This is a genomic window from Mesorhizobium sp. B2-4-1 (assembly GCF_006442185.1).
Classification (GTDB): Bacteria; Pseudomonadota; Alphaproteobacteria; order Rhizobiales; family Rhizobiaceae; genus Mesorhizobium.
On record NZ_VFVN01000005.1, the window covers coordinates 227,912 to 453,466 of the forward strand.

A 225,555-nucleotide genomic window follows, 5' to 3' on the forward strand; every position below is an offset into this window, starting at 1 on the left:
GGCACCCAAGTCTAGACGAACATCTGGATATCGGTTGAGCCAAGACAGAAGACCTGTTGTAGCGGCCGTCTCCTCGAAGGACGTTTCCAGGTCATCGGAAAGAGCGAGCGGCAAGGCGAGGTACGCAAGCGCGAACTCTGGCGATCTTTTCGAAACCGCATGGAACTTTTGGCAGAACCCAACGAGGCCGAACGTACCGAAAGCAGGATTGCTTTCCGCGAAAAGATCATAAGCCAATCTCATTTCTTAAACCCCAGAAGGGCAACATAGTCAGGATGCCAGCCGACTCGGCCGTCAATCGACAACACGTGATATGTCCCTCTGACGTAACTTGGCGAAGTAACTGTCGGTGTGAGGTATTCGATTTTGTTCGGTGCTTCAAAGAAGCTCCAGCTCAGCAGCTCGCGTCCCCTGGTCTTTTTCTCGTCGTCGGATTTGCCGTCGCACTTTTCGCACATGTCAGCGTGCATGTATGACCACTCCTCGGTCAGCCGATCGTCATACTTGGAAATCTTCTCTTGCCAGGTCGGGTTATCGGTGGACCATCGCGACCGAGATGCACGAGCACGCCATTCATGGGTGATAGCCCGTTGAAGCCAGGATGCAGTTGATTCCACCAGCTTGATCTGGCTCTCGACCATCGGATGTGATCGGTAGGCTTCTGGGGGAAGCTCCGTTGCGTAATAGTCCACGAGGTTGTCGTGTTCGATATCGGCAACGATCTCCATATGTCGCTTCACCAGCTCGAAGCGGTGGATGGCCTTATCCCGCTTCCCACAGTGCGCATGGATGATCTGGCGATTCCACCACTCCACCATGCGTGACGCTACATCGGACTGATCTTTCGCGAGCACGGATGTCAGTCTTTTCGCGAGTTCGTCCTCAATGTGTTTGATGTTCTGTTGGCCGGGCATCAATTTGACTCTGGAGAGGATCTCGGCCTGAATCTCGTCGGAGAGCTGTAGAAATGCCTCGCAGCCCGGAGCGCGTTTGGCATGAGGAAGCGGCATCACCCCTTTCGCCACTGCGTCTGCCCTTTCCTGCACGACACGCTTCGCTTCCTCTCGGAGGGCGATCAGAAGCTCGGCACGGCTTTCTGCGTCGTCGAGAAGGACCGTAAGCGAAGAGCTTGGGGAGATATCTGCGACGGTGACGAGGTGAAGCGATGTCGTGGAAAGGTCGAGATCTGGAAGGACATCTATCCACGCCTTCAATGTCTTCCAAAGGTTCACGCTGGCCAAGCTGATCGCGTCCGGTTTTTTCGACAGCGAATGTTTGAGCTGCTCGAGGATCGTCTGTCCGTTAGTTTCGAGTACAACATCGTCGAGCGTCTCGAGATAGATCACGGCTTCGAGACTTGTCTCACTCCACAGTCTCAAAAGCGCATATTGGGCCTGGTAAAGAAAACCTAAGGCTGAGGCATCGGCACTGTGAGCGTTCATTTTGATCATTTTCGATATCGAGAAGGCAAACTGAGCCAGCTGTCACTCTAAAAACACCAATCGGGGTCCAACATCTATAGGAAGATTCATCCATTGGGGAGGCTCTGGATGGAGTGTCGGATAGCGGCCAGTTAAAGAGCGGTTCGTCTCGTTTCAGTATTGGCCGCTTTGTTCATTCGATGACGGGTGACCTGCCAGTCCGCTAACGGCCCAATAAAAGACGCTCATTGTGTAGCGCTGAGCGTCGCCGGTTGGCCGAAGGCTGCCGGACTGCAATGCGCCTCATTCCACGACGTTCAGGCAACCGCCAGCCGATCCCGTAAGCGGACCATTGTTCAGCTAGCTCGGCACCGATAACCGCTGGCATGGAATGACCCGGCCCACACCTGCTCCCTGCCCGAGCGATCGACCTGTGATGCGCGCGGCGGCATTCCGCGCCCACGCATGGATCTTGCCTTTCCGCCAGAGGAACGGCTGTCGGCGGCCGAACTGCTTCAATCGTCATCATCTTCGCCGGCCTCCGACTCTCGGACGGAAGTGGCGAAGATGCTCGGAACCGATCTTGCGGGCGCGACTAGCACGGGCCACCAGAACGGCGCACCCCGCCAGCCGTCCTCCTCGCTGCCTTCCTGTTGCAACAAGGCCAGTATGGGTAGTGACCCTGGCAGCGAGCGGAACGCAGTGCGCTCTTGGTAGGACAGCGGAGAGTCTGAAAATCTGCCTCCCGTACGCTTGCGGCTCATTGTGCGGCCCGTGACGGCATAAAGCCAGCATCCACCGCGAGACGCGGGCGGTGACGCGATCTTGGAATAATACTCAATCGCAGCTCTTGCTGCTTCCCAATCGAAATTGTAGCCGCCCTCGAACGTCACTGAGGGTTCTATCGCGCTTAGGAGTGCGACAGCTTCCTCGCATGTGATGTTCACAGGATCACCCGACTCCAAAGCCGCTGTAGGGATCAGTTTCGACAGATTTGCACCGATACGGCTAAGCTCTGTGCGTGACCGTGTTTGAAAGCCGAAGGGCACTAGCGCCGCGTTGGGCCTCAACGATACTATATTGGAAACAAGTATCTTGCTCGGCGCGCACGGTACGACACGGTTGCTTTCATCCTTCATCACAAACGCCACCCCTCGGTCATGTGCGCCCGTTAGGAACGCATGGCGCAACGCTGAGTCAAACTCATGAATGCGCTTTAAGGTGCCGTAGTTAGACGGGGTCGTGTAGAAACGGCTTACAGCCAAATCGGCCCTCGGCCTCGCGCCGTACATCCTCGCGTGCTGCAACACCGTATCCTGCTGCATCTTCTTCGGGGAACGTCCGTAGAAGAAGGCGAGCAAATTTGGAACCGTTATGCCGCGATCAAGAATCTGGCCGCCAATAAAAACATTGAACGGCGTTCGCAGACGAAGCTCCGCGTTTTCGTCAAGCAGTGCCTGAACGTCGTTATCCGAGTTAACGCGTTCGGTGACAACGCCGCCCTTCACAAAGGCTTCGCGAACTTCCCGCAACAGCTGAGCACGGTCCGGCATGTTCCATCCGCCCGCCGTTACCGATCGCGCCAGGTCGTCGATCGACCTTTCGACAAGTTGGTCGAAAATTACGTCGTTCGCCCGTGCTGCGGCGGCCATGCCGTCGATAATTTCCTTTGCCACGGTATGCTGCCAAGCGTGCGATGCTCGTGCTGTTTCTACATGGACGATCATCGAATAGCGCTTAGGCGGGGCGCCTTCCATTTTCTGTTGCAGGCGTCGGAGCGCAGCGGCAGTCACGAAAGTCACCAGAGCATGGCGCAATGCCTCGGTGCGCGGCGATGAGAGCGCTTCGTCGGTGCGGACGCGCCGGCGATCTTCCTTCTTGAGCGCAGTCAACTCGTCTTCCGACACAGGATGCCAAAGATAGTACTCGGGCGCCTCCTCGTCGTGTTCGCCGAAATACTCATCGCCGCCGACGTAACCCCCGTGGATCGGCACAATCTGTGTAAAGACCGGCCGCTTCGGCTCGAACGTGAAGTTCTCACCTTCAGGCCGCTCATACTCGTCGGGCTGTAAGTAAAGCGAGTACGGCGTTGCCGTCACCTGTAACACCGCTGGATTACTCAGCTCGCGCCGCAATTCGTCAATTCGGTCGGCAATGCGACCTTGTTCAATGTCGTCGGAGCCCTTCTTCTTGGTAAAGCGGATTGACGCAAAATCGGCCTCGTCATCGACGATCAGAACGCGTTTGGCCCGCAGCCGTGGATGCGTCTCGGCAAACAGCTTAACTAGCCGCCGCATATTGTTCGCTTCCTTCTTCGCGACGAAGATCAACTTGTGGCCGTCGATTTCCCAATCGGTCAGGTTGGGTACGTTCATGATGTCGAACACCGCGAGTTCCTCGGCATCGCGGAATACGCTGTACTCTCTGGAAATACGGTTGACAGTTTGCTGGGCGAGCGTCTTCGTACCCTTAGTCAGGACGACTGCAACATCGAAACCGTTGTCAAATGCGGACGCGATTATCCCGAGGAACGCGCGCGTCTTGCCCGATTGGATTTTGCCAAGCAACATTCCGGGACGCCGCGCGTCGGTCTCGGATGACAGCAGCGCCTCGACGGTAGCTTCGACGCAGGCCTCCAGCTCTGCTCCTTCCGCCGAACCGCCTTCCGCTCGATATGCTTTAAGCCGGTCGTAGAATCCCCCCAGTATCATACCTAACCCCTTGGTTTTGCGACACTATAGACCTTCATCACCTCGTCACCGTAGTGATTGATAACCTTCACTGCAATCTTGCCCGTTGAAGGCGCCGGGAAGGGCCGTGAGACGGTGCTGTTCAGCACGCGCCAGGCGTCCTCATCGAGCTCGGCCTTGAGCGCGGCCTTGAGTTTTTCGTATGGATCTTTCCCGCCAAGAAAATAGGCCTGCCTGACAAAGAAGCTGGTCTCGTCGTAATCGTCGTCGACGAACCAACAGGCCACGTCATCCTCGACCTTGCCCGACGATTTCTGCTCACCGGTGTTGGGGTTGAAGATGTCGACCCCTTTGATCTCGACTTCGTATTCCCCATCCGACCGGACGCGGAAATTCACGTCGGGTTCGCCGAAAACGACGAACAGATTGCCTTGGTCGGCAGTCTTAAGTCGGTCGCCCATCCGCAGATCCTGGTTCATGTTGACCTTGAGCATGGTCAGCCGGCCGAGCGTCATTGTCTCGGGCGACGCGTGCGCCTCGAACGCGAAGCCGCAGACGATCAGCGTGTCGAACGTATCCACCGCCTCGCGCGCGGCCGCGACGATCATGGCGCGGGTGACCGTGTCATATTCGGGACCGATAAAGATTGCGGCGCGACGCTCAGGCGCGCCGTCACTTTCTCCTTCGGTGTAGCGGCCCTCGGCGTTGACATAGTGGCCCGCAAAGGGGCGGATCGTGGCGAAACGCAGCCGTTCGCCCTTCTTGGTGTTGCCGACGCCGGCAACCTTGAGGTTGTCGAGCACGACACGCATAAAATCGTCGCTGGTCTCGCCCGAACCCACGCGTATAGCGAGGCGGGTGGGTGTTGGACCGTCCTCCTCTAGCGACGCGAGCAACATGGGATCGTCTTCGTCGGCGGGAAGAACTCGGTGGGGGGAGAGGCTATCAACGGTGAATGGCCCCGCAACGCGCACAGTGCCTTTCAACTCCACGGGTTTGTCTACAAGATATTCTGTCTCGGCGTTGGCAACGATCGAGGCGTCGATTTCCTTCTGGCGGCCGATGCGGGCTTCCCACCAATCTACGTGCCGAGAGAGGGCCTTGGTAGGAAGCGGATAGCCAGCATGTTCGGGTAGATTGTCGATCGTGAAACTGCGGCCGAGAAGTTTGTTCAGATCGCCGATCACCTTGCCGATTTTTTTGTCCTGCTTGGCTATGTCGGTTTCATCGACCTCGTCGGCTCCGCGATCCCAATTGCTCCGCATCCGCTCGCGTTCCAGGAGCAACGCTTTCACTTTGGCGTGTGCCTTGGCCGCCTGTTCGTTCCAAGGGTATATTGGTGCGCGGGGAACCTGCCATTCCTCCCACGCGGTATTGGCAGCGTTGTTCAGCTCTGCGAGCAGCTGTTCGAGCTTTTCCTGCCATTGATCCCATATAACGTCTATCGCCTTATTGCTGGCGATCGATTTTAACGTGATGTGAGGCACACGGTGTAGGACAAGCCCGTGAGCGATGTCGTTGGTAAAGGGCCCACCGCTACGCGCTTCGGCCGCTTCAGCTTCAGTCGGCTTGCGTCCCAGCCGGAAGGCCAAATCCTGCACCGCACCAGCCTCGCTGTCCTTAAGGACGTACCAAGGATAACGAGCGCCCATTAGTCGGGTCCGCGCAAGCGTCAGTGCGACACGGCTAGTGTCGATCGTGATCCAGCGTCGGCCCCATTGCTCAGCTACATACGCCGTGGTGCCGGAGCCACAGGTTGGATCGAGCACTAAATCACCGGGATCGGTAGCCATTAAAATGCAGCGTTCAACTATTTTGGTAGAAGTCTGAACAACGTAACTCTTATCGGTCGCGCCAGACATGTCGGACCATATATTCGTAATAACTGCTACCGGAAAATCACTAAGGCGGCGTGCATATCGAATGGTTGATTTTAGTGGGATTAGCCGAGTTGCAGCTTTGAGGCGAGCCATACCGATCTCGTTGGTCTTCCACCGAGAAGTCTGGGTTGGGGTAAACGTCCGTCCAGCAAGAGATACCGGGAACCAGCTCGCCGCTCCTTCGCCCTTTTCCCGGCCAATCGATGCGGATTGAAGAGGATCAGGCGCCACCGGATCGCTGCTTTGCAGCTCGGCAAATTCGTCTGACCCGACTTGACCGTCTTCGCGTAAGGAGAGCGTGAATCGTCCACGCTCGTCTTCACTAAGAGCGCGGTCTAGAAGGATGGATCGGTATTTGAGATTAGAGCGATCTTTGGCGAACCAAATGATGAAATCGGAAACGCCTCCCAAATATTCCGACGCGATGCTACCCGCTTTCTGCACAGTGATTTCGCTGACAATATTTTCAGCGCCAAACACCTCATCCATGACTGCGCGAACCCGGTGAACATTCTCGTCGCCGATCTGAACGAAAATCGAGCCGCTTTCGGTTAGCAGGTCGCGCATCATCATCAAACGGTCACGGAGATAGCTAAGGTAAGAGTGAATGCCGTCTGCCCAAGTATCGCGGAACGCCTTTACTTGTTCAGGTTCGCGGCTTCGATCATTAGCCTTTCCATCCTGAACTTCGCGCGAGCGGGTCGAAATTTGCCAGTTGGAGTTGAACTTGATCCCATATGGCGGGTCAAAATAGATACATTGGACCTTGCCTCGGAGGTCTTCCTTTTGTGCCAGACTCGCCATCACCTGAAGGCTGTCGCCAAGGATTAGGCGATTGGTCCATTTCAGCGTGTGCTGATAAAAGTCGAGCCGGTCCTCTTCATCGATCCCATTAAAGTCAGCAAACAGGTCGGGCGCATCTACGTCGGGGGCGCCCGCTGCGGCTTGGCGGCGTATATCGTCAATGATCGCTTTCGGGTGTATCTTCTCTGCCGTGTAGATCGGCACCGCATCCACGCTCAGCGGTTCTGCATCCTGCCCATCCTTGCCCCGCCACGCCAATTGCACTCTCCCCTGTCCGTCTTCGCTATCGGCCCACACCAGTTGCGGGTCGAGCGCTTTATTCCTGTCGTAAAGCTCCGGTTGCGCTGCGGGGCTGTACGTTCGCGCCAGCGAGACCCGTTCGGGCGCGGCCTCCTCGTCCGTGAGGAAGCTTTGCAGCTCCATCGTGGGGTTGTTGCGTCTCCGCTCGCGCCGGTGCTGTACTGCAGCGACAGCCAGGGGCTTTTTGGGTTCCTGCGCCACCCGTTAAGCAGCCATCGCCGGCGTGGCAGGCAAGGCCGCCTCGAACGCGTTCACGATCGTCTCCAATGCCTGAGCCATATCGAACGGCCTAATAATTTCGATTGGCGGTCCCCAGCGCCCGAAGCGCCCGTCGTTGTTTACCGCCTCAAGCCAATAGGAGCGTAGGGTATCTGCCTTTGCCTCATCCTCGGCCTCACGCCGCCCTTTGATCTCGACGACTAGTTGCAGCGGATCCGGTTGGCCATCATCCCAATGGACAATGAAGTCGGGTCGGTAGCTCCGCTCCGTGCCCATGAAAAGATAGGGCACTTCGAAGCCAAGCCCGTGGTTCTTCACGTATCCTCGCACTCTTGGAATGCGCTCCAATCTTTCAGCAAACGCGGCTTCCCAGTCGCTGTCATAAACAACATAGTTGACTTGGCATTTCATCGGATCGGTCGCGAGCAAAGTTGTCTTAGCCGTGTGAAGATCCACGAGGCGGCTCGATCCCTCTGGTTCGAACGGCTGCATGACGGGCAAGATTTCCTCCTTGCCCGCGCGGTCGAGCGCTTTGGCGCATGCGCGCACGATACGATCGACCGCTTCATCGCGATAGCCGGCAAGGCTCAGCCAACCCGCCCCGCGACCATCGGCCAACTGCAGGCATTCACTCAGCCAGCGTCGAGCGACACTCAGGAATTGTGGGAACAGAAACAAGGGCTCTCCACCCATATTTTCGGCCATCAATGCCCAGCGCTCCAGCGCGCGTTTCGCTAGCATATAAGCCACGGTTTGCGGTCGGATTGCATCAAGCTCGCCCAGGTCGAGTTTGATGCCTGCACCGACCAGCGGGTCGATCTCGGTTTCCTTAGGGATCGGCGTGTCCGCGCCAAGCCGCATTCGGCTATCCTCGACAAACGTGGCGTTAAGCCGACCCTTCGGGAACTGCACGCGATAGCCGAGCACGCGGGGGAACCGGATTTCCGGTGCGGCGCGGCTCTCGTCAGCGAACACTCGTGTTCGTGGCTTGGGCGGCGAAAAGTCTTTTGCCGAATTGGCGGGCATGAAATCAAACGGCACCCCAAGCACTTCGGCATACTCCGGCCGGAACATGCCGTGGTCATCGGGTTCGTAGGATACGCGACGTAGCGCGCGGCCGACGACCTGCTCGCACAGCAGACGTGTTCCGAACGCGCGGCAGCCCAGAATGTGGGTGACGGTGTTCGCATCCCAGCCTTCTGTCAACATTGACACCGAAACGACGCAGCGCACAGGCGCGCCAAGTTTGCCCTTCTGCCCCACTGTATTCATCACTTCGCGCAGCAAGTCGGCATCAGTCATTGCATCAGCATCGCGTCCGGGGGTGCGACGAAGCTCGCGCCGGAATGCTTCAATTTCGTCGGCCGCGACCTCTTTGAAAGCGTCCGAAATCGCGTCGCCGCTGTCCAGCTCGTGGCTATCGATTAGGATCGTGCGTCGGCGGTTGAGCTGTTTGCCATTCTCCACATTGTTGAACAGGGGCAGATTGCCGGCCCGCCAGCGGCGCCTAGTCACGACCTCTTCGTCGGGATTCTCGCACCAGCCGGCGATCCAGTCGTGGATCAGCTTCGATGTGGACGTGTTGTTGGCGACGACTATGAACACGGGCGGCGTCTCAGCGCCTTTCGCGGTCCATTCCTCATATCGCGCCGCGTAATCACGGTAGAGCGCCTTCAACGCCGCTTCGAGCTGTGCCGGCAACTCGTCAGGCGAAAAGGCCTTGGACTTGCGACGGCCCTTTCGCGGCAAACTGTCACGAATGTGTTTGTAGACATGGCGGAAGATTGGCTCGTCCCGCTTTACCACGTCGTCGTGCGTCGGCACCCGTGGCACCTTGACGATTCCGGCCTCGATCGCGTCGATCAACGAGAAGTCGGACGCAACCCAAGGAAAGAGCTTGCCTTCCTCCTGTCCCGAGCCGCGCAGGAAGAACGGTGTCGCCGAAAGATCGTAAACCGTTTTCACGCCGATCACGCGATCGATGGCGCGAATGCCGTTGATCCAGAGGCGAGCTTCTTTGCGCGCCTGTTCGGCTTCCGCTTCCGCCTCGGCCTGGCTCTCTTCCTCCGACCGCGCTACCGGTCCCAACGCGCTAGCTGGTGGCGCTTCGTAGCAATGGTGTGCCTCGTCGTTTATCACGATGATGCCGCGCCGACCCATAAGCGGCGCCATGACGCGCTTGACCATATCCGCCTCGGTTTCCCGAAAGCGGGCGTCGAACTCATCGGGATCTTCGCGAGCGCGAAGTATCTCAAGTGTGCCCTTGCTGATCTCGGTCTTCACCTTGAGCTGGAAGGCGTGGAAGTTCGTGACCACAATCCGAGCCTTTTTCAAATCGTCCATCATGTCGCGCGGAACGATCGACAGCCGTTCGTAGATTGAATTGACTGTCTCGGGCATCAGCACCCGCAAGCGGTCCTTGATGGTGATGCCGGGCGCCACGATAAGGAAGGCGTCGGTAAAGGTCTTCGACTGCGGTCGGCGGGCCTTGTTAATGGCCTGCCACGCGATCAGCATCGCCATGACAGTTGTCTTTCCCGCACCAGTCGCCAGTTTCATCGCCAGCCGGGACAGGCCGGGATTGGCGGCTTCGCTAATGCCGCGAAAATATTCGACGTGCTTGGCATGTACAGGGTTGCGCGGGGCGACCTCGGTCAACCAGATGATCGTTTCGGCCGCCTCGGCCTGGCAGAAAAATAGCGGGCGCTCTCGATCGGTCGCGCGCCAATGCTTAAGAAGCCGCGCCGTCTCGTAGGTTACGCCCCAGTTGGCTTCGGGCGAAATACGCCACTGATCAACTTCCGCTCGGATCGCGTTTATGCGGTCGTTCGCTAGCCGCTCGGTTGTTGTCTCCTCGGCGAAGATAAGCTCTTCTTGCCCGCCGCGTTTGCGTTTGGGCGTGGCGACCGCGACGATATATTCGGAACGTCGCCTTTCCTCGACAATCTCGCCTGTCGGCTTACCAGTATTGTCCAACAGCCAGTGCTTTGCAGGCGCAGCGAAGGGGGTATTAAGGATCGGATTGTCGAGAATGGCCATGCGCTTAGCTTGTGCATCGGGAAGGCCGGACCGGCAATAGCGAGAAGGTCAGTGTGAAGAACTATTTCGGTGGGCCAGACAGTCTTTTCGAAGCGCGGAGTATTCGGCCCACCCCTGCATGCATCGGTTATGCCACGTTCCAGCGGCTGCTTTCGTTGCCGTGCGCGCTGGCGGCAGCGCCAGCGATTCCTCGGTCTCACGAAGCGGCGCACCGCACGGCGGGCGTAAAGCCTCTAAGACTGCTGGCTTCAGTCCAGCTCGAAGGCAAGCCGCATTGAACGGATAAACGGATCGCATCGCGTGCCGATGCATTCGCCAGTGCTTCGGTGATACAGCAAGTCGGGATACTGGTTCGATCGGGGTCGGCTTACCTGCGCGCGAGGCGGCGCGAACTGGCCGTCGGCCTGCCACCAAGGGGCAGCGGCGGCCCGCGCGCGAGGCGCGCTAATTTTTATCGGGGTATGCCGGTTTTTCACAGCGAGACCGAAAGCTTGGGGTAGGGCACCGGCCACCTCCCCTCCGGCGATTTAGCATGCTTCGTTTGATCGAGGAAATTGCTGCGACGCCGGAAATGCGCTTGCCTTCCAAGAAGTGGCAGTGCGGTGTCTGGTTGCAGTGTGCGGTGCAACATTGCGAGCCGGCCGATAAGCCCGGTCGAATAGGGTATGCGCCAATCGACCTTCCGAACCGGCCTGAAAAATAATTCTTGACATACCCTAATTAGCGTTCTTTAATTGACCTACCCTAATTGAACTTTAGGGCGGCATCGACCGGCGCGCTAACGCCAATCGATGCCTAATCACAAACCGGCCATTGGAGGGCCAGGATCATGACTAGCACCAATCTTACCACAGCTAACCGCAAAGACCTCAACGCGCAGACGGCGCGCTTTGAGCATCGGCACTTCGCCACGATCGCCAAGATCATCCGCGACATGCCGGCGCGCGGCGGCGACCAGCTCAACATCGCCCGGCATTTCGCCCGTGAGCTGTGCGGCACCAATCCCCGTTTTCAGGCAAACCGGTTTCTGGCCGCCTGCGGTGTGGAGGATTGAGCCATGAACACTATGCGTCGTGCTCAAAAGTTCTTCAACGCGCACAGGCACCATTGCTTAGCCGCTCTGTCCGTTTCTGTTGTCTTTGTCCACTACATCGCGCCTGGATTGGAAGTACACGTTACCGCTGTTGTTGGCATCATCTGCGCCGAATTCTCATAAGGGCTCTGGCGTGTCGTGCTTGCTTCGCTGGCACGGCATGCTTGAACACTTAATCTCAAACCAAGGAAGGAAACCGGATCATGTTTGTAAGAGCCTATTTGCGCGCAAGCACAGAAGACCAGGATGCCACGCGCGCCGCTGGCGCGCTTGACGCCTTCGCGGTGGAGCGCGGTTTGAAGATCGCGGCCCGCTATGTCGAGAATGAGAGCGGCGCCAAGCTCGCGCGGCCGGAGCTGTTCCGCCTGCTTGCCGATTGTCAGCCCGGGGACATGCTGCTGGTCGAGCAGGTGGACCGTTTGAGCCGGCTCAATGCCGCCGATTGGGAACGGCTGAAAGCCGAAATCAAGGCAAAGCAGGTGCGCGTCGTCGCGCTCGATCTGCCAACGTCCTGGCAGTGGGCCAGCGCCGCGCCCGACGACTTCATGGCGCGCTGCCTGGCGGCCATCAACGACATGATGCTCGACATGCTCGCCGCCATCGCCCGCAAGGACTATGACGACCGCCGCCGCAGGCAGGCCCAGGGTATCGTGAAGGGGAAGGCCAGGGGCGTCTATCGCGGCCGGCAGGAGGACACGAAGCGCAACGAATTGGTCAAGCGGCTGCTGCGGGAGGGCAAGCCGTGGAAAGAGATCGAGGCCGCGACTAAGGCCAGTCGCGGTACGGTCGCCCGGCTCGCTGCCATCGTGAAGGCGGAAGACGCGGGCTAGGGCGCGGCTTGCGCCTCGACAGTGCGGACGAGCGGCGGAATGCCTGCATACGCGCTGGCGGGGCTGCCTGTGGCGATGGCAGGCATTTCGTGGGATTGATGCGCTGAATTTGGGGGCCGCGCCGGCCGGGGGGGAAAGATGAAAATCGCCATTGCCGCAATCGTCATGTTGCAAGTTGCCAATTTGGCAAGCACGCTTTGGACCGATCACCGTAATAGCCTGCGCGCAATGGCTGTGCGCTGCCTGATCTATGCCACCCACAACATGGCTGAGCCGGAGGCTTGCACGCAGGCCTTTCCACGGCCCGAGCGGCCATAGGACGCGCGTTCTGCGCTTTGGCGTTGCGCTGTCTTCCTGCGCGTACGCGTAGTGGTATTGGAAATCCGGGTGACGAAAAGTGAGCGATCCTCACATTTCAACTTCGGCGATCCTGATCCCGGCGGCGCGCTTCTTTGAGGCGTAGCCGTCGTAGCTCTGCATTTTGATTTCGGGCGTCAATGGCGTCGCGCCGTCGTTGCAGGTGTTGCGTGAGAAGGAACACGGATCGGAGGAACAGATATATTCCCACGGCGATGTAGTAGATCAACAACCCTATCGCGCGGAAAATCGCCCCTATCGCCTGCAACATTACCGGTCCCCCGTCCGTGAGATCGACATTAGCCAAACGAAAGGATGTTTCACAAGGCCACGCGCAGTCGTTGCCGCTTCGCGTCTTTAGCCGTCTCGCCTATCCGCTACCGCGCCTATTGCCGTCTTCCCCGTGCCGTCCCGCCCCATACCGCCGACGCGGCGGGGCTAGGACTCAGGCTATGAGGCCAAGCGATTAGGGCTTCGCGCCTCTCTGTTGATTTCCCAGATGGCGGGCAACCGATGTCGCCGCCAAGGCGAACATCAGGTCGTCTATATAGGGTGTTCGCATGTTCGCATTTCGGGATGTTCGCATGGCCTCAAAGCCTTATGGCGCAGGGCTTTGCGCGGCGTCGATGCGAACATGTGCGAACATGTTTTTTGGATGATCGCGCAAACGATGTTCGCACTGGCCTCAAAGCCTTGCGCCGGAAGGGTTTTTCGCCGTGCGAACATAAATCAGGATGATCGCACATGCGAACATGGTTCCGGGATGTTCGCATCCCCTGAAAAGCGACCAGGCAACGATGCTACCGTTGCTCTTATAATCGACTTGGCACGCTTCTTGCTTTTGTGCTATTATAACGGGGCCTCGATGCTGGAAAGGACCGGTGACGGGGAGAAGGTGAACACCTCGGCACGATCCGCCGAGCCACCGATGACCGGGCGGGTCAAAGAGCGCCCTCAGATCGGATCGACCCCCAAATCACTTGTGACCAACGGACCGAAGAGCGACCGCATTTAAACGCGCTCTCGGGCCAGAAGCCAAGAGGAGACCGTCATGGCACCGAACGTCATCGCGGATTTTGATGATCCGCTCTACACCACGAATGAAGCCGCCGCCCACCTCGGCGTCAGCTCGCAACACCTGATCAATGCCCGGAGCGGCAATGGTCGTGGGCCGCGACCGACGAAGATCGCGAGCCATCGCGGCGTGCTCTATCGGGCATCCGATTGCCTGGTTTATGAACTCGATCTGTTCTTGGCCAAGATGTCGAAGAACAGGAATGCGGCAGCATGATTGCCGCGATGAAGCACATACAAAAAATTCGGCGCGCCGGTTTGGAGGCTCAGCGCGCCGAACAAAAGTTTTCAACCCAAGACACCTGAAAAGGAAGTCCTCCAAATGTCTACCGACTATCGTAGCAAATCGCCCGCCAAAACTCAAGAAATACTGCCCGACAAGGGTTTCGTCATTGTGCCTCCATCCAGTTCAACCGGCCGCGCTCGCATTGATGTGGAGAAGTCCGGGCTGGTCGTCATCAGGGCCATCGATGCCGATGCCGACGAGCGCTTGCACGTCCTGGCCGGCGGGAGATACGACGCGAATCAGGAAAGGGCAGTCTCTCCTGACCTCGACGCGGAATGGTGGCCCGACTTTGGCCAGATTTGGAGCGATTACGTTTTTCGCGGCAAGCCGTGGCCGGTCTTCGACACGCTTTACGGCCGGAGCATGTTGGCCGAAGGGATCGAGGTGATCTCGGAAGCTGGCTTCATCGATTGTCCGAACAACGACGATATGCCTTGCTATGACGACCTCAAACCAGTGCCGAAATCGCTGGTGGAGGCCGCCAGGGCCGCCGTGCAGGAGAAGCGCGAAGCCCGCGCTGAGATCGAGAAATACGTGCTGCGCAACAAGGACATCAAGACCGAAGCGGGCAGGCACCGCAACTACGTGATCAAAGGCGTTCTGTCGGAAGGCGACATCGGTGCCATCATTGGCCACCCCGGCGTCGGCAAGTCGCTGATCGGTCCCTACATCGCGCATCGCGTCGCCAACGGCGAGCGCATCTTTGGCCTCCGCACCCGCAAGTGCAAGACGTTGTACGTAGCGGCCGAAGACCCGGCCGGCCTGGCCGATCGTGCCGATGCACTCAAACGCGTATACGGCGACGCGCCCGACTTCATGATGACAAAGGACATCACCGCGCTCGCGGACCCCGAAGGGGATGATTTCAAGCGTCTTCTGGATATCGTCCGTATCGAGCGGCCGGGCCTTGTCGTCATCGACACAAAGGCCGCCGCATTCAGCGGCGTCGGCGAAGACGAGATCGGCACGGCCGTCGCCCTGGACGCCGCCAAGGCGCTGATAAAGAACGGAGCCGGTGCCGTCGTGTTCATCCACCACGACACCAAGGCCGGCGGTGACAGTGGGCGCGGTCACGGCAGTTTGGATGGCGCTTTGGACGTGCGGCTGTATCTGACGAAAGACGAGGCCAGCGGCGTCACAAGCGGCATCCTCGGCAAGAACCGCAACGGCGTTTCCGGGCCTGGTGGCTGGCGGCCGGCGTTCCGCATCGGCGTCGCCGAGCTTGGCATCGATGACGAAGGTGATCCCATCACAGCAGCTTATGCAGACGACGTGACCGAGAAGGTCGCCCGGAAACACGCAGAGGAGGATGCCGACGACGAACGCCTGTTCCTCGATTTGCTCGATATCCACACCGCCGAAAGCAAGAGCGTCTTTCCGAAGAAAGGTCCGGGCTATGCGCCGGCCATGTTCGCGGCGCATGTTGCTGCGTGCGGCACGCCGTCGCCCAAGTTCGAAGCCGCAATGGAGCGTTTGCTGGAAAAGGGTGTTATCGAAATCGGGAAGAAGGGACGGAGCAATCCGATCGTTCGGTCAGAGGTGTTCGCCGCCGCAGCGGCGTGACGCATGCCGCCAGCCGGCGCACCCCCTTATAGGCCCAGAACTGCCGCGCAGCCCGACACATCCATCATGTGTTTGCGCAGCGCGTTTCCGTAATCGGGGTCATCCGCCTGAGGGGCGTCGATCGTGACCAAGGCGTCCAAGCCATTAATCGGCCCCTGATTGGCGAAGGGCGTGAAGCCGACATAGGCACCGTAAATGTTCTTCCCGTTGACAAAACCGCACACCACGCCGTTGTCAAGGACGGGACTGCCAGTGTTCGGGTGCGTCAAACCTCGAAAGATAAGGGAAGTCGGGTCGCGCATAACTTTCGCCACCTCAAGCACAACGCTATCCAATTGCTTTGGCGACAGCGCCTTGTAAGACTCATCTAGAAAATCGGTCGCGTGCGCGGCTCCGATCGTCGTCCCGCCAATCAGGGCGATTAGCCAGGTTAAAGGACGCATTTTGCCCCTCCAAGGCCGCTTCCTGACCCATTATGAGTGCAGCAAGGTAAAGATTTTGAGATGTGCAATCTCTACAACATCACCACTAGCCAAGACGCCATCCGCGAATGGACCCGCGCCATGCGGGACATCCTGGGGAACCTTGAACCGTCGCTCGATGTCTACCCCAATATGCCAGGGCCGGTCGTCCGCAATGCGCCGGACGGCCAGCGCGAGCTTGCCCGGCTGTTGTGGGGCCTGCCGACGCCGGCAGAGCGAGTGAAGGGCAAGGCGGACTACGGCACGACCAACATCCGCAACCCGCAATATGCCCACTGGCAGCAATACGTTGGCGTCGAGCATCGTTGCGTGGTGCCGGTGACAAGCTTCGCCGAACCCAGCCCAAATCCAGACGAGATCGACCCCGAAACCGGTATCAAGCGGAACTATTGGTTCGCCCTAGATGCGGACCGGCCGCTGTTCTTTTTCGCCGGCATGTGGACGCATTGGCAGGGGGTCCGCAAAGTCAAGGACGGTCCCGGCGATTTCGAGCTTTACGGCTTCATGACGACCAAGCCGAACGCCGTCGTTGCGGGCATTCACGAAAAGGCTATGCCAGTGATCCTGACTACTCGGGACGAGGTGGAAACCTGGCTGACTGCGCCGTGGTCCGAAGCCCGGCACATGCAGCGGACGGCGCCGGATGATGCCTTGGTCATTGTCGAGAAGCCAGCCACGCAGATCAAGTTTCCTGGAGGGGCGCCGGCTCAAGGGTCGCTGTTCTAGTCGTCGCGCCAGATGGGGCTTTTCCGAACCTGAATCTTGACCAGGCGGCGCACGGTCATGCGATCGCGCTCGGCAGCTACAGGCACGATGACATCGCATTCGATGTTGTCTTTTCGACCGCACCGCTCGCATTTCATCGTGCGGCTTAGGCGGTTCACGTCGACATCGCCGAAGAGCTTCATGAGGTCGCCGGGATCGTAATAGCGCCGGCCGTATCGGTCATGGCAATAACCGCAGTCAACCCACACCAACTGTCCGTGCTGGACGGCGGAACTAAGGAACCAGATGGTTGTGCGGCGCTTGGGCGGTTGCTCGGGCATAGGCGATGAAATAGGAACCTATTCCTTGCAGAGTCAATTCGGTCTTGACAATTTTGTTCCCATTTTGTTCACTGTCGCATGGACCATTAGGAGACAATGAAATGGACCACATTGTCAGGCTCGACAGCCGCCAGGAGGCCGCGCTTCAAGCGACGGCGGACAAGTTCATCGCTTTGCACAAGGGCGATGCCGTGAAAGCGCTAAAGGAAATGATCGTGCTCAACGGCCACCTGCAACAGCGGCTCGACGCGCTGTTTGGATCACGGCAGCGGCAATGACACGCGTCGCTTTTGCCAGGGAACTGGAGAGCGCATCGGACGCCATCGCCGATGTCAGCCGCGCCGATCTGGCGATCATGCTGCGGCGGGCAGCTATCCGGCTTCGCAATGCCGGCGGCGCCGATCTGGAGCCGCGCACGGACGACGCGTTGGCGTCGATCGCCACGGAAATGGGAATCCCTAAGGGCGATCTGGTGGCGCGGATTATCCGCGAGTGGCTGGAGACAAATGCCTATCTGCCGGTGCCGCATGCCCTCGATGAAGAGAGCGCGACAGAAGGCAACGCCTAGTCCTGGTCGTCAGGTCCGCCGCGTCGGTTCTAAGGCCGCGACATGATCCGCCCACGCATTCAGCGCTGCCCGTCGCTCAGGCAAGTACCTCGCCCTGTTATACACGCCGGCCACGCCAGCCTTGGCCGCGCCGGAGACGTGGTTGACGACGGCCTCGACGACGTGCGGAGCAATACCCAGCTCATTCATCCCCGTGACCATCGTGCGCCGCAGATCATGGCCGGTCCAGTGCGGCAGGGCGGGACGGCCAAGCGCTTTGCAAAGCGCCGCCGTGTAGGCGTCCAGGTGAGCCTTGGCTTTGCTGAAACCAGACACCGCTTCCTCGCCGCCGCTGCCCGAAAAGACGAACGGCAGGCGCCCCGCCTTGCCGCCGCTGCGCTTCGCCGACGCTTCCGCCAGCTCGCGTTCGGCAATGGCCTGCACCTTGCGCCTCTGCATGATCGCGACGACGGCTGGTGCCAGCGGCACCAGATGCGGCAGACCGTTCTTGGTTCGGCTGCCAGGCAGCTCCCAAACCGGTGCCTTGCCGTCCAGATCGCGAAGCTCGCTCCACATCACGCCGGCTACCTCTGTACGTCTCTGCCCTGTGAGCATGAGCACCGTGTAGAAATCTCGCCATAGCTCGGCCAGGTACGGCGCATCGTTGGCGCCGTACTTGACGCGCAACTCGTCGCGGAGCGAAGCCGCCACGATGGCCAGCTCGTCATCGTCCAAGGCACGGTCGCGCTTGGCGTTGTTGTGGCGCATGCGCAGCCGGTCAGTCGGCGCGTGATCTATCAGGTTGCCGCGATCGGGGTCGGCGCACCAGTTGAAGAACACGCGGAGATAGGCGACCGCCTTATTGCTCGCCGCGAACTGCTCTTGCTCATCGAGCTTGTCGAGGACAGCCGTCACGTCCGCGCGGCTGATCGAGCCAAGCTGTCGGTCCTTCCAATCGGCCACAGCCGGACCGTCGAGGAACGTGCTGTAGTCGCGATAAGTGTTGTCCGCCAGATGTGACTTGCGATTGGCCAGGAAGCTCTCCACCGCCTTGCTGAACGTGCTGGCGTCTGCGGCAGCCGCTTCGTGCTTCGCCTCGGCGACGGGATCAGCGCCGCGCTCCGCACTGGTCTTGAAGGCCCTCGCCTTGTCGCGCGCCGCTGCCAATCCGAAGTCATCCGGCGCATAGCGCCCAAGCACCATGCGCCGAAGCTTGCCGCCGACGCGATCGAACACGAAGAACGTCTTCAACCCCTTGGCGGAAACCCGAACGCCGAAGCTCGGCAGCAACGTATCGAAATAGTCGACACGGCCAACTCCCGCCGGCAACGCGACGTTGCGGATGAATGCGTCTGTGAGCTTCCTCTTCGGCACGGTCGTTACCTCCAAACCCGATTTTGGGTAACAATGGGTAACAAATTCGTTGTTCATGCACAAGTATCCATCCCTATCGCCATCGATCTGAAAGCCGATAAACTCGGCCACAATCAATGCCTTAATCGATGCGCGTCGATCTGTATCAATACCTTGGCACATCATTCGTAATGATGGGGTCGCGTGTTCGAGTCACGCAAGCGGCACCACTTCCCCAGCCACTGCTGCCGTTGCCATCATGGCATCTGCCCCTGCCACAAGGGTAATCCACTTTCGGCAGCGAAGTCTTTGTCCTCCGCGTAGATCGGTTCGCCTCTTCTCACCACCCGCCGAAGCAGGGCCGCATCTTCGTTGGCGTGATATCGAAAGGCGTTTCGGGTGTCGTATCCGTGCCCGGCCTGGGACAGGGAAAACCCGCTGACGACGACAGGGGCAAAGCCGGCGAAACGCGCCAGTATGATCGCGAAGGCTCCAGTGGAGATCTTCCGGTGCCAGCCGCGGAACATATGATATTTGCCGCTAAGCTGCCAGACGACGTTGGCAAGCTGCCATTTGGTAAGCGCCTGCAAGGTCTCATAATGATAGTCGAAGGTGCGACAACCGGCTTTCAGCTTGTCCTCGACATCAGGCCAAACCGGGATGATCAGGTGCTTTGCCTGCCGTCCTCTCAACAGATCACGCTTGTAGAAATCCTGTTCGCTGGCGTCGACAAAAATGCCGCGGCGGATCACGGCAATATCGGGAACGGGGAGGCCGACGGTTTCCGCCAAAAGCTGGGAAGCATTGACGGTCACAAGTGCCCAATCGGCATCATGTCCCTGCGGGAGGCGAAAATTCGGCGCCGAGCCCATCACCAAGGCGGGACCCGTGGCCTTGGGCAGGCGAAGAATTGGCTTTGAGAAGGCTGGCAAGAGATCCGAAAGCGGAGTTTTCATCCGGGAATCTGAACCGCCTGTTCCTCAAACGCGCGCAGGATGCTCTCTTCCCGGCTCCACAATTCGTCCCATTGCGTGGTGCCGGACCAACCCGCAAACCAAGGGCCGCCGAGCGTATAATGCGCCAGCGAGACATCGGCGGGATCGAGTTCGGAAGCCGAAGCCCCGACGAGGTAGTTCCACGCCAGGGGCAATTCGCCGATCTCATGGTCCTCAAGCCATTTGAAGGCGTGGAGGTCACGTCCGGGCCACGTATTGAGCATCTCCTTGGTCAGCCGCTTGTTGGCGGGATGATCCAGATTCCATAAAACGACCGACGACCAGTTCTTGCGGCGATAGAACGTCTGCGTTTGTCCGTCCATCTTGACCGCTTCGGATTCGCGTTGCTGGTGCTTGACCGCCATGATCGCGTAGGAAGGATCGAGCAGATCGAGCAGTTTGACCGGATCCTTTAGAAACAGGACGTCGCAATCGCAGAACATGGCCCAGCCGCTTTGCCCCATGAACGGGACGGCAAAGCGCGATATGGCAAACTCGGTCGCCATCGGCGCCTCGGAAATCGGGCACCAGAGCTTACCGTCACGTACTTCCATCGGCCGCGTCATGATTCCTTGGGCTACAAGGTCCTTGAGCACGAGCGGCTGTATCTGCAACGGGGTGCTTGTCCGCCGATAGGCGCTCCATCGCGCCACGTCTAGAACTCGGGATTCGCGCGGATCATAGCCAATGTAGATTGGTATCATGTGGCAGTTCTATAATCTGATGTGAATTTAGACGAATCTAGCATGGCAGCACTGCACGCGGAAGACCAGAAGCACATTCGCAATGCCGTGTGTCCGGGTTGCCACGAGCGTTTCATCTCTGAAGGTGTCGATGGTGTTTTTGCGCGACAAGAGCCAAGCAACCGGCATCGCGCCTCTTGACGACGGAGCTGTCGAGCGGATCGTCGCACTCACATTTGAGACAGTTCACAGGAAGCCACATCGATTGTTGTTATTGGACCTCACATCTCCCGAACTGGCCTGTCCAGAGTGGCAGACCGAGCGAGTCCGCCACGTGCGGATCGCTCGTATAAAGGGGGAAACCGAGCGCCAACAGCGCCAGCAGGGTGGCACGATCGGAACCGACGTGCATCCGGTCGATGTTCAGTTTGTTGTACACATGGCCGTGCGAACCTGGGTCAATACCCGTGATGATCACGGCCGGCGCGCCGTTATGCAAGGCGTAAAGGACCGCCGTGATCCCGGTCGAGAACTTCTCCTCCAGATGCATCTCGAAATTGGGCACACCCATCACTGCTTCGTAGAGCGCCATGCGCTGGTGACGGGTCATCGTGCGCAGGTCGCGACAGCGGTAGTTGAAGGCCGCGATGTTGCAGCGCAATTCCTCCATCGTGCGGTGTGCACGCACAATCCAGAGCAGATCGGTCTCCTGGCCGGTCAAGACGGCGCGCACGGCCAAAGCGTTGGGCTTGGTCGCGTCAAGCTGGTTGACGTAAAGAAACGTTGCGTCAGGAGTACCCATCCCCCAGCGGGCCGTGACGGTCTGCGAGCCATTCACGGTAAAGAGTGTGAAAGCATCGCGCTGAAAACCCACCGGCGGGTGTGAGACCGGCGCGGAGCCTACGATGAGGACCGGCTTTGTAAGCGGCACAGGGTGCCGTGGCGCCTGGGGGTGCAGCAGGCGATATAACAGTTTCCGCTTAACCACGAGAAGCGGGTGATCGAACAAGCGCTTGCGCAGCGGCTTCTGTGCATCGGGATTCGCTGCGCTATGCTCTGCAATCTCCAGAGCGATCCCCTTGGCCTTCGCCAAACCGGCCTCCTCTCAATGCTTTCCCGGGCATGTACTCCCCCCTGCCAGCCGGCGTTGATCAGCGGCTTGATCGTTGGGGCAGGCAGCAACCATAACGTGACGAATCATTTCCTCCGGCGCTCTGATGGGAACCCTTCGCTTTTCCCCAAGCGCTTCAAGCCTCTCTCACTCAATGTCGCAACTCTACTGTATTCGGCACGAGACTGCATGCGGGTTGCTGTTGTTTGTTGCTTCTGATCACGGTTCGATAGAACTCCGTCCGAAACTCATGGTGCCAGATCGGCAGCATCGCCGAAGCGATAGCCGCGCTCAATACTCAGCAGAGGGTCAATCTCCACCAGCCGAACAGGAATTTCAACATCCAATTTCGACAACAAACGGCAAGACACATTGCTGCAACTGCGACCGAATCTACAACTGGGACCGAGACCCGACCTCAAAACGCCGCCTGGCACTGTGGATCGCGATGCTGGCCGAATGCATCCGCCATTGTCGAGACCGAGGTTTGATGTGAAACTCCCGGCGTCAGCATGGGAGGTCAAAATGCCCAACAGTTTCAAGACCGGAGACGTCGTCAAGCTGAAGTCCGGAGGCCCGAAGATGACGATAAGCGACGGTGCCGCCTCCGGCACATATATGTGTCATTGGTTCAACCGCGAGGGCGATGTGTGGACCCCGCAGCATGCCGGCTTCAAGCCGGACCAGTTGGTGGTGGCGGACCAATCGACATAGAGCGGGTTCACCGTTTCGCGGAAACGGCGAAGCGCTCTATCTCTTTGTTTTGCGCAATTCCATAGGGAAAGCGCTACGCGCTTTTCCCGGAAAGCCGTACACACTTTTCTTGGAATTGCTCAAGTTCCTGCCCTTCAGCTGAAGGGTTCGAACATGGCGCAAGCAGCGCCCGATCGGGCGCGTTGTTGCGGCATGCGCCTGCCGGCACAAAAGTCACCGACGGATTTCTACCGCCGCTGCGTTTAACGGGAGAAGCGTCGCCACGGCACAATGCCATGGCAGCGCGCTAACCGGAGACGCCAGCATGATACGCCGTTCGATCCTTGCCGCTGCCTTGAGCCTGCTGACCGCCACGGCGTTCGCCCAGACGGCGACACAGCCTCCGGCCGCGACGTCCCCTTCTGCACCGCCCCCCACTGCCGCGCCAGCCACGTCAAAGACCAGGCCCGACATCACGCTGGCCAAGTTCCAGAAGCGGCGTGAGAAGGCGATCATGGCCGCCGACACGGATGGCGACGGCAAGATCAGCCTGCTGGAATGGGAGGCCCTCCAGGCAAAGCGCGGCACCAAGGGCGACCCGACACAGTCCTTCGCGCGCGCCGACTCGAACCATGACGGCTTCATCGACCGCGCCGAGCTCGATGCGTTCTTCGCCCAGCGCTTCGCCAGGCTGGACAAGAATGGCGACGGCGTTCTGAGCGTCGACGAAATGCCGGGCCACAAAACCGCTCCCAAGCCGGAGCAATGAACGGGGGTAATGGCACGCGATGACCATCAGGGGTGCGCCAGCCGATGAGCGCGGATCCGGACGAGGAGCTGGTTCGCCGTGTCGGCGCCGGCGATCCGGCGGCCGTGCAAACGCTGGTCGCGCGCAAACTGCCGCGTATCCTGGCGCTTGCCGTGCGCATGCTGGGCGACACGGCAGAAGCCGAGGATGTCGCGCAGGAGACCTTCGTCCGAATCTGGCGCCATGCCTCGGGCTGGCGGCGCGGCAATGCACGCTTCGACACCTGGATCCACCGGGTGACGCTGAACCTCTGCTACGACCGGCTGCGCCGCCGCCGCGAATGGGTGACAGACGATCTGCCGGAGGTGATGGACCCGGCGCCGCTTCCGGATGCCCAGCCGCGGGAAGACGCGCAGCGCGTCGAACAGGCCCTGCAAGCCATCGCCCCGCGCCAGCGCGAAGCCATCATCCTGGTCTACTATCAGGACATGTCGAACATCGAGGCGGCCACGACCCTGGAGATCAGCGTCGATGCCCTGGAGAGCCTGCTTTCGCGCGGCCGCAGGGCGCTGCAGGCGATCCTGGCCAGGGACGGTGTCCATGAATGAAAACCGCGCCGCCATGAAGGCGCAGCGTTCGCGCCTTGCCGACACCGCCTGGCGGCCGGCTCCGATGATCGCCGCGCCGTGCGGGCACGCGATGCCAGCGGGCAAGGGGCCAACAGGCAAGGGAAAGACCGATGTCTGACCGATCCAGGGACGCACCGACGATGGATGCCGAACGCTTTGCCGCGCTGGCGGCAGCCTATGGCGGCGACTTGCGGCGATGGCCACAGGCCGAACGCGCGGCGGGCAGCATCCTTGCCGCAAGCGATGCGGGCGCGGCCATTCTGAGGGATGCCGGCAAGCTCGACGCCCTGCTCGACAGCTACCGCGTCGAAGCGCCCGGCAAGGCGCTGCACGTCGGCATAGTGAGGGCTGCCGACGGTCATCTTGCCCAACGCTGGCGCCGGCGCTTGTGGTGGCTGGGGCTCGGACTTGCCGGCATCGGCCTGGCCGGCGCGGTTGCCGGATCGGCTTTGGTGATCGTCGCCACGCCTGAGGTTCAGCCCGATCAGTATGTGCTGGACGCCAATACGACGGCGTTCGGCGATGCCGGTCCCGACGACACGATCGAGGAAAACCTATGAGCACGGGCCGCAAGCTCCTCATCGCGTCCGTGGCGCTGAACGTCTTCCTGGCCGGCGCCCTTGCCGGCGGCGCAGTCTGGCTGAGAAGTGGCAAGGCGGGCCAGGGCTATTCGCTGGAAGCGGTCGGAGGCCGGCTTCCGGACCAGGAACGCAGGATATTCCGCAAGGCGTTGCGTGAGGTCCGGCGCGAATCCCGCCAGGTCATCCTCGACGGCCAGCAGGCCAGGCGCGAGGCCGCCGACCTGCTGCGGCAGCCCACCCTCGACACGGCAGCCCTGACAGCCGCGCTCGAGCGGGCCCGCAACGCCGACGTCACCATGCGCATGCGGCTGGAGCAGCGCATCGTCGAGTTCGCCGCGGCAAGTTCGGCAGAGGATCGCGGCGTTCTGGCTGAGGGGCTGACAAGACGCGCCGGGTTGCCGCCGGCGCCAAAAAAATCGCCATAAGCACCGACGGAATGCGCCGAAGCCGCCGTTTAAGGCAAGAAGGGCACACCTGCCGGACCGCCTGGTGCGAACAGGTTTTCAACTTCGAGACCATTTGGAGTATCGTCATGAACCGTCTGACACAATACGCGGCCGCCGCCGCGCTTGCCTTGACCGGAACGGCCGCGACCGTTGCGGCGGCATCCGCCACGCCGATGCTGGCCCAGCCAAGCGCCCCCGCGCTGATCGAGCATGTGGCATGGGGTTGCGGCCCCGGCTGGCATCCCAACCACTGGGGGCGCTGCGTGCCCAATCGGGGGGTTGTGTATCCGCGTTATTACCGGCCCGGCCCGGTCTTCCACGTCTGGCACCCCCATCCTGTCTGGCACCCACATCGGGTCTGGCACCGCTGGCGTCACTGGTAAGCGTGCGCGGGGGCCAGCCGCTTCACCGGCCTGGCCCCCTCGACCGCAGCAACCGATCCGACCTGAGCGCATCGCGCCGAAAACGGGTTCATGCGCCGCGCTGGGCCTGAACAAGGAGCTGACGTGGCTATCCCGGCCAAAGGCTCCATGCCGCCGGACGCCGCCCTGGTCGGTGGTGCTGCTCGCCGGCGGCGCGATCAAGGGCGGCCGCGTCATAGCCGACTGGCCGGGCCTGAAGCCGGCCCAGCTCTACGAGCAGCGCGACCTGGCACCGACCAGCGATGTCAGGGCGGTGCTGAAAGGCCTGCTCGCCGACCAGTTCGGGCTTTCGGCGGCGGTGCTCGGCGACAAGGTGTTCCCGGAGTCCGCGGCGATGAAGCCGATGCGCGATCTGGTCGTCTGAATTCCGGTTGCAGATGGCGATTAAGGTTAAATTTACTATGGAATTGTTCGAAAGCTGCAAATGACACAAAGCTCCCCCAAAGGAACGCAAAGACATGTTCGTGGGGAAAGCCATATCTCGACCTCAAGGGCCTTTGCGGGCCTTCTGCCATCCGCTGGCGTTGGTGCTGATCAGCCTTGCGGGCGTTTTTGGTGCCGGCCGAGCCGAGCATGAATGGCTGTCGGTGCCGTTCTCGCTGACATTGGTGGGGGCGCTCGCGGGAGCGGTGTTCCTGACATCGGGGCGCCTCGCCTTTTCCGTCTATCTTGCCTGGATGGCCGTTGCCCTGGTGACGCTGATCTCGGCGGTCAAATTCCGGATGAAGGGGTTCTCGCTGCACTTCTACGACACGATCTTCGTGTCCACGGATCCGGGAGTGTATCGCTTCCTGCTCGGCTCCTATCTCCACCTCATCCTGCCTGTCGCCGCGGTGTTGGTGCTTGGCATCGCCGCAGCGATCCTGATCTTTCGCGCCGACCGGAAGCTTGGCTGGCCCGCATCGGCGCGCGCCCTGCTTCTGGCCCTCCTCGTCACACTGGTGCCGCTGACCTTTCCAGCCGAGGCTTCGAAGGACCGGTACTTCTATTATATGCAGGGCCGGCACATGTCGGCCTTCTTCATCTCACTGATGGATCTGCGCAACATGGTCGTCGAGCCGGCGTTCGAGCAGCGGCTGCAGGCCGTCGCGCCACAGCCACCCTTCGCCGACACGGTCGACTGCGGCGACCGGGCAGCGCTTCCCGATATTTTCTTCGTGTTGAGCGAAAGCCAGTCCGATCCAAGCTATTTTCCGCAGATCGCCAGCGGCGCGGGATTCCTGCAGCGATTTGCACCTGCCGCCGGCGAGCCCCGCCCGATGCAGGTCGAGACGTTCGGCGGCGGCACCTGGATCAGCAATTTGTCGCTGATGACCGGGGTTTCGGCCACCGACTTCGGCTGGCGAAGTCCCTATCTGACGATCACGCTACAGGATAAGGTCGCCGGAGCGTTGCCGGAGTTGCTGGCGCGCTGCGGCTATCGAACGGCCGTCATGACGCCGATGGACTTTACCTTCGTCAACGAGGGGCCTTTCTTGAAGTCGATCGGGTTCGAGAACGTCCTCGACATCAGGGATATCGCCGCGCCCTTCTACCATCTGCGCGACAATTTCTATTATCACGCGGCGGAGGCATTCATCGCCAGGCACCGCCGGGAAGACGGCCGGCCACTGTTCCTCGAAATCCAGACCATGTTTCCGCACTCGCCCTATGAGGGGCGGATGGAGCCGGGATTGAAGGTGGAAGGCGAGCCCTTCGCGGACGATTTCCAGGCCGGCGAATATCTGCGCCGCATGGCGATCGCGCGCGGCGACTTTCAGGATTTTCTCAGACAACGGGAAGCGGAGGCCGGCAGGCGCGGCGCCGTGGTGCTCGAATTCGGCGACCACCAGTCCTCGGCAACCAAACCGTTTGTCGATGCGACCGCAGGCAGTGACGCGCTGGCCAAGCTTGACTCGCTCGCCTATCGCACCTTCTACACCCTCACGACCTTCCATCATCCACTGCGTCACCCGATGCCCGATATGGCGTCGCTCGATATTGCCTTTCTCAGCGCAAGCCTGCTCGATGCCGCCGGCCTGCCGATGTCACCCGTCATGTCCGATCTGGTGCGGTTGCGTGACCATTGCGGCGGCAGGTTCCATGGCTGTGCTGACCGGGCCGAGGTGGATGCACATCTGCGCCGCCGCGCCGATTCAGGACTGCTGCATCTTTTCCCGCAAGCTGCGCCGCTTCATTCACAAGTCGAAACACGGTGACGGCGCGACGCGGCCTCAGTGTGTCGGCCCGGCCCCCAGCGTCGCCACCGTCTTGAGAGCGCCGTCGAGCATGTCGCCCTTCTCGTCCTTCAGCGCCGCCTCGCGCAACCGCCTGATCCAGTCAGCGGCGTCGGCGCGCCCCTTGAGCAGGTCGAGCGCCGACAGCACGCGGTCGAACTTCGACTGGGCACGGACATGGGTGTCGCTGTAGCCCTTGATCAGCCGGCGGCAGTTCAGGATCTCGACGGCCAACGCATAGTCCTCACGCGCATGGCCCAGCGCCAGCGCGTACCAGCTCTCCAGATGCGCGGCTTCCACCTTGTGGCGCAGCAGGCGGCGGCGCCAGCGGCGCAGGCCGCCGATGAACCACAGAGCGGTGAAACCGGCAAAACTATCGGTACGGATGCGCCGGCCGCGATTGATGCGACGGTCAAGGAAGGCGGCGAGCTTCGGCCGGTTCTCGATGTAGCTGCCCAGCCCCGCCGGCAGCGTGCCGCAGAACTCCTCGATGCGCGGATGGAAATACTCGGTCACCTGCAGGACCGAGCCATCCCTGACGCCGACCTCCTTGCGCACGCGCCTGTCGCGGGTCGAGCGCGTCTTCAGGTCGGCGACGCGGATCATGTCGTCGTAGCATAGGGCGTTCGCCAAATGCTTGGCGGCGGCGATCGAGAGGGCATAGGCTCGATCAGGCCCGTCCAGCACGACGGCTTTGTCCAGGCGGTCGAGATATTCGCGTCCGTAGGCAATGTCCTGATAGTCCACGACCTTTCGCAGACCGCGCAGCGCCATGTCGCGCACCGCCACGGGCATCACGTCGATGCGGGCGGCCAGGGCCTGCCAGCCTCGCAGGAGGTCTTGCGGGCCACTCACCTGTCCAGCGGCCAGGGCGGAGCCGACGACAGCTGCTTCCGCCGGTTTTGGCGCAGCGGATGATGCCGTGCCGCGCGCGCGATCATAGGCGGCGGCGAAGGCGGCGAGGCTGGCCTTGACGCCGCGGCCACCGGCGCCGATCGCCTCCTGGTAGCTTTCGCGCGTGAACGGCAGAGCGTCGGAGCCGGCCAGCGCGCCAAGCAGACTGGCCGAGATCATCGAGCCGCTGTCGGCGGCGATCTTTTCCATATCGAAAGCGATGAAGCGCTTCGATGCGGCTTCAGCCGTCGCGTGCACCTTCGACGACGACGCCCTGCCGTCGCCGGGCTCGATCTTTTCCGATACGGCGGCGATGCGGTGCGAGGAAGTGATCAGCGTCGTGCGGTCGGGGGTGACGAAGCCGCGGATAATGGCGCGGCCGGCTTCCATCAGCTCGGCGGCAATCAATATGTCGACGTCGCCTTGCGAGGGCGACAGCGCGAAGACCGGCAGGCGGCCGGTGTCACGGGCCATCTCGACATAGTAGATCGTGGCGCCGGTGCGCTGGGCGACGCCGGCCACCGAGGTCGATTGCGCGACGTAACCGTTGCGCTCCGCGACGTCGGTGATCCAGTCGGCAAGCACGCCGCCGCCCTGGCCGCCGACGGCGAGCACCGCAAGCTTGATAACGCGTTCGTCGGCGGCGGCGCCAGCCTTCGGGCGCAGTGTAGCGTTGGGATCAAGCATCGGCGAACATCAGACGGCGGCCCTCGCGGCGACGCTGCAAAAGGCCAATGACCGCGCGCCGGGTGCTCTCGAGGACGCGGTCCCAACGGCTCGGATTGTGCACGACGTCGGCGCGATAAAAGGACGGGCACAGCACCGCCGCGTCCGCCACCTCGCCGCAATTGCCGCAGCCGACGCAGTTCTGGTCGATGCTTGCGACAGGATCGTCGCGCAGCGGATCGTCGAGCGACTTCACCGACAGCGACGGGCAGCCGGACAGCCGCATGCAGGCGTGGTCGCCGGTGCAGATATCCTCGTCGACACCGAACTTCGGCTTGACGACGCGCGTCCCACCCTTGATCGCCTTGTCGACCAGGGGCTTTTCGCGGCGCTGGCGGTTGAGCATACATTCCGACGAGGCGACGATGACTTTCGGGCCTTTCTCGTCCGTGGTCAGCGCCTCGCGCAGCGTGTCCTGCATCTTGCCGACGTCATAGGTGCGGTCGACATGGCGCAGCCACTTGACGCCCATACCTTTCACGGCCTCGGTGATGGGATGCTTCGTCGACTTGGTCTTGTTGCCGGCGCGAGACGACAGGATATCCTGTCCTCCCGTCGCGGCCGAGTAGAAATTGTCGACGATGACGATGACGCCGTCGTTCTTGTTGAACACCGCATTGCCGATCGAGGAGGTCAGGCCGTTGTGCCAGAAGCCGCCATCGCCGACGAAGGAGATCGAGCGGCGCTTGGCGTCGGGTGAATTGAAGGCCGAGGCCGAGGCCGGGCCGAGCCCGTAGCCCATTGTGGTGGCGCCGAGTTCGAAGGGCGGCATGATCGAGAACAGGTGGCAGCCGATGTCGGACGCGATGTGGTGCTTGCCGAGTTCCTGTTCGACCAGTTTTGTCGCGGCAAAGATCGGCCGCTCCGGGCAGCCGATGCAGAAACCGGGCGGTCGACCTGGAACGACATTGATCAGGTCCGCCGTGTCGACGCCGTCGCCGACCTTGTTGGGAGCCCGCACTTCGCCGGGCAGAAGATGCGGCGCCTCGGTGCGCAGGAAGGCGCCGATGCCGTCGAGCATGACCTGGCCGGTATATTCGCCGGCCATCGGCAGGTGCTCCTTGCCGACCAGGCGGGTGCCACGCCCGGCCTTGTGCAGCATGGCGGCAAAGGCCTGTTCGATGTAGTTGGGCTGGCCTTCCTCGACGACCAGCACCGCCTGCTTGCCTTCGCAGAAGGACAGAAACTCGTCGTCGATCAACGGATACACGGCATTGAGCACGTAGAGCGGCACGTCGGTCTCGCCATAGGTGTCGGCAAGGCCGAGCCGCTGCAAAGCGCGGATGACGGAATTGTACATGCCGCCCTGCATGACGATGCCGACGGAGCCGTGATCGGAACCGAAGATCTCGTTGATCTTGCGGCTCTTGATGAAATCCACCGCCGCCGGCCAGCGCTTCGCGACCTTCTCCTTCTCGTGCAGGAAGGAAGCGGGCGGCAGCACGATGCGGCCGGTGTCGCGGCGGGGCGCCTCCAGCGCATCGGCCACCGTCATCGGCGGCCGCTTGTTGTCTTTGGCGGTGAAATGACCGTGGACATGGCAGCAGCGGATGCGCACCTGCAGCATGACAGGCGTGTTGGAGGCCTCGGACAACTCGAAGCCGTCTTCCACGGCCTTGACGATCGAGGGCAGGTTCGGGCGCGGATCGAGCAGCCAGACCTGGCTTTTCATGGCGAAGGCATGGCTGCGCTCCTGCATGATCGAGGAGCCCTCGCCATAGTCCTCGCCGACGATGATCAGCGCGCCGCCGGTGACGCCGCCAGATGCCAGATTAGCGAGCGCGTCGGAGGCGACATTGGTGCCGACCGTCGACTTGAAGGTTGCCGCGCCGCGGATCGGATAATGCACCGAGGCCGCCAGCATGGCGGTGGCGGTGGCTTCCGAGGCGCTCGCCTCGAAATGCACGCCGAGTTCGCCCAGAATGTCCTGTGCGTCGGCCAGCACGTCCATGAGATGGCTGATCGGCGCACCCTGGTAGCCGCCGACATAGCCGACGCCGCATTGCAGCAGCGCCTTGGTGATGGCGAGGATGCCTTCGCCGGCAAATTCCTCGCCCGCGCCGAGCCTCAGCTTTTCGACTTCCTTGGCAAAAGACCGTTCGGCCATTTTTGGCCTCCTTCCGTTGCCGCCCGGCAGCGGCGGCGCGTACGTCTAGATGTCGTGCTTGCGAATGTTCTTCAGCATTTTCTGCAATGTCGCGATCAGCGCGGCGTATTCGGCGTCGTCGACATCGTCGAACATGGCCTCGAAAGCGTCATGCATGGCCGGCCAGGCGCGGGTGAACTCGGTGCGGCCTTCGTCGGTCAGGAACACATGGCGGATGCGACTGTCGCTAACCCCCTGCTCGCGCCGCACAAGCCCCTGCCCCTCAAGCGTGTCGAGCGTGCGGCTCAAGGTGGACTGCTCGATCACCGTGTAGACCGAGAGGTCGTTGACGGTGACGCCGTCGGTGACCGACAGCACCGCGAGCGCCCGCACCTGCGAAATGGTCAGGCCCTGCTTGCGGAAATCGTCGCGCAAGGTGGCGTTGTAGCGGCCCATGATGCGGTTCATCAGATAGGGCGCGAATTGCTGCAGGCCGATCTGACCCAAGGTCGATATGCGCTGGCGCTTTTCCGCGATTTTCTGCTCCATCACAGTCTCCCCGCCAGGAGAAAGCCGGAGCCGCCGCCGAGGCCCGCGCCCGGATGGGTCGAGGCGCCGATATGGTAGAGGTTCTTGATGCCGGTCTGGTGATTGCGGCTGGTCTTGAACGGTCGCCACAGGAAGGACTGGTCGACGGTCGAGGACCCGCCATAGGGGTCGCCGCCGACCAGATTGATGTTCATCGCTTCGAGATCGGCAGGCGAATAGGCGCGGCGCGCGATGACGCTGTCCTTGAAGCCATCGATATGACTGGCAAGGATCGCTTCGGCGCGATCGGCATAGGCCTCGCGCAGCGCGTCGGTCCATTGCCCGTCCGCCGGCGCCTGCAGCTTGCCGGCGGCATCACCCTTGATGTGACGGGGAGCCTCGGGCAGTTGCAGCCACAGGATCGCCTTGCCTTGCGGGCAGCGCGAGGGATCGAGCGCGTGCGGCTGGCCGACGCAGATGGTCGGCACTTCGGGCAGCATGCCGCGCGTCGCCTCGTTGCAGGCCTTCGACACACCGTCCAACCCAGGCGTCAGATGCAGCAGCGCCACCTTGTCCAACCCCTGGCCCCGCCATGAAGGCGGCTTGTCGAGGGCATAGTGGATCTGGAAATTGCCTTTGCCGTAGCGGTATTTTTGCGTCGCCTCGATGTCATTCCTGGGGCTGTCGCTGCCGAGCAGCCGACCGTAAAGCTGCGTCGGCGTGACCGAGCAGATGACGCTCTTCTTCGCATTGACGGTCTCGCCCGAGGCCAATCGCACTCCGGTGGCGCGACCTTCGGTCAGGATGATCGAGGCAACGTCGGCCTCGGTGGAGATGACCCCGCCGCGCTCTTTGACAAGCGCCTCGAACGCCGACAGCAGGTTCTTCGCCCCGCCCTTGACGATCGGCGCGCCCGCAGCCTCCAGCGCGAAGGCGATGACCTTGGCGATCTGGCCGGAGAAAGCATCTTCCGGCCCAAGTCCGGCATGCAGCACCCACGGTGCCCACAGCGCGCGTATGGTTTCGGACCGATAGGTGCTTTCCAGCCATGCGCGCGCCGGCACCAGCGCATCGCCGAGAAAGGCGGCCAGCCCGCGCGGGCTCCGCCGCCAGGCATCACCGGCGAGCAGCTTCATTGTCGGATAAGACCAAAGGCTGCCGCCGAGCAGGCCGAACAGCAGCCCGGCATTGCGCTCGATGCCGCCGACATCCTCGGCGTGCCGGTCGCCGTCGCCTGCGGCGATCGCATTGAAGGCGGCGATGTTGGCGGCGCGGTCGGTGCTGAGCACGGCATGGCTGCCGTCGGGCCGCAGCACCCCCGTCGGGGTGGCCGCGTGACAGAACTCCAGGCCATGCCGGGCCAAGTCCTTGCCCAGCGCCGCGTAAGCCGGCGAGGTAATGAACAGCACGAATGTCGTCGCCATCACATCATGGATGAAACCGGGCGCGGTGATTTCCTCGGTGCGCATGCAGCCGCCAATGCGGTCGTTGCGCTCCAGCACGAGTACCTTTGCGCCCTTGCCGCCCAGCATCGCCGCGCAGACCAGCGCGTTGATGCCGCTGCCGACGATGATGTGGTCGGGGGCGTTCATTGGCGGTTCCCCGTGGGCAGCGGATAGGCTTGGGAGGTCAGTCCTCTACGGCGCTCCCCTCTGTCCTGCCGGACATCTCCCCCTTTTGGGGGGAGATTGGCTGTCATCACCGCTTTCGCCAATCTCCCACGTTGCAGGAATGAGAGGGGCGCCGAAGCTGCCAATCTCCCCCCTTGAGGGGGAGATGTCCGGCAGGACAGAGGGGGGCGCCGTAGGGCGCGAGTGCCGCCAACCTGCCTCCCTATCGCATCGCCCGCGCGCATGATCTTCTCCCGAAGATCCACTTCGCCCTATTTGCCCGGCACCAGCGCCAGGGCGCGGATCGGGCTGCCGGTGCCGTGCTCGATCTTGAGCGGCGCGGCGATCAGGATGGCGCCCTTCGGCGGCAACTGGTCGAGGTTGCACAGGCTGGCCAGACCATAGCGGTTGGCCTTGTGCATCAGCGTGTGGGCCGGGAATGGCGGCTCCATGCCGCCGGCCTTGCCGGCATCGGTGCCGATCGTCTCCGAGCCCCAGCCCTTGATGTCCTTGCTGATCAGGAACTGGATTGCTTCCGCCGTCGGGCCGGGCGTGTGTGGGCCGGTCTCGTTGGCGTTGAGGAATTCGGCTTCCGAGCCGTTGCGCTTGTACCAGTCGGTGCGCATCACCACCCATTCGCCGGCGTTGATGGCGCCATGCTTGGCTTCCCACGCCTTGATGTGATCGACGGTGAGCAGGAAATCATGGTCTGCGGCGGCTTCCTTGGAGCAGTCGATGACATTGACCGGACCAATAAAGTTCTGCGCCGGAATGGTGTCGGTGGCGCCATCCGGATAATCCTTGCCGCTGATCCAGTGCTGCGGCGCGTCGAAATGCGTGCCCGAGTGTTCGCCGAGCTTCAGCCAGTTCCAGGCCCACCAGGGACCATTCTTGTCGTAACGGGAGATGTTATGGATCTCGACCTTCGGCGTGTCGACGGCAAGTTCCGGCGGCAGCTTGATCAGCGGCGTGTCAGGACCGAGCGGCGCCGACAGGTCGACCACCTTGATGGCGCCTGAAAGAAGCTGGCCGGCGACTTCGCCGAGGAGTTGTTGCGTGTCCATGGTCTCTGTTCCCTCTTGTCTGATGTGCTGAAGGCTCGTCTCGGCCCTTGATATCCTACTAGACGAAAACATATGCATCTGCAATTATCTTTAAGCATAAAGGAAATGGGTGCGGGGCGTGAGCGAGTTCGACGCCATCTTTGTCGGGGCGGGCCACAACAGTCTGGCTTGCGCCGCGCATCTGGCACTCAAAGGCTGGAAAACCGGGGTTTTCGAGGGCGGCGCAACGATCGGCGGCGCCGTCCAGACCCGCGAGTTCACGCTGCCGGGTTTTCGGCACGATTTCGGCGCGATGAATCTGAGCCTGTTCGCCGGCTCGGCCTTCCACCGGAAATATGCAAATGAATTGAACGCCCACGGGCTGGAATTCGCGCCGGTCGCCGACTGTTTCGCCAGCGCCTTCCCGGACGGACGCTGGTTCGGCGTCAGCAACGATCTGGAAAAGACGGCCGCGCGCATGGCTGCCTTCTCCGCCGCCGATGCCGCCACGTGGCGCAAGCTGGTCGCCGCCTTCCCGGAGGAAGCAGAGCATCTGTTTCGCCTCTTGGGATCACCGATGAGCGCCCGCGCCCTTGCCGGCACGGCGTGGAACCTTTGGCGCAAGAAGGGCCTTACCGGCGCGCTCGACACCGGGCGCCTGCTGCTTTCCTCGCCTCGCGCGTGGCTGGAGGAGACTTTCGAGTCGCCCCATGTGCGGGCGACGCTCGCCACCTGGGGCATGCATCTCGACTTTGCGCCCGACATCGCCGGCGGCGCCGTGTTCCCCTATCTGGAATCCATGGCCAACCAGAGCTTCGGCATGGTGCTGGGCAAGGGCGGCGCCGACACCATCATCCGTGCCTTGTCGGGCATGGTCGCGGGGGCCGGCGGCAAGATCTTCACCAACGCCGAGGTAGCCGAAATCACGGTTTCGGCCGGCAAGGCGACGGGTGTGCGGCTCGCGTCGGGTGAGACGCACACGGCCACCAGGGCGGTCATTGCCGGCGTTGCACCCAAGGCGTTGGCCGGCACGCTTTTGCCGAACGGTTCCGGCGACGCCGGCTTCGACACGGCGATGCAGAAATTCCGCCACGCGCCGGGCACCATGATGATCCATCTGGCGCTGGACGACCTGCCGGACTGGCGCGCCGGCGCCGAGTTGCGGCAGTTCGCCTATGTGCATCTGTCACCGTCGCTCGACGCCATGTCGCGCACCTATCAGCAGGCGATGGCGGGCGTGCTGCCGGACGAGCCGGTGCTGGTCGTCGGCCAACCAACCGCGGTCGATCCGCCGCGCGCGCCTCAAGGCAAGCATGTGCTGTGGGTGCAGGTGCGCATGCTGCCGGCAGAAATCCTTGGCGACGCCGCCGGCAAGATCACGCCCGCGCATTGGGATCAGGTTAAGGATCGCTATGCCGAGCGCGTGCTCGACATCGTCGAAACCTACGCGCCCGGCCTGCGAGCCAAGATCCTTGGCCAGGCCGTGTTCTCGCCCATCGACCTCGAGCGCGAGAACCCGAACCTCGTCGGCGGCGACCAGGTTTGTGGTAGCCACCACCTGGCACAGAATTTCCTGTTTCGCCCGGCACGCGGCTACGCCGGTTGGAACACGCCTGTGGCCAATCTGCATCTCACCGGTGCCGCCACATGGCCGGGCGCCGGCACGGGTGCCGCCTCGGGCTTCATGCTGGCGCAACAGCTTGGCGGGAGGTAGCAGCCGAAAGGCATTGGGGTGGAGCAAGGCAAGGTACGGTTGGCCAGGGAACCCACTGATCAAACAACGAAGCCGTGCACGGAAAACAGAAAAACCAACAAGGGGAACGACCATGACAATCAACAGACGCGAATTGCTCGGATACGGTGCCGCCGCACTCGGGGCGACGGCCATCGGCCTGCCGAAGATCGCCGGGGCGGCGGCCGGCGAACTGACCATCGCCTACAATGTCAACCTGCCGTCCTGGGATCCGACCACCGGACCTTCGGCGGTCAACCCGACCATCCAGGGCCTCTACCAGTCGGTGTTCGATCAGTTCATCCCGCAGAAGCCGGACCTGTCCTTCGCGCCGGGGCTGCTCACCGAGTGGGGCTGGAATGACGACCGCACCAAGATCATGATGACGGTGCGCGAGGGCGTAACCTGGCATGACGGCTCGCCGTTCACGCCCGAGGACGTGGTCTGGTCGTTGCAGCGGGCCGGCGATGAAAAGACCGGCAACCCGATCCAGTTCGTGTGGAAGAACGTCAACAACTTCAAGATCGAGGGCAACAAGATCACGGGCGATGTCGTGCAGTTCGACCCGGTCTACTTCAAGTGGATGTCGTTCCTCACGGGCTACATCATGCCGAAGGCCTATTACGAGAAGGTGGGCGCCGAAGGTTTCGAAAAGGCTCCGATCGGCACCGGCCCGTACATGGTCGAGAAGTTCGAACGCAACGCCTTCCTGCGGCTGAAGGCCAATCCGAAGTACTGGGGCGGCAAGCCGGCATTCGAGAACGTGACGATCAAATTCGTCACAGACGCGGCGAGCCGTGTCGCCGAAATCGAGTCCGGCTCCTCGCAGGTGACGCTCGAGATTCCCTATGAGGAGTATGACCGCCTGATCGCCAAGGACGGCCTTGCCGGCTCGATCAAGAATGTTTCCGACATCGGCATGATCTTCTTCAACGACGTCGAGGCGATGCTGGACAAGAACGTGCGCCAGGCAGCCGTCATGGCGGTCGACAAGGAGCTTCTGGTCAAGCGGCTGCTGCGCGGCTACGGCCAGCCGCTCGCCACGTTGGAAACGCCGGAATACGCGGCCTACGACGCGTCGATCAAGGTCGAGCACAATCCGGAAAAGGCCAAGCAATTGCTGGCCGCTTCCGGCTATTCGCCGGAAAAGCCGGTCAAGTTCACCATCCAGACGACCAAGGGCTTCAAGCCCAAGGACTACGAGATGATCCAGGCGATCGTCGGCATGTGGCGCAAGGTCGGCATCGAGGCCACCATTGAAGTCTACGAGATCGCCAAGCATTACGAATTGCGCGCCGCCGACAAGCTGGCGCCGGCGGCCTTCTACAACTGGGGCAACGCCATCGGCGACCCGACCACCTCGACCGGCTTTGCCATGTTTGGTCCGAGCCCGCACTCGGTGTGGGACAGCCAGGATCTGATCGACATGATCAACCCGCTGTGGGGTGAGAAGGACGAGGCCAAGCGCATCGCCGGCTGGAAGGCGGTGGACAAATACATCGCCGAGCAAGCCTATGTGCTGCCGCTGATGCAGTATGCGCAGCCGATCGTGCATGCCAAGGGCGTCAACGTCGTGCAGCATGTGTCCGGCGCGCTGTTGCCGGCCCTGATGACCCCGGCCTGATATCGGCCGGGCTTGCCGCGCGCCGTCCATAGCGACGGCGCGCATCTTCTTTCGGCATACGAGCCTCCGGGCTCCAGCAAAGATTTACATGCTCCTGCAACGATTCCTGATCCGTCTTTTGACGATGCTGATCACGCTGTTCGGCGTGGCCGTCGTCGTCTTCGTCGTGATCCGCATCGCTCCCGGCGATCCGATCGCCATGATGCTGCCGCCCGGCGCGACCGATGTCGACATCGCCCGGCTGCGGGCGCTCTACGGCCTCGACAAGACGATTGTCGAGCAGTTCTTCATCTGGCTGTCCGGCGTCGTCAAAGGCGATTTCGGCACCTCGATCTCGCTGCGGCAAGACGTGCTCGGGCTTGTCTTCAACCGGCTGCCGGCAACGCTGGAACTCGCCATCGTCGCGCTTATCATGGCGGTGGCGATCGGGGGGACGATGGCCATCCTCGGCGCCCGCGAACGAGGCACGGCGGTGGAAGCCGGCATCGACATCGCCAGCGGGGCGGCACTTTCCATTCCCGACTTCCTCTGGGGCCTGGTGCTGATCCTGCTGTTCGGGGTGCTGGTGCCGATCTTCGACATTTCCGGCCGGGTCTCGCCGCAACTCGACCTGCCCTTCGTCAGCCAGTTCTATCTGTTCGAAAGCTTGCTTCGGCTCCGCCTCGATCTCACATGGGATCTCCTGAAGCACATGCTTATGCCGGCAGTGGCGTTGGCATTGCCGCTGGCGGCGATCATCTCGCAGCTACTGAAACAATCGCTGAAGGAAGTGCTCGACCTCGACTATGTCGTGCTGGCGCGGGTGAAGGGTTTTTCGGAAACGCAGGTCATCCTGCGCGAGGCGCTGAAGAATGCCGCCCTGCCCACGCTGACGCTGGTCGGCGTGCAGTTCACCTTCCTGATCGGGGGCACGGTCATCGTCGAGCGGCTGTTTTCCTATGAGGGTCTCGGCAACATGGCGATCGACGCGGTCATCAACCGCGACCTGCCGCTGATCCAGGGCATCGTGCTGGTCTTCGCGCTGTTGTTCGTGCTGATCAATCTCGCGGTGGATATGATGTACGCCCTGCTCAATCCGAGGCTGCGCCATGGATGAGAGCCGCATCTCGAGACACGGCTCAAGCGCCAGGCTTTGGCTGGCCGGCGGCTGGCTGCTGCTGGTGCTGCTGGCGGCGATCCTGGCGCCGCTGGTCGCGCCGCGGGACCCGCTCGCGCAGGATCTTATGCTCGAACGTTTGCCGCCGTTCTGGCTCGATGGCGCGGAGCCCGGCTATTGGCTGGGCACCGACAGCCTCGGCCGGGATCTCTTGTCACGCCTGATCTTCGGCGGGCGCATCGCCTTCATCGTTGCGTTCGCCGCCGCCAGCGCCGCCTGCCTTGTCGGCTCGACCCTGGGCTTGATCGCCGGCTATTTCGGCGGCTGGGCCGACCGCATCATCTCGCGCATCGTCGATGTCTGGATGGCATTCCCGCCGGTGCTGTTCGCCATCCTTTTGGTTGCCGTGCTCGGCACGGGTTTGAGCTCTGTCATCCTGGCGATCGCGATCATCGACTGGACGCGTTTCTGCCGGGTCATCCGCGCCGAGGCGATGGGCCAGTCGCGCATGGACTATGTCGAGAACGCCCGCATCGCCGGCTATGGCCGCATCGGCATCATGCTGCGCGAAGTGCTGCCCAATGTGGTGCCATCGATCGTGGCGCTGCTGTCGCTGGAAATGGGCATCGCCGTCATCGTCGAGGCGATCCTGTCCTTCGTCAACCTGTCGATCTCGACCGACGACCCGACCTGGGGCGGCATCATCGCCGAGGGCCGGCTGTCGATCCACCAGGCCTGGTGGGTGCTGGTATTCCCGCTGATCACGCTGATCCTGACCGTGCTGTCGTTCAGCCAGTTCGGCGAGGCGCTGAAGACACGTTTCGATCCGGTGCTGCGATGAGCGCCTGTCTTGATATCAAGGAGTTGAGCGCCGTGCTGCCGAACGGCCAGCGCGTGCTGCGCTCGGTGTCGCTTGCCGTGCAGCCCGGCGAAGTGCGAGCACTGGTCGGTGAAAGCGGCGCCGGCAAGACGATGATCGGCAAGGCGGTACTTGGCGTCTTGCCGTCGAGCGTGCGCATCGTCGAGGGCGATATGCGGCTCGAGGGCGAAGACCTCGGCAAGCTCAACCCGAAGGCACGGCGCACGCTGATCGGCGCGCGCACCGCACTGATCCCGCAGGATCCGCTGACCGCGCTCAACCCGTCGCGCCGCATCGGCCCGCAAACGACCGACCGGCTGGTGCGCATCCTCGGCTGGAGCGGCGAGAGGGCCGAAACCCGCATCCGGCAATTGCTGGACGAGGTGCAGATCCGTGACCCCGACCGGGTACTGAAAAGCTACCCGCACGAGCTTTCCGGCGGCATGCGCCAGCGCGTGCTGATCGCCGCAGCCTTCGCCGCCGAGCCCCGGCTGATCGTCGCCGACGAGCCGACCACGGCGCTCGACGTCACCGTGCAGAAGCAGATCCTGCGGCTCATCGCTGCGTTGCAGCGCGAGCACGGCACGGCGATCCTGTTCGTCACCCACGACCTCGGCGTCGTCGCCAAGATCAGCCAGAAGGTCTCGGTGCTCTATGCCGGCAAGGTCGTGGAAGAGGCCGAAACAGCTGCCCTCTTCGCGGCACCGCAGCACCCCTACACACGGGCACTGATGGCGGCAACGCCGCGCTACACCGATCCCCTCGCCTCGCTAAAGCCGGTCGACGAGGCAGTGCTGGCCGGGCTTGCCACGGAGATTGCGGCCGCGGACCAGGCGTGGAGGCGACCGCATGGCTGAGCCGCTGTTTTCCGTGCGCGGTCTGAAAGTCGCGCTGCCCGACATGACCCGCAAGCCGCTGATCGGCCGCGCGCCGCTGGCGGAAATCCTAAAAGGCCTGGACTTCGACCTGCCCAAGGGATCGGTGACCGGCATCGTCGGCGAGTCCGGATCCGGCAAGTCGACGCTCGGCCGTGCCCTGGTACGACTGCTGGAGCCCAGCGCCGGCAGCATCAGCTTCGACGGCATAGACATCACGCATCTGCCGGAGGCGGAGTTGCGGCCGCTGCGCCGCGATCTGCAGATGATCTTCCAGGATCCTATGTCGTCGCTCAACCCGCGCCGCACCATTGCCAGCATCATTGCCGCGCCGCTGAAGCAGAACGGGCTTGCCGACAATCTCAGGGACCGCGTGGCCGAGGCCTTGCAGCGCGTCGGCCTGCCGCAGAGCTTCGCCGGCCGCTACCGCCACGAACTGTCGGGCGGCCAGCGCCAGCGCGTCGGCATAGCGCGCGCGCTGGCGCTGGCGCCGAAATTCGTGCTGGCCGACGAGATCGTCTCCGGCCTCGACGTCTCGACGCAGGCGCAGATCCTCACCCTTCTGGAGAAACTGGCGGAGGAGATGGGGCTGACGGTCGCCTTCATCAGCCACGATCTGTCGGTCATCCGGCGGCTGTGCCGGCAGGTCATCGTCATGCGCGAAGGCAGGATCGTCGAAGCGAGCGCGACGGACGCTCTCTTCGAAAATCCCCGACAGACCTACACGCGCGACCTGATCGCGGCCATCCCACTGCCCGAAATCGACGACGGCTGGCTGGATATTCCTTCCGCTGCCAAGGCTCCGACATGAATGCATACGCACGCCGAAAAGCGGGCTCGGATGTGCGACCGGCCAATGACAAAGCCCCGCCAAATGGAGGAGAAACTGACATGAAGACAATAATTCGAAATGCAGCACTCGCTGCCGCCATCCTCGGCAGCACCGGTATGGCGGCAGCAAGCTCGATCCCCGGCATGCGCGGGCACGACCACACCGGCATCACGGTTCCCGACATGAAGCAGGCGGTCGATTTCTTCACCGACGTGGTCGGCTGCAAGAAGGCAATGTCGTTCGGCCCGTTCGCCGACGACAAGGGCACCTTCATGCAGGATCTTCTCGGCGTCGATCCGAAGGCTGTCATCGAGCAGGTCACCATGGTTCGCTGCGGCACGGGGTCGAACATAGAGCTGTTCAAATACACCGCGCCGGACCAGAAGGACCTGACACCGAAGAACAGCGACATTGGCGGTTTTCACATCGCCTTCTATGTCGACGACGTCGCGGCGGCGAAAGCCTATCTCGAGGCCAAGGGCGTAAAGACCAGGTTGGGGCCGCTGCCGGTCAAGGAAGGACCCGCCGCCGGCCAGACCATCCTTTACTTCCAGGCGCCTTGGGGCTTGCAGCTGGAAGCGATCAGCTATCCCGACGGCATGGCTTACGAGAAGGGTGCCGAGACGGTGCTGTGGAGCCCGAAGAACCCGGAAAAGTGACCCCACGGGCCGCGCGCGGCGATGCGCGAGCGCGCGGCCCGCTATTTCGCATAATCGTTTCGATATAAAACTTTAAGCTTGAAATATCTTGGCCCCGGCGCGATACTGAAACCAAGCAAGCGAAGAGGAGATCGCACAGATGAAGGTTGCGGTTCTCGGCGGCGGACCAGCCGGCCTTTACTTCGCCATTTCGATGAAGCTGAGGGACGCCGCGCACGATGTGACGGTTTTCGAGCGTAATCGCGCCGACGACACGTTCGGCTGGGGCGTCGTTCTGTCAGCCGAAACGCTCGAGAATCTGGCCAGGAACGATCCGGTCAGCGCCGTCTGGATCAAGAAGCATTTTGCGTATTGGGACGACATCGCCGTGGTCCATGACGGCGTGCGCACTGTATCCTCAGGCCATGGCTTCTGCGGCATCGGCCGCAAGCGGCTCTTGATCCTGTTGCAACGGCGCGCACGCGAGCTCGGTGTCAGGCTGATGTTCGAGACCGACATCGCCGATCCCCGGCCCTATATGGAGACGCATGACCTGGTCGTCGCCGCAGACGGGCTGAATTCCAGGGCGCGCAACAGCTTCGTCGACATCTTCAAGCCCGACATCGACACGCGCAAATGCAAGTTCGTGTGGCTCGGCACCCACCAGAAATTCGACGACGCCTTCACCTTCATCTTCGAAAAGACCGAGCATGGCTGGGTGTGGGCGCACGCCTACCAGTTCGACAGCGACACCGCGACCTTCATCGTCGAGTGCAGCGAACAGACCTGGGCCGCCTTCGGCTTCGGCGCCATGACGCAGCAGGAATCCATCGCCGTCTGCGAGCGCATCTTCGAAAAGCATCTTGGCGGCCACAAGCTGATGACCAATGCCAACCACATCAGGGGTTCGGCCTGGATCAATTTCCCGCGCGTGCTGTGCGAGCGCTGGTCGTCTGAGAATCTGGCGCTGATGGGCGACGCGGCGGCTTCAGCGCATTTCTCGATCGGCTCCGGCACCAAGCTGGCGCTGGAAAGCGCGGTTGCGCTGGCCGAGTATGTCGAAACCGAACCGGACCTCGACGCCGCCTTCCGCAAATATGAGGATGCGCGCCGCACCGAGGTGCTGAAGCTGCAGTCGGCGGCACGCAATTCGCTCGAATGGTTCGAGGAAGTCGAGCGCTATCTCGGCCTCGATCCGGTGCAGTTCAACTATTCGCTGCTGACCCGTTCGCAGCGCATCAGCCACGAAAACCTACGGCTGCGCGACGCGGAGTGGCTTGAAAGCGCGGAGGAATGGTTCCAGCGCCAGGCGGGCGCCGGCGCCAACAGGCTGCGCCGCGCGCCAATGTTCGCGCCCTTCAAGCTGCGCGACATGCGGCTCAGCAACCGCGTGGTCGTCTCGCCGATGGCGCAGTACAAGGCCGTCGACGGCTGCCCGACGGACTGGCATTTCACGCACTATGCCGAGCGTGCCAAGGGCGGCGCCGGGCTCATCTATATCGAGATGACCTGCGTCAGCCCCGAAGGGCGGATCACGCCCGGCTGCCCGGGCTTCTATGCGCCCGAACATGAGGCGGCGTGGAAACGGCTGGTCGATTTCGTCCATACCGAGACCGAGGCGAAGATCTGCGCACAGATCGGCCATTCCGGCGCCAAGGGTTCGACCCAGGTTGGGTGGGAAGGCACGGACGTGCCGCTCGCCTCGGGTAACTGGCCAGTCATGGCGGCATCGGCGGTCGCTTGGTCGCCGCAGAATCAGGTGCCGAAGGCGATGGACCGCGCCGACATGGACAGAGTGCGCGACGAGTTCGTGGCTTCGGCTGAGATGGCCGACCGCTGCGGCTTCGACATGCTCGAGATCCACGCCGCGCACGGCTATCTCCTGTCGTCCTTCATCACGCCGGTCACCAACCGGCGCACGGATGCGTATGGCGGTTCGCTGGAAAACCGCATGCGATATCCCCTTGAAATCTTTCGCGCCGTACGCGCCGCCTGGCCGGCGCAGAAGCCGATCTCAATGCGCATTTCGGCCAATGACTGGGTCGGCATCGAAGGCGTAACACCCGCCGACGCCGTCGAGATCGCGCGGCTGTTGCATGAGGCCGGCGTCGACATTTGCGACGTCTCGGCAGGACAAACTTCGGTGCTGGCAAAGCCGGTCTATGGCCGCATGTTCCAGACGCCGTTTTCCGACCGCATCCGCAACGAGGTCGGCATGGCGACGATGGCGGTCGGCAACATCTATGAGCCGGACCATGTCAATTCGATCCTGATGGCCGGCCGCGCCGACCTGGTGGCGCTGGCACGGCCGCATCTCGCCGATCCCTACTGGACGCTGCATGCGGCGGTGGCGCTCGGCGACCGTGGCGTGAAATGGCCGGATCCTTATCTGCCGGGGCGCGACCAGATCTACCGACTGGCCGAACGCGACGCCGCAGCGGGGCTGAAAGTATGACGGCCGCCGCGATGATCGCCGGCAGCCATGCCCTTGTCACCGGCGGCGGGTCTGGTGTCGGCCGAGCGATCGCTCTGGCGCTGGCTGGTGCCGGCATGGACGTCACGATTTGCGGCCGGCGCGAGGCGGAGCTGGCCAAGGTAGCTGGCGAAAGCAAAGGCATTTTCGCCATCACTGCCGATGTCACCAGTGAGGCGGCGATGGCATCGCTTTACGAGACGGCGGAGGCCGCGCGTGGGCCGTTCGACATCGTCGTCGCCAATGCCGGCATTGCGGGCAGCACGCCGGCGCACAGGACCACGCTGGCCGACTGGCAGCGCACGCTCGATGTCAACCTGACCGGCGCCTTTCTGACGGTGAAGCCAGCGCTCGCCGGCATGGCCGCGCGCAAGGCAGGCCGCATCGTCTTCATCGCGTCTACCGCCGGACTGAAGGGCTACGCGTATGTCGCGCCTTACGTGGCGGCCAAGCATGGCGTCGTCGGTCTGATGAGGGCGCTGGCCGCCGAGACGGCGAAATCCGGCGTGACCGTCAATGCGGTGTGCCCGGGGTTTGTCGAGACGGACATGCTGGACGAGTCCATTGAGCGGATCGTGGAAAAAACCGGCCGCTCGACTGAACAGGCGCGGGCGAGCCTTGCCGCGACCAATCCGCAAGGCCGCTTCATCCGGCCGCAGGAAATTGCCGCTGCCGTGCTGTGGCTCTGCGGCGATGCGGCAGCGTCGATCACCGGACAGGCAATTTCGATCTCAGGAGGCGAAACATGGTAGCCGGCCCCCTGCCCGCGCCGTCGGGACCCGGCAAGGACCGCTTGCGGCTGTGGATCAGGCTGCTGCGCGCCTCGCGCACGATCGAGGCCGAACTGCGCGAGCGCCTGAAGAAGGAGTTCAACACGACGCTGCCGCGCTTCGACGTGATGGCCGCGCTCTATCGCGCGCCCGAAGGCATGCTGATGAGCGATCTGTCGCGTTTCCTGCTGGTGTCCAACGGCAATGTCACGGGCATCGTCGATCGGCTCGTATCCGAGGGGCTGGTCGCCCGCGCCCGGCGCAATGGCGACCGCCGTACCTCGATGGTGCGGCTGACGGATGAAGGCTCCAAATCCTTCGCCGTCATCGCTGCCGCACACGAGGGCTGGGTCGGCGAATTGCTGGGCAAGGTCAGCGAGGACGAGGCACGCCGTCTGACCGGCATGCTGACCTCGTTCCGCAGCAACTGGGAGGGACGCGAATGAGCAAGATGGCCGGCTTCAAGCCGAAGCATTTCCTCTGGCAGGTCGAAGGCCGGATCGCCAAGGTCCGGCTCGACCGGCCGGAGCGCAAGAACCCGCTGACCTTCGACAGCTATGCGGAACTGCGCGATACATTCCGCGACCTCGTCTATGCCGACGATGTCGATGCCGTGGTGTTCCTGTCCAATGGCGGGAATTTCTGCTCCGGCGGCGATGTCCACGATATTATCGGCCCGCTGGTCAAGATGGACATGAAGCAGCTCCTGGCCTTCACCCGCATGACCGGCGACTTCGTCAAGGCGATGCTGAACTGCGGCAAGCCGATCATCGCGGCGGTCGACGGCGTGGCGGTCGGCGCCGGCGCCATCATCGCCATGAGCTCCGACATCCGCATCGCCACGCCGGACGCCAAGACGGCATTCCTGTTCACCCGCGTCGGTCTTGCCGGCTGCGACATGGGAGCCTGCGCTATCCTGCCGCGCATCATCGGCCAGGGCCGCGCCGCCGAACTGCTCTACACCGGCCGCAACATGACGGCTGCCGAAGGCGAGCGCTGGGGGTTCTACAACAGGTTGGTCGATGCCGCATCGCTCGAGGCCGACGCGCTCGACATGGCGGCGCGCATCGTCTCCGGCCCGACCTTCGCCCACGGCATTACCAAGACGCAGTTGAACCAGGAATGGTCGATGGGCCTTGACCAGGCGATCGAGGCGGAAGCTCAGGCGCAAGCGATCTGCATGCAGACGCGCGATTTCGAGCGGGCGTACAAGGCGTTCGTTGCCAAGGAAAAGCCGGTGTTCGAGGGGAATTGAGGATGAGCGGGTTGATGGAGACGTTGGCGGGACAGCGCCCCCCTCTGGCCTGCCGGCCATCTCCCCCTCTAGGGGGGAGATTGGCAGCTTCGGCGGCGGCAGCCATCCTGCGGCGCAGGCGATTCGCGAAAGCCGAGATGAGGATCGATCTCCCCCTTAGAGGGGGAGATGTCCGGCAGGACAGAGGGGGGCGCCGTAGAGCACGGACTCTGGAGAATAGCGGAGGCAGAAATGCCTGACCGCTCCTTCCTCGACTGGCCCTTCTTCGAAGACCGTCATCGCGAACTGGCCGAGCACCTCGAAGCATGGTGCGCGAAGAACCTACCCGTCGATCACCATGACGTCGACGCCGCCTGCCGCGAGCTGGTGCAAAAACTCGGCCGGGACGGCTGGCTGAAACCGACGGCGCTCGACACCGACAATCCGGGACCGCTCGACGTGCGCACCTTGTGCATCACGCGCGAGACGCTGGCGCGGCATGACGGGCTCGCGGATTTCGCCTTCGCCATGCAAGGGCTCGGCACCGGAGCGCTCAGCCTGTTCGGCACGCCGCAGCAGCAGCAATGGCTTTTGAAGACGCGCGCCGGCAAGGTCATTTCCGCCTTTGCGCTGTCGGAGCCGCGCTCGGGATCGGATGTCGCCAATATGGAGATGACAGCGACCCGCGATGGTGACGGCTATGTCCTGTCGGGCGAAAAGACCTGGATCTCCAATGGCGGCATCGCCGATCTCTATGTCGTCTTTGCCCGCACAGGCGAGGCACCCGCCGCCAAGGGGCTATCAGCCTTCATCGTGCCCGGGGACAGCAAGGGCCTCGGCATCGCGGAGCGCCTGGAAGTTATAGCGCCGCATCCGCTGGCACGACTGTCTTTCGATCAGGTCCGCCTGCCCGCCTCGGCGCTGATCGGCAAACCGGGCGACGGCTTTCGCATCGCCATGTCGGTGCTCGACGTGTTCCGCTCGACCGTCGGCGCGGCGGCACTCGGCTTTGCTCGCCGCGCACTCGATGAAAGCATCAAGCGGGTGGCCGAACGCAAGCTGTTCGGCGCGCCGATGGCCGAGCTGCAGATGGTGCAGGGCCATATCGCCGACATGGCGCTCGACGTCGATGCCGCGGCGCTTTTGGTCTACCGCGCCGCCTGGACCAAGGACATGGGCGCGGCGCGGGTGACGCGCGAGGCGGCGATGGCCAAACTGTTCGCCACGGACAAGGCGCAAGAGGTGATCGATAAAGCGGTGCAACTGCATGGCGGCGACGGCGTCCGCAAGGGTCATATCGTCGAAGGCCTGTATCGCGAGATCCGCGCGCTGCGCATCTATGAGGGTGCTTCCGACGTGCAGAAGGTGGTGATCGCGCGACAGGTGATGGGGGCGGCCTGACTCCGGTCACGTCAAGGTTTGGACGGTTTCGAACGCGGATATTGCGGAGAGTTTGAAATGCACGAGATTCTGCAGCCGGATGGCTGGGCCAAGCCGGTCGGTTACTCCAATGGCGTAGCGGCTCGCGGGCGGCTTGTCTTCGTCGGCGGACAGGTCGGCTGGAATGGGCAGTGCCAGTTCGAGACCGACGATTTCGTCGGCCAGGTGCGGCAGACGCTTCAAAATATCGTCGCGGTGCTGGCGGAGGCCGGAGCTGAGCCGCGGCACATCACGTCAATGACGTGGTATTTCACCGATAAGAGCGAATATCTGGCCAATCTCAGGGGTATAGGCGAGGCCTATCGCAAGGTGATCGGCCGGCATTTCCCGGCGATGGCCGCGATGCAGGTGATGGCACTGGTCGAGGACCGAGCCAAGGTGGAGATCCAGGCCACCGCGGTTATTCCGGAATAATCGGCCGTCGCTTCGTCATCCTGGGTGCAGCAAGGAGCGTAGCGATACGGCGCAGACCCCAGGATGAGAAATCAGGAAGGCATCGGCCAGACTATTTTCCGAAGGCCGGCCCGCTCCAGCAGCGGCAGCACGTGATCGCAGAAATAGGGGAGTTCCTGCGTGTAGTTGACGAAGGACAGCGCAATGCCCTGGTAGCCATGCCCGGCAATGGCGACCATATCGGCGGCGATCGTTTCGGGCGTTCCGACCAAGGGATAGGTGCCGGCGCCGCCGGCGAAACGCTGGCGGTAGCGGTCATAGGCATACGGATCGTGCGACCGCGAGAACTCCTTCTTGCCGGCCATATGGGCATCGACCGCCTCACGGTCGGCCAGATCGACGGCATAGCGCGTGTAATAGGCCTGCGCCTCCTCCATCGTCGGCCGGCAGACGACATGCGCCACGGTGTAGACGCCGACCTCGCGGCCAGCCTTGTCGGCCCGCTCGCTGATATCGGCGACATGTTTGCCGGCATCGGCCATCTCGGAAAAGGTGGTGAACAGATAGTCACATCTGGCGGCAGCGAAATCGCGGCCCGGACCGCCGAAAGCCGCGTTCATCGTCACCGGTCGCGGAACTTGCAGGCTGGCCGGCCGGCTCACGGCTTCCTTGAGACGATAATAAGTGCCCTCATAGTCGAGAGGTTCAGCCGACGCATACAGCCTTTCCAGAATTTCGATCCATTCGGCGGCCTGATCATACCCCTTCTCGACCAGCGGCGTGCCGAACATGCCGAATTCCTTCGGGTTCCAGCCGCAGACGATGTTGAGGCCGGCGCGGCCCTGGCTGATATGGTCGACCGTCGCCAGCGCCTTGGCGGCGTAGAGCGGATGCACGAGCGGCACATGCACGGTCATGAACAGCCCGATCTGCTCGGTGGCCACACTGAGCGCCGCCGCCCAGGTGAAGGTCTCGAACGACCATTCGCGCACCCTGTTGCGGCCACCAAAGCCGCGCCAGCGCGCGATCGGCAGCAGGAATTCCAGCCCCGCCCGGTCGGCGATCTGCGCCGCCGTCAGATTGTCGTGCCAGCTTGCCGTCCAGCGTTCAGGCACATCCGATATGGCAAGGCCGCCGTCGGCATTGGTGGAGAAGACGCCGAGCTTCAGTCTGTTTGGGCCGTGCAGGGGGGGCGCTTTGATCATGTCCGGAACTCGCGGCGGGAGATCGACACGCTAGGCCCGCGCGAAAATATTTCAAGCCTGAAATAGCTTCGCCTCGCGGCTGTTTGCGGATATGAATTCCGGCACGACAACAAAGGGATGGAGCGATGAGCGGGTTTCGCCACAAATGCATCGGCAGGGAAAGCCTCGTCGGTTCCTTTGCCGCCATTCCGCATCCCGTTGCGGTCGAGGTGATGGCCCAGTCCGGTCTCGATTTCCTCTGCATCGATTGGGAACATGCCCAGATTTCGCGCGACATGATCGAGGCGATGGTGCGCGCGGCCGACATCCATCGCGTGCCGGCCATTGTGCGCGTGCCCGGCCATGCACCGGAAGCGATCGCCGCGGCATTGGACAGCGGCGCGCAAGGCGTGCTCGTCCCGCGCGTCTCGACCGCCGCCCAGGCGCAGGCGGCGGTGAAGGCCTCGCGTTATCCGCCGACCGGCGAGCGCGGCGTCGGGCCCGGACGGGCCGCCGGCTATGGCTACCGCATCTCCGAATATCTCGCTCAAGCCAATGACAGCATCGTCGTGGCGGTTCAGGTCGAGACATCGGAAGGGCTGGCCAATATCGAGGCGATCACCGCCGTCGAGGGCGTCGACGTGATCTTCGTCGGGCCCGGCGATCTCTCCGTATCGATCGATGCGATCGGCCCCAAAGGCGCCGACAAACTCGCGCAAGCGATCCACAGGATCATCGATGCGACAATCGCGCATGGCAGGACATCCGGGATCTTCTGCGCGAAGCCGCAAGATGTCGCCCGATGGGCAGCACTCGGCGCCAGTTTCTTCATCCTGGCCAGCGACACGATGCTTCTGGGGGCTGGCGCTGCTGCCGGCAAAGCCGGCGCGGATGCCGAACTGGGCAGGAGCGGCCGCTAGCGCTATCGAAAGGTATGCCAGGCGCCGCCGCTGCCAACTTTTTAAGCTTAAAACTTTTGCCTTGAAAACTGCCGCGGTTTGGATAAGCATTCCTCGATCGATGGCGACTGCCGTTCCGGACGGGCTTGCCGGACATCCATCGTGGTGCATCGGGTGGGATCAAAGGGTTTCAGTCCTTGTCGTTCATGCTGCCCCCAGTCATCCTCCAGCACGCGCCATGCGTGCGAGGGCGTGCGCGCGCCAGATCCGCGATCCGCATACCGAGAGCATCGCCAACCTTGCCTTCCCGCCGATGTGCGTCTGCCGCGACCGGACAGCGCCCGACCGTATGGCAGCGAGCATGAATTGACGCCCCGCTGGGAGGTGGGGCGGCAAGAAACCGTGCGGGCATCAGCCCGCCCGATCAACAACCAGAGGGAACACCCCAGAGGGACCAACAATGAGCCTGACCCGTCGCAATCTCATCCTTCTCGCGGCCGCCATCGGCATCGCCGCCGGACCGGCAACCGCCTATGCCGCCGATGTGCTCAATGTCGGCGCCTACCCGACCAACCCGCCCTTCGAGTACAAGAACGAGAGCGGCACTTTCGAGGGCTTTGAAGTCGACATCGTCAACGAAGCGGCAAAGCGCGTCGGCATGACCACCGACATCGCCGATCTCGGCTTCCAGGCGCTGTTCGCCGCCACCACCTCGAAGCGCATCGATGTCGCCATCTCGTCGATCACCATCACGCCGGAGCGGCTGAAGTCGCAGTCGTTCACGCAGCCTTACTATGATTCCGACATGGGCATCGCCACCAAGACCGACAGCCCGATCAAGGCCGAGGCCGACCTCAAGGGCAAGATCGTCGGCGTGCTGTCCGGCTCGACCGGCGAGACCTGGGTCAAGGCGCATCAGGAGGCCGATGGCCTCAGCGATGTTAAGGGCTATGACACACAGCAGAACCTTTTGCTCGACCTCAGCGCCGGGCGCATCGACGCGGCTGTCAGCGACATTCCGGGCATGCAGTACTCCTTCACCAAGATGAAGGATCTCACCGTCAAGGAACGCATCAAGACCGGCGAACAGTACGGGCTGATGATGACCAAGGACCACCCGCTGCTCGGCAAGCTCAACGACGCGCTGACGGCAATGAAGAAGGACGGTACGCTGGCCGCGATCCACAAGAAGTGGTTCGGCAGCGACGCGCCCGCCGATTCCTCGACCGCCAAGGAAATGCCGGTGCCGAAGGCCTGAGCGGCGGCCGCCAAGGAGAACGTGCCGGCTCGAAAGGCCGGCACGTTCCGTTTGATACATAGTCTCCCGGAACCAGCGCGGCGCGGCAAAACCGCTTTCGCTGTTCCGGACCTCTGCTCCGGCGTCAAGGGACGCCAAACGGTTCGGGAAAGCCTCCCATGTCGCTGCTCGATACCTTCTTCAACGCCGACGTCATCGCGTCCAGTCTGCCGGCGCTGCTGCGCGGCTTTCTCAACACGCTGCTGCTCGGCCTGCTCAGCATCGGCATCGGCATCCCCATCGGCCTGGTGATCAGCCTGTTGCGGCTTTATGCGCCGAAGCCGCTCAGATGGCTGGCGGTCGGCTACACCGACATCTTCCGCGCGCTGCCGGTGCTGGTGGTGCTGATCCTGATCTATTATGCCCTGCCCTTCCTCGGCATCCGCCTGTCGTCCTGGGCTTCCGCCGTGACGGCCTTCGCCATCATCATGTCGGCCTATTCGGCGGAAGTGTTCCGCTCCGGCATCGAAAGCATTCCGCGCGGCCAGTTCGAGGCGTCGCAGGCGCTCGGCCTGCCGTTCCTTTTGACCTTGCGCAAGGTGGTGCTGCCGCAGGCGGTGCGCGTGGTCATCCCGCCGATGACCAGCAACTGCGTCTCGATGTTCAAGGACACCTCGCTCGCCTCCACCGTGGCGCTGCCGGAACTCCTGAAGGAAGCGACCAATGCGCAGTCGCTCTACGCCAACCCCTCGCCGCTGATCGGCGCAGCCCTGGTCTATCTCATCTTCCTGTGGCCGATGGTTCGCCTCGTCAGCCTGCTTGAAGACCGTTTCAAGACCGAGAAGACGCGCTGACCGCGCCTACAATTTCCCCTCTACCGAGCACTTCGCAGGAGACGACCATGAACAAGCATCAAGCCGCCAATGCGACCGGCACTTCCGGCGCGTTCCCTGTTGAAAGAATCCGGGCGATGTTCCCGGCCTTGCAGCGGGCAGGCGACTTCATCTTCCTGGACAACGCCGCCGGCGCGCAGATTCCGCAGAGCGTGCTCGATGCGGTGACCAACCATCTGGTTTCGCACAATGTGCAGCGCGGCGGCCGTTATGGGCGCAGCGTCACCGTTGACCAATCGGTCGCCGATGCGCGGACAAGCGTGGCACTGCTGATCAATGCCTACAGTCCATCCGAGATCTGCTTCGGCATGAACGCCACCTCGTTCATCCGCCTGGTCAGCCTCGGCATCGGCCAGATGCTTGGAGAGCGCGACGAGATCGTCGTCACCGACATGGACCACGACGCCAACATCGCGACATGGCTGGCGCTCGAATCCGCCGGCGCCAAGTTCAAGTGGTGGCGCATGCGCGAGGACGGCAATTTGCATGTCGACGATTTGCGCCCGCTGGTTTCAGAACGCACCCGGCTTGTCGCCTGCACGGTGACGGCGCATTCCATCGGCTCGATCGTCGACGTGGCTTCAGTGGCGGGGATTGCCCACGCCGCCGGCGCCGAAGTGTTCCTCGACTGCGTGCATTACGGGCCGCATGGGCTGATCGACGTGCAAGCATGGGATTGCGACTATCTCGTCTGTTCCGGCTACAAGAATTTCTCGCCGCATATGGGTTTCCTGTGGGGCCGCTTCGAAACGCTGAAGCGACTGCCGACCTTCCGTGAGGACTTCATCCCCGACGAGCCGCCCTACAAGGTCGAGGCCGGCACCTTCATTTACGAGAACGTGTCGGGCATGGATGCGGCCGTGCAGTATCTCGAGCTCATCGGCCGCAATCTTGCTCCGTCCAACAACCGCTCGCGGCGCGAAAACATCGTCGCCGGCATGGGCGCCATCCGCGACTACGAGCTGGTGCTGGCGCGCGAGATGCTGGCTGTGCTGAAGAGCTGCGGGGCAACAATCTACGGCGTTTCCGAGGAGGCCCGGATCAACGAACGCGTGCCGACCTTCTGTTTCAACATCGGCAAATTGTCGCCGCAGCGGATCGTCGAGGAAATGGCCGAGATGCAGATCGGCATTCGCGACGGCCACATGTACGCCCCGCGCCTGATGAAGCGCCTCAACCTGTCGATGGACAGCGGCGCCATCCGCGCCTCGCTGGTGCACTACAATACGGTCGAGGAAGTCAGGCGTTTCGGTGAAGCGCTGCGGGCTGTCATCGCGAAGCTGTCGTAGCGCTCGACCCTTTTCGCGAGAGAAACCGGAGGCGTGACTGCCTCCGTTTCGTCATCCACGGGCGGAGCAAGGAGCGGAGCGACGCGGCGCAGACCCGAGGATTCATGCCGTGATATGCGAGCGTTACCACGGTGCACAACCTGCTCCGCAGCGCTTTTCGGCTGAGATAACGGCATGGATCCTAGGATCTCCGCACCGCGTTGCGGCGCTCCGCCCTAGGATGACGAATTGGAGTCACGCCGCTTTCTTCTTCGCCAGCCTCGCCTTGATGCTGGCGACATCGGCGCGCGGCGTGGCGGCGAACAGCGTCCTGGTGTAGCTGTGCTTGGGGTCTGAAAAGACCTCGTCGCGCGAGCCGTATTCGACCGCCTCGCCGAAATACATCACCATCACGTCGTCGGCGATGTAGCGCACCACGGAGAGATCGTGGCTGATGAAGACATAGGTCAGCTGGAATTCGTCCTGCAGGTCGGCGAGCAGGTTGAGCACCTGTGCCTGCACCGAAAGATCGAGCGCCGAGACCGGCTCGTCCAGCACCAGAAGGCTCGGGTTCAGCATCAGCGCACGGGCGATGGCGATGCGCTGGCGCTGGCCGCCCGAGAACATGTGGGGATAGCGGTTGTAGTGCTCGTGACCGAGGCCGACCTTCTTCAGCATCTTCATGGCGAGGTCGCGCCGCTCGGCGGCCGTCTTGTCGGTGTTGATCAGCAGCGGCTCGCCCAGCACGTCGCCGATCTTCTGGCGCGGGTTGAGCGATCCGTAGGGGTTCTGGAAGACGATCTGCACCTTGCGGCGCATCTCCCTGGTCAATCCGCCCCTGGCGATGTCGACCTTGTTGCCGTCGATGAACAGTTCGCCCGATGTCGCCGGATCGATGAGCGTGATGATGCGGGCGAGCGTGGACTTGCCGCAGCCGCTTTCGCCGACGATGGCGAGCGTCTTGCCCTTGTCCACGGTGAACGAGACGCCCTTGACCGCGTGCACCGTGCGCGGCCCGCTGAACAGGCCGCCGCCGATATGGTAGTCGCGAACGATGTTCTTGCCTTCGAGGACGGTGGTGCTCATGCGGAGGCTCCCGCGGCCGAGGGCGCCGGCTCGAACAGCATGTCGGAAACGGTCGGCAGCCGGTCGCCGACCGCGTTCTCCGGCAGCGCCGACAGCAGCGCGCGCGTGTAGTTGCTTTTCGGGCTCTCGAACAGCGACAGCACGTCGGCCTCTTCCATCTTGCGGCCCTTGTACTGAACGATGACGCGGTCGGCTGTCTCGGCCACCACGCCCATATTGTGGGTGATCATGATCAGGCCCATGCCGTATTTGGCCTGCAGCGAAACCAGGAGATCAAGGATCTGCTTCTGGATGGTGACATCGAGCGCGGTGGTCGGCTCGTCCGCGATCAAGAGCTTCGGATTGCAGGCGATGGCGATGGCGATCATGACGCGCTGGCACTGGCCGCCCGACATCTGGTGCGGAAACGAGCTCAGCCGTTCTTCCGGATCGGCAATGCCGACGAGCTTCATCAATTCGATGGCGCGCGCGCGGCGCTGGGCGCGGTCCATGCCCATATGGAAGCGCAGCACCTCCTCGATCTGGAAGCCGACGGTGAAGCACGGGTTGAGGCTGGCGATCGGCTCCTGGAAGATCATGGAGATATCCTTGCCGACGATCTTGCGCCGCTCGGACGGGCTGAGCTTCAGCAGATCGACGCCGTCGAAGGCCATGCGGTCGGCCTTGACGGTCGCGGTGTTGGGCAGCAGCCCCATCACCGCCAGCATCGCCACCGATTTGCCGGAACCGGATTCGCCGACGATCGCCAGCACTTCGCGCGGCTCGATCGACAGGTCGATGCCCTGCACGGCCATGAACGGACCGGCGGCGGTGTCGAAGGAAACGGTGAGGTTCTTGATCTCGAGCAGGGACATGCTCACGACCTCTTCAGCTTGGGGTCGAGCGCGTCGCGCAGGCCGTCGCCGATCAGGTTGATGGCAAAGACGGTGATCAGGATGGCAAGGCCGGGGAAGGTCACCACCCACCAGGCGCGCAGGATGAACTCGCGCGCCTCGGCCAGCATCGTGCCCCATTCCGGCGTCGGCGGCTGCGCGCCCATGCCGAGGAAGCCGAGGGCGGCGGCTTCGAGGATGGCGTTGGAGAAGGACAGCGTCGCCTGCACGATCAGCGGCGCGATGCAGTTGGGCAGGATGGTGACCAGCATCAGCCTGAGATGGCTTGCGCCCGCGACCTTGGCCGAGATGACATATTCGCGGTTCTTCTCCGCCATCACGGCGGCGCGGGTGAGCCGGGCGAAGTGCGGCTGCAGCACGAAGGCAATGGCGATCATGGCGTTGACCAGCCCAGGTCCGAGAACGGCGACCAGCACCAGCGCCAGCAGCAGCGACGGGAAGGCCAGGATGATGTCCATGATGCGCATGATGAGCGTATCCACCCAGCCGCGGCAGTAGCCGGCGAGCAGGCCGAGGATGACGCCGGAGATCAGCGCCGTGGTGACGACGACGAAGCCGATGGCGAGCGAGAAGCGCGAGCCGTAGATCAGGCGCGAGAGAATGTCGCGGCCGACGGCGTCGGTACCGAGCAGGAACTGGGCGCTGCCGCCCGCCTGCCAGGCCGGCGGCGTCAGGAAGAAGTCGCGGAACTGGTCGTCCGGCGAATGCGGGGCGAGCAGCGGCGCGAAGACCGCGATCAGGATCAGCAGCGCGAAGACGAAGAGGCCGATCACCGCGCCCTTGTTGATCGAGAAATAGTGCCAGAACTCGGCGAACATCTGCAGCCGGGCGTCCTGCGGCCTGACGACGGTCGCGGCTTCGATTGTGGCAGGGCCTTCGTTGGTCATGTCAATTCGCCCGGATACGCGGGTTGATGACGGCATAGAGCACGTCGACGATGAGGTTCACCGACATGACGATGAGCGCGATCAAAAGCAACCCGCCTTGCACGGTGAAATAGTCGCGCTTGGAAATAGCGTCGATCATCCATTTGCCGATGCCTGGCCACGAAAAAATGCTCTCGGTCAGGATGGCGCCGGTCAGGAGCGTGCCGACCTGCAGGCCAATGGTGGTGACGACCGGGATCAGCGCATTGCGGAAAGCGTGCAGCCCGATGACGCGGCGAGGCGCCAGGCCCTTGGCGCGCGCGGTGCGCACATAGTCCTCGCCGAGGACCTCGAGCATGGCCGACCGCGTCTGCCTGGCGATGACGGCAAGCGGAATGGTGCCGAGCACGATGGTGGGCAGGACGAGGTGCGACAGGGCCGAGCGGAATGCACCCTTCTGTCCGGAGATCAGGGAATCGATGGTCATGAAGCCGGTTACCGGCTTGAAGAAATAGAGAAGGTCGATGCGGCCGGAAACCGGCGTCCAGTGCAGCATGCCGGAGAACACGATGATCAGCAGCAGCCCCCACCAGAAGATCGGCATGGAATAGCCTGCCAGCGCCGTTCCCATGGTCAATTGGTCGAACCAGGAGCCGCGGCGGATCGCGGCGAAGATGCCGAAGGCGACGCCGATGACGATGGCGAAGATCATGGCGAAGATGGCGAGTTCGACCGTCGCCGGGAACCGCACCAGGAAATCCTTGAGCACCGGCGTCTTGGTGGAAAACGAGGTGCCGAAATCACCGCTGAGGATATTGGCCAGATAGGTCAGGTACTGTCGCCAGATCGGCAGGTCGAAGCCGAACTGGTGCATCAGCGCAGCGTGACGTTCGGGCGACAGGCCGCGTTCGCCCGCGAGCACCAGCACCGGATCACCGGGCAGGATGCGCACGAAGCCGAAGGCGAGGATGGTTATCCCGATGAAGGTCGGGACGATGAGGGCGAGCTTGCCGAGGATATAACGCAGCATGGCGGGCGAGGTGGGACGGCGCTGTGGCGCCGCCCCGTTTCGCGAACCTTATTCGGCGATATCGACGCCGTCGAAGCGATGGATGCCGAGCGGATCCATCGCAAAGCCGGAGACGGTCTTCTGCATCGGCATGAACACCTTGGAGTGTGCGAGCGTCGCCCACGGTGCCTGTTCCTTGAAGATGACCTGCGCCTGTTCATAGAGCTTGGTGCGCTCGGCCTGGTCGGAAACCGTCTTGGCCTTGTTGATGAGCGCATCGAAGTCCTTGTTGCACCATTCCGCGCGGTTGTTCGAACCGACGGAAGCGCAGCTCAGGAGCACACCGAGGAAGTTGTCCGGATCGCCATTGTCACCGGTCCAGCCGACGATGACGGCGCCGTCGTGATCGACCGCCGAAGCGCGCTTGAGGTATTCACCCCAATCGTAGCTGACGATGTTGACGGTGACGCCGACCTTGGCGAAGTCGGCCTGGATCAGCTCGGCGGTGCGGCGCGCGTTCGGCATGTAGGGGCGCGACACAGGCATGGCCCAGACATTCATCTTGAGGTCCTTGACGCCGGCCTCTTCGAGCATCTTCTTGGCCGCATCCGGATCGTACGGATCGTCCTTCACGTCCTTGTTGTAGGACCACATGGTCGGCGGGATCGGGTTGACGGCCACCTGGCCGGCGCCCTGGAAGACCGCGTCGATGATAGCCTTCTTGTTGATGGCCATGTTGAGCGCCTTGCGCACGCGCACGTCGTCGAACGGCTTCTGCTGGGTGTTGTACATCAGCGCACCGACATTGAGGCCTTCCTGCTCGTCGACCTTCAGGTTCGGATCGGCCTGCAGGCCGGCGATGTCGGCCGGCGCCGGGTAGGACATGATATTGCACTCGCCGGCCTTCAGCTTCTGCGCACGGACCGCCGGATCGGTGGTGATGGCGAAGACAAGGTCGTCGATCTTCTGCTTGCCGCCCCAATAGTCGGGGTTGGCCTTGTAGCGGATGGCAGCGTCGGTCTGGTAATCGACGAAGATGAACGGGCCGGTGCCGATCGGCTTCTGGTTGAACAGTTCAGGCGTCTTGTCCGCCTGCAGCTTGTCGGCATATTCCTTGGAAACGATCGAGGCGAAGTCCATGCCCAGCGTCGGGATCAAAGTGATCGCCGGCTCCTTGAGGGTGAACTTCACCGTCAGGTCGTCGACCTTCTCGACCTTGGTGATGTTGTCGCCGAACTGGTCATTGTAATACTGGTAGGCAATGCCCGGTATGTACTGGAACCAGGGGCCGTTCTTGTCGACCTGACGCTGGAACGAGAACACCACGTCGTCGGCGTTGAAGTCGCGCGTCGGGGTGAAATAGTCGGTAGCGGCGAACTTCACGCCCTTGCGAAGCTTGAACGTGTATTCCTTGCCATCGTCGGAAATGGACCAGCTTTCGGCCAGGCCCGGCGAGACCGTTGTCTTGCCATGATCGAATTCGACGAGGCGGTTGAAGACCGTACGCGAAGACGCATCGAACGTCTGTCCCGCGGTGTAGGGCGCCGGGTCAAAGCCTTCCGGCGAAGCTTCGGCGCAGTAGACCAAGGTTTTTGCGTTGGCCACGCCGCCCAGGACGCTTGCAGCCAGCAACGCGGCTGCAAAAGTCAGTTTCTTCCTCATTGAGCACTCCCTGATGTTTTTCCAAGCCCCTCTATCAGGCTCGCGAAGCGCGCATATAAGCACCGTTTCTCCGGCTTTGGAACACCCAGTTTGCCTACCCCATGGTAAGCGGGAAAAAAATCCTCCTCTCCGCAAAAAAATGGAAAAATTCAGTATTTTTTTCTATTCACGACATTATTAACGACCGCATTTTTTTATTGATCACCAATCTTACGAGATCAACGTCGCGCCCGCTTTCATATGACCGGGGATGCCGGACGATGCAGGGCCGCTGCGCCCGTGGCGGGAAAGATTTTCGGCGGCAAATCTTTCGACGGCTTGCCGCTGGGGCAAGGCTTGCACGCCCGCCGATAGAGGCCATACATAGACAAGGCACCGTCGGCAGCGGGGGACGCCTCTCTTAGCAGGAGGCGAGCGCGGCAGGGGCGAACAAAACAGGGAGGGACGGTTGGCAAAAGCATCGAACAGGACGGCTCCGCCGAAGGCGGCCAAGGCGACCCTGAAGCCGGCCGCGGGCGCCGACAAGCAGCCAACGCCCTCCGCCAAGAACGCAAAGAGCACAAAGGCAAAGGCCGCAGGGAAACCTTCCGCCGGCAAGGTGGACGCTGTTGTCAAACCGGCCGCGAAGCCGGCGGCCAAAGCCGTCCCCGCAAAGACGTCGGCGAAGGCCGGAACTGCTAAAACCGGGACGACAAAGACCAGTTCGACCAAGGCCAGGACGACGAAGACTGGCGCGAGCAAGACCGGGGCGACCCGGACTAGCAAGACTGGGGCCGCACAAGCCGCATCCGTGGCCAAGCCGGCACCGGCGGCCTCGAGACCGGCGGCCGCCAAGCGATTGCCGAAAGCGCTCACCGCCCTTGCCGCAGGCTTGCCGGAAAAGCCCTGGCTGGAAAGCTACCCGAAGAACATGCCGGCCGAGATCGGCGCCCTGCCCTACAGCTCCATCGGCGATTTCCTCGTTGCCGCCTGCAAGCAATTTGCCGGCCAGCCGGCCTTCACCTGCATGGGCAAGTCGATCACCTATGCGGAACTCGAACGGCTTTCGGCGGCGTTCGGCGCCTACCTGCAATCGACCGGGTTGCCCAAAGGCGCACGCGTCGCCCTGATGATGCCGAACGTGCTGCAATATCCGGTGGCGATGATGGCGGTGGCGCGCGCCGGCTACACGGTGGTCAATGTCAACCCTCTCTACACGCCGCGCGAGCTGGAACACCAGCTCAAGGATTCCGGGGCACAAGCGATCATCATCCTGGAGAACTTCGCCAGCACCTTGCAAGCGGTGATCGCCAGGACGTCGGTCAAGCACGTCGTCGTCGCGGCCATGGGCGACATGCTCGGCGGGCTCAAGGGAAGCATCGTCAATCTGGTGGTGCGCCGCGTCAAGAAGATGGTGCCGGCCTGGTCATTGCCCGGCCATGTCAAGTTCAACGCGGCACTGAAGGTGGGCAGCGGCATGGGTTTCAAGCCGGCCAAGGTGGCGGCCGACGATATCGCGTTCCTGCAATATACCGGCGGCACCACGGGAATCTCGAAGGGTGCTATCCTGCTGCACAGCAACGTGCTGGCCAATGTCGCGCAGAATTCGCTGTGGCTGCAGGACGCTTACACGGTCAAGCCAAAACCCGCCCATCTCAACCTCATCTGCGCACTGCCGCTCTATCATATCTTCGCGCTGACCGTGAATGCGCTGATGGGCATGCAAATGGGTGGACAGAACATACTGATCCCCAACCCGCGCGACATCCCCGGCTTCGTCAAGGAAATGGGCAAGTATCCGATCCATATCTTTCCAGGCCTCAACACGCTGTTCAACGCGCTGCTCAACAATGAGGATTTCCGCAAGCTCGACTTCAAGCCGCTGCTCCTGACGCTGGGCGGCGGCATGGCGGTGCAGAAGGGCGTCGCCGAGCGCTGGAAGGCGCTGACGGGCTGCCCGGTCAGTGAAGGCTACGGCCTGTCGGAGACGTCGCCCGTGGCAACGGCCAACAAGTTCAGCTCCGGCGAATTCACCGGCACGATCGGCCTGCCGCTGCCGTCTACCGAGATCGCCATCCGCGACGAGGAGGACAACAATTTGCCGCTCGGCGAGGTCGGCGAAATCTGCATCAAGGGGCCGCAGGTGATGGCGGGCTACTGGAACCGGCCTGACGAGACCGCCAAGGTGATGACCAAGGACGGCTTCTTCAAGTCGGGCGACATGGGCTTCATGGACGAGCGCGGCTACACCAAGATCGTCGACCGCAAGAAGGACATGATCCTCGTTTCCGGCTTCAACGTCTATCCGACCGAGCTCGAGGAAGTCGTGGCGCTGCATCCCGGCGTGCTCGAAGTGGCGGCAATCGGCGTGCCGGACGAGCATTCGGGCGAAGTGCCGAAACTGTTCATCGTCAAGAAGGACCAGGCGCTGACCGCCGAGGCCATCACCGCCTATTGCCGTGAGAACCTGACCGGCTACAAGCGGCCCAGATACATCGAATTCAGGACAGAACTGCCGAAGACGCCGGTCGGAAAGATCCTGCGGCGCGCATTGCGCGAATAGGAGCCGGCTTGGACCACGATCTTGCCGGCGACGATGCGCCGGACCGGCGCCAGCGCCTCGACCCGGCCGAGTTCATCAAGGCCAACATGCGCCTTGTCCCTGCGCCTGCGCTTCCAGAAATCCGGTTTTACACGGCGCACCCCAGCAGCGGATTGAGACGGCTCGTCGAGCCCGAAGGCGATGCGGAAGATGCACCGGAGCCACAACCGCCCTACTGGGCCTACGCATGGGCCGGCGGCACCGTGCTCGCGCGCTATGTCCTCGACCATCCGATGACCGTGGGGGGACGCCGCGTGCTCGACCTTGGTGCCGGTTCCGGCATTGTCGGCATCGCTGCCGCGAAGGCCGGGGCCCGCGAAGTGATCGCCGCCGAGATCGACCGAAACGGCGTCGCCGCGCTCGGTCTCAATGCAAAAGACAACGGCGTCACGATCTCGGTGATCTGCAAAGACATTACCACCGGTCCGCCACCAGCGGTCGACCTTGTGCTGGCTGGCGACGTGTTCTACGGACCCGATGTCACCCAACGCATGATCCCCTTCCTCGACCGCTGCCTTGCCGCTGGCGTCGAGGTCCTGATCGGCGACCCGCGCCGCGCCGATCTACCATTGTCGCGGCTCAGGCTGCTCGCCGAATATCAGGTGCCGGATTTCGGCGACGCGAAGGGCGCCGCAAGCAGGCCGAGCGGCGTCTTTTCCTTCGAAGCCGAGACGCCGCTAGCGACGAGATCAGATCGTCTCCTTGACCCGCGCTGAAAGGAAATCCGGCAGGTCGACAACCGAATCCAGGATCACGTCGGCAATTCCGGCCAGAGATTCACGCGTGCCGGTGCCGGAGAGCACGCCGACCGCCAGGCCGCAGCCGCCGGCACGAGCCATTTCGAGATCGTGGCGGTTATCGCCGATCATGGCGACCTGCGTCGGCTTCAGGCCGGTGAGATCGCAGAAGGCCTGGATCGTATCCGGCGCCGGCTTGGGATTGGCCACCGCGTCATAGCCGTAGGCGGCGTCGAACAGCTGCGCGACGCCGAGCGTTACCAGCGTTTTTTCCGCGCCGCTGGTCGAATCGTTGGTGGCGACGCCGAGCCGATAGGACCTTGCGTGCAAGGTGCCGAGCGTTTCGACGATGCCCGGCAGAGCCACCGCCATCGCCGAGCCCTGCACCGAGGTGATCTGGTTGAAGCGGGCGACGGCCAGCATCTGGTCTTCATCGGACAGGCGCGGAAACCACAATTCGACGACGTCGAGATTGGTGCCGGAGGCAAAGATGGAGTCGGGCTTGAAGCGCCTGTTGGCGAAATCGAAGCCCGCGGCCGCAAGCAGCCTGTCGGCCTTCCAGCGGTCGCCTTCGGAGGCGTCCATGGCCATGAAGTCGGCAACCCCGAGCCAGGTCGCATTGAAGTCGACAAGCGTTCCGTCCTTGTCGAACAATATTCCCTTGATGTCTGCCAACTCAGTCACTCCGAACCACGCAATTGGTGGATGTGTTCCACCAGGCCGGCGGTCGAGGCATCCCGCTTTGCGGCACTTTCCTTGCCTTCCACGACTGGCAGAAGGCCGGTGGCCAGTTCCTTGCCGAGCTCGACGCCCCACTGGTCGAAGGAGTTGATGTCGAACAGCGTTCCCTCGACGAAGACGCGGTGTTCGTAGAGAGCGATCAGGCGGCCGAGCGTGCGCGGGTCGAGCTTGCGATAAAGAATGGTCACCGAGGGCCGGTTGCCGGAGAAGACGCGGTGCGGGGCAATGCGATCGACATCGGCCGGCTTCATGCCCTTGGACAGCATCTGCGCGCGCGCTTCCTCCAGCGTGCGGCCCCTCATGAAGGCTTCCGACTGCGCCAGGCAGTTGGCGAGCAGCAGGTCGTGATGGTGCTTCAGCTCCGGCTCGTGGCCGTTCGCCGCGGCGAGGAATTCGACCGGAATGAAATCGGTTCCCTGGTGCAGGAGCTGGAAGAAGGCGTGCTGGCCATTGGTGCCGGGCTCGCCCCAGACCAGCGGCCCGGTCGGCGTCGCCACGGGGCCGCCGTCCAGGGTGACGCTCTTGCCGTTCGATTCCATGTCGAGCTGCTGGAGATAGGCCGGCAGCCTGGACAGGCGCTGGTCATAGGGGATGACCGCGCGGGCCGGGTATTTGCAAACGACGCGATGCCACCAGCCGACAAGGCCAAGCAGCACCGGCAGGTTTTTGGCCAGCGGCGCTGTGCGGAAGTGTTCGTCCATTTCGTGCGCGCCATCGAGGAAGGCGCGGAAATCGCGTGGACCAATGGCGATCATCACGGGAAGGCCGATGGCGCCCCACACAGAATAGCGGCCGCCGACCCAATCCCAGAAGCCGAAGACGCGGTCCGGCTCGATGCCGAACTTCGCCACCAGGTCGAGTGCCGTCGAGACAGCGGCGAAGTGCTTGCCGATCGCTTCCTTGCCGAGCGCCTTTTGGACCCAGTCGCGCGCCGTCTGCGCATTGGTCATCGTTTCGACCGTGGTGAAGGTCTTGGAGGCGACGATAAAAAGCGTGCTCTCGGCGGAAAGACCCTTCAGCGTGTCGTGGATATGGGCGCCGTCGATGTTGGAGACATAGTGCGCGCGCGGACCGTCATGATAGGGCGCCAGCGCCAACGTCGCCATGGCCGGGCCGAGATCGGAGCCGCCGATGCCGATATTGACGATGTCGGTGATCTTCTTGCCGGTGGCGCCTGTCGCCTTGCCGGAACGCACCGCGTCGGCGAAGGCGCCCATCGCGTCCAATACGGCGATGACCTCCGCCTTCACATCCTGCCCGTCGAGCACGATGCCCTTGCCGGTCAGGTTGCGCAGGGCGGTGTGCAGAACAGCGCGGCCCTCTGTAACGTTGATCTTCTTGCCGGCGAACATGGCGGCGCGGCGGCCTTCGAGATCGGCGGCGTCAGCCAGATTCTCCAGCAGGTCCATCGTGCGCGCATCGACGGCGCATTTCGACCAGTCGAGCAACAGGTCGCCGTCGCTGGCGGAGAACGTCTTGAACCGCTGCGGATCGGCGGCGAAGGCCTGGCGCATATCGCCGGCTGCCGCGGCGCGATGGTCGCGCAAGGCGGCAAGCTGTTTTTGGAAGGCTGACTGATCCACCGGCGGGCTCCTGGGACTGTTAAATTATCTTAGCAGACCGGATGTTTCCGGCGCGTGTCGTCGCGCCAAACTATTGAGCCGAATTCCGTCCGGTCAATACGCGGCGATGACGCACTGCGTTACACGGGATGCGAAGGCCGAAAGATCACTGGCATAAATCCCAAAGATCAGAAAAATTGATTGGCGCAACCCCTTGTGCCACCGTTACATTCGACTGGTCCAGCCAAACGAAAAAAGCTGGCCATCGAGGAACATTTCCCATGCCACAGCGCAACGACACGGCCATATGGTCCGGCCTGTTCCGGATTTCGGCCGAATCCGGCCAGACTTTGCAGGCACAGATCCGCCAGGCGATCGTGGCCGCTATTCTCGACCGCCAGATCGCCGCTTCGATGCCGCTTCCGTCATGCCGGATATTGGCCGAAAAACTCGGCGTGGCGCGCGGAACCGTGGTGCTGGCCTTCCAGCAACTGGTCGACCAGGGCTTCCTGGTGGCGCGCGAGCGGCGCGGCCATTTCGTCAATCCCGACGTTTTGGCGACGCCGGCCAAGCCGCACCAGAAGGCGCCCGACCAGGCCAACGAGATCGACTGGAAGGCACGCCGGCAGATCGCGGCCAGCGACATGCCGCCGCCAGCCAAGCACGAGAACTGGATCAAGTCGTCCTACCCCTTCGTCTATGGCCAGTTCGATCCGGCGCTGTTCCCGACCGCCGAGTGGCGCGAGTGCAACCGCATGGCGCTTGCCGTGCTGGAGATCCGCAACTGGGCCTCCGACATGGTCGATCGCGACGATCCGCTGCTGATCGAGCAGATCCAGGCGCGGCTGCTGCCCAGGCGCGGCATCTTCGCCAACCCCGACGAGATCATCGTCACGCTGGGCGCCCAGAACGCGCTCTACATGCTGGCGACGCTTTTGATGACCAAGGGCTCGAAGGTGGCGATGGAGGATCCGGGCTACCCCGACGCACGCTCGATCTTCCGGCTCGCCGGCGCCGACATCCAGCCGGTGCCGGTCGACCAGTCCGGCATCGTAACCTCTTCGATTCCCAACGATTCCGGCTTTGTCTTCGTCACGCCCAGCCATCATTGCCCGACCATGGTGCCGCTGTCGGCGGAACGCCGGCAGGACCTTCTGGCGCGCGCCAACCGCTACAACCAGATCATCATCGAGGACGGCTATGACAGCCAGCTTCTCGACGAGGCGCCGCAGCAGGCCTTGAAGAGCCTCGACCGCTCGGGCCGCGTCATCTATGTCGGCTCGATGTCGAAGACGCTGGCTCCGGGCCTGCGGCTTGGCTACATCGTGGCCTCGGCTGGACTAATCGCCGAACTCAGGGCGCTGCGCCGCTTCATGCTGCGCCATCCGCCGGCCAACAACCAGCGCGCGGTCGCGCTGTTCCTGTCGCTCGGCCACCACGAAGCGCTGGTGCGGCGGCTGTCGAGCGCCTTCGACGAGCGGCGCAAGCGCCTGGTCCATGCGATTTCCGCTTTCCTGCCCGAGTGGCGTTCGACCGACTCGGCCGGCGGCACGTCGCTGTGGCTGGAGGGACCGCGCGGCACCGATTCCCGCGGACTGGCCGAGGCCGCCGCCTCGCGCAGCGTCATCATCGAGCCGGGCGACCGCTTCTTCGACCGCACCGAAAAGCCTTCGCGTTTCATGCGCTTGGGCATCTCCTCGATCGCGCTGCAGCATATCGAGCCCGGTATCCGCGAACTTGCAACCGCCGCGGGCCGCAGGCCGGCCGCCGCCTGATCACCTGGGCCTGACCACCTCCCGGGAGCCGCGCAACAGCGGCTCCTGCTTCTTTAGCACTGGCATATGCAACCGGACCGGCTGGCTCATAGGCTGTGCCAATGCCGGCGGCATAGTCGAGGCCTAAAGGGGACGAAGCAGCCGATGGTGGACCAACCGCCGCCCTGCTTCCGAGAAAAGGTGGAGTGCTTCCATGTCAGTGGCTGTCGAAAAGCAGGAAGCGGCCGACCAGCGTTCGCGCCGCTCCGGCGGACGCGAAGCGCGTCGCGCCATGCGGGCGGCGCCGCTCGCCGACGACATCAGGCCGGTTCGCGCCGGCCTTGAGGGGGGGAGCTATGGCCCCCTGCGCGGCACTGATTGCGAGCGCATCCACGAAGCGGTGCTGACCCTGCTGGAGACGGTCGGCTTCGCCAACGCAATCCCGTCCTGCATCGAGGCGCTGACCAAGGCCGGCGCCAGCCATGGCGACGACGGCCGTATCCGTTTCCCGCGCGCACTGGTGCTCGACACGATCAAGCGGGCGGCGCGGCATTTCACGCTGCACGGCCAGGACCCGAAGCACGACATGGTGATCCAGGGCAAGCGCGTGCATTACGGCACGGCGGGTGCTGCCGTGCATCTTGTCGACGTCGAGAAGCGCGAGTATCGCGAATCCTTGCTGCAGGACATCTATGATGCCGCGCGCATCGTCGACGGGCTCGACAACATCCATTTCTTCCAGCGGCCCATGGTGCCGCGCGACATTCCCGATCCGCTCGAAATGGACTTCAACACGCTCTATGCCTGCGTGATGGGCACGTCCAAGCATGTCGGCACGTCCTTCACGGTGCGGGAGAACGTGCAACCGGCGCTCGAAATGCTCTACGCGATCGCCGGTGGCGAGGAGAATTTCCGGGCCCGGCCGTTCGTGTCGAACTCCAACTGTTTCGTCGTGCCGCCGATGAAATTCGCCGAGGACGCCTGCGGCGTGCTCGAGGCCTGCGTCGAAGGCGGCATCCCGATCCTGCTGCTTTCGGCCGGACAGGCCGGGGCCACCGCTCCGGCGGCGATCGCGGGTGCGGTGGTGCAAGCCGTGGCCGAAGTGCTGGCCGGCCTTGTCTATGTCAACACCATCAAGCCGGGCCATCCGGCGATCTTCGGTACCTGGCCGTTCGTGTCGGATCTGCGCACCGGCGCCATGTCCGGCGGCTCGGCCGAACAGGCGGTGCTGACCGCGGCCTGCGCGCAGATGGCGCAGTTCTACGACCTGCCAGGCGGTTCGGCCGCAGGCATGACGGATTCGAAACTGCCCGACATCCAGTCCGGCTATGAAAAAGGCATTACCAATGTGATGGCCGGCCTTTCCGGCCTCAACCTGGTCTACGAATCGGCCGGCATGCATGCGTCCCTGCTCGGCTTCTGCCTGGAAAGCCTGATCATCGACAACGACATGCTGGGCCATTGCCTGCGCTGCGTGCGCGGCATCGAGGTGACGGACGACGCGCTGTCGATCGACACCATTGCTGATGTCTGCCTGAAAGGCCCGGGCCACTATCTCGGCAACGAGCAGACGCTGAAGCTGATGCAGACCGAATATTTCTACCCCGCCGTCGGCGACCGGTTTTCGCCGAAGGAATGGAACGAGAAGGGCCGACCCGACATATTGCAGCGGGCGATCGTCGAGAAGAAGCGCATCCTCGCCGAACGCTTCCCGCGCCATGTGCCGAAGCCGCTCGACGACAGGCTGCGCGCCCGCTTCGGCGACATGATCAAGCTGCCGCGCAACGGCATGGGCGGCTGAGAACGCCCCCCTTTGAAAATAGGTTAATCCGCGCTCAGCCCATAATGTTCGACGACCTCGGTATTGACCAGCTTGGCGTGTAGCGCCATCAGCACGATCTGGGCGTCGAAACTGTCTCCGGCATCGACCGCGGCCTCTATCCGACGCTCCACGTCCTGCCGCGGCTGCGCGCCATGAGAGCGCTCGAATGCCTCAGGCCCAGCAATACAATAGCTGAACAAACACGCCACTTGCGCATAAGCCTGCGGCGGCGGCTCGTCGGGCCAGTGATCCTTCATCAGGTTGACGATGGTGAGCTTTACGCCCTCCGGCACAAGGGCGGGATGCAAGTCGGCTCCGCGCAATGCGGCATCGAGCTGCCTGAGGTCGCTTGAACGGCCGAACATGCCGAGGAAACCGAGGGAAGAGCGTCGTTTGGCCATCATGGTCCAATCTGTTTCCCAGCAAATTGAGTGGCCTGGCAACGGAATGCAAATGCCGTGCAGGTGGTTTCTGCCCATGTCAGCTGGCTATTCGTGACAGGGACGCATTATCTGCGCCCCGATTCGAACAGTTCCACCAGATTGCCGGATGGGTCCCGCAGCAATATCTGGCTGCCGCCCATGCCCTTGACGATTTCGTTCCTGAAAGCCTGGCCGGCAGTTTTCAGCTTGTAAACCACGCCTTCGAGATCCTCCACCTCGATCTGAATGCGGTTCCAGCCGCCGGGTTCGGGCACGCTGCCGTCGGGCATCGGCTGCGACGCCCCACCAGGGCCGCCAGCGGCATTGAGCAGAAGCTGCAGGTTGCCCCTGGAAAGCATGGCGAAGGACGGCGCCGGGTGCATGGCGACCGTGAAGCCGAGATGGTCGCGGTAGAAGGCGATCGCCCTGTCGACGTCATTGACGATATAGCGAACGTTGACCGTTTCCATGGTCTCCTCCGTGCCGAAGCTACCCACTCGCCGCAAGCAATAAGACACCCGCCAGGGCCGATCCGGCAAGCGTCGGCAGCATGCCGATTTTCAGCTTGAGGATGGCGATCATGGTAGCGCAGGACAGCAGCGCGGCACGCCAGTCGATCGAGGACAGCACCGGCATCTCCATTCCGAGCCCCGTCGCGCGCACGTCGCGGAAGATGACGTGCAAGGCGAACCACAGGGCCAGATTCATGATGACGCCGACGACCGCCGCGGTGATCGCGCCCAATGCCGCCGACAATGCCTTGTTGCCGCGCAGCGCCTCGATGTAGGGCGCGCCGAGGAATATCCAGAAGAAGCACGGCGTGAAGGTAACCCACAGCGTAAGCAGCGCTCCAAGCGATCCGGCAAACAACGGATATGGCGATCCGGAATGGCGCAAGCCTGCAAGGAAGCCGACGAACTGCAGGACCAGGATGAGCGGTCCTGGCGTGGTTTCGGCAAGGCCCAGGCCATCGACCATTTCGCCTGGCGCAAGCCAGCCAAGAGAACCGACGGCCGCTTGCGCGACATAGGCCAGAACGGCATAGGCGCCGCCGAAAGTGACGACCGCCATGAGGCTGAAGAAGCCGCCGATCTGCGTCCAGACGCTGTTTGCCGATGTGAACGCCCAGATCAGCACAACCGGTCCAAGCCAGATCGGCAGCCAGATCGCGATGGTGCGCGGCGCGTGCCATCGCGTCGGCCTGGTGTGGGCCAGTTCGCCGCGCTCGAACATCAGATCGACCGCGCCCGTGGCGTCGGGAGCTTCGTCCTTGCCATGCGCGGCGCCAGAAAACAGGGCCGGCGCGATGCCGTTTCCGACCCATCCCACCAGTCCTGCAAACAGGACGAGGAGCGGAAAGGGGACGTTGAGCACGTAGATGCCGACAAAGGCGCAAAGCGCGATCGCCGCCATAACCCGGTTCTTCAAGGCGCGCCGGCCGATGCGGATCACGGCCTCGACCACGATCGCCAGCACCGCCGCCTTCACCCCGAAAAACAGCGAGTCGACCAGCGGCGCATCGCCATAGAGCGCATAGAGGATGCTCAAGGTCAGCATGACGACCGCCCCGGGCACGACGAAGAGGATGCCGGCGACAAGACCGCCGATCGTCTTGTGCAGCAGCCAGCCGATGTAGATAGCGAGTTGCTGGGCCTCGGGGCCAGGCAGCAGCATGCAGTAGTTCAGCGCATGCAGGAAACGCTGCTCGCCGATCCAGCGCTTTTCCTCGACCAATTCCCTGTGCATGAGCGCGATCTGCCCAGCCGGTCCGCCGAAACTGAGCAACCCGATCTTCGCCCAGAGTTTCGTGGCCTCGCGGAAGCTCGGGACCGCAGGCGCCTCGATGAGGTCAGCACTTTCCTCGGAAAGGAGGGAGCTCATGACGCCTTCGCCCCGGCCGGCCAATTGTGCGTTTCGTCGGTGGCATCGCGGCACCAGCGGAAGAACGCGTCGTAAAGCAGCATGCCGGCATCCAATTGTTGCAGGTCATCGCGAAACATGCGCGACAAGCCAAGCGAGGCGGCGAGAAATCCCGCCGCCTGCGGAACCAGGTCGAGGCTGGCCGTGTCGGCTGCGCGCACGATCACGGCGAGGCGGTCGAGCGCTTCGGATTCGAGCCCGAACTCCTCGAGCATCGTGTCGAAGGTGCAGCGCTCGCCGCGATGGCTCCAGAACGCATTGTCGATGTCGAAAGGCACGGCCTGAAAACGATCGGCGACATCGGGCACTTCCGCGGCGTCGACGAACAGGAAGACCGCTTGAGGATCGACGAAACGGCGGATCAGCCAGGGGCAGGCAATGCGATCGACTTTGGGCCGGGCCCGCGTCACCCAGACGGTGCGGCCCTTGTCGTCACGAGGCGGCATCCTGTCGGCACGGACCAGAAGGCCGTGGGCGTCCCGCCAGGCTTCGAAGCCGCCTTCGAGCGATTCGGCGGCAATCCCTTCATGACGCAACCATGCGGCGACGCCTTGCGAGAGCTTTTTTCCCTGCTGGCAGACGACCGCCACGCGGCCACCGGCGAAGTCGGCTGCCCAAGTCTGGACGGTTTTGAAATCGCGCCGGTACGACGCCGGCAGCAAACGTGGATCGGCGTTGTAGTCGTCCTCGGTACGGATATCGAGGATTGCAGGCGCGCCCGGCAAACCGACCATACGGATCAGTTGCGGCACGGTGACAGCGGTTGTTGACGGCATGGCGTCCACCTCCTGAAAGAGAAGCCTGGACGCGAACGTTGGGCTGACGCCTCACGGGGTCGTCGCGATGAACCCCTTGCAGCGATGGTGGATTTGTTGGGCAGGCTTGTCAAGGACGCAATGTCCCCGGCCTGTGGCAGGCCGCGAAACGGAAAGACGACCGGCGGCCGATCAGGCCGCCGATTGGCGATCGCTATCCGTCAATTATCGCTTGAAACGATCGATGATTGTCCGGGGAATAATCAGTGATTGTCCCGGGGCACGCCCTTCGTATGAGCGACGTCCTGGTATTTCACCGCCGGTTTCAGCACCATGCCGCCCGAGAACTGGTCGACCATACCGCGCTGGATTTCCTGCCATGGTGTCTGGTGCTCGGGATAATGGTAGCCGCCATTGTTCTGCAGCTCGGCGCGGCGGCGGGTGATCTCGTCATCGGTGACGAGAATGTTGGCCGTGCCCTTTTTCAGGTCGATGCGAACGCGGTCGCCTGTCTTGAGCAACGCAAGCCCCCCGCCGATGGCGGCTTCCGGCGAGGCGTTGAGGATGGAGGGCGAGCCTGACGTGCCGGACTGGCGGCCGTCGCCGATGCAGGCCAGCGCGTGGATGCCCTTCTTGATGAGATAGGCCGGCGGCTGCATGTTGACGACCTCGGCGCCGCCGGGATAGCCGACCGGACCGGCGCCGCGCATGAACAGGATGGTGTGCTCGTCGATCCCTTGCGCCGGGTCGTCGATGCGGGCGTGGTAATCCTCCGGACCGTCGAAGACCATGGCATTGCCCTCGAAGGCCTCGGGGTCCTTCGGGTTGGAGAGATAGCGCTCGCGGAATTCGGGCGAGATGCCGCTGGTCTTCATGATTGCCGAATCGAACAGATTGCCCTTGAGATTGATGAAGCCGGCATTGGCCTTCAGCGGCTCGGCGACAGTGCGGATGACCTCGCGGTTCTCGTTGACGGCATCGCGGCAATTGTCGCCCATTGTCTTGCCGTTGGCGGTCAGAGCATCCGGATGCGGCAGCAGCCCGGCTTTCATGAGCTCCGCCACCACGGCCGGCACGCCGCCCGCGTGATGGTAGTCCTCGCCCAGATATTCGCCCGTCGGCTGGAGATTGACGATGAGCGGCACGTCGAGGCCGATCTTCTGCCAGTCGTCATTGTCGAGCGGCACGCCGAGATGGCGGGCGATGGCGTTGAGATGGATCGGCGCGTTGGTGGAGCCGCCGATCGCCGAATTGACGACGATGGCGTTCTCGAACGCCTTGCGCGTCATGATGTCGGAGGGCTTCAAATCCTCGTGCACCATATCGACGATGCGTTTTCCCGTCTCGTAGGCGATCTGGCCGCGCTCGCGATAAGGAGCCGGAATCGCGGCCGAACCCGGCAGCTGCATGCCGAGCGCCTCGGCCAGCGAGTTCATGGTGGTGGCGGTGCCCATGGTGTTGCAGTAGCCGGTGGACGGCGCCGAGGAGGCGACGATGTCCATGAACTCGTCGTAGCCGATCTCGCCGGCCGACAGGCGCTGGCGCGATTCCCAGACGATGGTGCCCGAACCGGTGCGCTTGCCCTTGTGCCAGCCGTTAAGCATCGGACCGACCGACAGCGCTATGGCCGGAATGTTGACGGTCGCCGCCGCCATCAACAGCGCCGGCGTCGTCTTGTCGCAGCCGATGGTGAGCACGACGCCGTCAAGCGGATAGCCATAGAGCACTTCTACCAGGCTGAGATAGGCAAGGTTGCGGTCGAGAGCTGCGGTCGGGCGCTTGCCGGTCTCCTGGATCGGGTGGCACGGGAATTCGAAAGGAATGCCGCCCATCGAGACGATGCCTTCGCGCACGCGTTTGGCGAGCTCGATGTGGTGGCGATTGCAAGGCGACAGGTCGGAACCGGTCTGGGCAATGCCGATCAGCGGCTTGCCCGACATCAGTTCGGCGCGCGTCAGCCCGTAATTCAGGTAGCGCTCCAGATAAAGTGCCGTCATGCCCGGATTGTCGGGGTTGTCGAACCACTCCTGCGAGCGAAACTTTTTCTTTCCTGTGGGGGCGCCAGCCATCATGGTCTCCGTATTTGTATGACAAATCGATATGACAACGCGCGGATGCAGGCAAGGGGCACGCGTGATCTGAATCCGGACTTTGGTGCGATAGACATCAATCGGGCCGCACGCTACCAACAATCCGACATTGGTCGTCCGGGAGGTTCTGATGGCTTTGGTGATCGAGGGCGAGGAGCGCATCGCCGCACCCCTCCAGAAAGTTTGGGAAGCGCTGAACGATCCGGCGGTGCTGAGAGAAAGCATCCCCGGCTGCCAGAGCCTCGAAATGAAGTCGCCGACCGAGATGGCGGCGACGGTGGTGCTGAAGATCGGCCCGATCAAGGCGACCTTCAACGGCGAGGTGACGCTGAGAAATCTCAATCCCCCGCATGCCTACACGATCCAGGGCGAAGGCAAGGGCGGCATCGCCGGCTTCGCCAAGGGCGGCGCCGACGTGACGCTGACCGAGGATGGGGCGGACGCGACGGTGCTCAAATACGCTGCCAAGGCCGAAGTCGGCGGCAAGATCGCCCAGCTCGGCAGTCGGCTGATCGAATCGACCTCGAAGAAATTGGCGGGACAGTTCTTTTCGAGCTTCGGCGAGAAGGTGGGGGCTGCTTAGGCTGGTCTATCCAGCGTTAGCGCCCCTGGACGACATTACTCGAAGACGATGCTCGGCACGGCGTCCGCGGCCGCGCCGCGCTCTTCGTTGACCCTGTCCCAGACCTTCGAAGCGATATCGCGATAGATCTTCGCTTCGGCACTGTCGGGCTTCGATGCCACCACCGGCGCACCTTCATCCGAGCTTTCGCGAATGCCCATCTCCAGCGGCACCTCGCCAAGGAAGGTGACGCCGAGGCGCTCGGCCTCACGGCGTGCGCCGCCATGGCCGAAGATGTCGTAGCGCTTGCCGGTGTCGGGGGCGAGGAAATAGCTCATGTTCTCGACGATGCCGAGCAGCGGCACGTCGACTTTCCTGAACATGTTGAGGCCCTTGCGAGCATCGATCAGGGCCAGATCCTGCGGCGTCGAGACGATGACCGCGCCGGCCAACGGCACCTGCTGGGCCATGGTGAGCTGGGCGTCACCGGTGCCAGGGGGCATATCGACGACGAGCACGTCGAGTGGCCCCCATTCGACTTCGCGCAGCATCTGCGTCAGCGCCGACATCACCATCGGCCCGCGCCAGATCATCGGCGTTTCCTCGTCGACGAGGAAGCCCATCGACATCACCTTGAGACCGTAATTCTGCATCGGTTTCAGGATCTTGCCGTCGACGGTCTGCGGCCGGCCGCGGATGTTGAGCAGCCTTGGCATGGACGGGCCATAGATGTCGGCATCGAGCACGCCCACTTTCAGCCCGTTGGCGGCGAGGCCGAGGGCCAGATTGACGGCTGTGGTCGACTTGCCGACACCGCCCTTGCCGGACGCAACCGCGATGATCGCCTCGATGCCGGGCACGCCGCGCTTGCCCTGGCTGTGCGAGGCAGGCGCATGGGGCGCCGGGCGCGGCGCGGCAACGGGCGGGGCGGGACGTGGCGCCGGGCGCGCCGCGACAGGCGCCTCCATGCCGCCGCCCTTCTTCTCCGCCGTCAAGGCGACGACGGCGCCGGCGACACCAGGAATAGCTTTCACGACACGCTCGGCCGCGGCGCGCAATGGCTCCATCTCCTGCGCCCTGGCGGCCGGAACGGTGATCGAGAAGAACACTTTCGAATCGGCGATGAAAATCTCGGAAACCATGCCGAGGTCGACGATGTTGCCGGTGAAATCGGGGCCATTGACCGTTTTCAGGCGCTCGATGACGGTTTCCTTGGTGACGGACATGGCTGTTGCTTCCCTGGCGTTCGGCTGCTGCTCACATAGTGCAGATCGCCGGCGGCTCCAAGCGCCAGGCCGCGACATCAGCCTGCCAGGCGAACCGCCAGATAGGTCAGTGCAGAAATCGCCGCCGTCGCCGGCAAGGTGACGACCCATGCGATGACGATGTTGCCGGCTATGCCCCAGCGCACCGCCGAGACACGGCGGGCGGCGCCGACGCCGATGATGGCGCCGGTGATGGTGTGCGTGGTCGAAACCGGAACACCGAGCCATGTCGCGGCGAAGAGGGTGATGGCGCCGCCGGTCTCGGCGCAGAATCCCTGCATCGGGTTGAGCCTGGTGATCTTCGAGCCCATCGTGTGGACGATGCGCCAACCGCCGAACAGCGTGCCCAGCGCCAATGCCGACTGGCAAGTCAGGACCACCCAGAGCGGCACGTAGAAATCCGTTCCGAGCATGCCTTGGGAATAGAGCAGCACGGCGATGATGCCCATGGTCTTTTGCGCATCGTTGCCGCCATGACCGAGCGAATAGAGGGAGGCGGAAAAGAACTGCATGACACGGAAGGTACTGTCGACGGCAAACGGCGTCTGGCGCACGAACAGCCAGGAAACCACCAGGATCAGGAGAAGCGCCAGGACAAAGCCCGTCGCCGGCGACAGGACGATGGCGGCGACCGTCTTGCCGAGCCCCGCCCAGACGATGGCACCCGTGCCGGCCTTTGCGACGCCTGCCCCCACCAATCCGCCGATCAACGCATGCGAACTGCTCGATGGGATGCCGGCGATCCAGGTGACGATGTTCCAGACGATGGCGCCGACCAGGGCGGCGAAGATCACCGCCGGGGTGACGATGCTTGCATCGATGATACCCTTGCCCACGGTTTCGGCGACATGGAGGCCAAAGAACATGAAGGCGATGAAATTGAAGAAGGCCGCCCAGAACACCGCGTAATGCGGTCTCAGCACCCGGGTCGAGACAATGGTGGCGATCGAGTTGGCGGCGTCGTGCAGGCCGTTGAGGAAATCGAAGAACAGCGCGACGGCGACAAGGCCGACCAGCAGGGGAAAGGCGATCGCGACTTCCATCGCCTAGACGTTCTCGATGACGATGCCGCTGATCTCGTTGGCGACGTCCTCGAAGCGGTCGACCACCTTCTCCAATTGGCCATAGATCTCCGAGCCGATCAGATAGGCCATCGCATCGCTGCGGCCGTGCCGCCTGAAGAGATCCTTCAGGCCCTGCTCATGCAGATCGTCGGCTCGGCCTTCGGCACGCATGACTTCCTCGGCGAGTTCGTTCAGGCGCGCACTGTTGGCGCCGACCTTGGCCAGCAGCGGGATCGCCTCCGCGACGAGCCTGGCGGCATCGACAATGACGGCGCCCATTTCCTGCATCAGCGGATCGAATTCCCTCTTCTCGAACAGCCGCACCGTCTTGACGGTCTTGTGCATCATGTCGATGGCGTCATCCATCGACTGGATCAGGTCCTTGATATCGCCGCGGTCGAAAGGCGTGATGAATGAGCGCCGCACGGCAAGCAGGACTTCGGCGGTGATATGGTCGGCTTCGTCCTCGAGATCGACGATCTTTTCGCACCAATGCTCGATGTCCTTGCCTAGGAGGAGCTGCTGCAGGGCCTCCGCGCCGCCGACCACCGTGCGGGAATGCCGCTCGAACAGGTCGAAGAAGCGATCTTCGCGCGGCAACAGCTTGCGGAACCAGCCCAGCATGTTCGTCCCTCCCGGCGCACCAGTTCCATCCACATAGCGCCGCATGCGCCCATGGGGAACAGTAAGCCGGCTGAAAGATGTGGATGCAGCCAATTGCAGGCACCGCTCGCAATTGGCTGGCCGCCGGCAAAGCGGGGGTCGTCAAGCGACCGGAGCGACCTATTTCCAAGGAGGCGCCGGGGACGACAAGCAGCGAAGGAGAAACGATCATGCTTGCAAACAGCAACGCGACGGCCAACCTCGCGGTGAAAGAGCTGGCGAAGGCAAAGGCTTTCTACGAGGGGACGCTCGGCCTGAAACAGGTGCATGACGAGGGTGGCGAACTGATCGTGTACAAAAGCGGCGACACCACGATCAATGTCTATCGCTCTCAGTTCGCCGGAACCAACAAGGCGACGGCGGTGACGTGGACGGTCGGCGATGAGATCGACACCGTCGTCAGCGGGCTGAAATCGAAGGGCGTTGCGTTCGAGCACTACGAGATGCCCGGCCTGAGCCTGGAAGGCGACATCCATGTCGGTCACGGCATGAAGGTCGCCTGGTTCAAGGATCCGGACGGCAACATCCTCAATCTCGTCGACCGATAGGTTTCTGCGATCAAGCATCGGCTTGGGGCGATCGACATCGCAGTGGCCGGCAGCCCTCTGGCGCGGTGCGGCGGCGGCGGTTAGCTTCAGATATGATCGACAAGCTGGAATTTTTCATCGCGCTGGCCAAGGAAGAGCATTTCGGGCGGGCTGCCGAAGTGTGCGGCGTCACCCAGCCCACCTTGTCGGCCGGCATCAAGCAACTTGAGGGTCAGCTGGGCGTGATGCTGGTCCTGCGCGGCTCGCGCTTCCAGGGCCTGACCCCGGAGGGCAAGCAGGTGCTGGTGTGGGCGCGCCGCATCGTCGGCGATACCAGAACCATGCGCGAGGAGATGCGGGCGGCGCGGCACGGCTTGTCGGGACGTATCCGCATCGCCGCCATTCCCACCGCGCTCGCCATGGTGGCGCGGCTGACGACGCCATTCCGCGAAAAACACCCCGGCGTCACCTTCTCGGTACTGTCCCGGACCTCGATCGAAGTGCTGTCGCTGCTCGGCAATTTCGATATAGACGCCGGCGTCACCTATCTCGACAACGAACCGCTCGGACGAGTGACCAGCGTACCACTCTACGATGAGCGCTATCAGCTGATCACCGCCATCGGAAACCCCTATTCCGACCGCGACAAGGTGACATGGGCCGAGATCAGCCACCTGCCGCTCTGCCTGCTGACCCCGGACATGCAGAACCGCCGCATCATCGACCAGCACCTGGCCGAGGCCGGTGTCGAGGTCCGGCCGACGCTGGAATCCAATTCGATGATCGTGTTGTTCTCGCATATCCGCACGGGCAAATGGTCCTCGATCATGCCGCTCAACCTCACGGAAACGTTCGGCTTTTCCGAACCTATCAGGGCTATCCCGATCGTCGAGCCGGACGCCAGCCACACGGTCGGGCTGGTGGCCGCGTTGCGCGAACCGCATACGCCGCTGGTTTCGGCGCTGCTGGACGAGGCGATGGCGCTTGCAGACGATTTCCGCGCCCACCGCTAGGTTAGGGAATACAGGTGCTGGAACTCGATAGAAAATTTCTATCGAACGACGGATCAGCTTTATTGATTTCAGGGGTTTCTCCTGATTTTGTAAAGACTTAGCGATAAAGCCACCGACCAGGGAGGGCGCTGCGTGACGATGCAGCCTGCAAGTACCGAGATCGCATCGCGCACGGCCGCGATCATCCAGGAGCTGAAAGATCTCGAAGGTCCGCTGCTGCCGATCCTCCATAACATTCAGGAAGAGTTCGGCCATGTGCCGCAGGCAGCACTCCCGGTCATTGCCGACGGACTGAACCTTTCCAGAGCAGAGGTGCACGGCGTCGTCACCTTCTATCACGATTTCCGCGCCCGCCCGGCAGGCCGGCATGTGCTCAAGCTCTGCCAGGCCGAAGCTTGCCAGTCGATGGGTTCCGACGTGGTCGCCGCCAGGATCAAGCAATTGCTCGGCATTGATTTCCACGAGACTGCGAAAGACGGTTCGGTGACCCTGGAGCCGGTTTATTGCCTCGGGCTGTGCGCCTGCTCGCCCTCGGCGATGCTCGATGGCGAGGTGATCGGGCGGCTCGACAACGAGAAGATCGAAGAAATCGTCGCAAAGGTGCGCTCATGATCCCGCGCATCTACATTCCCGGCGACTCCGGCGCGCTGGCGCTCGGTGCCGAAAGGGTCGCCAAGGCAGTTCGCGCTGAACTCGCCGAGCGCGGCGTTGAGGCCAAGATCGTCCGCAACGGGTCGCGCGGCGCCTATTTCCTAGAGCCTATGGTCGAGGTCGCCACAGCAAACGGCCGCGTCGCCTACGGGCCGGTGAAGCCGTCCGACGTCAAGAGCCTGTTCGACAATGGCTTTCTCACAGGCGGCCACCACAAGCGCTGGCTGGGCGCGCCGGACAAGATCCCGTTCCTGGCCAAGCAGACCCGTCTGACCTTCGCGCGCTGCGGCATCAACGACCCGCTGTCACTCGACGCCTATAAGTCGCTTGGCGGACTGAAGGGCCTGCAGAACGCGGTGGCCATGGCCCCGGCCGACATCGTCAAGCAGGTCACTGACTCGGGGCTGCGCGGCCGCGGCGGCGCCGGCTTCCCGACCGGCATCAAATGGAAGACGGTGCTCAATACGACATCCGAGCGCAAATACATCGTCTGCAACGCCGACGAGGGCGACAGCGCCACCTTCGCCGACCGCATGATCATGGAGGGCGATCCCTTCGTGCTGATCGAAGGCATGGCGATCGCCGGCATCGCCACCGGCGCGACCAAGGGCTTCGTCTACATCCGCTCGGAATATCCGCATGCGGTGGCGGTCATGAACAAGGCCGTCGAGGTCGCCCGCAAGGCCGGGGTGCTCGGCGTCAACGTGCTCGGTTCGCCCAACGCCTTCGACATGGAGATCCGCGTCGGCGCCGGCGCCTATGTCTGCGGCGAGGAGACCTCGCTTCTGAACAGTCTGGAAGGCAAACGCGGCGTGGTGCGCGCCAAGCCGCCGCTGCCGGCAATCCAGGGCCTTTTTGGCAAGCCGACGGTGATCAACAACGTCATCTCGCTGGCTTCGGTGCCTGTCATCATGGACAAGGGCGCCGCCTACTACAAGAATTTCGGCATGGGCCGCTCGCGCGGCACGATCCCGATCCAGATCGCCGGCAACGTCAAGCGCGGTGGCCTGTTCGAGGCGGCTTTCGGCATGACGCTCGGCGAAATCATCGACGATATCGGCGGCGGCACGGCCACCGGCCGGCCAGTGAAGGCGGTGCAGGTCGGCGGTCCACTCGGCGCCTATTTTCCGCGCGCGCTGTTCGACACACCGTTCGACTATGAGGAATTCGCCAAGCGCGATGGACTGATCGGCCATGCCGGCATCACCGTATTCGACGACACCGCCGACATGCTGAAGCAGGCGCGCTTCGCCATGGAGTTCTGCGCCATCGAAAGCTGCGGCAAGTGCACGCCCTGCCGCATCGGCTCGACGCGCGGGGTGGAGACCATCGACAGGCTCGCCGCCGGCATCGAGCCGGAGAAGAACCTCGCCCTGGTTACCGATCTCTGCAACACGATGAAGTTCGGATCGCTCTGCGCGCTGGGCGGCTTCACGCCCTACCCGGTGATGAGCTCGATCACGCATTTCCCCGAGGATTTCAAGCCCGCGCCGGCGCGCGTGGCTGCTGAATAGGAGCTGGCAGATGAACATCAAAGCCGACTTCCCGACGCTTATCGAAGAGATCGATTACGGAACTCCGCAATCGAAGGCTGAGAAGCGGATCACGCTGACCGTCGACGGCCGCAGCATCAGCGTGCCGGAAGGCACGTCGATCATGCGCGCCGCGATGGAAAGCGGGGTCGAGATCCCGAAGCTATGCGCCACGGACATGCTGGACTCGTTCGGTTCCTGCCGCGTTTGCCTGGTCGAGATCGAAGGGCGCGGCGGCACGCCGGCGTCCTGCACGACGCCTGTCGGCGAAGGCATGGTGGTGCGCACGCGGTCGGAACGGCTCGACGCCATTCGCCGCGGCGTCATGGAGCTCTATGTCTCCGACCATCCGGTGGGCTGGAACGAGACGGCCGGAACCGGCGCCAGTGAGTTCGACGCGGTGGCGAAGTCGGTTGGCCTGACCGAGAACCGCTACGGCGTCGAAGGCCGCAATCACGTCAAGGAGGATGGCGTCGCGCCCGGCCACGGCTCGCTGGCCGTCGACTACGTCGCGCGTGACGAATCCAATCCGTATTTCACCTATGATCCGGCGCAATGCATCGTCTGTTCGCGTTGCGTGCGGGCCTGCGAAGAGGTGCAGGGCACCTTCGCGCTGACGATCGAGGGCCGCGGCTTCGAATCGCGCATGGTCGCCGGCATGCACGAGGATTTCATCGCTTCCGAATGCGTGTCCTGCGGCGCCTGCGTGCAGGCCTGCCCGACCGATGCGCTGCGCGAGAAGACAGTGCTCGCCAAGGGCCTGCCGGAACGCTCGGCCGTCACCACCTGCGCCTATTGCGGCGTCGGCTGCTCGTTCAAGGCCGAAGTGAAGGACGACGAGGTCATCCGCATGATGCCCTACAAGGAGGGCAAGGCCAATCACGGCCATTCCTGCGTGAAGGGCCGCTTCGCCTATGGCTATGCCACTCACAAGGACCGCATCCTGTCGCCGATGATCCGCGAGAAGGTCAGCGATCCCTGGCGCGAAGTGAGTTGGGAGGAGGCGATCGCCCACACGGCCAAGGAGTTCCGCCGCATCCAGTACCAGTACGGACGTACGGCGATCGGCGGCATCACCTCGTCGCGTTGCACCAATGAGGAGACCTATCTGGTCCAGAAGCTGGTGCGCCAGGGCTTCCGCAACAACAATGTCGATACCTGCGCGCGCGTCTGCCATTCGCCGACCGGCTACGGGCTCGGCCAGACCTACGGCACCTCGGCCGGCACGCAGGATTTCGATTCCGTCGAATTCACCGACGTCGCCGTCATCATCGGCGCCAATCCGGCTTCCGCACACCCGGTGTTCGCCTCGCGGCTGAAGAAGCGGCTGCGCCAGGGGGCCAAGCTGATCGTGCTCGACCCGCGCCGCACCGAGATGGTCAAGTCGGCGCATATCGAAGCCGACTACCACCTGCCGCTGAAGCCCGGCACCAATGTCGCCGTGCTGACGGCGCTCGCACATGTCATCGTCACCGAAGGCCTGTTCGACGAGGCCTTCGTCCGCGAGCGCTGCGACTGGACGGAATTCCAGGACTGGGCGTCCTTCGTCGCCCTGCCGGAGAACAGCCCCGAAACCGTCGGCAAGCTGTCCGGCGTCGATCCCGAACTGATCCGCGGTGCGGCACGTCTCTACGCCAAGGGCGGCAACGGGGCGATCTACTACGGCCTCGGCGTCACCGAGCACAGCCAGGGCTCGACCACGGTGATGGCGATTGCCAATCTCGCTATGGCCACCGGCAATATCGGTCGCCCGGGCGTCGGCGTGAACCCGCTGCGCGGCCAGAACAACGTGCAGGGCTCGTGCGACATGGGCTCCTTCCCGCACGAACTGCCAGGCTATCGCCATGTCTCGGGCGACGCGGTGCGCGACATCTATGAAAGCCTGTGGGGCGTGAAGCTGGACGACGAACCCGGCCTGCGTATCCCCAACATGCTGGATGCCGCCGTCGACGGCTCCTTCAAGGGCATCTACATCCAGGGCGAGGACATCCTGCAGTCCGATCCCGACACCAAGCATGTCGCCGCCGGACTGGCCGCGATGGAATGCGTGGTCGTGCACGACCTTTTCCTCAACGAGACGGCGAACTACGCGCATGTGTTCCTGCCGGGCTCGACCTTCCTTGAGAAGGACGGCACCTTCACCAATGCCGAGCGCCGCATCAACATGGTGCGCAAGGTGCTGGAACCGAAGGCGCGTTACGCCGATTGGGAAGCGACGCAGGAGCTTGCCCGTTCCGTCGGGCTGGACTGGAACTATGCGCATCCGTCCGAGATCATGGACGAAATCGCCAAGACGACGCCGAGCTTCTCCGGCGTCTCCTTCGAGTTGCTCGACCGCCTCGGATCGGTGCAGTGGCCCTGCAATGAGAAGGCCCCTCTCGGCACCCCGGTCATGCATGTCGACGGCTTTGTGCGCGGCAAGGGCAAGTTCATCCGCACCGAATATGTGGCGACGGACGAGCGAACCGGGCCGCGCTTCCCGCTGCTTTTGACCACCGGCCGGATCCTGTCGCAGTACAATGTCGGCGCGCAAACGCGGCGCACCGACAATATCATGTGGCACTCCGAGGACCGGCTGGAGATCCATCCGCACGACGCCGAGAACCGTGGCCTGCGCGACGGCGACTGGGTGCGGCTGACCAGCCGCTCCGGCGAGACGACGCTGCGCGCGCAGATCACCGACAGGGTGTCACCGGGCGTGGTCTATACGACCTTCCACCATCCCGACACGCAGGCCAACGTCATCACCACGGACTTTTCGGACTGGGCGACCAACTGTCCGGAATATAAGGTGACGGCGGTGCAGGTCGGTGCCTCCAACGGACCATCGGAATGGCAACGCGACTATGACGAGCAAGCGCGCAACAGCCGCCGCATCGCCCCGCTGGAAGCGGCGGAGTAGACCTTGGACGAGACATTCGACAGTAAGAGCTTCAATCTTGACGGTTGATCGCCCCCCACTCCGTCGAGCTTCGCTCGACACCTCTTCCCCGATCGACGGGGGAGAGGAAAGGCGCGAGGGGTGCGTCTCGTGACCCGCAAACGCCCCGCCATCACCGAAATGTCCCGTTTCGCTCGCCGCGCCAGCGGCACGGCAGCGGCCCGCCGCATGGTGCCGGAAGAAACGCCGGTGGCGTTCTCCTTTGCCGGTACGACGCATGCGGTGATGATGGCGAGTCCGGCCGATTTCGAGGATTTCGCGCTCGGTTTCTCGCTGACCGAAGGCATCATCGCTTCCCCCGAAGAGATCGAGGCAATCGAGGTCGAGGATCTCGGCGCCGGCATCGACATCCAGATCCGACTGAAGGACCAGGCCAACATGCGCTTCGAGGCGCGGCGGCGCAGGCTCGCCGGACCGGTCGGCTGCGGGCTCTGTGGCATCGAATCGATCGAGGAAGCAATGCGCTCGGTCGACGCAGTTGGTGCGTCTAAACTTACGCTTGATGCCGGCGACATCGTCCGCTCCGTCAAGCTTCTCTCGAAAATGCAGCCGCTGCACAGCGAGACGGGCGCGGTGCACGCCGCCGGCTTCTATATCCCGGGCAAGGGCGCCGTCATGGCGCGCGAGGATGTTGGCCGTCACAACGCACTGGACAAGCTGGCCGGTGCATTGGCCAAGGCCGGCATCGACGGCGCGACCGGCGCGGTAGTGGTGACGTCGCGCGTCTCCGTCGAGATGGTGCAGAAGACGGCGACGATCGGCTCGCCCTTCATCATTGCGGTCTCTGCGCCGACCGCGCTCGCCGTCCGCACCGCCGAACAGGCCGGCATGACGCTGGTGGCCTTGGTTCGCGGCGACGATTTCGATATTTTCACCCATCCGGACCGGGTGGTTCGCGGAGTTGCCAAACATGTCGCATGACGAAGACCACATCATGAGCACCAGCGAGAAGCTGGTGCGGATGGCCAACCAGATCGCGGCCTTTTTCCACTCCAGGCCGCGCGAAGAAGGCGTGGCCGGAGTGGCCGAGCATATCAACAAATTCTGGGAGCCGAGGATGCGGCGTCAGTTCTTCGAGATGCTGGACAGCGGCGGCGACGGCTTCGATGAACTCGTCGTGGCTGCCTCGACCAGGATCAAGCAGCCGGTCTCGCCCGCCGAGGCCGATCTGAAGCTCGGGCTCAAGCTTCCCCCAGGCGACGTAGCCGCCTCGCAAAAATAGCCATTGGTTCGCGTCCGCTTATATTTCCTTCCGCTAAAGTTTAAGCTGCCGCAAGCGACGCAGCTCTGCTATGGTCGGCGATCCGAAATCGTCAGGCCGGGCGGAACAACTCGTGAGGCCGATCGAGACCCGATACGCCCGTAGCGGCGACGTGCGGATCGCCTATCAGGTGGTCGGCCAAGGCGCGTTCGATCTCGTCTTCGTGCCGGGCTTCATCTCCAACCTCGACCTGCATTGGGAGGATGAAGGCTATAGCAGGCTGCTGAAACGGCTTTCCGCCTTCTCAAGGCTGATCCTATTCGACAAGCGCGGCACCGGCCTGTCCGACCGCGTCGATGCCAACCATCTCCCCAGCCTCGAAACGCGCATGGACGACGTGCGTGCGGTGATGGACGCGGCCGGCAGCGGCCGCGCGGCCCTGCTCGGCGCCTCGGAAGGCGCTCCGATGGCCATGCTGTTCGCCGCCACCTATCCGGAGCGGACACGCGCCCTGGCGCTCTATGGCGGCTATGCCCATTTCCACCGATGGGTGATGCCGCCGGAACGGCTGGAGGCATTCATCGCGACGACGGAAACCGCCTGGGGCACAGGCGCCACCTTGCCGCATTTTGCGCCCGGCCGCGTCGAAGACAGTCACTTTGCCGCTTGGTGGTCGCGATTCGAGCGGCTGTCGGCAAGTCCAACGGCGGCGGCGGCGCTGGCGCGAATGAATGCCGGCATAGACGTGCGCGGCATACTCTCGGCGATCAGCGCGCCGACGCTGCTGATCCACCGCCGCAACGACGCGCGCGTCGATCCCGATGCCAGCCGCTTTCTCGCCCGGAAAATCCCGAACGCCCGGCTTGTCGAAATCCCCGGGCGCGACCACCCGGTGTGGACCGGTGATGTCGACCGGGTCGCCGACCTGATCGAGGAATTCCTGACCGGCGAGCCGGCCGTGGCCGACAGCGAGCGCGTGCTCGCCGCATTGCTGGTGACGCGTATCTACGATACGGCGCGCCTCGGCGACCGCATGTGGAGCGAGCGCAGCCAGCGATTCCAGGAGACCTGGCGATTGCTGGTGGGGCGCCATGGCGGACGTGTCGCAGGCACGCATGGCGAGCTGATGATCTCGCGCTTCGACGGTCCGGCGCGCGCCATACGCTGCGCGGCGGCATTGCGCGAAGCGGCGCAGGAGATCGGTGTGGCCAGTGCACAGGGCGTGCATGTCGGCGAGATCGAGATGCGCGGACCGCCGGTCGGCTTGACTGCACGCGTGACCATACAACTTGCGGCCCATGCCAGCCGCGGCGAGATCCTGGCGTCGCGGCTGGTTTCCGACCTGGCGACCGGCTCCGGCCTACACTTCATCGATGGCGGACGCATTGCGCTCGACGAGTTGGACGAGCCGTTGGCGTTTGTTCTTGCGACGTCCGAGCAGCATCTGGAACCCGCCTGCCGATCCAAGCCCAGGCCTGCCGAACCGGCCGCGCTGACGGCGCGCGAAAGCGAGGTGGTGAGCCTGATCGCCGACGGCAAAAGCAATGCCGCGATCGCCGCCGAGCTCAACCTCAGCGAGCATACGGTCAAGCGTCACGTCGCCAACATATTGCTCAAGCTCGACCTGCCGTCGCGGGCGGCGGCGGCCGCGTTTTCGGCACGGAACCCTGGCCCGCACGGGCCATAAAGGCCATGGCGCTTTCGGGCGAAGCGGCCGATGGCGTCGGGGATTATCAATTCTTCCCATGCAGGCCAGGCGATATCGCCGTGACGGTACTGCGAAGGGAGGATGAAATGGTGAAATCAAGTCGCAAGACCAGATTGCTCGTCATCGCGGCCGGCGTCGGCGCCTTGCTGGCCCTGGCTCCGGCTGGGCCGAGGATGCCTCGGCGACGGCAGCATACAAGGACATAGAGGCCACGCTCGGCTCCATACCGGACATGTTCAGGACTTTGCCTGACGTGGCGGTCGCCGGTGCCTGGGCCGAGATAAAGTCGATGCAGCTCAACCCCAAGACCGCACTCGACGGCAAGACCAAGGAACTCATGGGGCTTGCCGTCGCCTCGCAGATTCCTTGCCAGTACTGCGTCTACTTCCACACCGAGGCCGCCAAGCTCAACGGCGCGACCGACGAGGAGATCAAGGAAGCGGTGGCGATGGCGGCGATCGTTCGCCACTGGTCGACGATGCTCAACGGCAGCCAGGTCGACCTCACAGCCTTCAAGAAGCAGACCGACGACGTGTTCGCGGCCGTGAAGGCCAAGTCGCAGTGACACTATCGCTGCACGGCGATGACCGCCGGGCAGCACTTTGCTCATCAACCGCCCGATCGGGAAGACGGGCCCATGGAGGACGAAATGCTGACCAAGACACAGACCGTTGACGGCGCGGCAATCAAGAAAGCCATCGAAGGGCGCGACGGACAGATGCTGTCGAGCTTTTACGCCGACGATGCGGTGTTGCGGGTCGTCGACCGCAATAATCCGCCGAGCAAGCCGCGCGAGATCCGCGGCCGAGCGGCGATCAGCACATTCTGGGACGACATCTGCAGCCGGGCAATGACCCACAAGGTCGATACCACCATTGCCGATGGCGACAATCTCGCCTTCACGCAAGCCTGCGCCTACCCGGACGGGACCAAGGTGTTCTGTGCGGCGATGCTGGAACTCAAGGGCGGGCGGATTGCACGGCAGACGGTCGTGCAGGCCTGGGACGAGTAAGCGGCATCAGCCGCATCTTCGGAGGAGGAAAACATGTTCAGCGCCAGATGGCAGATCGACGCCAGGTTCGGACACAAGCAGACCGTGCTCGACCTCTTGCGGAAATGGGAATCCGAGATCGGTTCGCAGGTCGGCGTCGCCGACCTGAAGTTCCAGATCATGACGGGTTCGATCGGCGCGCGGGAGGCGACGGTCGAATCTCACCACCAGGTCGAAAGCCTGGCCCAGTTGGAAGAGTTCTTCGCCAGGATCGGCAAGATCGACGCGCATGCCAAATGGGGCAAGGAGATCGAGCCTTACGTCGTGTCGGGCACCAGCCTCTGGCAGATTTTCCGCATCGTCGAATAATGCATGTCGCCCAAAGGTGCCCATAGAACAACGATCTGAAGCGCGCCGCATCGGTCCCTTTCGACGCGACGCGCTTTCGCTACCATGACGGCTTCCGCCTGCCCGCTATGGCTCTCCCGGGCCATTTCCCCACTGGCCCTTTCGGGCGAAGCAGCGAGGAGCCGGATCGGTGCAATGTGCTCTCCTGCACCATCCTGCGCACCCGACGGATGGACGGCACAAGCAAAGCAACAAGATAAATCGTCGCGTCGAAACCATATGGCGCGGGCGCGATCAGGGAGGAAACCGATGACCGACGAAACCTATGCAAAACTGCGTGAAGGCTTGCGCGGAGAGCTGATCCTGCGCGGCGAAGCCGGCTATGAGGAGGCCCGCAAGGTTTACAACGGCATGATCGACAAGAGTCCGGCGCTGATTGCACGCTGCGTCGATGTCGCCGACGTGATCACCGCTGTAAGGTTCGCGCGCATAAACGACCTCCTCATCGCCGTGCGCAGCGGCGGCCACAACGGCGCGGGATTGGGGATTTGCGACAACGGTCTCGTCATCGACCTGTCGATGATGAAAGGCGTCCATGTCGACCCGAAAACCCGCACCGTGAGGGTCGCGCCCGGCTGCACTTCGGGCGACGTGGACCACGCCACCCATCCTTTCGCGCTCGCCGTTCCGTTCGGCATCGTTTCGACCACGGGCGTCGCCGGCCTTACCCTCGGTGGAGGAACCGGCTATCTCACGCGCAAATACGGCCTCACCATCGATAATCTGATCGAGGCCGATCTGGTGCTGGCCGATGGCAGCATGGCGAAGGCCAGCAAAAGCGAGAATCCCGACCTGTTCTGGGCGCTCCGGGGCGGCGGCGGCAATTTTGGCGTGGTAACCAGCTTCCTGTTCCAGGCTCATCCGGTGAACATGATCTTCGGCGGTCCGGTGTTCTGGGACGCCAGGCACGCGTCGGCGGTCATGCGTACCTATCGCGACTACCTGCCGGAAGCGCCGGAAGACCTCGGCGCTTTCGTCGGCCTCAAATCCGTCCCTTCGAGCGATCCTTTCCCGCGCGAGCATTGGGGCAAGCGCGCCTGTGCCATCATCTCGTGCTACAACGGCACGGAGGAGGACGGGCGCAAGGCGATGGCGCCGCTGCTGGACACCTTGCCGCCGCCAATGTTCAACTGGATGGGCGTAATGCCGTTCCCGGCGATGCAGTCGCTATTCGACCCGCTCCTTCCGAAAGGCCTGCAATGGTACTGGAAGGGCGATTTCGTCAAGTCGCTTCCCGACGAAGCGATCGCGACCCATATCGCACAGGCCGCCCAGGCGCCCAGCGAATTGTCGCTCATGCATCTATACCCGATTGACGGCGCCGTCCGCCGCGTCGGCAAGGACGAGACCGCCTGGAACGCGCGTGACGCAAGCTGGTCGATGGTCATCGCCGCCATCGACCCCGATCCGGGCAAAGCCGCCGACCTGACCGCGTGGGCACGGAATTACTGGGCGAGCGTCCATCCCCATAATGGCGAGGGCGGCTACGTGAACTTCATGATGGACGATGAAGGAGACGCGCGCTTGCAGGCGAGCTATGGCGGAAATTACGAGCGGCTGAGCCAGGTTAAGCGAACCTACGACCCATCCAATGTCTTCCGGGTCAACCTAAACATCAAGCCTGCGACATCGGCGATGCCGGGCCGGACGGCCGCGTAGTGCCGGGGTCTCGCCGCTGATGCCGTTCGGCGGCCGTGCCTGTCAGATGCAGCGCAATCGCGAAGTGGAATGGCGCTGACGACCCTCTCAAGCGGGGTCGCCGGCGCCGGCCACAGCCATATAAGATCTGCCTTTGCCGGAACGAGACAGATTACCCGTGCGCCACCATCACATGGCGCACGGCGGTATAATCCTCCAGCGCGTAGAGCGACATGTCCTTGCCGTAGCCGGACTGCTTCAGCCCGCCATGCGGCATCTCGTTGGTCAGCATGAAGTGGGTGTTGATCCAGGTGCAGCCATATTGCAGGCGAGCGGCGGTCGCCATGGCGCGCGAGACGTCCCTGGTCCACACCGACGATGCCAGGCCATAATCGCTGTCATTGGCCCAGTTCACCGCCTCGTCGACATCCGAGAAGCGGGTCACCGAGACGACCGGGCCGAAGACTTCGCGGCGCACGATCTCGTCCTCCTGCAAGGCGCCGGCGACGACGGTCGGCTGGTAGTAGAAGCCGGTGCCCTCGCCCGGCTTGCCGCCGGTGGTGATCTCGATGTGCTTCAATTCCGAGGCGCGCTCGACGAAGCTCGAGACACGGTCGCGTTGGCGGCGCGAGATCAGCGGGCCGATCTCGTTCTCGGCATCGTCCGGCAGATTGTACTTGATGGTCGACACGGCCGAGGAGAGATCGGCGACGAGCTTGTCGTAGACCTTCTTGCCGGCATAGATGCGGCAGGCGGCGGTGCAGTCCTGGCCGGCATTGTAGTAGCCGAAGGCGCGCAGGCCGTTGACCACGGCGCCGAGGTCGGCATCATCGAAGACGATGACCGGGGCCTTGCCGCCGAGTTCCAGATGCGTGCGCTTGACCGACTTGGCGGCCGCCTGCAGCACCTTCTTGCCGGTGGCGACATCGCCGGTGATCGAGATCATGTTGACCTTGGGATGGTTGATCAGCGTATTGCCGACGCTGTCGCCGCGTCCGAGCACGACATTGACGACCCCTTCGGGCAGGATTTCGGCCAGGATCTTCGCCAGTTTCAGCGCCGTCAGCGGCGTCTGTTCCGACGGTTTGAAGACGACCGTATTGCCGCCGCCGATCGCCGGCGCCAGCTTCCAGGCCATCATCATCAACGGGTAATTCCACGGCGCGATGGAAGCGACGATGCCGATCGGATCGCGCCGGACCATCGAGGTGTGGCCCGGCAGGTATTCGCCGGCTACCTGGCCTGGCATGGAGCGGACGGCGCCGGCGAAGAAACGGTAGCAGTCGACGATCGCCGGGATTTCATCATTGAGCACGGCATTGATCGGCTTGCCGCAGTTCAGCGCCTCGAGCGCCGCGAATTCCCTGGCTTCGGCCTCTATGCGGTCGGCGATCTTAAGGAGATAGCCCGAGCGCTGCGCGGGCGTGGTACGCGACCAAGCCGTGAACGCCTTCCCGGCAGCCGTCACCGCCGCCTCGATCTGCGCCGGGCTCGCCTCGGGGAGATTGAGAATGGTCGCCCCGGTCTTCGGATTGAGGACCGACTCCTCGGTCTCGGTGCCTTTCTCGAACTTCGAGCCGATCAGCATCTGGGTGTCCATTGGGTTCTCCATTGGCAATAGTGAGTAGTGAATAGTGAGTAGTGAGTAGTGAGTAGTGAGTAGGTTTCTGCCGCGTATTCACTATCCAAAACTACTATTCACCATCCTCCCATTCACTATTCACTACTCACTACTCACTACTCACTGCTCACTATTTCATTTCCCGCTGCCGGCGATCTGGTCGCCGTCGCGGGTCAGGTAGTAGGCGGCGAGGATCGGCAGCAGCGTCACCAGCACCACCACCATCGCCACGACATTGGTGACCGGGCGCTGGCGCGGGCGGATCAGTTCTTCAAGCATCCAGATCGGCAGCGTCTGCTGCTGGCCGGCGGTGAAGGTGGTGACGATGACCTCGTCGAACGACAGCGCGAAGGCCAGCATGCCGCCGGCAAGCAGCGCCGTGGCGATGTTGGGCAACACGATATGCCGGAAGGTCTGGAAACCATCCGCGCCGAGATCCATCGAGGCCTCGATCATCGAGCCCGAGGTGCGGCGGAAGCGGGCAACGGCATTGTTGTAGACGACAACCACGCAGAAGGTGGCGTGGCCGAGCACGATCGTCCAGAACGAGAACGGAATGTCGGCCAGCGCGAAAGCCGAACGCAGCGCAATGCCGGTGATGATGCCGGGCAGCGCGATCGGCAGGATGACCAGCAGCGAAATGGTTTCACGGCCGAAGAATTTCGTCCGTGACACCGCGGCGGCGCACAGCGTGCCGAGAACCAGCGCGATGGCCGTCGAGATGGCGGCGACGCGCACCGAGAGCGACAGCGCTTCCCACACGTCCGGCCGGTTCCAGGTGACAGCGAACCACTGCGTGGTGAGCCCCGGCGGCGGCCAGACGAAGCTCTTCTCCTCCGTCGTGAAGGCATAGACGAAGATCAGCAGGATCGGCAGATGCAGGAACAGCAACCCGCAAGCGGCGGCGATTTTGAGGCCAAGCGGAGCCGATTGGGCACGGTCAGAGCGCATCGAAGGCCCCCATGCGCTTGGCGCCCCAGAGATAGAAGCCCATGATGACGATGGGCACGACAGTGAAGGCGGCGGCGAGCGGGATGTTGCCGGCCGTGCCTTGCTGCGAATAAACGGCCTGGCCGATGAACAGGCGCGACGTGCCGATGATCTGCGGGATGATGTAGTCGCCCAATGTCAGCGAAAAGGTGAAGATCGAGCCGGCGACGATCCCCGGCAGCGCCAGCGGGAACAGCACATTGCGGAAGGTCTGGCCTGGCGAGGCACCGAGATCGGAAGAGGCCTCGACCAGATTGCCGGGCACGCGCTCGAGGGCTGCCTGCACCGGCAGGATCATGAAGGGCAGCCAGACATAGACGAAGACGATGAAGGTGCCGGTGAAGGACACCGACAGCGAGTTGCCGCCGACGACCGGCAGCGACAGCCACGCATCGAGCAACCACAACAGGTTCAGCTTGGCGAGCAGCCAGGTGAGAATGCCTTCCTTGGCCAGGATCAGTTTCCAGGCGTAGATCTTGACCAGGTAGCTCGACCACAGCGGCAGCATGACGCCGAGATAGAACAGCGCCTTCCAGCGGCCGCGCGCATAGCGCGCCGCGTAGTAGGCGATGGGGAAAGCGACGACGGCCGAGGCCAGGGTCACCAGGGCCGCCATCGTCACCGTGCGCAGGATGATGTCGAGATTGGCGGCCTGCAACAGGTCGCCATAGGTCTTCAACGTGAACTCACGATTGATGAGGCCGGAGAACTCGTCGATCGAGAAAAAGCTCTGCGCCAAAAGAGCGAACAACGAGCCGATGTAGACGATGCCGAGCCACAGGACCGGCGGCAGCAGCATAAGCAGAAGGAGCAGTTGCGGCCTGCGCCAGAAGAGGTCGGAGAGCGCGCCGCGTATGCCGCCGCTGCCGGGCAGGATGGCAGGGGCTGGGCTGGGGTTGAGCGCGGCAATGGTCATGGGGCCGCCGTGTGCTGAAGAGAATTATATGAGAGGCCGCGTTCTGCGTCGCCCCCCTCTGTCCTGCCGGACATCTCCCCCTCACGGGGGGAGATTGGCAATTTCTCGGCCTCGCCAATTCTGCGACGTTGGAAATTGGCGAAACCCGAAAGGGCAGCCAATCTCCCCCCTTGAGGGGGAGATGTCCGGCAGGACAGAGGGGGGTGCTTCGCGCAAGCCTTCATCACACCGGCTCGTCCATCAAATGCAGGCTCTCGCGGTTGAAGGTGAGCACCACCGCCTCGCCTTCCCTGGGCAAGGCCGTGCCGGCAGGCACGATGGCGTGCAATTTCAGACCGTCGGCATCGAGCGCCAGCCTGGTGGTCGCCCCGAGATAGTTAGTTGAGACGAGGCGCGCGGCGACGCCCTCGCCGCTCGCCGCGCGGCCGACGCGGATGGATTCGGGTCGCAGGCTGCCCCAGCGGCGCTGGCCGCAATAGCGCTGGACGAAATCCGGCGGCAGCACGTTGGAGGAACCGACGAAATCAGCGACGAAGCGGGTGCTCGGCCGCTGGTAGATATCTTCCGGCGTGCCGATCTGCATGATCCTGCCGTCGTTGAAGACGGCGACGCGATCGGCCATCGACAGCGCCTCGCCCTGATCGTGAGTGACGAAGACGAAGGTTATGCCGAGCGCCTTTTGCAGCGACTTCAGCTCTTCCTGCATGTTCTCGCGCAGTTTGAGGTCGAGCGCGCCGAGCGGCTCGTCGAGCAGCAGCACCTTGGGCTGGTTGACCAGTGCGCGGGCCAGCGCGACGCGCTGGCGCTGGCCGCCGGAAAGCTGGCCGGGGCGGCGGGCGCCGTAGCCGGGCAGCCTGACCAGCGACAGCGCCTCTTCCGCTGCCTTGTGCCGCCCGGCCTTGCCGACGCCCTTGACCATCAATCCGTAGGCGACATTGTCGAGCACATCGAGATGCGGGAACAGCGCATAGTCCTGGAAGACAGTGTTGACGTTGCGGCGAAAAGGCGGAACGCCCTCGGCGCGCTCGCCGAAGATCGAGATCGAACCCGCCGTCGGCTGCTCGAAACCGGCAATGAGGCGCAGGCAGGTCGTCTTGCCGGAACCGGACGGCCCGAGCATGGCGAAGAACTCGCCAGGTACGATTTCGAGGTCGACCGTGTCGACGGCGCGCACGCTGCCGAAATGGCGCGAGACTTTTTGAAAGGAAACGGCTGAGGTCATGGAGTGTCCTGATCTGCCGGGCTCATCGATCTCAGGCGGCGCCGCCCCTCATCCGCCTGCCGGCACCTTCTCCCCGTGAAGGACAGGGGAAGGGACGCGCGCCAACGCTGGCGATCCCCTCTCCCCGTTCTTCACGGGGAGAGGGTAAGGGTGAGGGGCGGCGCCGGCTTCGGCAAAGTAAGGCTAGGTCACCGCCCGCCGATGACGCCGATATAGTCCGACACCCAGCGGTAATAGGGCACGCACTGGTCGTTCTGGGTGGCGCATTTGGTCACCGGCGTCTTCCAGAACTTGATCTTGTCGAAATTTTCGTAGCCGTTGGTCTTGCAGCCTTCGTCGGTCAGCAGCTCGTTGCCCTTGCAGGCGGCGGGGACGACCGGTAGCGAGCCGAACCAGGCCGAGACGTCGCCCTGCACCTTGGGCGAGAGCGAGTGTTCGAGCCACATGTAGGCGCAGTTCGGGTGCGCCGCGTCGGTCTCCATCATGGTGGTGTCGGCCCAGCCGGTGACGCCTTCCTCCGGCACGGTCGAGGCAACGGGCTTCTTGGCGGCGACCAGCGTGTTGACCTGGTATGGCCACGAACCGGAGGCAACCACGCCTTCGTTCTGGAAATCGTCAACCTGGATGGCGGCGTCGTGCCAGTAGCGGCCGACCAGCGTGCGCTGGACGCGCAGCAACTCGAGCGCGGCCTTGTACTGGTCCTCGTTCAACTCATAGGGGTCCTTGATGCCGAGCTCCGGCTTGTGAAACATCAGGTAGTTGGCGGCATCGGCAATGTGGATCGGGCCGTCATAGGCCTGGACGCGGCCCTTGTTGGACTTGCCGTCCGGCAGCTTCATCTCCTCGAAGACGATGTTCCAGCTCTTGGGCGCTTCCTTGAAGACATCGGTATTGTACATCAGCACGTTCGGCCCCCACTGGTAGGGAACGCCGTAATGCACCTTGTCGACGGTGAACCAGGGGGCGTCCTTGATGCGGTCGTCGACCGTCTTCCAACTCGGGATGAGATCGGTATTGATCGGCTGCACGCGCTTGCCGGCAACGAGGCGCAGCGATGCATCGCCCGAAGCGGTGACGAGGTCGAAGCCGCCCTCGTTCATCAGCGAGACCATCTCGTCCGACGTGTTGGCGGTCTTGACGTTGACCTTGCAGCCGCTTTCCTTCTCGAAGGCGGTTACCCAGTCATAGCCCTTGTCGGTTTCGCCACGCTCGATATAGCCCGGCCAGGCGACGATATTGACCTCGCCTTCACCTTTGCCGAGTTCCGTGACCTGAGCGATGGCCTGGCCGGAGAAGGTCAGCGCGACCGTCAATGCAGTGCATGACTTCAGGAATGAATTCATCGTCGATCTCCCATTGATAGGGCCCGCGCTTCGGCGGCGGCTTGTTCCCTGAAGCGAAGTTGCTGTGAAAATCCCGGTTTCGCAAATTCATTTATCAGAAGGGGGATATCGGTTTTTCCGATAGATCAGCGGCCGTTCTTGTCGGGGCGCTGGCGAACCATGCGCTGCGACTGCGCCAGGCCGATGAAATCGCGCGCAGCCTGCGGCAGGCCGGAGCCGCGGCGCCAGACCATCCCGACCTGGACGACGGGTAGGGCACCGGAGACGTCGCGCGATTCGATGCGGTCGCCTTCCAGCGACCACGGCCGGTAGACGAGGTCGGGCAGCAGCGCCACGCCCGCGCCGGTGGCGACAAGGCTGCGCACCGCTTCGACCGAACGGGTGCGGAAGGCGACATGCGGCTTGGCGCCGATTGCCGTCAGCAGCTTGCCGGTGTTCTCCTCGATCTCGTCGACGGTCAGCATGATCAGCGGCTCCGAAGCGATGTCGCCGATGCCGATGATGTCGGCGCCGGCGAGCGGATGCCCGAGCGGCAGCCACAGGCGGTAAGCCGAGACTTCGAGGATTTCGGATTGCAGCGCGGTTCGGTCGCGCAGATTGGACGTGACCATGACCGCGATGTCCAGCTTGCCGCCGATCAGCAGATGCTCGAGATAGTCGCCATTGTCCTCGATTGCCGAGACCTCGACGCCGGGATAGGCACGGCGGTAGCGGGCAAGCAGGTCCGACAGCACATAGCCGGCGACCAGCGAGGTGACGCCGAGCTGCAGCCTGCCGCCCGCTGTCGCCTGCTCGCCGAGGAAGGCGCGGCGCGCATCGGACACATCGGCCAGGATCTTGGTGGCGTGACGCAGGAACTGGTGGCCCTTGTGGGTGATGTTGAGGCCGCGCGGATGGCGGTCGAACAATTCGACGCCGAGGTCGCCTTCGAGCTCCTTGATCGCTTCGGTGACCGAGGATTGCGAAATGGAGAGGTTCTGCGCGGCACCCGACACCGTGCCCTGCTCGGCGACGGCGATGAAGAACTGCAACTGGCGGATGGTGAAAGCCATGGCCCGGACTAAACACGGCGGAGACGACGCTGGGAAGTGGAACGGATCGGCAACTTGACGGCCCCAGAATCGTAACTAAATAAGTTACATGAAACGCAACAGCCGGCTGTCTTCCACCTTGCACATTCTGGTCCACATGGCCGAGAAGCCCGAGCGGGCGCTGACCTCGGAGCAGCTTGCCACCTTCATCCATACCAATCCGGTCGTGGTGCGCCGCAACATCGCCGGGTTGCGGGATGCCGGCATCGTCACCTCTTCACGCGGACATGGCGGCGGCTGGCTGCTCGGGCGCCCGCCCGACGAGATCTCGCTGGCCGAAATCAGCGCCGCGCTTGGCGAGACGCTGCTGCCGTTCGGCACCGAGCCGGAGAGCCCCGGCTGCCTTGTCGAGCAGGCCGTGATCGCCGTCCTCGACGATTTTCGGATCGCGGCGGAGAAGCTGCTGGCGGAGAAGCTCAGCCGTATCACGCTGGCCGACCTGACCGCCGACTTCCGCCGCCGTTACGACCTCATCGGAGTCTCCAGCCATGCAGTATGATCTTGCCGTCGTCGGCGGCAGCTTTGCCGGCTTGTCCGCCGCCATCCAGGCGGCCCGGGCCCGGCGCAACGTCCTGGTGATCGACGCCGGCCAGCCCCGAAATCGGTTCGCCGCGCATTCGCACGGCTTCCTCGGCCAGGACGGGCGCACGCCAGGCGCCATCCTGGAGGAGGCAAGACGGCAGTTGCTAGCCTATCCGACGGCTCGCCTTGTCAACGGACGTGCGGACAAGGCGGTCGCCAATAGCAGCAGCGACTTCGAAATCAGCACAGAGGGCGGCGAGACCTTTGGCGCCGCGCGGCTGGTTCTGGCCACCGGCGTGCGCGACATCCTGCCGGAAGTTCCCGGGCTTGCCGAGCAGTGGGGCAAGACCGTGCTGCACTGCCCCTATTGCCACGGCTACGAGGTTTCCGGCGGGCCGCTTGGCGTGCTGGCGACCGGGCCCATGTCCCTGCATCAGGCGCAGTTGATCGCCGACTGGGGCGACGTCACGCTGTTCGGCAATCGCCTGATCGAGCCCGATGCCGAACAGATGTCTGTCCTTGAAGGCAAGAATGTGAGGTTCGAACCCGCTGCGGTCGCCGAACTGCGGGAGGATGGCGCGGGCGGCTTGACGGTGATCCTCGACGGCGGCCGAAAGGCGGGGGTTCGCGCGATATTCACCGCGCCGCGCAATACAATGGCGAGCCCGGTGGCCGAACAGCTCGGTTGCGGCTTCACGGACGGTCCCCTTGGCCCGGTGATATCAATCGATGACAGGCAGCAGACGACGGTTCCCGGCGTCTACGCCGCCGGGGACGCGTCACGCGCGATGCACAACATCGCCTTCGCCGTATCGGGCGGCGCCTTCGCCGGCATATGCGCCCACCAGTCGCTGGTGTTCGGTTAGCTCAGGCTGCCTCGCCCGCGACGCTGAGCCGCGCGCCGGCCTGCGCCAGGCCAGCAGCGATGTCGCGCGGCGGCGGCCGGTCGGTGGCGAGCTCGGAAAAGCCATCGAAGCCGCAGACCTGGACCAGGCCTTGGCGCCCGAACTTGGAATGATCGGTGACGACGAGCGAACGCTGGCCGCGCGACAGCACCATGCGGGCGAACTCGGCCTCGTCGAGATCGTAATCCATGACACCCGTCACCGCATCGACGGCACCCGTCGAGATCACCGCATGGCTGACCGAGAAGCGGCTGACGAAGTCGATGGCCGAGGCGCCGAAGGCGGCGCCGGAATCGCTGCGCAGCTCACCGCCGGCCATGTAGACCTTGTTGCCGTTGACGGTGGCCAGCGTGCGGGCGATGTCGGATGAGTTGGTGACGACCGTCAGCCGCCGATGGCCGAGCAGTTCACGCGCCAGGAACGAGGTGGTCGTTCCCGTGTCGAGCATGATCGATTCGCCGTCGCGGATGGTGGCGGCGACCATGCGGGCGATGAGGCGCTTGGCCTCGGCGTTCTCGCGCATGCGCCGTTCGAACGGCGCTTCGCCGATCGTCGACGGCAGGCCGACGGCGCCATGCATCTTCAGGAGCGAGCCGTCGCTGGTGAGGGGCTTGACGTCGCGGCGAACGGTTTCCAGCGAGACGCCTAGCCGGTCGGCCAGGCTGGCGATGGTGACGGTGCCTTCCTCCTGCAGAAACCGCAGGATTTCGCCGTGCCGCTTGGAATGGCTCATCGGGTCATTTCCAGTCGCGCCATGATGCAGTGACCGCTTCTATGGCAAATCTGCCGCATATTACAAGGAATCTCGAAAGAATACGGGCAGGAAAGCAGAAAAAGCCACAGAATCTCGTTGACAACGTGGCTTACCCGGCGTGACACTGATGCCGTGTCAGGCTCGCACTGCCACGGAAAAGCGATAGCGGAGCCTGATCCGAATTTGTGTGCCCCAAGGTCTGGAAACTGCCTGACGCGAGGGCGACTGGAAGAATTTTCTCATCCGCGGGGGCGGATGCCGGCCTCGAAGAGCCCGGCACGTGGGGCTCGTCGGTGCGGCGCGGGATACCGATCCCGAATGCCGCGCCGGCGAGGTCTTTGCCAGAACGAGCGTCCGGACAAACGGCGGGTCGCCACGGTGGTGCCGCCCCGTCGGCGCCTTGCCGGACGAAGGGCGAATTCATGACGGCCGAGGACCGCATCCGCGCCCTGCCTTGCTGGACAGGCAGCGTCGAGATCGAGCCGCTGCCCGGCGGGCTGAGCAATGCCAATTATCGGGTTAAGGACGCGGCCGGGAGGCATGTCGTGCGTTTCGGCAGGGACTATCCCTTCCACCACGTCTTTCGCGAGCGTGAGGTGATGACCGCACGCGCCGCGCATGCCGCCGGTTTCGCGCCGGCGGTCCGCCATGCCGAACCCGGCATTCTCGTGACGGAGTATCTCGGCGCCAAGACCTGTCTGGCTGAGGACGTGCGCGCCAATCTCGGCCGTGTCGCCGCCCTGATGCGCGGCTTCCACCGTGAGATGCCCAACCACGTCTCCGGTGCCGGCTTCATGTTCTGGGTGTTCCACGTCATCCGCGACTATGCGCGCACGCTGGAGGACGCCGGCAGCCGCAAGGCGAGCGACCTGCCGCGTCTGCTGATGCTGGCCGACGAGCTCGAACGCGCCCAGAAACTGCTGCCGATCGTGTTCGGCCACAATGATCTTTTGCCGGCGAATATTCTCGACGACGGCAGCAGGCTATGGCTGATCGACTTCGAATATGCCGGCTTCAATACCGCGATGTTCGACCTTGCCGGCGTCGCCTCGAACGCCGGCATGAGCGACGAGGAATCCTTCGCCTTCCTGACCGCTTATTTCATGAAGGAGCCGGACGAGGCGATCCGCCGCTCGCATGCGGCCATGCAATGCGCCTCGCTGCTGCGCGAGGCGATGTGGAGCATGGTTTCGGAACTCTACCTCGACGTGCCCGGCATCGACTACGTCGCCTACACGGAAGAGAACCTGACGCGGCTCGATGCCGCGCTGGAAAACTACCGGACAAAATACGGGACCTGAATTCATGACCTTGCCAACCCAGGCAGCGATCGTCGTCATCGGCGGCGGCATTATCGGCTGCTCGACGGCCTACCATCTGGCCCGCGACCACAAGGCAGATGTGGTGCTGCTCGAACAGGGCAAGCTGACCTCGGGCTCGACCTGGCACGCCGCCGGCCTGGTCGGGCAGCTGCGCTCGTCGGCCTCGATCACCCGCGTGCTCAAATATTCGGTCAACCTCTACAAGGGCCTGGAGGCCGAGACCGGCCTTGCCACCGGCTGGAAGATGAGCGGGTGCCTGCGCCTTGCCACCAATGCCGACCGCTGGACCGAGTACGAGAGGCTGGCGACGACAGCGAAGAGCTTTGGCATGGACATGGAGTTGCTGTCGCCGGCAGAGGTCAAGAACATGTGGCCGCTGATGGAAACCGGCGATCTCGTCGGCGCTTCCTGGCTGCCGACCGACGGTCAGGCGAGCCCATCCGACGTCACCCAGTCGCTGGCCAAGGGCGCGCGCATGCATGGCGCAAGGCTTTACGAGGAAGTGCGCGTCACCGGCTTCGAGATCAAAGGCGGCCGCATCATTGCGGTGAAGACCAACATGGGCGACATCGCCTGCGACAAGGTGGTGAACTGCGCAGGACAATGGGCACGGCAGGTTGGCGCCATGGCCGGCATCAACGTGCCGCTGCAGCCGGTGAAGCACCAGTTTATCGTCACCGAGAAGATCGACGGGCTGGCGACCGATGTCCCGACCATCCGCGACCCGGACCGGCGCACCTATTTCAAGGAAGAGGTCGGCGGGCTGGTGATGGGCGGCTATGAGCCAAACCCGCAGGCCTGGACGACAGATCTCCCCGGAGGCGACGTGCCCAATGACTGGGAGTTCCGGCTGTTCGACGACGACTATGATCATTTCGAACAGCATATGAGCCAGGCGATCGCGCGCGTGCCGGCGCTGGAAACCGTCGGCGTCAAGCAGATGATCAACGGGGCCGAGAGTTTCACGCCGGACGGCAATTTCATCCTCGGCGTGGCGCCCGAATGCGCCAACATGTTCGTCGGCGCCGGCTTCAACGCCTTCGGCATCGCTTCGGGCGGCGGCGCCGGCTGGGTGCTGGCGCAATGGGTGGTCGATGGCGAGGCGCCGTTCGATCTGTGGGTCGTCGACATCAGGCGCTTTTCCAGCCTGCACCGCGACCGGCACTGGGTCCGCGAGCGCACGCTGGAAGCCTATGGCAAGCACTACACGATCGGCTTTCCGCATGAAGAGTATCTTTCCGGCAGGCCGCGCATCGTTTCGCCGCTGTACAACAGGCTGAAACAGCATCGCGCCGTGTTCGGTTCGAAGCTCGGCTGGGAGCGGCCGAACTGGTTCGCCCCCGAAGGCGTCGACCCGCGTGACGTCTATTCCATGGGCCGGCAGAATTGGTTTTCAGCCGTCGGCGACGAACATCGCCATGTGCGCGAGAAGGTCGGCATCTTCGACCAGTCGTCCTTCGCCAAATACGAGCTGACCGGGCCCGACGCGCCGAAGGCGCTGGACTGGATCTGCGCCAACGACGTCAACAAGCCGGCCGGCGGGCTGACCTATACGCAGCTTCTCAACACGCGCGGCGGCATAGAGGCCGACCTCACCGTGTCGCGGTTCGGCGAGGACAGGTACTATATCGTCACCGGCACGGGCTTCCGCACCCATGACCTGTCCTGGATCAGCGACCATGTCGAAAAGGAGCTCGACATCACGCTCACCGACGTCACCGAGGATTTCGGCACGCTGTCGCTGATGGGACCGCGCGCCCGCGAAGTGCTGGCCGGCGTGACCGATGCCGACGTTTCCAACAGCGGTTTCCCATTCGGCCATGCCCGCGAGATTGTCGTTGCCAGCCACACCGTGCGGGCGTTGCGCGTCACCTATGTCGGGGAACTCGGCTGGGAGCTGCACGTGCCGATCTCCGCAACCGGCGAGATCTTCGACGCGTTGATGGCGGCAGGCAAGCAACATGATATCCGCCCTGTCGGCTACCGGGCCCTGGAATCGCTGCGGCTGGAAAAGGGCTATCGCGCCTGGGGCTCCGATATCACCCCCAACGACACGCCGCTGGAAGCCGGCCTCGGCTGGGCGGTGAAGTTTCGCAAGAACACGGATTTCGTAGGGCGGCGGGCCTTGGAGAAAATCACTGGCGGGCCATTGAAGAAGCGTTTCGCCGGCTTCACGGTCGACGATCAGGACATCGTGCTCGTCGGGCGCGAGACGATCCTGCGCAATGGCGAGCCGGTCGGCTATCTCAGCAGCGGCGGCTATGGCTACACCGTGGGGAAGAACATCGGCTACGGCTATGTGCGCAATGCCGACGGCGTGAGAGACGATTTTCTCGCCTCGGGCCGCTATGAGCTGGTCGTGGCGATGCAGCGCACGCCGGCAAAGATTTATCTCGAGCCGATGTATGATCCGGCGGGGACCAGGATCAAAGCCTGATCAGTTCACACGCAAGGCGAGGCAGCGGCTGGGCACCGTGTCGGCCTCGCCCGGCATCGAGACGTACGGGCGCGTTTCCTCGATGCGGGTGACCAGCCCCTGCGCCTCCAGCTCCGCGACCCGCGCGTTAAAGCCTAGATCCCAGATCGTGTTCTTGACCGTCAGCACGATCACGCCGCCCGGCCGGCAGATGCGGATCAGTTCGTCCAGCCCTTCGGCACCGACATGGCCCGAGGTAAAGACGCCGGCCGAGATCACCCCGGCATAGGCATTGTCGGCAAAGGGCAGCGGCCCGCCAAGCGCCAGGCAATGCAGGGCCGAATAGACGCCCTTGCGCTCTGCCTGATCCAGCATGCCTTGCGAGATGTCGAGCGCCTCGACCTCGGGATAGCCGGCAATGTCGAGCCATTCGCCGATGAGCCCGGTGCCGGCCCCGGCATCGAGCAGCGGGGCTGAGCCACGCGGCAGATGCCTTGCCAGCAAGGCCAGGCAGATGGTGGGATGACGATAGCCGGCGGCCGACATGTCGCTGTCGTAGGTCTGCGACCAACGGTCATAGAGCGCCGCCACGTCTTCCGGGCGCTTGGCCGCGTAGGCAGCGCCAAGCGCGCCCTTATGCTTGCTGTCGGTCACTTTCGTCCTGTCCGCCATGCCCTAAATTGGTCTCGCACGGATGATAGCCAAAGCACGAATTTTGTGGAACCGTCTCTGCGACAAATAACAGCGGGGGAGCGGGCATGACAATGGACGAGGCACGGACAAAACTTGCCGCCATTCCCATGCTGGCCGGCTATAACGGGACGCTGGAGCGGCTTGGCGGCCTCACCAACCTGGTTTTCAAGGCCGGGGACTTCTGCCTGCGCATTCCAGGCAAAGGCACCGAGGAATATATCAACCGCGCCAATGAGGCGGTGGCGGCGCGCGAGGCGGCTAAGGCAGGCGTCAGCCCCGAGGTGCTGCATGTCGATCCGGGCACCGGCGTGATGGTGACGCGCTTCATCGCCGGCGCCGTAACCATGTCGCCGGAAAAATTCAGGGTTCGGCCGGGCAGCCCGGCGCGTGCGGGAGAGGCCTTCCGCAAGCTGCATTCGTCCGGTGCGGTGTTTCCGTTCCGTTTCGAACTGTTCGCGATGATCGATGACTATCTGAAGGTGCTGTCGACCAAGGAGGTCGCCCTGCCCGCCGGCTATCACGACGTGGTGCGCGAGGCCGGTGGCGTGCGCGCGGCGCTGTCGGCCCACCCGCTGCCCGTCGTCGCCTGTCATTGCGACCCGCTGTGCGAGAATTTTATCGATGCGGGTGACAGGATGTGGATCGTCGACTGGGAATATTCAGGAATGAACGATCCGCTCTGGGATCTTGGCGACCTCTCCGTCGAAGGCAAGTTCGATGCCGCGCAGGACGAGGAGATGATGCGCGCCTATTTCGGCGGCGAGGCGAAACCGGCGGAGCGCGGCCGCATCGTCATCTACAAGGGGATGTGCGACCTGTTGTGGACACTGTGGGGACTGATCCAGCTCGCCAACGACAATCCCGTCGACGATTTTCGGGCCTATGCCGACGGCCGCTTCGCGCGCTGCAAGGCGCTGATGGAGACGCCGGAATTTTCACGGCACCTGGCGGCGATCCGCGAGGGCTAATTCACGCCCTTCGGCACGTTTTCAGGCGGCACCGTCGTGTCGACCACCTTCTGGCGATGGAAGATGAACAAGCCGGCCAGCACGACGATGACCGAGCCGATGAGGATGCGCGGGCCGGGAACGTCGCCGAAGAACGCCAGCCCGAAGACCACCGCCCATAGAAGCAGCGTGTAGTGCAGCGGCGCCAGCGTCGAGGCCGGGGCCAGCTTGAGCGCCCGCGTGATCATCAGATGGGCACCGCAGGAGACGATGCCGAGCAGCAGCATGGCGCCGAAATCGAGCGCCGACGGCGTGTGCCAGGCGCCGATGGTCAGGGCGCCGCCGACCAGCAGCGTGCCGATGGTCTGCCATGTCACCAGATTGGTGTCGCTGGTGCCGCGCAAGCGCCGGTTGAGGATGATGGCGAAAGCGAAGGCAATGCTGCCCGCCAGCGCGAAGCCCGACGACAGCGAGAAAGCCGCCGAGGAGGGCTTGAGCATGATCAGCACGCCGCAGAAGCCGAGCAGGATCGCCATCCAGCGGCGCCAGCCGACCTTCTCGCCAAGCAGGAGATGCGAGAGTGCCGCCACATAGATCGGCCCGGCCATATAGAAGCTCATCACATCCGCAAGCGGCAGATAGACGACGGCGGCATAGAAGAGCCCGGTATCGAGCGTGGTCATGATGACGCGCAGGACCTGCAATTCGGGCCTTTCCATGCGGAACAGCTTGGCGGCGCCCTGGTGGGCGATCATCGGACCGAGCACGAAAAACGCGCCGATCGACCTGATCAGAACCACCTGGCCGACGGAAAAGCTGGCGACCAGCCATTTGCCCATGGCGTCGTTGAGCGCAAACAGGAAGTCGCCGGCCAGCATCAGCAGAATGCCGGCCAGAAGCACGTTCCTGATTGTGGTATTCTGCGCCACGGGTTGCGTCATGCCGATCCCTTGCCTGTCCAAGCCGCGTCGTAGACGGAAGCGGCCGTTTTGACGAGGAGAAATCCGGGAATCGGCAAGGCCAGCGCCGGAAATCGGCTGGGTCTAGGACGATACGTGCCGCCGGTTCACCAATGCCGGCCTGCCGGGGATGGCAAGCCTGGTGTCCTGCCTGGTTCGTTCCGCCACCACTTTGCCCCTGGCGATGACGCAAATGCGTTCTGGGCGCAGGCGAATAGCCTCGACCGGATTGCCGGCGTCGAGAACGACCAGGCTGGCGCGCTTGCCGACGGCGAGGCCCAGATGATCGAGCCCCATGATGGCGGCATTGACGTTGGTGACCATGTCGAAACAGCGCGCCATGTCGGCCGGGCTCGACATCTGGGCGACGTGAAGCCCCATGAAGGCGACGTCGAGCATGTCGGCGGTGCCCAGCGAATACCAGGGATCGAGCACGCAATCCTGGCCCCAGCCGACGCGGATGCCCAGCGCCAGCATCTCCTTGACCCGGGTCATGCCGCGGCGCTTGGGAAACGTGTCGTGGCGCCCCTGCAGCATGATGTTGATCAAAGGATTGGGGATGACGGAGACGCCCGCCTCGGCGATCAGCGGCAGGAGTTTCGAGACGTAGTAATTGTCCATGGAATGCATCGAGGTAAGATGCGAGCCGGCCACCTTGCCCTGAAGGCCGAGACGCTGCGTCTCATAGGCCAGTTGCTCGATGTGACGCGACAGCGGGTCGTCGGTCTCGTCGCAATGCAGGTCGACCATCAGGCCGCGTTTTGCCGCGATCTCGCAAAGCTCGGTCACCGAGCGGGTGCCGTCGGCCATGGTGCGCTCGAAATGCGGAATGCCGCCGACGATATCGACACCCAGATCCAGCGCGCGGATGGTGTTTTCCCGTGCACCGGGCGAGCGGTAGAGCCCATCCTGCGGAAAGGCGACCAATTGCAGATCGATATAGGGCGCCACCGTCTTCTTGACATCGAGCAGCGCCTCGACCGCCAGCAGCCTGTCGTCGCAAACGTCGACATGGGTGCGGATGGCGAGCAATCCCATCGACACCGCCCAGTCGCAATAGGCGAGCGCGCGATCGCGCACCGCTTCATGCGTCAGAAGCGGCTTCAGTTCGCTCCACAGAGCAATGCCTTCAAGCAGCGTGCCCGAGGCGTTTATCCGCGGAATGCCGTAGGAAAGCGTCGCATCCATATGGAAGTGCGGGTCGACGAACGGCGCAGAGACCAGATTGCCCCGCGCGTCAATCGTCGTGCCGGCGTTGCCATCGAGCTTCGGCTCGATCGTCGCGATCGTCTCGCCGACGATGCCGATGTCGGCAACCCTGCCGTCAGGCAGTGTGCCGCCGCGAACGATAAGGTCGAAATCCATCTGTGTCGTCCCCGAAGAATCAGCACCTGTCGGCTGCCGCCGTGATCGCGGTGGGCGAAAAATCTTGCCACGTGGCGCCGCCCCTCATCCGCCTGCCGGCACCTTCTCCCCGTCTAGAGACGGGGAGAAGGGAGATGCTGCGACCTCGCCGCCATTTTTGCAACGTCTACAATTGGCGAAATCTTTGGTTATAGCCCTTTCTCCCCGTCACTTACGGGGAGAAATGTCCGGCAGGACAATGAGGGGCAGCACGAACCTGGCCGATTCGAGCGCTACTCCGGAACGTGCCTCACCGCACCCTTGTCGGCGCTGGTGGCGAAGGCGGCGTAGGCGCGCAACGCGGTCGTCACCTTGCGCTTGCGTTTTTCTTCGGGCTTCCAGGCCAGGGCGCCCTTGGCCGCCATCGCCGCCCGGCGGCTGGCGAGCTCCTCATCGCTCACGGCGAGGCGGATCGAGCGGTTGGGGATGTCGATCTCAATCGTGTCGCCTTCCCGCACCAGCCCGATCGTGCCGCCTTCGGCGGCTTCGGGCGAGACATGGCCGATCGACAGGCCCGACGTGCCGCCGGAGAAGCGCCCGTCGGTGATCAGCGCGCAAGCTTTGCCCAAGCTTTTCGATTTCAAATAGCTGGTCGGATAGAGCATTTCCTGCATGCCGGGGCCGCCGCGCGGTCCTTCATAGCGGATGACGACGACGTCGCCGGCCTTGATCTCATTCGAGAGAATCGCCTTGACCGAGGCATCCTGGCTTTCGAACACCCGCGCCGGGCCGGTGAATTTCAGGATCGACTCGTCGACGCCGGCCGTCTTCACGATACAGCCGTCGAGCGCCAGGTTGCCCTTGAGCACGGCAAGGCCGCCGTCTTTGGAAAAAGGCGTCTTCGCCGAGCGGATAACGCCCGTCTCGCGGTCCAGATCGAGCTCGTCCCAGCGACGATCCTGGCTGAAGGCGACCTGCGTCGGCACGCCGCCGGGCGCGGCGAGGAAGAAATCTCGCACGTTCTGGCTTGAGGTGCGCGAAATATCCCAATGATCGAGCGCCTCGCCGAGGCTTGATGTGTGCACGGTCGGCAGGTCGCGGTTGATCAGTCCGGCTTCGTCGAGCTGGCCGAGGATCGCCATGATGCCGCCGGCGCGGTGGACGTCCTCCATGTGCACGTCGGACTTGGCCGGCGCCACCTTGCACAGCACGGGCACCCGCCGCGACAGCCGGTCGATATCCTCCATGGTGAAGTCGACCTCACCCTCATGCGCCGCGGCCAGGATGTGCAGCACGGTGTTGGTCGAGCCACCCATCGCGATGTCGAGCGTCATGGCGTTCTCGAACGCGCCCTTTGAAGCGATGCTGCGCGGCAGCGCCGTCTCGTCGTCCTGCTCGTAATAGCGTTGGGCGAGATCGACGATCAAGTGTCCGGCCTCGACGAACAGCCGCTTGCGGTCGGCGTGCGTCGCCAGTGTCGAACCGTTGCCCGGCAGCGACAGGCCGAGCGCTTCGGTCAGGCAGTTCATCGAATTGGCGGTGAACATGCCCGAGCAGGAACCGCAGGTCGGGCAGGCGGAGCGCTCGATGACCTTGACGTCCTCGTCGGAGATCTTGTCGTCGGCGGCGGCGACCATGGCGTCGACCAGGTCGAGCGCCTGCGCCTTTCCGGCGAGCACCACCTTGCCCGCTTCCATCGGCCCGCCGGAGACGAAGACGGTCGGGATGTTGAGGCGCAGCGAGGCCATCAGCATGCCGGGCGTGATCTTGTCGCAATTGGAGATACAGACCATGGCGTCGGCGCAGTGGGCGTTGACCATGTACTCGACGGAATCGGCGATCAGCTCGCGCGACGGCAGCGAATAGAGCATGCCGTCATGGCCCATGGCGATGCCGTCATCGACGGCGATGGTGTTGAATTCCTTGGCGACGCCGCCGGCCTTCTCGATCTCGCGCGCGACCAGCTGGCCGAGATCCTTCAGGTGGACGTGGCCCGGCACGAACTGGGTAAAGGAGTTGACCACGGCGATGATCGGCTTGCCGAAATCGCTGTCCTTCATGCCGGTGGCGCGCCAGAGGCCGCGGGCGCCGGCCATGTTGCGGCCATGGGTGGTGGTGCGGGAGCGATAGGCAGGCATGAACTTTCCTTAGCTGGCTGGCTGCGCCCGATGCGGAGCGTCGCGGCCCTGAATATGGATCGCAGGCGTTATAGACCGGCAATTATTGTCTGGCCACATTTTTGCAATGCGCCAGATTCTCCAGAAAAATTCAGAGTTTGCGAAAAAAGATGGCCTCCCGTGTCGGATCGCCTACCGGGCGCCCGTCCTTGGATCAACGGCAAGGGAGTGGGACCATTTTCTCAGACGGCCGTTCCATTGTAGCAGCAAGAAGCAACCGAGGAGCACGACATGCAAAAGATCACCACCTGCCTGTGGTTCGATGGACAGGCCGAAGAGGCGATGAACCACTATGTCTCCATCTTCAAGAATTCGAAGGTGCTGAGCGTCATGCGTTGGCCCAAGGGCCACGCCGATGAAGGCAAAGTGCTGCTGACCACGTTCGAGCTCGACGGCGTGCCGTTCCAAGCGCTCAACGGCGGACCGCAATTCAAGTTCAACGAGGCGATGTCGCAGTCGATCGACTGCAAGACGCAGGAAGAAGTCGACTATTTCTGGGAGAGGCTCACCGAGGGCGGCGAGCCCGGCCCGTGCAGCTGGCTGAAGGACAAGTTCGGCGTCTCCTGGCAGGTCGTGCCGGAACAGCTGCCGCGCCTGCTCCAGGATCCGGACCGGGAAAAGGCCGGCCGGGTGATGAGTGCGATGATGAAGATGGGCAAGATCGACATCGCCAAGATCGAAGAGGCGGCGAAGGGGTGAGAAGTGGTCCGCGTAAGCGGACGGAAAGCCAATTGATTGGCTTTTCCGAGCTTCGAACGCCCTGAGCCTGCGAAGGGCAGGGCTGTCCATTGATTTTTGAGGCCGGCGCTGCCCCTCATCCGTCGCCTTCAGCGACACCTTCTCCCACAACAAGGGGAGAAGGAAAAAGGCAGCGCCGCTACGCCGCCTTGTCGCGGACCTGGTAGTCCTTGATCGTGGCGAAGCGGATCGCCTTCCAGCGCTCGGCTTCGTAGTTCAGCGAGAAGGCGTGCTGGGCGAGGAACACCGGGTCGTTGTCGAGATCGCGGGCAATGTCGCCGCGATGGGCTTCGATGAAGCGCTGCACTTCCGTCTTGTCGTCAGCCGATATCCAGCGGCAGACCGAAAAACGCGACATCTCGAATTCGACCGGCAGCGTGTATTCGAAGTTCAGCCGCTCCTTCAGCACGTCGAGCTGCAGCGCACCGACGACGCCGACGATGGCCGGCGAGCCGTCCTCGGGCGAAAACAGCTGCACGACGCCCTCCTCCGCCATCTGGTGCAGCGCCTCCTTCAGCTTCTTGGCCTTCATCGCATCACCGAGGCGCACACGACGCAGGATTTCCGGGGCGAAGTTCGGCACGCCGCGGAACAGGATTTCCTCACCCTCGGTCAGCGTGTCGCCGATGCGCAGCGTGCCGTGGTTGGGGATGCCGACGACGTCGCCGGCAAAGGCCTCGTCGGCGGTGACGCGGGTGCGGGCGAAGAAGAATTGCGGCGCAGACAGGCTCATCGGCTTGCCGGTGCGCACCAGCTTGGCCTTCATGCCGCGCTCGAGCTTGCCCGAGCAGACGCGCACGAAGGCGATGCGGTCGCGGTGGTTGGGATCCATATTGGCCTGGATCTTGAAAACGAAGGAGGTCATCTTGTCCTCGGTCGCCTCCACCATCCGGGTGTCGGCATCCTGCGCGCGCGGCGGCGGCCCGAAAGCGCCGAGCGCCTCGATCAGGTCGCGCACGCCGTAATTGCGCAGCGCCGAGCCGAAATAGACCGGCGTCAGATGGCCCTCGCGAAAGGCGTCGATGTCGAGCGGACGGCAGGCTTCGCGCGCGAGTTCCAGCTCCTCGATGAAGGCCTCGCGCTCGTTTTCCGGCAACAGGCCGGCGACGCGGTTGGAATCGGGACCGTTGACCGGAGTGCGTTCCTTCTCGTCATCGCCCTTGCGCACGGCGTTCAGCGCCAGGTGGTAAGTGCCCGAAAACGTCCTGCCGCGGCCGATCGGCCAGGTGATGGGCGCGGTATCGAGCGCCAGCTTCTGCTCGATTTCGTCCAGTATCTCGAAGGGATCGCGGCTCTCGCGGTCCATCTTGTTGACGAAGGTGATGATCGGGATGTCGCGCAGCCGACAGACCTCGAACAGCTTCAGCGTGCGCGGCTCGATGCCCTTGGCGGCGTCGATGACCATGACCGCCGAGTCGACCGCCGACAGCGTGCGGTAGGTGTCGTCGGCGAAATCCTCGTGGCCGGGCGTGTCGAGCAGATTGAAGACGTTGTCCTCATACTCGAACGTCATCACCGAGGTGACGACCGAAATGCCGCGTTCGCGCTCGATCTTCATCCAGTCCGACCGGGTCTGGATGCGGTCCTTCTTGGCCTTGACCTCACCGGCAAGCTGGATGGCGCCACCGAACAGCAGCAGCTTTTCGGTGAGCGTCGTCTTGCCGGCGTCCGGGTGGGCGATGATCGCGAAAGTACGGCGGCGCGATACCGCCTGTTCGATGTCTTCAGCCAATTTATGAAATCCTGTCTGTGGCGCGGGCTTCTAGCAGCGCTTTCCCGGCCTGTCGAACAGATTTGCCCGGATCGGTCCGCCGGCTCTTGAGATAGGGAAGACGCGATGGCATCAGAAGACCTGTTCGATGGAGATCCTGCATGAGCAAGAAAGTGATCGTCATCGGCGCCGGCATCATCGGCGCCTCGATCGCCTGGCACCTGGCCAAGGCGGGCGCGCAGGTGACGGTCATTGCCGACAGCGCTGCCGGCGGCGTGGCGACGCCGAACTCGTTTGCCTGGATAAATGCCAGCTGGGGCAATCCGGAACCGTATTTCCGGCTGCGCATCCGCTCCATGGCGGAATGGTCGCGGCTGGCGCAGGACCTGCCCGGCCTTCCGCTCGCCTGGTGCGGCGGGCTGTGCTGGGACTTGCCGGCGGACAAATTGGAGGCCTATGCGGCGGAGCATTCGTCCTGGGGTTATGGCATCAGGCGGGTCGACCGCGCCGGCGCGGTCGGCATCGAGCCCAATCTCGCCGGGCTTCCCGACTTTGCCTTACATGTCGCCGAGGAGGGTGTCGCCGAGCCGGTCGCAGCGGCGAACGCGCTGCTGGCCGACGCCGAACGGCGCGGTGCGCGCTTCGTCTCCAGCACGGTTACGGCGTTGGTCCAAACCGGCGGCAGGACGACGGGTGTGGACACGTCGCATGGGCTGTTTGCAGCCGACGAGGTGGTGATCGCGGCCGGCGTCGGCTCGCCGGAGATTACCGCGACGGCCGGCATAAGGCTACCGATCGAAATGCCGCCCGGCCTGATCGTCCATTCGCGACCTTACAGAAAATTGCTCAACGGTCTGGTGCTGGCCGAGCGGCTGCACATGCGCCAGACGGCGCAAGGCCGCATCATCGCCGGGTCTGATTTTGGCGGTGCCGACCCGGGGATGGATGCGGCGGCGACGGCGCGCGAGCTGTTTGCGGCGGTGCAAGCCATGCTGCGCGGCGGCGATGGCCTGGAACTCGATTTCCATACGGTCGGTTACCGGCCGACGCCGATCGACGGCTTCCCGATCATCGGCCGCGCCGAGGGCATGGACGGCCTCTACATCGCGGTCACGCATTCCGGCATCACGCTGGCGCCGGCGGTCGGCTTGTTCGCGGCGCGCGAAATCCTCGACGGCGAGCGCGATCCGCTGCTGGCGTCCTATGGATTGGGTCGGTTCGCTCAATAGCTTGGTGGACGGCTCTCTACGGCAATTCGCGCCGCGAGGAGGCTACCCGGCCAGCGCCAGCTTCGCCGGGGCCGGCGCAAACGGCTGAATATTCACGCCATCCCTGGTCATGGTGACGAAGCTCGATGGCGGGATCGCCTGCCAGTCGCCGCCTTCACGGTCGAAGGGTTCGGAGACGATGCAGCGGCCGCCGCCCTTGGCGGCGGTATAGAGGGTGGGCGCGTGGTCATCCGTGGCGTAGCGGACCGCGTGGAGCGCCTGCCCGTCGGAAAAGGCGGCCGTCAGCTTCAGCGCCGGCTCGATGCCGGCACGCCGCGAAGCCTCCAGCACGCGGCTGGTGGCACAAGCGACGGCGCCTTGCGGATCGGCGGCCAACCCTTCATCGATCATCAGGAGAAAAAACAGCTCGGAATCGGTGGTGCCCTCGCGCTGGTCGAAGACGGCGTCGGACAGCGAATTTTCCAGCGCGCGGCGGATCTTCTCGAAGCCGCCGATCTGGCCGTTGTGCATGAACGACCAAGGGCCCGAGATGAAGGGATGGCAATTCATGCGGCTGGTGGCGCCGCCGGTCGAGGCGCGCACATGGGCGAGAAACAATCCGGATTTGATCTGTCGGCACAAGCTCTTCAGATTGGGATCGGACCAGGCCGGCAGGATGTCGCGGTAGAGGCCGGGCTCGGGCCGGTCGCCATACCAGGCAAGGCCGAAACCATCGCCATTGGTCGGCGACTTGGCTTCCTCGGCGCAATGGCTCTGGGCGATCAGCGAGTGGCAGGGCGCCGTGAGGATGTTTTCGAGGAAGACCGCTTCACCGAGATAGGCCGCCCACCGGCACATCGCTTCGTCCGTTCCTAAGCGCGGTCCGGAAGGGCCTTGGGCTCCTTGACCGCGTGCGAACCTCTGTTGTGCGTCCGCTCGTAAAGTTCGCGGACGATTTGGCTGGCGGTAGTCTCGAACAGAAATGGCAAGAAAGCGTGAACGAGGGCGGCCCCGGCGGCCGTCAGCAGGCGCGAGGAAAACCAGGCGGCAAAGGCCATGTGACCGAAATAGGTTTCGCCGACCTTGGCCGGATGGGAGGTAAAAATCCTTGCAACCGACATGCAGCTTCCCCTTCAGCGCTTAAAGTTCCTGATATCGGGTATCCTGGCACGGTTCGTCGGTTCATCGGTCTCAAAATGTCCTTGTATTTTGCTTGTTCGTGGGACAAACATCCCACATGGCCATCGAAATCGACGAAATCGACCGGAAATTGCTCGCCGAATTGCAACGCGACGGCACGTTGTCGGTCGATCAGCTGTCCGAACGGGTAGCCTTGTCGCGCAACGCCTGCTGGCGGCGCGTCAAGCGGCTGGAGGAGGATGGCGTCATCACCGGCCGGGTGGCGTTGGTCGATGCCGAGAAGCTCGGGCTCGGCCTCTCCGTGTTCATCCTGGTCCGGACCTCAAATCATGATCCCGAGTGGTTGCAGAAATTCCGGGCGGCGGTGACAGGCTTTTCCGAGATCACCGGAGTCTACCGCATGTCCGGCGACCTCGACTATGTCTTGCGCGCCCGCGTCGCCGACGTGAAGGCCTATGACCGGCTCTACCAGCGGCTGATCGCCAAGGTGGCGCTGTCGGACGTTTCGGCGTCCTTCGTGATGGAGGAGATCAAGGAGACCACAGTGGTGCCGATGGAAGTGCGCTAAGGATTGGCTCCGGCCATAGTGATGCCCGAAAGAAAGCCGTTGATAGGGTCGAGGGCGAATTGACCGAATCGGCAATCGCGCCGATAGGATCGATTTTATGCGCGCAGCCATCCAAAATTCCTCCGTCATCGGTCCGACCGTCGGCTTCGTAAGGTTGCCGCATGGGGAAGGACTCCCCCTCCCTGCCTATGAAAGCCCCGGCGCCGCCGGCATGGACCTGCGCGCGGCGGTGCCCGACGATCGGCCGCTGCTGATCCTGCCGGGAAAACGTGCGCTGGTGCCGACCGGACTGATCCTGGAAATCCCCGAAGGCATGGAAGGCCAGGTGCGGCCGCGCTCCGGCCTTGCCTTCAAACACGGGCTGACCGTCCTCAACACGCCGGGCACGATCGACAGCGACTATCGCGGCGAGGTGAAAGTGCTGCTGGTCAATCTCGGCGACGAGGATTTTGCGGTGACGCGCGGCATGCGCATCGCCCAGATGGTGTTCGCCGCGGTGACGCAGGCGGGCGTCGAAGAGCGCGACCTGGCCGGCGGCACGGCGCGCGGTTCGGGCGGGTTCGGCTCGACCGGCACGGCCTGATGAACATACCGAAACTTGTCATCTTCGACTGCGACGGGATTCTGGTCGATACCGAGAACCTGGCCAACCGGCGTCTCGCCGAATGGCTGAGCGAAGCCGGGTATCCCACCAGCTTTGAATATTGCCGCAAGAACTTCTCCGGCCGCAGCATGGTCTCAGTGCAGAAGCAGATCGAAGAAGAGACCAGCGTCAGGCTCGGCGCAGACTTCGTCGAGCGCTGGAATGCAGGGCTGCCGGACCTGTTCGCCCATGGGGTCGAGGCGATTCCCTATGTCCGGGAGTTCGTCGAGGCTGTCCGCGCGGCCGGCATCGCCTATTGCGTCGCCACCTCGGCCAGGGTGTCGAAAATGCACATCACGCTTGGCCAGACCGGCCTGCTGCCGCTGTTCGAACATGCGATGTTTTCCTCGACCATGGTCGCGCGCGGCAAGCCGTTTCCGGACTTGTTCCTACATGCGGCCAAGACGATGGGCTTTGCGCCTGCCGACTGCATTGTCATCGAGGACAGCGTCGCCGGCACGCAGGCCGGCATCGCCGCCGGCATGCGGGTATTTTCCTATCATGGCGATCCCTACAGCGACCGTGACGGCTTGATGCGAGCCGGCGGCATCCTGTTCGACGACATGCGCACACTGGCCGGACTGGTGCCGATCCACTGATCGGCGCCGTTCTGACGGGGTTGCATGGACGCGCCGGACGAATTGTCAGCAGAGAACGCGAAACGCTTCTGAGCCAACTGCATTCGTTTGCCCGGGCAAGGCGGGCAAGCTAAAATCCGCGCCATCGCACTCAACACGATGGGGGAACTTCCATGGACAAGGGCAAGATCTTTCGCGACCTGCATGCCTCGACCTTCGTCATGCCCAACCCTTGGGACGTCGGCACGACGAAGCTGCTTGGATCCTTCGGTTTCAAGGCGCTGGCGACGACCAGCGCCGGTTTCGCCTTCTCGCGCGGCCTGCCGGACGGCGCGGTGACCTTCGACCAGATGATCCATCATTGCCGCGAGGTGACGGCGGCAACCGAGCTGCCGGTTTCGGCCGACCTGGAACGCGGCAAGGGCGACAGCGCCGAGCAGGCCGCCGAAACCATCTTCGCGGCTGAAGCCGCCGGCCTTGCCGGCTGCTCGATCGAGGACCACACCGGCGACCCGAACAAGCCGATCTATGATTTTTCGCACGCGGTGGAGCGCGTCGCGGCGGCGGCGGAAGCGGCTCGCGCGCTGAAGCGTGATTTCGTCTTCACCGCGCGGGCGGAAAACTTCCTCTGGGGCAAGTCCGACCTCGACGACACCATCAAGCGGCTGCAGGCATTCGAGAAGGCGGGCGCCGACGTGCTCTACGCGCCGGGCATCGGCGACGTCGAGATGGTGCGCACGGTCTGCTCGGCGGTGAGCAAGCCGGTCAACGTCATGGCAAGGCCCGACTTCACCGTTGCCGATCTGACCGCTGCCGGGGCAAAGCGCGTTTCGCTTGGGCCGTGGCTCACCAACTTCGCCTATGGCATGCTGGAAACGGCGGCGCGCGAGATCCAGCAGGACGGCACGTTCGGCTTCGCCCGCGCCGCCATGCCCTTCGGCAAGTTGCAGGCGCTGTTTGGCAAATCGGGATAAGCGGGCCGAACACATGACGCTGACCGTCGTCGACATGCACACCGGCGGCGAGCCGCTGAGGATCGTCACCGGGGGTTATCCCGATATCCCGAAGGGCACGATCCTGGAAAAGCGCGCCCATGTGCGCGACCATTTCGATCATCTCCGGAAAATCCTGATGTTCGAGCCGCGCGGCCATTACGACATGTACGGCGCGCTGCTGGTCGAGCCCGATTTGCCGGGCGCCGACCTTGCCGTGCTGTTCATGCACAATGAGGGCTATTCGACTATGTGCGGCCACGCCATCGTCGCGCTCGGCCGCTATGCCGTCGACGAAGGGCTGGTGACCAAGCGGGAACCGGTGACGATGGTCAACATCGAGGCGCCCTGCGGCATGGTGATTGCCTCGGTCGAGGTGCGCGACGGCAAGGCAGGTGCTGTGTCGTTCGAAAGCGTGCCGGCTTTCTTGTTCGCACGCGACCGCAAGATCGAGCTGCCCGGCTACGGCGCGATCGGCTTCGACATCGCCTATGGCGGCGCCTTCTATGCCCTGGCCGACTGTCACCAGTTCGGATTGGAATTCGGCCGCGATCGGGTGCGCGATTTCGTCGATGCGGCGACGGCGCTGTCCGAAAGGCTGAAGCAGGAATTCCACCTGTCGCACCCCGACCATGCCGACCTCGCCTTTCTCTACGGCACCATTTTGACGGACGGGCGGGATACGTTTTCGGGTGAGCCGACGAAAAACGTCTGCGTCTTCGCCGAGGCGCAGGTCGACCGGTCGCCGACCGGCTCCGGCGTCACCGCCCGGCTGGCGGCGATGCATGCCAAGGGCGAGATCGCAACAGGCCAGACACGCACTTTCGAGAGCATCGCCGGCTCGCGCTTTTCCGGCGCGGTGGCGCGGACGGCGAAAGCCGGACCGCATGAAGCGATCATCGCCCGCGTCGGCGGCCGCGCCTACTATTGCGGCCGGGCGGAATTCATCGTCGAGCCCGACGACGAACTGGGGCGCGGCTTTCTGCTGCGGTAGGGACTGGCGCATCAACGGGACGGCTTGCTCCCCCGATCGGGCCGGGCCGAGATCGCCTTGTGCAGATGCACCATCATGGCTGCGGCGAAGAGCGGCGTCGCCAGGTTGAGCACCGGCACGGCAAGGAAGGCCGCTATCACCAGGCCGGCGAGAAAGACCGTCCCGGCATGGTGCCGGCGCAAGGCCCTGGCCTCTTCTTCCGGACGGAAGCGCATAGCGGCGAATTCGAAGAACTCGCGCCCAAGCAGGTAGCCGTTGACGATGAAAAAGGCGGCGATGTTGATGCCCGGCACCAGCAGGAGCAGCAGGGCAACGATGTTGCCCAAAACGACGACGCCGAAGAACTTTATCGCCAACACCAGCGAGCGCAGCGCCGGCATGGCGCGGCCGGGCGGATCGCCGGGATAGTCGGTACGCTCCACCACTTCGGCGACATCGTCGAGGAACAGCCCGGCGACGACAGCCGTGACCGGCGCGACGAGCAGCGCCATGCCGAAGGCAAGCGCGATGGCCGCGATGATGCCGCCCAGCCAACCGGCCCAGGACGGCAGGCCGGGAAAGAGTGTGTGCAGCCATGGCAGCGCCAGCCACTCGACGAGGCTGGTCAGCCCGAACCACAGGCCGACCAGAGCAAGCACAGTCAGGCCTAACGTCTTGAGGAAGACGGCGCGCAATTCGGGCGAGAACAACTGGCCGGCGGCGGCGCGGGCGGCGCTGGAGATCACGGTGCTTCCTCGCTTCGACGGATTGCCCCTGGGAGGATAGGCAGCAGGTTCGCCGGTCACAAGCTCTATTGCCTGCCGTGGGTCAAGGCGGTCGTTTCAGGTTTCGAACTCTCCGCATCACCCCTCTTGCGAGCGCCGGCGCCGCCCCTCACTGTCCTGCCGGACATCTCTCCCCGTAGAACGGGGAGAGAGGAGCTGGCGGCAACCCCGGTGCCTCCATCGCAACGTAGTGATTGGCGAAATCAGTGATGACAGCGCCCTTCTCCCCATCACTTACGGGGAGTTGGAGGAGCGGTCCGCGAAGCGGACGAAAAGCCAACTGCTTGGCTTTTCGAGTGACGAACGCCGGCAGGCGGATGAGGGGCGGCGCTACCTCGACAATCGGAGCCATTTGGTCTGAGGCGATTGCCCTGTCTGCCTATTGTGCGAGCGCCGGCTTGCGGGTGGGAATGGTCATGGCCGCGACGCCGGCGACGACGAAGGCCATGCCGAGCCAGGCCGTCGAACCCAGGCTTTCGCCAAGGAAAACGGCGCCGATGCCGACGCCGATCGGCACGCGCAGATAGGCCTGCGAGGTCGTGCCGACCGAGCCCAGCGTGTGGATCAGGCGGAAATAGATGACGAAGGCCAGCGCGGTCGAAAACACCGACAGGCCGAGCAAGGCCAGGATCGACGCCGTCGACGGCGCCAAGGTCCAGGGCTGGTCGACGGCGAGGCTGAGCGGCACCAGGATGACGGCGCCGCAGAGCATCGAGCCGGCGGCGGGCAGCATCGGGTCGAGGCCCTTGAAGCCTCGGCCGAAGATCGCCGCCCCCGCATAGCAGACCGTTGCAAGGACGATGGCAAGCTGCGCCCAAAGTTCATGGCCGAGACCGCCCAGCGCCTGTGTGCCCACGATGAGGCAGATGCCGGCAATGCCGGCGCCGACGCCGATCAGTTTGCGCAGCGTCACCGGTTCATGGCGGGTGATGAGCGCGGTCAACAGGAAGGTGAAGATAGGCGACGTCGCGTTGAGGATGGTGGCGAGGCCGGCATCCACCGAGCGCTCGGCGGCGGCGATCAGGGTGAACGGGATGACGCTGTTGAGGCACGCCTGGAAGGCGAAACGACGCCAGCTCGCTGCATCGCCCGGCATGGCGAGCCCGCGCCAGCGGATGATGGCCAGCAGGATCGCGCCCGCGATCAAGGTGCGGGCGGCGATGAACGTCACCGGTGGGATCGTCTCGACGCCGATCTTGATGAACGTATAGGAGGCGCCCCAAAGCACCGCCAGGAGGGCGAGCAGCGCCAGATCGGTGTTCATGTCGTTTCTTGCAGGCATGGGTTTGCCGCCTTCGGGCCGGGATCGAACGGCCCTTTTTAGGCAAAGCCGCGGTGAAATGCTTCGGCCACGACCGAATTGTCGTAGCGCCTAGGCGTCAGGCGATATGAACATGGCCTAGGCAAACCGGTTGCAAATCGCTAGACCCGCGCCCGGCCGGCATGGCAAGAAGCCGGCGCGGATTTTGGCGGAGACATTGATGCCGGACTATGACGTGCTTTGCATCGGCAATGCGATTGTCGACATCATCGCCCAGTGCGAAGAGGAATTCCTGGAGACCAATGGCATCATCAAGGGCGCGATGAACCTCATCGACACGCACCGCGCCGAGCTACTCTACAGCCGCATGGGCCCGGCGATCGAGGCGTCCGGTGGCAGCGCGGGCAACACGGCGGCCGGCGTTGCCTCCTTCGGCGGCCGCGCCGCCTTCTTCGGCAAGGTTTCCAACGATGCTTTGGGCGAAATCTATGCCCACGACATCCACGCCCAGGGCGTCGCCTTCGACACCAAGCCGCTTCAGGGCGAGCCGCCGACGGCGCGCTCGATGATCTTCGTCACCCCCGACGGCGAGCGCTCGATGAACACCTATCTCGGCGCCTGCGTCGAGCTCGGGCCGGAGGACGTCGAGGCCGACAAGGCGTCGGGCGCCAAGGTCACCTATTTCGAGGGTTATCTGTGGGATCCGCCCCGCGCCAAGGAGGCGATCCGGCAGACGGCCAAGCTGGCGCACGCGGCGGGCCGCGAAGTGTCGATGACCTTGTCGGATTCGTTCTGCGTCGACCGCTACCGCGACGAGTTCCTCGACCTGATGCGCTCGGGCACCGTGGACATCGTCTTCGCCAACAGCCACGAGATCAAGTCGCTCTACCAGACCTCGTCCTTCGACGAGGCGCTGGCCCGGATCCGGAAGGACTGCAAAGTCGCCGCCGTGACGCGTTCGGAAAAAGGCTCCGTCATCGCGCGCGGCGACGAGACCGTCGTCATCCAGGCGACCGCCATCAAGGAGCTGGTCGACACGACGGGCGCCGGCGACCTCTATGCCGCGGGTTTCCTGCATGGCTATACGCAGGGCCGCGACCTCAAGACCTGCGGCGATCTCGGCTCACTGGCGGCCGGCCTGGTGATCCAGCAGATCGGGCCGAGGCCAAGGCAGAATCTGCGTCGCGAGGCCGAACTGGCGGGGCTGCTGTAGGGGGGCGGTGAAGCTGCCGATCTCCCCCCTCGTGGGGGAGATGGCCGGCAGGCCAGAGGGGGGCGCTGTCCCGCTGGCATATCCAGGGTTCTACACTGCCGCCAAGCCCGAAATGAACGGCATGAGCGTACTGTCATGTCGGGGCGCCAGTTCGAAGAGTATGGGCACGCGGAAGGGAACCACCGCAACCTAGCGATCCTTCGCGCGCCCCTCTGCCCTGCCGGGCATCTCCCCCACGAGGGGGGAGATCGGCAGCTTCACCGTCGCGCGGCTGTCACACATCGCACCTACACGCAATCTGGGCGCCCTTTGACTGACATTTGGGCGCCCTCAACCAGTTGGGGTGCCAAGATGCAAGAAAGCAAGCTGTCGGGCGGCCGGATTTGTTGCCGCCGCGATTTCCGCTTTCCACATTAGAAATTCAGCAACGGGCGCAGTCGGGGAGGAGCGCTCGCGGCCAGAAGACAGATGCATGAACAGATTTCACATAACCGGTCTTAAACAAGACGACTTCGCGGACATGGTCGCGGAGAAGGTCGAGCGGGCGCTCGCCCACTATGACGAGGCCATCAACAAACCCACCATGGTCTCGGTTGGCAAGATCGCCGGCAGCATAGCGTCAGCCGTCACCTTGCTATCGCCGACGCATCAGCGCGCCATCGATGCCATTCATGCCGACCTTCCGGGGCTGGCGTCGAAATTCGTGCGTGCGCTGGCCGCGGAAGCCGCGCGCCGCAGCGAAGCCGGCTCCGCGGGCGCCACAAATCCGTCGGCGGGTTTCGACGGCCCCGCCTCCCCGCTTCCGCGCACCCAGTCCGACGATCTCGAATCGATGCTGATCGAAGACTGGGCCGGGCGGGTCTCCGGTTCGACCTATCTGGAGGAACACCTGCGCATTGCCCGCTCGACCCTGCACCGCTGGCAAAGGCGGGGCGAGGTGGTCGCCTTGCGCAAGGGCGGCCGCAAGCACGTCTTCCCGCTGGCGCAGTTCGTGGACGGCAGGCCGGTGGCGGGCATTCGAGACGTGCTGTCGTTGATCGGCAATCCGAGGCTGGCATGGCTGTGGCTGACCCGCCCCTCGGCGCCGCTCGACGAGCGCATTCCCATCGACCTGCTGCGGCAAGATCAGGTCAAGGAGGTCGTCGAGGCGGCGCGGGTGTTTTCCGCGGGTTAAGCAGATCCGCCGCAGCTTTCGCATCCGACGCGCGGACCTTCCTCAGGTCCCCGCCGTGTAGGCCGCGATCGCCGCCATGTTGACGATATCGCTGTCCTTGGCGTTCAGCGAGACGATCTGCACCGGCTTGTTCAGCCCGACCAGCAGCGGGCCGATGACCGTCGAGCCGCCGAGCTCCTGCAGCATCTTGGTGGAGATCGAGGCGGAGTGGAAGGCCGGCATGATCAGCACATTGGCCGGGCCGGTCAGCCTCATGAACGGGTATTGCGCCATGGCACGGGCGTTGAGCGCGACGTCGGCGGCCATCTCGCCGTCATACTCGAAATCGACGCGGCGCTTGTCGAGGATGCGCACGGCTTCCTGGATGCGCTCGGAGCGCTCGCCGTGGGGATGGCCGAAGGTGGAATAGGCGAGCATGGCGAGCCTCGGCTCATAGCCCATGCGGCGGGCAAAGCCTGCCGCTTCCTCCGCGATATCGGCGATCTGCTCGGCGTTCGGCATGTCGTGCACGGCGGTGTCGGCGACGATCACGGTGCGGCCACGTGCCAAAACGATCGACACGCCGATGACGCGGTGGCCCGGCTTGGCGTCGATGACGCGCCTGACATCGTCGAGCGCGGTGGAATAGTTGCGGGTGACGCCGGTGACGATGCCGTCGGCATCCCCCAGCGCCACCATGCAGGCGGCGAAATGGTTGCGGTCGTTGTTGATCAGGCGCTGGCAGTCGCGGAACAGGAAACCTTTGCGCTGCATGCGCTCGTAGAGATAATCGGTATAGACCGAATTGCGGCGCGACAGGCGAGCATTGATGATCTCCAGCCCCTGCTTGTCGAGGTCGATGCCGGCGTGCCTGGCGTTCTCCTTGATGACGTCGTCGCGGCCGAGCAGGATGGCGGTGCCGAGCCGCTGGTTCACATAGGAGACGGCGGCGCGCATCACCTGCTCCTCCTCGCCCTCGGCGAAGACGATGCGCTTGGGCTGGCGGCGCACACGGTCGTAAATGCGCTGCAAGGTCGAGGCGATCGGATCACGGCGGGCCGACAGCTCCTGCGCGTAGCGGTCGAGATCGAGGATCGGCTTGCGGGCGACGCCAGAATCCATCGCCGCCCTGGCGACGGCCAGCGGAATGGCCGAGATCAGGCGCGGATCGAACGGCACCGGGATGATGTAGTTGGGGCCGAATTTCGGCCGGTTGCCCTGGTAGGCTGCGGCGACGTCGTCGGGCACGTCCTTGCGTGCCAGGTCGGCAAGCGCACGCGCGGCGGCGATCTTCATGTCGTCATTGATGGTGGTGGCCCGCACATCCAGCGCGCCGCGGAAAATATAGGGGAAGCCGAGCACGTTGTTGACCTGATTGGGATAATCCGAACGCCCGGTCGCCATGATGGCGTCGGTGCGGATCTCCGCCACTTCCTCGGGCGTGATCTCGGGATCGGGGTTGGCCATGGCGAAGATGATCGGGTTCTTGGCCATGGAACGCACCATGGCGGTGGTCAGCGCGCCCTTGGCGGAAAGGCCGAGGAAGACGTCGGCGCCGTCCAGCGCCTCGGCCAGCGACCGCGCGTCGGTCTTGACCGCATGCGCCGACTTCCACTGGTTCATGCCTTCGGTGCGGCCCTGGAAGACCACGCCCTTGGTGTCGCACAGGATGATGTTTTCGGGCGCAAAGCCCATCGCCTTCATCAGCTCGATACAGGCGATGCCGGCCGCACCGGCGCCGTTGCAGACCATCCTGGTGGTCTTCATGTCGCGGCCGGTGATCTCCAGCGCGTTGATCAGGCCGGCGGCCGAGATGATGGCGGTGCCGTGCTGGTCGTCGTGGAAGACCGGGATGTCCATCAGCTCGCGCAACCGCTGCTCGATGATGAAGCATTCCGGCGCCTTGATGTCCTCCAGGTTGATGCCGCCGAAGGAGGGCCCAAGGAAGCGCACGCAGTTGATGAACTCGTCGGCGTCCTCGGTGTCGACCTCGAGGTCGATGGAATCGACGTCGGCGAAGCGCTTGAACAGCACCGCCTTTCCCTCCATGACCGGCTTGGAGGCCAGCGCGCCGAGATTGCCCAAGCCCAGGATCGCGGTGCCGTTGGAGATGACGGCGACCATGTTGCCGCGCGACGTGTAGTCGAAGGCGCGGCTGGGATCCTCCGCGATGGCCAGCACCGGCACGGCAACGCCAGGCGAATAGGCGAGGCTCAAATCGCGCTGCGTGGCCATCGGCTTGGTGGCGACGATCTCGAGCTTGCCGGGCCGCCCCATGGCGTGGAATTCGAGCGCTTCCTGCGCGCTGACGGACGGACCGCTGTTTTCGGTTTTCCTTGCCATGATGCTTTTGATTTCCTCGCCATGCGGCACCTCCTTGAGGCGGGTGCCTTGTGTGATTCCGAATTAAGACTACGCGCCGCCGCGTGTAAACCGCCAAGCGTTACCGAACTGGCGTCGGAAGGACGCATGGCGTTCAATGGTGGTTGATCTCCGTTCTTCCCCTGCTTTTCCAATGGCCGGCATTAAACCCCGCCGCCACATCTGCTAGCGTGAGCGCATGAACATGCACATTCAAAACGAACCGGACGCTCCCGAGGCGATCACGCCGGCAGCCGCTGGCGGCGTCACGCCGATGATGGAGCAGTTCATCGAGATCAAGGCGGCGAACCCGGATTCGCTGCTGTTCTACCGTATGGGCGATTTCTACGAGCTGTTCTTCGAGGATGCGGAGAAGGCGAGCCGGGCGCTCGGCATCGTGCTGACCAAGCGCGGCAAGCATCAGGGACACGACATCCCGATGTGCGGCGTGCCAGTGCATGCGGCGGACGACTATCTGCAGAAACTGATCGCGCAGGGTTTCCGCGTTGCCGTCTGCGAGCAGATCGAGGATCCGGCCGAAGCCAAGAAGCGCGGCTCCAAATCGGTGGTGCGCCGCGATGTGGTGCGGCTGGTGACGCCTGGCACCATCACCGAGGACAAATTGCTGGCGCCGTCGGAATCGAGCTTCCTGATGGCGCTGGGACGGGTGAAGGGCAGCAGCGATGCAAGAGGCGGGGAGCGCGGCGGCGCGACCGGGAACCAGGGGAGCTTTGCCCTGGCCTGGATCGACATTTCGACCGGGGCTTTCCGGGTCACAGACACCACCGCCGACCGGCTGCTGGCCGACATCTTCCGCGTCGATCCGCGCGAACTGATCGTCGCCGAGCCGGTGTTCCACGATCCCGAATTGCGATCGGTATTCGACGTGCTCGGCCGCGTCGCCAACCCGCAGCCGCCGAGCCTGTTCGATTCGGCCTCGGCCGCCGGGCGCATCGCCCGCTTCTTCGAGGTGGCGACGCCGGACAGTTTCGGCGCGTTTTCCCGCGCCGAGCTGTCGGCGATCTCGGGCGCCATCGCCTATGTCGAAAAGACGCAGAAGGCCGAGCGGCCGCCGCTGTCGCGGCCCGAGCGCGAGGAGGCCGGCTCGACTTTGTTCATCGACCCGGCGACGCGCGGCAACCTGGAACTGCTGCGCACGCTGTCGGGTAGCCGTGAAGGCTCATTGTTCAAGGCGATCGACCGCACGGTGACCGGCGGCGGCGCCAGGCTGCTCGCCGATCGGCTGATGGCGCCGCTGACCGATCCGGCGGCAATTGCCGCGCGGCTGGATTCGGTGTCGTTCTTCCGTTCCGAGACGCGGCTTTGCCAGGCGGTGCGAGCGAGCCTGAAGAGCGTCGCCGACATGCCGCGCGCGCTGTCGCGGCTGGCGCTCAACCGCGGCGGCCCGCGCGACCTCGGCGCGCTGCGCGCCGCCTTCGAGGCGGCCGGCGCGATCGCGGAGGTCTTTGCCGCGACCGCCCTGCCCCAGGAATTGGCGGCGGCGCTCGCCGCCATCCGGGCGCTGCCGCACGCGCTTGCCGGGCATCTGACGCAGGCACTTGGCGAGGAACTGCCGCTGCTGAAGCGCGACGGCGGCTTCATCCGAGGCGGCTACAACGCCGAGCTCGACGAGATGCGGGCGCTACGCGACGAGTCGCGAAAAGTGATCGCCGGGCTGGAGCGTTCGCTGATCGAGGAGACCGGCATTCGGTCCCTGAAGATCCGGCACAACAATGTGCTCGGCTACTACATCGAGGTGACCGCCAACCATCACGCGGTGATGACCGGCAGCGATGGCGCCAAGGCGCGCTTCATCCATCGCCAGACCATGGCCAACGCCATGCGCTTCACCACGACGGAGCTGGCGGAGCTGGAAACAAAGATCGCCAATGCCGCCGACCGGGCGCTGAGCATCGAGCTTGCCGCCTTCGACGCGCTGACGGCGGAAGCGGTCGGCGAAGCGGAGAAGATCCGCGCCGCGGCCGATGCGCTCGCCGTGCTGGACGTGTCGGCGGCGCTCGCGCTTTTGTCGGAAAGCGAGGCCTGGTGCCGGCCGCTGGTCGATGCCAGCCTTGCCTTCGAGATTTCGGGTGGGCGCCATCCCGTGGTCGAACAGGCGCTGCGGCGCTCGGGCGAAGGGCCGTTCGTGGCCAATGACTGCGACCTGTCGCCGGAGGGCAGCGCCAAGAACGGCGCGATCTGGCTGCTGACCGGCCCCAATATGGGCGGTAAATCAACATTCCTGCGGCAGAACGCGCTGATCGCCATCCTGGCCCAGACCGGCTCTTTCGTCCCGGCGACATCGGCCCATATCGGCGTCGTCGACCGCCTCTTTTCCCGCGTCGGCGCCTCGGACGATCTGGCGCGCGGCCGATCGACCTTCATGGTCGAGATGGTCGAGACGGCGGCGATCCTTAACCAGGCCGGCGAACGGGCGCTGGTAATCCTCGACGAGATCGGCCGCGGCACCGCCACGTTCGACGGCCTGTCGATCGCCTGGGCCGCGGTGGAATATCTGCACGAGAAGAACCGCTGCCGGGCGATCTTCGCCACGCATTTCCACGAAATGACCTCGCTTGCCGGCAAGCTGGCGCGGCTCCACAACGTCACCATGCGGGTCAAGGAATGGGAGAACGACGTCGTCTTCCTGCACGAGGTCGGCAAGGGCGCGGCCGACCGCTCCTACGGCGTCCAGGTGGCGCGGCTGGCCGGCCTGCCGGAGGCGGTGGTGGACCGTGCCAAGGAAGTGCTGCACCAGCTCGAGGAAGGCGAGGTTTCGGGCAAGACCAACCGGCTGGTCGACGACCTGCCGCTGTTTTCAGTGGCGGTGAAGCGGGAAGCGCAGAAGCCGGTCAAGAGCGACGCGCTGGGCGTCGCACTCAGTGACATCAATCCCGATGAGATGACGCCGAGGGAAGCGCTGGAAGCGCTTTATCGGTTGAAGGGGTTGGCGGGGACGTAAATTGAACCTGCTGGCACGGCGGTATCGCCGAAACCGCCAATCTCCCCCCTCGAGGGGGGAGATTGGCAGCTTCACCGACAACGCTCAGATCATCTCCAGCCCGCGTTTGCGGCTCGGCGGCGGGAAGGCGCGGTCGAGGTCGGCGAGGTCTTCGCGCGTAAGCTCGATGTCGAGTGTCGCGACATTCTGGCGGACATGGTCCTGGCTGCTGGCCTTGGGAATGGCGATGACGCCATCCTGGTGCATCACCCAGGCCAGTGCGATTTGTGCCGCGGTCGCACCGTGGCGGGCTGCGACCGCGTCTGAACTGGCGTTGCGCGCCAAGGCGCCCTGCTCGACCGGCGAATAGGCCATAAGAGGAATTCCGCGTTTCCGGTTCCAGGGCGCCAGATCGAACTCAAGGCCGCGCCGGACCAGATTGTAGAGCACCTGGTTGGTCTGGACGTTGCCGCCGTCGGGCAGGCCGACCAGCTCTTCCATCTCCCCTGTGTCGAAATTGCTGACGCCCCAGTGGCGGATCTTGCCGGCTTTCTTCAGCGCCTCGAAGGCTTCGACCGTTTCCGCCAGTGGCACGCTGCCCGGCCAATGCAGCAGATAAAGATCGATGCGGTCGGTCGCGAGGCGCTTCAGGCTGTTCTCGCAGGCGCGCTGCGCACCGGCGCGCGAGGCGTTGGACGGCAGCACCTTCGAGACCAGGAAGACCTCGGCACGCTGCCCGGCAATGGCTTCGGCCACCACCTCCTCGGCGCCGCCGCTGGCGTACATTTCGGCGGTGTCGATCAGCTTGACGCCGAGATCGAGGCCAAGCTTGAGGGCATTCACCTCCTCCGCGCGGCGGCGCGAATCCTCGCCCATTTTCCAGGTGCCCTGGCCGAGAACGGGGATGGCTTCGCCGCAGGGCAGCGTGGTGGTTCTGATGCTCGATGGCATGGCAGGCTCCCGTTGAGACCGGATCGCATCACAGGCCGGGCGAGAAATCCAGAGGCGTTCTCGCCGAGCCCAGAAAGCTTACTTCACCGGGTGGGCGGCGAGCCAGTCCTGCATCTGCTTGATCTCGGCTTCCTGCGCCGCGATGACCGCCTCGGCCAGCTTGCGGATCTCGGGGTCCTTGCCGTTGGCGAGTTCGACCTTGGCCATGTCGATGGCGCCCTGGTGGTGCGGGATCATGCCGCGGACGAATTCGACGTCGGCATCGCCGGTGTATTTGGAGGCCATCATGTCGGCGTGCATCTTGTCCATAGCCGCCTTGTAGCCTGCGGTCGACGGGCCTTCCGCCCCCGTCGCCATGCCGGCCATGTCGTGCTTCATCTCTTCGCTCTGTGCGGGAACGCTTTCGAGGAAGACGGCAACCAGCATTCCAGCCGTCATCAGCAGCAGCACGATTTTCTTGGCCAAGGTCATTGATGGTCTCCTGTTGATCGGGTTTCGTATTTGGGGGATCGGCTCAAAGTTTCAATGTCCTCAGCCGCAACGCATTGGCGATCACTGAAACCGAGGACAGGCTCATCGCCGCCGCCGCCAGCATCGGCGACAACAGCGTGCCGGTCAGCGGATAGAGCACGCCGGCCGCAACCGGCACGCCAAGCACATTGTAGAGGAAGGCGAAGAACAGGTTCTGCCTGATATTGCGGATGGTCGCCTGCGCCAGTGTGCGGGCACGCACGATGCCGTTGAGGTCGCCCTTGACCAAAGTGATGCCGGCGCTTTCGACGGCGACATCGGCGCCGGTGCCCATGGCGATACCGACATCGGCGGCGGCCAAGGCCGGTGCGTCGTTGACGCCGTCGCCGGCCATGGCGACGGCGGCGCCCTTGCCGCGCAATTCCTCGACCAGCGCGCCCTTCTGTTCCGGCAACAGGCCGGCGCGGACTTCGTCGATGCCGAGACTCCTGGCGATCGCGTTTGCCGTGCGCTCATTGTCGCCGGTCGCCATGATGATCCTCAAGCCGCTGTCGTGCAGGGCCTTGATCGCCTCGGCGGTGGTCGCCTTGACCGGATCGGCGACGGCCACGATGCCGGCCAATTTCCTGTCCACGACGACGAACATCGCCGTCTTGCCATCGCCTTGCAGCGCCTTGGCCGCGGCCGAAACGGTGGACACGTCGACACCGAGATCACGCATCATCGCGGCGTTGCCGAGCGCTACATTCCTGCCCGAAACGGCACCGGAAACACCCTTGCCGGTGACCGCCTCGAAGCCATTGGCTTCGGCGACCCTTACACCGCGGGTCGCGGCGCCTTCGACAATAGCCTCGGCCAGGGGATGCTCCGAGCCCTTCTCCAGGCTCGCGGCGAGGCCCAGCAATTCCTCCTCCGAAAACCGATCGGCCGCCACGACATCCGTCAGTTTCGGCCGGCCTTCGGTCAGTGTCCCCGTCTTGTCGACGATCAGCGTATCGACGGAAGCGAAGCGTTCGAGCGCGGCGGCCTCCTTGATCAGCACGCCGGCATGCGCGCCGCGTCCGGTAGCGGTCATGATCGACATCGGCGTGGCGAGGCCCAGAGCACAGGGACAGGCGATGATCAACACCGAGACCGCCGAGACGATGGCGAAGATCAGGCTGGGCTCTGGGCCGAAGACCGCCCAGGCGGCGAACGCGGCGATGGCGACCAGAACGACAGCCGGGACAAAGTAGAAGGAAACGCGGTCGGCCAAGCCTTGTATCGGGGCGCGCGAACGCTGCGCCTTGGCGACCAGCTCGACGATGCGCGAGAGCGTGGTCTCGGCGCCGATCCGCTCGGCGCGCATGATCAGCGAGCCGTTCTTGTTGAGCGTGCCGCCGGTGAGGGTATCACCTTCGGCTTTCTCGACCGGCAACGGTTCGCCCGTGATCATGGATTCGTCGATGGAAGAGCGGCCTTCGAGCACGGTGCCATCGACCGGCACGGCATCGCCGGGCCGGATGCGCAGGCGCTCGCCGGCCTTGACGCTGTCCAGCGGCACATCGCTCTCCGAACCGTCCTCTCCTATGCGGCGGGCGGTCTTGGGCGCAAGGTCGAGCAGGGCGCGGATGGCCGAGCCGGTCTTTTCGCGGGCGCGCAGTTCCAGCACCTGGCCGAGAAAGACCAGCGCGACGATGACGGCTGCGGCCTCGAAATAGACCGGCACCGCCCCGCCATGGCCGCGGAACTGATGCGGAAAAATGTCCGGGAACAGCGTCGCGACGACGCTGTAGAGATAGGCCGCACCGACGCCGAGCGAAATCAGCGTCCACATGTTCGGGCTGCGGTTGCGGATCGAATCCCAACCACGATGAAAGAACGGAAATGCGGCCCAAAGCACGACCGGGCTCGCGAGCGCCAGCTCGATCCAGACTTTTGTCCGGTCATCGACCAGCTTCTCGAACGACAGACCGATCATCGGCGCCATGGCGACGATGAGAAGGGGCACCGAGAGCACCGCACTGACCCAGAACCGCCTGGTGAAATCGACCAGTTCGGGATTTGGCCCCTCGTCACCGGTCGGAACGCCCATCGGCTCGAGAGCCATGCCGCAGATCGGGCAGGAGCCGGGCTTGTCACGGATGATCTCGGGATGCATCGGGCAAGTGTATTGCGTGCCCTTCGGCATCGCTTCCGGCGCCGGTCTGTCGCCGAGATAGGTTTGCGGCGCCGCCTCGAATTTCGACTTGCAGCCGGCGGAGCAGAAATAGAAGCCCTGGCCGTCATGGCGCAGAAAATGCTTTGCCGTGGCGCGGTCCACGCTCATGCCGCAGACGGGGTCGGTGGCGGTCAGGTATGTTTCCGGCTTGGCCCGGAATTTCGAACGGCAGCTTTCGCTGCAGAAATGATAGAGACGGCCAGCATGCTGCGATGTCGGCTTGCCGGCGGCTGGATCGACGGTCATGCCGCAGACCGGATCGCGTGTGACGGCGCCCGCATCCACGGCCGCACCTTTTGCCGCGCAGCAACCACCATGCGCGTGATGATCGTGATCTGAATGCGTCATTTCGAATGCCTCTATCAAACTGCTTCGAGCCGGAGGTAGTCCTTCCAGTAACTGGAAGGTCAAGGACTGGCTTGAATTTTATTGTCGCGGGTGTCCCGCACCATGGAAACGCGTCAACCCGCCCCCATACCCAGCGCCGCGGAAACGCGCTATAGACGCCGCCCAAAAGGCAAGGCCAACCGGTACCATGGCGAAAATCTCCTTGAAGCTCGATGAACTGATCGACGGCGACGCCTTGCGCCGCGAGATGACCGCGCTGACGGCGGCCACGACCGGGGACGGCTCCGGATCGGCCGCCCGCGCCGGGGTTCTCCAGCTTCTCAAGGGCCGGCTCGCCGCGGGCCGCAAAACAGCCGAGGCCATGCTGAAGCAGGATGGCGGCGGCAATGCCTGCGCCGAGCGGCTGTCGCATCTGATGGATGAGCTGATCCGGGCGCTCTACGATTTTGTCGCGACCCATGTCTACCGGGTAAAGAACCGGTCGGTCGCCGAACGCATGGCCGTCGTCGCGGTCGGCGGCTATGGGCGCGGCACGCTGGCGCCGGGATCCGACATCGACCTCCTGTTCCTGCTGCCCTACAAGCAGACGCCGTGGGGCGAACAGACAGTCGAATACATGCTCTACATGCTGTGGGACCTCGGGCTGAAGGTCGGCCACGCGACCCGCAACATCGAGGAATGCCTCAGGCTGTCGCGCACCGACATCACCATCCGCACCTCGATCCTGGAAGCGCGCTTCCTGTGGGGTGAGCAGAAGCTCTACGACGAACTGATGCTGCGCTTCGACCATGAGGTGGTGCGCACCACCGGACCGGAATATGTGCAGGCCAAGCTCGCCGAACGCGACGAGCGCCATGCCAAGGCCGGCGAAAGCCGCTATCTGGTCGAGCCCAACGTCAAGGACGGCAAGGGCGGCCTGCGCGACCTGCAGACGCTGTTCTGGATCGGCAAATATTTCTACCGGGTGCGCACCGGCGAGGAGCTGGTCGAGAAGGGCGTCTTCACGCAGGCCGAATACCGCGAATTCCAGAAGGCCGAGGATTTCCTGTGGGCCGTGCGCTGCCACATGCACTTCCTCACCGGCAAGGCCGAGGAGCGGCTGCATTTCGACATCCAGCGCGAGATCGCGGAGCGGCTGGGCTACACCACGCATCCCGGCCTGTCGGCGGTCGAGCGCTTCATGAAGCACTATTTCCTCGTCGCCAAGGATGTCGGCGACCTGACCCGCATCTTCTGCGCCGCGCTCGAAGAGGAGCAGGCCAAGCATGTGCCGGGCTTCAACCGCATCTTCCTCACCTTCCAGCGCCGCAAGCGCAAGCTTGCCGGCACGTCGGATTTCATCGTCGACAACCACCGTATCAACATCGCCGACGACCAGGTGTTCGAGCGCGATCCGGTCAATCTGCTCAGGCTGTTCTGGTTCGCCGACAAGCACGGGCTGGAGTTTCACCCCGACGCGCTGAAGCTGCTCACCCGCTCGCTCGGCCTGGTCAACAAATCGCTCCGGCGCGACGAGGAGGCCAACCGGCTGTTCCTCGACATCCTGACCTCGGACCGCAATGCCGAGCTCAACCTGCGCCGCATGAACGAGGCGGGGCTGCTGGGCCGGCTGATCCCTGATTTCGGCAAGATCGTCGCCATGATGCAGTTCTCGATGTACCACCACTACACGGTCGACGAGCATCTGATCCGCTGCATCGGCGTGCTGGCCGAGATCGAGCGCGGCGACGGCGAGAAGGTGCATCCGCTGTCGCATTCGCTGATGCCGGGACTGAGAAAGAGCCGCGAAGCGCTCTACGTCGCCGTGCTGCTGCACGACATCGCCAAGGGCAGGCCGGAGGACCATTCGGAAGCCGGCGCGCGGATCGCCCGGCGCATCTGCCCGCATATGGGACTTTCGACCGCCGACACCGAAACGGTGGCCTGGCTGGTCGAGAACCATCTGGTCATGTCGATGACGGCGCAGACGCGCGATCTCAACGATCGCAAGACGATCGAGGACTTCGCCTCGATCGTGCAGTCCGTCGAGCGGCTGAAGCTGCTTCTCATCCTCACCGTCTGCGACATCAGGGGCGTCGGACCGGGCGTCTGGAACGGTTGGAAGGGCCAGTTGCTGCGCACGCTGTACTACGAGACCGAACTGCTGCTCACCGGCGGCTTCTCGGAAGTGTCGCGCGCCCAGCGCACGGCGGCGGCGCGCGAGTGCCTGGCCGAAGCGCTCGCCGGCTGGCCCGACAAGATCCGCAAACGCTATGTCGGCCTGCACTATGAGAATTACCTGCTGACCGTCGACCTGCCGGACCAGCTTCGCCACGCCGAATTCATCCGCGAGGCGGATGCGTCCGGCAACAAGCTTGCCACCATGGTCAAGACGCACCAGTTCGAGGCGGTGACCGAGATCACCGTTTTGGCGCAGGACCATCCGCGCCTGCTGTCGGTGATCGCCGGCGCCTGTGCGGCGGCCGGCGGCAACATCGTCGACGCGCAGATCTTCACCACCTCGGACGGCCGCGCGCTGGACACGATCCTGATCTCGAGGGAGTTCGACCGCGACGAGGACGAGCGCCGGCGTGCCGAGCGCGTCGGGCGGCTGATCGAGGACGTGCTGTCGGGCAAGAGCTGGCTCCCGGAGATGATCGAGAAGCGCACCAAACCCAAGCGCGGCGCCAAGGTCTTCCGGATCGCGCCGCGCGCCGAAATCCGCAACACGCTGTCGAACCGATTTTCGGTGATCGAGGTCGAAGGGCTGGACCGGCCGGGCCTGTTGTCGGAGATCACCGGAACGCTGTCCGACCTGTCGCTCGACATCGCGTCGGCCCACATCACCACCTTCGGCGAAAAGGTGATCGATACGTTCTATGTCACCGATCTCACCGGCCAGAAGATCGACAGCCCGTCACGCACCACCACCATCCGCAACCGGCTGACGGCGACGCTCGAGGGCACGGCCTCCGAACGCGGCAGCAGGACCAAGGCGGCCGCCGAGTGAGCGCCACCATCACTTTGTCCCAATCGCGCAGGCAGTCTCCAAACGCATGAGCCTCGTCAAGAAATTCGCAACGGTCGCTTCCGGCACGCTGATGAGCCGCGCGCTCGGTTTCGGCCGCGAGATGCTGATGGCGGCAGCACTGGGCACCGGACCGGTGGCCGACGCCTTCAACGCCGCCTTCCAGTTTCCCAACACCTTTCGCCGGCTGTTCGCCGAAGGCGCCTTCAACGCCGCCTTCGTGCCGCTGTTCGCCAAGGAGATCGAGACGCACGGCACCGACGGCGCCAAGCGCTTTTCAGAGGAAGTGTTCGGGGTGCTGTTCACGGCGCTGCTGGCGCTGACCATCGCCATGGAACTGGCGATGCCGCTGATCGTGCGCTACCTGGTGGCGCCGGGTTTCGCCGACACGCCGGGGAAGTTCGAGACGACCGTCACGCTGGCGACGATCATGTTCCCCTATCTCATCTGCATGTCGCTGGCCGCCATGATGGCGGGCATGCTGAATTCGCTGCGCCGCTATTTCGCCGCGGCGATCGCGCCTGCCTTTCTCAACATCATCCTGATCAGCGTGCTTGGCTATGCCTGGTATCATGGGCTGGATGCGCATGCCGTCGGCTTCAGCCTGTCCTGGGGCGTTCTGGCGGCGGGCCTCGTGCAGCTCGCCATCGTCTGGGTGGCGGTTCGCAACGCGGGGATCTCGATCGGTTTCCGCCGGCCGAAGATGACGCCGAACGTGAAGCGGCTCCTGATCCTGGCGCTGCCGGCGGCGATCACCGGCGGCATCACCCAGATCAACCAGCTGATCGGCACCGCCATCGCGTCGGCGCAGGACAGCGCCGTCTCCTCGCTCGCCTATGCCGACCGCGTCTACCAGCTGCCACTTGGCGTGGTCGGCGTCGCCGTTGCGATCGTGCTGTTGCCGGAACTGTCGCGGGCGCTGAAGTCGGGCAATCTGATCGAGGCGGCCAATCTGCAAAACCGCTCGGTCGAATTCACCTTGTTCATGACCTTGCCGGCTGCGGTGGCGCTCTGGGTCATGTCTGAGCCGATCGTGCGGCTGGTCTATGAGCGCGGCGCGTTCGCCGCCAACCATTCGACGCCTGTCGTGGCGGCGATCCTGGCGATCTTCGGGCTTGGCCTGCCGGCCTTCGTGCTGATCAAGGCGTTCACCCCGGGCTATTTCGCCCGCGAGGACACACGCACGCCAATGATCTTCGCCGCCATCTCGGTGGCGGTGAACGTCGCCACCGCGCTGACGCTGTTTCCGAGGATGGGCGCGCCCGGCATCGCCGTGGCCTCGGCGGTGGCCGGCTGGGTCAACGCGCTGATGCTGCTCGGGGTGCTGATCCGGCGCGGCCATTGGGGCCGCGACGTGCCGCTTCTGAAGCGCATTCCGCGTCTGGTGCTCTCGGCGGGGGTGATGGGCGTCGCCCTCTATTTCGCCGAACACTGGCTGAGCGCCAGCCTCGGCTCCGGCTCGCCGCTGGTCGTCAAGGCGACGACGCTGCTGGGGCTGGTGGCCGGCGGGGCGCTGCTCTACTTCGTCACGGCCTTTGCCAGCGGCGGCGCCGATTTCGGCATGATCCGCCGCAATGTGAAGCGCGGCTCAGGCAAAGCGACACCACCAGCCGTAAACGCCGAGCTGGACGAGTAGGCCGGGCAGCCCGACTGCAATAGCAGTCTTGATCGCAGCGTCATGTTCGTCCATAAGCGCGCCGTCGCAAGACTTTCGCCGCACGCGGTTTCCAGCCGCGTGATTGGCTCCGAAAAGTCTGCAACTTTTCGGAATCACGCTTATACGGCCCTCCACAAGCCACGAGGAAACCATGTCCGCCTTCAAGCCACTCGTCTTCTCCGGCGTCCAGCCGACCGGCAATCTGCATCTTGGCAACTATCTCGGCGCCATCAAGAAATTCGTCGCCCTGCAAGAGACGTCCGACTGCATCTACTGCGTCGTCGACCTGCATTCGCTGACGGCCCAGCTGGTTTATGACGACCTCAAGGACCAGACGCGCTCCATCACCGCGGCATTCCTGGCCTCCGGCATCGATCCGAAGAAGCACATCGTGTTCAACCAGTCGCGGGTGATGCAGCACGCCGAGCTCGCCTGGATTTTCAACTGCGTGGCGCGCATCGGCTGGATGAACAAGATGACGCAGTTCAAGGACAAGGCCGGCAAGGACCGCGAGAACGCCTCGCTCGGCCTGCTTGCCTATCCCTCGCTGATGGCAGCCGACATCCTGCTCTACCGCGCCACCCATGTGCCGGTCGGCGAGGACCAGAAGCAGCATCTGGAACTGACGCGCGACATCGCCCAGAAATTCAACAACGACTTTTCGGACCGCATCGCCGGTCTTGGCGTCGGCGTCGAGATGCAGGTCGGAGAGGAAATTGTGAACGGCTACTTTCCGATCACCGAGCCGGTCATCGGCGGGCCGGCGGCGCGCATCATGAGCCTGCGCGACGGCTCCAAGAAGATGTCGAAGTCGGACCCGTCGGATCTGTCGCGCATCAATCTGACCGACGATGCCGACGCCATCTCCAAGAAGATCCGCAAGGCCAAGACCGATCCGGAAGCCTTGCCGAGCGAAGTGGACGGCCTCGCCACCCGGCCGGAAGCGGAAAACCTGGTCGGCATTTATGCCGGCCTTGCCGACATATCGAAAGAGGCGGTGCTGAAGGAGTTCGGCGGCCAGCAGTTTTCGGTGTTCAAGCCGGCACTGGCCGACCTGGCGGTCGAAAAACTGGCTCCCGTCGCCGCCGAAATGCGCCGCATTTCCGATGACCGCGCCTATGTCGACGCGGTACTGCGGGACGGCGGCGAGCGCGCCGGCGTGCTGGCCGAAGCGACGATGAAGACGGTGCGCGACATCATCGGGCTGCTGCAGGACTGATCCGCATCCTTATGCCCCGCACCATACCGGCCAAAGACCGGCGGCTTGCCGCCGGTCAGCCGCAGTGGCAGATTGCGGCCGAAATGACATCGAGTAAATAGACATGGTCTCCAAACGCCTCAGCCGCGAAGCCGGACATCGCCGGAAGTTCCTGGCGATCATCGACGATACGCCCGAATGCGAGCGCGCCGTCGCCTACGCCTCGAAGCGGGCGCTGAGCACCAGCGGCGTGCTGGTGCTGCTCTATGTCATCGAACCGGACGATTTCCAGCACTGGCTGGGCGTCGAGAAGATCATGCGCGAGGAGGCGACCGCCACCGCACGCACCGCGCTCGACAGCTATGCCAACAAGGTGCGCCAGAAGCTCGGCATCGAACCGGAGATGGTGGTGCGCGAGGGCAAGCCCACCGAAGAGATCCACAAGCTGATCGAGGAAGACCAGGATATCGCCATCCTGGTGCTGGCGGCCGGCGCCGGCAAGGAAGGGCCCGGGCCGCTGGTCGGCGCGGTGGCCGGCAAGGGCGCCGCCTTCCCTATCCCGGTGACCGTGGTGCCGCAAAACCTTTCGGACGAGGAGATCGACAGCCTCGCCTGAAGTGTATCGATATTCGGGTGATGCCGGCCTACAAATGGCGGGTTCCTGCGCTTCCGGTGCTCACGTACTTCAAGTACGCTCCGCTCCGGTTCTCGGAAACCACCATTTTCGACTCGGCCTGACCCGAATCTCGACACACTTCATAGTGCTTGGCAGGAGTCGCAAAAACATTCCGCCAGCCAGCCGTTCGGGCGACGCGTTTCGCTTGAATGTCCAGCCGATAGAGCTTATTTAGAATTATTCCAAACTATCTGCCCGAGACGGGCACGGAGACGGCCATGTTCATCCAGACCGAATCGACGCCAAACCCGGCGACGCTGAAATTCCTGCCCGGCAAGGAAGTGCTTTTGGAAGGCACCGCCGATTTCCGTGATGCCGATAGTGCGGCGACGGCCTCGCCGCTGGCCGGCCGGCTGTTCGAAATACCGGGCGTCACCGGCGTCTTCTTCGGCTACGACTTCATCACCGTGACCAAGGACGGGCCCGACTGGCAGCATCTGAAGCCGGCGATCCTGGGCGCCATCATGGAGCATTTCATGTCCGGCGCGCCTGTCATGGCCAATGCCGGCCCCGCCGCGGAGACTAGCCAGACCGGCGAGTTCTACGACAAGGCCGACGAGGAACTCGTCATCACCATCAAGGAGCTGCTCGACACACGGGTGCGCCCGGCAGTGGCCCAGGATGGCGGCGACATCACCTTCCGCGGCTTCGAGAACGGCACCGTGTTCCTGCACATGAAGGGCGCCTGCGCCGGCTGCCCGTCATCGACGGCGACGCTGAAGCACGGCATCCAGAACCTGCTCCGCCACTTCGTTCCCGAGGTCCAGCAGGTCGAACAGGTCGCCTGACCATTCGTCTTCGCCGAGCGCGGCGACGATTCTCAAAAAGCAAGCAACAAAAAACCGGGCCGAATTGCCCGGTTTTTTGTTGGGGACGTCCGTTGTTGCCTAGACGGTCCGCGTACGAACGGTTTTGACCATGAACCTCGCGGTCACGGTCAGAGAACGATGACCTTGGCGCCGACCTCGGCGCGATCGTAAAGGTCGATGATGTCCTGGTTCATCAGCCGGATGCAGCCCGACGACATCGCCTTGCCGATCGAGTTCCATTCCGGGCTGCCATGCAGGCGATAGCCCATGTCACCGCCCTTGTTGAACAGGTACAGAGCGCGCGCGCCGAGCGGGTTCTTCAGGCCCGGCTCCATGCCGCCGGCGAACTTGGCGAGTTCCGGCTGGCGCTTGATCATCTGCGACGGCGGCGTCCAGGTCGGCCATTCGCGCTTGATGGCGACATGGGCGGTGCCATGCCACTCGAAGCCCTCGCGGCCGACGCCGATGCCGTAGCGAATTGCCCGGCCGTCACCCTCGACGAAGTAGAGGAACTTGTTCTGTGTATCGACGATGATGGTGCCCGGCTTTTCCTTGGTGTCGTAGTTCACCTCCTGCCGGTGATACTTCGCGGGCACCTTTTCGATCGGGATGCGCGGCAGCTGGTAGCCGGCGTCGGTCACCGCGCCATAGTCGTTGGAGAATATCTGCCCGCCAATGGTGCTGCAACCGGCGAGTGCGGTCGACAGCGCCAGTGCGGCAATTACTGCAAGCGACTTCATGCGCATGAGGTGATCCGTGCCCCGCCAAACATCCGCGGCACGAGTCGGCCGCTTTCTTGCCATCATTCATGCTGGCATTTGCTTTGCTTGCCAAGTACGCGATGCCTATATGCAAGACCTCACCTGCCGGTAAGCCAGCAACTGCGGCATTTCGGCAACAGCCTTCACCGGATTGTGAAGGAAATTCAATGGCCATGACTCTCGGGCCAGCAGGAATCGAGGAACAACCATGAATGTCGGCGACGCCGCCCAGCGTTCCGGTCTGCCAGCCAAGACCATCCGCTACTATGAGGAAATTGGCCTGATCGCGCCTGCGCGTGCCGGCAACGGCTATCGCGACTATTCGGGCGACGACATCCATCGGCTGACCTTCCTGCGCCGTGCCCGCAACCTGGGCTTTTCCATCGACGATTGCCGCCAGTTGATGGCGCTTTACCAGGACCGCAGCCGCGCCAGCCACGACGTGCGCGAGATCGCCACCGCCCATGTCAGGGCGATCGAGGAGAAGGTGCGCGAGCTGCAGTCGATGCGATCGACCCTGCAGAAGCTCGTCCAGGCCTGCCATGGCGACGACCGGCCGGACTGCCCGATCATCGATGACATTGCGGGAACCGCGCCGCTCGGCGATAAAGCCGTCACGGTCGCATAGATCCGTGCCGGCCAGGCCCGACGCCTCTCGGCTACGGAGGGAGGATGCCGATGGCCTCGATGACTGTCGAACTGCACAATGTCGAAGGCACCGAAGCCGCCATGGGCTGGGCCGGCGGCCACACGATCGTCGTCGACCGGCCCGAGGGCAAGGCCGGCGGCATGGGCCTGGGCTTCAATGGCGGCCAGCTGCTGGCGCTGGCGATTGGCGGCTGCTTCTGCAACGACCTTCGCTATGTCGCCGACGAGATCGGCGTGAAACTCGGCAGGATCGCCGTCTCGGTGAGGCTTGACCTCGACGGCAAGCCCCTGCTGGCGACCGCAGCAAGGATGACGGTTTCCTGCGAGACCTTGGACGGGTCCGATCCCCAAAGGATCATTGACCGTGCAAGCGTGGTTTCCACGGTCAGCAACTCGTTGCGCCAGGGCGTGCCGGTTACGATCGAAACGACGGGGCCTGGTCGCTCATAAACGCCAGGACTTCTCCCGCGCCGTAGGTCGTCCCGCCACGTTCACCCATCACGGAAAGTGAAGGTGGCCATACGGTTCTCCGTGCCTGCTCATGCTATCGAGCACCCATTGATTTGGGTGGCCACCAAATGAGCGGTACGGGTTCAAATCGTGAACAAAATCTGGCATGGTCCCGTCATGCCAATCATCTCACCGATTCCCCTGAACCCGCTCATCGATGGTCGCCAGTCCGAACGCGCCATGCTGGTGCGGCGCGGGGTGCAGCGCCTGCTCCGCGAAATGGGCGCGCATGTGCTGCCTGAACTGTCGCTGGCGACCGGCCGCCGCGCCGACCTCGTCGCGCTGACCCGCCACGGCGACATATGGATCATCGAGATCAAATCCTCGGTCGAGGATTTTCGTGTCGACCGCAAATGGCCCGACTACCGGCTGCACTCGGACCGCTTCTTCTTCGCCACCCATCCCGGCGTGCCGGCGGAGATTTTTCCCGAAGAATGCGGCTTCATCCTCTCCGACGGCTATGGCGCCGAGATTTTGCGCGAGGCGCCCGAGCACCGCATGGTGGCGGCGACGCGCAAGGCGCTGATGCTGCGGATCGCGCGGGCCGGCGCCGCGCGGCTGCTGGCGGCGGAGCTCGCCGGGGTGGCCGTGCCGGCGCTGGAGGGGGAGAGCGAGTAGGCTGCCTCGCAGAACCTGCGCTTGTGGACCTCTACTCCTCGCCTTCATCCGCCCCGCTCGCCGCCGGCGCCATCAGCAGGACGGCCGCGCCGAGCAGCGCTGCGACCAGGGAGCCGGAGAGAATGCCGACCTTGACCGCGTCCTGCAGCGCCGTGTCGCTGGCGAAGGCGAGCAGGCCGATGAACAGGCTCATGGTGAAGCCGATGCCGCACAGCAGCGAGATGCCGATCATGTGCAGCCAGCCGGCATGGGCCGGCAGGTCGGCGAGACCGAAGCGGATGGCAAGCGCGGAGGAGCCGAACACGCCGACCAGCTTGCCGACGACGAGGCCGGCGGCAACGCCGAGCGTCAGCGGCTCGAACAGCGCGCCGACGCTGAGGCCCGCCAGCGAAACGCCGGCATTGGCAAAGCCGAAGATGGGGATGACGACGAAGGGCACTATTGCGTGCAGGCCGTGCTCGAGCCGGTGCAGCGGCGAATGGTCGAGATCGTGTTCGATGCCGGCTGTGCGTTCGAGCGGAATGGTTAGCGCCAGCGCCACGCCGGCAAGCGTGGCATGCACGCCCGACTTCAGCACCAGCACCCACAGGATCGCACCGAGCACGAGGTAAGGCACGAGGCTCATCACCCGCATGCGGTTGAGCACGACAAGCGCGGCGATCACCGCGAAGGCGGCGCCCAAATAGGCAAGCGACAGACCGCTCGTGTAGAAGATCGCGATGATGATCACCGCGCCGAGATCGTCGATGATGGCAAGGGCGGTGAGAAAGATTTTCAGCGAGGCCGGCACGCGGCTGCCAAGCAGCGATAGCACGCCGAGCGCGAAGGCGATGTCGGTAGCGGTCGGGATCGCCCAACCGGACAGCGCGCCCGCATTGTCACGGTTGATGGCGACATAGGCCAGCGCCGGCACCACCATGCCGCCGGCCGCCGCGATGCCGGGCAGCACCCTGCGCGGCCAGGTCGAGAGCTGGCCGTCCAGCATCTCGCGCTTGATCTCCAGGCCGACGAGCAGGAAGAATACCGCCATCAGCCCGTCATTGACCCAATGCGACACGCTGAGCGGGCCGAGATAGGCGTGGAGGACGGCAAAATAGGTTCCGGAGAGCGGTGAGTTGGCGACGATCAAGGCCAATGCCGCCGCTACCATCAGCATGATGCCGCCGGCCGCCTCGCTGTCGAGAAATTCGCGCAAGACGGAAACCGGCCGCTGTTTCAAGTCCCGCATGTCACCCTCCGTTGCCTTTCCAAACGCTGGCGCCGCCCCTCACCTGCCTGCCGGCATCCTCTCCCCGTATAGTGACGGGGAGAGGGACGCTGTCATCGCCGGTTTCGCCAATCGCCAGCGTTGCGGAATGGGCGCCAGCGTTGCGGCCAGCCTCTTTCTCCCCGTCACTATACGGGGAGAAATGCCCGGCAGGGCAATGAGGGGCGGGGCCGAGTTCGACAATTGGATGCTTCCCCGTAAGCAGAAACCGGTCCGAAGGAATGCTCAGCGCATCGCGCTCCTAGCGCGGCGCGCGCTTGGCCAGGATGCGCTGCAGGGTGCGGCGATGCATGTTGAGGCGGCGCGCGGTCTCGGAGACGTTGCGCTCGCACATTTCGTAGACACGCTGGATGTGCTCCCAGCGCACGCGGTCGGCCGACATCGGATTTTCCGGGGGTGCGGCGCGCTCGCCGGCCGTGCGGGTGAGCGCGGCAAAGACGTCGTCGGCGTCGGCCGGCTTCGATAGATAGTCGACGGCGCCGAGCTTCACCGCCGTCACCGCGGTGGCGATGTTGCCATAGCCGGTCAGGATAATCGCGCGGGAATCCTCGCGCTTCTCACGGATGGCGGCCACGACGTCGAGGCCGTTGCCGTCGCCAAGCCGCATATCGACCACCGCGTAGGCGGGCGGATTGGCGCGTGCCTTGCCGACCGCCTCCTCGACGCTCTCGGCCGTTTCGACCACGAACCCCCTGGTTTCCATGGCGCGGGCCAGACGGGTCAGAAACGGTTTGTCGTCATCGACGATCAGAAGCGAGGTGTCCTCGCCCTCAACCATTGCGCCACTGTTTTCATCGCCTGTCATCGTCTTGAAATTCCTGCTGCCTTAATTTTACGCAGATATAGTTTTGCGTCGCGATTGTCCAATTTACGCGGTGTCAAACATCGTCGCGGGCGCCGATTCCGGGTTCAGGAAAACATTTCTGGGCCATGAAATCCGCACCATGGCGCCCTCGCCCAGTCCGCTCGAATTGCGAAAGTCGAGCGTGGCGCCCGATCGCTCGAGCAATGTCTTGGCGATGAACAGGCCCAGCCCCAGCCCGCCGCCGGCCTCCGTGCCCTGGCGTGTCGACATATAGGGCTCGCCGATGCGGTCGATGATCTCGGGCGGAAAGCCGGGACCGTCATCGATGATCGAGAAGGAGACGGTGGCCTCGTCCCAGCTCCAGCGCACGGTGACGCTCTCGCGGGCGAAATCGACGGCGTTCTCCACCAGGTTGCCAAGGCCGTAGATGACGCCGGGATTGCGGCGCCCGACCGGCTCGGGGCCGCTGCGCTCGCCGGGCCTGAGCTTGATCGAAATGCCGAAGTCGCGGTGCGGCGCGGTGACCTCCTCGACCAGCGAGGTCAGCGGCAGGCGGGACAAATGCGCCTCTCCCTCGGACGACAGGCTGGTCAGGCGCTTGAGGATCTCGCGGCACCGCTCGCTCTGGGAGCGCAGCAGCGTCACATCCTCCCCGTATTTCGCGTCCTTACCGAGCGCCTTTTCCATCTCCTTGGCGACAAGCGTGATGGTGGCGAGCGGTGTGCCCAGCTCATGCGCGGCGGCGGCGGCCAGCCCGTCGAGTGCCGACAGATGCTGCTCGCGCTGGAGCACCAGTTCGGTGGCGGCGAGCGCATTGGCCAGGAGGCGGGCTTCCGCGGCCACGCGGAAGGCGTAAATGGCGGTGAAGGCGATCGAAGACAGCACCGCCATCCACATGCCGGCAACATAGATGAAGGGCATCGCCAGCGGCGCGCCTTCATGCCAGGGCAATGGCAAGTGGAAAAAGACCAGCAAGGTCGCCGTCGTCATCACCAGCCCCCCAAGCACCGCGGTCAGGCGCAAGGGCAGCGACGTCGCCGAAATGACCACGGGCACCGTCATCAGCAGCGAGAACGGATTGGTAAGGCCGCCGGTCATGTAGAGCAGGCCGGCAAGCTGGAGGCTATCAAAGATCAGGATGCCGAAGGCGGCGAACGGCGTGAGCCGGTGCGCGGCCGGGAACCGAAAGGCAAGGATCAGGTTCATCCAGGCCGAACAGGCGATCAGGGCAAAGCACAGGCTGACCGGCAGTGGGAATTTCAGGCCGTAGGCGACGAAAAGCACCGTCACGCTCTGGCCGACAATGGCAAGCCAGCGCAGCCGGATCAGCGTGTTGAGGCGCAGTCGCTGGCTCTGCTGGAAGTCGGGAGAACGCAATACGTTGATCATGGCCATGAAATACAGCCGCGAAGCGGCGAGCGCTAGGTGGATGACGAAGCGATGGCGTTTGCGCCAATCGCCAAGCAACTACGTCCCGCGCGGCTTGGCGCGGCTGGTGGCGGCGGCGAGCAGCGGATTTTCCGGCCATACGTGTTTGGGGTAGCGGCCGCGCATGTCGGCGCGCACATCGGCCCAGGAGCCGCGCCAGAAACCGGGCAGGTCGCGCGTCGTCTGGATCGGCCGGTGCGCGGGCGACAGCAGTTCGAGCGTCAGCGGCACGGTGCCGCCTGCGATTGCAGGGTGCCGGTCGAGGCCGAACAGTTCCTGGACACGAACCGCCAAAACGGGCCATTCGCCGTCATAGCGGATCGGCACGCGACTGCCGGACGGCACGTCGAAATGGGTCGGCGCAAGCGCGTCGATCCGGCGCTGCAAATCGTGCGGCACAAGCGCCGTCAGCCCGGCCGGGACGACACCCGGATCGATGGCCGAGAAGGATGCGGCACCCGACAGGAACGGCAGCAGCCAGTCGTCGAGGCGATCGATAAGTGCCGTGTCGGACATATCGGGCCACGGCGCCCCAAGGCCGCGATGCAGCCAGGACAGGCGCTGGCGCAGCGTCTCGGCCTCCTTGCTCCAGCTCAGCAGCGAAAGTCCATGTTCGCGCAAGGCGTCAAGCATGGCGCGGTCGGCCTCATTGCCGGTTGGCGGAGGCAGCATGCGCTCGGCCAGCGTGATAGCGCCGAGGCGTACGGTTTCGCGCACGCGCACGGCGCGGCGCTCGCGATCGAAGCTCGTTTGCCTGCGGGTTTCGATCCTTTCCGCCAGTGCTGAACGAATATCGTCCTCGCTGATCGCCGCCGCCGCCGTGATGCGCGCATTCTGCGCCTTGCCCTGCAGGTCGGCGACAACCAGAAACGCCTCGCCGGCAAGCGGATCGGCAGCATCGAGCATGGCACCGGAGCCGTTGGCCAGCACGAAACGCCCGCGCTCGCCGCGCGCCTTGGCGACGCGGTCGGGCCAGGCATGGATGAGGAGAGGACCAGCGCTGCCACCCTCCCCCTTGTGGGGAGGGTCGGCGCGTAGCGCCGGGGTGGGGGTGCGGCGCCAAAGCCCCCCGCCCCGCTCCGCTTCGCGGATCGACGTTCCGGGGCGAGCCACGGGTCTCGCCCGTCCTTCGGACCCCCATAAGGGGGAGGGTGAAGAGGCCTGCCTCGCCAGGCGTTCGGCGAGTTGCCGCGCGGCGGTGGCGCGCGGCGATCTTTCCTGGCGAAAGCGCATCAGCCGGCGTTCGAGATCGGCGCCGTCACCGCCCAACCCGCGCTCGGTCAGCAGCACCGCGAGCATGGCCGCCTCGCCGGCATGGCCGCCGCGGGCCGCCTCGGCGACCATATGCGCCAGCCGCACCGGCAGAGCGAGCTTGCGCATCGCGGCGCCCGCTTCCGTCAGCCGCCCCGCCTCGTCGATGGCATCAAGCGCGCGCAGCAGCGCCCTTGCCTCGGTGAGCGCCGGGGCCGGCGGCGGATCGAGGAAGGCCAGGCTCGTCGGATCGGCGACGCCGAAGGCGGCGCAGTCGAGCAGCAGGCCGGAAAGGTCGGCCTCGAGGATTTCCGGCGGGGTGAAGGCTGGAAGCGACGCCGTCTGTTCGGCGCGCCACAGTCGGATGGCGACGCCGGATTGCGTGCGTCCGGCGCGGCCGGCGCGCTGGTCGGCGGAAGCCTTGCTGGCGCGCACCGTCTCCAGCCGCGTCAGGCCGCTGGCCGGCTCGTAGCGCGGCAGCCGCGACAGGCCGGAATCGATGACGACCCGCACGCCGTCGATGGTGATGGAGGTCTCGGCGATCGACGTAGCCAGCACCACCTTGCGGCGGCCCGCCGGCGCCGGCCTGATCGCCGCGTCCTGCGCCTTGCCATCGAGCATGCCGTAGAGCGGCACGATATCGGTGTCGGCGCCGACCTTGCCGGCAAGCCGCTCGGCGGTGCGCTCGATCTCGCGCTGGCCGGGCAGGAAGGCAAGCACGCTGCCGCTCTCGTCGGCAAGAGCGGAGCGGATCGCCTTGGCCATGGCATCTTCGATTGCGATGCCGGCCGGCCGTTCGTCGTAGCGGATGTCGACGGGAAAGGCACGGCCTTCGCTTTCGATCACCGGCGCGCCCGACAACAGCTTCGCGACACGGGCGCCGTCCAGCGTCGCCGACATCACCAAGACGCGCAGGTCCGGCCGCAGCGCGCCTTGCACGTCGAGCGCCAAAGCGAGGCCGAAATCGCCGTCGAGCGAGCGCTCGTGGAATTCGTCGAAGATCACGGCCGAGATTCCGGGCAGTTCGGGATCGTCAAGGATCATCCGCGCCAGCACACCTTCTGTGACGACCAGTATTTTTGTCCGGGCCGAAGTGCGGTTCTCCATGCGCATGGCATAGCCGACGGTGGCGCCGGGCTCCTCATCAAGCAATTCGGCCATGCGGCGGGCGGCGGCGCGGGCGGCGAGCCGGCGCGGCTCCAGCAGCACGATCTTGCCCGTGCCCAGCCATGGCGCATCGAGCAGCGCCAGCGGCACCAGCGTCGTCTTGCCGGCGCCGGGCGGCGCCACAAGCACGGCGCCGTTGCCGGAGCCGAGTGCATGGCCCAGCGCCGGCAGCACGGCGGATACCGGAAGCTCCGGCAAGACTTTTGTCGTCATCGCGCCCGCATATCAGCGCTCGTGGTCGCCATGCAACCGGCGCCAGATCAAAGCCGGGTGCGCGAAAACGGGTTCCAGCGCACCGTGCCCAACCGTACTTCCTCGCGCACCATGGTGAGCAGGCCGGACCCACCGACGACCGCGAGGCCGACCAGCGACAGCCAGTCAGGATATTCCCGGAAGAACAGCGCACCGAGGATGACCGCCCAGACCATCTGCGAATAATGCGTCGGCGCGATCCGGTTGGCGGGCGCGTATTTGACGGCCAGCAGCTGCAGCAATTGTCCGCATGCGGTGAAGGCGCCGGCCATTATCAGCCATGCAAGCTGCCTTGCGTCGGGAAGCGTGAACGAGGTAGCGGCGATGCCGATGCCGTTGAACAACAGGCCGTAGCCGATCAGCACGCCGAGCATGGTCGTGCGCTTTTCCTGCTTTGCCAGCGAGCGCATCAGGATGACGCTGGCGGCTGCCAGAAAGGCCACGCCAAAGGCGGCGAGGTGTCCAAGATTGAGTTCGCGAAAACCCGGTCGCACCACCAACATGACGCCGGCAAAGCCGGCGACCACCGCCAGCCAGCGCCACGGCCCGACCTTTTCCTTGAGGACGACCGTGGAGAGGATGGTGACGCAGAGCGGCGCCAGGAAGACGAGCGCGTAGACTTCGGCCAGTGGAATGGTGGTGAAGGCATAGACGCTGAGCACGCCCGAGGCGATGCCGGCCCAGGCGCGCGCCTGCACCGCCCAAGGCCGTTTGGTGCGCCAGAAATCACGCCAACGCTCGTCCGCCGGCCGGGTGAAGAAGAGAAAGCAGCCGGCAAACAATATCGAGAAGAAACCGATCTCGAACACCGTGAACTGCCCACCCAGGCTTTTGACAACGGCATCGCTGCCCGAATAGCTTGCATAGGCGATCAGGGCGAGCAGGATTCCGTTCGTCACGTTTTTCCATTTCCGGGGAGAGAAGCGTTGAAAATACTGGCGCTCGGCGCGCATCCTGACGACATCGAGATATTCATGTTCGGTACGATGGCGGCCTATGCGGCGCAAGGCGCAGAACTGACTTTTGCCATAGCCACGGATGGTGCCAGGGGCGGCAATAGCGATCCCACGGTTCTCGCCCGTGTCCGTCGCGAGGAGGCAACGGCCGCGGCCGCGCTGCTCGGGGCGGCGCCGCGCTTCCTCGACTTTCCCGACGGCAGGCTGGTGGCGGATAACGCGCTGATCGGCGCGCTGAAGACGCTGATTGGCGAAACCGGACCGGATCTGGTGATTACCCATGCGTCCAACGACTATCACGCCGACCACCGCGCGCTGTCGGACGCCGTGCGCATCGCGGCGTCGTTCGCCGTACCGGTGCTGCATGCCGACACGATGGGCGGCACCGGATTCTCCCCGACCCATTATGTCGAGATATCAGCCCAGGCCGAGATCAAGGCCAAGGCGATCCGCCTGCACCAGTCGCAGGATCCGGAGCGCTTCGTCGACATCGCCCGCACGCAGAATTTTTTTCGCGCCGGCCAGTGCAACGGCGCGCCGGGATCACAGGCCGAAGCCTTCCGCTTCGAGCCGATGTTTCCCTTTGCAGACATTCGCGACCTGCTGCCGCCGGCGCCGCCGATCCGACCGGTCCGTGCTTTTCTTCCCGGAGGGCCACGATGTCGCACCTTTGCGGCCAGGACCGGGCCGGATCAGACGAATTGAGGGAAGACATCGCCGGAAAAAACAGCATAGGCTATTGCCAGGACGGCAAATCTTCCCGGGGAGGAAACGGATGGCTTCACGCTATCACGAGGTCTATGACGGCTGGAAACGCGACCCGGAAAAGTTCTGGGCGGATGCGGCGAACGCCATCGATTGGTACACGCCTTACGACAAGGTGTTCGATGCGGAAGCCGGCGTTTATGGCCGCTGGTTTACCGGCGCCACCTGCAACACCTGCTACAATGCCCTCGACCGGCATGTCGCCGGCGGGCGTGCCGACCAGATCGCGCTGATCCATGACAGCGCCATCACCGGCACCGTGAAGACATTCACCTATGCCGAGCTCAAACGCGAAGTGGTGGCGCTGACCTCGGTGCTGAAGAACCGCGGCGTCGGCAAGGGCGACCGCGTCATCATCTACATGCCGATGGTGGCGGAAGCGGCCATCGCCATGCTTGCCTGCGCCCGCATCGGCGCCGTGCATTCGGTCGTCTTCGGCGGTTTTGCCTCGCATGAGCTCGCCACCCGCATCGACGACGCCAGGCCGAAGGTGATCATTTCGGCCTCCTGCGGCCTGGAGCCCGGCCGCGTCGTCGCCTACAAGCCGCTGCTCGACAAGGCGATCGAGATATCCCGCCACAAGCCGGACGCCTGCCTGATCCTGCAGCGCGACCAATTGCGCTGCGAGCTCAGGGACAATTACGACATCGACTATGCGGACGCGGTCGCGCGCGAGCGGGCGGCCGGCGCCAATGTCGACTGCGTTCCGGTGCTTGCCACCGACCCGCTCTACATCATCTACACGTCAGGCACGACCGGCCAGCCCAAGGGCATCGTTCGCGACAATGGCGGCCACATGGTGGCGCTCGAATGGACGATGGAAAACGAGTTCGGCGTCAAGCCCGGCGAAGTGTTCTGGGCGGCGTCCGACGTCGGCTGGGTGGTCGGCCATTCCTACATCGTCTACGGGCCGCTGCTGCATGGCTGCACCAGCATCCTGTTCGAAGGCAAGCCGGTCGGCACGCCCGATGCCGGCACCTACTGGCGGGTGATCGCGCAGCATGGCGTGGTCGCCCTGTTCACCGCGCCGACGGCGTTCCGCGCCATCAAGGGGCAGGATCCCAGGGGCGAATTCGTCGCCAGATACGACCTGTCGAAATTCCGAACGCTGTTCCTCGCCGGCGAGCGCGCCGATCCCGAAACCATCAAATGGGCGGAGCAAAAACTGAACGTGCCGGTCATCGACCATTGGTGGCAGACCGAGACCGGCTCGCCAATGACCATCAACCCCGCAGGCCTTGGCCTGCTGCCGGTAAAATACGGCTCACCCGGCGTGCCGATGCCCGGCTACGACATCCGCGTGCTCGACGATGCCGGCCACGAGGTGCCGCGCGGCACGCTCGGCAATGTCGTGGTCAAGCTGCCGCTGCCGGCGGGCTGCCTGCCGACGCTGTGGAACGCCGACGCCCGTTTCCGCCAAGCCTATCTCGACGAGTTCCCCGGCTTCTACAAGACCGCCGATGCCGGCATGATCGACGAGGACGGCTACCTCTACGTGATGGCCCGCACCGACGACATCATCAATGTCGCTGGCCACCGGCTGTCGACCGGCGCCATGGAAGAGGTGCTGGCAACGCATCCCGATGTCGCGGAATGCGCCGTTGTCGGCATCGCCGATTCGATGAAAGGCCAGGTTCCGCTCGGCTTCGTCGTGCTCAACGCTGGTGTCTCGCGCGAGATCGGCCTCATCGAGAGCGAAGTGGTGGGGCTGGTGCGCGAGCGCATCGGCCCGGTCGCCGCCTTCAGGACGGTGGTGACGATCAAGCGGCTGCCGAAGACGCGGTCGGGAAAGATCCTGCGCGGGACCATGCAGAAGATCGCAGACAAGGAAGATTGGACCATGCCGGCGACGATCGACGACCCGGCCATCCTCGACGAGATCACGGCCGTGCTGAAGGAGCGCGGCATCGGGGTCTAGATGATCGGGCGCAGCAGACACGATCCTTCCGTTTATTGAGCGGTCGGCGCCGCCCCCCCATCCGCCTGCCCGCACCTTCTCCCCATGAAGGACGGTAGCGACGTACTCCAGTGCCGACTTCCCCCACTCCCCGTCGTTCGCGGGTGAAGGTCGGCGCCAACTGTCACATCTGGCCAATCTTTTGTTGTGCAATGCAACAACAGACTCTAGGGTTTGGCTTGGGGGGCCATTCAAAGGCACGGCATGGCTCAGCACAAGGCGACATTCGGCGGCGTCGACATATTGCGTTTCCTGGCCGCCGTCATGGTGATGTTCTATCACTATGGCTTCTGGGTATGGGCATTCCCTGACGGGGTTTCGGCGCGCGCGACCGGCGGCATCCCGCCCCATCCCGAAATGGCCTTGGTCGGCTCCGGCTGGGTCGGCGTGCAGATATTCTTCGTCATCAGCGGTTTCGTCATCGCCTTCAGCGCCGAGAATTCGACGCCGCTGCGGTTTTTCGAGGCAAGGGTGAAAAGGCTGGCGCCGGCGGTCTGGATCTGCGCGCCGGTGACCGCGGCGGTGCTGCTGCTCACCGGTCTGAGCTGGCCAACCGATGCCGTGATCAGGCTCGTTCGCACCGGCCTTTTCGCGCCCTACGACCCTTGGGTGGACAGCGTCTACTGGACGCTCGGCATCGAGATCGCCTTCTACGCTGTCGTCTGGATCCTGTTGCGGCTTGGCCGCTTCCACCTGATGGAGACGGTGGCAGTCGTGATCGGCCTCGTCAGCACGCTGTTCTGGTGCCTCTATTATCCGCTCGGCTGGTCCGACCTCGCCGAGACACGCTGGCTGCAGCTCGTCCTGGTGCACCATGGCTCTTTTTTCGCCGTCGGCGTGCTCATCTGGCTGATGCGGTTCAAGGCGGTGACGGCCTCGCGCCTAGCCTTCTGCCTGCTGTTCCTGGGCGGGGGCGTGCTGCAAATCGCCAGCTCGGTCGACGTCCACAGCATTAAGGTCGGTGCCGCGATGCCCTATGCGCCGCCGATCCTTGTCTTCCTGGTCGCCATCGCCCTGATGGCGTGGTCGCTGCGGCTCGACCTCAGCTGGAGCGGCTGGCGCCGGATCGGCCTGATGACCTACCCGCTCTATCTGATCCACGACGTCATCGGCGCGGCGGTGCTCGGCGCGATGGTCCGCGCCGGGCTGCCTTATCTGTTGTCCATGGCAATGGTTGGCGCGACCATGATCGCGGCAAGCTGGCTGGTGGCGACCGAAGCCGAACCGCGCATCCGGCTGCTGCTCGACCACACGGTGTTCCGCTACCGGCTCAGGGCCGCGTAGTCGCGATCTTGTTGACCAATGAGGATTGACCAACGGGCACCTCGGTGCCTTCCTCGCAGGAGCGCACTGTCCAGCCGCAGGGTTCCGAGGCCTGGATAGTGAGTCGCGGCCCTGTACAAAGTTAGGGACCAATCGATGCGGATCGTCAGGATAGCCGAACTGGAAATCGATCCTGACCAGATCGACAGCTACAAGGCCCTGATTGCCGAAGAGATCGAGGCCTCCGTGCGAATCGAGCCGGGCGTGCTTTTCCTTCATGCCGTGTCGGAAAAAGGTGCGCCTGAAAAGGTGCGCGTGATCGAATGCTACGCCGATCAGACGGCGTACGAAGCCCATCTGACCACACCGCATTTTCTCAAGTACAAGACGCAAACGGCGAACATGGTGCGGTCGCTTCGGCTTATCGAAACCGACCCGATCGCGCTGTCTGCGAAACCCGGTCAGAACTCAAACTGACCAGGGCTTGGACCGACACCGCCGTCCATCCAGAGCGGACGATCGACCTGCCGTCGAAATCGCTGGCAAGCGAAATAGACTGATCTGCTCTGGGGCCGACCTGCTTCCAATCCATGTCGCCAACCTCAAAGCGCGTCGATTCTGCGCAATACAATATTGCTCCGGATGTCATTTCATAGACATCGCCAATCAGCCAAAGAAACCGGGCGTCACGGGCTAGCATGGCGTCTTTGGATCGGGCGCGGCTGCTTGAATCCGCCAAGCAGTACGGAAGCTACCTCGTTATAAATTCGACCCTTGAAGATGCCCGTACTTGTTTCGCCGGCTTGTTCGCTTTACGAACGGCAATGACCCTCATCTCTCGCATTGCCGCCCTTGCTTTGCTCGCCGTCATTGTCTTCGCGACGCTGTCGCCAATCCAGATGCGGCCCCACCTGGGTGACCCAGATTTCGAACGCGCCCTCGCCTACGTTCTGTTCGGCGTGGCAATGGGGCTCGGCTTTCCAAACCGCTTGGCTGGCACTGTCACTATAGTTGTCGTCGTAGCCACTGTGCTGGAGCTGATGCAGCTCCTCGAACCCGGTCGGCATGCGCGCCTTTCGGACGGCTCACTGAAGGCTTTGGCAGGCATCCTCGGAATAGTTGTCGTCCATCTCAGTCTTTTGGTGGCGAGCCGCTATTGGCCGCGTAAGCTGACATTGCCTGCCGAATGATGCCCGGGTTTAGACTCCCATTGTAGCCCGCCGCGGCCACATAGGCGATGACCTGCCTCGTCACTCAGGCACGGAAATCGCCACGGTTGAACTCAGACCGTTGTCTTGCTGCGCACTTCGGTCTTGTCGAGATAATAGCTCGAGTACTGGCCGAAGAATTTTTCGGACGCTCCGAACGAGCCGTATTTGGCGAGCTTCTTGAGATCGACCTTGTTCAGCACCGCGCCGACGATCTTGTTGGCGACATAGGGTTCGGATTCGAGCATCGATCTCACCATCGCGCGCGGCGTGCGGCCCCATTCGGTGACCAGCACGAAGCCGTCGACAAGCGGCGCGAAGGCCTTGGCGTCGACCACCGGCCCCAGCGGCGGCAGATCGACGACGATGTATTCGAAGGTCTCCTTGGCGTTGTCGATGAAGCGCCGCATGCCGGCCGAGGAGAGAAGCTCGCTGGTATGCGAGAAATTGCCGCGCAGCACGGCCGGAATGATCGCCAGCTTCGTCTGCCGGTCGATCTTGCCGACCGACTGCCAGGTCTGGCCGCTCACCACCGCTTCCATCAGTCCCTGCTCGGCCTCCATGCCGAGGCTGCGGCTCAAGCCCGGATTGCGCAGGTCGCCGTCGATCAGCAGCGTCCTGGCGCCGTTGGCGGCGAGCAGTCCGGCCAGATTGGCCGCGACCGTCGACTTGCCTTCGCCGGGAAGGACCGAGATGACGCCGATGACGCGGCTGCCCTGCCCTTCCATGACGACGTCGAAGGCGATCTTTGCGCTGCGCAGCGTCTCGGAGAACATCGACGCCGGAGCATCGACGCTGACGCGCATGCGCGCGCGCTTTTCGGCCGCGGCCGGCGATTTGGCGGTTTTGAGATCCGGGTCGGCCGGCTTTTCCTCCCTGGCGGTCTTGCCGCCGATGACAGGCAGATAACCGAGGAATTTGAGGCCGACGCGGTCGCGGACATCCTCGCCGGTCCTGAAGAAACGCTCGTTGAATTCGTTCAGGCCGCCGAGCCCGGCACCCATCAACGTGCCCAGCACAAGCGAGAGCGCCAGCACAACCACCGTGCGCGGGCTGGAGGCGCTGAGCGGCGTCGATGCATCCGAGATGATGCGGATCTTGCCGACCGGGAAGGATTGCTGCTGGGCGGCTTCCTCGTAGCGGCCGAGGAATGTCTGGTAGAGCGTGGAGAGCGCCGTCGCCTTCTGGTCGAGTTCACGCAGCTTGACCTGCGACTGGTTGTCGATGGCGCTCTTGCCTTGCGCCGCGGCGACATTGGCCCTGAGCGCGGTCTCGCGCGCCAGCGCCACTTCATATTCGTTGCGATAGCTTTCGGTCAGCTGCTTCAGCTCGCCGAATATCTGCGCCGATATGTCGGCCTTCTCCTTGGCGAGCGCCACCGCCTGCGGATGCTGCGGCCCAAAATTGGCCTCGACATCCTGCTGCCGCTTGGCGACGGCGAGATAGCGCGTCTTGAGCGCCGCGATGACCGAGCTGCTCGGCTGGTCGCTCGATATGGCGGCATCCTTGAAGGCGTTCTCCGAACCGCTTTCAACGATGGACTTGTATTGCTGGTAGCGGGCGCTGGCCCGGGCCGTATCGGCCTGCGCCACGATAAGCTGGGCGTTGAGGTCGGCAAGCTGCTTGGCGCTCATCAGCTGGCCGTCGCTGTTGGCGGACAGGCCGTGCTCGGCCCTGAATTTCTCGACCGCGAGCGATGCCGCCTGCGAGCTTTCGCGCAGTTCCGTCAGCCGGCCCTGCAGCCAGACCGCTGCGCGCTCGGTGGCATCGAAGGAGGCGTCGAGCTGGTCGGCGAGATAGGCATCGGCATAGGCCTTGGTGATCGCGGTCGCCAGTGCCGGGTCCGTCGCCTGGTAGCCGAGCGCGATGACATAGCTTCGCCCGACGCGCTCCGCCTGCACCTCGTTCTGCAATTTGAGGATCGCGTAGTCGCGACGTGAGGTCGCGATCAGCGCATCGCGGGTGGCGGGGTCGAGCTTGGTGACGTCGCCGACGCCCGGCATGGGAGGACTAGGGCGAACATACTGGATCAGGCCGCGGATCAGGCCGATGCCCTGGGCGAGCGCCGACTGGGGCGGGTTCATGAATGCGTCGTTGCGGTCGAGCTTCAGCTTGTCGACGACCACGGCGGCAAGCCTCGTCGAGGTCAGGATTTCGATCTGGCTCAGGATGGCCGAATCGGTCTGCATGGTCGTCGACGCCGCCGAAATGTCGTCGACGATCTTGTTCAGCCCCTCATCGATCAGCACGCTCGAGACCGATTGGTATTTGGGCGGCGTGGTCTGCAGATAGAGCAGGCCCAGGACAAGACCAATGACCGCGCCCAGGACAACCACCTTGGCCTGCCGCGCTGCCATGCCAAGCAGCCGCTCGACATCGATGAAGTCTTCGCCGTCTCCTGCTTCCGAATTCGGCAATGGCATCCTCTTGTCGAGAGGAAAGTTGGCATAGTTCATCTTCGGTCCAATTCCAGAGCCCGTCCATCCCAATCATCGGGATGGGCTCTATCTCACTGTTTGAACATGATCTTTTCCGAAAACCGCCTTGCGCTTTCCGGGATCATGCCTTGGCTCCCAGGCACTTCGAAGATCGGGAGCATTGCCAAAAAGCAACGCAAGTTCCATGCCGGACGCCACAGGGCGTTGCGCGCATCGCACCGTCAGCCGTCCGACAATGCTCCCGAAACATGGGCATTATGCGGCTTCTTCCTGTCGTTCATGCGACCGGACGAACTCCTGGAGCATCTCGAAAACCGGACCCTTCATGTCGTCGCGCGCCAAGGCGAAGGCGATGTTGGCCTGGATAAAGCCCTCCTTCGAGCCGCAGTCGAACATGCGGCCCTTGAAAGGCTGGGCAAAGAAGGACTGCTCCTGCGCCAGGCGGACCATGGCGTCGGTCAGCTGGATCTCATTGCCCGCGCCGCGCTGCTGGTTGCCGAGCAGGGCGAAGATCTCGGGCTGCAGGATATAGCGGCCGTTGATGTAGAAGTTCGACGGCGCATTGGCCGGCGCCGGCTTTTCGACCATCGCCGTCACCTCGAAACCGCCGCCAATGTCGGCGCCGCGGCCGACAATGCCGTATTTGTTGGTCTCGGTCGGGTCACAGCGCTCGACCGCAATGACGTTGCCGCCGGTCTCGGCATAGAGGTCGGCGACCTCGGCCAGGCAGCCGCGGCCGCCGAACGAAACCATATCAGGTAAAAGCAGGGCGAAGGGCTCGTTGCCGATGACCTCGCGCGCGCACCAGACGGCGTGGCCAAGGCCTTGCGGGGATTGCTGGCGGATGAAGCTGGTGGCGCCGGCCACCGGCAGCAGGCTTTCCAGCGACTGCAATTGCGCCTTCTTGCCGCTCTGCTCCAGTGTTCCGATCAATTCCGGATGCAGGTCGAAATAATCCTCGATAACCGCCTTGTTGCGGCCGGTCACGAACACGATGTGCTCGATGCCGGCCTCGAAGGCCTCATCGACGGCGTATTGCACGACGGGCTGGTCGACGACGGGAAGCATTTCCTTCGGCATCGACTTGGTCGCCGGCAGGAACCGCGTTCCAAGCCCCGCCACCGGTATCACGGCCTTCCTGATTTTCTTCATCGCAAGTTCCTTCTGAGGAGATCGACTTCAGTCCATTCGCAGGCCAGGAAAAATCCCTCCATGTGCCTGCATCTTCACCTCCCCGCCCCTACGGCAAATTGTGCCGCTACTCGTCGCAACCGCACGGCGATCGGCATGCCCATATGCCTGACCGCCGCCGGGTCGCTGAGCGCCGTCCGGATCGCCTTGAGCGGGGACCGCGCCTTGATGTGCTGGACCATCGACAGGAACGAGGCTGCCTTGCGCAGGCTGCGGCTGCGCCGGGCGAAGGCCGCTTGCGCGGCCGCGTCCATCTGATGGCTTTGAGCGAAAATTGCATCGGCCTTGCGCATCGCCTCGACATGATGAGGCTCGAGCACGCGCGAAATGGAGCCGCTGCGGATGTGATAGGCATAGCCGATGTCAGGCTCGACCACGCACCTGCCGCCCTTGGCCAGGGCGTTGGCCAGGAATATGTAATCCTCGCCGATGATCAGGTCCTCGTCGTAGCGAAGTCCGTTTTCTTCCAGGAAGCGGCGCTCGAAGATCGGCTTGAGATAGCCGAGATTGAACTTCGATTCGAAGACGACGTTGCCGGCGATATAGCTGGCCAGCGAGATCTCGCCCAATTCCTCCAGATAGCGCGTCGGGAACATCGCATCCTCGATCACGCCGTCCTCGCGGACGACCTGGAGGTTGTCGACGGCGATTTGCGCGCCCGCCCTTCCGGCCCGCGCGATCATGGCGGCGATGCGGCCGGGATAGACCGCATCGTCGGAATCGAGGACCGCGACCCAGCGGCCGCGGGCAGCCTCGAGGCCGGCGTTCCTGGCGCCGCCGGGGCCCCTGTTCTGCGCGAGCGCCACGACGCGCACGATGTCCTGCGGATAGGCCCTTGCCACGTCGAGCGTGGCGTCGCGCGACTTGTCGTCGACGACGACGACCTCGACGCTGACACCCTTCTGCGCGATGGCGCTGGCGATCGCCCGGTCGAGGGTCGCCTCGGCGTTGTAGGCTGCAATGACGAAGGAAACGTCCGGGACGAAGCTGACGTCAGGCTGCACGCTTGCCTCCTTCCTGTGGCGAGGGCTGGCCGTAGAGACGAATCTCGCGGATGCCGACAAGGCCGCTGACGACGCCGACATGCATAATGCCGCGCAGCACGCTGCGGTTCCGCCGCACGGGGCTGGCAAGGAAGGGAAACGCCGCGGCGAAGCAATAGGCTGCCTTTGCCGAGGCAATGGCGACCTGTTTGAGCAGGCCAATGCCGCTCGCATTGCGCCCCAGGAGATGGCCATGCGTCTGCCCGACGCGGAAGCGGCGGCGGCCAAGCCAGTCGAACGCGGCCCTGGTCCGTGGCACGACCTCGTCCACCCAAGCCTCCGGAGAAAACGCGATCGTGCCGCCTGTCTTGTGCATCTGGTCGAAGAATTCGGTGTCCTCGCCGCCGGTCTGGCCACGCGCCAGGCTGAAGCGGCGCCCGCGCAGGCTGTCCGACCCCATGTCGAGCAGCACGTTGCAGGTGTAGCCGGTGCGGATCTCGCCGCGCACCCAGACCGGCAAGGTCGAATGGAAGTCGCCACGCCGCATCCAGTCCGGCGCATCGGCCCCATAGCGCGCCTTGACCGGGCCCAGCACGGCGGCGGCGCGACTTGCCTGGGCTGTTGCGACGAGCTCGGCAAGCCAACGCGGCGAAGCCGTCTCGTCGTCATCGATGAAGGCGACGAAATCCGACGTGCTGGCGTCAAGACAGGCATTGCGGGCGATCGAGATGTTGCGCGCCGGGCAGTGGTGATAGCTGATCGGCAGCGTCAGTTCGCGCGCCAGCGTCGTCACCAGATCCCTGGCGCTCGGCGTGTCGTTATTATCGGCGACGATGACACGGACATCGAAACCGGCCAGCCTGTCCATGGCGTCGAGCGAGCGCAGCGTGTGGGCCAATTCCGGCCGGCGGAACGTGCACACGCCGATATCGATGCTGCGGTTCTTGCCTGGAACCGCCATCACGCGACCCCGCGCTGTTTGCCAAGGCCGAGAAGCTGCAGCCAGAAACCGACGGACCAGCCGAAATGCATGACCATCGCCGAGACGCCGGCAAGCGCGATGTCGGCATTGCGCTGGCTTACCGCCGTCCACAGGCCATAGCCGAGGCATACGGATGCCCAGATCAAAAGCGGCACCGCCGCCAGCCAGTGCACGAAGGAAAAGGCCGCGAGCACCACCACCGGGAACACCAGCAGCGGCACCATCTGCCGGACCTTCGGGATGACGCGGTGCTTCAGGACATTCTTGGCGCGTCCGCGGCCGTAGCCGAGATACTGGAAATAGAGGCCGCTGAGCGACGCGCGCGGATAGTAGACCATCTGCGTCCTGCCGCTCATCCAGATCCTGTAGCCGGCCTGTCTCAGCCGGTAGTCGAGCTCGGCGTCCTCATTATGGCTGAACGTCTCGTCATAGCCGCCGACGGCCCGGAAGGCAGAAATCCGCATCAGCGCGTGATGGCCGTGATCGACCCATTCTCCGGCGGACAGATGCCTGTGCTTGGAACCGCCGGTGCCGAGCTTTGAATTCTGTGCCGCCGCGGCCGCCTTCTGCACGGTGCCGCTGCCGCTGGTCAGCATCGAGACCACGACAGAATCGGCGCCCGTGGCCAGCGCTTCCTCGACCAGCCGGTCGCAATAGTCGGCGGGATAGCCGCCATGGGCATCGATGCGGATCAGATATTCGGCACCATCGCCGAATCTGGCGACGGCAAGATTGATCGCCGCGCTCTGGATGCGCTTTTCATTGTGGAGCAGGATGATGCGGGGATCTTCCTTCGCACGCTCGCCGACAATGGCCGGGGTACCATCGGTGCTGCCGCCATCGGCAACGACGATCCTGGCGCCGAGCCTCGCGGCCGCGGGGCTGAGCTGGTCGAGCAGCACACCGATATGGGCTGCCTCGTTGAGGCAGGGAATCACGATCAGGCTGGAGGGGAGCGCTTGCATCATCGGGCGATCTCCATCCTAGGCCAAAGCCTCGGCCGCGAAGGGTTGGCGCATGGCGGCCAGGCTGCGAAGCTTGTCGACCAGCGCCTGGCAATCGCTGCGATCATAGCTCCATATCCTGGGGTTGCGCGACAGAACGCGCTCCTTCAACGTGCTGAAGCGGCGCTCCTCCATCTTGCCGATGGCGGCTTCGAGCGCGTCGGGTGAGGCTTCGGGCAACAGAATGCCGATGCCTTGCCGGCCGAGGAACCGCCCAGTTTCCGTGTTGGCCATCGAGATCGGCACCGCGCCGAATCGGCAGCCTTCATAGAGGCGATTGGGCAGCAGCCATTCGGAATTCTGGCCCGCCTCGAAGAAATCGATCGCCCAGGAGAAATGCACGTCCCGGTAGATCGCCGCCATGTCCTCCGGGTTGCGGTAGGGTCCGCGAAACGAAAGCCAGGGCTCCGCCTCGACGAAGGCGTGGAAATCCGGGAATTCGGTCAACGCCGGGCGGCCGCGCAGCACGATCTCGAACCGGCCGTCGGCGCGGCGCGAGAAATCGGCCAGGAGTTCGAGCGAGCGGCGGCAGCGCAATGCCCCGAACCAGCCGATGCGCCAGGGTGGCGCGACAGGCGCCTCGGCCATCTCATGCTCGGCCGGCAGGATCGCCGCTGCCTCGAAATATTTGTTTTCGACCAGTTCGACCGGCGCCGTCACCTGGCCGTACGGCTCGAAATAATTGGCGGTGAATGCGGGCGAGCTGGTCACCAGCAGCCTTACGTCCCTGGCAAGGTAACGTTCCGTGGCACGCAGCGCCTTGCCGACCGCATCGCTGCGAAGCATCAGGCGATGGATGTCGAGGCATTCATAGACGATCGGCACCGCGGCGCCGAATGCCGTGTTGGCGCGGCGGGCGAGCGCCAGCATTTCCAGGTTGCGCGCGATGATGAGATCGGGCCTCGGCATGCCGCGGAGCCTGGTGCCGATCGAAACCGCCGCCTTGGCGACTGCCGTCAGGCGCTGGGCGAATCGCCCGTCACGCGTCGCGCCGAGATCCAGCGGCCGCAAACCCTCGACGTCGGCAATGCGATTTGCCGTGCGGCGGAAGCCTGCGAGCGTGACCTGGGCGCCACCTGCCCTGAGCATTGTAATCCGCCGGCGCACTGCCGGGTCGGAAACGTCATGCACAAGGTACAAGACATTCAGCATGAAAACTCGACCGCTGTTGGCCCACCCACGGCGAACCTAGTACAGGTCTTGCTGCATCGCAACATTTTTGGTGCAGCGTAGCAAAATCCACGTTTTTTGTTGCACTGCAAAATAAATGCCGTAATTTGGCCGCGGCGGCGGTTGCAGGGTTCCTGGTCGGAACCTGCACAAGAATCAGGAATCCTGAATTTGGAAGCCAATCCATTCGATCCGCCAGAAGGCTCGCTGCGCAAATCCGTCGGGCGCGGCGCGGTCGTGACGGCCTTGTCGCAGTCCGTGCGGGTCGCCACGCAGATCATTTCCGTCATCGTGCTGTCGCGTCTCCTGTTGCCGCAGGATTTCGGCGTCGTGGCGATGTGCGCGCCGGTGCTGGCCTTCATCGCGCTGTTCCAGGATTTCGGCCTCACCCAGGCGACCATCCAGAAATCGGGCATACGGCACGACGAGGTGAACTACCTGTTCTGGATCAATGTCGCCGTCAGCGCCATCCTGGCCTGCGTGCTTGCCGGCGCGGCACCGCTGGTCGCCGCCTTCTACGGCGAACCGCGTGTGGCTGGCCTGGTGGCGGCGCTGGGCCTGCAGATCATGGCCTACGGCCTCGGTGCGCAGCATCTGGCGCTCCTGACCCGCCGCATGCAGTTCGGCCGCCTGGCCATCATCGATGTCGCAGGCGCCGTGGCTGGTCTTGCCGTGTCGATCGCCTGGACCTTCATCGACCGCTCCTACTGGGCACTTTTCGCCGGCACCTTGACCGGAGCCGTGCTGCCGACGCTGTGCTACTGGGCCAGTTCGCGCTGGCGGCCCAGCCTGCCGCGCAAGGTCGCCGGGATCAGCGAGCTGATCAATTTCGGCGCCGGCATAACCGGCTTCAACTTCGCCAATTTCTTCGCCCGCAATCTCGACAACGTGCTGATCGGAAAATACTGGGGCGAGGCGCAGCTCGGCCTCTATGACCGTGCCTACAAGCTGCTCCTGTTCCCGCTGAGCCAGATCACGAACCCGCTGTCGAAGGTGATGGTGCCGGCTCTTTCCAGGCTGAAGGACGAGCCCGACCGCTACCGCAGCGCCTATCTTCGCGTCATGCCGCTGATCCTGCTGGTGGCGCTTCCCGGCGTCGCTTTCGCCACCGCCATGTCCGACATACTCATCCCCTTCGTGCTCGGTGAGCAATGGCGCGCAAGCGCCTCGATTTTCCTGGCGCTGGGCTTCGCCGGGCTGCTGCAGCCGCTCAACAATCCGGCCGGATGGCTGTTCGTCAGCCAGGGCCGCTCCGGCGACTTCATGCGCTGGGGCATCATCACGGCGGTGACGTCGGTGCTCGCTTTCGTGCTGGGCCTGCCTTATGGCGCGCTCGGCGTGGCGATCGCCTATGCCGTCAGCGAATATCTGCGCACGCCTTTCCTCTGGCTCTATGTCGGCAGGAGCGGGCCGCTGCGGGCAAGCCACGTGCTTCGCGCGGCGACGCCGTTCGTGCTCGGCGCGCATGTGGCGCTGGCGGTGGTCTGGTTGGTCAAGCCGCTGCTGCCGCAGCAGCATGTCATTGCCTTGGCCAGCGGCGCGATCCTTGCCTATCTCATCACCATCGTCATCGCGCTGGCCTTCGCAGCCGGCCGTGAAGCCTTGCGCGAGGCCTTGAAAATGCTGCCGGCAAGGCCGCCGGCGGCAGCACCGCGCGAGGCGCAATAATTTTGGCGCTTTCGACCCTTACCGTTCACCCGAGCATCAGGCCTGATCCATGCATTACCGATCGATCTCAGACATGAACGACGCGATCGTGAGCAACCTTCACCGGTTGCCGCGCGACATCGACCTGGTGGTCGGCGTCCCCAGAAGCGGGGTGCTGGCAGCGACGCTGGTCAGTCTCGCGGCGAACATACCGATGACCGACCTGGACTCCTTCCTCGAGGGTCGCGTCTACACATCGGGCATCACCAAGCGCCGTGCGGTGCTCGACCGCAAGGTCGCGGAAATGCGCAAGGTGCTGGTGATCGACGACAGCGTCTCCGGCGGCAACGCCATGCGCGACGCCCGCGCCCGCATAGAGGGTGCCGGCATCGAGGCAGACTACACCTTTGCCGCCGTGTTCGGGCTTGAGCCGCAGCATGCCGAGACCGATGTCGTCTTCGAGGTCGTGCCGCACCCGCGCATGTTCCAGTGGAACTTCATGCATCATAAATTCCTGGCGCAATGCTGCGTCGACATAGACGGGGTGCTGTGCCTCGATCCGACCGAGGCGGAAAACGACGACGGTCCGGCCTACGAGAAATTCCTCAGCGAAGCGCGGCCGCTCCATACCGCGACCCGCAAGATCGGCTGGCTGGTGACCAGCCGGCTGGAGAAATACCGCGCCTTGACCGAGGCATGGCTGGCCAAGCACGAGATCAAGTACGATCATCTGATCATGCTCGACCTGCCGAGCAAGGCGGAGCGCCAGCGGCTTGGCGCGCATGGCAGTTTCAAGGCCGAATTCTACCGCAAATCCGATGCCATCCTGTTCATCGAGAGCGAGCACGAGCAGGCGCTGAGGATCACCGAGCTGTCGGGCAAACCGGTGCTGTGCGTCGAAACGCACATGGTCAGCTTTCCCAACGCGCTGTCGCTCCCGGCGCTCGGCCAGGCGGCGCGCAACCTGCCGGCCAGGTTGCGACAGGCCAAGTCACAGGAAGGGCGCAAGGGCGCCGCCAAGGCCCTTGCCCGCGCCCTGCTCGGCGCCCGCGGCTACGAGACGCTGAAAAGCCGGGTCAAGCGCCTGGCCTGATCCGCCAAGGCTGCGAATCCAGATTAACGGGTTCCTTCGGAGTGTTCGCCGGCGCGCCGGTCGAGAAGCATCAAACGAAAAACCCGCCTGTGCGGCGGGTTTCCGGCGCAACTCAGCACCATGACCAAAAATCTACCATAGCTGCCTTCACCCTGTCAAGAAAAAATTCCTATTCCAGGGCTGCCAGGTCCGGTGCCAGCCTGAGCCTTGGCTACGCCGCCTGTCGCGAACGCTGCTGCGTGGCCTTGTCCAGTATGGAAAAGAAGGTGAGGAACTGGCGGTCAGGATCGAGCTCCGGACGCTCGGAGAAGCTGCGCGCCGTGGCCGAGAGCCGGTCATATTCCTGGCGGTCGTTCCACAGCAGCCTGACAGCCGCGACCCAGTCGGTGAGCGGAGCTTCGTAATCGAGCACCACGCCGCCCGGTCCGACCGCTTCGGGCAGGCCGCCGCGCCGCGAGCTAATGACGGGAATGCCGCTGCAATGGGCTTCCGAGGCCACACGGCCCCAGGCCTCTTCCCATTTGCTGGGCGCCAGCAGGATCCTGGTGCGGCCATAGACGGTCTTCATGTCGCCGGTGCGGTTCTCCAGCCTGATGTTGGAGAACGGGGCGATGGTCTGCTCGATGCGGGCGCGATGATCGTCGGCGAGCTTCCAGCTCTCCACGAACAGGAACGGAATCTCGGGGCAGGCGCCGGCGATGCGCACGGCGAGCTCGAAGCCTTTCTCCTCGTACGGATTGATCAAGGTGACGAACTGGCCCGTGGTCGGCGTGCTGTAGAGGGCGGCATTGATGGTCGGCGGCAGCACCGCCGCATCGATGCCGAACTTCTGTTTGTAGGCGCGCGCGGTGAATTGCGAATTGGCGATGTAGAGCGCCGAATGCAGCTCGCGCAGATCGCCGCCCAGCTCATGGAACTCGACGTTCCTGAGATAGACGACCAGCGGCACGCCTTCGGCCTGCAGCGCCTTGCCCACCGGAACCGACTTGTGGCATTGGACGACGGCCACATCCGGCTTCAATCTGCGGACGGCAAAATCGGCCGCCTTCCAGGGAAACCAGGCCCGCACCACCGGATAACCGGGAAAACTGTCGATGACCGCCGGCTGACGCAGCAGCTTCATCTTGGCGCGCGCCTTGAAGCCGAAGACACCGTCGCCGAACAGGGCGGCCAGTACGGCCGCCTCATGGCCGTGCTCGATCAACTGTTCCGCCAGATGATGGGTGCTCGACTGGACGCCGCCGCTGAATTCGGGCGTATATCCGTTGCCGCCTGCAAAAAGAACTTTCATGGTTCCTGGCTCCTGGTTCTTTCGCGTTTCGTTCAATGTGGCCCGAGAGCTTGCTCCGACACCGCCTCAGGCACTCTGTTGCTCGAGATTGGCGAACGGATTGGTGCATGGCTGCCATCCGGTGAACCGGATCGGATCGCCCGGCGAACTGCGCCAGGCGTAGTCGGTCAGCATGTGGAATTCGGCGATCAGCCAGCGGTCGAAATGCAGGAGGTCCTGCTTCTTCTGCTCCGGCAGCAGAGCGCGGGCTTTGCCCAGCCTTGTCTCCTCGAGCAAGGTGACGGCGTCGCTGAGTTTCTTGCTCGGGAATATCCATGGGTTCCTGTCGCGGAACGCCAGGACGAACTGCTGCAAATGCTCGATGCGCATGTTGAGCTTGCCGAAATATTTCTCGAGCGTGACGCGCACCAGATCCTCATCCGAAAACGAGGACACTGCCGCGTAGGCAATGCCGGTCGATACCACCCCGCCCGCCATGACGGCCAGTGCGGAGCGTCGCGAGATCTCTATCATCTGGTTTGCTCCTCTCACGCCATCCGGCTCGCCGCCCGCAGGGACAGCGCTGCCGCGGTCAGGCTCGGATTGGCGCATGAACAGCTCGGATATGTGCTGGTGCCGACCACGACCAGGTTCCTGAGCTGGTGATGAATCATGCCGCTGTCGACCACCGAATCGGCCGGGCCCGTTCCCATCCGGAGCGTACCCTGGACATGCGATTCGGTTGGCCGGATGCCGCGATCGAAAAGCTGTTCGACCGGTAGCGGGGCGAGCAGCCCGGGCAGTTTCTCCAGCGCCCGCGCCATGCCCTTGACCGCGTAGTCCGACGGCGCCTTGAAGCTGACGAAGGCGTTGTCGTCCTCGTCGAGCGTGACGAAATTCTCATGGTCGAGCAGGTTCTCGGTCACCACGACAAGCGGCAGAGCCTGGCGCAGCCGTCCCTTCTCGGCGCGCATGCCGTGTTGCCAGCGGTTCTCGAAATAGACCAGCGCCGCGGCGTGCTCGGACCGGTGCGGACCGTCATAGAGGCCGAAATTCAAGCCGGTGGTGATGGTGCTGCCGTCGAAATTGTCGACACCGTCGAGATAGACCTCGAAATTCCAGCCATAGGATTCATGCAGGCCGCGGCCGACGAATTCGCCTCCCAGGCCGGACCGCAGCATGATCGCCGCACTCTGGATGGCATTGGCGCCGAGAATGAAGAGGTCGCCGCTGACCTGATATTCCTTGCCGCCATGGACGAAGGTGACCGAGCGGACCGTCCCGCCGACATGATCGAGCCGGCGCACTTCCGAACCGAGGCAGACCGACACGTCGGGATGCTCGAAGACATGCATCAGGCCATTGTTGGCGGTGAACTTGGCGTCGACCGGGCATAGCCAGCATCTGAGGTTGGCGCAGCACGAGGTGCGCTGCGCGGTCGGCACGCGGGCGCGCGCGGTGGGCATGACGAAATGCTGGCCGGGCTGCGCCGCCTTCATGATCCGGTCGGGCGTCGACATGCGGTGCGGCGGCTGCGGAAAAGGCTTCGAACGCGGCAGCATCGCCGCCATGTCGGGATCGCCCGAGATCGACATGATGTCTTCGGCGTCGCAATAGAACGGTTCGACGTCGTCATAGCTGATCGGCCAGTCATTGCCGATGCCGTAGGTGCTTTTCAGCCTGAAGTCGTTGGGATGGAACCTCGGCGTCTGCGCGAACCAGCAATTGGTGCCGCCGCCCAGCCCGATCGTGTAGTTCCAGGGCTTGTCGGAATTGGTCTTGTAGGTCGACTCGTCCTCGATGTCGGTGTTGACGTTCTGCTTGAGCTGCCATTCATGCGTGTTGTGGCGGCCCCATTCCAGGAGCAGGATGCGCGCCTTACGCCGCTTCGTGAATTCGTGCAGGAAGAAGGCCGAACCGAAACCGGAACCGATCGCGACAACGTCGAAGTGGTCCTTGGTGATCTGCTCCGGCTTTACGTCCAGCACCATCAGCCGCAACTCCTTTCCGGGTCTTGTGCGTTCGTCATGGCAAGCACACCGGCCGGCCGCGGCGATCCCACATTGGATTGCCCAAGCCCGGTCTCATGCCGCCATCCTGCCGATCGAGTGATATTCGATGCCGTGGCGGGCGATGACCTTGGGATCATAGAGGTTGCGGCCGTCGAAGATGATCGGCGTGGTCAGCGCGTCCTTCAGCGCGTCGAAGGACGGCGCGCGAAAACTCTTCCACTCGGTGGCGATCAGCAGCGCATCGGCGCCGCGCAGCGCCGCTTCCTTGGTGCCGCACAGAAGCAGGTCGTCGCGCAGCCCATAGATGGCCTGGCATTCCTGCATCGCCTCGGGATCATAGGCCTGCACGGTGGCGCCGACGTTCCAGAGTGCCTCCATCAGCGTGCGGGCGGGCGCCTCGCGCATGTCGTCGGTGTTGGGCTTGAAAGCCAGGCCCCAGAGCGCGAAGGTCTTGCCCTTGAGGTTGCCCTTGAAATAGCGGTTCACCTTGTCGAACAGCACGGACTTCTGCTCGTTGTTGCGCTCCTCGACGGCGCGCAGCAGCTTGGCGTCGAACTTGACGCCTTCAGCGGTCTTGATCAGGGCGCGCACGTCCTTGGGAAAGCAGGAGCCGCCATAGCCGAGGCCCGGATAAATGAAGTGGTAGCCGATGCGCGGATCGCTGCCGATGCCCTTGCGCACCTCCTCGATGTCGGCGCCGAGCTGTTCGGCCAGATTCGCCATTTCGTTCATGAAGCTGATCTTGGTGGCGAGCATGCAATTGGCCGCGTATTTGGTGAATTCGGCGCTGCGCACATCCATCACGATCATCTTCTCGTGGTTGCGGTTGAAGGGGGCGTAGAGCTCACGCATCACCGCCTCGGTGTCCTCGCTCGATGTGCCGACGATGATGCGGTCCGGCCTCATGCAATCGGCGACGGCGGACCCTTCCTTGAGGAATTCCGGATTGGAAGCGACGTCGAAGGTCAGGTCCTCGCGGCCTCTTTTCTTCAGCGTTTCGGCGATCCTGGCCTTGATCTTCTCGCAGGTGCCGACCGGCACGGTCGACTTGCCGACGACGATCTTGGGCGCATCCATTTCCCGGCCGATCGCCTCGGCGACCGCCAGCACATATTTGAGATCGGCCGAGCCATCCTCGCCGGGAGGCGTGCCGACCGCGATCATCTGGATTTCACCATGCCTGACGGCGGCGGCCGCGTCGGTGGTGAACTTGATGCGGCCGGCGGCATGGTTCTCCCTCACGATGCTTTCCAGGCCCGGCTCGAAAATCGGGACGAGACCTTGATTGAGCCGCTCGACCTTGTTCGCGTCGATGTCGACGCAGACGACCTGGTGGCCCACTTCGGCAAGCACAGCAGCCTGCACGAGACCGACATAGCCGATACCAAACACCGTCAAATTCATTCTGTTTTGTTCCTGTCCAGGGCAGCGGACCGTGTTCGGCCCGGCCGGTTCAAATCGACTTTTCCAATAGGTTCTATTTTACGCTGCATGCCAGCGATTCCGGAAACTGGCAGGGTTCGCCCTGCGCGGTGAAGGCGACGCGCTCGATCTGCAGCGAAAGCTTGCGTCCGGGATCGGCGAATGCGCCCAACCATCCGGTCATCGTATCGCTGCCCCAGAGGCTGAAGAAGATCTTCTGAGCATGGCTGGGCAGCTTTGCCGGATCGGTGATGGTGTTCACCAGTTGGCCGTTGACGTACCAGCGCAAACTGTCCTTCTGCCAGACGAAGGCGTAGTCGTTGAAGGCCTTTTCCGTGCCGCCCGGCACGTCGACCAGCTTCTCGTTCTTGCCCTTGCCGGCGATGTAGGCATTGACCTGCACCTTGGACGTGTCCTTGGTCAGGATCTCGAAGTCGATCTCGTCCCAGGGCTGCTTGTCCGACGGGCCGATATAGGAGAAGAAAGCCGCGTTGAGGCCGGGACCGGTGTCGGTTTTCATGCGCGCCTCGTAGGTGCCATAGCCGAATCGCTGCTTGGTCTGGATTTCGCCGCAAGCGTAGTCGCGATCCTTCGTCTTCTGCTTCTCGAAACCCAATGACAGCACGCCGTCCGCCAGGCTGACCTGCCCCTTCGCCCAGGTGCAATTCTGATGGCCGCCATTCGTCCAGCCATCGGAGACATACCAGCGCTGGCGGTTGAAGCTGGTGAAATCATCGACGAATGAGGGCGCCGACTTCAGATCCTGCGACCAGGATGGCGCCGGCCCGGCGAACAGGCCAGCGAGAGCGGCCAGCGCGACCAGGGCAGCCCTGCGTCCGGTGGAACCGCCCGGGCGGGCTTGCCTGGCCTGGCGCGTTGACGATATGCCGCGAACTGCGACGGTGAACGTGGTTCTCGGATCCGCATTCATACGAAACTCAACCTTTGCGCTGTGCATCCCCAACCCAAAGTAGCCATTCGAGCCGTAGCCAAACGGCGCTTTCTTTCTCTCGTCAGCCCCTCCCCAAGCTGCCTTCTCGCCTCGCGCCAAATCCACCCTTCAGCCTTCACCCTCTGCCGGCGCCTGCCGGTTTGGCGAGCCTCTGGCTGGCCGTCATATCGGACGACCCGTCCTCATCGAAAACCATGTCCAGCGAATGACGAAGCTCCCGGACCATGCCGTTCTGGCGTGACAACGCCGCGATGCGGCGCTCGCAATTCAGGATCGAGGTCGTCAATTCATCGACCTCGGCGGAGCGGCGCGCAGACGCCGAGCCGTTCTCCATGGCCTCGACCAAAAAGGCGGCGTTGGTGGCCGTCGCCTTGTAGCGATTCTCCAGCCCGTTTCGCTCCGCCTCGATCTCGGCCGCGATCTGCTCGAACAGCTTCGCCAGGCGGTCGAGGCGCGAAATGTCGGTCTGGCGGTCGCGGGCCGGATTCCTTGATCTGAAGCCGAATATCGAGGCCATGCGTTCAAAGTCCTATGGTGGTCCGGCCGTCGGCCGGACCCCTTACCGGTTCAATATCGGGCAGTCCGATCGGAGGCCGGTTCATTGGCCATCCTAATTGCTGCACCGCAACATAGACTGCCATCCTCCGGCCGGCTAGGCAACCACCCAATTCGTAAACTCATAAATCCGCCGGAAATGCTTTGCGCGACGGGCTGGCAAGAGCGCGGCCGGACGCCCGCATTCAAGGCTGCTTGCCCGTGCTGGTGCCGGCCATGAGAAAACGCATTGGCGGCACATGTTGACGCCGGGAGGCTAACCCGACGCGGCGAAACAGCGCCTCGAGCTTGTCGGACGCCACGCCCTGGACGATGGGAACCAGGTTGGATTGGCTTGCGAAGGCATAGGCCGCGGCCGACGCCAGGCCCCGCTCTGCCTTGACGTCGAGGAAATTGCGCAGCCGGTATTTGTCCCGCACGTGGCGCTCGTGGCGGCGCAGCACCGCTTTGGAACCCTCAGGCAGGCTGTCGATCGCCAGCAGCGCCAGGTCGGCGTCGGCAAGACGCTTCAGGTCCTGGGTCTTGTGGCGGCCGCTCAGCGAATCGGCCCGCACGATGGCGCCGTAACCGCAGGAGCGGATGACCTTGAAGCGCGCGCCGCTGGCGACCGCGCGCGCGTAGAGTTCGTAATCCTCGCCCAGACGCAAGCTCTCGTCATAGCGCAAGCCGTGCCTGTCGAGAAAAGCGCGGCTGATCACCGGCTTGAGGAAACCGAGTTCGCCTCTGCGCACGTTGCGCCTGGAGATGTTGCCTTCGACGAAGCGCTCCAGGTCGAGGAATTCCGGCTCGGCCGCGAACTGCGGTGCGACGATCTGGGTGACATCGCTCAAGGCGTCGTCCCTGATGAGCATGATGTTGTCGGCCGCGAAATCCCAGTCCGCGCCGGCAAACAGATTGTGAAATCTGCCCGCGAGAAAGAAGTCGTCGGCGTCCAGAATGGCGATGAATGGCGATTGCGAGGCGGCGATGGCGGCGTTGCGGGCGAAGGAGGGGCCGCGATTGACGTCGAGACGGATCACCGCGAGCCGGTCGCTGCCGTCATCGGCGGCGCGGGCGACTTGGGCCGTGTCATCGGTGGAGGCGTCATCGACGACGACGACTTCGGCCACTTCCGGTTCGCGCAGCGCGGACGCGATGGCGACCGCGATTGTTCGCGCCGCGTTTCGGGCCGCGATGATCACGCAGACCTTTGATTTTGTCATCGACATGAATTTGCCTCTTGCACAGGTTCCATTCTGCCCTCGCCCTGTACGTGTTCGATGCCCGACAGGCTTCCCGTCACGGGCTGCCCTGCCGTTCGAAGATGCGGCGGCTGATGTCGGCCGATGCCGCCCAGCCGGCTTCCGCCAGATAGCGGACCGGCGCACGACCGCACAACTCCCACAGCACGGTGCGCCGCTGCGGCCATCGCAGGGATGACAGCCATGGCGCGATGACCATGTTGAGCAGATCCTCATTGCCGATGCGCGACAGCATCCGCGCGGCGCGCTGCGACAAGAGCGTGTCGGCGCCGCCGAGGAGCACGTCGGCGGCGCGCAGGCCAAGCAGCAGCGTGTCGTCCAGCCCCTGCGCCGCGGCGGCGTCGAGCAGGCGCTGCTGCTCGGCTTCGTCCAAGCGGTCGGCGCTGGCGCGCACGTCGCAGACGTAACCGGCGCAGGGTTCCCGGTTAAAAAGCGCCTTGGCGACGCTGATGCAGGACAACAGCAGAGTGTCGGCCACCGATGTGAACGGCACCTCGACGCCGGTGATCTCGACCTGCCGTTTGCGCCGCAGGAAGCCATCCGCGTCGCGCGGGCTGGGCGAGCCGGGTTGCTGGAGCCGATAATGCAGGTCGACGGTGGACTGCGTCGGCCCGTCGCCGCGGATCATGTGCTGTTCGCCGAGGAAACGGACCCACCAGACGGAGCGCGACTTGCCGGCGATCTCGTAGCCGATCGAGCGGAGCGCCTCGCGCGCCCTGAAAAACCCGCCCGGCGCCACCAATATGTCGACATCGCCCGAAGGCTTCATGAAATGGTCGTCGTAAAGCAGATGCTGCTGGAAGGGACCTTTCAGGAAAACGAAATCGATCTGCCTGTCGCGCAGCGCCGCCTGGATCGCCATCGAATCCATGATGCAGGACGCGTTCATCGAAACGGTCTTCCGGCGGTAGGCGTCGAGCCATTGGGAGAGCTGGGCCGGCGGCCCGTTCGCGGGTGCGCTCGACAGCACCTTGAGGATAAAGGTCGCGACCTTGTTCAACCTGGCTATGTCGGTGACATTGGTTACGGAGAGGCCGGAGGCATCGCCGGGCGCGGCGCCGGATCGCGCCGCGAAGAACAGCCGCAGACAGGCCTGCACATAGGCGATCTCGCTGGCGCAATCGGCGGCGCGCAGTCGCTCATATGAACGTTCGGTCAGGGCCATCGGGCGCACGGTTCTCCAGAAGCGATCGGCGCGACGCCTATGCTGCAGGTGCGAAGCAAAGCATCGCCAAAAACTTTTGCGCCGTCCAGTTTTTCCTTTTGCAGCGCAAAAATCCGGCCCCGACGTTTATCGAAACCGGCTCGGGCGAACGATGAGGAGAACTGCTGGACCACAAGGGACGAGTGGCCTTTTCGGCGTTCCGTAGCAAACCTACCGGGAGACCCGGCGCTAGGGCATTATTGTCGCCATGCCTTGAAGTGACAGGGCTTATAAAGTTTATATATGCAAATCAATTTCTTATGCTGACCTAGTGCATTAGGCCCATATGCAGGGATCTCGAGGCGATCAAGGCCAAAGCTTGAGATCGTTACTCACGACTGTGTCTGCGCGCGCAGTCCATAATTGATTAATGCGCGGTAAATCAGGCTTGACTCATAAATGCTGCCATGCAGCTATTGCATCGCAGCATGAAAGTGCCGCCGGCAATCGACAGGCCGTTTCCAGTCCTTGATGGAGTGTAAAATGGAACAGAATGTTGAAAAGCAGGAGTACGAAACGCCCAGCCTGACGGTTCATGGTTCGATTGAAACCATCACTCAGGGCGGTGGCGGCAACACGGCGCTCGACGCAGCATTTCCTGCGCACACGCCGATTGGCGACCTGACGTTCTCCTGAACCTGTCCTGATTCTGGAGGGACACGTTGGGCCTCTGGAATCCAAGAACCATAAAGGGAGTCGGGGTGAAAACCCCGGCCTCTCTTCATTGCCTGACCCGGCTTTTCTTCATCGCCAGAATTGTCGACACGCATTGCGGACAGTGTGTAGCAAACGAGGTTTTCGGATGAACTGGAACCCATCTGACCACGATCGCGTAAGTGCGACCAAGGAAGCGGTTGCCTGCGAATTCGGCAATGGCCTGGCGCTTCTCAACCTGAAATCCAACATCTACTACAGCCTCAACGGGGTAGGCACCTTCATCTGGGAGCTGATTCAGGAGCCGAAACCAATTGCCGAAATCCGCCGGGCCGTGCTCGCGCGCTATGATGTCGACGCCGAGCGCTGCAGGGCCGATGTCGACGCGCTGTTGAAAGGTCTGGCCGATAGCGGACTTGCGAGGCTGCATCATGAGGAACCTGTCTAGGCAGGTTCCGCAAAAGCGGGTCACGGTTTTGCGGCAAGAACCTGCGACGGAGAAAAGTCCCGACCAGACGAAGCACCGGCGGCGTCGGCTTCGAGCTCTCTCCCTGAGTGGCCCGGAAATGCTGTTCCTCTGCCGCTGCCTGCTGGTGGTCGCGGCCGTTCGCCTGGGGCTGACCCTGTTCTCCTACAACCGCCTTCGCGGCATCGTCACCCGGCTGGAGGCGCGTGAATGCGCCAGCACGGGAGAGCTGCGCCGTGTCGCCTGGGGCGTTGCCGCCGCGGCCCGCCTGGTGCCGCGCGCAAGCTGCCTCACCCAGGCGCTCGCCGGCCAGTACATTCTCGCCCGCCAGGGCAACGCCTCGAAGATCCGCATCGGCATCGAGCGCGACACCGGCCGGCAGCTGAAGGCGCATGCCTGGCTGATCAGCGGCAACCATGTCGTCCTTGGCGGCTCGATAGACAGGTTTGTCCCTCTCGTCGACTATGGTCAATGACTGATGAGCGGCGTGGCCGGTATCCTGCACGGGCACGAGGCGCCGGAGTCCGCAGCTGATATCCAGCGCATGCTGGCCCGCATGCGTCATCGCGCCCGCGACGGCAGTTCGTGGTGGACCGACAAGGCTGTCGCGCTCGGCCACGCCTGGCTCAACACGACCGATGAAGCCGGCCCCGGCCCGCTGACGATGGCGGGCGGCAAACTGGCCGTCACCGCGGATTGCCGCCTGGACAATCGCGACGAGCTGACGGCACGGCTCGGCGTCCGCGACGCATCGGTTGCCGACGCCGTGCTCCTGATGTGGGCCTATCTGCGCTGGGGCGAAGCCTGTCCCGTGCACCTGCAAGGCGACTTCGCCTTCGCCATCTGGGATGCCGAGCGGCAGGTGCTGTTTTGCGCGCGCGATCATTTCGGCGTCAAACCGTTCTACTATCACGCGGACGGGCAGCGCTTTGTCTTTGCCTCCGAAATCGGCCCGATCCTTGGCGTCACCAGCGCCGGCGCCCGCCTCAGCGAACATCAGATCTCGGGTTTCCTGGCAGGGCTGCCAGACGATCCGCAAGCGACGCCTTATACCGATATTTTCCGCCTCCCGGCGCGCCACAGCCTCACTGTGACGGGGCAGCGCGTGACGCTGCAGCGATACTGGAAGATCGAGCCGTCGTCGCGGCCTATGCGGCCGGACGCCGCCGAGGAATTCGCCCACCTCTTCTCGCAGTCCGTGCGCAACCGCATGCGCGGAAGCGCGGCGGTCGGGGCCATGCTGAGCGGCGGCCTGGACTCCTCTTCGATCGCCTGCGTGGCGGGCCGGCAAAACCTGTCCGAGAGAAAGCCGAGGCTGCCCACCTTTTCGCTGGTTTTCGAACGCGGTTCGGCGATGGACGAAACCCCCTTCATAGACGCGGTGCTGGAACAAGGGCGCGTCGACGGCACGCTGATCCCGGTCGGCAACTACGCGCCGTTCGCGGAATTCGAACGGGTGCTGGAAGAGCAGGAAGGAACGTTCCTGGCGCCGGGCCTTACGCTCACCCGGGAGGTCTACAGGACGGCGGGCGCCAAAGGCGTCAAGGTGCTTCTCGACGGCCATGGCGGGGACGAAGTCGTATCGCAGGGGCACGGCCATCTGCACGAGCTTGCCAATGCAGGCAAGTGGCTGGAGCTGTGGCGCGAGATCCGCAGCGCTTCCAACACCTATGGCGACGGCATGCTCGGCATGTACTTCCAGTTCCTGACCATCTACGGACCCGCCTGGCGCGTGGCCAGGCTCAGGCACACCGCGAACCGGCTCCTGCAGAGGCTGCGAAAACCAGCCCAGGCTTCGCAAGGCGGAAGCTGGCGCGACCTGATCAATGCCGATCTTGCCGGCCGCACCGAGCTTATCGAGCGGGTTCACCGAGCCGGCTACAAGCCGGCCGACGTCAGCGCCAGCGAGGCGCTGACCCACCGCTGGATTCTTTCCAACGGCTATGTGCCGCATGCTTTCGAAGTGCTCGACAAGGCGGCCGCCAATTTCGGCGTCGAACCTCGTTATCCCTTCTGGGACAAGCCGCTGGTCGAGTTCTGCCTGGCGTTGCCGGGCGAGGAGAAGCTCAGCCGCGGTTTTGGCCGGTACGTGCTGCGCCGCGCCATGCAAGACGTGCTGCCAGCGGCGGTCCAGTGGCGGCGCGACAAGATCGATTTCACCGGCAATCTCGTCAACGGCATGCTGCGCAACCACCGCGACCTCCTGGAACAGGTGCTCGGCCCGGACGCCGGCCGCATCGAGCCCTACATAAACCTGCCGGCCGTGAAGGCTGCCTATGCCCGGCTGCTCAGTCGGCCCGACCGGCCGGCGCCGCTCGATGTCCAGTATGTCTGGCGCTCGGCGTCGCTGTCGCTGTGGCTGCGGCAGGTGCAGCGCGCCGGGAGTGCCGCATGACGCCGTTGAACGAGCCGCTGGCCCTCCGCGCGCACGCGCAAGGCTGGCCGCGCGGACAGCGCCGTTTTTATCGAGCCTACGGCCTGACCATCGCTTCCGAGGTGACATTGCCAGAACTGGAGCCGGCCGAACCGGCAGCGGCGGATATCGTGATCAGCGTCGGCGCGATCGATATGCCGAAGCCTTCGCCCGAGGCCGCGACCATTTTCCACTTCGAACCGGATCGGCAATATCTGGCATGGCACGCCGTCGGCGCGTTCCTGATCAGCGACGCCTGCCGCATCGAGGTCGAGCCGGCGCCCGGCATCGACGATGCGCTGATCGCGTTCCCGCTGCTGGGACCGGTGATGGCGCTCATCCTGCACCAGCGCGGCCTGCTCGTGCTGCATGCCAGCGCCGTCGCGATTGCCGGCAAAAGCGCCATCTTCATGGGCGACAAGGGCGCCGGCAAATCGACGACGGCAAGCACCATGATCCGTGCCGGGCACGAACTGCTTACCGATGACGTCGTGGCGCTCGATCTCAGCCATCCGGACGAGCCGATGATCGTGCCGGGTTTTCCCCAGATCAAGCTGGCGGCCGACGCGGCTGCCGCGATTTCGCTCGAAGGGGCACAAGTGCGGCCGCAGGTGCATCCGGCCATCAACAAGGCCCAGCACCGATTGCACGGGGCGTTCTCGCGCGACAGGGTTCCGGCGACCCGCATCTATATTCTCGAGCGCGGCCAAAAGGCTGAGATCTCGCCCATGCCCGGCATCGCCGCTTTGCCGGCCGTGATCAGATTTTCATACGTCACGCGTTTCGGCCGCGCCGCCCTGGTCGGCGATTTCGCGGCGGCGCATCTCGGGCATTGCGCACGGCTCGCCGATCGCGTCGGCGTGTGCAGGCTCGAAGTGCCGACGGGCCTCGACAGGATCGGCGAGGTCGTGAGCCTCGTCGAGCATGACCTGATGGCCGGACAGGGATAGCAGGAGATGTCGAAATCATCGCTCCTTCGCCCGTCATTGTTTCGGGAAATCGCCGGGTTCGGCGCCGTTATCGCCCAGATAGGCGGGCGGCGGGCCTGGACGGCGCTGCTCTTCCTGATCCTGGGCAGCCTGACCGAAGGCATCTCCATCCTGTTGCTGGTTCCGCTGTTGCAGCTGGTCGGACGCTCCGGCCAGGACTTCGCGATCAAGCTGCCCGACAATGATTTCATGCGTTGGCTGGTGCCGGACGGCACGCTGAAGCTGACCACGATGTTGTGCATGCTGGTGGCGCTGGTCGCGCTGCAGGCCGCCTTCAACCGCTTCAAGTCGGTCTACATGGCCAGGCTTCTCTTCGATTTCATCAACCGCCTGCGCATGAACCTGTTCGAAAGCATCGGCAAGGCACGGTGGGGCGTCTTCACGCGCATGCGCGGCTCCGACCTCGACCATGCGCTGACCGGGGACATAGACCGCGTCCAGGGCGCGGCCTTCTCGCTGCTGATGCTGGTGCAGATCGCCGTGCTTCTGGCCGGCTATCTCGTGATCTCCATGTTCATTTCGCCGGTCATGACGCTGTTCGCCGTGGTCATCGGCATGCTGATGTTCCTCGCGCTGCGGCCATTCCGGTCGCGGGCCACCGCCTTTGGCCAGGTCCTGACCACCAACCGCCAGGATCAATACCGGACGGTCTCGGAATTCCTCGGCGGCATCAAGGTGGCCAAGAGCCTGAACATCGAGGCGACCTATTTCGCGCAGTTGCAGGCGACACTTGAAAGAATGAAGGCCGACAACATCGCCTATGTGCGCAACAGTTCGACCGGCACCGCCCTGTTCCAGGTGGCGAGCGTGATCGGCTTGAGCCTGTTCATCTATGTTGCGCTGGTTCGCTTCGACCTCTCACTGGCCGAGATCGTGGTGCTGCTACTGGTCTTCATGCGCATCGCGCCGCGCTTCATGGACATGCAGACGCAGGCGCAGCAGGTCCTGATCAACCTGCCCGCCTATGCCGCGATGCGTAGTCTGCAGATGCGTTTCGACGCCGAGCGGGAACCTGGCCATGCCGGGATCCAGGACGCTCGAAAGCTGTCGCTCGATTTCGGACTGAATGTTCGCGGCGTCTCCTTCGCCTACGAGGACGGCGCCGCCAAGACGGTGGTGAGCGACATCACCTTCGGCCTTCCGGCCGGCAAGGTCACCGCCCTTATCGGCCCTTCGGGATCAGGCAAGAGCACGATCGCCGACATGCTGCTCGGCCTGCTCGAGCCGACAGCCGGCACGATCCTCGTCGATGGCGTCGAGATCGACGCCGCCAATCGCCGGGGCTGGCGCGACCAGGTCGCCTACGTGCCGCAGGACGTGTTTCTCCTGCACGACACGATCGCGGCGAACCTACGCCTGGCCGCACAGCAAGCAAGCGACGATGAACTGTGGGCCGCATTGCGATCGGCCCATGCGGCCGAATTCGTCGAACGGCTCGACCTCAAGCTGGAAACGGTGGTCGGCGACCGCGGCGTGCGGTTGTCGGGCGGCGAACGCCAGCGGATCGCGCTGGCGCGCGCCTTGCTGCGCAAGCCGTCGCTGCTCATCCTCGATGAGGCGACCAGCGCGCTCGACTGGCAAAACCAGGCGCTGATCGCGCAATCGATCGACGGGCTGCGCGGCTCGATGACGATCCTGACCATCGCGCACCGGCCATCGATGATCGCGTTCGCCGACTGGGTGGTCGCGATGGAAAACGGCCGTGTCGTCGAGGTCGGGCAATATCGGCGGCTGAAGGCGAAAGCAGGAAGCCGGTTGTCCAGGATGCTTTCGGGCGAACAATCTGAGTCCGAACCCGCCGACGTGGCCTGAGGCCAGCCTGGTCTGGGTCAGTGAAGGCTTCGCCCGGCGCCGCCCAGCTTTTCACCCTCGGCCACCTCGGCCGAACTCAGCTTTCTTTCGGCCTCGCGTGTCCTGTCGGCCGGCGTCGGCGCGCTTCTGGCGATCAAGGCATAGACGAGCACGAAGTAGCCCGCCTGGATGACCACGGCACAGATGATGACGCGCAGCAGCGTCGTGCCTATTGAAGCGCCGCCCAGCCATGACCAGCCAACGACGATCGCAAGAGCGAAAATCATCCCAACGATGAATTTTGGAAGCGACATACCCAACAGCCCACAAACCGGCCCGGGTATATTCCAATCGTTGCCCCACCCGAGCGTCGTCCCTTGTCATGCGGGCTTGTTAAGTCGCCCGCTCCCGGCCGGTTGCTTCCGGCCTTTCAACCTGTCGCCACTTTGACAGGTATAATTTGCAATTCTATTAAGGCGAGCAAAAGGCCGCAAGGGCAACTGCATTTATTTTTAGGTGAGCTTTTGCGCTCGACTCGCTCATGCTGCAACGCACACGACGGGATTACGCGCAACTTCGGCTCTTTGGTGTTTTTCAGTAGAATCTACAATATTGAATAGTATTTTATATGAATACCACCGAATATCGTGCCGCGCTAAAGCACCAACGAGCTCCATTCAAGGGCATAAAGAACGCCCCGCCTAGAAGTTGCCCCAAAAGCGCCTCTATTTTTCCGGCTATGCCCATTTATTGTCATAAATGTGCTAAATATTCCGAAATTTGTGCAGGGCGCGCTTATTATTTAGTCAATTCATGACGTGACTATTTCAAAGGTGCGGGAAATTGTGTGTTGCGCTGCAACATTTTTTTGATATCGTGCCGTAAACCATCCGGTCAACGCATGGAGTTTTGGCATGAGGGATGTTGCCAAGTCGGCCACAGCGGAGTTTTCGCAGGCTGGCGTCGATTTTCCACCGCCGATCGGCGGCCTTATCAAGCGCAGTTTCGATATTGCCGGTTCACTGGCCGCCCTGATCGCTCTCAGCCCGCTGTTCGTGATGATAGCGCTGCTCGTCAAATTCTCCGATGGCGGATCGATTTTTTACGGTCACCGGCGAATCGGGCGTGGCGGACGGGTTTTCCCTTGTCTCAAGTTCCGCACCATGGTGCCGGACGGCGAAAGGGTGCTGGCTGCCTATCTGGCGGCCAATCCGGAAGCCAAGGCGGAATGGATAGCCACCCGCAAGCTGAAGAACGATCCGCGCGTCACCCGGGTCGGCGCGGTCCTGAGGAAACTCAGTCTCGATGAGTTGCCGCAGGTCATCAACATCCTTCAGGGCGACATGAGCCTTGTCGGACCTCGCCCGGTCGTGCGCGACGAACTGGAGATCTATGGCAGCGCCGCCGTGTATTACCTGAAGTCCCGCCCCGGCCTGACCGGCCTGTGGCAGGTCAGCGGCCGCAACGACGTCTCCTATGACAGCCGCGTCGCGTTCGATCGCCACTATGTCGAGAATTGGTCACTTTTTGAGGATATTCGCATCATCATCAAGACAGTTCCGGCTGTCTGGATGTCGCGCGGCTGCTACTGAGCGGTCGCGAACCGGATCGCACGCGGGAGATTTCTCCCGGCAGGCATCGGGCGCAGGCTCATCGGGCTGGTGGGGCCAAAGCGGATCGGAACATTCAGTTGAAGATAGACATGTTCGAAGTTTTTTGCAGCGGCCCGCATTCGGGCCGCTCGCGGCGTTTGCGGCTCGTGGCCAGCTGCCTGGCCCTGTCGCTCGCCCTGCCTCGGATCGCCATTGCCGACGAGTACCATCTCGGATCGCAAGACAAGCTCACCATCCGTATCGCGGAGTGGCAGACCGTCGAAGGCACGTTCCGCGACTGGTCGGCGGTGAATGGCGTATACACGGTCGGGCCGGCCGGAATGCTGTCGGTGCCTTTCGTCGGCGAGCTGCCGGCATCCGGCAAGACAACGGCCGAAGTCGCGGCGGCGATCGGCGAGGCGCTGCAGCACAAGCTCGCTTTGTCGGACCGGCCCGAGGCATCGGTCGAAATGGCGCAGTTCCGGCCGTTCTATATTTCGGGTGAGGTGCAGAACCCCGGCCAATTCCCCTATGTGCCCGATCTTACGGTGCTGAAGGCGGTCAGCATCGCCGGCGGCATTCGGCGAAGCGCCGACTACGGCCCGCAGCTCGGCAAGGACCTGGTCACTGCCAAAGGCAATTTCGACATATATGACGATCAGCGCGTTCGACTGATCGTCAAGCGCGCGCGCATCGATGCCGACCTTGCGGGCAAGTCGAGCTTCGACGTGCCGAAGGAGGTCGAGGGCGATCCGAGACTGCAGGCCATCGTCGCGGACGAGATGACGATCCTCACGGCTGACCAGAAGGCGCTGAAGCTGAAGCTCGAGGCGCTCAGCGATCTGAAAGGAGTTCTGCAGGCCGAGATCGAATCGCTGCAGAAGAAGATCGTCAACCAGCAGAAGCAGGTCGACCTGGCGCAGCAGCAACTCACCAGCATCGGTCCGCTGGCCCAGAAAGGTCTGGTCGCCAACGCAAGACTGCTGGATTCGCAGCAGTCCGTCACCGACCTTCAGGGCAAGATCCTGGACTACGAAACGGCCATCCTCACCGCCAAGCAAGCGATCAGCAAGGCAACGCAGGATGCCATCGATGCCCAGAACACGCTGAGCTCGAGCCTCGCCGCCGACCGGCAGCAGACCGAAGCCGACCTGAACGAGGCCGCGCTGAGGGTCAACATGCAGAAAGGATTGATGGCCCAGGCCACCGATCCCGCCACCGTGGCCGCCAGCGCAACCAACGAAGAGCCCACCCTGATCTATTCACTGCTGCGCGCTGCCGACGGCAAGACGAGCGAGATTGCGGTCAAGGAAGACACCCCCGTGCTGCCGGGCGATGTGATCAAGGTCAAGCTGGCGCCAATGCCCAGCCAGTAGGCGATCGAACCGCCTAAGATAAGAGCAGTTCACCGTTCACGAAAACCGCAAGCTGCTCTATCCCTTTGTTTTTGCGCAATTCCGGACGGAAAGCGCTGCGCGCGTTTCCCGGGGAAGCCGTACACACTTTCCTGAAATTGCTGGAGCGGGGCGGCGTTTGAGGGAATCGCCAGCCGCTCTATCGCCTTGCTTTGACGCAATCCCAAACGGGAAACCGATCGGTATTCATCGAGCGGCGTCCGTGCCAGGCTCGGGGCCGCTCCAGCCTCTGGCGGCATTTGCCTCTTCGATCCTTGCCGCAGACAGGCGAGGACGGGCAACGGGCAGTCGCGCCAGCTTGAAGAAGCTGAAATACATCAGGAAGGAACCCATGATGTAGGGGTTGAGGATCTCGACCTCGACGAAGGAGCGGATCAGGAGCAGCACCATGACGCCGGCCAGAACGACCGAATCCGCCCGCCATGTTCCGAACGCGACCGCCGAGACATGGCCGTAAAGCGTGCGCAGGATGACCAGCGAAACCAGCGTCGCCCCGACGAAGCCGAGTTCGACAAGGGCTTCGATGTAGGTGTTGTGGAAGTGGAAGCCGGTGCGGGTGGTGATGTAGAACTCGTTCCACAGGCGCTCGGCCTCGGCAAAACCCTGGACCCAGTATGCGGCATAGCCGACGCCGAGCATGGGCGCCCTCTGCGCGGCGTTCCAGCCCTGCTCCCACAGATAGGTGCGCCCGGTGAGCGTCGAATCCTTGCCAAACAGGCCGAGGACGAAGTCCATGAGGCCGAGATTCAGCGCCACAAGGATAGCGACGACCAGCATGCCTGTGCCGACCAGGAAGATCACCCGGCGGTAGCGTCGCGACAGCACCTTGCTCATGGCAAGCAGCATCACCATCGCCAGCACCGCCGGTGTCGAGGCCATCGAGGTGGCCGAATGCGAGATGACCAGCAGATAGGCCGACAAAAGCACCACCGGCACGGTCAGGAACAGGCTCAGCCGGCCGTGCCTGAGGAAGGCGATGAAGACGACGCTGAAATAGATACCGAGCGAGGCGACGAAGCCGATCTGGTTCTTGGAGGCGAAGGCGCCGACGAAATTATAAGTGCCGTCGAGGACGTCCTCGGAATAGGCCCCAACCTTGAGAGAGTAGAGCAGGACGACGAATATACCAACCAGGGCGCCGATCGTCAGGGTCCGCACGCTGACGGCGCGCGCCGCGACATAGGCGCAGGCGATGTGGGAGAAGTACTGGACGGCCGTTCTCGCGGTGATGCCGGGAGCGTCCGACCAGAAGACGGAGAAGCATACATAGGCCGCGAACGACAATGGCAGCCAGGCGCTGGACAGATGCCGCAGGAACCGCCTGTAGTCGACCATGATGAGGGGCAGCCACACCGCATAGTAGGCCAGGATCAGCACCTGGCCGAATATGACGGAGTAGGAGAATGCCCAGACCGAGACGGCAACGGCAAAACTGCCGTAGACCGAGTTCCTCTCGGGATCGACCAGCAAGGACTTTGGAATCTTCATCTCAGGTTCTCGCCGAGCCTACCCCGGACCGCCGCGTAATCGGCAGGCATCTCCGTAAGAAGGGTGCAATCGACGGCATCTCCATTGTGCAGTGCAATATAACCTATCGCGCCGCGCGCTCAATGGCAAATGCGGTCACCTTGTCTTACAGCCAGGCGAGCGCCGAGAGATCAGGTCCGGGACAGCCGCCCGGGACGGGATCGGATTTCTCTTTCCATTGCCGGCCTCTCCATCGAGGCGGCAACCAGCCGTGCGCGCTACCAAAGTGCTCCGCCGGTGACCTGTATGTTTTCCATGGTGATGCCCTTGGCCATATCCGAGCAGAGGAACACGGCCAGCGCCGCGATCTCCTGCGGCTGGAGGATGCGCTGCTGCGGGTTGCCCCTGGCGATCTCGGCCATCGCGTCCTCGGCCGTGCGGCCCTTGCCCTCGCGCTCGACGACCTGCGCCACGTTGCGGCGCATCAGTTCGGTCTCGACCCAGGTCGGGCTGATCATGACGCAGGTGACGCCATGCGCCGCCCCTTCGAGCGCCACGCAACGGGTGAGGCCGAGGAGACCGGCCTTGGAGGCGCAGTAAGCGGGATTGTCCTTCCAGCCGACCGAGGCGGCGGTCGAGCCGATGTTGACGATGCGGCCCCAGCCGCGCTCGATCATGCCGGGCAGCACGGCGCGGGTGGCGCGGAAGGCGCCGGTGAGATTGGTGTCGACGATCTTGTCCCACAGCGCGTCGGAATGGCCGCAGACCGGCTGCTCGGCCGTGGTGCCGGCGGCGTTGACCAGGATGTCGACAGGACCCACCGCCGCCTCGGCGTCGGCCGCGAAACGGTTCGTGACGTCGCTGTCGCGCACGTCAAGATAGGCGGCGTAAATCCTCGTTCCATGCGCGCCGAGAGCCGAACGCACGCGCTCTATCTCGTCAGCGCCGGGATAGTAGGCGGCGTCGGATCTCTCCACGCCGCCAGGTGCGACATAGGAACCGACGGCGACATTGGCGCCGGCCTGCGCCAATGCCGAGGCAATCGCCAGGCCCATTCCGGAGAAGCCACCGGTGACGATTGCGCCGCGGCCGGAAAGGTTTGTCATCGGGCATGGCCTCCGCGCGGCACGGGACGGTCCATCAGTCCCGAGAGGATTTGAACTTCATAGGCCAACATAACCTCGATCGAAGCCCGTTTCGAAGCCGGTGACGAAACTTGCGTCCTTGGCATCAGCTTCCCTTGTCCATCGGCTCGAGCGGCTTGCCCAGCCAGTCGCGGTAGAAACCTTCCAGGTCGGGTTCGAAATCATGGACGATGGGATAACCCGGCGCCGCGGCCTCGACCTCGTGCAGCGTGCCGCATTGCGGACAGATGAACTCGCGGATTTCCATCCATTCGGGATCCGGCAGGTCGCTGTTGGGATAGATCTCGCGCAGCGCCTCCTCGCTGTCGCGCACGATGATCGAAGCCTTCAGCTTCCAGTTCTTGCGGTAGTCGCCGAAGGAATGGCCGCATTCGCAACGGGTTACCCGCTCATCGCCGCTCTGGCAGATGAAGAGGTGGTCGCCCACGGGAAGCAGGATCGGATCGCTCCAGCCGACTCGGTCCTGCAAAACCGAAACATATTTGAAGAACCGGTCGTCATCCTTGTAGGCGCTCATGACGCGGCGCGTCTGCGGCCAAGGCAGGGTGCCCGCGACCAGATCGGCGATGACTTCCTTGCTGTATGAGGTCATGGTCCCTACTCCACGCCGAAGGTCGATTTGGCGTCGACATCCCAGAAGGTTGAAAAATCCCTGGTGAAGCGCGGCGAGAGCTTGATGGCGCTGGCATACATCTTCTTCACCTCGGGCGCGAAATCGACCGCCTTCACCCGCTCGCGCTCCTTGGCCATCCACTCCGAGACCGGCCTGGCCCGAGCGAGCCGGCGCGACCGCATCTCGGCGCGGTGGCGCTTGGTGGCTTCGAGATTGGCGACGGGATAGCCGTCCTCGTCCTCGTCAAGCACGATCCCGAAGACATTTTCGGCAGCTTCCCTGGTGAGATAGCCGTTCTCGACGTCCGATGCTGTCTTGAGCGGGTCGCGCTCCAGCACGTCGCCATAGCCGCCCCCGCCATTGTAGGAATGGGTGAACACGTCGCCGGTTTTGTGGGGTGCGGTGATATAGGGCCCTTCCATCGTCACGTGCTGGCCTTCGAGCCGGACCTCGAGTTCGGAACGATAAGGATTGGTGCCGGTATGGTGCGCCAGCGGCGCGCCCTTTTGTGCAAGCTCGAAGATGTTGCTGTCGCGCACCGCACGGTGTTTTTGGCAGGTCGGCGCCGGATAGCCGCCGCAGAGCCCGCCATTGTCGAAGACGCGCGAGGAGTGTTCCGAGGTGACCAGCCGGAGATGGTCGGTCTTGCTGACCAGCCAGGTCGACAGGAAGGCGCAGCCGCCGCGATATTTGCCGGCGCCCCCGGAATTGGCAACGATTGAACGGCCGATATAGACCATCGGCATGTTCTGTTCCCAGATCTCGATGTTGCCCATGTCGGATTCAGGATTCCAGCCGACATAGGCGGTGTCCAGCCCATCCTTGATGGCAAGCGCGCCGGAACCGGCGGCCGCGCATTCGAAATGCGCCATGCCGAACAGCGTGCCGTACTGGCTGGTTCCCCCCATCTCGATCATCGGGCTGTTGACCTGGCCGACGAAGGCCTCCTCGACGAAGCCGCGGGCGATGAATGATCTCGACAGGAGCCGCTGGAAGACGCCATAAGCCGGCAAGAGCAGCGCCCAGGACGTGGCGGTGGCCACCATCTCATTGTCGGGATTGGTCCAGGTGCCATGCGGCAGCTTCAGCTCCGTCGCCATCCAGGCGCCGTCATTGACCAGGCCTTCGAAATTCATGTGCTGGGTCAGCGTCACGAACATGCCGCCATCCATGCCGGCCGGCGTGCAGTTCATGGAATGGTAGCCCCAGGGCTGCGTGCCCTCGAAATCCATGATGATCTTGCCGCCCGTGGTGATCTCCATTTCGATCGGAATGTTGTAGAGCCAGTCGGGGTCGCCGAGCGGCTGGTAGCCCGGCTTGCCCTTGGTGACGTGACCGTAAAAAGTATGCCCCCGATAGATGCCGGGAACGGTCAGTTGCCGCGTGCGGGCGAGTTGCGCGCGGCGGCCCTCCTCGATGAATTCCTTGGACACCTTCATCCAGTAGTCGAGGCCGATCTCGTCGATCAGCGCCTTGACGCTTTCGCGCATGTCGATGCAGGAGGCGACCTTGGCCTTCTCGTCCAGCACCCAGTAGATGGGCATGCGCAGATTGCGCTCGCAGCGGATCACGTAGTCGCGCCGCAGTTCGTCGTTCTGGCCGACTTTTTCGGCACAGACGAACAGGCCTTCGGTGAAGCGCTCCTGGGCCAGCGCCACGTCGCCGCCCGGCGTGATGCCGCCGGCCTCCAGCTCATGGCAGACGGCGCCGGCCCAGCCGACGAGCTTGCCCGAGTGGAAGATCGGCACCACGTCCATCACGTCGGGCACCTGCACCGTGCCGATGAAGGCGTCGTTGTTGGCGAAGATGTCGCCGTCGACGATGCGGGGATTTTCCTCGTAGCCTTGTCTGATCATCCATTTGATGAAGCGGCTCATCGTGTGCACATGCACCATGATGCCGTTGGAGAGCGCGATCGCGTCGCCCTCGGGCGTGTAGATGGCGACGACCATCTCGCCGACCTCGCGCACGCCGGGCGAAGCCGAGATGCGACGCGCCATCTCGCGCGCCGAGACGCAGTAGGCGCGCAGCTTGGTGTGCAGCGTCTCGAATTTCAGCGGATCCTGGTTGCGCAGTTCGAGATCGGTAATGCCGTCATAGCAGCCGGTCTCGTCCATGAGCCGTTCGGATTCGATCAGCCGCTCGCGGAGGCGCAGGGCGGAGGCGGGTTTGTCCAGCATGGCGTTCGCCCTCTCAAGCGTGGGAGTAGTGGAGCAGCGTCCATTCGTCGACGAAGACACGGTCCCGCGGATGGACGACGAGGGTGGTGGCGGGGTGTTCGATGATGGCCGGGCCGGTCACCTCATGCCCCGGCAGCAGAAGATCCATCTCGTAGAGATCGGCCTTGTGCCAGCGGCCGCCAATATAGGCCTCGCGCACGCCCTTGTGCGCGGATGCGGGGCTTGAGGGGCCGAGCGGCCGCTTGAGCAGCACGGGCTTGACCTTGTCGGCGGTGGCGATGAGACCGAGTTCGGTGATCGAGAAGCCGGCTTCACCATAACGCGAGACGCGATGGTTGACCTTGGCGTAGACCGCTTCGAACTCGTCGATGACCTTGCGCATGTCGTCGGCCGAATTGATGGCCGATAGGGGCGCCATCACCTCGACGTCCTCGAGCTGGCCGGTATAGCGCATCATCAGGAACGGCACCGTCCTGATCTTGTCCAGCGCATGACCGTCGGCCACCATCTCGTCGACCGCGGCCCTGGTGAGATCGTCCCAGACCGCGGTCACTCTGGCACCGAAGGCCAGCAGTTCGGCCTCGCTTGCGCGCGCGCCGATGTCGATCTGCGTGGATACCGAATGCCGGCGCATGAAATCCGCCGTGGTGCAGCCGAAGGCGGAGAAGGCGGCCGCGAACTGGAAGGTGATGATATCCTTGAAGCCGATGCCCCTGGAGCAGCCGGCCAGATGCAACGGCCCCGAGCCGCCATAGGAAAGCAATGTGAACTCCGAAGGATGGATGCCCTGGCCGGAGATGACGCGGCGCAGCGCGTTGTTGGCGTCTGCTTCCAGCATGTCGATCATGCCTTCGGCGGCTTCATCCACGCCGACGCCGAGCAGACGGGAGCACTTTTCCTCGAAGGCCTTGCGCGCCTTCTCGACCTGCAGCACGACCTTGCCGCCGAGGAAATAATGCGGGTTCAGCCGACCGAGGATGGCGTCGCAATCGGCGATGGTCGGCTCGGTGCCGCCCCTGGCGAAGCAGATCGGGCCGGGATCGGCACCGGCGCTTTCCGGCCCGAGCGAGACTTTCTTCGTCAGCGGATCGACCTTGAGGATCATGCCGGCGCCGGCGCCGATCGTGTCGAGATGCAGCGTCGGCACGTTCAGCTTGAACCGGTCCATCAGCGGCTCGTTCTCGATCCGTGTCTGGCCGCGCGTGATGACGCCCATGTCGAAGGAGGTGCCGCCCATATCGGAGCAGATCAGCGAGTCATTGCCGATCAGCTTGCCGACATAAGCCGCGCCCAGAATGCCGCCGATCGGACCCGAGATCATGGTTTCGTGCAGGCGCGGATGATTGATCGAGGTGAGGCCGCCGAAGGAGAGCAGCGTCTGGACGCCATATCTGAAGCCGTATTTCTTCGAGACGTCCTCGATCCCCTTGAGCTGCTTGCGGCCGCGCGAGGTGGCGTAGGCCTCGATCAGCACCGAGTTCAGCCGCGACTGCTCGCGGATGACCGGGCGCACCTCATGGCTGCTGTAGACGAGGATGTCGGCTCCGGCGGCGGCGATCTCCTCGCGGCAGATCTCGGCGATGCGCTTCTCATGCACCGGATTGACATGCGAGAAGATCGTCATGATGCAGACCGCTTCGACCTTGTCGGCGATCAGCTTTTTCGCCGCGGCACGGACCTCATGCTCATAGAGCGGCAGGATGATGTCGCCGAACTGGTCGATGCGCTCGGTGACGCCGTGAGTGCGTCGGCGCGGCACCAGCGGATCGGGATGATGATGCGTCACAGCGTGCAGCCGGTCGGCATAGGAATAGTCGGCCCAGGCCTGCAGGCCGCGACCCATCAGGATCATGTCCTCAAGGCCCTTGGTGGTGATCAGGCCGAGTTTCCTGCCGGTGCGCGACAGCAGCGTGTTGAGCATGCCGGTGCCGGAATAGAGCACCACATTGACGCCCGAAAACAGGGCCTCGAGCGAGATGCCCCAGGCGTCCGCCGCGTCCTCGGCCGAGGCGAGGAACCCCTCGGCCTCGTTCTTCGGCGTCGTTGCCGACTTGCCGATCTTGAAGCGGCCGTCCTGATCGACAAGGATGGTGTCGGTCATGGTGCCGCCGGCGTCGATGCCGATGACGATGGGATTGGTAGAGATATGGTCCACGGGTCGCCTTCCCTTGCCGAGCATGACCACAGGCTAGATTCGCGGGACCGGATCGCGCCATATGCCTAAAGGCACAATGACGGACGGGAGCTCGTCGCCGAAAAAGAGGCATGCGCATGGGCAACATCTGGGCGCCGCTCGCCATGGCGATCGCCGCCACCGGCACCGACAGGCATGTCGACTGCCTGATCGACCTGATCGGCGCCGACATCGCGCATGACCTGGTGACGGTGACGCGCTATTCGGCGACGCAGACGCCGCAATTCGTCAAGCACCGGCGCTTCTCCGACGAGATGGTGCGGCGCTATCTTGATAATTACTACGTGTTCGACCCCTTCTACGCTTCCTGGCGGCGCGAGCGCCGGTTGGGCATCATGCCGCTCAAGCGGCTGGCCGACGACGAGGCCAAACGCGGCCAGTACATAGCCGGCTTCCTCGCGCAATCGGAGATCTGCGATGAAGTCGGCATCATGCTGGCCGATGGCGGCGACTGGTGCCTCGGCATTTTCCTCGATCGTTCGACCACGGCGTTCAAGGACAACGAGATCGCCCTGCTGGCTGAGCGGCTGCCGGTGTTCGAGGCGCTGCACGCGCTCGACATCAAGACGCGCGGAAGCGATTTCTCGCGCAGCTCGGCGCCGTCCAGCCCCGGCGCCTCACCGCGCCAGCAACCCACAATCCCGGCGAGCCTATGGCCGGAACTGTCGCTCAGGGAAAGAGAGCTCGTGCAATTGATCCTGGCCGGCCATCCGACCGCCAACATTGCCGAGCGGCTCGGCATCACCGTCGGCACGGTCAAGAACCATCGCCGGCGCATCTATGAGAAACTCGACATCACCACCGAGCGGGAATTGTTCCTGCAGTTCTTCCTGTACCGCTCGGACAAATAGGCCTGGCGCTGGTGCAAGCGCTGGACAGGCAGATCGAGGGGAGCCCGGCATAACGCGCCTCAGGGATTGGCCCAGACGATCGAGGTGCATGCCGGCTTGAACTTGGCCGGCGGCGACCTCACAGTCACCCCCGAACATTGTTTCGCCGAGCGGAGCCGATTTGCGCCAGGACAGGGGAAAATGAGATGCCGACGATTTTCGCGGAACGGTTTGCCGGACGCTCGGCGGTGATTACGGGCGGCGCATCCGGCATCGGCCTCGCCGTCGCACAGAGGCTGGTCCAAGAAGGCGGGCGCGTTTCGGTTTGGGACCGCGATCCCGCCCAGATCGAAGCGGCCAGGGCTTCGATCCCAGCGCTGCATGGCCAGACCGTCGATGTCGCCGACCCGGCGGCGGTGGATCGGGCGGCGCGGTCGACGATCGAGGCGCATGGCGGGGTCGACATCCTGATCACCAGCGCCGCCATCACCGGTCCCAACATGACCGCCTGGGACTATCCGGTGGAGGACTGGCGTCTGGTCATCGACATCAACATCAACGGTGTCTTCTACTGCAACAAGGCGCTCGTCCCGCACATGCTGGAGCGCAATTACGGCCGCATCGTCAACATCGCCTCGATCGCCGGCAAGGAAGGCAATCCCAACGCTTCCGCCTACAGCACATCCAAGGCCGCGGTGATCGGCCTGACCAAATCGCTCGGCAAGGAACTGGCCAAGACCGGCATAACCGTGAACTGCGTCACGCCGGCGGCGGTGCGCACGGCGATCTTCAAGCAGATGAGCCAGGAGCATATCGATTTCATGCTCTCCAAGATACCGATGGCGCGCTTTGGCGAGCTCGACGAGGTGGCGGCGCTGATTTGCTGGATCGCCTCGGAGGAATGTTCGTTCACGACGGCTGCCGTCTTCGACGTCTCCGGCGGCCGCGCCACCTACTGATGTGGTGCGGCGCTTTCCGGCTGGCGGCAAGCCACTACAATTGCGCGTGAGGAAGCAACCAACGGAGCTGGACAAGCGTACAGTGGCCGAAGCCGGAACCCGGCAACGGCAACAATGAGGGCGAAGACATGACCAGGCGTGACAGTTCGGCCCGCGCGCAATTCCTGCACCTTTCTGCGACAATCGCGACGACCGGACCGGAGCTTGCCGCATTTGCTTAAGGTCGAGCCTGCCATCCTGTCGGACGACGACCTTCTGGATCGTTTCCAGCGCGCGGCCTTCGGCTATTTTCTGGAAAACGTGAACCCCGAAAACGGGCTGGTCGCCGACACGTCGCGGCCGAATTCACCGGCCAGCATCGCGGTCGTAGGCTTTGCGCTCTCCTGCTATCCGATCGGGGTCGAGCGCGGCTGGATGGCGCGGGAAGCAGCGGTGGAGCTGACGCTCGCCGCGCTGCGTTTCTTCTGGACCAGCACGCAAGGCAGTGGCGCTGACGTCACCGGCCACAAGGGTTTTTACTATCATTTCCTCGACATTCGCACCGGACTTCGGGTGTGGCGCTGCGAACTGTCGATGGTGGATACGGCATTGCTGATGGCCGGCATTCTCGTGGCAGGCGCCTATTTCCGGGGCGACGATGACGAGGAAGCCGAAATCCGCCGGCTGGCCGAGGCGCTCTACCGGCGCGTCGACTGGCGATGGGCGCAAGGCAGCAGTCCGACGTTGCGACAGGGCTGGAAACCGAAGAGCGGCTTTCTCCACTATGGCTGGGAAGGCTACAATGAGGCGACGATCCTCTATGTCCTGTCGATGGCCTCGCCCGACAGCCCGACGTCCGACGACAGCTACGCGGGCTGGACGGCGACCTATCAGTGGGAAAACATCTACGGCTACGACGTGCTTTATGGCGGTCCGTTGTTCATGCACCAGTTCTCTCATGCCTGGATCGATTTCGCCGGCATCCGCGACGCTTTCATGCGCGAGAAGAATTCGGACTATTTCGAAAACAGCCGCCGCTCGACCTACCTGCACCGCGACTATGCTCGGCACAATCCGTATGGCTATGACGGCTACGGAGAGAACCTCTGGGGGCTTTCGGCCGGGGACGGACCGGGCGGCTTTCGCAGCAGCATACAACGGCGGCGGCGCCGGTTTTCCGGCTACGTCGCGCGCGGTGCGCCCTTCGGGCCGGACGACGGCACGATCGCGCCGTGGTCCTATCCGGCGTCGCTGCCTTTTGCGCCTGATATCTGCATGGCGGCGCTGCGCCATCTCGCGGATCGCTACCCCCAGGTGATCGACAATTTCCGGCTGCCGAGCGGCTTCAACCCGACGCTGGCCAACCGGCGAAAATTTGGCCGCTACGGCTGGGTGTCGGAAGGCCATTTCGGCCTCGACCAAGGCATCGTGGTGATGATGATCGAGAACCACCGCTCGCGCCTGGTGTGGGAGCTGATGCGTTCCAACCAGTACATCCGCCGCGGCCTGAACAAGGCGGGGTTCACAGGCGGATGGCTGTCGCAGTCGGCAAGCCCGGATGGCCGCGATGTCGCTTGAAAGGACGAAAGCTGCCGGTTTTCCGGCCGACCACAATGATGTCGAGTTGGTCAGGGGCGCCCATCCGCCGCATTGGCGAAACCCGCCGCCCACCGGAGCATACAATCTCGTCGTCGTCGGCGCCGGGCCGGCCGGCCTGACGGCGGCGAGCGAAGCGGCAAGCCTCGGCGCGAAAGTGGCGCTGATCGAACGCGGGTTGATCGGCGGCACGTGCATCAACACCGGCTGCATCCCGTCCAAGTCGATCATCCGCACATCCAGGCTCTATGCCGACATGCGCGATGCCGAGAATTTCGGAGCCGATGCGCCGGACCATCTTCGCGTCGATTTCCAGCGCGCGATGACCAGGATGCGGCGCATCCGGCAACGGATCAGCCATGCCGACAGCGCAGAGGCGCTTGCTGCGCTGGGCATCGACGTTCATTTCGGCGAAGCCCGGTTCGACGGAAGCGATTGCGTGACCGTCGCGGGAACGACGCTGCGCTTCCGCAAGGCGCTGATCGCGACAGGCGCGAGGCCGGAGTTTCCATCCATTCCCGGCCTGGTCGAGGCTGGCTATCTCAGCAACGAGACGATGTTCGACCTTGTCGACTGCCCGAAGCGGCTGCTGGTCATCGGCGGCGGGCCGCTTGGCTGCGAGACAGCGCAGGCCTTCTGCCTGCTCGGTGCGAAGGTCATCCTGGCGCAGAGCGATCCGATGTTCCTGCCCGGCGAGGAACGCGACGCCGCGCAGATCCTTTCGGAGGCGCTGGCGCGCGAGGGGGTCGAGGTCCGACTGAACACCGAAGTGGTGGCGGTGCGCAGGGAAGGCGACAAGAAGCTCGCCGACCTGGTGCGGGACGGCGACACGACGACCATTTCCGTCGACGAGATCATCACCGGCATAGGCCGCTCGCCCAATGTCGACGGTCTTGGCCTCGACGAGGCGGGGGTTGCCCACGATGCCAAAGGCATCAAGGTGGACGATTATCTCAGGACCTCAAACCCGCGCATCTATGCGGCGGGCGATGTCTGCCTCGACTACAAATTCACGCATACCGCTGAAGCAACAGCCCGCATGGTCGTGCAGAATGCCCTGTTTCTCGGGCGCAAGAGGCTGAGCGAATTGGTCGTTCCGTGGTGCACCTACACCGATCCGGAAATCGCCCATGTCGGCCTCTATCCGGTGGAGGCGCGACGCGACGGCATTCCGGTCAAGACCTATACGGTGCTGATGCACGATGTCGCCCGCGCGGTGATGGACGGCGAGGAAGAGGGTTTCGTCAAAATCCATGTCAGGGAAGGATCAGACCGCATCCTCGGTGCGACCGTGGTCGCCGCCCATGCCGGCGAGATGATCAACGCGGTGTCGCTCGCCATCAGGTCGGGCATGGGATTGCACGCGCTGGCCGACGTCATCCATCCCTTCCCGACACAGGCGCAAGGCATCAAAATGGCCGGCGACGCTTACCGGCGAACGCGGTTCACCCCTTTGTGGAGGCATCTGGCGGCACGCTGGCTGGCGTGGTCCAGGCGATGACACTTGTGTCCCGTCGGCGTTGGCGCGGGCTTCAGCCGTGCAGGTCCCGCGAAATCGGCGGGCCGACCGAAAAGCCGGTGAAGGTGACCTCGAAGCCTTCGCGCTGCGGCGAACAGCACATCATGCCGACATCGACCGCCTTCGAGACCGGGAAGTAGGCGAGCCGCACCGGCTTCCAATGACCGTCGGAGACATCCAGGTACTGGACGCGGATGGTCTCGGCATGGCGGGTCAACCGGATCGCAACGCCATCCGGACCGGCCGGAATGGTGGCCAACGACCAGTCCGAGGCATCGTTGGTGACGACAACCGAGAAGTACACCACGCCGTCGGTATATTCGATGCCGGCCTTGATCCAATGCGTTTCGCTGAGGCGGAGCATCAGCCCCGCCTGGTCGTAGAGCACCTCATAGCGTCCGTTGACGGTGACTTCCGCGGTGAAATCGCCCTCTACGCGCTTGTAGAGGAAATGGCCGTTGTCGCGCCAGAAACCGTAAAAGGTCTCGCGCCAGAAGTCCGTCTCCTTGCCGGTGCGCACATGAACCGCATCGCCGTCGATGGAATGATGCGGCGGCGGATTGAGCCAGGTCAGATCCTTGTCTTGAACTGTCATCGCCTTGTCTCTTGGTGCACGCGAAGGCTTCGCCGGCCCGGTCAGCCGGCGCCCCGATCAGCCTGCAAACGTGTAGGCGGTCTTCACGGTGGTGTAGAATTCCATGGCGTATCGGCCCTGTTCGCGCGGACCGTAGCTCGAGCCCTTGCGGCCACCGAAGGGAACATGGAAATCGACACCCGCCGTCGGCAGGTTGACCATCACCATGCCGGCCTCCGAATTGCGCTTGAAATGCGTGGCGTGCTTGAGGCTGGACGTGCAGATGCCGGACGTCAGCCCGAATGGCGTATCGTTGGCGACGGCGAGCGCCTCGTCGTAGTCCTTGACGCGGATGACGCTGGCAACAGGCCCGAAAATCTCCTCGCGCGAGCTGCGCATGGCGTTGGTGGCATCGGTCAGCAGCGCCGGCCGCAGGAAGAAGCCCGGCGTCTTGCGGTCGAGCCGCTCGCCGCCGAAGGCGAGCGTGGCGCCTTCCCTCACGCCGATGGCGATATAGTCTTCGTCCTGCTTGAGCTGCGTCGCATCGACGACGGGACCGATCTGGGTCTGCGCGTCGAGCGCATCGCCGACGACCAGTTTGTCCATCCGTTCCTTGAGCGCTTCGACGAAACGGTCATGAATGCCGTTCGTCACGATCAGCCGGGACGAAGCCGTGCAGCGCTGGCCGGTCGAGAAGAAAGCGCCGTTGATCGCGCAATCGACAGCCGTAGCGAGGTCGGCATCGTCGAGCACCACCAGCGGGTTCTTGCCGCCCATTTCGAGCTGGAACTTGCGCATGTACTCGACGCTCGCCGCGGCGACGCGCTTGCCGGTGCCAACCGAGCCGGTGAAGGTGATGGCGTTGATGTCCGGGCTGTCAAGCATCGCCTGGCCGACCACCGAGCCCTTGCCCATGACGAGGTTGAGCACGCCCTTGGGCAGGCCGGCACGGTGCAGTATGTCGACGATGGTCCAGGCGCTCTCGGGAACGAGATCCGCCGGCTTGAAGACGATGGTGTTGCCGTGGGCAAGCGCCGGGGCGATCTTCCAGGCGGGAATGGCGATCGGGAAGTTCCACGGGGTGATGATGCCAACCACGCCGACCGCTTCGCGCGTGATCTCGACACCGACGCCCGGCCGCACGCTGGGCACGACTTCGCCCGAGAGGCGCAGTGTCTCACCGGCGAAGAAATCGAAGATCTGGGCGGCTCGAATGGTCTCGCCAATGCCTTCGGCCAGCGTCTTGCCTTCCTCGCGCGCAAGGTTGCGGCCGATCTCGTCCTTGCGCGCCAGGATCTCGTCCGACGTCTTCTTCAGCACCGCGTGACGGACCAGCAGACCCGAGCGCGACCAGGCGGGAAAGGCCGCCTTGGCCGCGGCGATCGCCTGTGCCGCCTGTTCGACACCTGCGGAAGCGTATTCGCCGACGATGTCGCCGGTATCGGACGGGTTGATGTTGCGGGAGCCGGCATCGCCGACCCACTCGCCGTCGATGAGGTTCTGTCGAAGCGGTGCCATGTCGTGTCTTTCCTGCTGGTTCGCCGCGCGGCGGCATCTGTGTGATTTGTATTTGCCAGACAATTGCTCTGCGGGAAAGCACGCTTTGCGCGGACGGCCGCGACAAAGTCTCTCGGTTCGCGGCCCCGCGCGACCTGCTGCCCGCAGCGCATCGCCCTTGGCCCAACAGGTTCGGCGACACATCGTTCCAATCACCGCGAAACGGGTCTGTACATATATGTCTATAGTCTTGATTTGCCCGGGGCGGCGTGTCATGCGTCGTGCCGATGGAAGCCACCGACACGACAACCCAACGCGCCGGCGCCACCGGCAACATCAAGGTCACCCGGGAAGACTGGCTCAAGCTCGCGCTTGAAACGTTGATTTCGGACGGCGTCGAAAGCGTCCGTGTGCAGACGCTCGGCCAGAAGCTCGATGTGTCGCGTTCCAGTTTCTATTGGTACTTCAAGAGCCGCCAGGACCTGCTCGACCAATTGCTGGATTATTGGCGGCAGACCAATACAAGGTTCATCGTCGAACGCGCCGCGCGGCCTTCCGCGACCGTCATCCGCGGGGTGATGAGCATCTTCGAGTGCTGGGTGGACGAGAAGCTGTTCGATCCGCAGCTGGATTTCGCGATCAGGGCGTGGGCCCGGCGATCGCCCGCCATCAGGCGGGCTCTCGACGAGGCCGACGAGGAGCGCGTCGACGCCATTCGCGACATGTTCAGGCGCCACGGCTATGACGAGGAAGACGCCTTCGTGCGCGCCCGCGTGCTCTATTTCATGCAGATCGGCTACTACTCGCTCGAGCTCGACGAACCGATGAGCAGCCGTCTGCCGCACGTCGCGTCCTATCTGCGCAGCTTCACCGGCCAGGAGCCCACGGCACAGGACGTCGAGGATTTTTCGCGCTATGTCGAGGAAACGCTTTCGCGCAGCCGTTAGCGACAGCCGCCGCTTTCACACCACGGCACGAACTAGACATATATGTACAATGGCATTACGCCTCAGTCATTGAACCCAACCTCTTCAGACGCCATGACCAGACGCTATTCCGCTTTGTCGCTCTTCAGGGAAGGCCTCGCCGGCCAGACCGGCTGGGAGCCGGCCTGGCGCTCGCCCGAGCCGAAGCCGTCCTACGACGCGATCGTCATCGGCGGCGGCGGTCACGGGCTGGCGACGGCCTATTACCTGGCAAAGAATCACGGCATCGCCAGAGTAGCGGTTTTGGAAAAGGGCTGGATCGGCGGCGGCAATACCGGCCGCAACACGACCGTGGTGCGCTCCAACTATTACTATCCGCAGAGCGTCGAGCTCTATGGGCTGGCGCACCGGCTCTATGAGGGACTGTCGAAGGACCTCAACTACAACGTCATGCTGTCGCAGCGCGGCATGGTCAGCCTGTGCCACTCGACCGCCGAAATGGAGATCGGGGCACGCACAGTCAATGCCATGCAGATCAACGGCATCGATGCGGAGCTGTTTTCGCCCCAGGATGTGCGCCGGGTGGCGCCGATCTACAATTTCACGGCCAATGCGCGCTTTCCCGTGTTCGGCGGCATCTGGCAAAGCCGGGCCGGCACCGCGCGCCACGACGCGGTCGCCTGGGGTTATGCGCGGGCCGCGAGCCGACTCGGCGTCGACATCATCCAGAACTGCGAAATCACCGACTTCATCGTCGAGGGCGGCCGCTGCCGCGGCGTCCAGACGACGCGCGGCGCCATCCGCGCGGACCGCATCGGCATGGCCGTGGCAGGACATTCCTCGGTGCTGGCGGCCAAGGCCGGCTTCCGCCTGCCGATCAATTCCTATGCGCTGCAGGCCTGCGTAACCGAACCGGTCAAGCCGATCCTCGACACGGTGGTGCTGTCGCCCGGCACGGGCGTCTATGTCAGCCAGTCCGACAAGGGCGAGATCGTCATCGGCGGCGGGCTCGACCGCACTCCCTCCTATGCCCAGCGCGGTAACCTGCCGACGCTGGAGGGGGTGATCGCGGGGCTGTTGGAAATGGTCCCGATCTTCGGCCAGTTGAAGCTGATGCGGCAATGGGCCGGGATCGTCGACGTCGTGCCCGACTCCTCGCCGATCATCGGTCAATCGCCACTGCCCAATCTGTTCCTCAATTGCGGCTGGGGCACGGGCGGCTTCAAGGCGATCCCCGCCGGCGGCACGCTTCTGGCGAACCTTTTGGCAACGGGCGGGCACAACGACATCAGCCGCCCCTTCGATCTCGACCGCTTCGCCAGCGGCGGCTGATCGACGAAGCGGCTGGTTCCGGCATCGCGCATTGATGCATGTCGCGCAAAAGCGCCGAGCGGCCTTAGGGCAACGACATGCATAAAGACGAAGACTGAGGTTTGCCATGCAGCTTTTCCCTTGCCCGTTCTGTGGCTCCCGCGACGAAACCGAATTCCACTATGGCGGCGATGCCGGCAATGTCAGGCCTGATGGCGCCGAGGTGCCTTTCGAGCACTGGGCCAACTATCTCTATCTGCGCTCCAACCCCAAAGGCGCGGCGCGCGAGATATGGCTGCATATGAACTGCGGCGAATTCTTCGTCATGGAGCGTGATACGGTTACGCACAAGGTGCTGTCTTCGGCTGCCCTGGGCGGGGAGCACGCGGCGTGACGGCCTCGCGCCTTGCCACGGGCGGCAGCGCCATCGACCGCTCGCGCCCGATCCGCTTCAGCTTCGACGGCGCCACCGTGCAGGGATTCACAGGCGACACCATCGCCTCCGCGCTGCTGGCCGCCGATGTCGCGGTCGTCGGCCGCAGCTTCAAATACCACCGGCCGCGCGGCATCTGGGGCGCGGGCGTCGAAGAGCCGAACGCGCTGGTGGATATCAGCGGCCCGCAGACGACGCCGAACACGCGCGCGACGACCGAGCCGGCGCGCGACGGGCTGGTCGCCAAAAGCGTCAACGCGACACCCAATGCGCTGGCCGACCGCAACGCCTTCCTCGACCGCTTTTCCCGCTTCATTCCGGCCGCCTTCTACTACAAGACCTTCATGTGGCCGGACTGGCACATGTTCGAGCCGCGCATTCGCGCCATGGCGGGACTGGGTCAGGTCGACAAGGACTGGACGTCGCCCGGCCCGGCCGACCAGATCAACCATCATTGCGACGTGCTGGTGATCGGCGCCGGACCGGCCGGGCTGGCAGCGGCAAGGCTGGCGGCCGGCGCGGGCCGCTCCGTCATGCTGGTCGACGACCAGCCAAAGCCCGGCGGGTCGCTCGGGCAGCGCGCCGGCGAGGTCGACGGCAAGCCGGCGGCCGTGTGGGTCGAGGAGACGGTTGCGGGGCTTTCCGCCGGCGGTCACCTGGTCCTGCCTTCGACCACCGCATTCGGTATCTACGACCATAATCTGGTCGGGCTTAACCAGCGTCATTTCGACGGCCGGCCGGACACGCTGTGGCGGGTCAGGCCGCGCCGGATCGTGCTGGCGACGGGCGCCATCGAGCGGCCCCTGCCATTCGCCAACAATGACCTGCCGGGCATTCTCTCGGCGGACGCGGCGCTCAGCTATCTCAGGCGCCATGCGGTGCTGGCCGGCCGCCATATCATCGTCGCCGCAAACAATGACAGCGCCTATGAAGTGGCGGAGGCGGCCGCCGAGGCCGGCGCCGACGTCACGCTTGTCGACATCAGGCGCGACGGTATGCCCGCCGCGCCCGCCAAGGTGCGGATGCTCAAGGGCCGCGCGCTCACCGCCGCGGCCGGCAAGCTGCGCGTCGAGGGTGTGATGCTGGACGACGGCACCAGGCTCGATGCCGATTGCGTGCTGGTGTCGGGCGGCTGGACACCGACCATCCATCTCTTCGGCCAGGCCAAGGGCAAGCTCGCCTGGAGCGAGGCGCGCGCGGCCTTCCTGCCGGGCGACCCGGTCGAGGCCATAGCGGTGGCTGGAGCTGCCGCCGGCGCGGTTTCGTTGTCGGAGGTATTCGCCGGTTCGCAGAAAGCCGTCGCGTCGCTCGGCCCGATGAAGGCAGCAGTGTCGCGCAGCAGCGGAACGGAGGCGACCAGCGGGATAGTAGCGGCATGGCCAACGCCGGGTTCGAAGGGACGCATCTGGATCGATTACCAGAACGACGTGACGGTGAAGGACATAGAGCTGGCGGCGCGCGAAAATTTCGTCTCGGTCGAACATCTGAAGCGCTACACGACGCTCGGCATGGCGACCGACCAGGGCAAGACCTCCAACCTGCCGGGCCTGGCGCTGATGGCCGGGATCACCGGCCGCACGGTGCCGGAAGTCGGCACCACGACCTATCGTCCGCCGTTCACGCCGGTTCCGCTGGCGAGCTTCGCCGGCGCGCGCGGCGGCGAACTGATGGCGCCGGTTCGGCGGCTGCCGCTGGAGAGCGTGCATCGTGCCAGCGGCGCCGTGTTCCAGGAGTATGGCGGCTGGCTGCGCCCGGCCCACTACGGCGGCGGCGGCGATACGGATCGCTCGATCCAGGACGAGGCGCGCCGCGCCCGCCAGTCCGTCGCATTGTTCGATGGCTCGACGCTGGGCAAGATCGAGGTGATCGGACCCAAGGCGGCCGCGTTCATCGATTTCGTCTATTACAACACGATGTCGACGCTGAAGCCGGGCCGCTGCCGCTACGGCTTCATGTTGTCCGAGAATGGCGTGGTCTTCGATGACGGCGTGCTGGTGCGGCTAGACGAGCATCGCTTCGTCGTGTCGTGCTCGTCCTCGCACGTGGCCGCCGTGCATGCGCGGCTGGAGGAGTGGCGCCAGGACCGGTTCGGGCGCGGCGCGGTCTACATCCACAACGCCACCCCGGAAATGGCAACCCTGACCGTTTCGGGACCGAACGCCCGGAAACTGCTCGAGACGGTTGATCTCGGCCTTTCGCTCGACGATGGCGAGCTGCCGCACATGGCGGTTGGCGTCGGCAGCTATGCCGGCGACGAGCTGCGCATCACCCGCGTCAGCTTCACCGGCGACAGAAGCTATGAGATCTCCATCCGGGCCGATCGCGCGGAGTCCTTGTGGGCGGGCCTGCGCGACGCCGGGCAAGCGTTCGATGCGGTCGTCATCGGCCTCGAGGCGCTGATGATCCTGCGCGCCGAGAAAGGCTTCATCGTGATCGGCAAGGACACCGACGGCACCACGCTGCCGCACGACCTCGGCGTCGAGGGCCCGCGGGCAAAGCGCCAGACCGAATTCGTCGGCCGCCGCTCGCTGTTCACCGAAGAGGCTTCGCGCGGCGACCGCATGCAGCTGGTCGGGCTGACGGTGCCGTCCGGCGAAGCGCCGCTGCCAACCGGTGCGCATGGCATCAAGCGCAGCGGCGGCAAGCTGCGCAGCCAGGGCTTTGTCACATCGAGCTACCGGAGCCCCACGCTTGGCCGGCCGGTTGCGCTCGGCCTGATCGAGCGCGGCGCGGCCCGCCACGGCGAAACGATCGAAATCCAGCATCTCGGCAAGGCGATGACGGCGACGATCACCTCGCCATGCGCCTTCGACCCGGCAGGAGACCGGCTCAATGCGTGATCTCGCCCAAAAATGGCCGGTAGCGCCGGACTGGCAGTCGGCAACCATCAGTGCACCGGGTCTCGAGGCGCGCACGATCCCGGGCCTTCACCAATTGCTGGTCAGCGGCAACCTCGACGCCTGGGCGCGGAGATCCGGCATGGATGGCAACGGCGTGGGCGCCTTTGGCAGCGCGCAAGGTGACCGCTATGCGGCGCGTCTGGCGCGCGACCGCCTGCTCGTCGTGTCGAGCACACCGCTCGCCATCGCCGCGGGTTGGCGCGCGGAAGGTTTCGCGGTGACGGCGATCAGCGCTGGACTTCATGTGTTCGAGGTCAAAGGCTCGGCGATCGACGCTTTCATCGCGCGCGGATCAACGCTTGACCCAAACAAGGAAAGCGCCAGTGCCGCACTTTCCTTCGCCGGCGTCAGCGCCATCGCCTACCGCCACCGGGACCGACTGCGCATCCATGTCGATCGCGGCCTGGCATCCTATCTCTGGACGTGGATCGAAACGGCTCTCAGAGCGTGAACGACCAGAACAGGCAGGCCAGCGTGGCCGCCGCGAAGATAACGAAAAACAGACTGCGCAAGAGCACGTTGCGGCGAAGCTCGTTCATGACGAAGTGGCAACCGACGATAGCCGCCGCAAACAGGAACCGCCAGTTCAGCAGCGCCCATAGGGCGTCGCGCTGGCCGAATGCCCATCTGGCGACGAGACAGCCTACGATGGAGGCAAGGAGCACGATCACGGTCCAGAAGATGGCATCGGCTGCATGGGTGAGCACGATGCTGGCGGCTCTGATCGGCAGGATCATCATCAGCAGCGCGCTGAAGAAATAGACAGCGGCGAGTGGTATGAACATCCCGGCATCGGCAATGCCGTCGAGGCGCCTGACGCCGATCGCACCGTAGGGGTAGCCGTGCCTGGCCACCACCAGGCTCAAGGCCATGAGCAGCGCTGTCAGCACCGCGACCAGGGCGAAGGACGTGAGGGCTTTGCTCATGACGGTCCCGTTCAAAGCGAATCAAACAGGAACCGTTTTAGTCAATGGCCGCATATTGCGTAAGCACCGGCGCGCCCGACGGCAGCGAAATCGGCAGGCAGCCCAGCATCAGTGGAGCGGGCGGCCAGAACGAAACCGCCGCGTCGACCGCCTGAGCGGCGCGCTTCAGGCTGCGGCGGGCAGCGATGTCCAAAAATTCCGAAGCTGAATCCGGTTTCTACAACCCCGAAATTTGGAAAAGTGACTGTTTGGTGGAGCCAATCGGAATCGAACCGACGACCTCTTGAATGCCATTCAAGCGCTCTCCCAACTGAGCTATGGCCCCACTTCCGGCAGTCAACCGGCGCCGTTTCCGGCGAAGAGATCCGGCGCGGGTTGGAGACCGCGCCGTTAGTGCAGGCGGCTTCTAACCCCGCCCTTCGTCAATATCAAGCCTTCATCAGCGGCTTTTTCTTCACAAGCTGCGAAAGCCGGCAAACGCTTGCGTTCCCGGCCTTGTCAGACCTCGTCGTCGTCGTCGCCGACGCCGATCATGTCGGCGACATCGTCGTCCTCTTCCTCTTCGTCGGCGAGGAACGTATCGTCCTCGTCGTCGCCCAGGTCGACATCATCCTCGTCGTCGCCGAGATCGGGCAGATCGTCGCCCTTGACGTCTTCGTCAGCCTCTTCGAGCGAGACGACTTCTACGCCCTCCTCGTCCTCGGCGTCCACTTCCTTCTCGGCCACTTCCTCTTCCTCCTCGAGGGCGGCGATCTTGCCTTCCTCGAAATAGGAACGCGGATAGGTCTTGCCGGTGTAGGGCGAGACGATCGGGTCCTTGTTCAGGTCGTAGAATTTTCGACCCGTTTCAGGGTCGATACGCTTTGTGCCAAGTTCGGTTTTTGCCACGGCAAGCCTCGTCGATAAAAGAGTGGTCCCCTTAACCACTGTTTGCAGCGCTGTCAAAGCCAAAAGCCGGCGTCACAAAACCATGCGTTGAAAGGCCTAGCGTCAAGCGTCGACCATGGGGGATGACCATTTCGGCCCACCGTGATACGAGACCGCCGCAACAAATGAAAAGCGCCGGCCCGCCGGCATTCCGTCCAGGGAAATTCCATGTCTCACGCCGCCGCTTCCAAGCCGGCCACCGCCCGTAAATGTCAAGCGCTTTCCGGTACGGCGCGCGTGCCGGGCGACAAGTCGATCTCGCACCGCTCCTTCATGTTCGGCGGGCTCGCCTCCGGCGAGACCCGCATCACCGGCCTGCTCGAAGGCGAGGACGTCATGCGCACCGGTGCCGCCATGAAGGCGATGGGCGCGCATATCGAGAAGCGCGGCGACGAATGGGTGATCCGCGGCACCGGCAACGGCGCGCTGCTGCAGCCGGAAGGGCCGCTCGACTTCGGCAACGCCGGTACCGGCTCGCGGCTGACCATGGGGCTGGTCGGCACATATGACATGGAAACGACCTTCATCGGCGATGCTTCCTTGTCAGGCCGGCCGATGGGCCGCGTGCTGGAGCCGCTGCGCCAGATGGGCGTGCAGGTGCTGAAGGCAACGCCCGGCGACCGCATGCCGATCACGCTGCATGGGCCAAAGCATGCCGCCCCGATCACCTATCGCGTGCCGATGGCCTCCGCGCAGGTGAAATCGGCGGTGCTTCTCGCCGGCCTCAACACGCCCGGCATCACCACCGTCATCGAGCCTGTCATGACGCGCGACCACACCGAAAAGATGCTGAAAGGCTTTGGCGCCAATTTGTCGGTCGAGACCGACGAGCGCGGCGTGCGCCATATCTTCATCGAGGGCCAGGGCAAGCTCACCGGCCAGACGATCGCCGTGCCGGGCGACCCATCCTCGGCCGGCTTCCCGCTGGTGGCCGCGCTGATCGTGCCGGGTTCCGACATCGTGATCGAAAACGTGCTGATGAACCCGACCCGCACCGGGCTGCTTTTGACTTTGCAGGAGATGGGCGGCCAGATCGAGATCTTGAACCCGCGCAATGCCGGCGGTGAGGATGTCGCGGACCTGCGCGTGCGTTATTCCGAGCTGAAGGGGGTCACCGTGCCGGCCGAGCGGGCGCCGTCGATGATCGACGAATATCCGGTGCTGGCCGTTGCCGCCAGCTTCGCCGAGGGCGAGACGCTGATGCAGGGGCTGGAGGAACTCAGGGTAAAGGAATCCGACCGGCTGTCGGCGGTCGCCAATGGACTGAAGCTTAATGGCGTCGACTGCACAGAGGGTGAGACATCGCTCGCGGTGCGCGGAAAGCCCGGCGGCAAGGGGCTCGGCGGCCATCCCAATGGCCCGGACACGACCGTGCAGACCCATCTCGACCACCGTATCGCCATGAGCTTCCTGGTGATGGGGCTGGCGACTGAGAAGCCGGTGACCATCGACGACGCCAACATGATCGCGACAAGTTTCCCGGAGTTCATGAGCCTGATGACAGGGCTGGGCGCGGAGATTGGGTGAGAGTTGATGGGTTGGGGCCAAACTGAAATGCCGGCAGGACAGCGCCCCCCTCTGTCCTGCCGGACATCTCCCCCACGAGGGGGGAGATCAGCCGTCATAGCGGCCTTCGCAAATCGCCCGCGTTGCAGAAGTGAGCGAGGCGTCGGAACTGCCAATCTCCCCCCTTGTGGGGGAGATGTCCGGCAGGACAGAGGGGGGCGCGACGGATCGCAAGCTCTCTCCGGACCGCTACGCTGTTCGGTTTCAGGTATGCTGGCCTGCCAATGACACACGTCTTCACCATCGCCATCGACGGTCCGGCCGGAGCCGGCAAGGGCACGCTTGCCCGGCGTCTCGCCGACCACTACAGGCTGAACCTGCTCGACACCGGCCTCACCTACCGTGCGGTGGCCCATGCGCTGCTGCGGCTCGGTCTGCCGCTCGACAACGTCTCGGCGGCCGAAACGGCAGCACGTCAGGTCGACCTGGCGAAGCTCGACCGGGCCGTGCTGTCGGCGCATGCGGTTGGCGAAGCGGCCTCGAAGGTCGCGGTGTTTCCGACCGTGCGGCGCATCCTGGTGGAGAAACAGCGCGAGTTTGCCAAATCCCCCCCGGGCGCCGTGCTCGACGGTCGCGACATCGGCACCGTGGTGTGCCCCGATGCCGACATCAAACTCTATGTGACCGCGAGCGCCGAGGTGCGGGCAAGGCGCCGGCTGGCGGAGATCGAGAGCATCGGCGGCACGGCTGATTTCACCGAAATCCTCGCCGATATCCGGCGCCGCGACGAGCGCGACATGGGCCGCGCCGACTCGCCCTTGAAGCCTGCCCCCGACGCGCACTTGCTTGATACCAGCGAAATGGCTATAGAAGCCGCGTTTCTCGCGGCCAGAGCTGTCATCGACGACGTGCTGTCCAAGGGAAACAAGGCCTGATCCGGGTTTTCCCTCGAGTTTCCGTTGCTGGAGGCAAAGGAAATACCCATATCGGGCACGAACCAGCCTGCCAGCATTCTTCATGCGCCGGACTTGCCGCCTCAAGCGGCCAAGGGCTCTTTGCCCGGAACGCCGGCAGGCCAACGCAACGCTAACCCACGGCGCACGCCCCGCTAAAGATGCGGGGTATTCCAGGAGAAACAATGTCTGTAGCAAATCCCTCTCGCGACGATTTCGCGAGCATGCTCGAAGAATCATTCACCGCCGGCCATTCCGGCGAGGGCCAGGTTGTCCGGGGCACGATCACCGCGATCGAAAAGGACATGGCCATCATCGACGTCGGCCTCAAGGTCGAAGGCCGCGTGCCGCTGAAGGAATTCGGCGCCAAGGGCAAGGAATCCACCCTCAAGGTCGGCGACACGGTCGAAGTCTATGTCGAGCGCATCGAGAACGCGCTTGGCGAAGCCATGCTGTCGCGCGAGAAGGCTCGCCGCGAAGAGAGCTGGGTGCGTCTCGAAGAGAAGTTCACCAAGGGTGAGCGCGTCGAAGGCGTCATCTTCAACCAGGTCAAGGGTGGCTTTACCGTCGACCTCGACGGCGCCGTGGCGTTCCTGCCGCGCAGCCAGGTCGACATCCGCCCGATCCGCGACGTCTCGCCGCTGATGCACAACCCGCAGCCTTTCGAGATCCTCAAGATGGATCGCCGCCGCGGCAACATCGTGGTGTCGCGCCGCACCGTGCTCGAGGAGAGCCGCGCCGAACAGCGTTCGGAAATCGTGCAGAACCTCGAAGAGGGACAGGTTGTCGAAGGCGTGGTCAAGAACATCACCGACTACGGTGCGTTCGTCGACCTCGGCGGCATCGACGGCCTGCTGCATGTCACCGACATGGCATGGCGCCGCGTCAACCATCCGACCGAGATCCTCAACATCGGCCAGACGGTCAAGGTGCAGATCATCCGCATCAACCAGGAAACGCACCGTATCTCGCTCGGCATGAAGCAGCTCGAGAGCGATCCTTGGTCGGAGATCGGCACCAAGTTCCCGATCGGCAAGAAGATCAAGGGCACCGTCACCAACATCACCGACTACGGCGCGTTCGTCGAGCTGGAGCCGGGCATCGAAGGCCTCATCCACGTTTCGGAAATGTCGTGGACCAAGAAGAACGTGCATCCCGGCAAGATCCTGTCGACGACGCAGGAAGTCGATGTCGTGGTGCTCGAAGTCGATCCGGCCAAGCGCCGCATCTCGCTCGGTCTCAAGCAGACGCTGGAGAACCCGTGGGAGGCTTTCGCTCGCAGCCATCCGGTCGGCAGCCAGGTCGAGGGCGAGGTCAAGAACAAGACCGAGTTCGGCCTGTTCATCGGCCTGGAAGGCGACGTGGACGGCATGGTGCACCTTTCCGACCTCGACTGGACCCGTCCGGGCGAGCAGGTGATCGAGGAGTACAATCGCGGCGACATGGTCAAGGCGCAGGTGCTCGACGTCGACATCGAGAAGGAGCGCATCTCGCTCGGCATCAAGCAGCTGGCCCGCGACACGGTTGGCGAAGCGGCGACTTCAGGCGAGCTGCGCAAGAACGCCGTCGTCACCTGTGAGGTCATCGGCGTCAAGGATGGCGGTCTGGAAGTGCGGCTGGTGGAAAGCGGCATCGAGACCTTCATCAAGCGCTCCGACCTTTCCCGTGACCGCGACGAGCAGCGCCCCGAGCGCTTCACCGTCGGCCAGAAGGTCGACGCCCGCGTCATCGCCTTCGACAAGAAGACCCGCAAGCTGCAGGTCTCGATCAAGGCGCTGGAAATCGCCGAGGAGAAGGAAGCGGTCGCCCAGTACGGCTCGACCGACTCCGGCGCCTCGCTGGGCGACATCCTGGGCGCCGCGCTGAAGAAGCAGGGCAGCTAATCGCCCTTTCGCACAGGCCCGAAACAAAACCCCGCCGGAGCGATCCGGCGGGGTTTTTCTTTGTCGGAAACTCGGACGCAGCCCGAGGATCGTCGAAGTCAACTATGCGCGTTATGCGCGACCGTAGAGCGGCACCAGCGTGCCGCTCATCGCCTGGTTGGCGGGCGAGGCAAGGTAGGCGATGGCCTCGGCCGCCGCTTCAAGGCTGACCCATTTGCTGAAATCGGCATCCGGCATGTCGGCACGGTTGGCCGGCGTGTCGAGCGTCGAGGGGGCCACCGCATTGACCAGGATGCCCTGGTGCTTCAGCTCTTCCGCCATCGCCACCGTCATCGCCGCGACCGCTGCTTTGGAGGCGGCATAGGCGACCATGCCCGAGCCGCGGCGCGGATCGAGCCCGGCGCGTGCCGTGACATTGACGACGCGGCCGGCGGTGCCCGCCGCCAGCATCGAGCGCACCGCCGCACGGCTGCACAGGAACGCGGTGCGGGCATTGGTATCCATCATCTCGGCAAAGGAGGCGGATTCGATCTTCTCCACAGGCGCCTTGGCAAAGCCGCCGGCCAGATGGATCGATCCCCACAGGGCGGGAACCTGGGCATAGAAGGCTTCGACCTTGGCGGAGTCCGACAGGTCGACATTGTGTGCCAGCCTGACGTTCTCGTGGGTGGTGAAAGGGAAATGCGAAGGTGCCGCGGCATGGGCGTTCGGCACATGGCAGACCGCGCCCTCGCCCAGCAGCTTGCCGACGACCGCGCCGCCGAGCGCACCGGTCCCACCGGTCACAACGATGTGCCTGCCCTGAAGTGTTTCCGTCATCCTGGACCGCTCCTGTCTTTTTTTGATTATGTCGCTTGTTTCGCCGCGCCGACGCGAAGCGTCGCGCCTTTCGTGCGATCACTCAATTGATATCTCGACATGGCAGCCGTCGCGTCTTTGCATGTGTCGGGCAGCGGCGATTGTTGCCGCGCAAAAGCCAAGCCGGCGAATGACCACGATGCAGGTAGGAAAATCGACGCCGGCGTGAAGCTTCACTCGACCGTGATTTCGATGACGCGCGGCAACCCCGTTGCCCGGGCGCGCTTCAGCGCGAGTGGTAAGGCGCCGGTATCGGCGATCCGTTCGGCGCCGATGCCATAGGCCTCGGCCAGTTTGCAGAAATCCGGCGGTGCCGGGGACACGCCGACGGGTTCCACGCCGACGTCGAGCATCGAAGTCTCGATCTCGCGATAGCCCCTGTTATTCCAGACGACGAAGATAACGGGTGCCGCGGCATCGAGCGCCGCGCCGAGCTCGGGTAAGGTGAACTGGAAGCCACCGTCGCCGGTGAGGCAGACGATCGGCGCGTCGGGCATGGCGAGCGCCGCGCCCACCGCCGCCGGCGGGCCGTAGCCCAGCGCGCCGAAGCCGGTGGCGGCGTTGAACCAGCCGCCCGGCCGGTCGTGATCGTAATAGAGGTTGGCCGCGTAGACGGGCTGGGTGGAGTCGCCGACGATGATCGCGCCCGGCAGGGCGTCGCGGATGGCTTCCACCGCATGGACCTGCGCCGCATGGACGGGGGTCAGTTCGGCGCGAGCCGCCTTTCGCGCCGCCGCGGCGCGGTTCTTCCCGTCCTGCCTGCCCGCGTCGACCGAGCCGAGCGCGGCAAGCAAGGCTTCGATCGCCTCGGCGCAGTCGGCCTGGATGGCCACCGTCGCCGGACGGCGCGCCAGCTGATCGGCGCCGATGTCGATGCGGATCAGATTGGCCGGCAGGACAAATCCGCCATCGCCATAGCCGTCATAATCGGTTGGGCCGAACTCGGTGCCGGCGGCAATGACCAGATCGGCCTCGCCCATCAGCGCGCGGACGGCTTTCAGGCTGGGACTGGCCGGTACGCAGAGCGGATGGCGGTGGAGCAGGCCGCGCGCATTGGTCGTCTCGACGACCGGCGCGCCCAGCCTTTCGGCCAGGCGCCGCAGCGCATCCTCGGCGCGCTTGGCGCCGCCGCCGGCCAGGATGAGCGGGTGCCGAGCCGCCGCACAAAGGCTGGCCGCTGCGGCGATGGCCGTCGCCCCGGCAGCCGGTGGCGCGGCGTTGCTCAGCACCGCCGCGATCCCATCGGCAGGCTTGACCATGACGTCGGTCGGAATCTCGATATGCACCGGGCCCGGCCGCGACGAGGAAAACAGCGCGAAGGCACGGGCGAGCGCGCCGGGCAGTTCGCCGGCCTCGGTGATGCGTTGCGAAAACAGCGCCACCTTTTCCATCATGCCGCGCTGGTCCGGCAGCTCGTGCAGGAAGCCCAGGCCCTTGCCAAGCGTCGGCGTGGCGTTGACGCCCGAGATTACCAGCATCGGCACCGAATCGGCGCGCGCCTGTGCCATGGCGGTGATGGTGTTGGTCAGACCCGGGCCGGTGATGACGAAGGCGACGCCCGGCCGGCCGCCGGCGCGCGCATAGCCGTCGGCCATGAAGCCCGCGCCCTGCTCGTGGCGCGGCGTGACATGGCGGATCCTCGAACGCGCCAACCCGCGATAAAGCTCGACCGTGTGGACGCCGGGAATACCGAACACGGTGTCGACGCCATGCGCCTCGAGCAGTGAAATCAACGCTTCGCCAATGGTGGTCATTAGTGTTCTCCCCTTTCCGGCTCGAGGCCGAGCTCGGCTTCGACAGCCTTGATCCCAATCGCCGCCAATTCGCCGGGCGAGAACATCTCGCCGGCCAGGCAGCCTTCGATCCAGAGTCCGTCGATGATCGCGTTGATCGCGATGGCATGGTGGCGCAACTGGCTTGCGTCCGGCTTGCACTGTTCGGCGGCGAGCACTTCGGCCACAACCGCCTCCACCTCGTTGCGAAAGCCGAGATAGCCTTCGCGGTGGGCACGGGCCAGGGTCGGATCCGCACCGGCGCGGCCGATGAAGGTTGCCCAGAGCGAAAAAACCCGCGCGTCGATGATCGGCGCGTTGAGGTTGGCGGTGACGAAAGCCGCAAGGCGTTGCCGCGGCGAGGCATCTTCCATGACCAATGCTGCTTTCGCCTGCTCGGTCATGCGGCCGACCAGTGCCGTATAGGCCTCCTGCAGCAATTCTTCCTTGCCGGGGAAATAGTGCCGGATCAGCCCGGCGGTAACGCCGGCCCGCAATGCGATGGTGCGCAAGGTGGCGCCCTGCAGCCCATGTTCGGCCACGCTGTCCAGAGTCGCCTCGATCAGATCCTGCCGCCGCCGCTCCTCGCCCTCGCGACGGAACTTGCGGCGGGATGGCGCATTCATTGGCGCAGGATCGGCCGCGTCAGGCATGTCGGCCCACCTTCGCAGGCGATGCAGAGCGCATCCGCCTCGAAGACTTCAACCATGCAGCCCGCGGCCTCCATCGCGGCCTTGGTCTTGGGAAAGCCTGCAACGGCAATGACCTTGAGCGGGCTAGTCGGCAGTACGTTAAGGCTGAGGCCGTTGGAAGCAGCGAACTCCTCGGCATCGCCTTCGACCAGCCGGATGCCGCGTGCCTTCAGCATTTGATAGAACGGGGCCGGCAAAAGCGGCGAATAAACCAGCGCGAGGTCGTCGGCCAACGGGCTGATCACCGACATCAGGTGCAGGCACGCCTCTTCGCCCTGCCACAGCGGCAGATCAAAGCCGTAGACGGAAACGCCCAGCGGCGTCAGCAGGTTGGAAACCTGCTGGATGCCTTCCTGGTTGGAGCGGACACCGCGCCCGATCGCCAGCGTGCGGGCGTCCACCCAGACACAATCACCGCCTTCGACCTGACCAGGAGCCTCGACGCGGCCGAGGATCGGAATGCCCAGCCTTGTGTAGGTTTCCTCATGCAGCGAGGGCTCCCTGGCGCGTAGTGGCTTACCCATGGACAGGATCAGCGCGCCGCGACCGGTCATCAGCGATGGGTCGTGCGTGAACACCGAATCCGAAAGTCCGTCGGCCTTGTCTTCGACCCATTCGATTTCAGCGCCGGAAGCCGCTACCAACTCAGCAAGGGCCGCGTGCTGCGAGGCAGCTTTCGCCGGATTGAACCCCGGGCCATAGTGCCAGGCAGATCTGTCGGCGTCGCGCATGGCGTTGGCCGCCGACCGCATCAGCACGCGCCGCAGCGTCGCCGCCATGGACTGTGATCCGAAAGCGCTCATCGGTGCCCTTTTTAGCTGAAAAAAATCGAGAAAATTTCATGAAAGGCTATTTATACACTTGCACAACAAGGCCGCAAGTGCCGTAATGAGCGGGATTGACGGGCTCGCGCAGTTGGGTCCATGCTGAAGTCTGGAGCGGGGCAGTACAGCGTATGTTGATTAGCCGGGTAGACGTTCGACGAGCTGCCAATGACTACACGGAGGTCACCTGTTGAGCACGGCGGGAGTTGCCGCAGCCCCATCCGGTGAGGCGCAAAATGGCGCCGCCGAAGCCATCCACGTCGAGAACCTGCACAAGAAATTCGGTGAGCTGCACGTGCTGAAGGGCGTCTCGCTGTCGGCGCGCGACGGCGAGGTCATCGCCATCATCGGCGGTTCGGGCTCAGGCAAATCGACGCTGTTGCGCTGCATCAACTGCCTGGAGAATCCGACCAGCGGCATCATTCGCGTCAATGGCGAGGAGATCAAGCTGAAGGCGGACAGCCACGGCCATACCGTGCCGGCCGACCGCAGGCAGATCGAACGCATCCGCTCCAAGCTCGGCATGGTGTTCCAGAATTTCAATCTGTGGAGCCACATGACGCTGATCGAGAACGTCATCGAGGTTCCCGTGCATGTGCTGGGCGTCAAGCGCGACGCGGCGATCGCCCAGGCCGAAAAACTGCTCGTCCGCGTCGGCCTCGCCGAAAAGCGGGATGTCTATCCGGCCTACCTGTCGGGCGGCCAGCAGCAGCGCGCCGCGATCGCTCGCGCATTGGCGATCAATCCGCGCGTCATGCTGTTCGACGAACCGACCTCGGCGCTCGACCCCGAACTGGTCGGCGAGGTGCTTAGAGTGATCGGCGATCTGGCGCGCGAAGGCCGGACCATGGTGCTGGTCACCCACGAGATGAAGTTCGCGCGCGAGGTCGCGACGCATGTCGTCTATCTCTACAATGGACTGGTCGAGGAGGAAGGCCCGCCGGAGCAGATCTTCGGCGCGCCCAGATCCGAAAGGCTCAAGCAATTCATTCGCAACATCGGCTAGCAAACCGAGGGCGGAAGAAAACCGGGAACCAACAACAAACTGGGAGTCGTGAAATGAAGACTGTTCTGAAGACGTTCGCCGCAGCGCTGCTGCTCGGCGTCGCCGCCATGGGCGTAGCCAAGGCCGATCCGGTCAAGATCGGCATCGCCGCCGAGCCGTATCCGCCGTTCACCTCGCCGGATGCTTCGGGCAAATGGGTCGGCTGGGAGATCGAGTTCATCGACGCCGTCTGCGCCGAGGAGAAGCTCGACTGCGTCATCACGCCCGTCGCCTGGGACGGCATCATCCCGGCGCTGACCAGCAAGAAGATCGACCTTATCGTCTCTTCGATGTCGATCACCGACGAACGCAAGAAGACGATCGACTTCTCGGATAAGTACTACAACACGCCGACGGCGATCATCGGACCGAAGGACCAGAAATTCGGCTCCGCGCCGGACGATCTCAAGGGCAAGATCCTGGGCGTCCAGGTATCGACCGTGCATGCCGTCTACGCCAAGAAGCATTTCGGCGCCACGGCATCCGAGATCAAGGAGTACCAGACGCAGGACGAGGCCAACAACGACCTTGCCGCCGGGCGCCTCGATGCGGTCCAGGCCGATTCCATCGCGCTTGGCGAGTTCCTCAAGACCGACCAGGGCAAAGCCTGCTGCGACCTGAAGGGCATGGTGGCTCCGGACGACGAAGTGCTCGGACCGGGCGTTGGCGCCGGCGTGCGCAAGGAAGACACCGAGCTGAAGGAAAAGATCAACGCCGGCATCAAGGCGATCCGCGCCAATGGCAAGTATGACGAGATCTCGAAGAAATACTTCGATTTCGACATATATGGTGGCAGCGGCGCGCAGTCGAACTGACGTGGCGATGCCACGCAGTCGAACTGACGTGGCGATGCCATGCAGCCGGACTGACGCGGCGGTGCCACGCAGTCGGACTGACGACCATCGCATGGGCTGGAAGACAAGGCACTGACGCCAAGTCCTCCAACCCGACCTTTCCCACGCACCCTTGCCGCCGGCGGCTTGCGCCGGCGGATTGAGCCAGCAATCCGGGGGCGAAGCTGATCGATTCATTTCTTCCGGCCTCTGCGGCCGGCATCATCGAACTCCTGTCGCCCGCGCCCGTCGGCTGGGGCGGGACGCTCATGCTTGGGCTGCTGCATTCGCTTGAGATCGCCGTCGGCGCCACGATCGTCGGACTGTTGATCGGAACCGGCGGTGCCTATGGCAAGCTTTATGGCGGCCCCGTGGTGCGCGACCTGCTGGCGGTCTACACGACCATCGTGCGCGCGGTACCGGAACTGGTGCTGATCCTGCTCCTCTACTACGCCGGTACCGACCTGATAAACCAGATGCTGACCGCCATGGGCTATCAGCGGGTCGACATCAGCGGGCTGGTGGCCGGCATCGCGGTGCTCGGTTTCGTCCAGGGCGCCTACTCGACCGAGGTCATACGCGGCGCCATCCTTGCCGTCCCGCAAGGCCAGATCGAAGCCGCCCGCGCTTACGGCATGTCTCCCGGCCTTCTCTTGCGGCGCATCACGTTGCCGGCAATGCTGCCCTTCGCCATTCCGGGTCTCGCCAATCTCTGGCTGATCGCCACCAAGGATACGGCGCTGCTGGCCGTGGTCGGTTTCTTCGAACTGACGTTGGCGACGCGGCAGGCGGCGGGCGTCACCAAGGCCTACCTGATATTCTATCTCGCGGCCGGCATGCTCTATCTGGCCGTGACGCTGTTTTCGAACCTCGTCCTTGGTCGCGTCGAGAAATGGGCGCGGCGCGGCATGCCGTCGATCAAGGAGGCGCGCTGATGGCGAGCGAAGCGGCCATCATCAACAGCGCGGCTCGCGCCTCGCTCTGGCTGCAGCCGCATCGTATCGTGCTGATCCTGATTGCGCTCGGGCTGGTGCTGTCCGCGGCCTTCTTCATGCGCTGGGACTGGCTGCCGCAATATTACGGCCTGGCCCTGCTCGGCATCTGGCGCGCGCTGTGGATCCTGGCCGTTACCTGCCTGTTGGGCTTCCTGATCGCGGTGCCGGTCGGATTGGCACAGGCTGGCGGCCCGATCTGGTTCGCGGCGCCGGCGAAGGTCTTCTGCACCGTCATCAGGGGAACGCCGCTGCTGTTACAGCTGTGGCTGCTCTACTACGGGCTGGGTTCGTTGTTTCCGCAATATCCGTGGATCCGCGAATCCTGGATGTGGCCCTATCTCAGGCAGGCATGGCCTTATGCCGTCCTGGCGCTGACGCTCTCATTCGCGGGCTACGAGGGCGAAGTGATGCGCGGCGCCTTTGCCGGCGTGCCGAAGGGGCAGCTCGAAGCCGCACGTGCGTTCGGCATGAGCCGCTGGAAGATCTTCCGGCGTATCTGGCTGCCGCAGGCCTTCTACCGGGCGCTGCCGACGCTGACGGGGGAAACCGTGCTGCAGCTGAAATCGACGCCGCTGGTGGCGACCATCAGCGTCATCGACATCTTCGCCGTTTCGTCGAAGGTCAGACAGGACACTTACCTCACCTATGAGCCCTTGCTGCTGCTTGCCTTGATCTATATGGCGATCACCGGCATTCTGGTCTTCGCCTTCGGCAGGATCGAGGCGCGGATTCCGAACAAGATCGGCTAGGGACCTAGTGAGTAGGGATTGGTGAGTAGGAAGTGGCTAGCCGCCACCACCCATTGCTGACTACTCACTACTCACCACTCACCACTCACTAAAGGCAGTCGCCATGCAACTCAGTCTCGAACAGGCAACCGGGCTGTGCCGCATGGCGGCGCTGGGTGCGGGCGCCAACGAGGAAGCGGCGCAATCGCTCACCGCCTCGATCATATCGGCCGAGGCAGAAGGACTCTCGACCGTCGGATTGTCGCATTTCATCGACTATCTCGAAGCGCTGGAGGCCGGCCGCATCGACGGCAATGCCGAGCCGGTGATCACCCGGCCGGCGCTCGCAGTCTATCTTTCCGATGCGCAAGGCGGGCTGGCGCATACCGGCTTCGACCGCACGCTCGACGAGCTCGCCAAGGCGGCAAGACTGTTCGGCGTCGCCATCTTTTCGCAGAAGAATGCCTATACATGCGGCGCCCTCGGCTACTTTACCGGAAGGCTGGCAGCGCAGGGGCTGGTCTCCTTCGCCGCCACCAACGGTCCCGCCGTGCTTGCCGGTTCGGGCTCGGTCAAGCCGGTCTATTGCACCAACCCGATGTCCTTCGCCGCACCCGCCGCCGACGGCCCGCCGCTGGTCATCGACCAGTCGTCGAGCGCCACCGCCTTCGTCAATATCCGCAAGGCGGCCGAGGACGGCAAGAAGATCCCCGAAGGCTGGGCGCTCGATGCCAGCGGCAATCCCACTACAGATCCGGCCGCAGCCATGAAGGGGGCCATGCTCGCCTTCGGTGGCCAGCGCGGCGCCAACATCGCGCTGATGGTCGAGGTGCTGGCGGCGGGTCTGTCGGGGGCAAACTGGTCGCTCGATGCGCCCTGGTTCACCGGCGGCCCGGACAATCCCGGCACCGGCCTGTTCGTGCTGGCCGTCGAGCCCAAGCTGCTCGATCCGGATTTCGAGCAGCGGATGAAGGATCAGCTCGACCGGCTGCGCCGGCGCTACGGCGTGCACATACCGGGCCGCTCCCGGGCCGAGGCGGCGGAGAAGGCCGCGGCACGGGGCATCAAGGTCTCCAAGGCCGTGGTGCAGCGCATTTCCGAATTCGCCGAGCGCTATTCGGCCTGAAATAAATTCTTCTTTTCAGCTCATCAGCTGCCGGCGCCTGCCCGCGGCATGGCCATGCGTGTTTTTTTCGCGCGCGGTCTGAACCTTTTCGAGCGTCGGGGCGACCAATGCCTGTCCAGGGCAGGATGAGCTTGCCCGATTCAGACCGGGGGAACAGCAAGTCACATCGAAACCTGCTCCACGCCAAGGCATGCCCTTCGCGTCCCGGAAAGCCCAACCTCAATGAAAGGATACCACCATGACCAGCACCAAGACAACCATTCTGACCGCAGTCCTTCTCCTCGGCTCGTTCATGGACGCGACCCAGGCGGCCAACCTGAAGGCCGCGCCGGTCAAGCCGTCCAGTCCAGGCGTCATTGCCGCGCCGGGCGGCGGCGCTACCGAGGACCACTATTGCAAGAACGGTCACGCGAAATTCGCCAGTTGCAGCACCGATTTCATCGCGGCCTGCAAGAAGGTCGGTGGCACCATGTCGGATGTCCAGGGCTGGGGTGGGCGTACTTGCTTCACGCCCTCCTGATACCGTCTCAGGTCAGGCCGCTCCGTCGGCCCCTGGCTTCGCATGGATGTCATCCGGAAAACCCCGCCTCGGCGGGGTTTTCTGCGTCAGGCAAGGCGTTCTGAAGCGCATTTGTCCTGATGCAATTCCCAAGCTGTTTTTCTTGGGAAAGCCGCTTCACAGCGACGACGCGTCACCCTTTGCGTTTGACGCGAAACGGATTATGAAACGGCTTCAGCCAAGCTTTCGAGCGCCGGAGCCAGCCATGACCGAAATCCTGCAGACCCCCAAGCTCGTCGTCATTTTCGGCGGGTCGGGCTTTGTCGGCCGCCACGTGGTGCGGGCCTTGGCCAAGCGCGGCTATCGCATCAGGGTCGCCTGCCGCCGGCCCGATCTCGCCGGCCATTTGCAGCCGCTCGGCAATGTCGGCCAGATCCAGCCCGTGCAGGCCAATGTGCGCGTGCGCTGGTCGGTCGACCGCGCCGTGCAGGGCGCCGATCATGTCGTCAACCTGGTTGCCGTGCTGCATGAGAGCGGGCGGCAGAAATTCACGGCCGTGCACGAATTCGGCGCTCGCGCGGTGGCCGAAGCGGCACGCGCAGCGGGCGCCGGCCTGACCCATATTTCGGCCCTGGGCGCCGACCTGGAAGCCGCATCCAACTATGCACGCACCAAGGCGCTTGGTGAAAAGGCCGTTCTGGAGACGATCAAGGACGCCGTGATCCTGCGGCCGTCGATCAATTTCGGACCGGAAGATAGTTTCTTCAACCGCTTCGCCAACATGGCGCGTTATTCGCCGGCACTGCCGCTGATCGGCGGCGGCCACACCAAGTTCCAGCTGGTCTATGTCGGCGACGTCGCCGAAGCGGTGGCGCGCTCGGTCGATGGCAAGGTCAAGGGCGGTCAGATCTACGAGCTTGGCGGCCCGCAGGTGCTTACTTTCAAGGAAAGCATGCAGGAAATGCTCGCGGTGATCGAGCGCAAGCGCCTGCTGGTTCCGGTGCCGTGGTGGGTGGCGAACCTGCAAGCGTCGATCCTGGGCCTCTTGCCCAACCCGCTGCTGACCAAGGACCAGGTGCTGCAACTGCGTGAGCACAATGTCGTGTCGGAGGAGGCCGCCAGGGCCAACCGCACGCTTGCCGGCCTCGGCATCCAGCCGCATGCGCTCGGGACGATCCTGCCAAGCTATCTCTGGCGTTTTCGCGCGGCCGGCCAGTTCCAGCGCAAACCGGCGGTCTGAACATAGGCCGACGACGGGCGATTACAGGCGCGAGGTGATCCGCATGGGCAGCCCGCCTTGCGGCTGGGTGGTCAGCTTCTGGACCGGCCACGGCTTGGTTTGCGCGATGGAATCGAAGCGGAAACGCGACAGCAGGACGGCGAGCGCGATGATCGCTTCCTGCATGGCGAAGCTGGCGCCGATGCAGACGCGCGGCCCGGCGCCGAACGGCAGATACTGAAAGCGGTCGATCTTTTCGCGGTTTCCCGGATGGAACCGCTGCGGCATGAACGCGTCCGGCCTGTCCCACAGCTTCCTGTGACGGTGGACGACCCAAGGCATGACCAGCACGGCCGCGCGCCTCGGGATGTGGAGATCCCTCCAGTTCTCCGGCTCGATCGGCTCGCGGTTGATCGACGGCGCCGGCGGATAAAGCCTGAGCGCCTCGTCGAAGGCGGCGCGGGTGAGCGGCATGGCGTCCAGCCATCTGGTCGGATCGGGCTCGCGCGCCAGCACGGCATCGATCTCGCGCTCGATCTTTTCCCGCTCCCATGGGGCCTCGGCCAGGCAATAGAGCGTCCAGCCCAAGGCTCGCGCCGTGGTCTCATGGCCGGCACCGATGAAGGTGATGATGTTGTCCTCGACTTCCGAGCGTGTCAGCCCGTCCGGCCCCTCGGCCTTGAGCAGGAGGGTCAGGAAATCCTGCGGCACGGCATCGGCATCGCGCCTGAGTTTCTGTTCGCGTATCTTGACCGTATTGCTGACGATCTTGCGGAAATAGGCCATGGTCTTGCGGCCGCGGATGCGGGTAAGCCGCGGCAGCCATTCGGGCGCGCGCAGCAGGTCTAGCGGATCGACGCGGCCCATGGTCTCGAACAGCCGGTCGATCTCCTTGGCGAAACTGCCCGGCTCCCCCGCGATTTCCCCGGAGAACAGCGTCTCGGCCAGGATGTCGTAGGTCAGCAGCGTCATGTCGTGGGCAATGTCGGAGATGCCGCCATCCTCGTAGCGGGAGGCGAATTCAAGCGTGCGCTTGAGCATCGGTCCCGCGAAACCAAAGATGTGACGCGGCGTGAACACCGGCGCCATCGCCTTGCGCGAACGCTTCCAGACCTCGCCTTCGGCGGTCAGCAAGCCATCGCGCAGGATCGGCCGCAGAATCAGCTGGCGCACCGTCGCCATCTTGTAGTTCCTGGCATTGTCGACCAGGACGTGGCGAATGAGGCCCGGGTCATTGGCGATGACCAGCGGCCCGCCGACGCCGTTCACCGAGATCCAGGGCTCGTTGTAGGTCGGCTCGCCCCACAGCTCGAGCGGGTTGCGGTAGACGATGCGCATCATCTCCAGCGTCGAGGGCGGCGATGTGCGCGGCCTCGGCGCCGGCGGAACGAAGGGGGCGGGCTGGGTGTCCATGGCTGCTCCGCTGGCAAGCGCGTCGCTAGTCCTTGCCTCCGTTCAATGTAGTGACTGACGCACGGCGCGTCCATGTGGCCGGGCGGTAAAAGCCCGTGCCCCCGAAGGGACGGAGCGATGCTCCCATCATCTGATTGTGACCGCTCGCCAAACGGCGCGGTCTTGTCCATGACGGCGCTCTGCCGTAGGTCACAGTCACCAACAGATACCGTCAATCGAAGGAGCCCGCCTTGAAGCACCAGTTGAACATCATCATCGGCAGCACCCGCCCGGGCCGGGCCGGGCCGGTTTTCGCTCACTGGCTGGAGCGGTTCGCGCGCGAGCACGGCAAATTCGAACCGGTGCTGACCGACATCGCCGCCTTCGATCTGCCGGTGCTGGACGAGCCGCACCATCCCAGGCTCGGCAACTACCTGAACGATCATACCAAGGCCTGGTCGAAGGCCGTCGATGCCGCCGACGCTTTCGTCTTCGTGGCACCGGAATATAATTACTTCGTCGCACCGGCCATCGTGAACGCGATCGACTATCTCTCGCGCGAATGGAAATACAAGCCCGCCGCCATCTTCAGCTATGGCGGCGTTTCCGGTGGCCTGCGCGCGGCACAGGCGCTCAAGCCGCTGCTGACCTCCGTCGGCGTCATGCCGGTTCCGGAAGGCATCGCGCTGCCGCTGTATCAGAAGCTGCTGGGAACCGATGGCTCCTTCGAAGCGAGCGAGCAGGTGCAGGGCGGGGCAAGAACCATGCTGGAGGAACTGCTGCGCTGGAGCGAGGCGCTGAAGCCGATGCGCGCCGGCTGATGCAAGCCGGCTCGCACGCGCCGTAAACAGCCGGAATGTCGGCAAACGACCGAACCGTGGGCGGTTCGGCCTGCGTTTGCCATGCGCTTTGCTGCCGGTGCTTTTTGATCGCGCTCATCGCGGCGGCGGAAGGCACTTGCGCAAGCTCTGGCGGCTGGCGACCCTGCCAATGCCGAGCGGGCAGAAGGGGCAGCCGGCGCCAAGATAGAAGTTCACGATCAAAATTCCTGCGCGACCGGCTGGCTAAGGACAAAGCCTCTCGCCAATAGCTGGCCAACGGTGCGCTTTTCCGCCCGGAAATGCCTGCAAACCTTGGAAAAACCACCTTTAACGCCTATATCTAGGCCATATTGAAAGCGCGATTCGGGGGCGATTTTTCGCGCTCCACCAGCCGCCTCTAGACAACAGGTTTTCATGAGCGACCAGACTGAGAACGCCAACGGCGCCGAAGCCGAATACGGCGCAGATTCCATCAAGGTTTTGAAGGGCTTGGATGCCGTCCGCAAACGGCCCGGCATGTATATCGGCGACACCGATGACGGTTCGGGCCTGCATCACATGGTCTATGAGGTCGTCGACAACGCCATCGACGAGGCACTGGCCGGTCATGCCGATCTCGTCACGGTGACGCTCAATCCCGACGGTTCGGTCACCGTCATCGACAATGGGCGCGGCATTCCCACCGATATCCATCCCAGCGAAGGCATTTCGGCAGCCGAAGTGATCATGACGCAGCTGCATGCCGGCGGCAAGTTCGACCAGAACTCCTACAAAGTGTCCGGCGGCCTGCACGGCGTCGGCGTCTCTGTGGTCAACGCCCTGTCGGCCTGGCTGAGGCTCAAGATCCGCCGCAATGGCAAGATCTTCGAGATGAGCTTCACACACGGCAATGCCGACGCGCCGCTGAGCGTCACCGGCAGCTACGAACAGGACAAGCAGCCCGGCACCTATGAAGGCCGCAGCGGCAGCGAGATCACCTTCTTTCCGTCGTCCGAGACCTTCACGATGGTCGAATTCGATTTCGGCACGCTGGAGCATCGGCTGCGCGAGCTTGCGTTCCTGAATTCGGGCGTGCGCATCGTGCTGACCGACGCCCGCCACGCCGACGTCGTGCGGCATGAGCTGCACTATGATGGCGGCCTGGAGGAATTCGTCAAATATCTCGACCGGGTCAAGAAACCGCTGATCGACAAACCAATCGCCATCAGGGCCGAGCGCGACGGCATCACCGTCGAAGTGGCCATGTGGTGGAACGACAGCTACCACGAGAATGTGCTGGCCTTCACCAACAACATCCCGCAGCGCGACGGCGGCACCCATCTCGCCGGTTTTCGCGGCGCCCTGACGCGTCAGATCACCGGATATGGCGATTCCTCGGGCCTGACCAAGAAGGAAAAGGTCTCGCTGATCGGCGACGATTGCCGCGAGGGGCTGACGGCAGTGCTGTCGGTCAAGGTTCCCGACCCGAAATTCTCCTCGCAGACCAAGGACAAGCTGGTCTCCTCGGAAGTCCGGCCCGTGGTCGAAGGGCTGGTCAACGAGGCGCTCGGCACCTGGCTCGAAGAACATCCGAGCGAAGGCAAGGTCGTGGTCGAGAAGGTGATCCAGGCCGCGGCGGCGCGCGAGGCCGCGCGCAAGGCGCGCGACATCACCCGCAAGACCTCGCTGGGCGTCACCTCGCTGCCCGGCAAGCTTGCCGACTGTCAGGAACGCGATCCGGCGAAGTCCGAGATCTTCATCGTCGAGGGCGACTCGGCCGGCGGCTCCGCCAAGGGCGGCCGCTCGCGCCAGAACCAGGCCATCCTGCCGCTGCGCGGCAAGATCCTCAATGTCGAGCGCGCCCGCTTCGACCGCATGCTCAGTTCCGACATGATCGGCACGCTGATCACCGCGCTCGGCACGTCGATCGGCAAGGACGAATTCAACGCCGACAAGCTGCGCTACCACAAGATCATCCTGATGACCGACGCCGATGTCGACGGCGCGCATATCAGGACGTTGCTGCTCACCTTCTTCTTCCGGCAAATGCCGGAATTGATCGAACGCGGCCATCTCTATATCGCCCAGCCGCCGCTTTATAAGGTGACGCGCGGCAAGAGCTCGCAATACATCAAGAACGAAAGCGCGTTCGAGGAATTCCTGATCGGCTCGGGACTGGAAGAAGCCTCGCTCACGCTCGGCTCCGGCGAGGTTCGCGCCGGACAGGACCTGCGGGCGGCGATCGACGATGCGCTCGCGGTGCGCCAGCTGATCAACGGCCTGCACACGCGCTACAACAGAGGCGTCGTGGAGCAGGCGGCGATCGCCGGCGGGCTCAATGCCGACGTCGTCGCCGATCTTGGCCGCGCCAATGCGATGGCGGAGCGGATCGCGCAACGTCTCGACATCATTGCCGAGGACACCGAGCGCGGCTGGACCGGCCGGATGTCGACTTCGAATGAGGGTATCGGCGGTTATGTGTTCGAACGCACGGTGCGCAGCGTCAAGGAATACGCCCATCTCGATATGGCGTTGATCAATTCAGCCGATGCGCGACAGCTCGACCGCTACGCGCAGCGGCTCAGCGACGTCTATGGAGCGCCGCCCGTGCTGCGCCGCAAGGATGTCTCGGAACCCATCTCGGGACCGTTGGCACTGCTCAACGCGGTGTTCGCGACCGGCCGCAAGGGCCTGACCATGCAGCGCTACAAGGGCCTGGGCGAGATGAACGCCGAGCAGCTTTGGGAAACCACGCTCGATCCGAACGTGCGTTCGCTGCTGCAGGTCAAGGTAAACGACGCCACCGACGCCGACAGCCTGTTCTCGCGGCTGATGGGCGACGAGGTCGAGCCGCGGCGCGAGTTCATCCAGGACAACGCGCTGTCGGTGGCCAATCTGGACATTTAATCCGGAGTCATCCCGGGACCATTGGCGCGCGTCGGTCGCGCCAGTGTTTCCGTTGCGAGATTCATTCGAACCGCCGGAACGGAAGCTTCTTTCCAGCATTGTGACAGTATCGATCACAATTCCTGGCGAAGGAGGCTCCCATGGGACGCGGCATCTTGCTCTGGTTACTCGGGGTTCCAATCCCGATCATCCTTCTCATCATGCTTTTCGCGCGATAGGGGGCTGTCATGCAGTCCACCCTGTCGATCACGGATGATCCCGGCGCGGTGGAATCGTCCGCCACCGCTATCAGCTGGGGTCCGATCATCGCCGGTGCCTTCGCCGCCTCGACATTGACCTTCATCCTGATGCTGCTCGGCTCCGGCCTGGGGTTGAGCATGGTCTCGCCATGGTCGGGCTCAAGCGCCTCTATCACCAGCTTCGCGGTTTCGACCGCGGTCTGGCTGATCGTCGTGCAATGGCTGTCATCCGGCCTCGGTGGCTATCTTGCCGGCCGGCTGCGCACCAAATGGGTGGGCGTGCATACCGACGAGGTTTATTTCCGGGATACGGCTCATGGCTTCCTGGCATGGGCGCTGGCGACGCTGCTGGTCGTCGGCGTACTCGGCTCGGCGCTGTCGGCGGCTGTGGGTTCCGGCGTCCAGGCTGTATCCAGCGTGGCCGCCGGCGCCGCCCAGGGCGCTTCGGCCGGTGCATCGGCCAATGCAGGCGGGGCATCGACGGACAATGCCACATCCTATCTGGTGGACTCGTTGTTCAGGCCGGCGGACGCGGCGAGACTGGCGGCAGCCAATCCGCAAAACGACGCGGCGGCGGCGGCGCAGGCATCGCGCATCCTGGTCGCCAGCGCTGCGGCTGGCGAGGTTTCGCCCGAGGACAAGACATACCTGTCGCAGCTGGTCGCGGCACGCACCGGCCTGTCGGAAGCAGACGCCAAGACGCGTGTCGATACGCTGCTGGCAAAGGCGCAGGACGCCAAGGCCAAGGCCCAGCAGGCGGCCGATACCGCCAGGAAGGCGAGCGCCACATTTGCGCTTCTCGGCGCCCTGTCGCTGGTCATCGGCGCCTTCATCGCCAGCGCCGCGGCCGCCCTCGGCGGGAGGCAGCGCGACGACGAGGAGGCTGTGTTCCTGACCAGCCGTTGAACATCGTTTCAAGCCCGAAACTGAAGAAGCCCGGCGAGCCGGGCTTCTTCATGCGGACGATGTGACCGGGTCAGTGATCCATGGCCTTGACGATTTCCTCGGTCATCTTCTTGGCGTCGCCGAGCAGCATCATGGTGCCGTCCTTGTAGAACAGCGTGTTGTCGATGCCGGCATAGCCGGAGCCGAGCGAGCGCTTGACGAACAGGCAGGTGCGCGCCTTGTCGACGTCGAGGATCGGCATACCGTAAATAGGTGAGGACTTGTCATCCCGCGCGGACGGGTTGGTGACGTCGTTGGCGCCGATGACATAGGCGACGTCGGCCTGCGCGAATTCGGAATTGATGTCCTCGAG

At 63.8% G+C, this 225,555-nt stretch carries 199 protein-coding genes, 1 tRNA gene and 2 pseudogenes (1 of these 202 running past the window's edge); 111 read left to right on the top strand and 91 right to left on the bottom strand.

Translation table 11 applies throughout. From position 1 onward, the window contains the following. From FJ949_RS15425 to FJ949_RS15445, 5 genes are all read right to left on the bottom strand, one after another. Window positions 1-237 carry the 5' portion of a three component ABC system middle component gene (locus FJ949_RS15425; protein ID WP_140496905.1) on the bottom strand. The gene continues 243 nt to the left of window position 1, outside the view, so 237 of the gene's 480 nt are visible here — the first part of the coding sequence; its start codon is at window positions 235-237; the stop codon falls past the left edge of the window. A gap of 2 nt (window positions 238-239) precedes the next feature. Further along, a complete protein-coding gene (locus FJ949_RS15430) occupies window positions 240-1,451 on the bottom strand; it encodes an ABC-three component system protein (RefSeq protein ID WP_140496906.1) in 1,212 nt (403 codons plus the stop codon). 485 nt (window positions 1,452-1,936) lie between these two features. Then, complete coding sequence (locus FJ949_RS15435; protein ID WP_140496908.1) at window positions 1,937-4,132, bottom strand: Z1 domain-containing protein; 2,196 nt, start codon at window positions 4,130-4,132, stop codon at window positions 1,937-1,939. Between the two features lie 2 nt (window positions 4,133-4,134). Continuing rightward, window positions 4,135-7,296 (bottom strand): site-specific DNA-methyltransferase, encoded by a 3,162-nt coding sequence (locus tag FJ949_RS15440; protein ID WP_210242140.1) that lies wholly within the window; start codon window positions 7,294-7,296, stop codon window positions 4,135-4,137. A gap of 3 nt (window positions 7,297-7,299) precedes the next feature. Continuing rightward, window positions 7,300-10,353 carry a DEAD/DEAH box helicase family protein gene (locus tag FJ949_RS15445; protein WP_140496910.1) on the bottom strand — a complete coding sequence of 1,018 codons (3,054 nt, stop codon included), beginning with the start codon at window positions 10,351-10,353 and terminating at the stop codon, window positions 7,300-7,302. An 829-nt stretch (window positions 10,354-11,182) separates the two neighbouring features. On the opposite strand from FJ949_RS15445, the gene FJ949_RS15450 reads away from it, so the two are divergent. The 5 genes from FJ949_RS15450 (at window position 11,183) to FJ949_RS15470 (ending at window position 15,556) form a co-directional block, all read left to right on the top strand. Beyond that, entirely contained in the window at window positions 11,183-11,407 is a 225-nt protein-coding gene (locus FJ949_RS15450; protein ID WP_140496912.1) for a hypothetical protein, read from the top strand. Between the two features lie 242 nt (window positions 11,408-11,649). Beyond that, window positions 11,650-12,276, top strand: coding sequence for a recombinase family protein (locus tag FJ949_RS15455; protein ID WP_140496914.1), 627 nt, complete (start codon window positions 11,650-11,652; stop codon window positions 12,274-12,276). A 138-nt stretch (window positions 12,277-12,414) separates the two neighbouring features. Then, complete coding sequence (locus FJ949_RS15460; RefSeq protein WP_140496916.1) at window positions 12,415-12,594, top strand: hypothetical protein; 180 nt, start codon at window positions 12,415-12,417, stop codon at window positions 12,592-12,594. Between the two features lie 1,090 nt (window positions 12,595-13,684). After that, window positions 13,685-13,924 carry a hypothetical protein gene (locus tag FJ949_RS15465; protein WP_140496918.1) on the top strand — a complete coding sequence of 80 codons (240 nt, stop codon included), beginning with the start codon at window positions 13,685-13,687 and terminating at the stop codon, window positions 13,922-13,924. A 105-nt stretch (window positions 13,925-14,029) separates the two neighbouring features. Next, on the top strand, window positions 14,030-15,556 hold the full coding sequence (locus FJ949_RS15470) for an AAA family ATPase (RefSeq protein ID WP_140496920.1): 1,527 nt from the start codon (window positions 14,030-14,032) through the stop codon (window positions 15,554-15,556). A 26-nt stretch (window positions 15,557-15,582) separates the two neighbouring features. Here the strand turns inward: FJ949_RS15470 and FJ949_RS15475 are convergent, their stop codons facing one another. Then, entirely contained in the window at window positions 15,583-15,999 is a 417-nt protein-coding gene (locus FJ949_RS15475; RefSeq protein ID WP_140496922.1) for a hypothetical protein, read from the bottom strand. 60 nt (window positions 16,000-16,059) lie between these two features. On the opposite strand from FJ949_RS15475, the gene FJ949_RS15480 reads away from it, so the two are divergent. Further along, window positions 16,060-16,764 carry an SOS response-associated peptidase gene (locus FJ949_RS15480; protein WP_140496924.1) on the top strand — a complete coding sequence of 235 codons (705 nt, stop codon included), beginning with the start codon at window positions 16,060-16,062 and terminating at the stop codon, window positions 16,762-16,764. Here FJ949_RS15480 and FJ949_RS15485 read toward each other — a convergent pair. After that, window positions 16,761-16,946, bottom strand: a complete 186-nt coding sequence (locus tag FJ949_RS15485; protein WP_140496926.1) for a hypothetical protein — start codon at window positions 16,944-16,946, stop codon at window positions 16,761-16,763. The genes FJ949_RS15480 and FJ949_RS15485 overlap by 4 nt on opposite strands. Before the next feature lie 239 nt (window positions 16,947-17,185). Between FJ949_RS15485 and FJ949_RS15490 the strand changes: the two genes are divergently transcribed. Further along, window positions 17,186-17,362 carry a hypothetical protein gene (locus FJ949_RS15490; protein WP_140496928.1) on the top strand — a complete coding sequence of 59 codons (177 nt, stop codon included), beginning with the start codon at window positions 17,186-17,188 and terminating at the stop codon, window positions 17,360-17,362. Then, window positions 17,359-17,652, top strand: a complete 294-nt coding sequence (locus FJ949_RS15495) for a hypothetical protein (protein WP_140496930.1) — start codon at window positions 17,359-17,361, stop codon at window positions 17,650-17,652. The genes FJ949_RS15490 and FJ949_RS15495 overlap by 4 nt, the downstream gene beginning before the upstream one ends. 9 nt (window positions 17,653-17,661) lie before the next feature. Here FJ949_RS15495 and FJ949_RS15500 read toward each other — a convergent pair whose 3' ends face one another. The 4 genes from FJ949_RS15500 to FJ949_RS15520 form a co-directional block, all read right to left on the bottom strand. Continuing rightward, window positions 17,662-19,062 (bottom strand): site-specific integrase, encoded by a 1,401-nt coding sequence (locus tag FJ949_RS15500; RefSeq protein WP_181173148.1) that lies wholly within the window; start codon window positions 19,060-19,062, stop codon window positions 17,662-17,664. A 179-nt stretch (window positions 19,063-19,241) separates the two neighbouring features. Then, window positions 19,242-19,856 carry a hypothetical protein gene (locus tag FJ949_RS15510; protein ID WP_224646608.1) on the bottom strand — a complete coding sequence of 205 codons (615 nt, stop codon included), beginning with the start codon at window positions 19,854-19,856 and terminating at the stop codon, window positions 19,242-19,244. Between the two features lie 80 nt (window positions 19,857-19,936). Further along, window positions 19,937-20,533 carry a hypothetical protein gene (locus FJ949_RS15515; protein WP_224646591.1) on the bottom strand — a complete coding sequence of 199 codons (597 nt, stop codon included), beginning with the start codon at window positions 20,531-20,533 and terminating at the stop codon, window positions 19,937-19,939. A 400-nt stretch (window positions 20,534-20,933) separates the two neighbouring features. Beyond that, window positions 20,934-21,755 (bottom strand): membrane-anchored protein, encoded by an 822-nt coding sequence (locus FJ949_RS15520; protein ID WP_224646590.1) that lies wholly within the window; start codon window positions 21,753-21,755, stop codon window positions 20,934-20,936. A 543-nt stretch (window positions 21,756-22,298) separates the two neighbouring features. On the opposite strand from FJ949_RS15520, the gene FJ949_RS15525 reads away from it, so the two are divergent. The 9 genes and pseudogenes from FJ949_RS15525 to FJ949_RS15560 all read left to right on the top strand — a co-directional run bounded on the left by FJ949_RS15525 (window position 22,299) and on the right by FJ949_RS15560 (window position 27,490). Then, window positions 22,299-22,487, top strand: a complete 189-nt coding sequence (locus tag FJ949_RS15525; protein WP_140496939.1) for a DUF2158 domain-containing protein — start codon at window positions 22,299-22,301, stop codon at window positions 22,485-22,487. A 304-nt stretch (window positions 22,488-22,791) separates the two neighbouring features. After that, window positions 22,792-23,235 carry an EF-hand domain-containing protein gene (locus FJ949_RS15530; RefSeq protein WP_140496941.1) on the top strand — a complete coding sequence of 148 codons (444 nt, stop codon included), beginning with the start codon at window positions 22,792-22,794 and terminating at the stop codon, window positions 23,233-23,235. Window positions 23,236-23,279: 44 nt separating this feature from the next. Further along, complete coding sequence (locus FJ949_RS15535) at window positions 23,280-23,822, top strand: RNA polymerase sigma factor (protein WP_140496943.1); 543 nt, start codon at window positions 23,280-23,282, stop codon at window positions 23,820-23,822. Continuing rightward, complete coding sequence (locus FJ949_RS30350) at window positions 23,815-23,961, top strand: hypothetical protein (RefSeq protein ID WP_181165287.1); 147 nt, start codon at window positions 23,815-23,817, stop codon at window positions 23,959-23,961. The genes FJ949_RS15535 and FJ949_RS30350 overlap by 8 nt, the downstream gene beginning before the upstream one ends. Next, complete coding sequence (locus FJ949_RS15540; protein WP_140496945.1) at window positions 23,954-24,403, top strand: hypothetical protein; 450 nt, start codon at window positions 23,954-23,956, stop codon at window positions 24,401-24,403. Before FJ949_RS30350 ends, FJ949_RS15540 begins: the two co-directional genes overlap by 8 nt. Beyond that, window positions 24,400-24,849 (top strand): periplasmic heavy metal sensor, encoded by a 450-nt coding sequence (locus FJ949_RS15545; RefSeq protein ID WP_140496947.1) that lies wholly within the window; start codon window positions 24,400-24,402, stop codon window positions 24,847-24,849. The genes FJ949_RS15540 and FJ949_RS15545 overlap by 4 nt, the downstream gene beginning before the upstream one ends. A gap of 107 nt (window positions 24,850-24,956) precedes the next feature. Continuing rightward, window positions 24,957-25,253: a hypothetical protein gene (locus tag FJ949_RS15550; protein WP_140496949.1), complete on the top strand. Its 297-nt coding sequence runs from the start codon at window positions 24,957-24,959 to the stop codon at window positions 25,251-25,253. A gap of 169 nt (window positions 25,254-25,422) precedes the next feature. Then, a pseudogene (locus FJ949_RS15555) lies at window positions 25,423-25,656 on the top strand (hypothetical protein); the annotation flags it as partial. Window positions 25,657-25,750: 94 nt separating this feature from the next. Further along, window positions 25,751-27,490, top strand: coding sequence for a sulfatase-like hydrolase/transferase (locus tag FJ949_RS15560; RefSeq protein WP_224646587.1), 1,740 nt, complete (start codon window positions 25,751-25,753; stop codon window positions 27,488-27,490). 15 nt (window positions 27,491-27,505) lie between these two features. Here the strand turns inward: FJ949_RS15560 and FJ949_RS15565 are convergent, their stop codons facing one another. From FJ949_RS15565 to FJ949_RS15585, 5 genes are all read right to left on the bottom strand, one after another. Continuing rightward, the gene (locus FJ949_RS15565) at window positions 27,506-29,089 is read right to left on the bottom strand and encodes an indolepyruvate oxidoreductase subunit beta family protein (protein ID WP_140496951.1); all 1,584 of its coding nucleotides are present in this window, start codon (window positions 29,087-29,089) and stop codon (window positions 27,506-27,508) included. Beyond that, a complete protein-coding gene (locus FJ949_RS15570; protein WP_140496953.1) occupies window positions 29,082-31,235 on the bottom strand; it encodes an indolepyruvate ferredoxin oxidoreductase subunit alpha in 2,154 nt (717 codons plus the stop codon). Before FJ949_RS15570 ends, FJ949_RS15565 begins: the two co-directional genes overlap by 8 nt. A 45-nt stretch (window positions 31,236-31,280) precedes the next feature. Beyond that, window positions 31,281-31,763: a MarR family transcriptional regulator gene (locus FJ949_RS15575; protein ID WP_140496955.1), complete on the bottom strand. Its 483-nt coding sequence runs from the start codon at window positions 31,761-31,763 to the stop codon at window positions 31,281-31,283. Further along, complete coding sequence (locus FJ949_RS15580) at window positions 31,763-33,334, bottom strand: NAD(P)/FAD-dependent oxidoreductase (protein ID WP_140496957.1); 1,572 nt, start codon at window positions 33,332-33,334, stop codon at window positions 31,763-31,765. Before FJ949_RS15580 ends, FJ949_RS15575 begins: the two co-directional genes overlap by 1 nt. A gap of 290 nt (window positions 33,335-33,624) precedes the next feature. Continuing rightward, complete coding sequence (locus tag FJ949_RS15585) at window positions 33,625-34,416, bottom strand: cyclase family protein (protein ID WP_140496959.1); 792 nt, start codon at window positions 34,414-34,416, stop codon at window positions 33,625-33,627. 118 nt (window positions 34,417-34,534) lie between these two features. On the opposite strand from FJ949_RS15585, the gene FJ949_RS15590 reads away from it, so the two are divergent. The 13 genes from FJ949_RS15590 (at window position 34,535) to FJ949_RS15655 (ending at window position 48,382) form a co-directional block, all read left to right on the top strand. Continuing rightward, window positions 34,535-36,109 carry an NAD(P)/FAD-dependent oxidoreductase gene (locus tag FJ949_RS15590; protein WP_140496961.1) on the top strand — a complete coding sequence of 525 codons (1,575 nt, stop codon included), beginning with the start codon at window positions 34,535-34,537 and terminating at the stop codon, window positions 36,107-36,109. A gap of 112 nt (window positions 36,110-36,221) precedes the next feature. Next, window positions 36,222-37,751 (top strand): ABC transporter substrate-binding protein, encoded by a 1,530-nt coding sequence (locus FJ949_RS15595; RefSeq protein WP_140496963.1) that lies wholly within the window; start codon window positions 36,222-36,224, stop codon window positions 37,749-37,751. Between the two features lie 88 nt (window positions 37,752-37,839). After that, window positions 37,840-38,847, top strand: a complete 1,008-nt coding sequence (locus FJ949_RS15600; protein WP_140496965.1) for an ABC transporter permease — start codon at window positions 37,840-37,842, stop codon at window positions 38,845-38,847. Further along, window positions 38,840-39,688: an ABC transporter permease gene (locus FJ949_RS15605; RefSeq protein WP_140496967.1), complete on the top strand. Its 849-nt coding sequence runs from the start codon at window positions 38,840-38,842 to the stop codon at window positions 39,686-39,688. The genes FJ949_RS15600 and FJ949_RS15605 overlap by 8 nt, the downstream gene beginning before the upstream one ends. After that, complete coding sequence (locus tag FJ949_RS15610) at window positions 39,685-40,563, top strand: ABC transporter ATP-binding protein (protein WP_140496969.1); 879 nt, start codon at window positions 39,685-39,687, stop codon at window positions 40,561-40,563. Before FJ949_RS15605 ends, FJ949_RS15610 begins: the two co-directional genes overlap by 4 nt. Then, a complete protein-coding gene (locus FJ949_RS15615; RefSeq protein WP_140496971.1) occupies window positions 40,556-41,392 on the top strand; it encodes an ATP-binding cassette domain-containing protein in 837 nt (278 codons plus the stop codon). Before FJ949_RS15610 ends, FJ949_RS15615 begins: the two co-directional genes overlap by 8 nt. 80 nt (window positions 41,393-41,472) lie before the next feature. Continuing rightward, window positions 41,473-42,072 carry a VOC family protein gene (locus tag FJ949_RS15620; RefSeq protein ID WP_140496973.1) on the top strand — a complete coding sequence of 200 codons (600 nt, stop codon included), beginning with the start codon at window positions 41,473-41,475 and terminating at the stop codon, window positions 42,070-42,072. Between the two features lie 139 nt (window positions 42,073-42,211). Then, window positions 42,212-44,506 carry a bifunctional salicylyl-CoA 5-hydroxylase/oxidoreductase gene (locus FJ949_RS15625; protein WP_140496975.1) on the top strand — a complete coding sequence of 765 codons (2,295 nt, stop codon included), beginning with the start codon at window positions 42,212-42,214 and terminating at the stop codon, window positions 44,504-44,506. Beyond that, a complete protein-coding gene (locus FJ949_RS15630) occupies window positions 44,503-45,276 on the top strand; it encodes an SDR family NAD(P)-dependent oxidoreductase (protein WP_140496977.1) in 774 nt (257 codons plus the stop codon). The genes FJ949_RS15625 and FJ949_RS15630 overlap by 4 nt, the downstream gene beginning before the upstream one ends. Beyond that, on the top strand, window positions 45,270-45,740 hold the full coding sequence (locus FJ949_RS15635; RefSeq protein WP_140496979.1) for a MarR family transcriptional regulator: 471 nt from the start codon (window positions 45,270-45,272) through the stop codon (window positions 45,738-45,740). Before FJ949_RS15630 ends, FJ949_RS15635 begins: the two co-directional genes overlap by 7 nt. Then, entirely contained in the window at window positions 45,737-46,549 is an 813-nt protein-coding gene (locus FJ949_RS15640) for an enoyl-CoA hydratase family protein (RefSeq protein WP_140496981.1), read from the top strand. Before FJ949_RS15635 ends, FJ949_RS15640 begins: the two co-directional genes overlap by 4 nt. Before the next feature lie 231 nt (window positions 46,550-46,780). Further along, window positions 46,781-47,929, top strand: a complete 1,149-nt coding sequence (locus tag FJ949_RS15650; protein WP_140496983.1) for an acyl-CoA dehydrogenase family protein — start codon at window positions 46,781-46,783, stop codon at window positions 47,927-47,929. A 57-nt stretch (window positions 47,930-47,986) separates the two neighbouring features. Then, a complete protein-coding gene (locus FJ949_RS15655) occupies window positions 47,987-48,382 on the top strand; it encodes a RidA family protein (RefSeq protein WP_140496985.1) in 396 nt (131 codons plus the stop codon). 71 nt (window positions 48,383-48,453) lie between these two features. Here the strand turns inward: FJ949_RS15655 and FJ949_RS15660 are convergent, their stop codons facing one another. After that, window positions 48,454-49,566 (bottom strand): LLM class flavin-dependent oxidoreductase, encoded by a 1,113-nt coding sequence (locus FJ949_RS15660; protein WP_140496987.1) that lies wholly within the window; start codon window positions 49,564-49,566, stop codon window positions 48,454-48,456. A gap of 125 nt (window positions 49,567-49,691) precedes the next feature. Here FJ949_RS15660 and FJ949_RS15665 point away from each other — a divergent pair, with 125 nt between their 5' ends. From FJ949_RS15665 to FJ949_RS15680, 4 genes are all read left to right on the top strand, one after another. Then, window positions 49,692-50,465, top strand: coding sequence for an HpcH/HpaI aldolase/citrate lyase family protein (locus tag FJ949_RS15665; RefSeq protein ID WP_140496989.1), 774 nt, complete (start codon window positions 49,692-49,694; stop codon window positions 50,463-50,465). 439 nt (window positions 50,466-50,904) lie between these two features. Next, window positions 50,905-51,702, top strand: coding sequence for an ABC transporter substrate-binding protein (locus FJ949_RS15670; protein ID WP_140496991.1), 798 nt, complete (start codon window positions 50,905-50,907; stop codon window positions 51,700-51,702). A 158-nt stretch (window positions 51,703-51,860) separates the two neighbouring features. After that, window positions 51,861-52,535, top strand: coding sequence for an amino acid ABC transporter permease (locus FJ949_RS15675; RefSeq protein ID WP_140496993.1), 675 nt, complete (start codon window positions 51,861-51,863; stop codon window positions 52,533-52,535). Between the two features lie 47 nt (window positions 52,536-52,582). Beyond that, entirely contained in the window at window positions 52,583-53,863 is a 1,281-nt protein-coding gene (locus FJ949_RS15680; protein WP_140496995.1) for a cysteine desulfurase-like protein, read from the top strand. A gap of 234 nt (window positions 53,864-54,097) precedes the next feature. Here FJ949_RS15680 and FJ949_RS15685 read toward each other — a convergent pair whose 3' ends face one another. The 6 genes from FJ949_RS15685 to FJ949_RS30660 all read right to left on the bottom strand — a co-directional run bounded on the left by FJ949_RS15685 (window position 54,098) and on the right by FJ949_RS30660 (window position 60,099). After that, window positions 54,098-54,928 carry a dipeptide ABC transporter ATP-binding protein gene (locus FJ949_RS15685; RefSeq protein WP_140496998.1) on the bottom strand — a complete coding sequence of 277 codons (831 nt, stop codon included), beginning with the start codon at window positions 54,926-54,928 and terminating at the stop codon, window positions 54,098-54,100. Continuing rightward, window positions 54,925-55,782, bottom strand: coding sequence for an ABC transporter ATP-binding protein (locus FJ949_RS15690; protein ID WP_140497000.1), 858 nt, complete (start codon window positions 55,780-55,782; stop codon window positions 54,925-54,927). Before FJ949_RS15690 ends, FJ949_RS15685 begins: the two co-directional genes overlap by 4 nt. Window positions 55,783-55,784: 2 nt before the next feature. Continuing rightward, window positions 55,785-56,639, bottom strand: coding sequence for an ABC transporter permease subunit (locus FJ949_RS15695; RefSeq protein WP_181169874.1), 855 nt, complete (start codon window positions 56,637-56,639; stop codon window positions 55,785-55,787). 70 nt (window positions 56,640-56,709) lie between these two features. Continuing rightward, a complete protein-coding gene (locus FJ949_RS15700; protein ID WP_140497004.1) occupies window positions 56,710-57,717 on the bottom strand; it encodes an ABC transporter permease subunit in 1,008 nt (335 codons plus the stop codon). A gap of 48 nt (window positions 57,718-57,765) precedes the next feature. Then, complete coding sequence (locus tag FJ949_RS15705) at window positions 57,766-59,358, bottom strand: ABC transporter substrate-binding protein (protein ID WP_140497006.1); 1,593 nt, start codon at window positions 59,356-59,358, stop codon at window positions 57,766-57,768. 210 nt (window positions 59,359-59,568) lie between these two features. Beyond that, complete coding sequence (locus FJ949_RS30660) at window positions 59,569-60,099, bottom strand: hypothetical protein (protein ID WP_224646585.1); 531 nt, start codon at window positions 60,097-60,099, stop codon at window positions 59,569-59,571. A gap of 97 nt (window positions 60,100-60,196) precedes the next feature. On the opposite strand from FJ949_RS30660, the gene FJ949_RS15710 reads away from it, so the two are divergent. Both FJ949_RS15710 and FJ949_RS15715 read left to right on the top strand, forming a co-directional pair. Next, on the top strand, window positions 60,197-61,900 hold the full coding sequence (locus FJ949_RS15710) for a long-chain fatty acid--CoA ligase (protein WP_224646604.1): 1,704 nt from the start codon (window positions 60,197-60,199) through the stop codon (window positions 61,898-61,900). Between the two features lie 8 nt (window positions 61,901-61,908). After that, complete coding sequence (locus FJ949_RS15715; protein WP_181168361.1) at window positions 61,909-62,655, top strand: methyltransferase; 747 nt, start codon at window positions 61,909-61,911, stop codon at window positions 62,653-62,655. On the opposite strand, the gene FJ949_RS15720 is transcribed toward FJ949_RS15715, so the two are convergent. After that, window positions 62,629-63,351, bottom strand: a complete 723-nt coding sequence (locus FJ949_RS15720; protein ID WP_140497010.1) for an HAD family hydrolase — start codon at window positions 63,349-63,351, stop codon at window positions 62,629-62,631. The genes FJ949_RS15715 and FJ949_RS15720 overlap by 27 nt on opposite strands. Before the next feature lie 5 nt (window positions 63,352-63,356). After that, window positions 63,357-65,000, bottom strand: a complete 1,644-nt coding sequence (pgi, locus tag FJ949_RS15725) for a glucose-6-phosphate isomerase (protein WP_140497012.1) — start codon at window positions 64,998-65,000, stop codon at window positions 63,357-63,359. 260 nt (window positions 65,001-65,260) lie between these two features. Here pgi and FJ949_RS15730 point away from each other — a divergent pair, with 260 nt between their 5' ends. Then, on the top strand, window positions 65,261-66,754 hold the full coding sequence (locus tag FJ949_RS15730; RefSeq protein WP_140497014.1) for a PLP-dependent aminotransferase family protein: 1,494 nt from the start codon (window positions 65,261-65,263) through the stop codon (window positions 66,752-66,754). A 193-nt stretch (window positions 66,755-66,947) separates the two neighbouring features. Then, window positions 66,948-68,534, top strand: a complete 1,587-nt coding sequence (locus tag FJ949_RS15735) for a trimethylamine methyltransferase family protein (RefSeq protein ID WP_140497016.1) — start codon at window positions 66,948-66,950, stop codon at window positions 68,532-68,534. A 23-nt stretch (window positions 68,535-68,557) separates the two neighbouring features. Here the strand turns inward: FJ949_RS15735 and FJ949_RS15740 are convergent, their stop codons facing one another. The 5 genes from FJ949_RS15740 to FJ949_RS15760 form a co-directional block, all read right to left on the bottom strand. After that, window positions 68,558-68,956 (bottom strand): hypothetical protein, encoded by a 399-nt coding sequence (locus FJ949_RS15740; RefSeq protein WP_140497299.1) that lies wholly within the window; start codon window positions 68,954-68,956, stop codon window positions 68,558-68,560. Window positions 68,957-69,063: 107 nt separating this feature from the next. Then, a complete protein-coding gene (locus tag FJ949_RS15745; RefSeq protein ID WP_140497018.1) occupies window positions 69,064-69,447 on the bottom strand; it encodes a VOC family protein in 384 nt (127 codons plus the stop codon). Window positions 69,448-69,466: 19 nt separating this feature from the next. After that, complete coding sequence (gene chrA, locus FJ949_RS15750) at window positions 69,467-70,858, bottom strand: chromate efflux transporter (RefSeq protein WP_140497020.1); 1,392 nt, start codon at window positions 70,856-70,858, stop codon at window positions 69,467-69,469. Beyond that, on the bottom strand, window positions 70,855-71,673 hold the full coding sequence (locus FJ949_RS15755) for a sulfurtransferase/chromate resistance protein (RefSeq protein WP_140497022.1): 819 nt from the start codon (window positions 71,671-71,673) through the stop codon (window positions 70,855-70,857). The genes chrA and FJ949_RS15755 overlap by 4 nt, the downstream gene beginning before the upstream one ends. Before the next feature lie 242 nt (window positions 71,674-71,915). Continuing rightward, complete coding sequence (locus FJ949_RS15760) at window positions 71,916-73,721, bottom strand: IlvD/Edd family dehydratase (protein ID WP_140497024.1); 1,806 nt, start codon at window positions 73,719-73,721, stop codon at window positions 71,916-71,918. 151 nt (window positions 73,722-73,872) lie between these two features. Here FJ949_RS15760 and FJ949_RS15765 point away from each other — a divergent pair, with 151 nt between their 5' ends. Then, window positions 73,873-74,325, top strand: a complete 453-nt coding sequence (locus tag FJ949_RS15765; protein ID WP_140497026.1) for a carbon monoxide dehydrogenase subunit G — start codon at window positions 73,873-73,875, stop codon at window positions 74,323-74,325. Window positions 74,326-74,360: 35 nt separating this feature from the next. On the opposite strand, the gene FJ949_RS15770 is transcribed toward FJ949_RS15765, so the two are convergent. From FJ949_RS15770 to FJ949_RS15780, 3 genes are all read right to left on the bottom strand, one after another. Then, the gene (locus tag FJ949_RS15770; protein ID WP_140497028.1) at window positions 74,361-75,530 is read right to left on the bottom strand and encodes an Mrp/NBP35 family ATP-binding protein; all 1,170 of its coding nucleotides are present in this window, start codon (window positions 75,528-75,530) and stop codon (window positions 74,361-74,363) included. Window positions 75,531-75,607: 77 nt separating this feature from the next. Further along, complete coding sequence (locus FJ949_RS15775; RefSeq protein WP_140497030.1) at window positions 75,608-76,612, bottom strand: inorganic phosphate transporter; 1,005 nt, start codon at window positions 76,610-76,612, stop codon at window positions 75,608-75,610. Between the two features lie 3 nt (window positions 76,613-76,615). Further along, window positions 76,616-77,257, bottom strand: coding sequence for a DUF47 domain-containing protein (locus FJ949_RS15780; RefSeq protein WP_140497032.1), 642 nt, complete (start codon window positions 77,255-77,257; stop codon window positions 76,616-76,618). Between the two features lie 209 nt (window positions 77,258-77,466). Between FJ949_RS15780 and FJ949_RS15785 the strand changes: the two genes are divergently transcribed. The 12 genes from FJ949_RS15785 (at window position 77,467) to FJ949_RS15840 (ending at window position 89,927) form a co-directional block, all read left to right on the top strand. After that, on the top strand, window positions 77,467-77,844 hold the full coding sequence (locus FJ949_RS15785; protein WP_140497034.1) for a VOC family protein: 378 nt from the start codon (window positions 77,467-77,469) through the stop codon (window positions 77,842-77,844). 92 nt (window positions 77,845-77,936) lie between these two features. Further along, the gene (locus tag FJ949_RS15790) at window positions 77,937-78,836 is read left to right on the top strand and encodes a LysR family transcriptional regulator (protein WP_140497036.1); all 900 of its coding nucleotides are present in this window, start codon (window positions 77,937-77,939) and stop codon (window positions 78,834-78,836) included. A 132-nt stretch (window positions 78,837-78,968) separates the two neighbouring features. Beyond that, window positions 78,969-79,448: a formate dehydrogenase subunit gamma gene (locus FJ949_RS15795; RefSeq protein ID WP_140497038.1), complete on the top strand. Its 480-nt coding sequence runs from the start codon at window positions 78,969-78,971 to the stop codon at window positions 79,446-79,448. Continuing rightward, window positions 79,445-81,001: an NADH-quinone oxidoreductase subunit NuoF gene (locus FJ949_RS15800; RefSeq protein WP_140497040.1), complete on the top strand. Its 1,557-nt coding sequence runs from the start codon at window positions 79,445-79,447 to the stop codon at window positions 80,999-81,001. The genes FJ949_RS15795 and FJ949_RS15800 overlap by 4 nt, the downstream gene beginning before the upstream one ends. Window positions 81,002-81,011: 10 nt before the next feature. Then, window positions 81,012-83,921, top strand: a complete 2,910-nt coding sequence (gene fdhF, locus FJ949_RS15805; RefSeq protein ID WP_140497042.1) for a formate dehydrogenase subunit alpha — start codon at window positions 81,012-81,014, stop codon at window positions 83,919-83,921. Between the two features lie 129 nt (window positions 83,922-84,050). Next, entirely contained in the window at window positions 84,051-84,881 is an 831-nt protein-coding gene (gene fdhD / locus FJ949_RS15810) for a formate dehydrogenase accessory sulfurtransferase FdhD (protein ID WP_140497044.1), read from the top strand. Continuing rightward, complete coding sequence (locus FJ949_RS15815; protein ID WP_140497046.1) at window positions 84,871-85,182, top strand: formate dehydrogenase subunit delta; 312 nt, start codon at window positions 84,871-84,873, stop codon at window positions 85,180-85,182. Before fdhD ends, FJ949_RS15815 begins: the two co-directional genes overlap by 11 nt. Window positions 85,183-85,294: 112 nt before the next feature. Beyond that, on the top strand, window positions 85,295-86,848 hold the full coding sequence (locus tag FJ949_RS15820) for an alpha/beta fold hydrolase (protein WP_140497048.1): 1,554 nt from the start codon (window positions 85,295-85,297) through the stop codon (window positions 86,846-86,848). Window positions 86,849-87,122: 274 nt separating this feature from the next. After that, complete coding sequence (locus tag FJ949_RS15825; protein ID WP_246680011.1) at window positions 87,123-87,434, top strand: carboxymuconolactone decarboxylase family protein; 312 nt, start codon at window positions 87,123-87,125, stop codon at window positions 87,432-87,434. Between the two features lie 18 nt (window positions 87,435-87,452). Next, window positions 87,453-87,881, top strand: a complete 429-nt coding sequence (locus tag FJ949_RS15830) for a nuclear transport factor 2 family protein (protein ID WP_224518980.1) — start codon at window positions 87,453-87,455, stop codon at window positions 87,879-87,881. Window positions 87,882-87,914: 33 nt separating this feature from the next. Next, the gene (locus FJ949_RS15835; protein WP_140497050.1) at window positions 87,915-88,229 is read left to right on the top strand and encodes a hypothetical protein; all 315 of its coding nucleotides are present in this window, start codon (window positions 87,915-87,917) and stop codon (window positions 88,227-88,229) included. 288 nt (window positions 88,230-88,517) lie between these two features. Continuing rightward, on the top strand, window positions 88,518-89,927 hold the full coding sequence (locus FJ949_RS15840) for an FAD-binding oxidoreductase (protein ID WP_140497052.1): 1,410 nt from the start codon (window positions 88,518-88,520) through the stop codon (window positions 89,925-89,927). A 151-nt stretch (window positions 89,928-90,078) separates the two neighbouring features. Here the strand turns inward: FJ949_RS15840 and FJ949_RS15845 are convergent, their stop codons facing one another. The 6 genes from FJ949_RS15845 to FJ949_RS15870 all read right to left on the bottom strand — a co-directional run bounded on the left by FJ949_RS15845 (window position 90,079) and on the right by FJ949_RS15870 (window position 97,050). After that, window positions 90,079-91,506, bottom strand: a complete 1,428-nt coding sequence (locus tag FJ949_RS15845; protein WP_140497054.1) for a gamma-aminobutyraldehyde dehydrogenase — start codon at window positions 91,504-91,506, stop codon at window positions 90,079-90,081. A 156-nt stretch (window positions 91,507-91,662) separates the two neighbouring features. Beyond that, entirely contained in the window at window positions 91,663-92,478 is an 816-nt protein-coding gene (locus FJ949_RS15850) for an ABC transporter permease (protein WP_140497056.1), read from the bottom strand. Then, window positions 92,468-93,433, bottom strand: coding sequence for an ABC transporter permease (locus FJ949_RS15855; RefSeq protein ID WP_140497058.1), 966 nt, complete (start codon window positions 93,431-93,433; stop codon window positions 92,468-92,470). Before FJ949_RS15855 ends, FJ949_RS15850 begins: the two co-directional genes overlap by 11 nt. A gap of 223 nt (window positions 93,434-93,656) precedes the next feature. Then, window positions 93,657-94,655: an ABC transporter ATP-binding protein gene (locus FJ949_RS15860; protein WP_140497060.1), complete on the bottom strand. Its 999-nt coding sequence runs from the start codon at window positions 94,653-94,655 to the stop codon at window positions 93,657-93,659. 188 nt (window positions 94,656-94,843) lie between these two features. Further along, entirely contained in the window at window positions 94,844-95,998 is a 1,155-nt protein-coding gene (locus FJ949_RS15865; protein WP_140497062.1) for an ABC transporter substrate-binding protein, read from the bottom strand. A gap of 125 nt (window positions 95,999-96,123) precedes the next feature. After that, window positions 96,124-97,050 carry a LysR substrate-binding domain-containing protein gene (locus tag FJ949_RS15870; protein ID WP_027023699.1) on the bottom strand — a complete coding sequence of 309 codons (927 nt, stop codon included), beginning with the start codon at window positions 97,048-97,050 and terminating at the stop codon, window positions 96,124-96,126. Between the two features lie 88 nt (window positions 97,051-97,138). Between FJ949_RS15870 and FJ949_RS15875 the strand changes: the two genes are divergently transcribed. Continuing rightward, on the top strand, window positions 97,139-97,588 hold the full coding sequence (locus FJ949_RS15875; protein WP_140497064.1) for an Rrf2 family transcriptional regulator: 450 nt from the start codon (window positions 97,139-97,141) through the stop codon (window positions 97,586-97,588). Further along, window positions 97,578-98,477 carry an NAD(P)/FAD-dependent oxidoreductase gene (locus FJ949_RS15880; protein WP_140497066.1) on the top strand — a complete coding sequence of 300 codons (900 nt, stop codon included), beginning with the start codon at window positions 97,578-97,580 and terminating at the stop codon, window positions 98,475-98,477. Before FJ949_RS15875 ends, FJ949_RS15880 begins: the two co-directional genes overlap by 11 nt. Window position 98,478: 1 nt before the next feature. Here FJ949_RS15880 and FJ949_RS15885 read toward each other — a convergent pair whose 3' ends face one another. Then, window positions 98,479-99,249, bottom strand: coding sequence for a DeoR/GlpR family DNA-binding transcription regulator (locus FJ949_RS15885; protein WP_140497069.1), 771 nt, complete (start codon window positions 99,247-99,249; stop codon window positions 98,479-98,481). A gap of 443 nt (window positions 99,250-99,692) precedes the next feature. Here FJ949_RS15885 and FJ949_RS15890 point away from each other — a divergent pair, with 443 nt between their 5' ends. Continuing rightward, window positions 99,693-100,571, top strand: coding sequence for a phosphotransferase family protein (locus FJ949_RS15890; RefSeq protein WP_140497071.1), 879 nt, complete (start codon window positions 99,693-99,695; stop codon window positions 100,569-100,571). A gap of 4 nt (window positions 100,572-100,575) precedes the next feature. Further along, window positions 100,576-103,029: an FAD-dependent oxidoreductase gene (locus tag FJ949_RS15895; RefSeq protein WP_140497073.1), complete on the top strand. Its 2,454-nt coding sequence runs from the start codon at window positions 100,576-100,578 to the stop codon at window positions 103,027-103,029. Here the strand turns inward: FJ949_RS15895 and FJ949_RS15900 are convergent, their stop codons facing one another. Beyond that, window positions 103,030-103,662 (bottom strand): class I SAM-dependent methyltransferase, encoded by a 633-nt coding sequence (locus tag FJ949_RS15900; RefSeq protein ID WP_181165288.1) that lies wholly within the window; start codon window positions 103,660-103,662, stop codon window positions 103,030-103,032. A 104-nt stretch (window positions 103,663-103,766) separates the two neighbouring features. Between FJ949_RS15900 and FJ949_RS15905 the strand changes: the two genes are divergently transcribed. Further along, a complete protein-coding gene (locus FJ949_RS15905; protein WP_140497077.1) occupies window positions 103,767-104,669 on the top strand; it encodes a phosphotransferase family protein in 903 nt (300 codons plus the stop codon). On the opposite strand, the gene FJ949_RS15910 is transcribed toward FJ949_RS15905, so the two are convergent. The 3 genes from FJ949_RS15910 to ilvD form a co-directional block, all read right to left on the bottom strand. Further along, window positions 104,666-105,589 carry a DMT family transporter gene (locus tag FJ949_RS15910; protein WP_140497079.1) on the bottom strand — a complete coding sequence of 308 codons (924 nt, stop codon included), beginning with the start codon at window positions 105,587-105,589 and terminating at the stop codon, window positions 104,666-104,668. The two genes, FJ949_RS15905 and FJ949_RS15910, sit on opposite strands and share 4 nt — an antisense overlap. Window positions 105,590-105,691: 102 nt before the next feature. Beyond that, on the bottom strand, window positions 105,692-106,972 hold the full coding sequence (locus tag FJ949_RS15915) for an amidohydrolase family protein (RefSeq protein ID WP_140497081.1): 1,281 nt from the start codon (window positions 106,970-106,972) through the stop codon (window positions 105,692-105,694). 272 nt (window positions 106,973-107,244) lie between these two features. After that, complete coding sequence (ilvD, locus tag FJ949_RS15925) at window positions 107,245-109,089, bottom strand: dihydroxy-acid dehydratase (RefSeq protein WP_140497083.1); 1,845 nt, start codon at window positions 109,087-109,089, stop codon at window positions 107,245-107,247. A 270-nt stretch (window positions 109,090-109,359) separates the two neighbouring features. Between ilvD and FJ949_RS15930 the strand changes: the two genes are divergently transcribed. Beyond that, window positions 109,360-109,827, top strand: coding sequence for a VOC family protein (locus FJ949_RS15930; protein WP_140497085.1), 468 nt, complete (start codon window positions 109,360-109,362; stop codon window positions 109,825-109,827). A 178-nt stretch (window positions 109,828-110,005) separates the two neighbouring features. Here the strand turns inward: FJ949_RS15930 and FJ949_RS15935 are convergent, their stop codons facing one another. After that, the gene (locus FJ949_RS15935) at window positions 110,006-111,598 is read right to left on the bottom strand and encodes a peptide chain release factor 3 (RefSeq protein WP_140497087.1); all 1,593 of its coding nucleotides are present in this window, start codon (window positions 111,596-111,598) and stop codon (window positions 110,006-110,008) included. A gap of 140 nt (window positions 111,599-111,738) precedes the next feature. Here FJ949_RS15935 and FJ949_RS15940 point away from each other — a divergent pair, with 140 nt between their 5' ends. Beyond that, on the top strand, window positions 111,739-112,806 hold the full coding sequence (locus FJ949_RS15940) for an FAD-binding oxidoreductase (RefSeq protein ID WP_140497089.1): 1,068 nt from the start codon (window positions 111,739-111,741) through the stop codon (window positions 112,804-112,806). 42 nt (window positions 112,807-112,848) lie between these two features. Here FJ949_RS15940 and FJ949_RS15945 read toward each other — a convergent pair whose 3' ends face one another. Together FJ949_RS15945 and FJ949_RS15950 are read right to left on the bottom strand one after the other, a co-directional pair. Further along, window positions 112,849-113,643, bottom strand: a complete 795-nt coding sequence (locus FJ949_RS15945; protein WP_140497091.1) for a class II glutamine amidotransferase — start codon at window positions 113,641-113,643, stop codon at window positions 112,849-112,851. Window positions 113,644-113,657: 14 nt separating this feature from the next. Next, window positions 113,658-113,906, bottom strand: coding sequence for a DUF6356 family protein (locus FJ949_RS15950; protein ID WP_140497093.1), 249 nt, complete (start codon window positions 113,904-113,906; stop codon window positions 113,658-113,660). 116 nt (window positions 113,907-114,022) lie between these two features. On the opposite strand from FJ949_RS15950, the gene FJ949_RS15955 reads away from it, so the two are divergent. The 5 genes from FJ949_RS15955 to FJ949_RS15975 all read left to right on the top strand — a co-directional run bounded on the left by FJ949_RS15955 (window position 114,023) and on the right by FJ949_RS15975 (window position 117,700). Beyond that, complete coding sequence (locus FJ949_RS15955; RefSeq protein ID WP_140497095.1) at window positions 114,023-114,493, top strand: Lrp/AsnC family transcriptional regulator; 471 nt, start codon at window positions 114,023-114,025, stop codon at window positions 114,491-114,493. 97 nt (window positions 114,494-114,590) lie between these two features. Then, a complete protein-coding gene (gene dut, locus FJ949_RS15960; RefSeq protein ID WP_140497097.1) occupies window positions 114,591-115,076 on the top strand; it encodes a dUTP diphosphatase in 486 nt (161 codons plus the stop codon). After that, the gene (locus FJ949_RS15965; protein WP_181167621.1) at window positions 115,076-115,735 is read left to right on the top strand and encodes an HAD family phosphatase; all 660 of its coding nucleotides are present in this window, start codon (window positions 115,076-115,078) and stop codon (window positions 115,733-115,735) included. The genes dut and FJ949_RS15965 overlap by 1 nt, the downstream gene beginning before the upstream one ends. Window positions 115,736-115,887: 152 nt before the next feature. Continuing rightward, window positions 115,888-116,688, top strand: coding sequence for an oxaloacetate decarboxylase (locus FJ949_RS15970; RefSeq protein WP_140497101.1), 801 nt, complete (start codon window positions 115,888-115,890; stop codon window positions 116,686-116,688). A gap of 13 nt (window positions 116,689-116,701) precedes the next feature. After that, a complete protein-coding gene (locus FJ949_RS15975; protein WP_140497103.1) occupies window positions 116,702-117,700 on the top strand; it encodes a proline racemase family protein in 999 nt (332 codons plus the stop codon). Between the two features lie 11 nt (window positions 117,701-117,711). Here the strand turns inward: FJ949_RS15975 and FJ949_RS15980 are convergent, their stop codons facing one another. Together FJ949_RS15980 and FJ949_RS15985 are read right to left on the bottom strand one after the other, a co-directional pair. Further along, complete coding sequence (locus FJ949_RS15980) at window positions 117,712-118,425, bottom strand: sulfate transporter family protein (protein WP_140497105.1); 714 nt, start codon at window positions 118,423-118,425, stop codon at window positions 117,712-117,714. A 418-nt stretch (window positions 118,426-118,843) separates the two neighbouring features. After that, window positions 118,844-119,728, bottom strand: a complete 885-nt coding sequence (locus FJ949_RS15985; RefSeq protein ID WP_224705481.1) for an EamA family transporter — start codon at window positions 119,726-119,728, stop codon at window positions 118,844-118,846. Between the two features lie 217 nt (window positions 119,729-119,945). On the opposite strand from FJ949_RS15985, the gene FJ949_RS15990 reads away from it, so the two are divergent. Next, window positions 119,946-120,938 (top strand): adenosine kinase, encoded by a 993-nt coding sequence (locus tag FJ949_RS15990; RefSeq protein WP_140497109.1) that lies wholly within the window; start codon window positions 119,946-119,948, stop codon window positions 120,936-120,938. Window positions 120,939-121,410: 472 nt separating this feature from the next. Next, window positions 121,411-122,112, top strand: coding sequence for a hypothetical protein (locus FJ949_RS16000; RefSeq protein WP_140497113.1), 702 nt, complete (start codon window positions 121,411-121,413; stop codon window positions 122,110-122,112). Window positions 122,113-122,154: 42 nt separating this feature from the next. Here the strand turns inward: FJ949_RS16000 and FJ949_RS16005 are convergent, their stop codons facing one another. After that, window positions 122,155-124,434 carry an NADP-dependent malic enzyme gene (locus FJ949_RS16005; RefSeq protein WP_140497115.1) on the bottom strand — a complete coding sequence of 760 codons (2,280 nt, stop codon included), beginning with the start codon at window positions 124,432-124,434 and terminating at the stop codon, window positions 122,155-122,157. A gap of 217 nt (window positions 124,435-124,651) precedes the next feature. Here FJ949_RS16005 and mutS point away from each other — a divergent pair, with 217 nt between their 5' ends. Then, the gene (mutS, locus tag FJ949_RS16010; RefSeq protein ID WP_140497117.1) at window positions 124,652-127,414 is read left to right on the top strand and encodes a DNA mismatch repair protein MutS; all 2,763 of its coding nucleotides are present in this window, start codon (window positions 124,652-124,654) and stop codon (window positions 127,412-127,414) included. An 84-nt stretch (window positions 127,415-127,498) separates the two neighbouring features. Here mutS and FJ949_RS16015 read toward each other — a convergent pair whose 3' ends face one another. The 3 genes from FJ949_RS16015 to FJ949_RS16025 form a co-directional block, all read right to left on the bottom strand. Then, the gene (locus FJ949_RS16015) at window positions 127,499-128,344 is read right to left on the bottom strand and encodes an aldo/keto reductase (protein WP_140497119.1); all 846 of its coding nucleotides are present in this window, start codon (window positions 128,342-128,344) and stop codon (window positions 127,499-127,501) included. A 78-nt stretch (window positions 128,345-128,422) separates the two neighbouring features. Then, a complete protein-coding gene (locus FJ949_RS16020) occupies window positions 128,423-128,815 on the bottom strand; it encodes a DUF305 domain-containing protein (RefSeq protein ID WP_140497121.1) in 393 nt (130 codons plus the stop codon). Window positions 128,816-128,858: 43 nt separating this feature from the next. After that, a complete protein-coding gene (locus FJ949_RS16025; RefSeq protein ID WP_140497123.1) occupies window positions 128,859-131,363 on the bottom strand; it encodes a heavy metal translocating P-type ATPase in 2,505 nt (834 codons plus the stop codon). A 187-nt stretch (window positions 131,364-131,550) separates the two neighbouring features. Here FJ949_RS16025 and FJ949_RS16030 point away from each other — a divergent pair, with 187 nt between their 5' ends. The 5 genes from FJ949_RS16030 (at window position 131,551) to FJ949_RS16050 (ending at window position 138,689) form a co-directional block, all read left to right on the top strand. Further along, window positions 131,551-134,352 (top strand): [protein-PII] uridylyltransferase, encoded by a 2,802-nt coding sequence (locus FJ949_RS16030; protein ID WP_140497125.1) that lies wholly within the window; start codon window positions 131,551-131,553, stop codon window positions 134,350-134,352. A 46-nt stretch (window positions 134,353-134,398) separates the two neighbouring features. Beyond that, window positions 134,399-136,006, top strand: a complete 1,608-nt coding sequence (murJ, locus tag FJ949_RS16035) for a murein biosynthesis integral membrane protein MurJ (protein WP_140497127.1) — start codon at window positions 134,399-134,401, stop codon at window positions 136,004-136,006. Window positions 136,007-136,178: 172 nt separating this feature from the next. Continuing rightward, window positions 136,179-137,246, top strand: a complete 1,068-nt coding sequence (trpS, locus tag FJ949_RS16040; RefSeq protein WP_140497129.1) for a tryptophan--tRNA ligase — start codon at window positions 136,179-136,181, stop codon at window positions 137,244-137,246. Window positions 137,247-137,349: 103 nt separating this feature from the next. Then, window positions 137,350-137,841 (top strand): universal stress protein, encoded by a 492-nt coding sequence (locus FJ949_RS16045; RefSeq protein ID WP_140497131.1) that lies wholly within the window; start codon window positions 137,350-137,352, stop codon window positions 137,839-137,841. A 278-nt stretch (window positions 137,842-138,119) separates the two neighbouring features. Beyond that, complete coding sequence (locus FJ949_RS16050; protein ID WP_140497133.1) at window positions 138,120-138,689, top strand: NifU family protein; 570 nt, start codon at window positions 138,120-138,122, stop codon at window positions 138,687-138,689. Between the two features lie 149 nt (window positions 138,690-138,838). On the opposite strand, the gene FJ949_RS16055 is transcribed toward FJ949_RS16050, so the two are convergent. Continuing rightward, window positions 138,839-139,456, bottom strand: a complete 618-nt coding sequence (locus tag FJ949_RS16055) for a L,D-transpeptidase (protein WP_140497135.1) — start codon at window positions 139,454-139,456, stop codon at window positions 138,839-138,841. Window positions 139,457-139,679: 223 nt separating this feature from the next. Between FJ949_RS16055 and cueR the strand changes: the two genes are divergently transcribed. From cueR to FJ949_RS16070, 3 genes are all read left to right on the top strand, one after another. After that, a complete protein-coding gene (cueR, locus tag FJ949_RS16060) occupies window positions 139,680-140,099 on the top strand; it encodes a Cu(I)-responsive transcriptional regulator (protein ID WP_140497137.1) in 420 nt (139 codons plus the stop codon). Between the two features lie 50 nt (window positions 140,100-140,149). Further along, window positions 140,150-140,569, top strand: a complete 420-nt coding sequence (locus FJ949_RS16065; RefSeq protein WP_140497139.1) for an OsmC family protein — start codon at window positions 140,150-140,152, stop codon at window positions 140,567-140,569. Between the two features lie 177 nt (window positions 140,570-140,746). Then, complete coding sequence (locus FJ949_RS16070; protein WP_140497303.1) at window positions 140,747-141,247, top strand: MmcB family DNA repair protein; 501 nt, start codon at window positions 140,747-140,749, stop codon at window positions 141,245-141,247. A gap of 31 nt (window positions 141,248-141,278) precedes the next feature. On the opposite strand, the gene nhaA is transcribed toward FJ949_RS16070, so the two are convergent. The 5 genes from nhaA to FJ949_RS16100 all read right to left on the bottom strand — a co-directional run bounded on the left by nhaA (window position 141,279) and on the right by FJ949_RS16100 (window position 148,316). Next, a complete protein-coding gene (nhaA, locus tag FJ949_RS16075; protein ID WP_140497141.1) occupies window positions 141,279-142,475 on the bottom strand; it encodes a Na+/H+ antiporter NhaA in 1,197 nt (398 codons plus the stop codon). 280 nt (window positions 142,476-142,755) lie between these two features. Continuing rightward, a complete protein-coding gene (locus FJ949_RS16085; protein ID WP_140497143.1) occupies window positions 142,756-143,319 on the bottom strand; it encodes an ActR/PrrA/RegA family redox response regulator transcription factor in 564 nt (187 codons plus the stop codon). Window positions 143,320-143,382: 63 nt separating this feature from the next. Next, window positions 143,383-144,714 (bottom strand): ActS/PrrB/RegB family redox-sensitive histidine kinase, encoded by a 1,332-nt coding sequence (locus tag FJ949_RS16090; RefSeq protein WP_140497306.1) that lies wholly within the window; start codon window positions 144,712-144,714, stop codon window positions 143,383-143,385. Window positions 144,715-144,786: 72 nt separating this feature from the next. After that, window positions 144,787-147,378, bottom strand: a complete 2,592-nt coding sequence (hrpB, locus tag FJ949_RS16095) for an ATP-dependent helicase HrpB (protein ID WP_140497145.1) — start codon at window positions 147,376-147,378, stop codon at window positions 144,787-144,789. Window positions 147,379-147,425: 47 nt separating this feature from the next. Further along, the gene (locus FJ949_RS16100; protein ID WP_140497147.1) at window positions 147,426-148,316 is read right to left on the bottom strand and encodes a DMT family transporter; all 891 of its coding nucleotides are present in this window, start codon (window positions 148,314-148,316) and stop codon (window positions 147,426-147,428) included. Window positions 148,317-148,343: 27 nt separating this feature from the next. Between FJ949_RS16100 and FJ949_RS16105 the strand changes: the two genes are divergently transcribed. The 5 genes from FJ949_RS16105 (at window position 148,344) to FJ949_RS30355 (ending at window position 153,548) form a co-directional block, all read left to right on the top strand. Next, window positions 148,344-149,078, top strand: coding sequence for a PIG-L deacetylase family protein (locus FJ949_RS16105; RefSeq protein ID WP_140497149.1), 735 nt, complete (start codon window positions 148,344-148,346; stop codon window positions 149,076-149,078). A 70-nt stretch (window positions 149,079-149,148) separates the two neighbouring features. Next, window positions 149,149-151,056 (top strand): propionyl-CoA synthetase, encoded by a 1,908-nt coding sequence (locus tag FJ949_RS16110; RefSeq protein ID WP_140497151.1) that lies wholly within the window; start codon window positions 149,149-149,151, stop codon window positions 151,054-151,056. 243 nt (window positions 151,057-151,299) lie between these two features. Next, window positions 151,300-152,379: an acyltransferase gene (locus FJ949_RS16115; RefSeq protein WP_140497153.1), complete on the top strand. Its 1,080-nt coding sequence runs from the start codon at window positions 151,300-151,302 to the stop codon at window positions 152,377-152,379. 135 nt (window positions 152,380-152,514) lie between these two features. Beyond that, window positions 152,515-152,835: a putative quinol monooxygenase gene (locus FJ949_RS16120; RefSeq protein ID WP_140497155.1), complete on the top strand. Its 321-nt coding sequence runs from the start codon at window positions 152,515-152,517 to the stop codon at window positions 152,833-152,835. Window positions 152,836-153,056: 221 nt separating this feature from the next. After that, complete coding sequence (locus FJ949_RS30355; RefSeq protein WP_181172113.1) at window positions 153,057-153,548, top strand: hypothetical protein; 492 nt, start codon at window positions 153,057-153,059, stop codon at window positions 153,546-153,548. 92 nt (window positions 153,549-153,640) lie between these two features. Here FJ949_RS30355 and FJ949_RS16130 read toward each other — a convergent pair whose 3' ends face one another. The 6 genes from FJ949_RS16130 to FJ949_RS16155 form a co-directional block, all read right to left on the bottom strand. Then, window positions 153,641-156,022, bottom strand: a complete 2,382-nt coding sequence (locus tag FJ949_RS16130) for a polysaccharide biosynthesis tyrosine autokinase (RefSeq protein WP_140497157.1) — start codon at window positions 156,020-156,022, stop codon at window positions 153,641-153,643. A gap of 237 nt (window positions 156,023-156,259) precedes the next feature. Further along, complete coding sequence (locus tag FJ949_RS16135) at window positions 156,260-157,156, bottom strand: UTP--glucose-1-phosphate uridylyltransferase (protein WP_140497159.1); 897 nt, start codon at window positions 157,154-157,156, stop codon at window positions 156,260-156,262. Window positions 157,157-157,230: 74 nt separating this feature from the next. Further along, on the bottom strand, window positions 157,231-158,199 hold the full coding sequence (locus FJ949_RS16140) for a glycosyltransferase family 2 protein (RefSeq protein ID WP_140497161.1): 969 nt from the start codon (window positions 158,197-158,199) through the stop codon (window positions 157,231-157,233). After that, on the bottom strand, window positions 158,189-159,139 hold the full coding sequence (locus FJ949_RS16145) for a glycosyltransferase (RefSeq protein WP_140497163.1): 951 nt from the start codon (window positions 159,137-159,139) through the stop codon (window positions 158,189-158,191). The genes FJ949_RS16140 and FJ949_RS16145 overlap by 11 nt, the downstream gene beginning before the upstream one ends. Continuing rightward, entirely contained in the window at window positions 159,139-160,128 is a 990-nt protein-coding gene (locus FJ949_RS16150; protein ID WP_140497165.1) for a glycosyltransferase family 2 protein, read from the bottom strand. The genes FJ949_RS16145 and FJ949_RS16150 overlap by 1 nt, the downstream gene beginning before the upstream one ends. Before the next feature lie 15 nt (window positions 160,129-160,143). Further along, on the bottom strand, window positions 160,144-161,316 hold the full coding sequence (locus FJ949_RS16155) for a glycosyltransferase family 4 protein (RefSeq protein ID WP_140497167.1): 1,173 nt from the start codon (window positions 161,314-161,316) through the stop codon (window positions 160,144-160,146). A 189-nt stretch (window positions 161,317-161,505) separates the two neighbouring features. On the opposite strand from FJ949_RS16155, the gene FJ949_RS16160 reads away from it, so the two are divergent. Together FJ949_RS16160 and FJ949_RS16165 are read left to right on the top strand one after the other, a co-directional pair. Continuing rightward, window positions 161,506-163,002, top strand: a complete 1,497-nt coding sequence (locus tag FJ949_RS16160) for a lipopolysaccharide biosynthesis protein (RefSeq protein WP_140497169.1) — start codon at window positions 161,506-161,508, stop codon at window positions 163,000-163,002. Between the two features lie 49 nt (window positions 163,003-163,051). Further along, window positions 163,052-164,074, top strand: coding sequence for a phosphoribosyltransferase family protein (locus FJ949_RS16165; protein WP_140497171.1), 1,023 nt, complete (start codon window positions 163,052-163,054; stop codon window positions 164,072-164,074). Window positions 164,075-164,285: 211 nt separating this feature from the next. Here FJ949_RS16165 and FJ949_RS16170 read toward each other — a convergent pair whose 3' ends face one another. From FJ949_RS16170 to FJ949_RS16205, 8 genes are all read right to left on the bottom strand, one after another. After that, a complete protein-coding gene (locus FJ949_RS16170; protein WP_140497173.1) occupies window positions 164,286-165,365 on the bottom strand; it encodes a glycosyltransferase in 1,080 nt (359 codons plus the stop codon). A gap of 66 nt (window positions 165,366-165,431) precedes the next feature. Further along, window positions 165,432-165,878: a hypothetical protein gene (locus FJ949_RS16175; RefSeq protein WP_140497175.1), complete on the bottom strand. Its 447-nt coding sequence runs from the start codon at window positions 165,876-165,878 to the stop codon at window positions 165,432-165,434. Between the two features lie 14 nt (window positions 165,879-165,892). Continuing rightward, window positions 165,893-167,335, bottom strand: coding sequence for a GMC family oxidoreductase (locus FJ949_RS16180; RefSeq protein ID WP_140497177.1), 1,443 nt, complete (start codon window positions 167,333-167,335; stop codon window positions 165,893-165,895). Window positions 167,336-167,428: 93 nt separating this feature from the next. Continuing rightward, the gene (locus FJ949_RS16185) at window positions 167,429-168,760 is read right to left on the bottom strand and encodes a UDP-glucose/GDP-mannose dehydrogenase family protein (RefSeq protein WP_140497179.1); all 1,332 of its coding nucleotides are present in this window, start codon (window positions 168,758-168,760) and stop codon (window positions 167,429-167,431) included. A 73-nt stretch (window positions 168,761-168,833) separates the two neighbouring features. Beyond that, window positions 168,834-169,709 carry a family 16 glycosylhydrolase gene (locus tag FJ949_RS16190; protein ID WP_140497181.1) on the bottom strand — a complete coding sequence of 292 codons (876 nt, stop codon included), beginning with the start codon at window positions 169,707-169,709 and terminating at the stop codon, window positions 168,834-168,836. Window positions 169,710-169,845: 136 nt separating this feature from the next. Continuing rightward, window positions 169,846-170,247, bottom strand: coding sequence for a hypothetical protein (locus tag FJ949_RS16195; RefSeq protein ID WP_140497183.1), 402 nt, complete (start codon window positions 170,245-170,247; stop codon window positions 169,846-169,848). Window positions 170,248-170,470: 223 nt separating this feature from the next. After that, window positions 170,471-171,493, bottom strand: a complete 1,023-nt coding sequence (locus tag FJ949_RS16200) for a glycosyltransferase (protein ID WP_140497185.1) — start codon at window positions 171,491-171,493, stop codon at window positions 170,471-170,473. Window positions 171,494-171,563: 70 nt separating this feature from the next. Then, window positions 171,564-172,691 (bottom strand): nucleotidyltransferase family protein, encoded by a 1,128-nt coding sequence (locus FJ949_RS16205; protein WP_140497187.1) that lies wholly within the window; start codon window positions 172,689-172,691, stop codon window positions 171,564-171,566. A gap of 522 nt (window positions 172,692-173,213) precedes the next feature. Here FJ949_RS16205 and FJ949_RS16210 point away from each other — a divergent pair. The 6 genes from FJ949_RS16210 (at window position 173,214) to FJ949_RS16235 (ending at window position 179,064) form a co-directional block, all read left to right on the top strand. Continuing rightward, window positions 173,214-173,366, top strand: coding sequence for a lasso peptide (locus FJ949_RS16210; protein WP_140497189.1), 153 nt, complete (start codon window positions 173,214-173,216; stop codon window positions 173,364-173,366). A gap of 166 nt (window positions 173,367-173,532) precedes the next feature. Beyond that, window positions 173,533-173,832, top strand: coding sequence for a PqqD family protein (locus FJ949_RS16215; protein ID WP_140497191.1), 300 nt, complete (start codon window positions 173,533-173,535; stop codon window positions 173,830-173,832). 118 nt (window positions 173,833-173,950) lie between these two features. Then, a complete protein-coding gene (locus FJ949_RS16220; RefSeq protein WP_224618327.1) occupies window positions 173,951-174,325 on the top strand; it encodes a lasso peptide biosynthesis B2 protein in 375 nt (124 codons plus the stop codon). Between the two features lie 3 nt (window positions 174,326-174,328). Further along, on the top strand, window positions 174,329-176,245 hold the full coding sequence (locus tag FJ949_RS16225) for a lasso peptide isopeptide bond-forming cyclase (protein ID WP_140497195.1): 1,917 nt from the start codon (window positions 174,329-174,331) through the stop codon (window positions 176,243-176,245). Continuing rightward, window positions 176,242-177,213 (top strand): serine kinase, encoded by a 972-nt coding sequence (locus FJ949_RS16230; RefSeq protein WP_140497197.1) that lies wholly within the window; start codon window positions 176,242-176,244, stop codon window positions 177,211-177,213. The genes FJ949_RS16225 and FJ949_RS16230 overlap by 4 nt, the downstream gene beginning before the upstream one ends. Window positions 177,214-177,219: 6 nt before the next feature. Continuing rightward, window positions 177,220-179,064: an ABC transporter ATP-binding protein gene (locus FJ949_RS16235; RefSeq protein WP_140497199.1), complete on the top strand. Its 1,845-nt coding sequence runs from the start codon at window positions 177,220-177,222 to the stop codon at window positions 179,062-179,064. Window positions 179,065-179,081: 17 nt separating this feature from the next. Here the strand turns inward: FJ949_RS16235 and FJ949_RS16240 are convergent, their stop codons facing one another. Next, window positions 179,082-179,357: an exopolysaccharide production repressor exox gene (locus FJ949_RS16240; RefSeq protein ID WP_140497201.1), complete on the bottom strand. Its 276-nt coding sequence runs from the start codon at window positions 179,355-179,357 to the stop codon at window positions 179,082-179,084. A 600-nt stretch (window positions 179,358-179,957) separates the two neighbouring features. On the opposite strand from FJ949_RS16240, the gene FJ949_RS16245 reads away from it, so the two are divergent. Then, window positions 179,958-180,635, top strand: coding sequence for a sugar transferase (locus FJ949_RS16245; RefSeq protein WP_140497203.1), 678 nt, complete (start codon window positions 179,958-179,960; stop codon window positions 180,633-180,635). Between the two features lie 110 nt (window positions 180,636-180,745). Then, complete coding sequence (locus FJ949_RS16250; protein WP_181167418.1) at window positions 180,746-182,011, top strand: polysaccharide biosynthesis/export family protein; 1,266 nt, start codon at window positions 180,746-180,748, stop codon at window positions 182,009-182,011. A 225-nt stretch (window positions 182,012-182,236) separates the two neighbouring features. Here the strand turns inward: FJ949_RS16250 and FJ949_RS16255 are convergent, their stop codons facing one another. The 5 genes from FJ949_RS16255 to FJ949_RS16275 all read right to left on the bottom strand — a co-directional run bounded on the left by FJ949_RS16255 (window position 182,237) and on the right by FJ949_RS16275 (window position 189,610). Continuing rightward, window positions 182,237-183,538, bottom strand: a complete 1,302-nt coding sequence (locus tag FJ949_RS16255; protein ID WP_140497207.1) for an O-antigen ligase — start codon at window positions 183,536-183,538, stop codon at window positions 182,237-182,239. Between the two features lie 257 nt (window positions 183,539-183,795). Next, window positions 183,796-184,623 (bottom strand): SDR family NAD(P)-dependent oxidoreductase, encoded by an 828-nt coding sequence (locus FJ949_RS16260; RefSeq protein ID WP_140497209.1) that lies wholly within the window; start codon window positions 184,621-184,623, stop codon window positions 183,796-183,798. Between the two features lie 124 nt (window positions 184,624-184,747). Then, window positions 184,748-185,254, bottom strand: coding sequence for an acetone carboxylase subunit gamma (locus FJ949_RS16265; protein ID WP_140497211.1), 507 nt, complete (start codon window positions 185,252-185,254; stop codon window positions 184,748-184,750). A gap of 5 nt (window positions 185,255-185,259) precedes the next feature. Next, the gene (locus tag FJ949_RS16270) at window positions 185,260-187,455 is read right to left on the bottom strand and encodes a hydantoinase B/oxoprolinase family protein (RefSeq protein ID WP_140497213.1); all 2,196 of its coding nucleotides are present in this window, start codon (window positions 187,453-187,455) and stop codon (window positions 185,260-185,262) included. A gap of 13 nt (window positions 187,456-187,468) precedes the next feature. Continuing rightward, a complete protein-coding gene (locus FJ949_RS16275; protein ID WP_224684603.1) occupies window positions 187,469-189,610 on the bottom strand; it encodes a hydantoinase/oxoprolinase family protein in 2,142 nt (713 codons plus the stop codon). Window positions 189,611-189,720: 110 nt separating this feature from the next. Here FJ949_RS16275 and FJ949_RS16280 point away from each other — a divergent pair, with 110 nt between their 5' ends. From FJ949_RS16280 to FJ949_RS16295, 4 genes are all read left to right on the top strand, one after another. Then, complete coding sequence (locus FJ949_RS16280; protein ID WP_140497217.1) at window positions 189,721-190,500, top strand: helix-turn-helix transcriptional regulator; 780 nt, start codon at window positions 189,721-189,723, stop codon at window positions 190,498-190,500. 185 nt (window positions 190,501-190,685) lie between these two features. Then, the gene (locus FJ949_RS16285) at window positions 190,686-191,438 is read left to right on the top strand and encodes an SDR family NAD(P)-dependent oxidoreductase (protein ID WP_140497219.1); all 753 of its coding nucleotides are present in this window, start codon (window positions 190,686-190,688) and stop codon (window positions 191,436-191,438) included. Between the two features lie 213 nt (window positions 191,439-191,651). Then, window positions 191,652-192,995 carry a glucoamylase family protein gene (locus FJ949_RS16290; protein ID WP_140497308.1) on the top strand — a complete coding sequence of 448 codons (1,344 nt, stop codon included), beginning with the start codon at window positions 191,652-191,654 and terminating at the stop codon, window positions 192,993-192,995. Beyond that, entirely contained in the window at window positions 192,985-194,514 is a 1,530-nt protein-coding gene (locus FJ949_RS16295) for a mercuric reductase (RefSeq protein ID WP_140497221.1), read from the top strand. The genes FJ949_RS16290 and FJ949_RS16295 overlap by 11 nt, the downstream gene beginning before the upstream one ends. Before the next feature lie 31 nt (window positions 194,515-194,545). Here the strand turns inward: FJ949_RS16295 and FJ949_RS16300 are convergent, their stop codons facing one another. Together FJ949_RS16300 and FJ949_RS16305 are read right to left on the bottom strand one after the other, a co-directional pair. Further along, the gene (locus FJ949_RS16300; RefSeq protein ID WP_140497223.1) at window positions 194,546-195,127 is read right to left on the bottom strand and encodes a DUF1349 domain-containing protein; all 582 of its coding nucleotides are present in this window, start codon (window positions 195,125-195,127) and stop codon (window positions 194,546-194,548) included. A 57-nt stretch (window positions 195,128-195,184) separates the two neighbouring features. Continuing rightward, complete coding sequence (locus tag FJ949_RS16305; protein ID WP_140497225.1) at window positions 195,185-196,624, bottom strand: aldehyde dehydrogenase family protein; 1,440 nt, start codon at window positions 196,622-196,624, stop codon at window positions 195,185-195,187. 266 nt (window positions 196,625-196,890) lie between these two features. Here FJ949_RS16305 and FJ949_RS16310 point away from each other — a divergent pair, with 266 nt between their 5' ends. The 5 genes and pseudogenes from FJ949_RS16310 (at window position 196,891) to FJ949_RS16330 (ending at window position 202,624) form a co-directional block, all read left to right on the top strand. Then, window positions 196,891-197,550 (top strand): TetR/AcrR family transcriptional regulator, encoded by a 660-nt coding sequence (locus FJ949_RS16310; protein ID WP_181165292.1) that lies wholly within the window; start codon window positions 196,891-196,893, stop codon window positions 197,548-197,550. A gap of 93 nt (window positions 197,551-197,643) precedes the next feature. After that, window positions 197,644-198,896, top strand: a pseudogene (locus FJ949_RS16315) (sarcosine oxidase subunit beta family protein). A gap of 71 nt (window positions 198,897-198,967) precedes the next feature. Next, window positions 198,968-199,234 (top strand): sarcosine oxidase subunit delta, encoded by a 267-nt coding sequence (locus FJ949_RS16320; protein WP_140497229.1) that lies wholly within the window; start codon window positions 198,968-198,970, stop codon window positions 199,232-199,234. Continuing rightward, a complete protein-coding gene (locus FJ949_RS16325; protein ID WP_140497231.1) occupies window positions 199,231-202,113 on the top strand; it encodes a sarcosine oxidase subunit alpha family protein in 2,883 nt (960 codons plus the stop codon). Before FJ949_RS16320 ends, FJ949_RS16325 begins: the two co-directional genes overlap by 4 nt. Further along, window positions 202,106-202,624 carry a hypothetical protein gene (locus FJ949_RS16330; protein ID WP_140497233.1) on the top strand — a complete coding sequence of 173 codons (519 nt, stop codon included), beginning with the start codon at window positions 202,106-202,108 and terminating at the stop codon, window positions 202,622-202,624. The genes FJ949_RS16325 and FJ949_RS16330 overlap by 8 nt, the downstream gene beginning before the upstream one ends. Here FJ949_RS16330 and FJ949_RS16335 read toward each other — a convergent pair. From FJ949_RS16335 to FJ949_RS16345, 4 genes are all read right to left on the bottom strand, one after another. Beyond that, window positions 202,614-203,099: a hypothetical protein gene (locus tag FJ949_RS16335; protein WP_140497235.1), complete on the bottom strand. Its 486-nt coding sequence runs from the start codon at window positions 203,097-203,099 to the stop codon at window positions 202,614-202,616. The genes FJ949_RS16330 and FJ949_RS16335 overlap by 11 nt on opposite strands. 37 nt (window positions 203,100-203,136) lie before the next feature. After that, complete coding sequence (locus FJ949_RS30360) at window positions 203,137-203,292, bottom strand: hypothetical protein (protein ID WP_181168359.1); 156 nt, start codon at window positions 203,290-203,292, stop codon at window positions 203,137-203,139. A gap of 56 nt (window positions 203,293-203,348) precedes the next feature. After that, window positions 203,349-203,424 (bottom strand) — tRNA-Ala (locus FJ949_RS16340). Window positions 203,425-203,597: 173 nt separating this feature from the next. Beyond that, window positions 203,598-203,987, bottom strand: a complete 390-nt coding sequence (locus FJ949_RS16345) for a TIGR02300 family protein (protein ID WP_140497238.1) — start codon at window positions 203,985-203,987, stop codon at window positions 203,598-203,600. 207 nt (window positions 203,988-204,194) lie between these two features. On the opposite strand from FJ949_RS16345, the gene aroA reads away from it, so the two are divergent. The 3 genes from aroA (at window position 204,195) to rpsA (ending at window position 208,368) form a co-directional block, all read left to right on the top strand. Then, the gene (gene aroA / locus FJ949_RS16350; protein ID WP_140497241.1) at window positions 204,195-205,553 is read left to right on the top strand and encodes a 3-phosphoshikimate 1-carboxyvinyltransferase; all 1,359 of its coding nucleotides are present in this window, start codon (window positions 204,195-204,197) and stop codon (window positions 205,551-205,553) included. A gap of 263 nt (window positions 205,554-205,816) precedes the next feature. Further along, window positions 205,817-206,467, top strand: a complete 651-nt coding sequence (gene cmk, locus FJ949_RS16355) for a (d)CMP kinase (protein ID WP_140497244.1) — start codon at window positions 205,817-205,819, stop codon at window positions 206,465-206,467. 203 nt (window positions 206,468-206,670) lie between these two features. Further along, window positions 206,671-208,368, top strand: coding sequence for a 30S ribosomal protein S1 (gene rpsA, locus FJ949_RS16360; RefSeq protein WP_140497246.1), 1,698 nt, complete (start codon window positions 206,671-206,673; stop codon window positions 208,366-208,368). Window positions 208,369-208,479: 111 nt separating this feature from the next. On the opposite strand, the gene FJ949_RS16365 is transcribed toward rpsA, so the two are convergent. The 4 genes from FJ949_RS16365 to FJ949_RS16380 all read right to left on the bottom strand — a co-directional run bounded on the left by FJ949_RS16365 (window position 208,480) and on the right by FJ949_RS16380 (window position 212,493). After that, window positions 208,480-209,187, bottom strand: a complete 708-nt coding sequence (locus FJ949_RS16365) for an SDR family NAD(P)-dependent oxidoreductase (protein WP_140497248.1) — start codon at window positions 209,185-209,187, stop codon at window positions 208,480-208,482. 212 nt (window positions 209,188-209,399) lie between these two features. Continuing rightward, entirely contained in the window at window positions 209,400-210,980 is a 1,581-nt protein-coding gene (locus FJ949_RS16370; RefSeq protein WP_140497250.1) for a 5-guanidino-2-oxopentanoate decarboxylase, read from the bottom strand. After that, window positions 210,980-211,651 carry a TetR family transcriptional regulator C-terminal domain-containing protein gene (locus tag FJ949_RS16375; RefSeq protein ID WP_140497252.1) on the bottom strand — a complete coding sequence of 224 codons (672 nt, stop codon included), beginning with the start codon at window positions 211,649-211,651 and terminating at the stop codon, window positions 210,980-210,982. Before FJ949_RS16375 ends, FJ949_RS16370 begins: the two co-directional genes overlap by 1 nt. Continuing rightward, window positions 211,621-212,493: a dimethylarginine dimethylaminohydrolase family protein gene (locus FJ949_RS16380; RefSeq protein WP_140497254.1), complete on the bottom strand. Its 873-nt coding sequence runs from the start codon at window positions 212,491-212,493 to the stop codon at window positions 211,621-211,623. The genes FJ949_RS16375 and FJ949_RS16380 overlap by 31 nt, the downstream gene beginning before the upstream one ends. A gap of 211 nt (window positions 212,494-212,704) precedes the next feature. Between FJ949_RS16380 and FJ949_RS16385 the strand changes: the two genes are divergently transcribed. From FJ949_RS16385 to FJ949_RS16415, 7 genes are all read left to right on the top strand, one after another. After that, window positions 212,705-213,520, top strand: coding sequence for an ABC transporter ATP-binding protein (locus tag FJ949_RS16385; protein WP_140497256.1), 816 nt, complete (start codon window positions 212,705-212,707; stop codon window positions 213,518-213,520). A gap of 53 nt (window positions 213,521-213,573) precedes the next feature. Further along, window positions 213,574-214,374 carry a transporter substrate-binding domain-containing protein gene (locus FJ949_RS16390; protein ID WP_140497258.1) on the top strand — a complete coding sequence of 267 codons (801 nt, stop codon included), beginning with the start codon at window positions 213,574-213,576 and terminating at the stop codon, window positions 214,372-214,374. A 287-nt stretch (window positions 214,375-214,661) separates the two neighbouring features. Then, entirely contained in the window at window positions 214,662-215,327 is a 666-nt protein-coding gene (locus FJ949_RS16395) for an ABC transporter permease (RefSeq protein ID WP_140497260.1), read from the top strand. Continuing rightward, window positions 215,327-216,136: an ABC transporter permease gene (locus FJ949_RS16400; RefSeq protein ID WP_140497262.1), complete on the top strand. Its 810-nt coding sequence runs from the start codon at window positions 215,327-215,329 to the stop codon at window positions 216,134-216,136. The genes FJ949_RS16395 and FJ949_RS16400 overlap by 1 nt, the downstream gene beginning before the upstream one ends. A 103-nt stretch (window positions 216,137-216,239) precedes the next feature. Next, window positions 216,240-217,241 (top strand): Ldh family oxidoreductase, encoded by a 1,002-nt coding sequence (locus tag FJ949_RS16405; RefSeq protein ID WP_140497264.1) that lies wholly within the window; start codon window positions 216,240-216,242, stop codon window positions 217,239-217,241. Between the two features lie 238 nt (window positions 217,242-217,479). Beyond that, window positions 217,480-217,761: a hypothetical protein gene (locus FJ949_RS16410; protein WP_140497266.1), complete on the top strand. Its 282-nt coding sequence runs from the start codon at window positions 217,480-217,482 to the stop codon at window positions 217,759-217,761. Window positions 217,762-218,005: 244 nt separating this feature from the next. After that, the gene (locus FJ949_RS16415) at window positions 218,006-218,980 is read left to right on the top strand and encodes a complex I NDUFA9 subunit family protein (protein WP_140497268.1); all 975 of its coding nucleotides are present in this window, start codon (window positions 218,006-218,008) and stop codon (window positions 218,978-218,980) included. A gap of 21 nt (window positions 218,981-219,001) precedes the next feature. Here FJ949_RS16415 and FJ949_RS16420 read toward each other — a convergent pair whose 3' ends face one another. Further along, window positions 219,002-220,372, bottom strand: a complete 1,371-nt coding sequence (locus FJ949_RS16420; protein ID WP_140497270.1) for a cytochrome P450 — start codon at window positions 220,370-220,372, stop codon at window positions 219,002-219,004. 230 nt (window positions 220,373-220,602) lie between these two features. Between FJ949_RS16420 and FJ949_RS16425 the strand changes: the two genes are divergently transcribed. From FJ949_RS16425 to FJ949_RS16435, 3 genes are all read left to right on the top strand, one after another. Next, window positions 220,603-221,172 carry an NADPH-dependent FMN reductase gene (locus FJ949_RS16425; RefSeq protein WP_140497272.1) on the top strand — a complete coding sequence of 190 codons (570 nt, stop codon included), beginning with the start codon at window positions 220,603-220,605 and terminating at the stop codon, window positions 221,170-221,172. A 414-nt stretch (window positions 221,173-221,586) separates the two neighbouring features. Then, a complete protein-coding gene (gene gyrB, locus FJ949_RS16430) occupies window positions 221,587-224,058 on the top strand; it encodes a DNA topoisomerase (ATP-hydrolyzing) subunit B (RefSeq protein WP_140497274.1) in 2,472 nt (823 codons plus the stop codon). Between the two features lie 227 nt (window positions 224,059-224,285). Further along, a complete protein-coding gene (locus tag FJ949_RS16435) occupies window positions 224,286-225,203 on the top strand; it encodes a hypothetical protein (RefSeq protein WP_140497276.1) in 918 nt (305 codons plus the stop codon). Between the two features lie 70 nt (window positions 225,204-225,273). Here the strand turns inward: FJ949_RS16435 and FJ949_RS16440 are convergent. After that, the coding region (locus FJ949_RS16440; protein ID WP_140497278.1) for an NAD(P)(+) transhydrogenase (Re/Si-specific) subunit beta at window positions 225,274-225,555 on the bottom strand (282 nt) is incomplete at its 5' end.

What these genes read in the sequence shown, in the direction of transcription:
- FJ949_RS16050 (WP_140497133.1), top strand. Translation starts at nt 138,120, where the DNA reads ATGTTCATCCAGACCGAATCGACGCCAAACCCGGCGACGCTGAAATTC.
- FJ949_RS15460 (WP_140496916.1), top strand. Translation starts at nt 12,415, where the DNA reads ATGAAAATCGCCATTGCCGCAATCGTCATGTTGCAAGTTGCCAATTTG.
- FJ949_RS15985 (WP_224705481.1), bottom strand. Translation starts at nt 119,728, where the DNA reads ATGAACACCGATCTGGCGCTGCTCGCCCTCCTGGCGGTGCTTTGGGGC.
- FJ949_RS15745 (WP_140497018.1), bottom strand. Translation starts at nt 69,447, where the DNA reads ATGGAAACGGTCAACGTTCGCTATATCGTCAATGACGTCGACAGGGCG.
- FJ949_RS15850 (WP_140497056.1), bottom strand. Translation starts at nt 92,478, where the DNA reads ATGCGCTCTGACCGTGCCCAATCGGCTCCGCTTGGCCTCAAAATCGCC.
- fdhF (WP_140497042.1), top strand. Translation starts at nt 81,012, where the DNA reads ATGAACATCAAAGCCGACTTCCCGACGCTTATCGAAGAGATCGATTAC.
- ilvD (WP_140497083.1), bottom strand. Translation starts at nt 109,089, where the DNA reads ATGCCTGCCTATCGCTCCCGCACCACCACCCATGGCCGCAACATGGCC.
- FJ949_RS16390 (WP_140497258.1), top strand. Translation starts at nt 213,574, where the DNA reads ATGAAGACTGTTCTGAAGACGTTCGCCGCAGCGCTGCTGCTCGGCGTC.
- hrpB (WP_140497145.1), bottom strand. Translation starts at nt 147,378, where the DNA reads ATGACGACAAAAGTCTTGCCGGAGCTTCCGGTATCCGCCGTGCTGCCG.
- FJ949_RS16190 (WP_140497181.1), bottom strand. Translation starts at nt 169,709, where the DNA reads ATGAATGCGGATCCGAGAACCACGTTCACCGTCGCAGTTCGCGGCATA.
- FJ949_RS16300 (WP_140497223.1), bottom strand. Translation starts at nt 195,127, where the DNA reads ATGACAGTTCAAGACAAGGATCTGACCTGGCTCAATCCGCCGCCGCAT.
- FJ949_RS15790 (WP_140497036.1), top strand. Translation starts at nt 77,937, where the DNA reads ATGATCGACAAGCTGGAATTTTTCATCGCGCTGGCCAAGGAAGAGCAT.
- FJ949_RS15780 (WP_140497032.1), bottom strand. Translation starts at nt 77,257, where the DNA reads ATGCTGGGCTGGTTCCGCAAGCTGTTGCCGCGCGAAGATCGCTTCTTC.
- FJ949_RS15565 (WP_140496951.1), bottom strand. Translation starts at nt 29,089, where the DNA reads ATGCTTGATCCCAACGCTACACTGCGCCCGAAGGCTGGCGCCGCCGCC.
- FJ949_RS15840 (WP_140497052.1), top strand. Translation starts at nt 88,518, where the DNA reads ATGACCGACGAAACCTATGCAAAACTGCGTGAAGGCTTGCGCGGAGAG.
- FJ949_RS16260 (WP_140497209.1), bottom strand. Translation starts at nt 184,623, where the DNA reads ATGACAAACCTTTCCGGCCGCGGCGCAATCGTCACCGGTGGCTTCTCC.
- FJ949_RS15615 (WP_140496971.1), top strand. Translation starts at nt 40,556, where the DNA reads ATGGCTGAGCCGCTGTTTTCCGTGCGCGGTCTGAAAGTCGCGCTGCCC.
- FJ949_RS16375 (WP_140497252.1), bottom strand. Translation starts at nt 211,651, where the DNA reads ATGCCTGACGCGGCCGATCCTGCGCCAATGAATGCGCCATCCCGCCGC.
- FJ949_RS16070 (WP_140497303.1), top strand. Translation starts at nt 140,747, where the DNA reads ATGCCAATCATCTCACCGATTCCCCTGAACCCGCTCATCGATGGTCGC.
- FJ949_RS15535 (WP_140496943.1), top strand. Translation starts at nt 23,280, where the DNA reads ATGAGCGCGGATCCGGACGAGGAGCTGGTTCGCCGTGTCGGCGCCGGC.
- FJ949_RS15705 (WP_140497006.1), bottom strand. Translation starts at nt 59,358, where the DNA reads ATGAGGAAGAAACTGACTTTTGCAGCCGCGTTGCTGGCTGCAAGCGTC.
- FJ949_RS15620 (WP_140496973.1), top strand. Translation starts at nt 41,473, where the DNA reads ATGAAGACAATAATTCGAAATGCAGCACTCGCTGCCGCCATCCTCGGC.
- FJ949_RS16180 (WP_140497177.1), bottom strand. Translation starts at nt 167,335, where the DNA reads ATGGTGCTGGACGTAAAGCCGGAGCAGATCACCAAGGACCACTTCGAC.
- FJ949_RS16005 (WP_140497115.1), bottom strand. Translation starts at nt 124,434, where the DNA reads ATGGCAAGGAAAACCGAAAACAGCGGTCCGTCCGTCAGCGCGCAGGAA.
- FJ949_RS16405 (WP_140497264.1), top strand. Translation starts at nt 216,240, where the DNA reads ATGCAACTCAGTCTCGAACAGGCAACCGGGCTGTGCCGCATGGCGGCG.
- FJ949_RS15775 (WP_140497030.1), bottom strand. Translation starts at nt 76,612, where the DNA reads ATGGAAGTCGCGATCGCCTTTCCCCTGCTGGTCGGCCTTGTCGCCGTC.
- FJ949_RS15735 (WP_140497016.1), top strand. Translation starts at nt 66,948, where the DNA reads ATGTCAGTGGCTGTCGAAAAGCAGGAAGCGGCCGACCAGCGTTCGCGC.
- FJ949_RS15845 (WP_140497054.1), bottom strand. Translation starts at nt 91,506, where the DNA reads ATGGACACCCAGATGCTGATCGGCTCGAAGTTCGAGAAAGGCACCGAG.
- FJ949_RS16085 (WP_140497143.1), bottom strand. Translation starts at nt 143,319, where the DNA reads ATGACAGGCGATGAAAACAGTGGCGCAATGGTTGAGGGCGAGGACACC.
- FJ949_RS16330 (WP_140497233.1), top strand. Translation starts at nt 202,106, where the DNA reads ATGCGTGATCTCGCCCAAAAATGGCCGGTAGCGCCGGACTGGCAGTCG.
- FJ949_RS16225 (WP_140497195.1), top strand. Translation starts at nt 174,329, where the DNA reads ATGAGCGGCGTGGCCGGTATCCTGCACGGGCACGAGGCGCCGGAGTCC.
- FJ949_RS16265 (WP_140497211.1), bottom strand. Translation starts at nt 185,254, where the DNA reads ATGACCTCATACAGCAAGGAAGTCATCGCCGATCTGGTCGCGGGCACC.
- FJ949_RS15515 (WP_224646591.1), bottom strand. Translation starts at nt 20,533, where the DNA reads ATGGAAGTACGTGACGGTAAGCTCTGGTGCCCGATTTCCGAGGCGCCG.
- FJ949_RS15675 (WP_140496993.1), top strand. Translation starts at nt 51,861, where the DNA reads ATGTCGCTGCTCGATACCTTCTTCAACGCCGACGTCATCGCGTCCAGT.
- FJ949_RS15540 (WP_140496945.1), top strand. Translation starts at nt 23,954, where the DNA reads ATGTCTGACCGATCCAGGGACGCACCGACGATGGATGCCGAACGCTTT.
- FJ949_RS16220 (WP_224618327.1), top strand. Translation starts at nt 173,951, where the DNA reads ATGCTGTTCCTCTGCCGCTGCCTGCTGGTGGTCGCGGCCGTTCGCCTG.
- FJ949_RS15695 (WP_181169874.1), bottom strand. Translation starts at nt 56,639, where the DNA reads ATGTTCGCCGAGTTCTGGCACTATTTCTCGATCAACAAGGGCGCGGTG.
- FJ949_RS15575 (WP_140496955.1), bottom strand. Translation starts at nt 31,763, where the DNA reads ATGGAGCAGAAAATCGCGGAAAAGCGCCAGCGCATATCGACCTTGGGT.
- FJ949_RS15500 (WP_181173148.1), bottom strand. Translation starts at nt 19,062, where the DNA reads ATGAACAACGAATTTGTTACCCATTGTTACCCAAAATCGGGTTTGGAG.
- FJ949_RS15665 (WP_140496989.1), top strand. Translation starts at nt 49,692, where the DNA reads ATGAGCGGGTTTCGCCACAAATGCATCGGCAGGGAAAGCCTCGTCGGT.
- FJ949_RS15865 (WP_140497062.1), bottom strand. Translation starts at nt 95,998, where the DNA reads ATGAATTCATTCCTGAAGTCATGCACTGCATTGACGGTCGCGCTGACC.
- FJ949_RS15475 (WP_140496922.1), bottom strand. Translation starts at nt 15,999, where the DNA reads ATGCGTCCTTTAACCTGGCTAATCGCCCTGATTGGCGGGACGACGATC.
- FJ949_RS16025 (WP_140497123.1), bottom strand. Translation starts at nt 131,363, where the DNA reads ATGACGCATTCAGATCACGATCATCACGCGCATGGTGGTTGCTGCGCG.
- murJ (WP_140497127.1), top strand. Translation starts at nt 134,399, where the DNA reads ATGAGCCTCGTCAAGAAATTCGCAACGGTCGCTTCCGGCACGCTGATG.
- FJ949_RS16410 (WP_140497266.1), top strand. Translation starts at nt 217,480, where the DNA reads ATGACCAGCACCAAGACAACCATTCTGACCGCAGTCCTTCTCCTCGGC.
- FJ949_RS16370 (WP_140497250.1), bottom strand. Translation starts at nt 210,980, where the DNA reads ATGACCACCATTGGCGAAGCGTTGATTTCACTGCTCGAGGCGCATGGC.
- FJ949_RS16210 (WP_140497189.1), top strand. Translation starts at nt 173,214, where the DNA reads ATGGAACAGAATGTTGAAAAGCAGGAGTACGAAACGCCCAGCCTGACG.
- FJ949_RS16320 (WP_140497229.1), top strand. Translation starts at nt 198,968, where the DNA reads ATGCAGCTTTTCCCTTGCCCGTTCTGTGGCTCCCGCGACGAAACCGAA.
- FJ949_RS16255 (WP_140497207.1), bottom strand. Translation starts at nt 183,538, where the DNA reads ATGAAGATTCCAAAGTCCTTGCTGGTCGATCCCGAGAGGAACTCGGTC.
- FJ949_RS15950 (WP_140497093.1), bottom strand. Translation starts at nt 113,906, where the DNA reads ATGTCGGTTGCAAGGATTTTTACCTCCCATCCGGCCAAGGTCGGCGAA.
- FJ949_RS16380 (WP_140497254.1), bottom strand. Translation starts at nt 212,493, where the DNA reads ATGAGCGCTTTCGGATCACAGTCCATGGCGGCGACGCTGCGGCGCGTG.
- FJ949_RS15550 (WP_140496949.1), top strand. Translation starts at nt 24,957, where the DNA reads ATGAACCGTCTGACACAATACGCGGCCGCCGCCGCGCTTGCCTTGACC.
- FJ949_RS15650 (WP_140496983.1), top strand. Translation starts at nt 46,781, where the DNA reads ATGCCTGACCGCTCCTTCCTCGACTGGCCCTTCTTCGAAGACCGTCAT.
- FJ949_RS15770 (WP_140497028.1), bottom strand. Translation starts at nt 75,530, where the DNA reads ATGTCCGTCACCAAGGAAACCGTCATCGAGCGCCTGAAAACGGTCAAT.
- FJ949_RS15905 (WP_140497077.1), top strand. Translation starts at nt 103,767, where the DNA reads ATGACAATGGACGAGGCACGGACAAAACTTGCCGCCATTCCCATGCTG.
- FJ949_RS16045 (WP_140497131.1), top strand. Translation starts at nt 137,350, where the DNA reads ATGGTCTCCAAACGCCTCAGCCGCGAAGCCGGACATCGCCGGAAGTTC.
- FJ949_RS15470 (WP_140496920.1), top strand. Translation starts at nt 14,030, where the DNA reads ATGTCTACCGACTATCGTAGCAAATCGCCCGCCAAAACTCAAGAAATA.
- FJ949_RS16205 (WP_140497187.1), bottom strand. Translation starts at nt 172,691, where the DNA reads ATGGCCCTGACCGAACGTTCATATGAGCGACTGCGCGCCGCCGATTGC.
- FJ949_RS15600 (WP_140496965.1), top strand. Translation starts at nt 37,840, where the DNA reads ATGCTCCTGCAACGATTCCTGATCCGTCTTTTGACGATGCTGATCACG.
- FJ949_RS15570 (WP_140496953.1), bottom strand. Translation starts at nt 31,235, where the DNA reads ATGGCCGAACGGTCTTTTGCCAAGGAAGTCGAAAAGCTGAGGCTCGGC.
- FJ949_RS16130 (WP_140497157.1), bottom strand. Translation starts at nt 156,022, where the DNA reads ATGAACTATGCCAACTTTCCTCTCGACAAGAGGATGCCATTGCCGAAT.
- FJ949_RS15915 (WP_140497081.1), bottom strand. Translation starts at nt 106,972, where the DNA reads ATGGATTTCGACCTTATCGTTCGCGGCGGCACACTGCCTGACGGCAGG.
- FJ949_RS15625 (WP_140496975.1), top strand. Translation starts at nt 42,212, where the DNA reads ATGAAGGTTGCGGTTCTCGGCGGCGGACCAGCCGGCCTTTACTTCGCC.
- FJ949_RS16250 (WP_181167418.1), top strand. Translation starts at nt 180,746, where the DNA reads ATGTTCGAAGTTTTTTGCAGCGGCCCGCATTCGGGCCGCTCGCGGCGT.
- FJ949_RS15580 (WP_140496957.1), bottom strand. Translation starts at nt 33,334, where the DNA reads ATGAACGCCCCCGACCACATCATCGTCGGCAGCGGCATCAACGCGCTG.
- FJ949_RS15765 (WP_140497026.1), top strand. Translation starts at nt 73,873, where the DNA reads ATGGCTTTGGTGATCGAGGGCGAGGAGCGCATCGCCGCACCCCTCCAG.
- FJ949_RS15510 (WP_224646608.1), bottom strand. Translation starts at nt 19,856, where the DNA reads ATGGGCTCGGCGCCGAATTTTCGCCTCCCGCAGGGACATGATGCCGAT.
- FJ949_RS16365 (WP_140497248.1), bottom strand. Translation starts at nt 209,187, where the DNA reads ATGACGGAAACACTTCAGGGCAGGCACATCGTTGTGACCGGTGGGACC.
- cmk (WP_140497244.1), top strand. Translation starts at nt 205,817, where the DNA reads ATGACACACGTCTTCACCATCGCCATCGACGGTCCGGCCGGAGCCGGC.
- FJ949_RS16235 (WP_140497199.1), top strand. Translation starts at nt 177,220, where the DNA reads ATGTCGAAATCATCGCTCCTTCGCCCGTCATTGTTTCGGGAAATCGCC.
- FJ949_RS15975 (WP_140497103.1), top strand. Translation starts at nt 116,702, where the DNA reads ATGACGCTGACCGTCGTCGACATGCACACCGGCGGCGAGCCGCTGAGG.
- FJ949_RS16110 (WP_140497151.1), top strand. Translation starts at nt 149,149, where the DNA reads ATGGCTTCACGCTATCACGAGGTCTATGACGGCTGGAAACGCGACCCG.
- FJ949_RS15670 (WP_140496991.1), top strand. Translation starts at nt 50,905, where the DNA reads ATGAGCCTGACCCGTCGCAATCTCATCCTTCTCGCGGCCGCCATCGGC.
- FJ949_RS15870 (WP_027023699.1), bottom strand. Translation starts at nt 97,050, where the DNA reads ATGGCTTTCACCATCCGCCAGTTGCAGTTCTTCATCGCCGTCGCCGAG.
- FJ949_RS16055 (WP_140497135.1), bottom strand. Translation starts at nt 139,456, where the DNA reads ATGCGCATGAAGTCGCTTGCAGTAATTGCCGCACTGGCGCTGTCGACC.
- FJ949_RS16230 (WP_140497197.1), top strand. Translation starts at nt 176,242, where the DNA reads ATGACGCCGTTGAACGAGCCGCTGGCCCTCCGCGCGCACGCGCAAGGC.
- aroA (WP_140497241.1), top strand. Translation starts at nt 204,195, where the DNA reads ATGTCTCACGCCGCCGCTTCCAAGCCGGCCACCGCCCGTAAATGTCAA.
- gyrB (WP_140497274.1), top strand. Translation starts at nt 221,587, where the DNA reads ATGAGCGACCAGACTGAGAACGCCAACGGCGCCGAAGCCGAATACGGC.
- FJ949_RS15965 (WP_181167621.1), top strand. Translation starts at nt 115,076, where the DNA reads ATGAACATACCGAAACTTGTCATCTTCGACTGCGACGGGATTCTGGTC.
- FJ949_RS16020 (WP_140497121.1), bottom strand. Translation starts at nt 128,815, where the DNA reads ATGACCTTGGCCAAGAAAATCGTGCTGCTGCTGATGACGGCTGGAATG.
- FJ949_RS16170 (WP_140497173.1), bottom strand. Translation starts at nt 165,365, where the DNA reads ATGAAAGTTCTTTTTGCAGGCGGCAACGGATATACGCCCGAATTCAGC.
- FJ949_RS16280 (WP_140497217.1), top strand. Translation starts at nt 189,721, where the DNA reads ATGCGCATGGGCAACATCTGGGCGCCGCTCGCCATGGCGATCGCCGCC.
- FJ949_RS15525 (WP_140496939.1), top strand. Translation starts at nt 22,299, where the DNA reads ATGCCCAACAGTTTCAAGACCGGAGACGTCGTCAAGCTGAAGTCCGGA.
- FJ949_RS16150 (WP_140497165.1), bottom strand. Translation starts at nt 160,128, where the DNA reads ATGATGCAAGCGCTCCCCTCCAGCCTGATCGTGATTCCCTGCCTCAAC.
- FJ949_RS16090 (WP_140497306.1), bottom strand. Translation starts at nt 144,714, where the DNA reads ATGGCCATGATCAACGTATTGCGTTCTCCCGACTTCCAGCAGAGCCAG.
- FJ949_RS15855 (WP_140497058.1), bottom strand. Translation starts at nt 93,433, where the DNA reads ATGACCATTGCCGCGCTCAACCCCAGCCCAGCCCCTGCCATCCTGCCC.
- FJ949_RS15585 (WP_140496959.1), bottom strand. Translation starts at nt 34,416, where the DNA reads ATGGACACGCAACAACTCCTCGGCGAAGTCGCCGGCCAGCTTCTTTCA.
- FJ949_RS15785 (WP_140497034.1), top strand. Translation starts at nt 77,467, where the DNA reads ATGCTTGCAAACAGCAACGCGACGGCCAACCTCGCGGTGAAAGAGCTG.
- FJ949_RS16435 (WP_140497276.1), top strand. Translation starts at nt 224,286, where the DNA reads ATGCAGTCCACCCTGTCGATCACGGATGATCCCGGCGCGGTGGAATCG.
- FJ949_RS15955 (WP_140497095.1), top strand. Translation starts at nt 114,023, where the DNA reads ATGGCCATCGAAATCGACGAAATCGACCGGAAATTGCTCGCCGAATTG.
- FJ949_RS15450 (WP_140496912.1), top strand. Translation starts at nt 11,183, where the DNA reads ATGACTAGCACCAATCTTACCACAGCTAACCGCAAAGACCTCAACGCG.
- FJ949_RS30350 (WP_181165287.1), top strand. Translation starts at nt 23,815, where the DNA reads ATGAATGAAAACCGCGCCGCCATGAAGGCGCAGCGTTCGCGCCTTGCC.
- FJ949_RS16295 (WP_140497221.1), top strand. Translation starts at nt 192,985, where the DNA reads ATGTCGCTTGAAAGGACGAAAGCTGCCGGTTTTCCGGCCGACCACAAT.
- chrA (WP_140497020.1), bottom strand. Translation starts at nt 70,858, where the DNA reads ATGAGCTCCCTCCTTTCCGAGGAAAGTGCTGACCTCATCGAGGCGCCT.
- FJ949_RS15490 (WP_140496928.1), top strand. Translation starts at nt 17,186, where the DNA reads ATGGACCACATTGTCAGGCTCGACAGCCGCCAGGAGGCCGCGCTTCAA.
- FJ949_RS15495 (WP_140496930.1), top strand. Translation starts at nt 17,359, where the DNA reads ATGACACGCGTCGCTTTTGCCAGGGAACTGGAGAGCGCATCGGACGCC.
- FJ949_RS15930 (WP_140497085.1), top strand. Translation starts at nt 109,360, where the DNA reads ATGCAAAAGATCACCACCTGCCTGTGGTTCGATGGACAGGCCGAAGAG.
- FJ949_RS15945 (WP_140497091.1), bottom strand. Translation starts at nt 113,643, where the DNA reads ATGTGCCGGTGGGCGGCCTATCTCGGTGAAGCGGTCTTCCTCGAAAAC.
- FJ949_RS16245 (WP_140497203.1), top strand. Translation starts at nt 179,958, where the DNA reads ATGAGGGATGTTGCCAAGTCGGCCACAGCGGAGTTTTCGCAGGCTGGC.
- FJ949_RS15760 (WP_140497024.1), bottom strand. Translation starts at nt 73,721, where the DNA reads ATGGCTGGCGCCCCCACAGGAAAGAAAAAGTTTCGCTCGCAGGAGTGG.
- FJ949_RS16135 (WP_140497159.1), bottom strand. Translation starts at nt 157,156, where the DNA reads ATGAAGAAAATCAGGAAGGCCGTGATACCGGTGGCGGGGCTTGGAACG.
- FJ949_RS15890 (WP_140497071.1), top strand. Translation starts at nt 99,693, where the DNA reads ATGACGGCCGAGGACCGCATCCGCGCCCTGCCTTGCTGGACAGGCAGC.
- FJ949_RS16335 (WP_140497235.1), bottom strand. Translation starts at nt 203,099, where the DNA reads ATGAGCAAAGCCCTCACGTCCTTCGCCCTGGTCGCGGTGCTGACAGCG.
- FJ949_RS15545 (WP_140496947.1), top strand. Translation starts at nt 24,400, where the DNA reads ATGAGCACGGGCCGCAAGCTCCTCATCGCGTCCGTGGCGCTGAACGTC.
- FJ949_RS15880 (WP_140497066.1), top strand. Translation starts at nt 97,578, where the DNA reads ATGCAGTATGATCTTGCCGTCGTCGGCGGCAGCTTTGCCGGCTTGTCC.
- FJ949_RS15970 (WP_140497101.1), top strand. Translation starts at nt 115,888, where the DNA reads ATGGACAAGGGCAAGATCTTTCGCGACCTGCATGCCTCGACCTTCGTC.
- dut (WP_140497097.1), top strand. Translation starts at nt 114,591, where the DNA reads ATGCGCGCAGCCATCCAAAATTCCTCCGTCATCGGTCCGACCGTCGGC.
- trpS (WP_140497129.1), top strand. Translation starts at nt 136,179, where the DNA reads ATGTCCGCCTTCAAGCCACTCGTCTTCTCCGGCGTCCAGCCGACCGGC.
- cueR (WP_140497137.1), top strand. Translation starts at nt 139,680, where the DNA reads ATGAATGTCGGCGACGCCGCCCAGCGTTCCGGTCTGCCAGCCAAGACC.
- FJ949_RS16185 (WP_140497179.1), bottom strand. Translation starts at nt 168,760, where the DNA reads ATGAATTTGACGGTGTTTGGTATCGGCTATGTCGGTCTCGTGCAGGCT.
- FJ949_RS15480 (WP_140496924.1), top strand. Translation starts at nt 16,060, where the DNA reads ATGTGCAATCTCTACAACATCACCACTAGCCAAGACGCCATCCGCGAA.
- FJ949_RS16395 (WP_140497260.1), top strand. Translation starts at nt 214,662, where the DNA reads ATGCTTGGGCTGCTGCATTCGCTTGAGATCGCCGTCGGCGCCACGATC.
- FJ949_RS15835 (WP_140497050.1), top strand. Translation starts at nt 87,915, where the DNA reads ATGTTCAGCGCCAGATGGCAGATCGACGCCAGGTTCGGACACAAGCAG.
- FJ949_RS16215 (WP_140497191.1), top strand. Translation starts at nt 173,533, where the DNA reads ATGAACTGGAACCCATCTGACCACGATCGCGTAAGTGCGACCAAGGAA.
- FJ949_RS15630 (WP_140496977.1), top strand. Translation starts at nt 44,503, where the DNA reads ATGACGGCCGCCGCGATGATCGCCGGCAGCCATGCCCTTGTCACCGGC.
- FJ949_RS15435 (WP_140496908.1), bottom strand. Translation starts at nt 4,132, where the DNA reads ATGATACTGGGGGGATTCTACGACCGGCTTAAAGCATATCGAGCGGAA.
- FJ949_RS15605 (WP_140496967.1), top strand. Translation starts at nt 38,840, where the DNA reads ATGGATGAGAGCCGCATCTCGAGACACGGCTCAAGCGCCAGGCTTTGG.
- FJ949_RS16155 (WP_140497167.1), bottom strand. Translation starts at nt 161,316, where the DNA reads ATGCTGAATGTCTTGTACCTTGTGCATGACGTTTCCGACCCGGCAGTG.
- FJ949_RS15860 (WP_140497060.1), bottom strand. Translation starts at nt 94,655, where the DNA reads ATGACCTCAGCCGTTTCCTTTCAAAAAGTCTCGCGCCATTTCGGCAGC.
- FJ949_RS15815 (WP_140497046.1), top strand. Translation starts at nt 84,871, where the DNA reads ATGTCGCATGACGAAGACCACATCATGAGCACCAGCGAGAAGCTGGTG.
- FJ949_RS15875 (WP_140497064.1), top strand. Translation starts at nt 97,139, where the DNA reads ATGAAACGCAACAGCCGGCTGTCTTCCACCTTGCACATTCTGGTCCAC.
- FJ949_RS16000 (WP_140497113.1), top strand. Translation starts at nt 121,411, where the DNA reads ATGAACAGATTTCACATAACCGGTCTTAAACAAGACGACTTCGCGGAC.
- FJ949_RS15610 (WP_140496969.1), top strand. Translation starts at nt 39,685, where the DNA reads ATGAGCGCCTGTCTTGATATCAAGGAGTTGAGCGCCGTGCTGCCGAAC.
- FJ949_RS30355 (WP_181172113.1), top strand. Translation starts at nt 153,057, where the DNA reads ATGGCGTCTTTGGATCGGGCGCGGCTGCTTGAATCCGCCAAGCAGTAC.
- FJ949_RS16145 (WP_140497163.1), bottom strand. Translation starts at nt 159,139, where the DNA reads ATGGCGGTTCCAGGCAAGAACCGCAGCATCGATATCGGCGTGTGCACG.
- FJ949_RS16240 (WP_140497201.1), bottom strand. Translation starts at nt 179,357, where the DNA reads ATGTCGCTTCCAAAATTCATCGTTGGGATGATTTTCGCTCTTGCGATC.
- mutS (WP_140497117.1), top strand. Translation starts at nt 124,652, where the DNA reads ATGAACATGCACATTCAAAACGAACCGGACGCTCCCGAGGCGATCACG.
- FJ949_RS15800 (WP_140497040.1), top strand. Translation starts at nt 79,445, where the DNA reads ATGATCCCGCGCATCTACATTCCCGGCGACTCCGGCGCGCTGGCGCTC.
- rpsA (WP_140497246.1), top strand. Translation starts at nt 206,671, where the DNA reads ATGTCTGTAGCAAATCCCTCTCGCGACGATTTCGCGAGCATGCTCGAA.
- FJ949_RS16195 (WP_140497183.1), bottom strand. Translation starts at nt 170,247, where the DNA reads ATGGCCTCGATATTCGGCTTCAGATCAAGGAATCCGGCCCGCGACCGC.
- FJ949_RS16015 (WP_140497119.1), bottom strand. Translation starts at nt 128,344, where the DNA reads ATGCCATCGAGCATCAGAACCACCACGCTGCCCTGCGGCGAAGCCATC.
- FJ949_RS15595 (WP_140496963.1), top strand. Translation starts at nt 36,222, where the DNA reads ATGACAATCAACAGACGCGAATTGCTCGGATACGGTGCCGCCGCACTC.
- FJ949_RS15700 (WP_140497004.1), bottom strand. Translation starts at nt 57,717, where the DNA reads ATGCTGCGTTATATCCTCGGCAAGCTCGCCCTCATCGTCCCGACCTTC.
- FJ949_RS15485 (WP_140496926.1), bottom strand. Translation starts at nt 16,946, where the DNA reads ATGAAGCTCTTCGGCGATGTCGACGTGAACCGCCTAAGCCGCACGATG.
- FJ949_RS15740 (WP_140497299.1), bottom strand. Translation starts at nt 68,956, where the DNA reads ATGGCCAAACGACGCTCTTCCCTCGGTTTCCTCGGCATGTTCGGCCGT.
- FJ949_RS16270 (WP_140497213.1), bottom strand. Translation starts at nt 187,455, where the DNA reads ATGCTGGACAAACCCGCCTCCGCCCTGCGCCTCCGCGAGCGGCTGATC.
- FJ949_RS15635 (WP_140496979.1), top strand. Translation starts at nt 45,270, where the DNA reads ATGGTAGCCGGCCCCCTGCCCGCGCCGTCGGGACCCGGCAAGGACCGC.
- FJ949_RS15685 (WP_140496998.1), bottom strand. Translation starts at nt 54,928, where the DNA reads ATGAGCACCACCGTCCTCGAAGGCAAGAACATCGTTCGCGACTACCAT.
- FJ949_RS15465 (WP_140496918.1), top strand. Translation starts at nt 13,685, where the DNA reads ATGGCACCGAACGTCATCGCGGATTTTGATGATCCGCTCTACACCACG.
- FJ949_RS16305 (WP_140497225.1), bottom strand. Translation starts at nt 196,624, where the DNA reads ATGGCACCGCTTCGACAGAACCTCATCGACGGCGAGTGGGTCGGCGAT.
- FJ949_RS15690 (WP_140497000.1), bottom strand. Translation starts at nt 55,782, where the DNA reads ATGTCCCTGCTCGAGATCAAGAACCTCACCGTTTCCTTCGACACCGCC.
- FJ949_RS15885 (WP_140497069.1), bottom strand. Translation starts at nt 99,249, where the DNA reads ATGAGCCATTCCAAGCGGCACGGCGAAATCCTGCGGTTTCTGCAGGAG.
- FJ949_RS15990 (WP_140497109.1), top strand. Translation starts at nt 119,946, where the DNA reads ATGCCGGACTATGACGTGCTTTGCATCGGCAATGCGATTGTCGACATC.
- FJ949_RS16115 (WP_140497153.1), top strand. Translation starts at nt 151,300, where the DNA reads ATGGCTCAGCACAAGGCGACATTCGGCGGCGTCGACATATTGCGTTTC.
- FJ949_RS16400 (WP_140497262.1), top strand. Translation starts at nt 215,327, where the DNA reads ATGGCGAGCGAAGCGGCCATCATCAACAGCGCGGCTCGCGCCTCGCTC.
- FJ949_RS16065 (WP_140497139.1), top strand. Translation starts at nt 140,150, where the DNA reads ATGGCCTCGATGACTGTCGAACTGCACAATGTCGAAGGCACCGAAGCC.
- FJ949_RS16175 (WP_140497175.1), bottom strand. Translation starts at nt 165,878, where the DNA reads ATGATAGAGATCTCGCGACGCTCCGCACTGGCCGTCATGGCGGGCGGG.
- FJ949_RS16285 (WP_140497219.1), top strand. Translation starts at nt 190,686, where the DNA reads ATGCCGACGATTTTCGCGGAACGGTTTGCCGGACGCTCGGCGGTGATT.
- FJ949_RS16200 (WP_140497185.1), bottom strand. Translation starts at nt 171,493, where the DNA reads ATGTCGATGACAAAATCAAAGGTCTGCGTGATCATCGCGGCCCGAAAC.
- FJ949_RS16310 (WP_181165292.1), top strand. Translation starts at nt 196,891, where the DNA reads ATGGAAGCCACCGACACGACAACCCAACGCGCCGGCGCCACCGGCAAC.
- FJ949_RS16165 (WP_140497171.1), top strand. Translation starts at nt 163,052, where the DNA reads ATGCATTACCGATCGATCTCAGACATGAACGACGCGATCGTGAGCAAC.
- FJ949_RS15755 (WP_140497022.1), bottom strand. Translation starts at nt 71,673, where the DNA reads ATGCCGTCAACAACCGCTGTCACCGTGCCGCAACTGATCCGTATGGTC.
- FJ949_RS16420 (WP_140497270.1), bottom strand. Translation starts at nt 220,372, where the DNA reads ATGGACACCCAGCCCGCCCCCTTCGTTCCGCCGGCGCCGAGGCCGCGC.
- FJ949_RS15680 (WP_140496995.1), top strand. Translation starts at nt 52,583, where the DNA reads ATGAACAAGCATCAAGCCGCCAATGCGACCGGCACTTCCGGCGCGTTC.
- FJ949_RS15530 (WP_140496941.1), top strand. Translation starts at nt 22,792, where the DNA reads ATGATACGCCGTTCGATCCTTGCCGCTGCCTTGAGCCTGCTGACCGCC.
- FJ949_RS15830 (WP_224518980.1), top strand. Translation starts at nt 87,453, where the DNA reads ATGACCGCCGGGCAGCACTTTGCTCATCAACCGCCCGATCGGGAAGAC.
- FJ949_RS16120 (WP_140497155.1), top strand. Translation starts at nt 152,515, where the DNA reads ATGCGGATCGTCAGGATAGCCGAACTGGAAATCGATCCTGACCAGATC.
- FJ949_RS15910 (WP_140497079.1), bottom strand. Translation starts at nt 105,589, where the DNA reads ATGACGCAACCCGTGGCGCAGAATACCACAATCAGGAACGTGCTTCTG.
- FJ949_RS15730 (WP_140497014.1), top strand. Translation starts at nt 65,261, where the DNA reads ATGCCACAGCGCAACGACACGGCCATATGGTCCGGCCTGTTCCGGATT.
- FJ949_RS15455 (WP_140496914.1), top strand. Translation starts at nt 11,650, where the DNA reads ATGTTTGTAAGAGCCTATTTGCGCGCAAGCACAGAAGACCAGGATGCC.
- FJ949_RS16030 (WP_140497125.1), top strand. Translation starts at nt 131,551, where the DNA reads ATGGCGAAAATCTCCTTGAAGCTCGATGAACTGATCGACGGCGACGCC.
- nhaA (WP_140497141.1), bottom strand. Translation starts at nt 142,475, where the DNA reads ATGCGGGACTTGAAACAGCGGCCGGTTTCCGTCTTGCGCGAATTTCTC.
- FJ949_RS15560 (WP_224646587.1), top strand. Translation starts at nt 25,751, where the DNA reads ATGTTCGTGGGGAAAGCCATATCTCGACCTCAAGGGCCTTTGCGGGCC.
- FJ949_RS15445 (WP_140496910.1), bottom strand. Translation starts at nt 10,353, where the DNA reads ATGGCCATTCTCGACAATCCGATCCTTAATACCCCCTTCGCTGCGCCT.
- FJ949_RS15660 (WP_140496987.1), bottom strand. Translation starts at nt 49,566, where the DNA reads ATGATCAAAGCGCCCCCCCTGCACGGCCCAAACAGACTGAAGCTCGGC.
- FJ949_RS15430 (WP_140496906.1), bottom strand. Translation starts at nt 1,451, where the DNA reads ATGATCAAAATGAACGCTCACAGTGCCGATGCCTCAGCCTTAGGTTTT.
- FJ949_RS15895 (WP_140497073.1), top strand. Translation starts at nt 100,576, where the DNA reads ATGACCTTGCCAACCCAGGCAGCGATCGTCGTCATCGGCGGCGGCATT.
- FJ949_RS16415 (WP_140497268.1), top strand. Translation starts at nt 218,006, where the DNA reads ATGACCGAAATCCTGCAGACCCCCAAGCTCGTCGTCATTTTCGGCGGG.
- FJ949_RS15640 (WP_140496981.1), top strand. Translation starts at nt 45,737, where the DNA reads ATGAGCAAGATGGCCGGCTTCAAGCCGAAGCATTTCCTCTGGCAGGTC.
- FJ949_RS15940 (WP_140497089.1), top strand. Translation starts at nt 111,739, where the DNA reads ATGAGCAAGAAAGTGATCGTCATCGGCGCCGGCATCATCGGCGCCTCG.
- FJ949_RS15655 (WP_140496985.1), top strand. Translation starts at nt 47,987, where the DNA reads ATGCACGAGATTCTGCAGCCGGATGGCTGGGCCAAGCCGGTCGGTTAC.